Origin of the sequence: Catellatospora paridis (assembly GCF_009720365.1) — a bacterium.
Classification (GTDB): domain Bacteria; phylum Actinomycetota; class Actinomycetes; order Mycobacteriales; family Micromonosporaceae; genus Catellatospora; species Catellatospora paridis.
The window spans coordinates 56,898-284,346 of the sequence record NZ_WBZD01000017.1 but is presented as its reverse complement, the minus strand read 5'-3'; the positions used below and the strand labels follow the sequence as shown (position 1 = coordinate 284,346).

General features: G+C 72.6%; 215 protein-coding genes and 1 pseudogene (2 of these 216 only partly in view). 119 read left to right on the top strand and 97 right to left on the bottom strand.

Annotated elements, in window-relative coordinates:
- Together F9C41_RS32280 and F9C41_RS32275 are read left to right on the top strand one after the other, a co-directional pair.
- On the top strand, positions 1–700 hold the 3' portion of the coding sequence (locus tag F9C41_RS32280; protein WP_230690179.1) for an MFS transporter. Its footprint begins 593 nt before the window's first position; the window shows 700 of its 1,293 coding nt (coding positions 594–1,293); its start codon lies beyond the left edge, outside the window; it ends in the stop codon at positions 698–700.
- Between the two features lie 264 nt (positions 701–964).
- Positions 965–1,993, top strand: coding sequence for a DNA polymerase IV (locus F9C41_RS32275; RefSeq protein WP_155390586.1), 1,029 nt, complete (start codon positions 965–967; stop codon positions 1,991–1,993).
- Positions 1,994–2,011: 18 nt separating this feature from the next.
- Here the strand turns inward: F9C41_RS32275 and F9C41_RS32270 are convergent, their stop codons facing one another.
- Complete coding sequence (locus F9C41_RS32270) at positions 2,012–2,197, bottom strand: hypothetical protein (protein ID WP_155390585.1); 186 nt, start codon at positions 2,195–2,197, stop codon at positions 2,012–2,014.
- A 29-nt stretch (positions 2,198–2,226) separates the two neighbouring features.
- The gene (locus F9C41_RS32265) at positions 2,227–3,156 is read right to left on the bottom strand and encodes a nucleoside hydrolase (protein WP_155390584.1); all 930 of its coding nucleotides are present in this window, start codon (positions 3,154–3,156) and stop codon (positions 2,227–2,229) included.
- A gap of 111 nt (positions 3,157–3,267) precedes the next feature.
- Here F9C41_RS32265 and F9C41_RS32260 point away from each other — a divergent pair, with 111 nt between their 5' ends.
- Entirely contained in the window at positions 3,268–5,613 is a 2,346-nt protein-coding gene (locus F9C41_RS32260; RefSeq protein ID WP_155390583.1) for a hypothetical protein, read from the top strand.
- Here F9C41_RS32260 and F9C41_RS32255 read toward each other — a convergent pair.
- Both F9C41_RS32255 and F9C41_RS32250 read right to left on the bottom strand, forming a co-directional pair.
- The gene (locus tag F9C41_RS32255; protein ID WP_155390582.1) at positions 5,610–6,260 is read right to left on the bottom strand and encodes a hypothetical protein; all 651 of its coding nucleotides are present in this window, start codon (positions 6,258–6,260) and stop codon (positions 5,610–5,612) included. The two genes, F9C41_RS32260 and F9C41_RS32255, sit on opposite strands and share 4 nt — an antisense overlap.
- A gap of 55 nt (positions 6,261–6,315) precedes the next feature.
- The gene (locus tag F9C41_RS32250) at positions 6,316–6,660 is read right to left on the bottom strand and encodes a cupin domain-containing protein (protein WP_155390581.1); all 345 of its coding nucleotides are present in this window, start codon (positions 6,658–6,660) and stop codon (positions 6,316–6,318) included.
- Positions 6,661–6,988: 328 nt separating this feature from the next.
- Between F9C41_RS32250 and F9C41_RS32245 the strand changes: the two genes are divergently transcribed.
- Positions 6,989–7,792 (top strand): SGNH/GDSL hydrolase family protein, encoded by an 804-nt coding sequence (locus F9C41_RS32245; protein ID WP_155390580.1) that lies wholly within the window; start codon positions 6,989–6,991, stop codon positions 7,790–7,792.
- 82 nt (positions 7,793–7,874) lie between these two features.
- Here the strand turns inward: F9C41_RS32245 and F9C41_RS32240 are convergent, their stop codons facing one another.
- Both F9C41_RS32240 and F9C41_RS32235 read right to left on the bottom strand, forming a co-directional pair.
- On the bottom strand, positions 7,875–8,765 hold the full coding sequence (locus tag F9C41_RS32240; protein ID WP_407924758.1) for a ParA family protein: 891 nt from the start codon (positions 8,763–8,765) through the stop codon (positions 7,875–7,877).
- Between the two features lie 59 nt (positions 8,766–8,824).
- Positions 8,825–9,730 (bottom strand): alpha/beta fold hydrolase, encoded by a 906-nt coding sequence (locus F9C41_RS32235; RefSeq protein WP_155390578.1) that lies wholly within the window; start codon positions 9,728–9,730, stop codon positions 8,825–8,827.
- A gap of 331 nt (positions 9,731–10,061) precedes the next feature.
- Between F9C41_RS32235 and F9C41_RS32230 the strand changes: the two genes are divergently transcribed.
- Positions 10,062–10,964 (top strand): alpha/beta fold hydrolase, encoded by a 903-nt coding sequence (locus F9C41_RS32230; RefSeq protein WP_407924757.1) that lies wholly within the window; start codon positions 10,062–10,064, stop codon positions 10,962–10,964.
- 19 nt (positions 10,965–10,983) lie between these two features.
- On the opposite strand, the gene fxsT is transcribed toward F9C41_RS32230, so the two are convergent.
- The 5 genes from fxsT to F9C41_RS32205 form a co-directional block, all read right to left on the bottom strand.
- Positions 10,984–14,928, bottom strand: coding sequence for an FxSxx-COOH system tetratricopeptide repeat protein (fxsT, locus tag F9C41_RS32225; RefSeq protein ID WP_155390576.1), 3,945 nt, complete (start codon positions 14,926–14,928; stop codon positions 10,984–10,986).
- A complete protein-coding gene (fsxC, locus tag F9C41_RS32220; RefSeq protein WP_155390575.1) occupies positions 14,925–16,160 on the bottom strand; it encodes an FxsC protein in 1,236 nt (411 codons plus the stop codon). Before fsxC ends, fxsT begins: the two co-directional genes overlap by 4 nt.
- 194 nt (positions 16,161–16,354) lie before the next feature.
- Positions 16,355–17,164 (bottom strand): AAC(3) family N-acetyltransferase, encoded by an 810-nt coding sequence (locus tag F9C41_RS32215; protein ID WP_155390574.1) that lies wholly within the window; start codon positions 17,162–17,164, stop codon positions 16,355–16,357.
- Entirely contained in the window at positions 17,152–19,515 is a 2,364-nt protein-coding gene (locus F9C41_RS32210) for an FxsB family cyclophane-forming radical SAM/SPASM peptide maturase (protein WP_155390573.1), read from the bottom strand. Before F9C41_RS32210 ends, F9C41_RS32215 begins: the two co-directional genes overlap by 13 nt.
- A 5-nt stretch (positions 19,516–19,520) precedes the next feature.
- Positions 19,521–19,694: a hypothetical protein gene (locus F9C41_RS32205; RefSeq protein ID WP_155390572.1), complete on the bottom strand. Its 174-nt coding sequence runs from the start codon at positions 19,692–19,694 to the stop codon at positions 19,521–19,523.
- A 436-nt stretch (positions 19,695–20,130) separates the two neighbouring features.
- On the opposite strand from F9C41_RS32205, the gene F9C41_RS32200 reads away from it, so the two are divergent.
- Positions 20,131–24,078 (top strand): HEAT repeat domain-containing protein, encoded by a 3,948-nt coding sequence (locus F9C41_RS32200; protein ID WP_196280050.1) that lies wholly within the window; start codon positions 20,131–20,133, stop codon positions 24,076–24,078.
- Positions 24,079–24,119: 41 nt separating this feature from the next.
- On the opposite strand, the gene F9C41_RS32195 is transcribed toward F9C41_RS32200, so the two are convergent.
- Positions 24,120–25,160, bottom strand: a complete 1,041-nt coding sequence (locus F9C41_RS32195) for a LacI family DNA-binding transcriptional regulator (RefSeq protein ID WP_407924756.1) — start codon at positions 25,158–25,160, stop codon at positions 24,120–24,122.
- Positions 25,161–25,253: 93 nt separating this feature from the next.
- On the opposite strand from F9C41_RS32195, the gene F9C41_RS32190 reads away from it, so the two are divergent.
- Positions 25,254–26,222 carry an ROK family protein gene (locus F9C41_RS32190; RefSeq protein ID WP_155390570.1) on the top strand — a complete coding sequence of 323 codons (969 nt, stop codon included), beginning with the start codon at positions 25,254–25,256 and terminating at the stop codon, positions 26,220–26,222.
- A gap of 61 nt (positions 26,223–26,283) precedes the next feature.
- Here the strand turns inward: F9C41_RS32190 and F9C41_RS32185 are convergent, their stop codons facing one another.
- The gene (locus tag F9C41_RS32185; protein WP_155390569.1) at positions 26,284–27,402 is read right to left on the bottom strand and encodes a sigma factor; all 1,119 of its coding nucleotides are present in this window, start codon (positions 27,400–27,402) and stop codon (positions 26,284–26,286) included.
- Between the two features lie 92 nt (positions 27,403–27,494).
- On the opposite strand from F9C41_RS32185, the gene F9C41_RS32180 reads away from it, so the two are divergent.
- Positions 27,495–28,304: an SHOCT domain-containing protein gene (locus F9C41_RS32180; protein WP_155390568.1), complete on the top strand. Its 810-nt coding sequence runs from the start codon at positions 27,495–27,497 to the stop codon at positions 28,302–28,304.
- Here the strand turns inward: F9C41_RS32180 and lexA are convergent, their stop codons facing one another.
- From lexA to F9C41_RS32155, 5 genes are read right to left on the bottom strand one after another with little or no spacing between them, the layout of a single operon-like run.
- Positions 28,305–28,934, bottom strand: a complete 630-nt coding sequence (gene lexA, locus F9C41_RS32175) for a transcriptional repressor LexA (RefSeq protein WP_155390567.1) — start codon at positions 28,932–28,934, stop codon at positions 28,305–28,307.
- A gap of 53 nt (positions 28,935–28,987) precedes the next feature.
- On the bottom strand, positions 28,988–29,599 hold the full coding sequence (locus F9C41_RS32170; protein ID WP_155390566.1) for a nucleoside/nucleotide kinase family protein: 612 nt from the start codon (positions 29,597–29,599) through the stop codon (positions 28,988–28,990).
- Between the two features lie 13 nt (positions 29,600–29,612).
- Positions 29,613–30,725, bottom strand: a complete 1,113-nt coding sequence (locus tag F9C41_RS32165) for a threonine aldolase family protein (RefSeq protein ID WP_155390565.1) — start codon at positions 30,723–30,725, stop codon at positions 29,613–29,615.
- A gap of 59 nt (positions 30,726–30,784) precedes the next feature.
- Positions 30,785–31,009 carry a helix-turn-helix transcriptional regulator gene (locus F9C41_RS32160; protein WP_155390564.1) on the bottom strand — a complete coding sequence of 75 codons (225 nt, stop codon included), beginning with the start codon at positions 31,007–31,009 and terminating at the stop codon, positions 30,785–30,787.
- Entirely contained in the window at positions 31,002–31,475 is a 474-nt protein-coding gene (locus F9C41_RS32155) for a hypothetical protein (RefSeq protein ID WP_155390563.1), read from the bottom strand. The genes F9C41_RS32160 and F9C41_RS32155 overlap by 8 nt, the downstream gene beginning before the upstream one ends.
- A 379-nt stretch (positions 31,476–31,854) precedes the next feature.
- On the opposite strand from F9C41_RS32155, the gene F9C41_RS32150 reads away from it, so the two are divergent.
- The 3 genes from F9C41_RS32150 to F9C41_RS32140 all read left to right on the top strand — a co-directional run bounded on the left by F9C41_RS32150 (position 31,855) and on the right by F9C41_RS32140 (position 33,806).
- Positions 31,855–32,106, top strand: coding sequence for a dsRBD fold-containing protein (locus tag F9C41_RS32150; RefSeq protein ID WP_120315710.1), 252 nt, complete (start codon positions 31,855–31,857; stop codon positions 32,104–32,106).
- A complete protein-coding gene (locus tag F9C41_RS32145; protein ID WP_203736334.1) occupies positions 32,103–32,762 on the top strand; it encodes a flavodoxin domain-containing protein in 660 nt (219 codons plus the stop codon). The genes F9C41_RS32150 and F9C41_RS32145 overlap by 4 nt, the downstream gene beginning before the upstream one ends.
- Positions 32,763–32,891: 129 nt before the next feature.
- A complete protein-coding gene (locus F9C41_RS32140) occupies positions 32,892–33,806 on the top strand; it encodes a serine hydrolase (protein WP_155390562.1) in 915 nt (304 codons plus the stop codon).
- Positions 33,807–33,810: 4 nt separating this feature from the next.
- Here F9C41_RS32140 and F9C41_RS32135 read toward each other — a convergent pair whose 3' ends face one another.
- Positions 33,811–34,830: a HEAT repeat domain-containing protein gene (locus tag F9C41_RS32135; RefSeq protein ID WP_155390561.1), complete on the bottom strand. Its 1,020-nt coding sequence runs from the start codon at positions 34,828–34,830 to the stop codon at positions 33,811–33,813.
- Between the two features lie 186 nt (positions 34,831–35,016).
- Between F9C41_RS32135 and F9C41_RS32130 the strand changes: the two genes are divergently transcribed.
- The gene (locus F9C41_RS32130) at positions 35,017–36,258 is read left to right on the top strand and encodes a protein kinase family protein (RefSeq protein ID WP_155390560.1); all 1,242 of its coding nucleotides are present in this window, start codon (positions 35,017–35,019) and stop codon (positions 36,256–36,258) included.
- A 203-nt stretch (positions 36,259–36,461) separates the two neighbouring features.
- The gene (locus F9C41_RS32125) at positions 36,462–36,914 is read left to right on the top strand and encodes a hypothetical protein (RefSeq protein WP_155390559.1); all 453 of its coding nucleotides are present in this window, start codon (positions 36,462–36,464) and stop codon (positions 36,912–36,914) included.
- A gap of 112 nt (positions 36,915–37,026) precedes the next feature.
- On the opposite strand, the gene F9C41_RS32120 is transcribed toward F9C41_RS32125, so the two are convergent.
- Positions 37,027–38,256 (bottom strand): aminotransferase class V-fold PLP-dependent enzyme, encoded by a 1,230-nt coding sequence (locus F9C41_RS32120; RefSeq protein WP_155390558.1) that lies wholly within the window; start codon positions 38,254–38,256, stop codon positions 37,027–37,029.
- Here F9C41_RS32120 and F9C41_RS32115 point away from each other — a divergent pair.
- The 3 genes from F9C41_RS32115 to F9C41_RS32105 all read left to right on the top strand — a co-directional run bounded on the left by F9C41_RS32115 (position 38,255) and on the right by F9C41_RS32105 (position 43,573).
- On the top strand, positions 38,255–39,646 hold the full coding sequence (locus tag F9C41_RS32115; protein ID WP_155390557.1) for an aminotransferase-like domain-containing protein: 1,392 nt from the start codon (positions 38,255–38,257) through the stop codon (positions 39,644–39,646). The two genes, F9C41_RS32120 and F9C41_RS32115, sit on opposite strands and share 2 nt — an antisense overlap.
- A gap of 100 nt (positions 39,647–39,746) precedes the next feature.
- A complete protein-coding gene (locus F9C41_RS32110; protein WP_155390556.1) occupies positions 39,747–41,537 on the top strand; it encodes an HSP90 family protein in 1,791 nt (596 codons plus the stop codon).
- Entirely contained in the window at positions 41,534–43,573 is a 2,040-nt protein-coding gene (locus F9C41_RS32105) for a hypothetical protein (protein ID WP_155390555.1), read from the top strand. Before F9C41_RS32110 ends, F9C41_RS32105 begins: the two co-directional genes overlap by 4 nt.
- A 38-nt stretch (positions 43,574–43,611) precedes the next feature.
- On the opposite strand, the gene F9C41_RS32100 is transcribed toward F9C41_RS32105, so the two are convergent.
- The 5 genes from F9C41_RS32100 to F9C41_RS32080 all read right to left on the bottom strand — a co-directional run bounded on the left by F9C41_RS32100 (position 43,612) and on the right by F9C41_RS32080 (position 49,445).
- Positions 43,612–44,631, bottom strand: coding sequence for a LacI family DNA-binding transcriptional regulator (locus F9C41_RS32100; RefSeq protein WP_155390554.1), 1,020 nt, complete (start codon positions 44,629–44,631; stop codon positions 43,612–43,614).
- 53 nt (positions 44,632–44,684) lie between these two features.
- Positions 44,685–45,695, bottom strand: a complete 1,011-nt coding sequence (locus tag F9C41_RS32095) for an ABC transporter permease (protein WP_155390553.1) — start codon at positions 45,693–45,695, stop codon at positions 44,685–44,687.
- On the bottom strand, positions 45,692–46,660 hold the full coding sequence (locus F9C41_RS32090) for an ABC transporter permease (RefSeq protein WP_155390552.1): 969 nt from the start codon (positions 46,658–46,660) through the stop codon (positions 45,692–45,694). Before F9C41_RS32090 ends, F9C41_RS32095 begins: the two co-directional genes overlap by 4 nt.
- Positions 46,653–48,170: a sugar ABC transporter ATP-binding protein gene (locus F9C41_RS32085; protein ID WP_155390551.1), complete on the bottom strand. Its 1,518-nt coding sequence runs from the start codon at positions 48,168–48,170 to the stop codon at positions 46,653–46,655. The genes F9C41_RS32090 and F9C41_RS32085 overlap by 8 nt, the downstream gene beginning before the upstream one ends.
- Before the next feature lie 201 nt (positions 48,171–48,371).
- Positions 48,372–49,445, bottom strand: a complete 1,074-nt coding sequence (locus F9C41_RS32080; RefSeq protein WP_155390550.1) for an ABC transporter substrate-binding protein — start codon at positions 49,443–49,445, stop codon at positions 48,372–48,374.
- 243 nt (positions 49,446–49,688) lie between these two features.
- Here F9C41_RS32080 and F9C41_RS32075 point away from each other — a divergent pair, with 243 nt between their 5' ends.
- Complete coding sequence (locus F9C41_RS32075; RefSeq protein WP_155390549.1) at positions 49,689–52,454, top strand: AbfB domain-containing protein; 2,766 nt, start codon at positions 49,689–49,691, stop codon at positions 52,452–52,454.
- Positions 52,455–52,568: 114 nt separating this feature from the next.
- Here F9C41_RS32075 and F9C41_RS32070 read toward each other — a convergent pair whose 3' ends face one another.
- The gene (locus F9C41_RS32070) at positions 52,569–53,162 is read right to left on the bottom strand and encodes a GNAT family N-acetyltransferase (RefSeq protein ID WP_230690176.1); all 594 of its coding nucleotides are present in this window, start codon (positions 53,160–53,162) and stop codon (positions 52,569–52,571) included.
- Positions 53,163–53,367: 205 nt separating this feature from the next.
- Here F9C41_RS32070 and F9C41_RS32065 point away from each other — a divergent pair, with 205 nt between their 5' ends.
- Positions 53,368–53,886 (top strand): DUF4142 domain-containing protein, encoded by a 519-nt coding sequence (locus tag F9C41_RS32065; RefSeq protein WP_196280049.1) that lies wholly within the window; start codon positions 53,368–53,370, stop codon positions 53,884–53,886.
- 109 nt (positions 53,887–53,995) lie between these two features.
- Entirely contained in the window at positions 53,996–54,136 is a 141-nt protein-coding gene (locus F9C41_RS32060) for a hypothetical protein (protein WP_155390547.1), read from the top strand.
- A gap of 71 nt (positions 54,137–54,207) precedes the next feature.
- On the opposite strand, the gene F9C41_RS32055 is transcribed toward F9C41_RS32060, so the two are convergent.
- A complete protein-coding gene (locus F9C41_RS32055; RefSeq protein WP_155390546.1) occupies positions 54,208–54,684 on the bottom strand; it encodes a cupin domain-containing protein in 477 nt (158 codons plus the stop codon).
- Between the two features lie 76 nt (positions 54,685–54,760).
- On the opposite strand from F9C41_RS32055, the gene F9C41_RS32050 reads away from it, so the two are divergent.
- Positions 54,761–55,255 (top strand): MarR family winged helix-turn-helix transcriptional regulator, encoded by a 495-nt coding sequence (locus tag F9C41_RS32050; RefSeq protein ID WP_230690175.1) that lies wholly within the window; start codon positions 54,761–54,763, stop codon positions 55,253–55,255.
- Positions 55,256–55,261: 6 nt separating this feature from the next.
- Here F9C41_RS32050 and F9C41_RS32045 read toward each other — a convergent pair whose 3' ends face one another.
- Complete coding sequence (locus F9C41_RS32045; RefSeq protein WP_155390544.1) at positions 55,262–55,639, bottom strand: VOC family protein; 378 nt, start codon at positions 55,637–55,639, stop codon at positions 55,262–55,264.
- A 56-nt stretch (positions 55,640–55,695) separates the two neighbouring features.
- Positions 55,696–56,382, bottom strand: a complete 687-nt coding sequence (locus F9C41_RS32040; RefSeq protein ID WP_155390543.1) for a hypothetical protein — start codon at positions 56,380–56,382, stop codon at positions 55,696–55,698.
- A 193-nt stretch (positions 56,383–56,575) separates the two neighbouring features.
- Here F9C41_RS32040 and F9C41_RS41595 point away from each other — a divergent pair, with 193 nt between their 5' ends.
- The 4 genes from F9C41_RS41595 (at position 56,576) to F9C41_RS32020 (ending at position 61,619) form a co-directional block, all read left to right on the top strand.
- Positions 56,576–57,682 (top strand): hypothetical protein, encoded by a 1,107-nt coding sequence (locus F9C41_RS41595; RefSeq protein WP_230690174.1) that lies wholly within the window; start codon positions 56,576–56,578, stop codon positions 57,680–57,682.
- Positions 57,682–59,211, top strand: coding sequence for an alkaline phosphatase D family protein (locus tag F9C41_RS32030; protein WP_155390542.1), 1,530 nt, complete (start codon positions 57,682–57,684; stop codon positions 59,209–59,211). The genes F9C41_RS41595 and F9C41_RS32030 overlap by 1 nt, the downstream gene beginning before the upstream one ends.
- A 108-nt stretch (positions 59,212–59,319) precedes the next feature.
- On the top strand, positions 59,320–60,483 hold the full coding sequence (locus F9C41_RS32025; protein ID WP_155390541.1) for a glycosyltransferase family 4 protein: 1,164 nt from the start codon (positions 59,320–59,322) through the stop codon (positions 60,481–60,483).
- A gap of 5 nt (positions 60,484–60,488) precedes the next feature.
- Complete coding sequence (locus F9C41_RS32020) at positions 60,489–61,619, top strand: glycosyltransferase (RefSeq protein WP_230690189.1); 1,131 nt, start codon at positions 60,489–60,491, stop codon at positions 61,617–61,619.
- A gap of 15 nt (positions 61,620–61,634) precedes the next feature.
- Here the strand turns inward: F9C41_RS32020 and F9C41_RS32015 are convergent, their stop codons facing one another.
- Positions 61,635–62,510: a LysR family transcriptional regulator gene (locus F9C41_RS32015; protein WP_155390539.1), complete on the bottom strand. Its 876-nt coding sequence runs from the start codon at positions 62,508–62,510 to the stop codon at positions 61,635–61,637.
- A gap of 215 nt (positions 62,511–62,725) precedes the next feature.
- On the opposite strand from F9C41_RS32015, the gene F9C41_RS32010 reads away from it, so the two are divergent.
- A complete protein-coding gene (locus F9C41_RS32010) occupies positions 62,726–63,559 on the top strand; it encodes a GNAT family N-acetyltransferase (RefSeq protein ID WP_196280048.1) in 834 nt (277 codons plus the stop codon).
- A gap of 181 nt (positions 63,560–63,740) precedes the next feature.
- Positions 63,741–65,903, top strand: a pseudogene (locus F9C41_RS32005) (BTAD domain-containing putative transcriptional regulator); the annotation flags it as partial.
- A 54-nt stretch (positions 65,904–65,957) separates the two neighbouring features.
- Here the strand turns inward: F9C41_RS32005 and F9C41_RS32000 are convergent.
- Positions 65,958–66,155 carry a hypothetical protein gene (locus F9C41_RS32000; RefSeq protein WP_155390537.1) on the bottom strand — a complete coding sequence of 66 codons (198 nt, stop codon included), beginning with the start codon at positions 66,153–66,155 and terminating at the stop codon, positions 65,958–65,960.
- A gap of 181 nt (positions 66,156–66,336) precedes the next feature.
- Between F9C41_RS32000 and F9C41_RS31995 the strand changes: the two genes are divergently transcribed.
- On the top strand, positions 66,337–66,552 hold the full coding sequence (locus F9C41_RS31995) for a winged helix-turn-helix domain-containing protein (RefSeq protein WP_155390536.1): 216 nt from the start codon (positions 66,337–66,339) through the stop codon (positions 66,550–66,552).
- Between the two features lie 43 nt (positions 66,553–66,595).
- Complete coding sequence (locus tag F9C41_RS31990) at positions 66,596–67,276, top strand: nucleotidyltransferase domain-containing protein (RefSeq protein WP_230690173.1); 681 nt, start codon at positions 66,596–66,598, stop codon at positions 67,274–67,276.
- Between the two features lie 12 nt (positions 67,277–67,288).
- Here F9C41_RS31990 and F9C41_RS31985 read toward each other — a convergent pair whose 3' ends face one another.
- Positions 67,289–67,768 (bottom strand): allene oxide cyclase barrel-like domain-containing protein, encoded by a 480-nt coding sequence (locus F9C41_RS31985; protein ID WP_155390535.1) that lies wholly within the window; start codon positions 67,766–67,768, stop codon positions 67,289–67,291.
- A 181-nt stretch (positions 67,769–67,949) separates the two neighbouring features.
- On the opposite strand from F9C41_RS31985, the gene F9C41_RS31980 reads away from it, so the two are divergent.
- The 9 genes from F9C41_RS31980 to F9C41_RS31940 all read left to right on the top strand — a co-directional run bounded on the left by F9C41_RS31980 (position 67,950) and on the right by F9C41_RS31940 (position 78,774).
- Entirely contained in the window at positions 67,950–68,564 is a 615-nt protein-coding gene (locus tag F9C41_RS31980) for a pentapeptide repeat-containing protein (RefSeq protein WP_155390534.1), read from the top strand.
- A 91-nt stretch (positions 68,565–68,655) separates the two neighbouring features.
- On the top strand, positions 68,656–70,221 hold the full coding sequence (gene mptB, locus F9C41_RS31975; protein WP_230690172.1) for a polyprenol phosphomannose-dependent alpha 1,6 mannosyltransferase MptB: 1,566 nt from the start codon (positions 68,656–68,658) through the stop codon (positions 70,219–70,221).
- Positions 70,215–71,426: a glycosyltransferase 87 family protein gene (locus F9C41_RS31970; protein WP_155390533.1), complete on the top strand. Its 1,212-nt coding sequence runs from the start codon at positions 70,215–70,217 to the stop codon at positions 71,424–71,426. Before mptB ends, F9C41_RS31970 begins: the two co-directional genes overlap by 7 nt.
- Positions 71,427–71,478: 52 nt before the next feature.
- Positions 71,479–72,402, top strand: coding sequence for a DMT family transporter (locus F9C41_RS31965; RefSeq protein ID WP_155390532.1), 924 nt, complete (start codon positions 71,479–71,481; stop codon positions 72,400–72,402).
- A gap of 136 nt (positions 72,403–72,538) precedes the next feature.
- Positions 72,539–73,822 (top strand): ATP-grasp domain-containing protein, encoded by a 1,284-nt coding sequence (locus tag F9C41_RS31960; RefSeq protein WP_155390531.1) that lies wholly within the window; start codon positions 72,539–72,541, stop codon positions 73,820–73,822.
- Positions 73,823–73,974: 152 nt separating this feature from the next.
- A complete protein-coding gene (locus tag F9C41_RS31955) occupies positions 73,975–75,612 on the top strand; it encodes a vWA domain-containing protein (protein ID WP_230690171.1) in 1,638 nt (545 codons plus the stop codon).
- Positions 75,613–75,619: 7 nt separating this feature from the next.
- Positions 75,620–76,216 (top strand): ATP synthase subunit B family protein, encoded by a 597-nt coding sequence (locus F9C41_RS31950; protein ID WP_155390529.1) that lies wholly within the window; start codon positions 75,620–75,622, stop codon positions 76,214–76,216.
- A 10-nt stretch (positions 76,217–76,226) separates the two neighbouring features.
- Entirely contained in the window at positions 76,227–77,378 is a 1,152-nt protein-coding gene (locus F9C41_RS31945) for a hypothetical protein (protein WP_230690170.1), read from the top strand.
- 100 nt (positions 77,379–77,478) lie between these two features.
- Positions 77,479–78,774 (top strand): toxic anion resistance protein, encoded by a 1,296-nt coding sequence (locus F9C41_RS31940; RefSeq protein ID WP_155390528.1) that lies wholly within the window; start codon positions 77,479–77,481, stop codon positions 78,772–78,774.
- A gap of 97 nt (positions 78,775–78,871) precedes the next feature.
- Here the strand turns inward: F9C41_RS31940 and F9C41_RS31935 are convergent, their stop codons facing one another.
- Positions 78,872–79,441 (bottom strand): HD domain-containing protein, encoded by a 570-nt coding sequence (locus F9C41_RS31935; protein ID WP_230690169.1) that lies wholly within the window; start codon positions 79,439–79,441, stop codon positions 78,872–78,874.
- 326 nt (positions 79,442–79,767) lie between these two features.
- On the opposite strand from F9C41_RS31935, the gene F9C41_RS31930 reads away from it, so the two are divergent.
- Positions 79,768–80,169, top strand: a complete 402-nt coding sequence (locus tag F9C41_RS31930; RefSeq protein ID WP_155390527.1) for a hypothetical protein — start codon at positions 79,768–79,770, stop codon at positions 80,167–80,169.
- A gap of 226 nt (positions 80,170–80,395) precedes the next feature.
- A complete protein-coding gene (locus F9C41_RS31925; protein WP_155390679.1) occupies positions 80,396–81,373 on the top strand; it encodes an NAD(P)H-dependent glycerol-3-phosphate dehydrogenase in 978 nt (325 codons plus the stop codon).
- 3 nt (positions 81,374–81,376) lie between these two features.
- Here the strand turns inward: F9C41_RS31925 and F9C41_RS31920 are convergent, their stop codons facing one another.
- Positions 81,377–82,132, bottom strand: a complete 756-nt coding sequence (locus F9C41_RS31920; protein ID WP_155390526.1) for a GntR family transcriptional regulator — start codon at positions 82,130–82,132, stop codon at positions 81,377–81,379.
- Positions 82,133–82,299: 167 nt separating this feature from the next.
- On the opposite strand from F9C41_RS31920, the gene F9C41_RS31915 reads away from it, so the two are divergent.
- The 3 genes from F9C41_RS31915 (at position 82,300) to F9C41_RS31905 (ending at position 85,558) form a co-directional block, all read left to right on the top strand.
- Complete coding sequence (locus F9C41_RS31915) at positions 82,300–83,430, top strand: M20 family metallopeptidase (protein WP_155390525.1); 1,131 nt, start codon at positions 82,300–82,302, stop codon at positions 83,428–83,430.
- Between the two features lie 117 nt (positions 83,431–83,547).
- On the top strand, positions 83,548–85,122 hold the full coding sequence (locus tag F9C41_RS31910; protein ID WP_155390524.1) for a hypothetical protein: 1,575 nt from the start codon (positions 83,548–83,550) through the stop codon (positions 85,120–85,122).
- Positions 85,123–85,183: 61 nt separating this feature from the next.
- A complete protein-coding gene (locus tag F9C41_RS31905) occupies positions 85,184–85,558 on the top strand; it encodes a VOC family protein (RefSeq protein ID WP_155390523.1) in 375 nt (124 codons plus the stop codon).
- Between the two features lie 46 nt (positions 85,559–85,604).
- Here F9C41_RS31905 and F9C41_RS31900 read toward each other — a convergent pair whose 3' ends face one another.
- The 5 genes from F9C41_RS31900 to F9C41_RS31880 form a co-directional block, all read right to left on the bottom strand.
- Positions 85,605–87,692 (bottom strand): peptidoglycan DD-metalloendopeptidase family protein, encoded by a 2,088-nt coding sequence (locus F9C41_RS31900; RefSeq protein ID WP_196280047.1) that lies wholly within the window; start codon positions 87,690–87,692, stop codon positions 85,605–85,607.
- Positions 87,693–87,833: 141 nt separating this feature from the next.
- The gene (locus tag F9C41_RS31895; protein ID WP_230690168.1) at positions 87,834–88,247 is read right to left on the bottom strand and encodes a YkvA family protein; all 414 of its coding nucleotides are present in this window, start codon (positions 88,245–88,247) and stop codon (positions 87,834–87,836) included.
- Positions 88,248–88,255: 8 nt separating this feature from the next.
- Entirely contained in the window at positions 88,256–89,086 is an 831-nt protein-coding gene (locus F9C41_RS31890) for an aldo/keto reductase (protein WP_155390521.1), read from the bottom strand.
- A 60-nt stretch (positions 89,087–89,146) separates the two neighbouring features.
- Entirely contained in the window at positions 89,147–89,896 is a 750-nt protein-coding gene (locus F9C41_RS31885) for an SDR family NAD(P)-dependent oxidoreductase (RefSeq protein ID WP_155390520.1), read from the bottom strand.
- 125 nt (positions 89,897–90,021) lie between these two features.
- Positions 90,022–90,567, bottom strand: coding sequence for a nuclear transport factor 2 family protein (locus tag F9C41_RS31880; RefSeq protein ID WP_155390519.1), 546 nt, complete (start codon positions 90,565–90,567; stop codon positions 90,022–90,024).
- 245 nt (positions 90,568–90,812) lie between these two features.
- Here F9C41_RS31880 and F9C41_RS31875 point away from each other — a divergent pair, with 245 nt between their 5' ends.
- The 3 genes from F9C41_RS31875 to F9C41_RS31865 are packed head-to-tail and all read left to right on the top strand — an operon-like array spanning position 90,813 to position 92,996.
- Positions 90,813–91,499, top strand: coding sequence for a GNAT family N-acetyltransferase (locus F9C41_RS31875; RefSeq protein WP_155390518.1), 687 nt, complete (start codon positions 90,813–90,815; stop codon positions 91,497–91,499).
- 46 nt (positions 91,500–91,545) lie between these two features.
- On the top strand, positions 91,546–91,893 hold the full coding sequence (locus tag F9C41_RS31870; RefSeq protein WP_155390517.1) for a PadR family transcriptional regulator: 348 nt from the start codon (positions 91,546–91,548) through the stop codon (positions 91,891–91,893).
- Positions 91,890–92,996: a hypothetical protein gene (locus F9C41_RS31865; protein ID WP_155390516.1), complete on the top strand. Its 1,107-nt coding sequence runs from the start codon at positions 91,890–91,892 to the stop codon at positions 92,994–92,996. Before F9C41_RS31870 ends, F9C41_RS31865 begins: the two co-directional genes overlap by 4 nt.
- Before the next feature lie 161 nt (positions 92,997–93,157).
- On the opposite strand, the gene F9C41_RS31860 is transcribed toward F9C41_RS31865, so the two are convergent.
- On the bottom strand, positions 93,158–94,294 hold the full coding sequence (locus F9C41_RS31860) for a lytic polysaccharide monooxygenase auxiliary activity family 9 protein (RefSeq protein WP_155390515.1): 1,137 nt from the start codon (positions 94,292–94,294) through the stop codon (positions 93,158–93,160).
- A gap of 327 nt (positions 94,295–94,621) precedes the next feature.
- On the opposite strand from F9C41_RS31860, the gene F9C41_RS31855 reads away from it, so the two are divergent.
- A complete protein-coding gene (locus F9C41_RS31855) occupies positions 94,622–96,295 on the top strand; it encodes a DHA2 family efflux MFS transporter permease subunit (protein WP_196280046.1) in 1,674 nt (557 codons plus the stop codon).
- An 83-nt stretch (positions 96,296–96,378) separates the two neighbouring features.
- On the opposite strand, the gene F9C41_RS31850 is transcribed toward F9C41_RS31855, so the two are convergent.
- Positions 96,379–96,603: a hypothetical protein gene (locus tag F9C41_RS31850; RefSeq protein ID WP_144120668.1), complete on the bottom strand. Its 225-nt coding sequence runs from the start codon at positions 96,601–96,603 to the stop codon at positions 96,379–96,381.
- A 123-nt stretch (positions 96,604–96,726) separates the two neighbouring features.
- Positions 96,727–97,392 carry an NADPH-dependent F420 reductase gene (locus tag F9C41_RS31845; RefSeq protein ID WP_155390513.1) on the bottom strand — a complete coding sequence of 222 codons (666 nt, stop codon included), beginning with the start codon at positions 97,390–97,392 and terminating at the stop codon, positions 96,727–96,729.
- Between the two features lie 148 nt (positions 97,393–97,540).
- Between F9C41_RS31845 and F9C41_RS31840 the strand changes: the two genes are divergently transcribed.
- Both F9C41_RS31840 and F9C41_RS31835 read left to right on the top strand, forming a co-directional pair.
- Positions 97,541–98,464, top strand: coding sequence for a GNAT family N-acetyltransferase (locus tag F9C41_RS31840; RefSeq protein WP_155390512.1), 924 nt, complete (start codon positions 97,541–97,543; stop codon positions 98,462–98,464).
- 121 nt (positions 98,465–98,585) lie between these two features.
- Complete coding sequence (locus F9C41_RS31835) at positions 98,586–99,638, top strand: hypothetical protein (protein WP_155390511.1); 1,053 nt, start codon at positions 98,586–98,588, stop codon at positions 99,636–99,638.
- Between the two features lie 71 nt (positions 99,639–99,709).
- On the opposite strand, the gene F9C41_RS31830 is transcribed toward F9C41_RS31835, so the two are convergent.
- The 4 genes from F9C41_RS31830 to F9C41_RS31815 form a co-directional block, all read right to left on the bottom strand.
- Positions 99,710–100,210 carry a DUF1990 family protein gene (locus tag F9C41_RS31830; protein ID WP_155390510.1) on the bottom strand — a complete coding sequence of 167 codons (501 nt, stop codon included), beginning with the start codon at positions 100,208–100,210 and terminating at the stop codon, positions 99,710–99,712.
- 80 nt (positions 100,211–100,290) lie between these two features.
- Positions 100,291–100,875, bottom strand: a complete 585-nt coding sequence (locus F9C41_RS31825; protein WP_230690167.1) for a Rieske (2Fe-2S) protein — start codon at positions 100,873–100,875, stop codon at positions 100,291–100,293.
- Positions 100,875–101,429 carry a DUF6529 family protein gene (locus tag F9C41_RS31820; RefSeq protein ID WP_155390509.1) on the bottom strand — a complete coding sequence of 185 codons (555 nt, stop codon included), beginning with the start codon at positions 101,427–101,429 and terminating at the stop codon, positions 100,875–100,877. The genes F9C41_RS31825 and F9C41_RS31820 overlap by 1 nt, the downstream gene beginning before the upstream one ends.
- 95 nt (positions 101,430–101,524) lie before the next feature.
- Positions 101,525–102,211 carry a hypothetical protein gene (locus F9C41_RS31815; protein WP_155390508.1) on the bottom strand — a complete coding sequence of 229 codons (687 nt, stop codon included), beginning with the start codon at positions 102,209–102,211 and terminating at the stop codon, positions 101,525–101,527.
- A gap of 214 nt (positions 102,212–102,425) precedes the next feature.
- On the opposite strand from F9C41_RS31815, the gene F9C41_RS31810 reads away from it, so the two are divergent.
- The 5 genes from F9C41_RS31810 (at position 102,426) to F9C41_RS31790 (ending at position 107,702) form a co-directional block, all read left to right on the top strand.
- Positions 102,426–104,075 carry an adenylate/guanylate cyclase domain-containing protein gene (locus tag F9C41_RS31810; protein ID WP_155390675.1) on the top strand — a complete coding sequence of 550 codons (1,650 nt, stop codon included), beginning with the start codon at positions 102,426–102,428 and terminating at the stop codon, positions 104,073–104,075.
- Between the two features lie 67 nt (positions 104,076–104,142).
- Positions 104,143–104,811, top strand: coding sequence for a Crp/Fnr family transcriptional regulator (locus tag F9C41_RS31805; RefSeq protein ID WP_230690166.1), 669 nt, complete (start codon positions 104,143–104,145; stop codon positions 104,809–104,811).
- Positions 104,812–104,962: 151 nt separating this feature from the next.
- A complete protein-coding gene (locus F9C41_RS31800) occupies positions 104,963–105,445 on the top strand; it encodes a hypothetical protein (RefSeq protein WP_230690165.1) in 483 nt (160 codons plus the stop codon).
- 10 nt (positions 105,446–105,455) lie between these two features.
- Positions 105,456–105,992 carry a protealysin inhibitor emfourin gene (locus tag F9C41_RS31795; protein WP_155390505.1) on the top strand — a complete coding sequence of 179 codons (537 nt, stop codon included), beginning with the start codon at positions 105,456–105,458 and terminating at the stop codon, positions 105,990–105,992.
- Positions 105,993–106,067: 75 nt separating this feature from the next.
- Positions 106,068–107,702 (top strand): RecQ family ATP-dependent DNA helicase, encoded by a 1,635-nt coding sequence (locus F9C41_RS31790; protein WP_155390504.1) that lies wholly within the window; start codon positions 106,068–106,070, stop codon positions 107,700–107,702.
- Between the two features lie 13 nt (positions 107,703–107,715).
- Here the strand turns inward: F9C41_RS31790 and F9C41_RS31785 are convergent, their stop codons facing one another.
- A complete protein-coding gene (locus F9C41_RS31785) occupies positions 107,716–109,182 on the bottom strand; it encodes an MFS transporter (RefSeq protein WP_155390503.1) in 1,467 nt (488 codons plus the stop codon).
- A gap of 154 nt (positions 109,183–109,336) precedes the next feature.
- On the opposite strand from F9C41_RS31785, the gene F9C41_RS31780 reads away from it, so the two are divergent.
- Positions 109,337–110,593: an NAD(P)/FAD-dependent oxidoreductase gene (locus F9C41_RS31780; RefSeq protein ID WP_155390502.1), complete on the top strand. Its 1,257-nt coding sequence runs from the start codon at positions 109,337–109,339 to the stop codon at positions 110,591–110,593.
- A gap of 117 nt (positions 110,594–110,710) precedes the next feature.
- On the opposite strand, the gene F9C41_RS31775 is transcribed toward F9C41_RS31780, so the two are convergent.
- Both F9C41_RS31775 and F9C41_RS31770 read right to left on the bottom strand, forming a co-directional pair.
- Positions 110,711–111,607: an alpha/beta hydrolase family protein gene (locus F9C41_RS31775; RefSeq protein WP_155390501.1), complete on the bottom strand. Its 897-nt coding sequence runs from the start codon at positions 111,605–111,607 to the stop codon at positions 110,711–110,713.
- Between the two features lie 98 nt (positions 111,608–111,705).
- Positions 111,706–112,461: an enoyl-CoA hydratase family protein gene (locus F9C41_RS31770; protein ID WP_230690164.1), complete on the bottom strand. Its 756-nt coding sequence runs from the start codon at positions 112,459–112,461 to the stop codon at positions 111,706–111,708.
- 117 nt (positions 112,462–112,578) lie between these two features.
- Here F9C41_RS31770 and F9C41_RS31765 point away from each other — a divergent pair, with 117 nt between their 5' ends.
- The 3 genes from F9C41_RS31765 to F9C41_RS31755 all read left to right on the top strand — a co-directional run bounded on the left by F9C41_RS31765 (position 112,579) and on the right by F9C41_RS31755 (position 116,608).
- Positions 112,579–114,081 (top strand): succinic semialdehyde dehydrogenase, encoded by a 1,503-nt coding sequence (locus F9C41_RS31765; protein ID WP_155390500.1) that lies wholly within the window; start codon positions 112,579–112,581, stop codon positions 114,079–114,081.
- Positions 114,082–114,101: 20 nt separating this feature from the next.
- Positions 114,102–115,919: an AMP-binding protein gene (locus tag F9C41_RS31760; RefSeq protein ID WP_155390499.1), complete on the top strand. Its 1,818-nt coding sequence runs from the start codon at positions 114,102–114,104 to the stop codon at positions 115,917–115,919.
- Positions 115,920–115,999: 80 nt separating this feature from the next.
- A complete protein-coding gene (locus tag F9C41_RS31755; RefSeq protein WP_155390498.1) occupies positions 116,000–116,608 on the top strand; it encodes a fasciclin domain-containing protein in 609 nt (202 codons plus the stop codon).
- Positions 116,609–116,659: 51 nt separating this feature from the next.
- On the opposite strand, the gene F9C41_RS31750 is transcribed toward F9C41_RS31755, so the two are convergent.
- Positions 116,660–117,280 carry an isochorismatase family protein gene (locus F9C41_RS31750; protein WP_155390497.1) on the bottom strand — a complete coding sequence of 207 codons (621 nt, stop codon included), beginning with the start codon at positions 117,278–117,280 and terminating at the stop codon, positions 116,660–116,662.
- Positions 117,280–118,473: a CaiB/BaiF CoA transferase family protein gene (locus F9C41_RS31745; RefSeq protein WP_155390496.1), complete on the bottom strand. Its 1,194-nt coding sequence runs from the start codon at positions 118,471–118,473 to the stop codon at positions 117,280–117,282. The genes F9C41_RS31750 and F9C41_RS31745 overlap by 1 nt, the downstream gene beginning before the upstream one ends.
- 53 nt (positions 118,474–118,526) lie before the next feature.
- On the opposite strand from F9C41_RS31745, the gene F9C41_RS31740 reads away from it, so the two are divergent.
- From F9C41_RS31740 to F9C41_RS31730, 3 genes are all read left to right on the top strand, one after another.
- Positions 118,527–119,411 (top strand): hydroxymethylglutaryl-CoA lyase, encoded by an 885-nt coding sequence (locus F9C41_RS31740; protein WP_230690163.1) that lies wholly within the window; start codon positions 118,527–118,529, stop codon positions 119,409–119,411.
- A 75-nt stretch (positions 119,412–119,486) separates the two neighbouring features.
- On the top strand, positions 119,487–120,977 hold the full coding sequence (locus tag F9C41_RS31735) for a class I adenylate-forming enzyme family protein (RefSeq protein ID WP_155390494.1): 1,491 nt from the start codon (positions 119,487–119,489) through the stop codon (positions 120,975–120,977).
- Complete coding sequence (locus tag F9C41_RS31730) at positions 120,974–121,825, top strand: DUF4437 domain-containing protein (RefSeq protein ID WP_196280045.1); 852 nt, start codon at positions 120,974–120,976, stop codon at positions 121,823–121,825. The genes F9C41_RS31735 and F9C41_RS31730 overlap by 4 nt, the downstream gene beginning before the upstream one ends.
- Before the next feature lie 1,807 nt (positions 121,826–123,632).
- On the opposite strand, the gene F9C41_RS31725 is transcribed toward F9C41_RS31730, so the two are convergent.
- Positions 123,633–125,060 (bottom strand): dihydroorotase, encoded by a 1,428-nt coding sequence (locus tag F9C41_RS31725; protein WP_155390492.1) that lies wholly within the window; start codon positions 125,058–125,060, stop codon positions 123,633–123,635.
- Positions 125,061–125,137: 77 nt separating this feature from the next.
- Between F9C41_RS31725 and F9C41_RS31720 the strand changes: the two genes are divergently transcribed.
- From F9C41_RS31720 to F9C41_RS31710, 3 genes are read left to right on the top strand one after another with little or no spacing between them, the layout of a single operon-like run.
- Entirely contained in the window at positions 125,138–126,334 is a 1,197-nt protein-coding gene (locus F9C41_RS31720) for a CaiB/BaiF CoA transferase family protein (protein ID WP_155390491.1), read from the top strand.
- Entirely contained in the window at positions 126,334–127,251 is a 918-nt protein-coding gene (locus tag F9C41_RS31715) for a cyclase family protein (protein WP_155390490.1), read from the top strand. Before F9C41_RS31720 ends, F9C41_RS31715 begins: the two co-directional genes overlap by 1 nt.
- Positions 127,248–128,624 (top strand): MmgE/PrpD family protein, encoded by a 1,377-nt coding sequence (locus F9C41_RS31710; RefSeq protein ID WP_155390489.1) that lies wholly within the window; start codon positions 127,248–127,250, stop codon positions 128,622–128,624. The genes F9C41_RS31715 and F9C41_RS31710 overlap by 4 nt, the downstream gene beginning before the upstream one ends.
- Before the next feature lie 125 nt (positions 128,625–128,749).
- Here F9C41_RS31710 and F9C41_RS31705 read toward each other — a convergent pair whose 3' ends face one another.
- The gene (locus tag F9C41_RS31705; protein WP_155390488.1) at positions 128,750–130,180 is read right to left on the bottom strand and encodes an alanine/glycine:cation symporter family protein; all 1,431 of its coding nucleotides are present in this window, start codon (positions 130,178–130,180) and stop codon (positions 128,750–128,752) included.
- Positions 130,181–130,353: 173 nt separating this feature from the next.
- Here F9C41_RS31705 and F9C41_RS31700 point away from each other — a divergent pair, with 173 nt between their 5' ends.
- The 3 genes from F9C41_RS31700 (at position 130,354) to F9C41_RS31690 (ending at position 132,092) form a co-directional block, all read left to right on the top strand.
- Positions 130,354–130,908 (top strand): PadR family transcriptional regulator, encoded by a 555-nt coding sequence (locus tag F9C41_RS31700; RefSeq protein ID WP_155390487.1) that lies wholly within the window; start codon positions 130,354–130,356, stop codon positions 130,906–130,908.
- Positions 130,905–131,327: a hypothetical protein gene (locus F9C41_RS31695; RefSeq protein WP_155390486.1), complete on the top strand. Its 423-nt coding sequence runs from the start codon at positions 130,905–130,907 to the stop codon at positions 131,325–131,327. The genes F9C41_RS31700 and F9C41_RS31695 overlap by 4 nt, the downstream gene beginning before the upstream one ends.
- Before the next feature lie 84 nt (positions 131,328–131,411).
- Positions 131,412–132,092: an FAD-dependent oxidoreductase gene (locus F9C41_RS31690; protein WP_196280044.1), complete on the top strand. Its 681-nt coding sequence runs from the start codon at positions 131,412–131,414 to the stop codon at positions 132,090–132,092.
- An 18-nt stretch (positions 132,093–132,110) separates the two neighbouring features.
- Here the strand turns inward: F9C41_RS31690 and F9C41_RS31685 are convergent, their stop codons facing one another.
- The 11 genes from F9C41_RS31685 to F9C41_RS31635 all read right to left on the bottom strand — a co-directional run bounded on the left by F9C41_RS31685 (position 132,111) and on the right by F9C41_RS31635 (position 141,745).
- A complete protein-coding gene (locus F9C41_RS31685; protein ID WP_155390484.1) occupies positions 132,111–132,995 on the bottom strand; it encodes an HpcH/HpaI aldolase/citrate lyase family protein in 885 nt (294 codons plus the stop codon).
- Positions 132,992–134,155: an acyl-CoA dehydrogenase family protein gene (locus F9C41_RS31680; protein WP_155390483.1), complete on the bottom strand. Its 1,164-nt coding sequence runs from the start codon at positions 134,153–134,155 to the stop codon at positions 132,992–132,994. The genes F9C41_RS31685 and F9C41_RS31680 overlap by 4 nt, the downstream gene beginning before the upstream one ends.
- Before the next feature lie 4 nt (positions 134,156–134,159).
- Positions 134,160–134,543 (bottom strand): Zn-ribbon domain-containing OB-fold protein, encoded by a 384-nt coding sequence (locus tag F9C41_RS31675; RefSeq protein WP_230690162.1) that lies wholly within the window; start codon positions 134,541–134,543, stop codon positions 134,160–134,162.
- A complete protein-coding gene (locus tag F9C41_RS31670; RefSeq protein ID WP_155390482.1) occupies positions 134,540–135,652 on the bottom strand; it encodes a thiolase C-terminal domain-containing protein in 1,113 nt (370 codons plus the stop codon). Before F9C41_RS31670 ends, F9C41_RS31675 begins: the two co-directional genes overlap by 4 nt.
- Positions 135,649–136,047, bottom strand: coding sequence for a MaoC/PaaZ C-terminal domain-containing protein (locus tag F9C41_RS31665; protein WP_155390481.1), 399 nt, complete (start codon positions 136,045–136,047; stop codon positions 135,649–135,651). Before F9C41_RS31665 ends, F9C41_RS31670 begins: the two co-directional genes overlap by 4 nt.
- A gap of 191 nt (positions 136,048–136,238) precedes the next feature.
- Positions 136,239–136,703 (bottom strand): FAS1-like dehydratase domain-containing protein, encoded by a 465-nt coding sequence (locus F9C41_RS31660; RefSeq protein ID WP_230690188.1) that lies wholly within the window; start codon positions 136,701–136,703, stop codon positions 136,239–136,241.
- 37 nt (positions 136,704–136,740) lie between these two features.
- On the bottom strand, positions 136,741–137,742 hold the full coding sequence (locus tag F9C41_RS31655; protein WP_230690161.1) for a RidA family protein: 1,002 nt from the start codon (positions 137,740–137,742) through the stop codon (positions 136,741–136,743).
- A complete protein-coding gene (locus tag F9C41_RS31650) occupies positions 137,730–139,067 on the bottom strand; it encodes an MmgE/PrpD family protein (protein ID WP_155390479.1) in 1,338 nt (445 codons plus the stop codon). Before F9C41_RS31650 ends, F9C41_RS31655 begins: the two co-directional genes overlap by 13 nt.
- Entirely contained in the window at positions 139,060–140,247 is a 1,188-nt protein-coding gene (locus F9C41_RS31645; RefSeq protein ID WP_155390478.1) for a CaiB/BaiF CoA transferase family protein, read from the bottom strand. Before F9C41_RS31645 ends, F9C41_RS31650 begins: the two co-directional genes overlap by 8 nt.
- Entirely contained in the window at positions 140,244–141,248 is a 1,005-nt protein-coding gene (locus F9C41_RS31640; protein WP_155390477.1) for an LLM class flavin-dependent oxidoreductase, read from the bottom strand. The genes F9C41_RS31645 and F9C41_RS31640 overlap by 4 nt, the downstream gene beginning before the upstream one ends.
- Positions 141,245–141,745: a MaoC family dehydratase gene (locus tag F9C41_RS31635; RefSeq protein WP_230690160.1), complete on the bottom strand. Its 501-nt coding sequence runs from the start codon at positions 141,743–141,745 to the stop codon at positions 141,245–141,247. The genes F9C41_RS31640 and F9C41_RS31635 overlap by 4 nt, the downstream gene beginning before the upstream one ends.
- Before the next feature lie 77 nt (positions 141,746–141,822).
- Between F9C41_RS31635 and F9C41_RS31630 the strand changes: the two genes are divergently transcribed.
- Entirely contained in the window at positions 141,823–142,530 is a 708-nt protein-coding gene (locus tag F9C41_RS31630) for a hypothetical protein (protein WP_155390475.1), read from the top strand.
- A 155-nt stretch (positions 142,531–142,685) separates the two neighbouring features.
- Entirely contained in the window at positions 142,686–143,441 is a 756-nt protein-coding gene (locus F9C41_RS31625) for a hypothetical protein (RefSeq protein WP_155390474.1), read from the top strand.
- A gap of 3 nt (positions 143,442–143,444) precedes the next feature.
- On the opposite strand, the gene F9C41_RS31620 is transcribed toward F9C41_RS31625, so the two are convergent.
- Complete coding sequence (locus F9C41_RS31620) at positions 143,445–144,257, bottom strand: IclR family transcriptional regulator (RefSeq protein ID WP_230690159.1); 813 nt, start codon at positions 144,255–144,257, stop codon at positions 143,445–143,447.
- Positions 144,258–144,397: 140 nt separating this feature from the next.
- Here F9C41_RS31620 and F9C41_RS31615 point away from each other — a divergent pair, with 140 nt between their 5' ends.
- From F9C41_RS31615 to F9C41_RS31585, 7 genes are all read left to right on the top strand, one after another.
- Entirely contained in the window at positions 144,398–145,384 is a 987-nt protein-coding gene (locus F9C41_RS31615) for a flavin reductase (RefSeq protein ID WP_155390473.1), read from the top strand.
- 36 nt (positions 145,385–145,420) lie between these two features.
- Complete coding sequence (locus F9C41_RS31610) at positions 145,421–146,707, top strand: acyl-CoA dehydrogenase family protein (RefSeq protein WP_155390472.1); 1,287 nt, start codon at positions 145,421–145,423, stop codon at positions 146,705–146,707.
- Positions 146,704–148,179, top strand: a complete 1,476-nt coding sequence (locus tag F9C41_RS31605; protein ID WP_155390471.1) for an aldehyde dehydrogenase family protein — start codon at positions 146,704–146,706, stop codon at positions 148,177–148,179. The genes F9C41_RS31610 and F9C41_RS31605 overlap by 4 nt, the downstream gene beginning before the upstream one ends.
- Positions 148,176–149,030 carry an isocitrate lyase/PEP mutase family protein gene (locus F9C41_RS31600; protein WP_155390470.1) on the top strand — a complete coding sequence of 285 codons (855 nt, stop codon included), beginning with the start codon at positions 148,176–148,178 and terminating at the stop codon, positions 149,028–149,030. The genes F9C41_RS31605 and F9C41_RS31600 overlap by 4 nt, the downstream gene beginning before the upstream one ends.
- A gap of 159 nt (positions 149,031–149,189) precedes the next feature.
- Positions 149,190–150,335 (top strand): FAD-dependent oxidoreductase, encoded by a 1,146-nt coding sequence (locus tag F9C41_RS31595; protein ID WP_155390469.1) that lies wholly within the window; start codon positions 149,190–149,192, stop codon positions 150,333–150,335.
- Between the two features lie 82 nt (positions 150,336–150,417).
- Entirely contained in the window at positions 150,418–151,866 is a 1,449-nt protein-coding gene (locus F9C41_RS31590; protein WP_155390468.1) for an aldehyde dehydrogenase family protein, read from the top strand.
- A 31-nt stretch (positions 151,867–151,897) separates the two neighbouring features.
- Entirely contained in the window at positions 151,898–152,422 is a 525-nt protein-coding gene (locus F9C41_RS31585) for an RBBP9/YdeN family alpha/beta hydrolase (RefSeq protein WP_155390467.1), read from the top strand.
- 8 nt (positions 152,423–152,430) lie between these two features.
- Here the strand turns inward: F9C41_RS31585 and F9C41_RS31580 are convergent, their stop codons facing one another.
- Positions 152,431–153,072 carry a TetR/AcrR family transcriptional regulator gene (locus F9C41_RS31580; protein ID WP_230690158.1) on the bottom strand — a complete coding sequence of 214 codons (642 nt, stop codon included), beginning with the start codon at positions 153,070–153,072 and terminating at the stop codon, positions 152,431–152,433.
- A gap of 97 nt (positions 153,073–153,169) precedes the next feature.
- Between F9C41_RS31580 and F9C41_RS31575 the strand changes: the two genes are divergently transcribed.
- Positions 153,170–153,775 carry a TIGR03086 family metal-binding protein gene (locus F9C41_RS31575; RefSeq protein WP_155390466.1) on the top strand — a complete coding sequence of 202 codons (606 nt, stop codon included), beginning with the start codon at positions 153,170–153,172 and terminating at the stop codon, positions 153,773–153,775.
- A gap of 61 nt (positions 153,776–153,836) precedes the next feature.
- Here the strand turns inward: F9C41_RS31575 and F9C41_RS31570 are convergent, their stop codons facing one another.
- Positions 153,837–154,313 carry a TspO/MBR family protein gene (locus tag F9C41_RS31570; RefSeq protein WP_155390465.1) on the bottom strand — a complete coding sequence of 159 codons (477 nt, stop codon included), beginning with the start codon at positions 154,311–154,313 and terminating at the stop codon, positions 153,837–153,839.
- 110 nt (positions 154,314–154,423) lie between these two features.
- Between F9C41_RS31570 and F9C41_RS31565 the strand changes: the two genes are divergently transcribed.
- Positions 154,424–154,990, top strand: a complete 567-nt coding sequence (locus F9C41_RS31565) for a dienelactone hydrolase family protein (RefSeq protein ID WP_155390464.1) — start codon at positions 154,424–154,426, stop codon at positions 154,988–154,990.
- Between the two features lie 2 nt (positions 154,991–154,992).
- Here the strand turns inward: F9C41_RS31565 and F9C41_RS31560 are convergent, their stop codons facing one another.
- On the bottom strand, positions 154,993–155,274 hold the full coding sequence (locus F9C41_RS31560; RefSeq protein WP_155390463.1) for a Dabb family protein: 282 nt from the start codon (positions 155,272–155,274) through the stop codon (positions 154,993–154,995).
- An 88-nt stretch (positions 155,275–155,362) separates the two neighbouring features.
- Here F9C41_RS31560 and F9C41_RS31555 point away from each other — a divergent pair, with 88 nt between their 5' ends.
- From F9C41_RS31555 to F9C41_RS31515, 9 genes are read left to right on the top strand one after another with little or no spacing between them, the layout of a single operon-like run.
- Positions 155,363–157,060, top strand: coding sequence for a carbon-nitrogen hydrolase family protein (locus F9C41_RS31555; protein ID WP_155390462.1), 1,698 nt, complete (start codon positions 155,363–155,365; stop codon positions 157,058–157,060).
- A gap of 7 nt (positions 157,061–157,067) precedes the next feature.
- Complete coding sequence (locus tag F9C41_RS31550) at positions 157,068–157,868, top strand: oxidoreductase (RefSeq protein ID WP_155390461.1); 801 nt, start codon at positions 157,068–157,070, stop codon at positions 157,866–157,868.
- The gene (locus tag F9C41_RS31545) at positions 157,865–158,833 is read left to right on the top strand and encodes an alpha/beta hydrolase family protein (RefSeq protein WP_196280043.1); all 969 of its coding nucleotides are present in this window, start codon (positions 157,865–157,867) and stop codon (positions 158,831–158,833) included. The genes F9C41_RS31550 and F9C41_RS31545 overlap by 4 nt, the downstream gene beginning before the upstream one ends.
- A gap of 3 nt (positions 158,834–158,836) precedes the next feature.
- Positions 158,837–160,039, top strand: coding sequence for an aromatic ring-hydroxylating dioxygenase subunit alpha (locus F9C41_RS31540; RefSeq protein ID WP_155390460.1), 1,203 nt, complete (start codon positions 158,837–158,839; stop codon positions 160,037–160,039).
- A gap of 2 nt (positions 160,040–160,041) precedes the next feature.
- The gene (locus F9C41_RS31535) at positions 160,042–160,749 is read left to right on the top strand and encodes a hypothetical protein (protein WP_155390459.1); all 708 of its coding nucleotides are present in this window, start codon (positions 160,042–160,044) and stop codon (positions 160,747–160,749) included.
- A complete protein-coding gene (locus tag F9C41_RS31530; RefSeq protein WP_155390458.1) occupies positions 160,742–161,692 on the top strand; it encodes a hypothetical protein in 951 nt (316 codons plus the stop codon). Before F9C41_RS31535 ends, F9C41_RS31530 begins: the two co-directional genes overlap by 8 nt.
- Positions 161,693–161,744: 52 nt before the next feature.
- On the top strand, positions 161,745–162,518 hold the full coding sequence (locus F9C41_RS31525; protein WP_155390457.1) for an SDR family oxidoreductase: 774 nt from the start codon (positions 161,745–161,747) through the stop codon (positions 162,516–162,518).
- Complete coding sequence (locus F9C41_RS31520) at positions 162,515–163,174, top strand: hypothetical protein (RefSeq protein ID WP_155390456.1); 660 nt, start codon at positions 162,515–162,517, stop codon at positions 163,172–163,174. Before F9C41_RS31525 ends, F9C41_RS31520 begins: the two co-directional genes overlap by 4 nt.
- A 58-nt stretch (positions 163,175–163,232) precedes the next feature.
- Entirely contained in the window at positions 163,233–163,976 is a 744-nt protein-coding gene (locus tag F9C41_RS31515) for a maleate cis-trans isomerase family protein (protein ID WP_155390455.1), read from the top strand.
- A 112-nt stretch (positions 163,977–164,088) separates the two neighbouring features.
- Here the strand turns inward: F9C41_RS31515 and F9C41_RS31510 are convergent, their stop codons facing one another.
- From F9C41_RS31510 to F9C41_RS31500, 3 genes are all read right to left on the bottom strand, one after another.
- The gene (locus tag F9C41_RS31510) at positions 164,089–164,961 is read right to left on the bottom strand and encodes a MerR family transcriptional regulator (RefSeq protein ID WP_155390454.1); all 873 of its coding nucleotides are present in this window, start codon (positions 164,959–164,961) and stop codon (positions 164,089–164,091) included.
- A gap of 94 nt (positions 164,962–165,055) precedes the next feature.
- The gene (gene crtI / locus F9C41_RS31505) at positions 165,056–166,528 is read right to left on the bottom strand and encodes a phytoene desaturase family protein (RefSeq protein ID WP_155390453.1); all 1,473 of its coding nucleotides are present in this window, start codon (positions 166,526–166,528) and stop codon (positions 165,056–165,058) included.
- Positions 166,529–166,545: 17 nt separating this feature from the next.
- Entirely contained in the window at positions 166,546–167,676 is a 1,131-nt protein-coding gene (locus F9C41_RS31500) for a polyprenyl synthetase family protein (RefSeq protein WP_155390452.1), read from the bottom strand.
- Positions 167,677–167,744: 68 nt separating this feature from the next.
- Between F9C41_RS31500 and F9C41_RS31495 the strand changes: the two genes are divergently transcribed.
- Genes F9C41_RS31495 through F9C41_RS31470 form a run of 6 tightly spaced genes read left to right on the top strand, consistent with a single transcriptional unit; the run spans position 167,745 to position 172,255 of the window.
- A complete protein-coding gene (locus tag F9C41_RS31495) occupies positions 167,745–168,662 on the top strand; it encodes a phytoene/squalene synthase family protein (protein WP_155390451.1) in 918 nt (305 codons plus the stop codon).
- A complete protein-coding gene (locus F9C41_RS31490; protein WP_155390450.1) occupies positions 168,662–169,105 on the top strand; it encodes a lycopene cyclase domain-containing protein in 444 nt (147 codons plus the stop codon). The genes F9C41_RS31495 and F9C41_RS31490 overlap by 1 nt, the downstream gene beginning before the upstream one ends.
- Positions 169,095–169,424, top strand: a complete 330-nt coding sequence (locus F9C41_RS31485; RefSeq protein WP_155390449.1) for a lycopene cyclase domain-containing protein — start codon at positions 169,095–169,097, stop codon at positions 169,422–169,424. Before F9C41_RS31490 ends, F9C41_RS31485 begins: the two co-directional genes overlap by 11 nt.
- Positions 169,417–170,082 carry a lysophospholipid acyltransferase family protein gene (locus F9C41_RS31480; protein ID WP_155390448.1) on the top strand — a complete coding sequence of 222 codons (666 nt, stop codon included), beginning with the start codon at positions 169,417–169,419 and terminating at the stop codon, positions 170,080–170,082. The genes F9C41_RS31485 and F9C41_RS31480 overlap by 8 nt, the downstream gene beginning before the upstream one ends.
- Positions 170,070–171,140 (top strand): glycosyltransferase family 2 protein, encoded by a 1,071-nt coding sequence (locus F9C41_RS31475; protein WP_155390447.1) that lies wholly within the window; start codon positions 170,070–170,072, stop codon positions 171,138–171,140. Before F9C41_RS31480 ends, F9C41_RS31475 begins: the two co-directional genes overlap by 13 nt.
- Positions 171,137–172,255, top strand: a complete 1,119-nt coding sequence (locus F9C41_RS31470; RefSeq protein ID WP_155390446.1) for a cytochrome P450 — start codon at positions 171,137–171,139, stop codon at positions 172,253–172,255. Before F9C41_RS31475 ends, F9C41_RS31470 begins: the two co-directional genes overlap by 4 nt.
- Before the next feature lie 16 nt (positions 172,256–172,271).
- On the opposite strand, the gene F9C41_RS31465 is transcribed toward F9C41_RS31470, so the two are convergent.
- Positions 172,272–172,472, bottom strand: a complete 201-nt coding sequence (locus F9C41_RS31465) for a hypothetical protein (RefSeq protein WP_155390445.1) — start codon at positions 172,470–172,472, stop codon at positions 172,272–172,274.
- Positions 172,473–173,050: 578 nt separating this feature from the next.
- Between F9C41_RS31465 and F9C41_RS31460 the strand changes: the two genes are divergently transcribed.
- From F9C41_RS31460 to F9C41_RS31450, 3 genes are all read left to right on the top strand, one after another.
- Positions 173,051–174,646 (top strand): pectate lyase family protein, encoded by a 1,596-nt coding sequence (locus F9C41_RS31460; RefSeq protein WP_155390444.1) that lies wholly within the window; start codon positions 173,051–173,053, stop codon positions 174,644–174,646.
- A gap of 272 nt (positions 174,647–174,918) precedes the next feature.
- Entirely contained in the window at positions 174,919–175,608 is a 690-nt protein-coding gene (locus F9C41_RS31455; RefSeq protein ID WP_155390443.1) for a hypothetical protein, read from the top strand.
- Between the two features lie 132 nt (positions 175,609–175,740).
- Positions 175,741–177,327 carry an SDR family oxidoreductase gene (locus F9C41_RS31450; protein WP_155390442.1) on the top strand — a complete coding sequence of 529 codons (1,587 nt, stop codon included), beginning with the start codon at positions 175,741–175,743 and terminating at the stop codon, positions 177,325–177,327.
- A gap of 78 nt (positions 177,328–177,405) precedes the next feature.
- Here F9C41_RS31450 and F9C41_RS31445 read toward each other — a convergent pair whose 3' ends face one another.
- From F9C41_RS31445 to F9C41_RS41910, 4 genes are all read right to left on the bottom strand, one after another.
- Complete coding sequence (locus tag F9C41_RS31445; protein ID WP_155390441.1) at positions 177,406–179,637, bottom strand: M4 family metallopeptidase; 2,232 nt, start codon at positions 179,635–179,637, stop codon at positions 177,406–177,408.
- Positions 179,638–179,831: 194 nt separating this feature from the next.
- Positions 179,832–180,869, bottom strand: a complete 1,038-nt coding sequence (gene cydB, locus F9C41_RS31440; RefSeq protein WP_155390440.1) for a cytochrome d ubiquinol oxidase subunit II — start codon at positions 180,867–180,869, stop codon at positions 179,832–179,834.
- A gap of 12 nt (positions 180,870–180,881) precedes the next feature.
- A complete protein-coding gene (locus F9C41_RS31435; RefSeq protein ID WP_155390439.1) occupies positions 180,882–182,285 on the bottom strand; it encodes a cytochrome ubiquinol oxidase subunit I in 1,404 nt (467 codons plus the stop codon).
- 267 nt (positions 182,286–182,552) lie between these two features.
- Positions 182,553–182,687, bottom strand: a complete 135-nt coding sequence (locus F9C41_RS41910) for a hypothetical protein (RefSeq protein ID WP_269058998.1) — start codon at positions 182,685–182,687, stop codon at positions 182,553–182,555.
- Positions 182,688–182,737: 50 nt separating this feature from the next.
- Between F9C41_RS41910 and F9C41_RS42075 the strand changes: the two genes are divergently transcribed.
- The 3 genes from F9C41_RS42075 to F9C41_RS31420 all read left to right on the top strand — a co-directional run bounded on the left by F9C41_RS42075 (position 182,738) and on the right by F9C41_RS31420 (position 185,330).
- On the top strand, positions 182,738–184,201 hold the full coding sequence (locus F9C41_RS42075) for a helix-turn-helix transcriptional regulator (RefSeq protein WP_155390438.1): 1,464 nt from the start codon (positions 182,738–182,740) through the stop codon (positions 184,199–184,201).
- Positions 184,202–184,272: 71 nt separating this feature from the next.
- Positions 184,273–184,554, top strand: coding sequence for a DUF4190 domain-containing protein (locus F9C41_RS31425; RefSeq protein ID WP_196280042.1), 282 nt, complete (start codon positions 184,273–184,275; stop codon positions 184,552–184,554).
- Positions 184,555–184,592: 38 nt separating this feature from the next.
- The gene (locus F9C41_RS31420; RefSeq protein ID WP_155390436.1) at positions 184,593–185,330 is read left to right on the top strand and encodes a carbon-nitrogen hydrolase family protein; all 738 of its coding nucleotides are present in this window, start codon (positions 184,593–184,595) and stop codon (positions 185,328–185,330) included.
- Between the two features lie 4 nt (positions 185,331–185,334).
- On the opposite strand, the gene F9C41_RS31415 is transcribed toward F9C41_RS31420, so the two are convergent.
- Entirely contained in the window at positions 185,335–185,949 is a 615-nt protein-coding gene (locus tag F9C41_RS31415) for a Pr6Pr family membrane protein (protein ID WP_155390435.1), read from the bottom strand.
- Positions 185,950–186,075: 126 nt separating this feature from the next.
- Between F9C41_RS31415 and F9C41_RS31410 the strand changes: the two genes are divergently transcribed.
- The 6 genes from F9C41_RS31410 (at position 186,076) to F9C41_RS31390 (ending at position 194,492) form a co-directional block, all read left to right on the top strand.
- Positions 186,076–188,271: an MMPL family transporter gene (locus F9C41_RS31410; RefSeq protein WP_155390434.1), complete on the top strand. Its 2,196-nt coding sequence runs from the start codon at positions 186,076–186,078 to the stop codon at positions 188,269–188,271.
- Positions 188,272–188,316: 45 nt separating this feature from the next.
- Positions 188,317–189,069 carry an adenosylcobinamide amidohydrolase gene (locus tag F9C41_RS31405; protein ID WP_155390433.1) on the top strand — a complete coding sequence of 251 codons (753 nt, stop codon included), beginning with the start codon at positions 188,317–188,319 and terminating at the stop codon, positions 189,067–189,069.
- Positions 189,070–189,225: 156 nt separating this feature from the next.
- The gene (locus F9C41_RS31400) at positions 189,226–192,600 is read left to right on the top strand and encodes a 3-keto-alpha-glucoside-1,2-lyase-like domain-containing protein (protein ID WP_155390432.1); all 3,375 of its coding nucleotides are present in this window, start codon (positions 189,226–189,228) and stop codon (positions 192,598–192,600) included.
- A gap of 155 nt (positions 192,601–192,755) precedes the next feature.
- Entirely contained in the window at positions 192,756–192,905 is a 150-nt protein-coding gene (locus tag F9C41_RS40895) for a hypothetical protein (RefSeq protein WP_196280041.1), read from the top strand.
- The gene (locus F9C41_RS31395; RefSeq protein ID WP_155390431.1) at positions 192,905–194,029 is read left to right on the top strand and encodes a YeiH family protein; all 1,125 of its coding nucleotides are present in this window, start codon (positions 192,905–192,907) and stop codon (positions 194,027–194,029) included. Before F9C41_RS40895 ends, F9C41_RS31395 begins: the two co-directional genes overlap by 1 nt.
- Positions 194,030–194,153: 124 nt before the next feature.
- Positions 194,154–194,492, top strand: a complete 339-nt coding sequence (locus F9C41_RS31390) for a nuclear transport factor 2 family protein (protein ID WP_155390430.1) — start codon at positions 194,154–194,156, stop codon at positions 194,490–194,492.
- Between the two features lie 59 nt (positions 194,493–194,551).
- Here the strand turns inward: F9C41_RS31390 and F9C41_RS40890 are convergent, their stop codons facing one another.
- From F9C41_RS40890 to F9C41_RS31375, 3 genes are all read right to left on the bottom strand, one after another.
- Positions 194,552–195,544, bottom strand: coding sequence for a hypothetical protein (locus F9C41_RS40890; RefSeq protein ID WP_196280040.1), 993 nt, complete (start codon positions 195,542–195,544; stop codon positions 194,552–194,554).
- 153 nt (positions 195,545–195,697) lie between these two features.
- Entirely contained in the window at positions 195,698–196,591 is an 894-nt protein-coding gene (locus F9C41_RS31380) for an HIT family protein (RefSeq protein ID WP_155390429.1), read from the bottom strand.
- A 52-nt stretch (positions 196,592–196,643) separates the two neighbouring features.
- On the bottom strand, positions 196,644–197,798 hold the full coding sequence (locus tag F9C41_RS31375; RefSeq protein ID WP_155390428.1) for an ABC transporter substrate-binding protein: 1,155 nt from the start codon (positions 197,796–197,798) through the stop codon (positions 196,644–196,646).
- Positions 197,799–197,936: 138 nt separating this feature from the next.
- Between F9C41_RS31375 and F9C41_RS31370 the strand changes: the two genes are divergently transcribed.
- Complete coding sequence (locus F9C41_RS31370; protein WP_230690157.1) at positions 197,937–198,587, top strand: HAD family hydrolase; 651 nt, start codon at positions 197,937–197,939, stop codon at positions 198,585–198,587.
- 3 nt (positions 198,588–198,590) lie between these two features.
- On the opposite strand, the gene F9C41_RS31365 is transcribed toward F9C41_RS31370, so the two are convergent.
- On the bottom strand, positions 198,591–199,484 hold the full coding sequence (locus F9C41_RS31365) for an LLM class F420-dependent oxidoreductase (protein ID WP_155390426.1): 894 nt from the start codon (positions 199,482–199,484) through the stop codon (positions 198,591–198,593).
- A gap of 156 nt (positions 199,485–199,640) precedes the next feature.
- Here F9C41_RS31365 and F9C41_RS31360 point away from each other — a divergent pair, with 156 nt between their 5' ends.
- The 3 genes from F9C41_RS31360 to F9C41_RS31350 all read left to right on the top strand — a co-directional run bounded on the left by F9C41_RS31360 (position 199,641) and on the right by F9C41_RS31350 (position 202,069).
- Entirely contained in the window at positions 199,641–200,378 is a 738-nt protein-coding gene (locus tag F9C41_RS31360) for an ATP-binding cassette domain-containing protein (protein WP_155390425.1), read from the top strand.
- Positions 200,375–201,055: a hypothetical protein gene (locus F9C41_RS31355; protein WP_230690156.1), complete on the top strand. Its 681-nt coding sequence runs from the start codon at positions 200,375–200,377 to the stop codon at positions 201,053–201,055. Before F9C41_RS31360 ends, F9C41_RS31355 begins: the two co-directional genes overlap by 4 nt.
- A gap of 258 nt (positions 201,056–201,313) precedes the next feature.
- Positions 201,314–202,069, top strand: coding sequence for an alpha/beta fold hydrolase (locus F9C41_RS31350; RefSeq protein WP_330164799.1), 756 nt, complete (start codon positions 201,314–201,316; stop codon positions 202,067–202,069).
- On the opposite strand, the gene F9C41_RS31345 is transcribed toward F9C41_RS31350, so the two are convergent.
- Positions 201,951–203,216, bottom strand: coding sequence for a benzoate/H(+) symporter BenE family transporter (locus F9C41_RS31345; protein WP_407924755.1), 1,266 nt, complete (start codon positions 203,214–203,216; stop codon positions 201,951–201,953). The genes F9C41_RS31350 and F9C41_RS31345 overlap by 119 nt on opposite strands.
- 43 nt (positions 203,217–203,259) lie before the next feature.
- Here F9C41_RS31345 and F9C41_RS31340 point away from each other — a divergent pair, with 43 nt between their 5' ends.
- A complete protein-coding gene (locus tag F9C41_RS31340) occupies positions 203,260–203,841 on the top strand; it encodes a helix-turn-helix domain-containing protein (protein ID WP_155390422.1) in 582 nt (193 codons plus the stop codon).
- Between the two features lie 27 nt (positions 203,842–203,868).
- Here the strand turns inward: F9C41_RS31340 and F9C41_RS31335 are convergent, their stop codons facing one another.
- Positions 203,869–204,630: a class I SAM-dependent methyltransferase gene (locus F9C41_RS31335; RefSeq protein ID WP_155390421.1), complete on the bottom strand. Its 762-nt coding sequence runs from the start codon at positions 204,628–204,630 to the stop codon at positions 203,869–203,871.
- Between the two features lie 105 nt (positions 204,631–204,735).
- On the opposite strand from F9C41_RS31335, the gene F9C41_RS31330 reads away from it, so the two are divergent.
- The 6 genes from F9C41_RS31330 (at position 204,736) to F9C41_RS31305 (ending at position 210,162) form a co-directional block, all read left to right on the top strand.
- Positions 204,736–205,014, top strand: a complete 279-nt coding sequence (locus tag F9C41_RS31330; RefSeq protein WP_155390420.1) for a hypothetical protein — start codon at positions 204,736–204,738, stop codon at positions 205,012–205,014.
- Positions 205,015–205,062: 48 nt separating this feature from the next.
- The gene (locus tag F9C41_RS31325) at positions 205,063–205,674 is read left to right on the top strand and encodes a TetR-like C-terminal domain-containing protein (RefSeq protein WP_155390419.1); all 612 of its coding nucleotides are present in this window, start codon (positions 205,063–205,065) and stop codon (positions 205,672–205,674) included.
- Complete coding sequence (locus F9C41_RS31320; RefSeq protein WP_155390418.1) at positions 205,671–206,768, top strand: serine hydrolase domain-containing protein; 1,098 nt, start codon at positions 205,671–205,673, stop codon at positions 206,766–206,768. Before F9C41_RS31325 ends, F9C41_RS31320 begins: the two co-directional genes overlap by 4 nt.
- A gap of 289 nt (positions 206,769–207,057) precedes the next feature.
- A complete protein-coding gene (locus F9C41_RS31315; RefSeq protein ID WP_155390417.1) occupies positions 207,058–208,263 on the top strand; it encodes a cytochrome P450 in 1,206 nt (401 codons plus the stop codon).
- Entirely contained in the window at positions 208,260–208,484 is a 225-nt protein-coding gene (locus F9C41_RS31310; protein ID WP_155390416.1) for a ferredoxin, read from the top strand. The genes F9C41_RS31315 and F9C41_RS31310 overlap by 4 nt, the downstream gene beginning before the upstream one ends.
- A gap of 226 nt (positions 208,485–208,710) precedes the next feature.
- Positions 208,711–210,162, top strand: a complete 1,452-nt coding sequence (locus F9C41_RS31305; RefSeq protein ID WP_155390415.1) for an SDR family oxidoreductase — start codon at positions 208,711–208,713, stop codon at positions 210,160–210,162.
- Here F9C41_RS31305 and F9C41_RS31300 read toward each other — a convergent pair.
- The gene (locus tag F9C41_RS31300) at positions 210,141–210,857 is read right to left on the bottom strand and encodes a 4'-phosphopantetheinyl transferase family protein (protein ID WP_155390414.1); all 717 of its coding nucleotides are present in this window, start codon (positions 210,855–210,857) and stop codon (positions 210,141–210,143) included. The genes F9C41_RS31305 and F9C41_RS31300 overlap by 22 nt on opposite strands.
- A gap of 70 nt (positions 210,858–210,927) precedes the next feature.
- Entirely contained in the window at positions 210,928–211,938 is a 1,011-nt protein-coding gene (locus F9C41_RS31295; protein WP_196280039.1) for an alpha/beta hydrolase family protein, read from the bottom strand.
- Between the two features lie 93 nt (positions 211,939–212,031).
- Here F9C41_RS31295 and F9C41_RS31290 point away from each other — a divergent pair, with 93 nt between their 5' ends.
- Entirely contained in the window at positions 212,032–212,433 is a 402-nt protein-coding gene (locus F9C41_RS31290) for an ATP-binding protein (RefSeq protein ID WP_155390412.1), read from the top strand.
- A gap of 46 nt (positions 212,434–212,479) precedes the next feature.
- Here the strand turns inward: F9C41_RS31290 and F9C41_RS31285 are convergent, their stop codons facing one another.
- The 5 genes from F9C41_RS31285 to F9C41_RS31260 all read right to left on the bottom strand — a co-directional run bounded on the left by F9C41_RS31285 (position 212,480) and on the right by F9C41_RS31260 (position 216,160).
- A complete protein-coding gene (locus F9C41_RS31285) occupies positions 212,480–212,881 on the bottom strand; it encodes a TIGR03618 family F420-dependent PPOX class oxidoreductase (protein ID WP_155390411.1) in 402 nt (133 codons plus the stop codon).
- Between the two features lie 66 nt (positions 212,882–212,947).
- Entirely contained in the window at positions 212,948–214,009 is a 1,062-nt protein-coding gene (locus tag F9C41_RS41585) for an N-acetylmuramoyl-L-alanine amidase (protein WP_230690154.1), read from the bottom strand.
- 263 nt (positions 214,010–214,272) lie between these two features.
- Positions 214,273–214,455 carry a hypothetical protein gene (locus F9C41_RS31270; RefSeq protein ID WP_155390410.1) on the bottom strand — a complete coding sequence of 61 codons (183 nt, stop codon included), beginning with the start codon at positions 214,453–214,455 and terminating at the stop codon, positions 214,273–214,275.
- A 50-nt stretch (positions 214,456–214,505) separates the two neighbouring features.
- Entirely contained in the window at positions 214,506–214,823 is a 318-nt protein-coding gene (locus tag F9C41_RS31265; protein WP_155390409.1) for an ArsR/SmtB family transcription factor, read from the bottom strand.
- Positions 214,824–214,873: 50 nt separating this feature from the next.
- Positions 214,874–216,160, bottom strand: a complete 1,287-nt coding sequence (locus tag F9C41_RS31260; protein WP_155390408.1) for an amidohydrolase — start codon at positions 216,158–216,160, stop codon at positions 214,874–214,876.
- A gap of 149 nt (positions 216,161–216,309) precedes the next feature.
- Here F9C41_RS31260 and F9C41_RS31255 point away from each other — a divergent pair, with 149 nt between their 5' ends.
- The 3 genes from F9C41_RS31255 (at position 216,310) to F9C41_RS31245 (ending at position 217,443) form a co-directional block, all read left to right on the top strand.
- Positions 216,310–216,486, top strand: coding sequence for a thiazolylpeptide-type bacteriocin (locus F9C41_RS31255; protein WP_120315856.1), 177 nt, complete (start codon positions 216,310–216,312; stop codon positions 216,484–216,486).
- 294 nt (positions 216,487–216,780) lie between these two features.
- Entirely contained in the window at positions 216,781–216,957 is a 177-nt protein-coding gene (locus tag F9C41_RS31250; RefSeq protein WP_120315857.1) for a thiazolylpeptide-type bacteriocin, read from the top strand.
- A 309-nt stretch (positions 216,958–217,266) separates the two neighbouring features.
- Positions 217,267–217,443 carry a thiazolylpeptide-type bacteriocin gene (locus F9C41_RS31245; RefSeq protein ID WP_155390407.1) on the top strand — a complete coding sequence of 59 codons (177 nt, stop codon included), beginning with the start codon at positions 217,267–217,269 and terminating at the stop codon, positions 217,441–217,443.
- Positions 217,444–217,612: 169 nt separating this feature from the next.
- Here the strand turns inward: F9C41_RS31245 and F9C41_RS31240 are convergent, their stop codons facing one another.
- The 7 genes in view from F9C41_RS31240 to F9C41_RS31210 are tightly spaced (at most 23 nt apart) and all read right to left on the bottom strand, a layout consistent with a single transcriptional unit that may run on beyond the window.
- Positions 217,613–219,610 carry a TOMM precursor leader peptide-binding protein gene (locus F9C41_RS31240; RefSeq protein ID WP_155390406.1) on the bottom strand — a complete coding sequence of 666 codons (1,998 nt, stop codon included), beginning with the start codon at positions 219,608–219,610 and terminating at the stop codon, positions 217,613–217,615.
- Positions 219,607–220,362, bottom strand: coding sequence for an ABC transporter permease (locus tag F9C41_RS31235; RefSeq protein ID WP_155390405.1), 756 nt, complete (start codon positions 220,360–220,362; stop codon positions 219,607–219,609). The genes F9C41_RS31240 and F9C41_RS31235 overlap by 4 nt, the downstream gene beginning before the upstream one ends.
- A complete protein-coding gene (locus F9C41_RS31230) occupies positions 220,359–221,288 on the bottom strand; it encodes an ABC transporter ATP-binding protein (RefSeq protein WP_230690153.1) in 930 nt (309 codons plus the stop codon). Before F9C41_RS31230 ends, F9C41_RS31235 begins: the two co-directional genes overlap by 4 nt.
- Before the next feature lie 14 nt (positions 221,289–221,302).
- Complete coding sequence (locus F9C41_RS31225; protein ID WP_155390403.1) at positions 221,303–222,514, bottom strand: metalloprotease; 1,212 nt, start codon at positions 222,512–222,514, stop codon at positions 221,303–221,305.
- On the bottom strand, positions 222,511–223,569 hold the full coding sequence (locus F9C41_RS31220; RefSeq protein ID WP_155390402.1) for a lantibiotic dehydratase C-terminal domain-containing protein: 1,059 nt from the start codon (positions 223,567–223,569) through the stop codon (positions 222,511–222,513). Before F9C41_RS31220 ends, F9C41_RS31225 begins: the two co-directional genes overlap by 4 nt.
- Entirely contained in the window at positions 223,566–226,379 is a 2,814-nt protein-coding gene (locus F9C41_RS31215) for a lantibiotic dehydratase (protein WP_230690152.1), read from the bottom strand. The genes F9C41_RS31220 and F9C41_RS31215 overlap by 4 nt, the downstream gene beginning before the upstream one ends.
- 23 nt (positions 226,380–226,402) lie before the next feature.
- Positions 226,403–227,449: the 3' portion of a nitroreductase family protein gene (locus tag F9C41_RS31210; protein ID WP_230690187.1), read on the bottom strand. The gene runs 525 nt beyond the window's last position; 1,047 of the gene's 1,572 nt are visible here — the last part of the coding sequence; the start codon falls outside the window, past its right edge; the stop codon is at positions 226,403–226,405.

The following is a 227,449-nucleotide window of genomic DNA, read 5'->3' as shown; positions in this document are numbered from 1 at the left end:
CGGCACGGGCTCGCTGCTGCGGCACACCCGCGAGGGCATGGGCTTCCTGTGGCGGCACCCGACGCTGCGCGCGCTCGTGGCGACCGGTTCGGCGGCGGTGGCGATGTCGGGGCTGTCCAACGCGGCGGCATACCTGGTCATCGTCGAGGATCTGGGGCGGGCGCCCGAGTTCGCCGGCGTGCTGGCCGCGGCGCAGGGCGCCGGGTCGGTCGCGGGCGGGCTGCTGTGCGGGCGGCTGCTGGACCGCCGCGGCGAGCCCGCCGTGGCGTGGTGGGGCGCCGCGCTGTCCGCGCTCGGCCTGGCGCTGCAGTGCGTACCGTCGACGCCGGCCGTCGCCCTGGGCCGGGTGCTGCTCGGCGTGGGTCTGCCGTGGACGGTCGTCGCCGCGATGACGGCCGTGCAGCGGTATACGCCCGCGGAGCTGATCGGCCGGGTCGCCGCGACGGCCGGCACCGCCCTGTTCGCCCCGACGGCGCTGACCATCGCCGTCGGCGCGGGCGCGGTCGAACTGCTCGACCACCGCGTCGTGCTCGGCGTCGCCGCGGCTCTCACCTTCCTGGCCGCAACGCGCATCGGCCGCCGACCCGAGACCGATGCGCCCTCCCCGCGTCCTGCCGACCGCGACGGCTACACGCCGGGCGCGGCCGGCTGGGGCGGCGGCCACGGACGCGCGTGCGACGGGCCGGACTGCGCATCGTGAACGTCGGGCCGTGGTGGCGGCCAGGGTCGCGCCAGGGGTTCGGCCTGCACGGTGTCGGAGACCGAGGGGCCGGGCAGCGCCCGCGAACCGGCCGGGTCAGCGGTGGCCGCGAACGCCGCCGCCAGCAGCGCCACGACGCCCAGTGCCAGTGCCGGTCGGGGCCGGCGATTCGAGGACACCGACCACCCCCCATTGATCATGTTCCTCAGCCCATTATCCGCCGGTTCGCCGCGCTCGGCAGCCTGACCGGGCGACGATGGGTCGGTGACCGGCTGGGTGCTGCACGTGGACCTGGACCAGTTCGTGGCCGCGGTCGAGGTGCTGCGCCGTCCGGAGCTGCGCGGGCGGCCGGTGGTGGTGGGTGGGGACGGCGACCCGAGCAAACGCGGCGTGGTCAGCACCGCCTCGTACGAGGCGCGGGAGTACGGCGTGCACTCGGGGCAGCCGTTGCGCGTCGCCGCCCGCAGGTGCCCGGACGCGGTGTTCCTGCCCGTCGACTCCGCCGCGTACGAGCAGGCGTCGGCGCTGGTCATGGCGGCGCTGCGGGACACCGGCGCGGTGGTGGAGGTGCTCGGCTGGGACGAGGCGTTCCTCGCCCTGGACACCGGCGACCCGGAGGCCGCCGCCCGCGACGTCCAGCGGCGGGTGCGGGACGCGACCGGCCTCGACTGCACCGTCGGCATCGGCGACAACCGCCTGCGCGCCAAGCTCGCCACCGGGTTCGGCAAGCCCGCCGGCGTGTTCCGGCTGACGCGGTCGAACTGGGGCGAGGTGATGGACGCCCGGCCCACCGACGCGCTGTGGGGCATCGGTGCGAAGACCGCGAAACGGCTCGCCTCGCGGGGCCTGCACACCGTCGCCGAGCTGGCCGCCGCCGACCCGCAGGAACTGGCCGCCGCACTGGGGCCGGCCACCGGGCCCTGGCTGGTGCGGCTCGCGCACGGCGAGGACGACACCCCGGTGACAGGAGCGCCCTACGTCGCGCGGTCGCTGAGCAAGGAGACGACGTTCCAGGCCGACCTCGAAGACTGGGCCGAGGTGCGCCGGGAGGTGCTGGTGCTGGCCGTGCGGGTCGCCGACGCGGTGGCGGCGCAGGAGCGCGCGGTGGGGCGGGTGGTGGTGAAGGTGCGCTACGCCCCGTTCACCACCCGCACCCACGGCCACACCCTCGACGCGCCCACCACCGACCCGGCGGCCGTCGAACGGGCCGCCCTGGCAGCTCTGGCCGCCTTCCCCGCCGACCGCCCGGTCCGCCTGCTCGGCGTCCGCGCCGAGTTCACCCCGCCCGGCTGACAAGCCCTCGCGGGGCGGTTACTCGGCGGCCTGCTCCGAGGTGCGGCGCTCGGTGTAGAGGTCGGGGCCGCGCTCGGCACGCAGGGTGCGGATGTCCGACTCGGCCAGGATCGCCTCCGCCTGGGCCTGGGGATCGTCGCTGCCGACGGCCAGTTCCTCGGGCAGCAGCTTCTCGGCGCGTGAGGTGGTGCGGTCCTCGTCCATGACTGACGGCTACCTCGCCGAAGCCGTCCCTAAACCCGCCGGTCGAGGCGGGTCACCCGGTCGAGCAGCGCGTCGACCACCGCGCGGTGGTCGGCGTCGACGACCACGTCGACGGTCGGGCCGGTGCCGGGGTGCAGGTCGACCACGGTGTTGCCGCGGCTGGGGCCGTCGCCCGCGTCGACGTGGATCCGGGCGGGCCGCGTCGTCATCAGCTCCGGGTGCAGCAGGGCCAGCACCGCGACCGCGTCGTGCACGGGGGTGACCGCGCCGAGGCCGTGCCGGTAGCCGCCCAGCGCCCGCGCGGTCAGCCCGCCGATCCGGCCGGACCCGGCGAGCGCGGCGAGGTCGGCGTCGCCGAGGCCGGTGCGGCGGGTGACGTCCAGCGGCACCAGGGTGGTCGGCACGGGCACGCCGGGGTCGGTCAGCACTCGGTGCGCGGCCTCCGGGTCGAACCACACGTTGAACTCCGCCGCCGGGGTCATGTTGCCCTCGCCGATCGACCCGCCCATCACCACGAGCCGTTCGAGCCGCGCGGCGACCTGGGGAAACATCGCGTAGAACAGGGCCACGTTGGTGAGCGGCCCGACCGCGAACAGGGTGACCGGCTCCGCGGCGGCGGCCACCGTCGCGGCCAGGAACTCGGCCGCCGGCCGGGCGTCGGCCGAGCCGGGCGGCTCCGGCAGCGTGATGCCGCCGAGCCCGTCGTCGCCGTGGGCGCCCTTCTTCTCGCTGACGGGTACGCGTACCAGCGAGCGGGCCGCGCCCGCGGCGACCGCGACGTCGCCCCGGCCGGCCAGGGCGAGCACGGATCTGGCGTTGCGGGTGGTCAGCTCGATGCCGACGTTGCCGCCGACGGTGGTGACGCCGCGCAGGTCGAGTTCGGGGCTGGCGCAGATGGTGAGCAGCGCCATCATGTCGTCGATACCCGGATCGCAGTCGATCATCACAGCGCGCGCCATGCCGCCATCCTCCCCCATCGGGTGATCGGCCGCCGCCCTGTCGCGCTCGCGACCCGCGGTATGCCGATTCGGACGGTTGCCAGACCCGTTGCCCGGCAACAGGGTGTCCCCATGCCCGTGCCCCGCTACGACTCCGCGCCGGTGGACCGCCCGTCCGGCCTGATCCCTCCTCCCGTCGACCTGTCCGGGGTGACCGAGCTGCGCCTGCACGGCGTCGGCGGCACCACCGCGGAGGACCTGCTCGGCGACCTCGCCCCGCAGCAGGTCTCCGGCGATCGCATCGCCGGCTTCTACCGCACCGCCGACCTGCCCACCCGCCACGTCGAGGCCTACTCGTGGGGCGGCCTCACCTCCCGCAGCGGTTCGCGCGTGCTGTGGCTGCTGCTGCTGCCGTTCGCGATGGCCAACCTGGCCGGGTGGATGTGCACGCCGAAGACCCACGGCTCCGGCTGGCGGTTCCGGCTGCACCGCACCTTCGTACGCTGGACCGCGCTGGGCATCACCGTGAACGTGGTGCTGGTCATGGCGATGGGCACCATGGAGCTGCTGGCCTACCAGTGCGGCGGGCGCGACGACTGCGCCGGTGACAACTGGCTGCTGAGCTGGCTGCGCGGCCCGCTGCTGGCCGAGCACGCCGGGCGGCGGGTGCTGATCGGCGCGCTGGTGCCGGTGCTGTTCGTGGCCTTCCTGGCGGTGCTGACCCTGCGCAGCATCAACCGGTACGAGGAGGTCGACCCGCCGTACCAGGTGGGCGACAAGCCGCCGCGGGCCGCGACCAGCGCCGCCCAGCCCAAGCTGACGCTGGCCGACCGCGCCTTCTGGGACGGCCGCCGCAGCGCCTTCGACCTGGGCTGCGCGCACGTCGCCGCGGCGCTGGCCTTCATCGCGCTGGCCCTGGCCTACACGGGCCACGGCATGGTGTCCGGCAGCGACCTGCCCGGACCGGCCGCCCGATGGGCGCTGCTCGCCGCGCTCGGCCTCGGCGGCGCCGCGGTGCTCGGCGCGCTGATCGTGACCGCGCTGGACGCCTGCCGCCGGTGGGCGGCCGGGCTGCTGATCGCCCTGGCCGTCGCCGCGCTGGCCGCCGCGGCCGTGTTCCTGCTGGCCCAGCCCGAGCTGGGGCACCCCTGGGGCTACCTGCCGAACATGCGGTACACCATCAACTTCGCCTTCGGCGGCATCTTCGGCGCGCTCGGGCTGACCCTGGTGTCCACGCTGCTGGGCGGCTGGAAGCGGGGCGTGTTCTTCATCTTCGGCCCGTTCGTGGTGCTCGCGGTCAGCATCGCGCTGCTCAACGCGGTGATGCTGGGCGCGATGCTGCGCATCACCGACCTGTTCGGCGAGGTGAACTCGCTGTCGCTGGTGCCGGTCGTGCCGGCCGCACCCGGCGAGCTGTACGTGTACCCGATCATCACCACGCTGCACCAGTACCTGACCCTGGTTCCGCTGGCCCTGATCCTGCTGTTCGGCGTCTTCGAGCTGATCGCGTACTGGCGGGCCGGCGCGAGCCGCAAGGCCCGCGCGCAGGCCGAGAAGTTCTACGCCGTCGACCGCTACCCCCAGCCCGACGGCGAGCCGCACTGGTACGACAACGCGGCCGCGCAGCGGCGCTGGATCGCGAGCGTGGTGCGGGCCCGGGTGGTCGCGCAGATGCCGCGCCACATCGACCGGCTGCTCACCGCGATGGCGGCCGTCGGCGTGCTCCTGCTGATCGCGATCCAGATCCGCTACTGGGTGTTCCACCAGCTCCCCTGGGGTACGCAGTGGACGGTCACCGCGGGCAGCTACCTCACCGCGGCGCTGCCGATCCTGGTCGTGCTGCTGCTGCGGCGCGGCTGGACCAACCTGGCCAGCCGCCGACGCATCGGCGTGATCTGGGACGTGTGCACGTTCTGGCCGCGCGCGTTCCACCCGCTCGCGCCGCCGTCGTACGCCGAGCGGGCCGTGCCCGAGGTGCAGCGGCGGCTGTGGCGGCTGCACAGCAACGGCGGCAAGGTCGTCGTGGCGGCGCACAGCCAGGGCAGCGTCATCGCCGCGGCCGCGCTGCTGCAGCGGGACAACCTGCCCGCCGACGGCCGGTACGCGCTGGTCACCTTCGGCTCACCGCTGCGCACGCTGTACGGGTGGGCGTTCCCGGCGTACTTCACCGACACCGTGCTGCGCTCGCTGGAGCCGCGGCTGCACGCGTGGCGCAACTTCCACTACGACACCGACTACATCGGCGGGGCGGCGCTGGCCGCCGAGCCGAAGCAGGCCGTGGACGTGCTGCTGCCGGACCCGGAGACCTGCTGGTACATCTACGGCCAGCCGCTGCCGCTGGCCCGGCGGCACACCGGCTACTGGGACGACCCGGCGGTGTGGCGGCAGGTCGACGAGCTGGCCGCGGCACTCGCCGCCGGACCCCAGGTGCCGGTGCAGCCCGGCCCGCCGATGACCGAGAGCGAGGTCGGCCTCTAGCCGTACACCCGCTCGGCCCAGTAGACCTGCCGGTCAGGGCCGACGAACGCGACGGCGATCATGATGTCGGACAGGGCGATCGGGGCGGCGGCCAGGAACCGCCGCTCCGGGTCGCCGTCCGGGATCGGCGAGAACATGGCGACGAAGTCGAACCCGCCGGCAGCGGGCGTCGTCGCCAGGGCCATGCCGCCGTCGCGCCAGGTGTCGTCGTCGATTTGGATGTCGCCCGCGCCCCGCAGCCACGGATACTTCTTCGCGATCCGGTTCTGCACGCCGTCGCCGCCGGACACCACTTCGTGTCCGCTCGTGGAGACACCCCACACCCACGACGGCATGAGGTCGACGCGCCTGTCCACCACGAAGATCATGAACCAGCCGTCTTCACTCCAGTCGGCGCCGCGCCCGGTCGGCGGCCGCCAGGTGATCCGCCCGCCGACTGCCGCCGAGCCCTCGCCGGAGTGGTACTTCACGCCGTGGTACTCACTCCCGGGACGTCCACCGGACGGCAGCTGCTCCGCCGTGGCGGCGAACTCCAGCGCCTCCGGCCCGTACGGCGGCCGTTCATGCCACCAGCGGTAGCCGCCGAACCCGGTGGCCACGAGGACCGCCGCAAGCACCACCGCGAAGATCTTCCGCCCCCGAGACATGCTCGCAGTACACCAGAACGGCGCACGCGGCGCTGTCCCCGTCAGGCCCGGGCCGTCACGCGGCCGCGCTCCGGCCGCGCGAGCCGTAGGCCGGGCCGAAGAACACCAGCAGTGCCAGGTCCTCGGTGACGTCGACGAACCGGTGCTCCTCCCCGGCCGGTACGAAGATGACCGCACCGGGGCCCACTGCGGCCTCGCCGCCCGGTGTCACGATCCGGGCCCGGCCTGCGGTGACCACGTAGACCTCGTCCTCGGTGTGCGGGCTCTGGTCGTCGAGCCCGCCCGCCGGGATGCAGTACGTGCCCACGGACAGGTCGGGTGTCTTCAGATGCTCCACCCAGTCGTTGGCCGTGCCCGCCGGCGGCGGCGTCCACCGCCCGGCCCCCTCGATGATCTGCATGGCGGTCAGCCTAACCAGCAGTCGGGCTCGGACCATGAACACGGCGTCGAGGTCGTCGCTCGCTGCTTCTTGCAAGAAGTTGACCGGCAGCGGCCGCTCCACGGCGCTGCCAGGTCATGAGTCGATCGATGCCCGGTCCCGTGGCACGCCGGTGGCAAGGCCCCTGAACACGCTCACTGGCTGGGCAAACGGATCCAATGTAGCCATCCTGACGCGGCCGCACCAGACCCCCGAAACATCTTGCAACACTTGCGAATTGGGATCTTCACAATCGGCGATTCAGCTGATATCTATATGCGATCGATCGACCCCTGACCCGGAGGACGACTTGACCCGATCGCGCCTGCTGACCCTCACGGCGAGCCTCACCACCGCCTTCACCGTGCTGGTCGCCCTGGCAGCCACCCCCGCCCAGGCTGCTTCCACCGTCCGCTACGTCGCCCTCGGCGACTCCTACTCCTCCGGCGTCGGCGCCGGCAGCTACACCTCCGAGAGCGGCGCGTGCCAGCGCAGCACCAAGGCCTACCCCGCCCTGTGGGCCGCCGCCAACGCCCCCGCCGCGTACGCCTTCGTCGCCTGCTCCGGCGCGACCACCACCAGCGTCACCAGCTCGCAGCTGTCCGCCCTCAGCAGCTCCACCACGCTGGTCAGCATCACCGTCGGCGGCAACGACGTCGGCTTCGCCGACATCATGTCGACCTGCGCCCTCAAGGGCACCACGCAGTGCGTCGCCGCCGTGCAGACCGCCGAGGACAAGGCCCGCGCCAGCCTGCCCGGGCTGCTCGACAACGTCTACAACGCGATCCGCTCCCGCGCCCCCAACGCCCGCGTCGTGGTCCTGGGCTACCCGGTCTTCTACCAGCTCGGCACCGTGTGCGTCGGGCTCAGCGCCACGTCCCACGCGAAGATCAACGAAGGCATCAACCTGGTCGACGACCTCACCCGCACCGCCGCCGGCCGCCACGGGTTCACCTTCGCCGACGTGCGCTCCATCTTCGTCGGCCACCAGCTCTGCAGCGGCGACAAGTGGCTGCACGCCCTCAACTTCGCCAGCCTCGGCATCTCCTACCACCCCATGGCCACCGGCCACTCCGGCGGCTACTACCCCGTCTTCCGCACCGCCGCCGCCTGACGCGCGAAGGGCGCCTTCACCCGCCATGTCGAGTCGAAGGCGCCCTTCGTTCGGCCGTAGACGACGCACCAACCGTCCGCAGTCACCTGGTGAGGTGGGCGGCCAGATTCTCGAACGCCTCGCGCAACCGGTTCTTCTCGTCCGGCGCCTCGCCGAACACGGCAAGCCTGTCCTCGTACGCGTAAACAGGCTGGTACGGAACCTCCACCGCGTGCCAGTACGCCGCCCGCTCCTGTTCGGTCATGCCGGTCGGCAGGCCCGCGAACAGCCGCCGCGCCACCGCGCGGCCGGCATCGGCCTTCTGCCGCTCGGCGAGATCGACCCGCATCGGCACCGGCAGGACGCGGATCCGCGGATACCGTTCCTGGACCTTCGCGGCGGCGGTGGCAGCGCTCTCCATGCCCTGGCGACTGAGGGTGAAGCAGGCCACGAGGGTGTCCGGAAGGTGAGCGGTGCAGATGTCGGCAAGGTCGCCCTGGCCGCTGCAGCCGTCGATCAGGGCGACGTCGTAGTCGCGTCGCAGCTGTGTCCGCACGGCATCGAAGAACCTCGCGCCGTCACCCGCGTGGTAGAACCGGTCCCAGTTCATCGCGCTCAGCGGGGCGGCGTAGTCGGTGTTCTCCCGGCCTGCCGGGAGGAGGTCGATACCGCCGCCGCCGGGAAATCCGCCGTCGACGGCCATGACGTGGCGCGCGACCTGTACCTGATCGCTCAGGGCCGTCGACCGGCGGCTGCCCGTTGCCTGATCCTCGAAACCCCGCACCATGTTGATCACGCCGATCTGCTGCTCGGCAGCCTCCGCCCTCAGGAACGGCCGGAACAGCCGGTGCAGGCCGGGCGACACGAGATTCCAGTCGGCGGCCAGCACTCGCTTGCCGCTGGTGGCGAGAATCCAGGCGACGTTGGCCAGCGCCATGGTGCGCCCGGTTCCACCCTTGACCGAGTGGAACGTGACCACCTGGCCGGTCGACATCCGGTCCATCGATCCTGACTCCGTTCTGGCGAGAGGTCTGCTGGTAGGCGGCACGGCGCTTAGGCCGCGCCGGTAGACGGCTCGAGCGTGGATTCGGGTTGTTGAGCCTGGCCCACGCACCACTGCAGCATGCGTGGCAGCGTCTCCATGGCCGCGAAGTGTCCTTTGCCCACCTGGATCTCGAGTTCCGCGGTCGGCATCTGATCCTTCAGCCAGCGGCTGTGGCTCACGGGCGAGAACGTGTCGCCATCCCCGTGCCACAGCCGCACCGGGGTCTTGATACTGGTCAGCGCGAATCCCCAGGGCTTGCGGAAGGCGAGGACGTCATCGATCCACCCCCACGGCCCTCCTTGCACGGCCTCGCGGTAGGCCTCGTGCAACGGTCGCCTCATGTCCTCGACGATCGCCCAGTCCTGCTCCCCCATCTGCGGTTTCAGGAAGTCCAGCATGGTCTCCGGATCGTCGCGCATTGCCGCCGCCCGATCGGTCAGCGTGTGGATCAGGGCCTCCTCCGTCTGCGTCTCCTCGTACGCTTCGACATTCGAAGGCGCCATTCCGTCAGACCAGTTCAGGCCATCCGCAGTGGCGGGCGCGAGGCTGACCAGCACGGCAGTCCGGGTTACCCGATCGCCGAGCAGCTCCGCGCACGCCAGCGCGTGCGGGCCACCACCCGAGCGGCCCACCACCGCGAACTTCGCCAGCCCCAGCTGATCGGCGATCGCCGCGACGTCGGCGGCGGCGTCGGCCACACTGCGCCCCTGTTTTCGCGTCGAGCTGCCGTATCCCGGCCGGTCGTAACTGATGAGCCAGATCCCCAGACTGTTCAGCAGCATCGAGCGCAGTCGGGGACCAGCCTTGCTGCCCGGTGTGCCGTGCATCAGAACAACCGGACGTCCGTCGCGGGCTCCGGTGGACTCGACCGCCAGCCAACGGCCGTCGGGCGTCTCCACGTACAGCGAGTCCATCACACATCCTCGGTTCGTGATGTCGCGCGGGGATGGCGCGCACAGCGGAACCAGCCGGCGGAGTCGCGGGCGGCGGCTCGGCAGGCCGCCGGCGAGACGACAACCAGCGGTGGCGGTCTGGGGTTCGCTGAACCTACACCGTCGGCAATGGAAAGAACATGACGCCGCCGATGGGCGCGCCGAGGTGCGAGAACCCCTGGCAACTCGACAAATGAACGCGGAGAGTGAACATCGCGTAGCTCAACATTACTTTGACCTCCATGCATCGGATAGCATGAGAGACCCTCACTTCGTCACTGTCGTCGAGGAAGACAAACGGAGGACTCCAGGTTTGCACCACCAACGACTGACCGAGCATGAAGTTGTCCTTCCAGACGGCAGATTGTTGCAGGTGAGCGTCTCGGGCGCCCCGAACGGATCACCGGTCTTCCTGCTGCACGGCACACCCGGCTCCCGGCAGGGGCCCAAACCGCGCAGCAGCGTGCTGTACCGGCTCGGCATCAAGCTGATCTGCTATGACCGGCCGGGATACGGCGGTTCGAACCGGCACCCCGGCCGGCGCGTCGCCGACGCCGCGGCCGACGTCGCCGCGATCGCCGACGACCTCCGCCTGGACCGGTTCTCCGTGGTCGGCCGCTCCGGCGGTGGGCCGCACGCGCTGGCCTGCTCGGCGCTACTGCCCGAGCGGGTGCACCGGACCGCCGTGCTCGTCGGCATCGCGCCGTCCAACGCCGAGGGCCTGGACTGGTTCGACGGCATGGCCCAGGACAACGTGCACGAGTACGAGACCGCCGACAACGACCTGGCCGTCCTCGCCGAGCGGCTGCGGCTGCGCGCGGAACGGGTGCTGCACGACCCGGAGAGCCTGCTGGAGATGCTGCGCAGCCAGATGGCCGAGGCAGACCGGCGCTTCGTCGACCGGATCGCCATCCGGCGCCTGCTCGCCGCCACCTACACCGAAGCGTTGCGCGGCGGTCCGTACGGGTGGTTCGACGATGTGCTGGCCTTTCGTGAGGACTGGGGCTTCAACCTCGACACCATCGGCGGACCGGTGAAACTGTGGCACGGCGAGGACGACACCTTCTCCCCCGCCGGGCACACCCGCTGGCTGGCACGGCAGATCCCGCACGCCGAGGTCCAGGTGCGCACCGACACCGCGCATTTCGGCGCGGTCGAGGTGCTGCCGGAGATTCTCGCCTGGCTGACCGCGCAGCCCGACTACCTGCACCGATAGTCCCGACCCGACCGCCGCCTCACAGCGGGTGCGGATCGATGATGCGGTTGAGGTAGCGCCGTTGGCGCAGTGCCTCGATGATCGGGTGCGTCGGGCCCACCCGCTTCACCAGGCGCTCCAGGACCCGCGCGAGTTGCGCCTCGGCGTCGGCCTCGCCGCGGTCGGCGGCCACCAGCGCGCGGTTGCCCACGCACCGAAGCGTGTTCGGGTGCTCGGGGCCGAGCACCTCCGCCATCCTCGCGGAGACCTCGTCGAGCAGCACCGCGGCCGGTTCGACCGCGCCGGTGGCAGCCAGGCAGATGGCCAGGTTCATCTGCGCCGACAGCGCATACGGATGCATCCGGCCCAGCACCTCGTCGAGGCCGTCGGCCGCGGTCCGGGCCAGTTCCACCGCCCGCTCCGGCTTGCCGGACACCCGGTAGGCGATGGCCAGGTTGTACTGGCACACCAGCACGTGCGGGTGGCGGGGACCCAGGTTCTCCCGGTTCTTCTCGGTGAGCGCCTCCAGTTCCCGCTCGGCGCGGGCGTTCTCCTCCTGCACCAGCAGGCTCAGCGCGAGGCTGAGCCGGCAGGTGAGCGTGTCCGGGTTCTCCGGGCCGACCCGCTCGTTGAGCCGTTCGTACGCCCTCTCGTGCAGGTCCAGCGCCTCCTCGATGTGGCCGGCGCTGCGCAGCGAGATCGCCAGGTTCGACAGCGCGATCAGGACGCCCTTGGCCTCCTCGCCGTGCACGGCCACGTACGACTCGTGCACCGTGCGCAGCATCGCCACCGACCGCTCGTAGTCGCCCCCGTCCCGCACGTCGCGGGCGATGTTGCCGAGCGAGTTGAGGGTGTTGAAGTGGCTCTCCCCGCGCACGATCCGGCTACGCCGGTACACCTGCTCGTCACGGTCGCGGGCGGCGCGGAAGTCGCCCATGAGCCGGTAGGTGGTGGCGAGGTTGTTGAGCGCGGCGAGAGTGCGCGGGTAGTCGTCGCCGAATCTCTCCAGCCAGGACCCGTAGGTGACCGTGTCCCGCTCCAGCGCCTCCTGGTAGCGGCCGAGGCCGCGCAGGTCCGCGGCCAGACCGCCCGCGGTCATCAGCGTGTGCGGGTGCTCGGGACCGAGCAGGCGCTCCTGCTCGGCCAGCACCGCCTCGTTCATGGCCTTCGCCTCCTCCAACAGGCCCTGCTCGCGGAGGATGTTGGCCAGGTTGAAGCGCAGGTGGAGCAGCTGTCGCAGCAGTCGGGTGCGCTCGGCCTCGTCGGTGAGCGTGTCCAGGCGCGCCGCCCAGTTCTGGCTGATCTGCTCGCCGCGGACCCGGCCGGAGGCCAGGTCGCCCAGCAGCCACTGGTAGCGCAGGCGGTCGATGAGCAGCCGTCGCACGCCCTCGTCCGAGCTGTTGATCGCATCGGACACGTCGAGATGCGGCCACAGCAGGCGGAACCGGTGCCACGTCTTCGGGTCGTCGACCTCGCCGTCGGGACGGGCCGCCGCGAGGACCTGCTGCACCTGCCGGCGCGCCTCGACGACCTCCTGCTCGGTCATCCGGGAGCGGACCACGTGCTGCACGACCCGGTGCACCAGGATGTGACCGCCGCGGTCGCGACCCTGGCCGCTCTCGCCGCGCTGGTCGACCCGCAGCAGCGCCAGTCGGTTGATCTGCTGCACCAGGGACTGCCGGACCATGGGCTCGGTGACGCTGGGGTCGAACGGCTCCAGCGCGGCGGCGAGCCGGTCGCTGTAGATGAGTTCCAGCGAGATCTCCGGTGCCAGCACCGAGCACAGCTGGAACAGCCGGTACGCCGCCTGCGAACGCTCGCGAAGCCGGCTCAGCGACAGGTCCCAGGTGCGTTCGACCTCCTCGGACGCGGCCTCCAGCACGGCGCTGGCGCCACGGCTCTGGATCAGCCGCAGATACTCCTCCGGACGGGTGCCGGTGTCGGCGAGCCAGGCGCCCGCGGCCGCGATCGCGATCGGCAGGTCGCCGAGCAGCTCCGCGATCTGGTACGCCTCGTCGGGCACGATCGACGGCACACGCTGGCTGAGGTGGTTGACGCTCTCCCGCCGCTGGAACACGTCGACCTGCATGGGCGTCGCCCACTCGCCCCAGGACGGATTCCGCGACGTGATCAGCACCCGGCCCTGGGTGTACTTGAGCAGCCGCTCCATCGCATCCGGATCCTCGGCGTTGTCGAGGATCAGCAGCCAGCGCAGCTTGCCGCGGCTCAGCGCCTGCAGTACGGCGCGGGCGTTCTCCGGCGTCGAGGACTCCATCGGGATGCTCAGCTGCCCGCCGAGGTCCACCAGCGAGCTCTCGATGTCACCGACCTGATCGGCGTTGATCCACCAGACGACGTCGTAGGACGAACGGAACCGGTGGGCGTACTCGATGGCCAGCTGGGTCTTGCCGATGCCGCCCATGCCCTGCAACGCGATCGGCTGCGCGCCGGACAGCACCACGGTGGCCCGGGCCCGCGCCCGCAGCTGGGCACGCAGCCTGCGCAGGTCGCCCTCGCGGCCGGTGAAACGGGTGTTTCGCGCCGGCACGTTGAACACCCGGCTGTCCTCGCCCGGATAGCGCGGGCTGCCCGCCAGCAGTTCCTCGGCCTCGGTGACGGTCCGGCCGACCAGCGCCATGACCCGCTCGGCGGCGGTGGTGGCGGTGACTCCGGCCAGGAACGCCGAGTGCGAGATCGGGACATTGAGCAGCGGCGGGATGTCGGCGACGTACACCGCCAGGGGCGCCCGGGAGGTGTGGTGGTCCGGGGACACCACGGCAGCCTCGTCGTCCGCGTTGGCCTGCGAGATGATGGTCATGGTACGGGCCGAGCCGGCCGGCGCGTCCTCACCGTCCTCGGTGCCCGACGCCCACGGGTTGTTCACCCGCATGCCGGAGGCGACCAGCATGTTCTCGATCCACTCCGCCCAGACCTGGTCCTCGGGCGCGTAACGCAGGCTCACCTCGTCCTCGATGGCGGTGGGACGGCGCTCGAAGCGGGCGGCGACGCGGCTGCGTACCGCGTCCTCCAGCGGCGGCAGCTCGGCGACCTCGCCCAGGGTGATGTGCGACGTCAGCAGCTCGTACGAATGCAGCAGCGTGCCCAGCGCGCCCGGGTCGTCGCCGAACGTGGCCAGCGACTCCTCGTACGCGTAGTAGGCCTGGTACGGCACCTGCATGGCGCTCCAGTACGCGTGCCGCTCCGCATCGGACATGTCCGCGGGCAGGCCGGTGAACCGCTGCCGGGCGACGGTGCGCCCGGCGTCCGCCTTGCCCTTCTCCGCCGGGTCGACCCGCATCGGCACCGGCAGGATCCGGATGTTGCGCTCGCCGTACTTGCCCTGGATGGTCCGGGCCACCTGCGCCGAGCCGTCGATGCCCTGGTCGCTGAGGGTGAAGCAGTCGACCAGCACATCCGGAAGGTGGATGGTGCAGATGTCGGCGACGTCGCTCAGGCCGGTGCGGCTGTCGATCAGCGTGTAGTCGTAGTGCCGCTTCATGTCCGCGCGCAGCGCGTCGAAGAACTGGCCGCCGTCCTGGTTCTCGTAGAAGTCGTCCCAGTTCATCCCGGCCAGGGTCGAGGCGTACTCGTGGTTCTGCAGGCCCGCGGAGAGGAAGTCCAGCGTCCCGCCGGGCGGGAAGCGGCGCCAGTCCAGCGAGAACGAGTACTTCTGCACGCTGGCATAGGACCCGTAGCGCTCGTGCCAGGTGCCGCTCTCGCCCTGGCGGCGCCCTTCCCGGGTGGTCGCCCACTCGTAGTCGCGGATCAAGTCGATCACCCCGCCGGTGCTGGACAGCACCGTGGCGCCGATGAACGGGGTGAAGAACCGGTGCAGCCCGGGCGACTCGAGGTCCCAATCCACCACCAGGACCCGCTTGCCGTTCGCGGCCAGGATCCAGGCGACGTTGGCCAGCGCCATGGTGCGGCCGGTGCCGCCCTTGTAGGAGTAGAAGGTGACAACCTGACCGTCGCGATTGTCTGTCATCGGTCCTCTCCCACAGTGGGGTCCGGCCCGGGGTCGGCCGGGTCGCCGGTGTCGTCCGGGTCGCGCAGCCGCGGTCGCGGCGTCGGTGGCGGCCCGTCGGGCGGGGGGCGCTCGCTCAGGTAACGCCGCCGGTTGCGGGCCACCACCTTGCTGATGTTCTGCTCGAACTCGAGTGCCTCACGCGTCAGCTTGCTGCCCTGTGCCGCACTCGCCATGCTCATCGCCTCCCGCGCCAGATCCGAGCCACGTCCGGCGTACTGCGGGTCGTTGCGGTCGACGACGACCATCAGGGTCACCCACTGCCGCGACACCGCGATCTCGACGGCGGCCTGCAACCGCCTGCGGCCGTCCTCGCGGGCGAGGATCCACGGGTCGATCAGGATCACGCCCGGATACATCACGAGCAGGTGATCCCGGTCGGCGAAGTCGACGATCCGGTCCGGCATCCGGAACTGCCGGGCGACCTGTGCCGTCCGGTCGGCGATGCCGAGCAGCTGGCTGGTGCGGTACGGCCGCCAGAGCACGCTGTGCAACCCGTAGCAGGCGGGCAGCCGCTGCGCCGGGAGCTCCCCCTCCGAGGGTGCCACCACGGCGATCACGAACGGCGTGGTGGCGTCCGCGGGCGCCTCGCCCGGCAGCTCGGCCTCGGCGACCGGCTCGGCGGCGACCGGCAGTGGCTGGTGCGCCGCGGCGACGATCCGTCCGGCGAGCCGCCGCACCACCGCGTCGTAGTGTTCCCGGTGCTCGCTGAGCCGGCGCATCGCCTCCAGCCCGTGCCGGGCGTACTCCGGGAAGTCCTCGCCCAGTTCCAGCGACCGGGACAGGTCGGAGACGTGCCCGGTGGCGCTCACCGGCGTCCAGAGCACCGCCTGGATGCGCCACCAGGGCGGGCTGTCCGACCCGTTCATCACCCGTTGCAGGAAGGTGGCCCTCTCCCGGCGGGTCGTCGAACGTTCGAGATATTCCGGCGAGTACAGCGGGACCAGGACCCGGGCGGAGCCGAGGGCCCGTGCCACGGCGGTGTCGCGCTCGGGTCCGCGCGGCAGGAAGTCCGCGAACCCCTGCCCGAGCTCCCCGCCCGGCTGCAGCCGGCCCGCCCGGCGCGCCTCGTGGGCGACCTGCGCCTGCAGCTCCTTGAAGAACATGCGCACCCAGTGCTCGCCCGCCGCCGACGGCGGGCGGGCGTAGCTGAGGAAGAAACATATCTCCGGCGCGGATTCGGCGGCCGTCACGAGCCCGCCCACTCGCGCGGGCGGTCGGCCTGCGCGGCCCGTGGTGCCTCACCGCCGGCGCTGTGGCACGACGATCGGGACACCTGGGCAGCCGTGGACGTCCCGCCGCGCATTCGGCACTCCCGTCATCCGGCTACGCGCCAGCATAGAGGGAATAGTCTAGTGCCGATATCTACGTCTGTACATGAATGAACTTAACGATCACTCAACCAGTCGGCGGCGAAATCCACTGCGGCACGGATGTCGATGAGCCTGGCCTCGGCGTCGCCGAACGCCCTACGGCGCACGAATGGTCTGCCGTCCATTGCCGCGCCCAGCTCCGGGAATGAGCTGTCGTCCAGATCGGCCCCGAGGAAGTCGTGTCCCACGCGCCGGCCCCCGACGTTGACATAACACCGGTACCACCGGGTCGGCCGGGGGGTGCGCAGGCGGTATTCGGCCAGGTGAAGGGCGGTGCAGGCCTCGTAGCCGACGCCGAGCAGCAGGGTCACCGCACCGGCCGCATACAGACCCGCCAGCGGGGACTGCTCGCCCAGATGGCTCTCCATGAGGTGCCCCGCCGTCAGCGACTCCGCACGGGGACCGAGTGCGGCGAAAGAGGTCTGCGGGTGGGCACTGCGCATCGCGCCGGGATGACGCCGCACGTGTTCGGCGAACGCGCCCATCCCATACGATGGAGTCGCATCGCGGTCGAAGCCTTTCAACGCCGATTCATATGCGGCCCGACCGGCGGCGTCCATGCCTTCGGTGGCCACGCGGAATGCGCGACTCGTCGTTGAATTGTCCGCCGTCTGCGTCGGCACGACGACCGTCGCCCGCGGACCGATGACCTCGCGTACCGCGTCCAGCAGCGCAGCCGGCCCGCCGTCGACCCGGCCGAGCCGCCGCAGGGAGCAGTGGATCAACACGTCCCGCCCCGCGGGCAGGCCCAGCGCGGCCAGATCCCGCACCAGACTCGCCTGATCGTGGGCCGTGCGCAGCCGCGTCGCGGTCAGACCGCCCATCCGGCCACCGCCCGGGCCATCGCCTCCACCAGCCGCGCGCCGGGCGCGGTGAGCGCACCGCTGCGCAGCAGCACGTCCAGCCCCGCCTCGCTCCAGGCACGATAGTCCAGGTAGTGCTCGCGCGCCTTGGCGGACTGATCCGCGCGGCGCCGCCACATGTCCGCCACCGCGATGTGCGCGTAGGTACCCTGCAGCACGCCCTCCAGCGGGCGCGGATCCGCCCGCCACGGAATGACGAACCGCTCGGTGCGACGCGGATCGAGCAGTTCGCACATGTCCAGCAGCGCGCCCAGCTTCCCGTGCTGGAACTCGTGCACCAGGATCACCGCGAGCTCGGCGGGCTCGGCCAGCACCGAGGCCACCGAGCCGAAGGCGTCCCGGGACGTGGAGGCCCGCATCAGTCCGCCCGGTTCGGCCACCAGCGGCGCCACCGTACGCAGCCCGAGCTGCAGACCCGGCACGTACTCCGCGGCGTCGTCGCGGATGAGCCGCCAGGCCTGCGTGAGGTGCTCGCGCCAGCACAGGTCCTCCGCCGCGGAGATCCGCTCAGCGGGCGTCCACTGGTGGCAGTCCCGGTAGGGATCGCCGTCCTCGATGAGCACGGCCAGTCCGGCGGTCTCCAGCAACCGCGCGGGCTGCCACGCCAGACCGGCCGTGGCGATGTCGTCGATGTCCACTTCGACGGTCCCCGCGCGCAGGATGAATCCCCGCCCGGTCGACGAGAGCCGCGCAACGTCGCCCGCCGGCGAAGGCAGATACCCGGTGCCCACCGTCGGCAGGTGCACTCGGCCTGCGAAGACCGGCACCTGCAGCTCCGTCTCCAGCCCAGCGCGCAACGCGGCAGCAGCGGCCAGGGAGTTCAGATAGCCGGCGTCGTCGCGCCCGGTTCCGCCGCGCGGAGCGAGCGCCATGGCCGCGGGAGCCGTTTCCTCACGGGCCGTCAGGCAGCGCACCGCCCATGCCCGCACGTAGGGGTGGGCCAGCACCGCGCCGACCGCCTCCGGGTGCTCACCGTCCAGCCACTGCAGCACCTTCCAGCCCTCACCGGCGTACGGGTGTGGACCAGCGTCCGCCACCCGCTTCAACAGCTTGAGTGTCATCAGCAGCTGGGTGTCGGCGAGTTCCAGCATGGTTGCCTCGTCACCGAACCCGGATCCGATCTGGTCGATCAGCTCGGACAGCGGATCTGCGCCGGACAGCGCGGCGGCAGACCCGGCCGCTGGTGCGACGGAGGTATTCATGATCTGGATGAACTCCTTCAGATCCGCACAGAACACGGACGGGTTATCGAAACCGCTGCCGGTGCGGTATCGGTGAGCGAACAGCCCGCCACCGCATTGGCGCACCACCGGGCACGCCTGGCACTCGGCGCTGAGCTGCTCGACACCGCCCTGCCGCCGGACTATCTCGGGTAGGACCGCGACCTCGTCCACGCTGTGCGTGAACACGGTGAGCCCGGTGGCGGGACCGCCCTCGAAAGCGATCTTGAGTGAGTCGCCCTGCTCCCACTCGCCGTCGGTCTCCACGACCGCAAGGTCCACCGGGTCCAGGCCCAGCTGCTCGCCGCCGCTGGGACCGCCTACGGCGGTGGACAGGACGGAGTCGAACATCCGGATCGGGACCGGGCGGCCGTCCGCGGTCCACCGGTCGTAGATCCGGCGCAGCCAGGTGGCGTACGGCGTGCGGTCGCCGTCGGGCCGCAGTGGCGGCGCGTCCCAGGTCGCATGCGGCAGCAGCAGGTCGAGGCGCGGCGGCTCCTCGGCGAGCAGGGCCTCGTACACAGCGATCGGGTCCGCGCGAACATCGATCGTGCAGAGAATGCCCGCGTAGAGCCGCCGGTACTCCGGACGACGCAGCAGCGCCAGGGCATTGCGGACCTTGTCGTAGCTGCTGGCGCCGTTGGCGTAGCGGCGATGCAGGTCGTTGGCGGCGCGGTCGCCGTCGAGCGAGACGCCGACCATGACATCGTGCTCGGCGAGCACCTCGCAGAAGGCCTCGGACAACAGCACGCCGTTGGTCTGCATACGAAGGTCGAGCTTGGTCACCGGATCGATCGCGGCACGCAGACCGGCCAGTCGCTCACCCAGCGTGGCGGGTCCGAGCAGGAGCGGCTCGCCACCGTGGATCACCACCCGGACGCTGTGGAGCCGGTGCGCGGCCGCGTGTTCGGCGATTCGCTCAGCGGTGACCCGCAAAGTCTCCGGGGACATCGCTCTGGGCCGCCGCTGCCAGCTCTGGTCGGCGTGCTCGTACATGTAGCAGTGATCACACGCCAGGTCACAACGGCTATGGACCTTGAGCACGAACTGGCTCAAGGTCCATAGCCGCGATGTCGCCGATGCGGCCGGCATGAAGTTCAGATCGACGACTGGAAGGCGGCCACCACCAGGGTCTGCGCACGTGGCTGAGGATCGGCGACGCGACGTGCGGCGTCCTCGGCGATCCGGTCGGACTGGGCGGTGCGGGTATGCAACCGCCTGAGATTTTCGAACGAGCCCGCCTTGCTCTCAGCCCGCACGGTTGTCTTCACTGGTTCTCCCAACGATGGTCACAGAGATCGACCAAGCGCATCACGTCTGCATTGCGATACACATAGATGTCAGATCACGGTTAGGTCACATCCGCGACCTCACGGCCAGTATGGGGTCTACACACCACCGTCCGCGCTAGAATCGCCGAGCTCAGCACTCACACGAGGCGTCCGGCGCGAGAATGCACCCCCGAGTGTGACGCAGGGTGACCGAACGGGTTAGCCCGACATCGCCCAAGATCTCTTTCCGGGCCGATCATGCTATCGACTTTCGTTGATTGCATGTGTTGCCATGGAGGACGTCCGGACTCGGTGCGACCGGTGGGTGAAGGTGATCTCAACTAGACGTCGGTGGGCCGTCGTATCCATGGTCGGCCCGGTGACATTCTCCGGGGCGTGGGCGCTGTGCCAGGGCGTTTTCGGCCTCACTTCCGACATGGGATCCGCCATCGCGGGTGCCGTCATGGCCGTGATCACGCTGCCGCTCGCGGCCTGGGCGGCGGAGACCGCCGATCCCGCCGACGGCCGGCCGGGCGAGGACCAGCCGTCATCCGCGGACGGCGGTCAGCCCGAACCACTGGCGACCGTGCGATCGGGCTATCTGGACCGGATGCGGCAGCGCTATCGGGAGCTGGACATCGGTGTGCTGACGCCCCGACCCGAGCGGGACGAGAATCCGCCCGTCTCGCTGGCCGAGATCTTCGTCGGGCCGTCCGCACAGGCCGACCCGCCGCTGCTGGAACTGCCCCGCGAACTGGTGCTCCAGCTCGCGGCGGACGAGACGGCGCCCGTCCGCCACCTGCCGGAGGGCATCGACCACGCCGACCTGGAACGCGCCCGGCAGGCGTTCCAGCAGCGGCAGGCCGCCCCGGTGCTGGACCTGCTGGCCGGCGACGGCCACCGGCTCATGGTGTTGGGTGACGCCGGGGCGGGCAAGTCCACCCTGGCGAGATACGTCGCGCTCACCCTGGCCGACGACGACCCGGACGGCTCGCTGCGGGCCCTGTCGGGGTGGCTGCCGGTGCTGGTCGAGCTGCGCAAATTCACCCAGCGCGGCGGTGGGACCTTTCTCGACTTCCTGGACCACCTGCATCACAAGGAGGGCGCCGGACTGCCCAAGCAGCAGCTGGAGCAGTATCTCGCCGAGGACGGCCGAGCGCTCGTCATCTTCGACGGTCTGGACGAGGTGTTCGACCCCGACACCCGGGAGCAGACCGCGCAGGAGATCGCGTGGTTCGCCGAGCGCTTCCCCCGCACCCGCGTCGTCGTCACGTCCCGGCCGCTGGACGACCAGAGCACGGTGCTGCCGGGGTTCACCCGGCACAAGCTGGCCGACCTCGACCGCGACCAGATCGGGGCGTTCGTCACCCGGTGGTACCGCGCGACCTTTCCCCAGGACCCGGCGAAGGCCGCCCGGCTGACCGGCAGTCTGCTGACGGCCATCGACGGCTCCGCGGCGGTGCGGGAGCTGGCGGGCAATCCCCTGCTGCTCACCATTCTCGCCATCATGGGCAGGCGCCGGAAGTTGCCTCGCGACCGCGTCTCCGTCTACCGCCACGCGGTGGGCGTGCTGGTGGAGCAGTGGGATCGGGGCAAGCAGCTGCGTCCACCGCAGGCAGACCGGGCGCTGCCCTTCCTCAACGCGCGAGACCGCTTGCAGCTGCTGCGGCTGGTCGCGCGGCGGATGCAGCACGCGCCGGGGGGCCTGGCCGGCAATTTCATCTCCGAACCGGAGCTGATCGACGAGATAACCGGCTACCTGCGCAGCCGCGACAGCGGCCTCACCGTCGACCGTGCCAAGTATGCCGCCAACGCGATGCTGCGGCAGTTCCACGAACGCAACTTCATCCTCAGCCAGTTCGGCGACGACGTGTACGGCTTCGTGCACCGCTCGTTCCTCGAGTACCTCGTCGCCGACGACATCTGCCAGCGGTTCAACGACGAACACAGCATCACCGAGACCGAACTCGTCGAGGACCTCTTCGGCACCCGCTGGCGCGACCCGGCCTGGCACGAGGTGCTCGTGCTGACCGCCGGCCTGCTCCACGAGCGGATGGCGGCGCGGGCGGTGGCGCGCATGCTGGCCGCCGACCCGCACTGGGCCGCCGATGACCATGCCGAACCGCAGCACGTGCTGCTGGCCATCCGGTGCCTCGGCGAGCTGGGCCGCACCGGCGTGGCCGCGGCCGACGCCTGCCGGGCCGCGGTCGACCAGGTCATCAGGGTGCTCACGGTGGCGCACCGGCGGGTGGCTCATGACTTCGACGACGCGCTGAACCGCGCGGTCGAACGGAGTGCGCTGCCGGTCCTCGCGGCGTCCGCTGGGCACTGGCCGGGGCGGGAACGCTACCTGGCCTGGTACACCCGCAGCGGGCTCGTCGACACCGACGATCCGACCACCAGCGCGCTGGCCACCCGGCTGGCCTTGGCGCTGCTCGGCGACGACCCGGCGCTGTACCAGTTCCTGCGCACCAAGGCCTACCACGGCTGGAGCGTCCATCACCGGCAGGCGGCGGTATGGGCCGTCGCGACGGCCTGGTCGGACGACGCCGACGGGGTGGCCCTGGTCCGGGACCGGGCCGGCACCGATCCGGACCCGGCGGTGCGGCTCACCGCCGTGCAGGCCATCGCCGCCGCGCGGCCCGACGACCCGCAGACCGCGGCCCTGCTGCGCCGGACCGCCGTCGCCGACCGCCACGAGGAGGTCCGCCGATCCGCCCTGCACGCGATCGCCCACGGCCGCCGCGAGGATCCCGGCACCCTGCGCCTGCTGCGTGAACTGGCCGAGGAGTCCGCGTCCGGCCACGTACGGCATGCCGCCGTGCAGGCGGTGGCCGACTACACGTCCGGTGACCCGTCGACGGTCGAACGGCTGCGCCGGTGGGCCGTCGAGGACGAGTCGGAGGACGTGCGCGCGACCGCGCTGCGGGCGGTCGCCGCGATCCGTCCGCGTGACATCGCGACGCTGCGGCTGCTGCGCACCCGCGCGGAGATCGACGGCAGCATCGACGTCCGCCGCGCCGCGACGAAGCTCGTCGCCGAAGGCTGGCGCACCGACCTGGTGACGCTGCCCTGGCTGCGTGCCCAGGTCGACGACCGGAACCCTGGCATCCGGCAGACCGCGCTGCAGGCGATCGCCGCCGGTTGGCCCGAGCGGGCCGACACGTCGGCGCTGCTGGCCGACCGCGCCGCCGACGACCCCAGCGCCGACGTGCGGGAGGCCGCGATCGACGCGCTGCACACGGTCGGGGTCGGCGACGTCGAGCTGCCCGAGCGGCTGCGCGCCATCGCCGCCTACGACCCGAGCCCGGAGGTTCGTCAGGCGGCGGTCCGGGCCGTCGCCGACCCGCGCCGCGAGGATCCGCGTACGCTGCCCTGGCTGCGCCAGGTCGCGGACACCGCCGCCGACGAGCAGGTCCGCCGGACCGCGGTGCGGATGATCGCCGATGCCCGGACGCCCTCGCCCGACACGTCGGCCTGGCTGCGGGAGAAGGCGTCCGGTGACGACTCCCTCGGGGTACGCCGGGCCGCACTGCAGACCGTCGCTGCGGGCCGGCGCGACAACGCGACCCGGCTGTGGCTGCACGACCGCACCGTGGAGGACCCCGACGCCGACGTGCGGCACGCCGCCGTGCAGGCGATCGTCGCCGGGTGGCCGGGTGACCTCCGTACCCTGGCCTGGCTGCGCGAGTTGGCCCTGGCCGACCGGAGCGCGCACGTGCGCCGGGCCGCCCTGCGCGCGATCGCCGCGCACTGGCGCGACGACCCGGACACGCCGGTGTTCCTGCGTGAGCGGATGAGCGGCGACCCGCGGGAGAACGTGCGCCGGGCCGCGGTCTGGAGCCTCGCCAACGGCTGGCCCGACGACGACGCGACCCTGCCCGCGCTGCGTGACAGCACCGCCGACCGGCACCACCACGTCCGCACGGCCGCGGTGCAGGCGCTGGCCGCGGACTGGCACGACCACCCCGGCACCCTGCCGCTGCTGCGCGAACGCGCCGTCGCCGACCCGGACGGCTACGTCCGGCACACCGCGCTGCAGGCCATCGCCGCGCACCGGCACGACGACCCCGCCACGCTGACCCTCCTGGTCGAGCGGGCCGCAGCCGACGAACGCCCGCCCGTGCGGCTGGAGTTGCTGCGCACCGTCGTGCTCGGCTGGACGTACGACGACCGGAGCCTGTCGCTGACCATCGACCGCGCGACCCGTGACACTCATCCCGCGGTCCGGCAGGCCGCCACACAGGCGCTCGCCGACCGCTGGCCCGACCAGCCGAGTGCGCTGACCGCGCTGCGCGAACGCGCCGACACCGACTCCGACGAGGAGGTGCGCCACACTGCGGCGCTCGCGCTGGCCGCCCGCCCGACCGACCCCGCGGCCTGAGCCCGGACCGGCATCACGCCGCGCGCGGCCGGCGCGATCGGTCAGGCCGTCGCGCCGGCCGCGGTCAGGCCGCGCTCGATCAGCTCCGTGGGCAGCACGACGGTACGCGGCCGCGACCGGTCCCCGTCGATCCGGGCGAACAGCAGCTGGGCGGCCCGGCGAGCCAGTTCACGGGTGTCGTATCCGATCACCGTCAGCGGCCGCGGCATGAGGTGCGACAGCTCGAAGTCGTCGAAGCCGACCAGGGCGGCGTCGCTGCCCCTGCGCCACAGTTCCTGGACCGCGCCGACGGTGATGCGGTTGTTCAGGGCGAGGAACGCGGTCGGCGGGTTCGGCTGGGTGAGCATGTCGGCGACGGCGGCCGCGGCGGTGGCCGGGTCGCGTACGCCGCCGCGCACCAGCGCTCCGTCGTAGCCGATGCCGGCGTCGGCGAGGGCGTCCTGCGCACCGGCGAGACGTTCGCGCATGGTGTGCACGTCGACGGAGTCGAGCAGCACGCCGATGCGGCGGTGGCCGTCGGCGACGAGCCTGCGCACCCCGCTGCGCGCGCCGCCGCGGTTGTCGAGCAGCACCGCGTCGGCCTCGATGTTGGTGCCCGGACGGTCCAGGAACACCACCGGGATGCCCATCTCGACCTGCGAGTTCAGGAACGAGTGGTCGCAGCCGGCGGGCACGACCAGCAGCCCGTCGACGCGGCGGGAGCACAGGTCGCGCAACAGCTGCTCCTCGCGGACCGGGTCCTCCTCGGAGGAGGCCGACAGCAGCAGGGTGTCGCGGTCGCGGGCCATCTCGGCGGTGACGTGGGCGATGGTGGAGTAGAACGGGTTGGCCAGCTCTTCGATGATCAGGCCGATGGTGGCGCTGGCCCGGCCCGCGCGCAGCGCGCTGGCCATGTGGTTGCGCTGGAAGCCGAGTTCGGCGACGGCGGCCAGCACCCGGTCGGCCATGGCGCGCTGCACGTGCGGCTCGCCGTTGACGACCCGCGACACGGTCTTCAGGCTGACCCCGGCGAGCCGGGCGACGTCGACCATGGTGGGGCGGCGGCCGGCCCGGTTCGGGGGTTCGCTGTGCTCGCTCGTCACGGCACGAACGGTACCCGGTTGCCGAGGCCGGGGCGGCGGCGGTCGGACAACGTTGTCATACTCTTTCCAACACCCGCCTCCACAGGAGCCCTCATGCCGCACCGCGCTGCCGGACCGCTCGCTCTCGCCGTCGACATCGGCGGCACCAAGATGGCCGCCGGGCTCGTCGACGCCGACGGAACCGTGCTGGCCGCCGACCGCATCCCGACGCCGCGGCCGCTGCCGGGCCCGGACGCGGGCGAGCAGGTGTGGGCGGGCCTGTCGGCGATGCTCGACGGCCTGCTCGACCGCACCGCCGGGCGGCCGATCATCGGGGTCGGCACCAGCACCGCCGGCCCGTTCGACCTGGCCGGCGCGACGGTCAGCCCGGTCAACATCACCGCCTGGCGCGGCTTCCCGCTGGTGGACCGGATCGCCGCACAGGTGCCCGGCGTGCCGGTGCGGCTGGCCGGAGACGGGGTGTGCGCGGCGATCGGCGAGCACTGGCGCGGCGCCGGGCGGGGGCACGACGACCTGCTGGTGCTCGTGGTGTCGACCGGGGTCGGCGGCGGACTCGTACACGGCGGGCGGCCCTTCACCGGGGCGTCCGGCAATGCCGGGCACGTCGGCCACATGGTCGTCGACCTCGACGGCGACGACTGCCCGTGCGGGGGGCGCGGCTGCGTGGAGGCGATCGCGAGCGGTCCGAGCATGGTCCGGTACGCCCTGCGCGAGGGCTGGCGACCGACCGGCGACGGCACCGCCCGTGACCTGGCCGACGCGGCGCGCGTCGGCGACCCGGTGGCCCTGCGCGCGTTCAGCCGCGCGGCGGACGCCCTGGCCGCGGGCATCGTCTCGGCCGCCGCGATGTGCGACCTGAACCAGGTGGTGATCGGCGGCGGCGTCGCCAACGCCGCCGACCTGCTCTTCCCACCCCTGAAGGAGGGCCTGGCCCGCTTCGGCCGCCTCGGCTTCCTCTCCGACATCGGCGTACGCGCCGCCCACCTCGGCGGCGACGCCGGCCTCATCGGCGCGGCCGCCCTCATCCACTCCCCCGACCCGTACTGGGCGCGCCGCACCTAGTCGATCATGAGGTTGTGGCAGTGACACGCCGACGAGCCGTGCCATAAGTTCATGATCAACTCTAGGCTGGGGGGTCGAAGAGGGCTAGGCGGGGGTCGGCGGTGAATTGGGTCACGGACATGCCCAGGGCGGGGTTGCGCTGGCTGGCGGGTTGGGCGGCGAGGGGGTCGGGGGTGTTGGTGATGGTGACCATGACCAGGGAGTGCCCGGTGAAGACGGCCACCGTCCACAGTTGGGCGTCGGGGCCGAGGGCGAAGCCGGCGCGGCGGTCCTCGGGCTGCTCGCGCACGCCGTACTGCTCCAGCACCGCGCCGCTGTCCAGCTCGGTGCTGAACCCGCACCAGGTCAGGCGCTCGCAGTGGCTCAGGTCGGGCACGTACGTCGTCGGCGCGACCGAGATGGTCAGGGTGCCGTAGCCGTTGCCGTTGACCAGTTGCAGGCTCACCGTCAGCGCGCCGGGGGCCAGCGCGGGGTCGGGCAGCGGGGCGAGTTCGCGGGTGTCCCCGCCGTCGGCCAGCCCCAGGTCGTTGCGGCGCAGGCCGAGAGGGTTGACCCGGGTGAGGACCAGTTCGGCCATCAGGCAGGTGTAGCGCTCGGTCAGCGCCTTGTCCGCGGTGACCGGCCCGGCCTGGGGCAGCGGCAGGGCGCCGGACAGCACCGCGAACCGGTCGACGCCGGTCCGGCCCCCGGCCTGCGGGGGCGCGGGCGGGACCGGCGAGCGGGTCAGCGACGGCAGCGGGGTCGGCCCGGGGACCCCGGCCATGCAGTCGACCTCCTCGGGCGGCGGCGTGCCGCCGGGATCGGGCCGCAGCATGATCACCGCGAATCCGACGCCGGCCGCGAGCGCGACCGTGAGCAGGGTGCTCACCGCGAGGTCGCGGCGGCGCAGCCGCCGTCCGGCGGTGACCAGCTCCGCCGTGGCCAGGCCCAGCGGCGGCTCGGGCCCCTCGGGCGGCTCGCCGGGACGGTGGCGGCGCAGCGCCCGCAGCAGGAACCGCTGGGCGTACGCCTCGGGCGGCTCGAAGCCCAGCGCCGGCCAGCGCCGGTACAGCCGCAGCAGGGTGCGCCGGACGAGGTCCTCGGCCACCGCCCAGTCGCCGCACCGCTCCCGTGCCTGCCGCCGCAGCGCCGGGGCCAGCGCGGTGGCGAACTCGGCGTACTCGTCCTCCCAGGCCCGCATCCCGACAGTTAACACAATGGATGCGTCCGACCGCAGGTCATCCCGGCTGGTGGGTGGCTGTTACCCTCGCAGCCCTGTCCACGGGAGGATCCATGACCGACATCGCCGCGCCCCACCCTGCGCCGCCCACACCCAAGCTGCGCCCGACGGTGGTGACCGCGGCGACCTGGCTGCTGGTCTCCGTGGCCGCCGCCTACCTGATCGACGCGATCATGCTCATCGCGGGGGCCGGGGGTTACCCGGACCGCGTGCGCGAGGCGCTGGAAGCCTCCGACGTCGACGCCCGGGCCTGGCAGATCATCGGCGGGTTCACCGGCGCACTGCCGGTCGTCGTCGCCGGGTTCGGTGTCGTCTCGGCCGTCGTGGTGCTGATCATGGCGGCGCTCGTCCGCCGCGGCAGTGCCGTCGGCCGAATCCTGACCTGGATCGCCGTCGGCTTCGCGCTGCTGTGCAACGTGTGCGGGCTCGGCTCGGCGGGCACGCCCGCGTTCAGCAGCATCGCGTACGTCAACGCGTCCAGCCGCGACCGGTCCGGCGTGCACATGTTCGCCCAGCGCCTGCCCGACGGATACCCGGACTGGTACCGGTACGGCAGCCTGGCGCTGTTCGCCCTCGGCGCGCTGGCCCTGATCGCCGCCGCCGTGCTGCTGGCCATGCCCGCCGCGAACGCCTACTTCCGCCGCACGCCCCGCTTCGTGACCGGCCCGTACGGCACGCCGCCCGGCTACCCCGCACCCGGCCCGTACCCGGCCGCGCAGTACCCGGTCGCACCGTCGCCGGCTGCCGCGCCGCTCACCCCCGAGCAGCTCGCGGAGGCACTGGCCACCCTGGAGCGCCGCCGCGAGCGGGGCGAGCTGACCGACGAGCAGTACGCCGCCGAGCGCGCCCGCCTGGGCGGATAGCTAGCGCACCCGGCGTACGACCGCCACCACCTTGCCCAGCACGACGGCGTCGTCGCCGGGGATGGGGTCGTACGCCGGGTTGCACGGCACCAGCTCCACATGCCCGCGGCTGACCCGGTACACCTTCACCGTCGCCTCGCCGTCGATCATCGCCGCGACGATCTCCCCGCTGCACGCGGTCGGCTGCTGGCGGATCACCACCACGTCGCCGTCGCAGATCGCCGCGTCGACCATCGAGTCACCGCGCACCCGCAGGGAGAACAGCGTGCCGTGGCCGACCAGGTCCCGCGACAGCGTCAGCGTCTCCTCCAGGGACTCCTCGGCCAGGACCGGCCCGCCCGCGGCGATCGTGCCGAGCAGCGGCACCTGCACCGTCGCCGCGGTGCGCTGCTGCGGGATGCCGTCGTCGTCCAGCGGCAGCCGCACGCTCAGCGCCCGCGGCCGGCCCCGGTCGCGCTGCAGCAGGCCCTTCTCCTCCAGCTCGCGCAGGTGGTACGCGACCGATGAGGACGCGGCCAGGCCGACCGCCCGGCCGATCTCCCGCAGCGTGGGCGGGTAACCGCGGCTGGTCACGCCGTCCTGGATCACTTCGAGGATGCGCCGCTGCCGCTCGCTGAGCTTCGAATGCACCCTGGCAGGCTAGCGGAACATCTCCACATAAGCCGCAAATCGTGCCGGGGTGGTCAGGCGCGGTGCAGGCGCAGATCCGCGCGGGTGGCGGTGGCTTCGACGACGCGGGCGTTGGCCTCGTCGCTGCGGTGCACCCAGTCGCGGGCGGCGTCGGGGTCCAGGCCCTTGGCGTGCTGGCGGGCGAGCAGCCCGTCGACCCGGGGGCCGTCGTCGGCCGACAGGTAGACCGCGAGGTCGAGCAGCTGCCGGACGCGGTCCCACGGCGGGGTGTCCAGCAGCAGGTAGTTGCCCTCGGTGACGATCACCTCGGTGTCCGGCGGGACGGGGATCGACCCGGCGACGGGCTCGTTGAGGACGTGGTCGAACGTCGGGGCGTACACCGTCTCGCCGGTCGCCTCGCGCAGCCGGCGCAGCAGTGCGGCGTAGCCGGCGGCGTCGAAGGTGTCGGGGGCGCCCTTGCGGTCGGCCCGGCCCAGCCGCCGCAGCTCCGCGTTGGCCAGGTGGAACCCGTCCATCGGCACCATCACGGCGTGGCCGAGCTTCGCGGCCAAGGCCAGGGCCAGCGTCGACTTGCCCGCGCCGGGTGCGCCGGCGATGCCGATCAGCAGCCGGCCCGGCCGGGCCGCGCGCAGCCGGTCCACCTCGTCGAGCAGCGTCGTCAGCATCACGGCCAGTCTCTCAGCCCGCTACCGCGGCGACCAGTTCCAGCAGGCCTAGACCGGCCGCGGTGACGTCGGCGGCGGTCCACTCCAGCGCCGGGGCGGCCACCGTGATCTCGGTCATCGCCATCCCCGGGGACCGGTCGGTGAACGAGTTGGCGAACCACGTCTTCTGCTGCTCGGCCAGGGCCAGCACCGCCTGGTTGAGCGCCGTCGCCGGGCCGGGCAGCCACAGCTGGAACTGGTGGGTGTGCGGCTCGTGCGGGAACACCCGCGCGCCGGGCAGTGCGCCCAGCGCCGCGGCCACGGTCTTCGCGTGGGCGACGTATTCGGGCAGGCGGGGCAGCTCGCGGTCGAGGCCGCCCAGCGCGGCCAGCACTGCCGGCCACTGCTGGAACAGCTGCCCGCCGTAGCGGTGCCGCCAGGCGCGCGCCTGCGCGGTGAAGTCCTCGGCCCCGGCCAGCAGCGCACCGGACAGCCCGCCGAGGGTCTTGTACAGCGAGACGTAGACGCTGTCGGCCAGCCCGGCCACCGTCGGCAGGTCCCGGCCCAGGTGGAACACCGACTCCCACAGCCGGGCCCCGTCGAAGTGCACCTTCGCGCCGCGCGACCGGGCCGCCGCCACCAGGGCGTTCAGCTCGTCCCAGGTGGGCAGCAGGAAGCCCGCGTCGCGCAGCGGCAGCTCGACCAGCAGCGTGCCGAACGGCTCGTCGAGGTCGCGTACCTCCTGCGCGGTCGGCTGGCGCGGGTCCGTCGTCGGCCACACCCCGCGCAACCCGGTCAGCGTCTGATAGGCCTTGCGCTCGTGCACCTCCAGGTGCCCGAGCGGGTGCAGGGCCACGGCGCGGTTCCCGGTGCGCTCGGCCCAGCAGCGCAGCGCCACCTGCTGGGCCATGGTGCCGGTCGGGAAGAACACCGCGTCCGGTTTGCCGAGCAGCCCGGCGACGCGCCGCTCCAGCGCCGCGACCGGTCCGCCGCCGTAGAAGTCGGGCCGGTCGTCGAGACCGTCGTAGTCGACGGCGGCGAGGTCCTCGAGCCGTTCGCGCAGGGACGGCGTGCGGTGCCCGGACAGGATCCGGTCGCAGCCGCGCATCGTCCGCCAGCGGCGCTCCGCCGGATCCTCAGCAGCCATCGGGCCATGATGCCATCACCCGGCCCGGGCCGGGGCGGGGGCCGTCGGCCCAGGAGCAGCTACGCGGCGTCGCCGGGGTACTGGAACACGTCGTCGAGGGGCACCTTGAAGACGTGGGCGAGCTGGAACGCCATCTCCAGCGACGGCGAGTAGCGGCCCTGCTCGATGGCGATGACGGTCTGGCGGGTGACGCCCACCCGCTCCGCCAGCTCGGCCTGCGTCATCTCGCCGTGCTCGGCGCGCAGCAGCCGGATGCGATTGGTGACGCGGGTGGGCTTAACCATGGAACGCGCCGCGGTACGCCCGGATCTTGGCGATCGCGCCCCAGGTGGTGCCGACGGCGCCGATCAGGAACAGGACGTTGCCGATCCAGAACTGGTCGGCCCGCACCATCGCCAGCACCAGCACCGCGGCGGCGCCGAAGGCCATGACGCCCTGGGCGATCCGGTCGCCGTGCCGCACGATCTGCTTGTCCCGCACGTCGGATTCGGTGTGGCCGTCCCGGGCGACCATCGCCGACACGATCGAGCCGAGGATCGTGCCGACGAACGTGACGCCGATCGCCCACAGCATCGGCGTCACCCAGGCGACCTCGGCGGCGGGCCGGCTCAACAGCCGCGGGAGCACCACGGCGAAGTACACCAGCGTCGTTGCGGGCACCAGGATGGCCACCCACCAGGTGTTGCGTTCCTCGAAGGTGGTCGGGACGCGGTCGGTGTCGGCGGCGGGCGCGGGCTTGCACGAGGTCATGGCAGATCCTCTCGGTCGGCCGACGATGTAAAGAATCCTTGACATCGCCGGTACGACCGAGCGTACACGATGTCAGCTATTCTTTACATCCCGCTTCACCGCTTGCCGAACATCCAGCGGATGGCGGCCACGAGCAGCGCGATTCCGAGGATGGTGCCGAAGACACCCGCGTACACCTGTTCGCTGGACACACGCACACCATAGTGAGCACGGGCCCGTTCCGCCGCCATCACGGTGCCGGGCGCGGCGGGCGCTCGTTGGGACAAAACGCCTTTGTGCAGGCCAACCGGCCCAACCCGAGCGCCGCGGGCGCGACAATGGCAGGGGCGGCACGCGACCTGACGGCGTGTCGGCGCGTGACTGCCGGGAGGCCGGGCCGATGAGCACGAAGCACTGGACCGTCGACATCACCATCGACGACGACGGCTCCGGCCGTACGCAGGCGCACGCCCGCCTCGACACCGGCGCCACCACGCCCGCGATGCGCGGCGACGGCCGCGCGGCGCGCAGCCGGTTCGACGAGGACGTGCCGGCGATCGGCGACGAGCTGGCCGCCGGCCGTGCGCTGGTCGAGCTCGGACAGCGGCTGCTCGCGCAGGCCGACGCCGACCTCGAGCGGACCCCCGCATGACCACGGCTCCCGCTCCCGCCGCCGCCCCGACCACCGCGCCCCCGCTGCTGGAACCGCCGCTGCAGCGCCTGGTCATGGCGCAGCTGGAGGAGCTACCCGAAGCGCTCACCGGCCAGACCGGACCGCCGCGCCGCGTGCTGGTGGCGGCGGCGTCGAAGTACGAGGCGACCGCGGAGATCGCCAACGCCATCGCGAAGGTCCTCACCGAACGCGGCTTCGACGCCGAAGCCCACGAGATCGACCCGTCCGTGCAGGCCGACGGCTTCGACGCGTTCGTCATCGGCAGCGCCGTGTACTCCGGGCACTGGCTGCAACCGGCCCGCTGGTTCGTGCAGAGCCACGCCGCGGTGCTGTCCTCGCATCCGGTGTGGCTGTTCTCCAGCGGCCCGGTCGGCGACCCGCCGATGCCCGACGAGGACCCGGTCGACGTCACCGCCATCGCCGAGGCCACCGGAGCCCGCGAGCACCGGGTGTTCGCCGGGCGGCTGGAGCACAGCCGGCTGAGCATCGCCGAGCAGGCCCTTGTCGTGGCGCTGCGCGCGCCCGAGGGCGACTTCCGGGACTGGGACGCGATCCGCGGCTGGGCCGGCGGCATCGCCGACGCGCTCGCCGCGCCCGGCCCGACCACCATCACCGGAACGATCAGCCTGGACTGACCCGGACCGAGGATCACACGAAGGCTCCGCGTCGGGCATCATCGACGGCATAAGCACACCCACGCGCTGAACCGCCGGACGCGCACCCCCGCCGCCGGCCACCACTCCGCACCCCCCGGAGACCCCGTCATGACCGAGCACACCCGTCGACGTGCCCTGCTGGCCGGCGGCGTGGGCGTGACCGCGCTGGCCACCGGCGGCCTCTGGCTGGCCGGCCGCGGCGGCGCGGACCCCGGCGCGGCGCCGGTCTGGCACGACCCGCCCGCGCCGGGCGACACCGCGCCGGGCACCGTGCCCGCCCAGCCCGGCCCGCCGGGGGTGGAGCGTGCCGGCGCGCTGACCGCGGCCAACGCGGGCGACCTGGTCAAGGTGACCACCAGCGGCTGGTACAACTGGGCGCTGCTGGACCGCACCACGGGCGAGATCGTCGGCTCGAAGAACATGCACGAGACGAACATGACCGCCTCGATGATCAAGGCTTGGCTGGCCGCCGACTACCTGCGCCGCGCCACCGAGGTCGGCCGGACCCCGAGCTCGGCGCAGCTGGCCGACGTCCGCAAGATGATCCGCGACAGCGACAACGCGGTGGCCTCGGCGCTCTGGAACGAGCTCGGCGGGCGCAACACGATCACCCGCCTGATCTCCGTCTGCAAGCTGACCGACTCCCAGGCCGGCCCGGACTGGAGCAAGACCCTGCTGTCCGCCCGCGACACCTGCCGCATCGCCCACGCCATCGGCACGGGCACCGCGGCCGGCCCGAAGTGGACCGGCTACCTCGTCGACGAGATGCGCGCGGTGCGCGGCGACGGCAACTTCGGCATCCGCCGCGTCTTCCCCGCCGCGGAACAGCCTGCCATCGCCATCAAGAACGGGTGGGTGCAGCGCGGCGACCTGGGCGTATGGAACGTCAACTGCTTGGCGCTCGGCGACGACTGGACCATGGCCGTGCTGACCCGATACCCCATCAGTCTGGGGATGTCGCACGGGGTGAACATCGCCAAGTCGGTCACGACCCAGGTGCGCGCCGCGTCCAGCCTGATCTGACCGGTCAGGCCGAGCCGAGGTCCGCGCGCACGAGTCGCGCCGCGTGCTGCGGGTCGCCAGAGGCCCGCCGCAGCAGGCTGTCGGCGTCGTACCACGACTCGTGGCCGCCGACCGTCACGCGCAGCTCCCGCTCCGTGCTCCCCCACATGGGTCGCAGCGCCACCTCCGCCGCCGACAGGCGGACGGCGACGGCCTCGCGCAGTTCGGCGTCGAGCCGATCCCGCCGGGCCCGCTCCTGCGGGTCACAGGCTGCGACGGCCGCGCGCACCTGGTCGTCGGTGACGTCGAACTCGCGCAGCACGGCGAGCAGGGACGGGTCGCCGAGCAGCGCCGCCGCCTCGAACAGCACGTCGCCCGCGATCGGCCGGGCCAGCAGCCCCGCCAGGACGGGCAGCACTGCGCGCTCGCCGCGGTACGCGAGCCCCACCACGGCCTCGTCGCGCGCCTCGCCGTACGGGTCGTCGATCCGCGCCCACAGCGCGGCGCGCACGGCGGCGGAGTCGGCGGCGGTCTGCCTGCCGAGCGCGAATGTCGCCCAGTTCCGGACCTCCTGGTCGGGATCGGTGGTGAGCCGGATCAGCGCGGCGACCCCGGCCTCCTCGGGCGGGTCGCTCATCGCCGACGGCAGCGCTGCGGCCACCTTGATCCTGAGTGAGGCGTCGGCGCACCCGGACAGCGCGATCAGCGCGGGCACCCCACGGGCCTCCCCCGCGCCGCCGAGCGCCCAGGCGATGCCCTCCAGCACGTCGGCACACTCCTCCCCGGCGTACGCCGCGATCGCCAGACCGGCGACGTCATGATGGACGTGCTCGTCGCCCAGCTGCGCCGCGATCCCGAGCAACTGCCAGGCGACGCCGCGCACGGCATCGTCCGCCGCGGCAAGGTGCGCCCGCGCCTGGTCCACTGCCACCGCCGGATCCGGCCTGACGATCGTCTCGAGCAGCGCGTCGACGGCCTCGCCGTCGCGGGGCTCCGCCTGCCAGGCAGACACGGCCTGGTCGAACATCTGCTCTCGGGAGTTCACCGGGACATACTGTCACCGCGTCCCAGGCCACGGCAGACCTGTTTCGCGGCACCCGACCGCAGCGGGCATCGGAGGCCTCCGCCTGAGGCCCGAGTGCGCCGCCCGCCCCCGGGGCGCGGGCGGCGCGCTCGCGGTGACACGGCCGTCTATATTGTCGACGGGCTCGCGCCGCGACAGGGGGATGCCGTGTACGACAACCGGTTCGGCGATCAGTCCTATCTCGACTGGCTGGCGCTCAACCCGTACGAAGGGCTGTCGCACCGGCTGCGGGTGCTCGCCGGCACCGCCGTGATCCTGGACGAGATGCACTCCGGCCGCCGCACCGGCGTGCCGGTGGCCCACGGGGACGTCAAACCGGCCACGGTCGTGGTGCGCCCCGACGGCTCGTCCAGCCCCGCCGACCTGGGCCAGCTGTGGACCGTCGACGGCTCCCTGGTAGCCGCCCGCAGCACCCCGTACGCCGCTCCGGAGCTGTTCCTGCCCGGCGCGGTGACCAGCCCCGCCGCGGACCGCTTCGCCTTCGCCGCCGCCGTCGCGCATGCCGCGCTGGGCGGGCCACCCCCGGTCCGCCTCGCCCACCAGGGTCCCGATCTCCAGCAGCTCGCCGAGCAGCTGCGCACCCACCCGCTGTGCGCCGCCTTCCCCGCGTTCCAGCACCGGATCCTCAATGCGCTGGTCGCCCCGCCCGCGGACCGGCCGAACAGCCTCGCGACATGGCTCGAGGCGCTGCTCAACGACCTCGCCCCGCCCACCCTCGCGATGACCGGCGGGCTGCCGCTGGCCCCCGGCCCGTATCCGCCGCCGGGCGAGCCCCTGCCGCCGTGGTCGCCGCCCCCGGCGAAGGCCGCCGCCGGCTCGTCGTCGCAGTCGCTCACCTGGGTGCTCGCCGGGGTGGCGGCCCTGGTCGCCATCGCCCTGCTCGCCGGCGGCGCGTGGTTTCTGATCCAGCAGATCGACGAACCGTCCGACGGGGACCTCGTGGTCGCGCCCTCGCGATCGGCATACGCCTCGGCCGCGGCCTCCCCCAGCCCGTCCGCCGCCTCGGACGACCTCACGGCGGCGCGGGCCTTCCTGTCCGGGACCTGGGAGGGCACCTACCGCTGCCGGCAGGGCCTGACCGGGGTCAAGCTCACCGTCTTCGTGGTCGACGACCACGAGGTGGAGGCCCTGTTCGAGTTCTATCCGGTGAGCAGCAACCCGGACGTGCCGCGCGGATCGTTCGTGCTGGAGGGGACCTACACGGCGAGCGGCTTCACGCTGCGGCCGGGCCACTGGGTGAAGCGGCCGGGCGACTACGTCATGGTCGGGCTGGAAGCCTCGTTCTCGCCCCGGGCCGGGCAGAGCATCCGCGGCGAGGTCGCCGACTCGGCCTGCGACGACTTCCAGCTGAAGAAGTCCTCCACCGTCACCCGGCGGCCCCCGGTCTGATCCGCACCGGAGGTTGTGCCGCCATCAGCATAAGGCGGTTCCGCGCGATCTTCACTCGGCCGTTCGACCGTCGCGACCCCCGGACTGAGCTGCCTAAGCTTCCCGCTCGTGCCCGTTCTCGAGGTGGCGCCCCTCGGGATCGGACACGCGACGCCCGCCGCCCCGCGGTGGGGGTCGCGTTCTGTCCACAGAGCCACGGAGGCATGTTGATCGAGCTTGAGCTCATCGCGCGGAACGTTCTCCTCTCGTCCGCCGGACCGGACCTGGTGACCGAGGTATGGGCCTGCCGCACGCTGGCGGCCCGCACTCCCGGCCACCGCAGCCGGCTGGTAGGCGCGCTGCTGCGCCTGGAGCGCGTCACGGACTCACCGGCGGCCGCACTCCGGCTGGCCGAGGAGGCGGTCGCGAATGCTCGACAGATCGATCCCGTCCACGACCATCACGCCACCGACCTGCTGATCTGGGCGCTGCACGCCCTGCAGCGCCAGCTCTTCGCCGCCGACCGCCCGGCCGAAGGACTGGCCGCGCGCCAGGAGATCATCGCCCGCTACCACCCCGGCCTGCACACCACACTCGGTTGCCGAGTCACCGCCTGCTACGCCGACCGGGAGCAGCCGCCGATCGCCGACTGGGCGGCAGCCACCACCCTCTCGTAGCCCTCCTCGCCGCCACATTCTGGAAGAGTTGTGGTCGCTCCGACGACCACAACTCTTCCAGGTCCATGCGGTCTGGTGTGGACGGTGTGCCGGGGAGGGCGGCCGACCCGGTTCATCCGGCCAGGATCTCGGCGACCGCGGCGGCGGCGAGGTCCACCTCGTCCTCGGTGTTGTAGTAGTGCGGGGACAGCCGCAGGCACCAGTCGACGCCCTTGTCCCCGAAGTCGAGCTGCGCGAACTCGCGGAAGCTGAGCGCCGAGTTGATCCGGCGGGCGTCGAGGGCGGCCTTGAACTCCTGCGGCTGCCACCCCTGCACGGCGAACGTGACCAGCGCGCCGAGCTGCGGGCCGCGGTCGAGCACGCGTACGCCGGGCTGGTCCTGGAGCTTCTCCCGCAGGCGGGCGGCCAGGGCCGGGGTGCGCGAGGCGACCTCGTCGACACCCACCGCCAGCGCGTAGCGAGCGGCTTCGGCGCAGCCCAGCACGGTGGCGTAGGGGAACTCCCAGTCCTCGAACCGGGCCGCGGTGTCGACCGGGCGGTAGCTGTCCGGGCCGGTCCAGCGCGCACCGCGCATGTCGATGAACAGCGGCTCGTATCCGGCGCGCAGCACCCGGTCGGCGACGTAGAGGAAACCGGAGCCACGCGGCCCGCGCAGGAACTTGCGGCAGGTTGCGGTGAGCAGGTCACAGCCGATCTCGGCGACGTCGACGGGCAGCTGGCCCACCGACTGGCAGGCGTCGACGAGATACAGCAGGTCCAGCTCGCGACAGTGCCGGCCGACCTCGGCGACGGGCTGCACCAGGCCGGAGTTGGTCGGGATGTGGGTGACCGCGACCAGGCGCGGGCGGTGCGCGCGCATCAGCGCGGCCATCGCCGCCACGTCGACTCCCCCGCCGGGCAGGTCCGGCGCGTGCACCAGGCGCACCCCGAACCGCTTGCCCAGCGACAGGAACGCGAGCTGGTTGGACACGAAGTCGTCGCGGGTGGTGAGGATGACGTCGCCGGCCTGGAACGGGATCGCCGACAGCGCGGTGGAGTACGCGTGGGTCGCGCTGCCCGCGAACGCGATCTCGCCCGGCCTGGCGTTGATCAGCGCCGCGGTCTGCGTGTAGAAGTCGGCGACCGCGTCGGCACGGGCCGCCGCGGCCTCGTAGCCGCCGATCCGCCCCTCCAGCTCCAGGTGCTCCACGACGGTGGACAGCACGGACCGGGGCGTCAGCCCGCAACCGGCGTTGTTGAGGTGGACCACGTGCTCGCAGCCGGGGGTGTCGGCTCGCAGCGCGGCGACGTCGAGCGGTAGCGGTTCCCGGGTCGGCGCAGTAGCGCTATCATGCTGATTCATGTCGGAGAGTAGCACTTACGACGGTCTGATCGCGACACTGCGCGCGCTGCTGTCCACCATGGCCCCCGGCGAACGGTTGCCGAGCAGCCGGGATCTCGTGGAACAGCACCGGATCAGCCCGGCGACCGTCACCCGCGCGATAGCGCTTCTCGCCGCCGAGGGCGTCGTGGTGACCCGGCCCGGCAGTGGCACCTACGTCGCGCCCCGGCCACGGCAGCCCGCCGCTCGCGCCGACACCGGCTGGCAGACGGTCGCGCTCACCGACCGGACCGTGGACACCCGATCCGTCATCGACGACCTCGGCCCGCCGACCGAGGGCACGATCCGCTTCGACGGCGGTTACCCGCACGACTCGCTGCGGCCGACCGCGGCGCTGAGCGCGGCGCTCGGCCGGGCCGGCCGCCGCCCCGGCGCGTGGGACCGCGCCCCGGCCGCCGGGCTCGCCACGCTGCGCAGCCTGTTCGCGACCAGCGCGGGCGGCACCGTCACCGCGGACGACGTCCTGGTCACCGCGGGTGGGCAGAGCGCGCTGTCGATGGCGCTGCGGGCGGTCGCCGCACCCGGCAGCCCCATCCTGGTCGAGTCGCCGACCTATCCCGGTGTCGTCGCCGCGGCCCGCGCGGCCGGACTGCGGCCCGTCCCCGTGCCCGTGGACGGCGACGGGCTGCGGCCCGGCCTACTGTCCGAAGCGTTCGCGATGACCGGCGCGCGGGTGCTCTACTGCCAGCCGAACTTCCACAACCCGACCGGTGCGGTGCTGCCACCGCAGCGCCGCCGCGAGATCGTCGACATCGCCCGCGCCGCCGGGGCGTTCGTGATCGAGGACGACTTCAGCCGGTTCCTCACGCACGGCCGTACCGTGCCTGCGCCGCTGGCCGCCGACGACCGCGACGGCACCGTGGTGCAGGTGACCTCGTTGACCAAACCCGCCGCGCCCAGCCTGCGGATCGGGGCGATCGTCGCGCGCGGCCCGGTGATGGCCCGCATCCGCGCGGTACGCCTGGTCGACGACGCGTTCATCGCCCGGCCCCTGCAGGAGGCCGCGGTCGAACTGCTCACCTCTCCGGCCTGGGAGCGCCACCTGCGCGCCCTCGCCGCCGCGCTGCGGGACCGCTGCCGGGTGCTGGCCGACGCCCTCGGCCGCGAGTGCCCGGAATGGACCGTGACGCTCCCGGAGGGCGGGCTGCACCTGTGGGCCGCGCTCCCGCCCGGGAGCAGCGAGCAGCGGCTCGCGCTGGCCGCGCGGGAGCTCGGTGTCGCCGTCAACCCCGGCCGCAAGTTCTTCGCCGCCGAGCCGCCGGGCGCGTTCGTTCGGCTGTCCTTCGCCGCGGCCGCCGACACCGCCGAGCTGGTCACCGGGGCACGCCTGCTGGCGCAGGCCGGTGCCTGAGGACCCGCCCGGCGAGGTGCTCCGGGGGCGAAAACCGTTCCGCGAACGTCGGTCACGGACGGTAGGGTCGGCGACCGCACACCCCACCACGGAGGACCACGTGTCGTACACCTTCCACGTCGACCTGCGCGGCATCGTCGACCTGCTGAGCCACCACCTCTACGCCAGCCCGCGGGTCTACGTACGGGAGCTGATGCAGAACGCCGTCGACGCGATCACCGCGGTGCGGGTGACCCGGCCCGAGCACGCCGGCTCGATCGAGATCAGCACGCCGCGGGAGCCGGGGCAGCCGCTGACCATCACCGACAACGGCATCGGGCTGACCGAGCCGCAGGTGCACGAGCTGCTGGCCACGATCGGCCGCAGCTCCAAACGCGACGATCTGGGCTTCGCCCGGCACGAGTTCCTGGGCCAGTTCGGCATCGGCCTGCTGTCGTGCTTCCTGGTCGCCGACACGATCCAGGTCCGCACCCGGTGCGGCGACCAGCCCACGGTCGAATGGCTGGGCTCATCCGACGGCAGCTACCAGGTGCGGGTGCTCGACGGCGCGGACGCGCTGGCCGAGCCGGGCACCGTGGTGACGCTGCAGCCGCGCCACGGCGCGCAGGAGTGGCTGCTGCCGCAGACCGTACGCGAGCTGGCCGGGCTGTACGGCTCGATGCTGCCGATCGCGGTGCGCGTGGACGGAGAGCCGGTCACCACCGGGCTCGCCCCGTGGGAGATCGACGAGGGCGAAGCGCGGGTGGCACGGCGGGCCCGGCTGCTGTCGTACGCCGAGGACAACTTCGGGTTCACCCCGTTCGACGTGATCGACCTGACCGTGGCCGAGGCGGGACTGCGCGGGGTGGCGTTCGTGCTGCCGATGCCGTCGAACCCGGCCGCCCGGGTCGCGCACCGGGTCTACCTCAAGCAGATGCTGCTCAGCGAGGGCGTGGAGGGTCTGCTGCCGGAGTGGGCGTTCTTCGTGCGCTGCGTCATCGACACCACCGAGCTGCGCCCGACCGCCAGCCGCGAGGCGCTGTACGACGACGCGCTGCTGGCCGAGGTGCGCGAGTCGCTGGGCGACCAGCTGCGCGGCTGGATGACCCGGCTCGGCACGATCGACGAGGCGAAGCTGCAGCACTTCCTGCGCATCCACCACCTCGGGGTGAAGGCCCTCGCGGTGCACGACGACGACATGCTGCGCCTGGTCGAGCAGTGGTGGCCCTTCGAGACCACGGTCGGCCCGATGACGCTGGCCCAGTTCCGCGACACGTACGGCGTGGTGCGTTTCGTGCCGTCGCTGGACGAGTTCCGGCAGATCGCCGCGGTCGCCTCGGCGCAGGGCCTGGCCGTCGTCAACGCGGGCTACGTGTACGACGCCGAGCTGTTGTCGCGCCTGCCCTCGCTCGACGACAAGGTCACCACGGAGGCGCTGTCGGCCAGCGACCTGTCGACCCGGTTGGAGGAGCTGGCCCCGGACGAGGAGCTGCGGCTGCGCTCGTTCGTGGTCGGCGCGCAGCGGGCACTGGACCGGTTCGGCGTGGAGGTGCTGATCCGCGCCTTCGACCCGGCCGGCCTGCCCGCGCTGTACCTGCTCGACGGCGACACCGCGCTGCACCTGGACATGCAGCGCGGCCAGGAGGACGTCGACGACGTGTGGGCCTCGATCCTGGGCTCGTTCACCGCCGGGCGCACCGACCGGCCGCAGCTGGTGCTCAACCACCGCAACCCGCTGATCCGCCAGGCCTGCACGGTCACCGACCCGGACCTGACGGTGCTGGTCATGGAGGGCCTCTACGTGCAGGCGCTGCTGCTGGGCCGCCAGCCGCTGCGCCCGGTCGACACCGCCGCGCTCAACCAGTCGTTCCTCGGCCTGCTGGGCCACGCCATGCACGGCGGCGTGGCATGACGATGAGCGAACAGCAGTTGCGCGAGGCGTTCGGGGCCGCGATGGCGATGCCCGACGGCCCGGCCCAGCACGCCGCGCTCGACGGCGCGATCCGGCACGCCGACGCGGCCGGGGAGGCGAAGATCGCGTTCGAGTTCCGCATCCAGGCCATCCAGAACTTCCGGTTCGGCGGCGACGACCGGCGCGCGTTCCTGGCGTTCTCGCTGGCGCTGGCCGCCTTCGACCGGGATCCGGAGATCGGCGGTCCGGGCGCGGAGCACTCGATCCTCTGGCGGTTCAAGTGGATCGTCAACGCGCTGCCGGAGTTCCCCGACGTGCCGCTGGACCGGACGTACGCGGTGCTGGACGACATGCGGGCCCGGTACCTGCGCGGCGGGCACAGCCTGCACGCCGTGCACCAGGCCCGCTGGCAGATCGCCCTGCACGTGGGCGACCTGGACACGGCGGCGGCGTCCTACCACGACATGATCACCGCCGAGCGGGACGGCCTGGCCAACTGCTCGGTGTGCGTGCCGTCGGCGCAGGCCTGGTACTGGCTGACGCTGGGCCGGCCCAAGGAGGCCATCGCGATCGCGTCGCCGTTCGCCGACAGCTGGTGCCGGACCCAGCCCGAGCGCATCCGCACCAACCTGATGCTCGCCCACCTGCACACCGGCGACCTGCGCAAGGCGGCCGAGCTGCACCGGGCGGCCTACCGGGTGATGCGCACCGACCGGCTGCACCTGAGCGCGCTGGGCACCCACCTGACCTTCCTGGGCCGCAGCGGCAACGAGCTGCGCGGCCTGGACCTGCTGGAGCGGCACCTGCCCTGGCTGGACGGCACGGCCAACCCGTACGACGTGCTGGTCTTCGTGTCCTGCGCGGTGCTGGTGCTGAACCGGCTGGCCGAGGGCGGCCACGGGGACGTGACCGTGCAGGGCCGCCCGGGTCCGGACGGCCGCCGCCCGCCGACCACCGTGGCCGCGCTGCGCGCGGAGCTGCTGCCGCTGGTGGAGCAGCTGGCGGCGCGCTTCGACGCCCGCAACGGCACCACCTACCAGAGCGAGCTGGCGCGGCAGCGGATGACCGCGCCGCCGCTGGCGGACAGCTTGCCACTGAGCGTGCTGGAGAGCGCGGGCAAACGTACCCGCAAGCGGATCGCCGGGGTGAACGAGCAGATCGCGGCGCACACGCTGGCGGGCGACGCCGCGGCCGCGGCCCTGGCTCGGCTCGACGCGGCACTACTGTTGCGCGACCACAGCGACCCCGAGACCCGGTATGCCGCCGCGGAGGAGGCGGCGCTGGCGCTGGACCGGGCCGGCCTGGCCGAGCCCTTGCTACGGGCCCGGGAGCTGCTCTGGCAGCTCTACCTCGACGGCGGGCAGCGTGACTCGTCGGAGGCGGTGCTGGAGCTGCTGCTCGCCGAGCCGTCGCTGGGCGCCGCCCGCCGCGCGGCGCTGCTGGACTCGTCGGCGCAGTTGTGCTGGGGCGAGGAGCGTGCCGCACGCCGGCTGCGCGCCGCCGACGAACACCGCACGGCCGGCGACCCGCTGGCCGAGCTGCGTTCCCTGCGCCAGGCCATCGTCGGCGCCCGCGGCGCCCGGTGGGCGTCCGCGGAGCAGGTGCTGGCACGGGCCGATGCGGTCGCCGCGGCACCGCCCGCAGAAGCCGACCCTGCGGTCTGGCATGTCGAGCACCATCGGCTGCACCTGGCCGCGGCGTGGCTGCACGACGCCGAGGACCGCGACGACGCGGCGCTCGCGCGAGCCGAGCTGGCAGAACATTGCCAGGACGGTGTCGTACGGGGCGAGGCGGCGGTGTTCGTGGCCTGGCGACTGCTGCGCCGGGACCGGCCCGCCGAGGCCGAGCAGCATGCCCGCCGCGCGCTCGACGGCGCGGACGAGCAGGACACGCTCTGGCTGCACGTCGCCATCGCCCGCGCGCTCCGGGCGCAGGGCCGTGACGCCGAGGCCGATGCGGTGATCGCCGAACACGACCTGCAGCAGTGGCAGCTGGAGTACGACGACGACCATGACGAGGAAGACGACGAGGACTGAACGGCGCACCGACCGTGCCCGGCCGCCGACGCCGCCGTTCAGGCTTGCGCGGCGGCGGGCGCGGACTCGCGGACGACCAGCCGGAACGGGGGCTGGAACTCGACGGGCGGACCGGCCGGGCGGCCCTCGATGCGGTCGAGGAGCTTCTCCACCGCGAGTCGGCCGATCATCTCCTTGTCCGGCGAGATCGTGGTGAGGGTCGGGATGCTGAACCGGCCCTCCTCCACGTCGTCGATGCCGATCACGGAGACGTCGTCGGGCACCCGCAGCCCGTGGTCGTGCAGTGCCCGGATCGCGCCGAGCGCGATCAGGTCGTTGAACGCGAACACCGCGTCCGGCGGCTGCGCCAGTGCCAGCAGCGCCCGCATGCCCGCGGCGCCGTCGCCGCGGCCGAAGCCGCTGGTGGTGACGGTCAGGTCCGGGTCGAACGGCAGCCCGGCCGCCTCCAGCGCCTCGGTGTAGCCGCGCAGGCGCAGCAGCGACGGGGCCCGGTTGGCCTCGATGTGCGCGCCGATGAACGCGATCCGCCGCCGCCCCAGCGCGATGAGGTGCCGCATCGCCTCGCGGCTGGCGGCGAGGTTGTCGATGACGACATGGTCGTACGGGGCGTGGTAGATCGCCTCGCCGACCAGCACCATCGGGGTCTCGCTGGTGCGGCTGGCGATGTCGTCGCGGTTGAGGTGCACCGCCGACAGAATCAGCCCGTCGATGATCTGGGCCCGGAACCCGTCGGCGACCAGCAGTTCCTTGTCCCGGTCACCGTCGGTGTAGTCGAGCAGCAGGGTGTACCCGCGCTTGGTCGCCGCCCGGATCGCCGCGTCGGCCAGCTCCGCGAAGTAGGGGTTGTTCAGCTCGGGGATGGCCAGCGCGATGATGCCGGTGCGGCCCCGCCGCAGGTGCCGGGCGCTTAGGTTGGGCGTGTAGCCCAGCTCGTCGATCGCCTGCTGCACCCGCGCGCGGGTGGCCTCGCCGACGGGCCGGTAGCCGTTGACGACGTTGGACACCGTCGCCTGCGACACGCCGGCCCGCCTGGCGATGTCCTTGAGACTGACCGCCATCGGCGGGTTTCCTCCACTCACTGCTCATTGTCATCACTGCCGGGGCCGTCACGTCAACGCAGGTGCCGTCGCCTGCTCAGACAGGTCTGCACCACCACCACGACGATCAGGAAGCCGCCGCTGACCACCGACTGGTACGACGAGTTCAGCGACCCTATCTGGTTGATCACGTTCTGGATGACCCCGAGCAGCAGCACCCCGCACAGGGTGCCGCTGACCGTGCCCGCGCCGCCGATGAGCAGGGTGCCGCCGATGACGACGGCGGCGATGGCGTCGAGTTCCAGGCCGACGCCGAGAATGGTGACACCCGAGGACAGCCGCGACGCGTTGAGCACCCCCGCGAACCCGGCCAGCAGTCCACTGAGCAGGTACGTCAGCACCCTGATCCGGGCCACCGGCAGTCCCATCAGCGCGGCCGCGTCAGAGCTGCCCCCGACCGCGAACACGGCCTGCCCGTAGCGGGTGCGCTGCAGCAGCACCCCACCGAGCCCGAACAGCAGCACGGCGAGGTAGACCGGATAGCCGACGCCGAACAGGGTGCCCTGGCCGAGTTCCAGGAACGCCGAGTCCTTGGGCACCAGGTAGGTGTTCGCGCCCTCCTCGGTGATGGCCAGCAGCAGCCCGCGCGCGCCGAGCAGCCCGGCCAGCGTCACGATGAACGGCGCCATCCCGGTGTACGCGATCAGCACCCCTTGCAGCAGCCCGATCGCACCGCACACGGCCAGCGGCACCAGCAGCGCGGGCAGTGCGCCCCACTGCGAGGCGTACGCGGCCAGCACGCCCCCGAGCGCGAACACCGACCCGACCGACAGGTCGATGCCGCCCGTGATGATCACGAAGGTCATGCCGAGGGCCACGACGGCCAGGAACGACGACTGGATCGCGACCCCGTTGGCGTTCTCCGCCGTCGGGAACGACGGGAACACCGCCGACGAGATGATCACGACCAGCGCGAGGACGGCGAGGGCGCCGTGTCGCTGGGCCAGCGCCGCCAGCCGTTCGCGACGCTGCTCACGCTCGACGGGCACCGGCTGCGGCGTCTTGTGGACGATGGTCTGGGTCATCGGGTCCGCCGTTCCCGGGCGATGTAGACGGCTACCAGGATGATCGCGGCCTGGATCATCTGCGCCGCCGAGTCGGGCAGGTCGTGGTTGATGAGCGTGGCCCGGACCAGCTGCATCAGCAGCGCGCCCGCCACGGTGCCGAGCACCCGGATGCTGCCGCCGGTCAGCGGCGTGCCGCCGACCACGACCGCGGTGATCGCGGACAGCTCCATCAGGTTGCCGATCGCGGACGGGTCGCTGGCCCCGAGCCGGGCCGTGGCCAGCACCCCGGCCAGCGCGGCGAGCACCCCGCACAGCACGTAGGTGCCGATCAGCACCCGCTTGACGGGTAGCCCGGCGAGGTGACTCGCGGCCCGGTTGCCGCCCACGGCCACCAGCTGCCGGCCGTACGTGGTCCGCTGGACCACGAATCCGATCACGACGGCCAGGCACCCGGCGATCAGCACCGTGTACGGCACCCCGAGCAGCTCGCCCGTGCCCAACTCCAGCAGCGTGGTGTCCTTGATGCCTTTGAGCTGCCCGTCGGCGAACACCAGGGCCAGTCCCCGGCCGCCGACCAGCAGCGCCAGGGTGGCCACGATCGGCTGCAACCCGACCACGGAGACCAGGGTGCCGTTGACGACGCCGACCAGCCCGCCGACCACCAGGGCGAGCACCGCCGCGGGCCAGAAGCCGTAGCCGATGTACAGCGGCAGCACCGCCGCGGACAGGGCCATCACCGAGCCGACGGACAGGTCGACGCCCTCGCTGCCGATGACCATGGCCATACCCAGCGCCGCGATCACCACCGGCGCGACCTGCACCAGCTGCGTGCGCAGCGTCGCGGCCTGCAGGAAGTTGTCGGTGAAGGCGACGTTGAACAGCACCAGCAGGGCCACGGCGGCGTACACCCCGTAGTCCTGCAGCAGGCACGCGAGCCGGACGCGGTCCGGCGGCGCGTACGTCTTGACGGTCGCCTCAGTCATGGGCGGGCTCCTGGGCCAGGGCGGTCATGATGTTGTCCTCGGTGACGTCGTCGCCGGCCAGCTCGCCGACGACGGCTCCGGCGCGCAGCACGACGATGCGGTCCGCGCCCTCGACCAGCTCCTCCAGGTCGGAGGAGATGAGCACGACGGCCAGGCCGTCGGCGGCCAGCTCGTCGATGAGCGCCTGCACCTCGGCCTTCGCGCCGACGTCGATGCCGCGGGTGGGCTCGTCGAGCAGCAGCAGTCGCGGGTGCAGGCAAAGCCAGCGGGCGAGCAGCACCTTCTGTTGGTTGCCGCCGGACAGCTCGGACACCTTCTGCTCCGGGCTGGCCGCCTTGATGCGCAGCCGCTTCATGAACGTGTCGACGATGCGGTCCTGCCTGGCCCGCGAGACCACGCCGAACCGGGACAGCGTCGGCATCGCGGCGAGCACGATGTTCTCCCGCACGCTCAGCCCGGGAACGATGCCCTCGGCCTTGCGGTCCTCGGGCAGCATCGCCATGCCCGCCCGGATCGCCGCGGCGGGCGAGCGGCGGGTCAGCCGCCGCCCGGCCATGGTGACCTCGCCGTCCGCGCCGAGCGCGCCGACCACGGCCTTGGCGGTCTCGGAGCGCCCGGAGCCGAGCAGGCCGCCGAGCCCGGTCACCTCGCCGGGGCGCACGTCGAAGGAGATGCCGTGCAGCTGGTGCGCCCGGCTCAGGTCGCGGACCCGCAGGATCGGCTCGACGTCGCCCGCGTCGTGGGCGGAGAAGCCGGTCAGTCCGTCGCGGCGCACCTCGGCGGCGTCGCGGCCGAGCATGAGTGAGATCAGGCTCAGCCGGTCGAGCTGGGCCAGCTCGCCGGTGTGCACCCGGCGGCCGTCGCGCAGCACGGTGACCCGGTCGCAGAGCTGGTAGAGCTCGTCGAGGCGGTGGCTGACGTAGACGATGGCGATGCCGCGCCCGCTCAGCTCACGGACCACCCGGAACAGGGTGTCGACCTCGCGCGGTTCGAGCGAGGAGGTCGGCTCGTCCATGATGACGACGCGGGCGTCGACCGCGACGGCGCGGGCCAGTGCGACCATCTGCTGCGCGCCGAGCCCGAGCGAGCGCAGCGGCAGCCGCACATCGACCTCGATGCCGTAGCGGGCCAGCTGCTCGGCGGCCTCGCGGTTCATCCGGGCCACGTCGATCAGCCCGAGGCGGGTGCGCGGCTCGCGGCCCAGGAACAGGTTGCGCGCCACGCTCATCAGCGGGACGAGGTTGACCTCCTGGTAGATGGTGGAGATCCCGGCGGCCTGCGCGTCCAGCGGACGGCCGAAGGCCACGGGCTCGCCGCGGTAGTGCACCTCACCGGCGTCGGGCCGGTACACCCCGGTCAGGATCTTGATCAGGGTGGACTTGCCGGCGCCGTTCTCGCCGACCAGGGCGTGCACCTCGCCGGGGGCGACGGTCAGCGACACGTCGTCGAGGGCCAGCACGCCGGGGAATCGCCTGCTGACCCCGCGTACGTCCAGCACGGGTTGGTTCATCTGGGGTTTCGTCCTCCTCGCCGTCGTGTCTCCGGGTGAGGAAGTGGGGGCGCCGCCGGGGGGGGGGGGGGGGCGGCAGGCGCCGCGCCGCCCGGCCGGGGGGCGGGGCAGGGCGGCCCCCCCCCCGCCCCCCGGCCCCCCGCGCCCGCCCCCCCCCCCCCCCCCCCGCCCCCCCCCCCCACTTCCGGCACTGCGGCAGCCTCAGTAGGCGCTGCTCAGCGACGCGGCGGCATTCGCCGAGTCGTATTCGCGGTCGGAGATGATGACGTTGGCGGGGATGGCCTCGCCGGCCAGGAACTTCTGCGCGGTGGCGAAGGCCAGCGGGCCGAAGCGGGGGTTGGACTCGATCACGGCGTTGATCTCGCCCTTCGTGATCGCCTCCACGGCGTTGCGGGTGCCGTCGATCGACACGATCTTGATGTCGGCGCCGGGCTTCTTGCCGGCGCCCTTGATCGCGGTGACCGCGCCCAGCGCCATCTCGTCGTTCTCGGCGTAGATCGCGGTGATGCCCGGGTTGCTCAGCAGCAGCTGCTCGGTGACCTGCTGACCCTTGTCGCGGGCGAACTCGCCGGTCTGCTGCGCCACGATCTCGATGCCGGGCGCGGTGGCCTTGATCTGGTCGACGAAACCGCTGGTGCGGTCGGTGGTCACGTTGTTGCCCGAGGAGCCGAGCAGGATCGCGACCTTGCCCTTGCCGCCGGTGGCCTTGACCATCGCGTCGGCCGCGCGCTTGCCCTGCTCGACGAAGTTCGAGCCGAGGAACGCGAGGTAGTCCTTGCAGGCGGTGGCGTTGACCTTGCGGTCGATGGTGAGCACCGGGACCTTCTTGTCGGCCGCGGCCTTGAGCGCGGGCTCCAGGCCGTCGGAGTTCAGCGGCGCGACGATGAGGAACTGCGCGCCCTGGGCGAGCATGTCCTGGATGTCACTGACCTGCTTGGACAGCTGCGACTGCGCGTTGGTCACGAGCAGCTTCTTCACCCCGACCTTGGCCGCCTCGTCCTTGATGGACTGGGTCTCGGCGATGCGGAACGGGTTGGCCTCCTTCTCCGACTGGGAGAAGCCGACGATCGCGTCCTTGAGCTCGATCTTGGTGGCGCCGTACGCCTGCAGCGTGCAGCCCTGGCCGCCGGCGCTGGCCGAGGCCACGACCTGCGCGCCGGCGCTGCCGCCGTCGGTGGGGGTGCCGGTGTCCTCGCCCTTGGTGCAGGCGCTGAGCAGCGCACCGCCCAGGGCCAGGGTAGCTGTGATGATCATTGCCTTGTTGCGCTGGAACATGGGACTCTCCCTGCGGTGGGATTGACCTACGTCAATAAAGGAGGGCATTCTTACAGCGCGAATAGGCCGCCGAAAATGTTGACCCGCAATCGTTTCGGTCCGATTGCGATCAACCGCCTTCGCTCTATAACGTTATACAGACCGAGTCCGATGACGACAAGATGTCGTGTCTGCACCGTTATGAAACATCGGTGACATCGGATCTCTCCGCCCCCGGTCCGCCCACCCGTAGGAGCGCGACGCATGCGACAGCCCGCCCGGCCCCTGGCCCTGCTGATCTCGGCGTTACTCGCCGTCGCCGCGACCCTGGTCGCCGCGCAGCCCGCCTGGAGCGCCCCGTACCTCCCGAAGACGCCCCCGCTGTCCACCCCGTGGACCAGCCAGGTCTCGCTGACCAACCCGCTGCCGGAGTATCCGCGCCCGCAGCTGACCCGCCCCGACTGGCAGAACCTCAACGGCCAGTGGCAGTTCGCCGGCGCGTCCTCGCTGGCCAGCCCGCCGTTCGGGCAGACGCTCGCGGAGACCGTGCTGGTGCCGTACCCGATCGAATCGGCCCTGTCCGGGATCATGCGCCACCAGAACTACATGTGGTACAGACGCTCCTTCACCGTGCCCGCGGGCTGGAGCGGCCGCCGCATCCTGCTCAACTTCGGCGCGGTCACCCACACCGCCCAGGTCTGGGTCAACGGCGTGTCCGTCGGCAGCCACAGCGGCGGCTACGACGCCTTCACGTTCGACATCACCGGCGCGCTCAACGGCGGCACCAACGAGATCATCGTCGGCGTGCACTCGCCGGTCGACGCGGCCGGGATTCCGCTGGGCAAGCAGCGGCTCAGCCCGAGCGGCATCTTCTACACCGCGGCCAGCGGCATCTGGCAGACGGTCTGGCTGGAGCCCGCCAACGCGGCCCGGATCACCCGCCTGGACACCACGCCCGACCTGCCCGCGGGGGTGCTCGACCTGGTCGTGCAGACCACCGGCGGCGCGAGCGCCGTGCAGGCCCAGGTGCTCTCGGGCGGCACGGTGATCAGCACCGTCACCGGCGCGCCCGGCGCGCACCTGCGGATCCCGATCCCCAACGCGCACCTGTGGACCCCCGACGACCCGTTCCTGTACGACCTGCGCGTCACCCTGACCGGCACGAACGGCGGCGACACGGTCGGCGGCTACGTCGGCATGCGGTCGATCGGCAAAGCCCTGGTCGACGGCGTTCTGCGGCCGGTGCTCAACGGCAAGTTCGTGTTCCAGATCGGCACCCTCGACCAGGGGTACTGGCCCGACGGCATCTACACCGCGCCCACCGACGCGGCGCTGCGCTTCGACCTGGAGCAGCAGAAGGCGCTCGGCTTCAACATGGTGCGCAAGCACATCAAGGTCGAACCGGCCCGCTGGTTCTACCACGCCGACCGCCTCGGGCTGATGGTCTGGCAGGACATGCCCGCCATGAAGACCGGCTTCACCCCGTCGGCCGGCGATCGCACCGTGTTCGAGGCCGAGCTGCGCCGCATCGTCGACCAGCTCAAGGGCATCACCTCGATCGTGCTGTGGGTGCCGTTCAACGAGGGCTGGGGCGAGTACGACCCCGCGCGCATCGCCGACCTGGTCAAGAGCTGGGACCCGTCCCGGCTGGTCACCAACAACTCCGGCTCCAACTGCTGCGGCTTCGACGGCGGCAACGGCGACGTGATCGACGACCACATCTACGTCGGGCCGGGCTCGCCCGCCCTGCCGACCGCCTCCCGCATCGCCGTGCTCGGCGAGTACGGCGGCATCGGCCTGCGGGTGGCCGGACACGAGTGGTCGCCCGGCAACGGCTTCGCCTACGAGATGACGGCCGACTCGGCTGCCCTGACCCGGCGCTACGTCGAGGCCACCGGGCAGCTGCGCGATCTCGTCGACGGCCGTGGCCTGTCCGCCAGCGTCTACACCGAGCCCACCGACGTCGAGAACGAGGTCAACGGGTTCTTCACGTACGACCGGCAGGTCCAGAAGATGGACTTCGCCCAGGTCCGTGCCGTCAACCTGTCGGTGCTGGCCGCCGCGCAGGGCACCTACCTGCCCACCGGGCAGCTCGCCTCGCTGCGAGTCACCACCTCGGGGCACACCACGAAGTACCTCAGCCACAGCGGCTCCCCGAGCGTCACCCAGGTCGTCTCCGGCACCAGCTCCGACGCGGTGAAGAAGGCGTCCACGTTCTGGGTGCGCCCCGGCCTGGCGTCGTCGTCGTGCCTGTCGTTCGAGTCCCGCGACATGCCCGGCCAGTTCCTGCGCCACTCCGGCTACCGGGTGCAGCTCGCCGCCAACGACGGCTCGCCGGTGTACGCCGCCGACGCCACGTTCTGCCAGCGGGCCGGGCTCGCGGCGGGCGGGGTGTCGCTGGAGTCGTACAACTTCCCGGGCCGCTACCTGCGGCACATCAACTCCGAAGTGTGGATCGCCAACAGCAGCGGCACGAACGCCTGGGACAACCCGACGTCGTTCGCGGCCGACGCGACCTGGCGCGGCACCTCAGCATGGTGGCGCAGCGGCGCGGACCTGCCGCTGGACCAGTCACGCTCGCTCCAGGTGGTGACGCCCGGCTTCACCGACCGGTTCCTCGCGCACAACGCCAGCCTCGGCGTGACGTCGGTGGTCAACGCGGCCAGCCCGGCGGCCCTGAAAGCGGACGCGACGTTCGTCGTGCGGCGCGGCCTGGCCGACCCGACCTGCTACTCGTTCGAGTCGAAGAACTTCGCCGGGCACTACCTGCGGCACGCCAACTTCCGGGTACGCAAGGACGCCCGCGACGGCACCGCGCTGTTCGACGCCGACGCGACGTTCTGCGCCCAGCCGGGACGCTCCGGCACCGGCAACGTCAGCCTGGTCAGCTCGAACCTGCCCAGCCTGAGCGTGCGGCACTACGCGGCGGAGGTGTGGGTGGCCGGCAACGGCGGCCCGCATCCGTACGACAGCCCCGGCAACTACGCCCCGGACACCACCTGGGCGGTGGTCAGCCCGTGGACGCCCTAGCGGTCTCCTCGCCGCTCGCGGGGCCGTCCACCTGAGTCGCGCCGGCGTCGGTCCTCCCAGCAGCCGTGCCTGGAGGACCGGCGCCGGCGTGTGCCGCCCGTCCCGCCACGGCTGTCAGGAGCGTGCTGGGCCGTCCTCGCTGAGGGTGGCGCCGACCTGTGGCCATACGGTCGCGAAAGGACGGATCTCGCCGGGCGGGGCATCCGTCGCGACCGAGGTGCGCTGCCAGAATCCGATGTCGCACCAGCGGCCCTGCTTGTAGCCGACGCCCTGCAGGGTGCCGGTGTGGCGGAAACCGAACGCTTCATGGAAGCGGGCGCTGGGCTCGTTGGGCAGGCCGATCACGCCGATCATGGTGCGGTAGCCCTGGGCGTCCAGGGTCGCCAGCAGCGCCCGGTAGAGCGCGTGCCCGACCCGCTGCCCACGCCTGCCGTCGGCGACGTATCCGGTGACCTCGGCGCACCAGTCGTACGCGGCGCGGGCCTTCCACTGGCCCGCATAGGCGAGCCCGGCCACCTCACCGTCGACGACCGCCACGAGCCACGGATACCGGTCGCGGCTGCGGGACCAGTCGTCGGCCCACTCCTGTGCCGTCTGCCGCTCGGTGCGGAAGTTCACCGTCGTGGTGTCGATGTAGAAATTGACGATGTCGGCCACGGCCGCCCAGTCGCCCGCCTCCGCGGGCCGCACCTCGATGCCGCTGTTCACGTTCGCTCCCCGTCGTCGGTCGGCCGCGGCGCGCTACGGCCCCGCCCGCGGGCATTTTAATGCCGGAAGATCACCCCGCGGTCGCCCGAATCGGCCGGGCAGGTGTCGGCAACGGCGTTCGTGGGTACTGACCTGGGCGCAGGCGGCCGTGCGCCACCCGCGGCAACAGGCTGCGCCGCGCGGTCCGGGGGATGGAGGCTTCGTCATGAACCGGAGCAGAGGGCTGTTCGTCGTGCTCGCCGCGGTGGTGATCACCATCGGCGCGGCCGCTCCGGCCGCGGCGGTGCCGTCACCGCAGGACGCCTCCTTCCTGATCGGCATCCACCAGGCCAACCTCTATGAGATCGCGGCCGGCAACCTGGCCGCGCAGAAGGGCACCTCCGACGAGGTGCGGCGGCTCGGCCAGCTGATCGCCGCCGACCACACGCAGTTCGACGCCGCGGTGGTGGCGGTAGCCGACCAGGTCAAGGTGACCCTGCCGGACAAGGCCGCCCAGGAGCAGCAGGACGTGCTGAAGGAGCTGGCCGCGATGCCGTCCGGGGCCTCCTTCGACCAGATGTGGATCACGCGGGAGATCGAGACGCAGGGCGAGAGCCTGCAGGCTGCCCGCACCGAGCTGAACTTCGGCTTCGACCCGCGCGTGAAGGAGCTGGCCCGCCAAGCCGACGACATGCTGATCACGCACATCACCGAGCTCAACCACGCCGACGTGAACGCGGGCTGAGCCGCGGACACGCGTCCACGCACGGAGTGTCAGCTCGCGCGGGCATGACCGCGGCGCTCTAATCGAACTGTCACCACTGTTCACTGACCGTGAAAGTGCAGGCCGCATCGTGAGCGAACCACAGCAGGCGGACAACCCGTCCCTGATCGACGACGACGACCTCGAAGAGTTCGTCGCCTCGCCCGACGACACCATCGAGTTGAGCGCGACCGAGGACTTCGCGCCGTACGACGACGACGAGGACTACTGACCCGTCGGCGCTCTCACCAGACGCGCGGACGCGGGCGGTTGCCGCGTTTGAGCTCGTAGAAGCCGGCCTCCTCAGGCACGGTACTGGTCGTGGCGGGCGAACAGGTCGGTCCACTCCTCCTCCGACAGCTGCCGGCCGGTGGCGGCGATGTCGGCGAGCTCGCGGAAGTAGGTCTCCCGGGTGATGCCGGGCGCGAACAGGATGAGCATCGAGGCGGCCGCGCCGCTGTCGTTGCGGAAGCCGTGCACGCCGCCCTCGGGCACGCGCAGGAAGTCGCCGGCGCTCGCGTTCACCCAGCGCGCGCCGTCGAACAGGCTGACCGTGCCGGTCATGACGTAGAAGGACTCCGAGAAGGTGCGGTGGAAGTGCGCGTCCGCCCCGCCCGCCCCGGCCGGCATGTGCCACTCGTAGAGGCCGAACCGGCCCTGGGTCACGCTGCCCGGCGCGACGAACCGGGCGGTCGAGCCGGAGCCCATGACCGCCTGCTCCGCGGCGGCGGACGGGTGGTACTCGGCGCTGATCGCGCCCGAGTCGGCGATGTAGGTCATGGCTGCCTCACTCTCGACAACTAGCTTACAAGTAACTTATCACTAAGCTAGTTTCCGTCAAGCTACCATGTGCGGCATGACCAAGGACGCCGTCGACGCGATCATCGACCAGTGGCGTGACGAGCGCCCTGACCTCGACGATTTGCTGCCCATGGAGGTCTTCGGGCGCGTGTACCGCGTCGCCGCGGCGATCGGCGACCGGATGGAGCGCGCCTACCAGCGCCTCGGCATCGGCCGCGGCGAGTTCGACGTGCTGGCCACGCTGCGCCGCGCCGGGGAGCCGTTCAACCTCTCCCCCAAGCAGCTGTCGGACACCCTGATGCTCACCACCGGCGGCATGACCGGGCGGCTGGACAAGCTGGAGAAGGCCGGGCTCATCACCCGTACGCCCGATCCGGGCGACCGGCGCTCACTGCGCGCACAGCTCACCCCGACCGGCCGCGAGCTGATCGACGAGGCCGTCGCGGCCGGGCTGGCGGTGCAGCGCGAGGCGCTGAGCCGGCTGGACCCCGCCGACGCCCGCCGCTTGGGCGACCTGCTGCGCGAGCTGGCCGCCGCGGTCAGCCGCTGACGCGGCTCAGTGCCGGACGAGGCAGAACGGGTGGCCGGCCGGGTCGGCGTACACCCGCCAGCTCTGGCCCGGCGAGCCCGCGTCGAGCACGGTCGCGCCGCAGGCCAGCACCTCCTCCTCGGCGGTGTCCAGATCCGGCACGCCGAAGTCCAGGTGGAACTGCTGCGGCTTGCTGGGATCCGGCCACTGCGGCGCCTGGTATTCGGCGACTCGCTGGAACGCGAGCACCAGTCCGTTGGGGGCGTGCAGCGTCGACCAGTCGCCGCCGAGCGACCAGCGCCGGTCCGGCTGGTTGACGACCCCGCCGAGCAGCGACCGGTAGAACTCGGCGAGCCGTTTCGGGTCACGACAGTCCAGTACCACGCACTGCAGTTCAGCCAGCATGGCCCGATCCTAGGCGGTCGCGCCCACGCGGGCTCCGCTCAGCGCGGCGGGGCATGTCACCGGCGGCTCAGCGCCGCGGGCGTGCGCTGCCAGCGGCGCAGGACCGCGTAGCCGACCAGGAACAGCACCACCGCGTTGAGCACGTGCCAGACGAAGTGCGTGCCGACCGGCGCGGTCGCGCACAGCGGCAGGTCGGCGGTGCGCAGTGCCAGCGACGCCGCGAACACACCCGTGGCCGCCAGCAGCAGGTTGCCGAACCCGGCCACGTTGGGCGACGTGGTCAGCCGCACCGCCAGACCGAACAGCGCCAGCCCCACCAGCGCGGGCAGGTAGCCGCCCAGGGTGGCTCGCTCCCCGCCGAGCCACTGCGCCAGCGCGCCGATCCCGACGGACAGCACCAGGTACGCGGGGGCGGCCAGCCAGGCCCACCGCCAGCGCACGCCCCACATCCAGTGCACCAGGTTCACCACCGCGACCAGGATGAAGACGGCGATCGCGGTGGAGTCGGCGGCGCTCGTGGCGCGCGTGGCGAAGGCATGGAACGCCGCGCTGGCCAGGCCGACCACGCCGAGCAGCACCGGCAGCAGCCAGACGCTGAACGGCACGGGACGGACCTGTCCCGCCAGCAGCCACAGCAGCAGCCCCGACGCGACGAGGAAGGCCAGGTTGCTGAGCAGATTCAGCGGCTCGCCGAACAGGCCGGGCGCGAGCCGCTCGCAGTAGAGGTCGACATACTCGGACATCGCCGTCATGGTGCCGGGTCCGGGCGGGCGCTCGGGTGTGGACGCGGTGAACGGTCGCCGTACATCGGGCGTCCGTTGATCTCGGCCCAGGACTCCCCCGGTGGTCGTCCGCGCTTCACGCGCGCGCCACGTCTGCGTCGTCGGCGCGACAGGCAGCGCCCTCACGCTGCTGGCGATCCTGCCAGGAGGCGTGATGCAGACAGCGAACCTGATCGTCAACCCGGGCGGCGACGTCGCCGGCGGCGGCACCGGCCAGCCCACCCCGGTCATCCCCGGATGGACCACCATCGAGGGCACGGCTGCCGTCATCGCGTACGGGAGCAGCGGTTATCCGACCGCGTCCAGCCCCGGACCAGGCGACCGCGGCGCGAACTTCCTCGGCGGCGGCGACTCGCCCCGCACCCGGCTGACGCAGCAGATCACGCTGCCGCTGACGGCGCAGATCGACGCGGGCACCGCGCTGTTCGACGCGGGCGGCTGGCTGGGCGGGTATGCGGGCCAGGACGACGGCGTACGCCTGTCGGTGGAGTTCCTCGACGCCGCGGCCCGCCCGCTCGGCGTGGTCGTGCTCGGCCCGGTCACCGCCGCCGAGCGCGGCAGCACCACCAGCCTGCTGCGGCGCGCGCAGACCGGCACCGTGCCGCCGGGCAGCCGCACCGCGCGGGTGCTGCTGCTGTTCACCCGCGACGGCGGCACGTCCAACGACGGCTACGCCGACAGCCTCTGGCTGACCCTGTCCACCCCGGCGACGAACCTGCTGGCCAACCCCGGTGGCGACGCCGGCCCCGGCGGCACCGGCGGCGCGACGGCGTCGATCCCCGGCTGGACCCACCTGGAAGGCGGCACGGCCGTCATCGCGTACGGCACCAGTGGTTATCCCACCGCGTCCAGCCCCGGACCGGCGAACCGCGGGGCGAACTTCTTCGGCGGCGGCACCTCCGCCCGCAGCCGGGTCGGGCAGAGCGTGACGCTGCCCGGCACCGCCGCGATCGACGCGGGCACGGCCCGTTACGACGTGGCCGCCTGGCTCGGCGGGTACGCCGACCAGAACGACACCGCGCAGCTGTCCGTCGCGTTCCGCAACGCCGCCGGGCAGACCCTGTCCACCGTGGTGCTCGGCCCGGTCACCGCCGCGCAGCGGTCGAACACCACCGGGCTGCTGTCGCGCACCGCGACCGGCACGGTGCCCGCGGGCAGCCGCACCGCGCAGGTCGAGCTGCTGTTCGTGCGCTCCGGCGGCACCTCCAACGACGGCTACGCCGACGCCCTGTCCCTGAGCCTCACGACCGGAGGAGCCTGATGGCCCTGCACCGCCGCCAACTCCTGCAGGCCGCCGTCGGCGCGGGCGCGCTCGGCGCGGCCTGGCCGCTCGCCCGGGACCTCGGGCCGCAGGCCGCCTACGCCGCCGCGGCGGCGCTCGGCGCGAGCTGGGACCCGGCCCCGTTCACCCTCGGCGTCGGCTCCGGCGACCCGCTGCCCACCAGTGTCGTGCTGTGGACCCGGCTGGCCCCGGACCCGCTCGCCGACGTGCAGCCGCTGCCCGACATCGTGCAGGTCGACTGGAGCGTCGCCACCGACGCGGCCATGAGCGACGTGGTCGCCTCCGGGTCGGTCGCCGCGTCGGTGCTGCTCGGGTACAGCCTCCACGTCGTGGTGGACGGGCTGACCCCCGGGCGGCGCTACCACTACCGGTTCCGGGCGCTGGGGCAGTACAGCCGGATCGGGCGCACCAAGACCGCGCCCGTGGGCGCGGTGAACCTGGTCCGGTTCGCGTCGCTGAACTGCCAGAACTACCAGTCCGGCGAGTACCCGGGCATGCGCGACATCGCCGCCGACGCCAACCTCGACTTCGTCGTGCACCTCGGCGACTACGTGTACGAGGGCTCGGAGCTGGGCACCGCGTACACCCTGGCGGACTACCGCAAGCTGCACGCGCTGTACAAGGGCGACCCGCTGCTGCGCGACGTGCACGCCGCGCACCCGTTCTACCTGACCTGGGACGACCACGAGGTCGTCAACGACTACTCCGGCTCCCGCGGCGCGGCGAGCTTCGTGGCCCGCCGCTCGGCCGCCTACCAGGGCTGGTACGAGCACCTGCCGCTGCGGTTGGAGGGCTCCGACACGGCGCTGCCCGACCCGCGCATCTACCGCCACCGGCAGTGGGGCGACCTGCTGGAGCTGGTCATCCTCGACCTGCGGCAGTACCGCACCGAGCAGAATCTGACCGGCGGCTCGATCCTCGGGGCGACGCAGAAGCAGTGGGTCAAGGACCGGGTATCCCAGCGCAGCGGCGGCTGGCACTGCTGGGTCAACTCGATCTTCCTGAGCCAGCAGCGCAACCCCGACGGCGGGTACATGTTCACCGACCAGTGGGACGGCTTCCGCGCCGAGCGCAACGAGCTGCTGACCTACGCGCAGCAGCAGAGCATCGCCGACTTCGTGACCATCACCGGCGACTGGCACAGCGCCTTCGTCCAGGACGTGCGGCCCGACTTCGACAACCTGTCCGCCCCGGTCATCGGCACCGAGTTCGTGGCCCACTCGACCACCTCGGGGGCGTACTCGGCGAGCTGGAACGCCACCAACGGACCGCGGCTCGGCCAGGTCAACCCGCACCTGCAGTACTTCGAGGGCAACCGCTACGGCTACGACCTGTACGAGGTCACCCCGCAGCGGTGGACGACCCGGCTGCGCGTGGTCAGCGACCGCGCCAACCCGAACGCCACGGTCAGCACCCTGACCAGCTGGCACGTCGACCGCGGCCGGGCCGGGGCATACGAGGACCCGGCGACGAAGGGCTCGGCGGCCCAGTATCGGCGCAACCCGTGACGGGCCGGCCGGGCACCGGCGCGGAGCAGGCAACAGTTCCCCTGCGCTTCGCCGTGGCGACGCCCGCTCTTCGTCTCGGCTCCCGGCGGCGAACCTAGCGTGGCGGCCATGCGCGTGGCGATCATCACCGAGTCGTTCTCCCCGGACGTCAACGGCGTCGCGAACTCCGTGGCGCGCGTCGCAGACCATCTGCTGGCGCGCGGTCACCAGCCATTGGTCATCTCGCCGAAGCCGTCGCCGCGGGCGAGCCGCGCCATCACGGACAAGCCCTACCCCGTGGTCCGGCTGGGTTCGCTGCCGATGCCCGGCTACGGCAACGTACGGCTGGCCTGGCCGACCCGCCGCATCCGGGAGGCGCTCGCGGAGCACCGGGCGGACGTGGTGCACCTGGCCAGCCCGTTCGTGCTCGGTGCGTGGGGCGCGAAGGCCGCCGCCGAGCTCGGCATCCCCGTCGTCGCGATCTACCAGACCGATGTGCCCGGCTACGCCCGCGCCTACCGGGTGGCCACCGGCGAGGCGCTGGCCTGGCGCTGGATCCGCCACGTGCACGGCCGCGCCGCGGCGACCCTGGCTCCGTCGTCGACGACCGCCGCGGAACTCGTCGCGCACGGCGTGCCCAACGTCGGCCGGTGGGGCCGCGGCGTCGACACCGAACTGTTCCACCCCTCGCGCCGCGACGAGGCGCTGCGCGCCGAACTCGCGCCCGGCGGCGAGCTGATCGTCGGCTACGTCGGCCGGCTGGCCCGGGAGAAGCGGGTGGACCTGCTCGCGCAGACCGCCGCCCGGCCCGGCGTGCGGGTGGTCGTGGTCGGCGACGGGCCGACCAGGGAAGCGGTGCGCCGAGCCGTGCCGCAGGCGAACTTCCTGGGCACCCGGCGCGGCACCGACCTGGCCCGGCTGTATGCCAGCCTCGACGTGTTCGTCCACACCGGACCGCACGAGACGTTCTGCCAGACCGTGCAGGAGGCCCAGGCCAGCGGCGTGCCGGTGGTCGCGCCGGCGATCGGCGGTCCGCTCGACCTGGTCCACCACGGCGTAGACGGCCTGCTGGTGACCCCGGACGACGGCGACGCTTTCGCGGCCGCGGTCGACGCGCTCACCGACCCCGCGGTGCGCCGCGCCTACGGGCAGGCGGCCCGCGCGGCCGTGTCCACCCGGACCTGGTCGGCCCTGGGCGACGAGCTGATCGGCCACTACGCCGCCGCGGCCGCCGCGGTGCGCCACCCCGGCCGCCTGCCCGCACCCGTCGCCGTGCCGGTGCGCGTCCCGTGACCGGGCTGCGCATCGTCCGGCTGGCCAACTTCGTCACGCCCAGCTCCGGCGGCCTGCGCACCGCGCTGCGCGAGCTGGGCCGAGGGTACGCCGCGGCCGGGCACGAGCCGGTGCTGGTCGTCCCCGGCCCCGGGCACACCGACGAGCAGACGGAGCAGGGCCGCGTGATCACGCTGCCCGGCCCGGTCGCGCCGGGGCTGGGCGGCGGTTACCGGCTGCTGGTGCGCCGCAGGCCGCTGGCAGACCTGCTGGCGGAACTGGCTCCGGACCGGATCGAGGTGTCCGACCGCACCACGCTGCGCTGGACCGGTGCCTGGGCCCGCCGCCACGGCGTGCCGTCGGTGATGGTGTCGCACGAGAGCGTCGACGGCCTGCTCGGTGTCGTGAAGCTGCCCGCCGGGGTGCGCGCCCGCATCGCCGCCGGGCTCAACCGCGCCAGCGCCGCCGCGTACGACCGGATCGTCTGCACGACCGCCTGGGCCGCCGGGGAGTTCACCGGCGTCGGGGCGCACAACGTCACGCAGGTGCCGCTCGGCGTCGACCTCGACCTGTTCCACCCCGACCGCCGCGACCCGCTCGTGCGCGGCGAGCATGTGCCCGGCGGTGAGCTGCTGCTCGTCTGCTGTGTACGGCTGTCCCCGGAGAAGCGGCCCGAACGTGCCCTGACCACGCTGCGCACGCTGCTCGACCGCGGGGTTCGGGCCCGGCTCGTGATCGCGGGCGACGGGCCGCTGCGGGCCCGGTTGCAGGCCGCGGCCGCGGGGCTGCCCGTGACGTTCACCGGCTGGATCAGTGATCGGCAGCAACTGGCGGCGCTACTGGCCAGCGCGGATATGGTGCTGGCACCCGGTCCGATGGAGACGTTCGGGCTGGCCGCACTGGAGGCCCTGGCCTGCGGCACCCCGGCCGTGGTGAGCGCGTCCAGTGCCCTGCCCGCCGTGGTCGGCGACGCGGGCGTCGCGGTCGCGGGCGAGGACTTCACCGACGGGGTGCTGCGACTGCTCGACCGCGACGAACGCCACCGCCGCGATGCGGCCCGCGCCCGTGCCGAACACTTCGGCTGGGACGCCGCCGTACGCGGTTTCCTCGACGTGCACACCGCCCTCGACCCGAGCGCCGTCACCCGCACCCGCTGACCGGCCCCGGACCGGCTACGCGTCCGCGGCGGCTTGGACGAAGGCGCGGACCAGCGTCGTTTCAGCGGCGATGCGCCATACCGGTGCGTACTGCAGGATCGGTCCGTCGGTGATGGGCAGGAAGGTGATGTCGCGGCGCAGTCGGGTGGCGGCCGCGTGCGACCCGACGGGGGAAACGACGCTGCCGGCGCTGATCGCGGTGAGGGCCTCCTCGAGGGTGGCCACGGCGACGCCGCGCCGGATGGGCCGCCCGGCCGGTGTCACGGACGGGGTGTGCGCCTCCCACATGTAGTCGGGAATGGGCCCGTCCGGCCCCACCACCAGGTAATCACCGAGGTCCTCCATCTCGACCTCGTCCCGGCCGGCGAGTGGATGGTCGGGGGCGACGGCCAGCACCAGCGACTCGGTGTGCAGGTTCGGCCCGACGGTAAGGTCGGGCTCGGCGACGGGCAGCCACATCAGCCCGACGTCGATCCGGCCCGCGCGCAGCGGGCCGAAAGGGTCACTGGGCAGGATCTCGCGTATGCGCAGCTCGCATTGCGGATGCCGCTGCCGGAACAGGTGGAGGACCGCCTCGACCTGCTGATGGTCGGTGGCCATGGTGCCGAGGGTCAGGGTGCCGACCTGCCCGCGCGTGGTGGCGGTGGCCTCGTCGACGCCCGCCATGATCTCGCGGTAGCCCGCGTCGAGCCGGTCGCGCAGCCGCGCGCCGAGCGGGGTGAGCTGCACGCTGCGGCTGGTCCGCTCGAACAGGGCGCCGCCGATCCGGCGCTCCTGCTGTTTGATCGACTGGCTGACGCGCGCCTGGGACACGTGGAGGCGCTCGGCCGTACGCCCGAAGTGGAGCTCCTCGGCCAGCGTCAGGAAGATCTCGATGTCGCGCAGGTCCACCTGGCCGTCCCCCTCCGGTCACCGCGCGTCCTGATCTCGTCCTGAACCGCGCGATTCGGCAGTCTACGGCGGTGGCGACGCCCCCTCCCCGTGATGGTGACCCGGGCCACGTCGACCGTCGGCGACGCGTTCGGCCTCGAACGATAACCGGTGCTTATGCAGCGATGCGATCTTGGTCGTTGTTCCGCCCCGGCGGCCGGGCGATCGTGGGTGCCATGAACCAGCGCTCGATCGACATCGTGGCGGTGTCGGACCATCCCGGGGTGCGGTGGTGGCAGGCCGTGGCGTCCTATGGCTTCGTGGCGGGGGTGGCCGGCCTGCGTCCGAGCAGATCGCTCGGGCACGACCTGCTGCTGCCTGCGGCCCTGGCCGCGACGCCGGGCGCGGCCGAGTTGACCCTGTACGTGGAGCCGCAGTGGCGCCGTCGCGGGATCGGCTCCCGGCTGCTGGCCGCGGTCCTGGCCCAGACCTCCGAGCCACGCCTGGTCGCGGAGGTGGCCGCGGACTCGCCGGGAGAGGCGTTCTGCCTGCGGCACCACTTCCGGCACACCCTAGCCGTGCGCCATGACCTGCTCACCTACTGCGACGTGCACCGGGCGTGGCTGGGTGAGCTGGTCGACGCCGAGCACCCCGGCTACCGCCTGACCCACTGGACCGGCGACCTACCCGCCGAACTCCGGGTCGAAGAGCTGCTCCGAAGCCCGAGCCGGCCCGGTGACGCCGTGCTGACCGCCGCCGACACCGACGGCGACCTCGCGGCGTACGCCGTGGCGGTCGTCGGCGCGCCCGCCCAGCCCCGCGCCCGCCAGTACGGACCGGCCGTGCTGCCCGGCCATCGCGGGCGGTGGCTGGAGCGCTGGGTCAACGCCGCGCTGATCCAGCGGCTGCAAGAGGTCCACCCGCACCTCGAGGAGATCGAGACCGTCACCGCCGAGGACGACTCCCGCCTGCTCGCTTTGCGCGAGGACCTCGGCTTCGGCCTCCTTCGGCGGACTCGCCGCTACGAGCTCGTCTGCGACAACCGCACCGGACCAGACGACGCGCGCTGATCAGGCGAGCTCTGCCGTCAACAGCCCAAGGATCCGGCATCCATCCCGTCGGTCCGATTTCGTCACTGCATCAAAGGATCACACCACCATGTCCGTCGCGTTCACCGACCAGGCCGAGGTCACCGTACGAACCGTCGCGCACGGAGCCGTCACGCCACCGGCCCGGACGGCAGTCATGAGCATGCTCGACAAGCACACACCGGTCGAGGATGTCCGCAGCACCGTCGGCGTCGTCATCAGGATGCTCGGACCGTTCGAGGTCCGCACGGACGGCAGGGTCGCCGATGTGCCGGGCGCGCGGCTGCGCGGGTTGCTGGTCGCCCTCGCGCTCGCACCCGGTCGCGTGGTCCACAAGGCGACGCTCCTCGACTGGATCTGGGGCGGACACCCGCCCGCCGACGCGACCAACGCCCTGCACCGCCTGGTCTCCCGGTTGCGAAGGGCACTGCCGGAAGGCCTGATCGAGGGGCATACCGACGGCTACCGGCTGCGGCTGGAACCCGACGCCGTCGACGCGGTGCGCTTCGAACGCCTTATGGGCCGGGCTCGCGACGACGAGGGCCCGCAGCGCGTACGGCGGTTGCGTGCGGCCCTCTCGCTGTGGCGCGGCACCGCCATGCAGGACATCGGCCTGCCCGACAGCACGGCGTGCGACGCGGCGGTCACCCGGCTGGAGAGGCTGCACCTGACCGCCGTGGAGGACCGGTGCGACGCGGAGATCGGCCTCGGCCACGGCGCGGAGCTGGTCACCGAACTGACCGACCTGGCGACCGCGCATCCCCTGCGCGAACGGCTCGTCGCCGCACTCATGCGATCCCTGGTGGCCGCCGGACGCGACACCGAGGCGCTGCTGGTGTACCAGCGCACGCGCGATGCCCTCGCCGACGCGCTGGGCGTCGACCCGTCACCGGAACTGTCCGCACTGCACGTCGCACTGCTGCGGGGTGAACTCGGACGCCGGGAACAGACCCGGAGGACGAATCTGCGGGCCGAACTGACCAGCTTCGTCGGCAGGGACGCCGATGTCGCCGCGGTCCGCGCACTCGTCGCCGGCCATCGGCTCACCACCCTGATCGGGCCCGGCGGATCCGGCAAGACGAGGCTGGCCACGGAGACCGCGCACACGCTGCTCGGCGACCTGCCCGACGGGATCTGGCTGGTGGAGCTCGCTGCCGTCGGCACGGACGGCGACGTGGCACAGGCGACGCTCGCCGGGCTGGGCCTGCGGGACGCACCGCTCGGCGAGTCATCCGGCGCGGACCCGGCGGACCGCGTCATCGCCGCGGTCCGCGAACAGGCCATGCTGATGATCCTGGACAACTGCGAGCACGTCATCGAGTCGGCGGCGGCCTTCGCCCATCGCGTGCTCGGTGAATGCCGGCGGCTGCGGATCCTGGCGACCAGCCGGGAACCGCTCGGCATCACCGGCGAGTCACTGTGGGCGGTCGCGCCGTCGGCCCTGCCCGCCCACGACGCCACCCCCGGCGAGATCGAGTCCGCGCCGGCCGTCCGGCTGCTGCGGGACCGGGCCGGCGCGGTGTGCAAGGACCTCGCGACCGACGCCGCCACGTCGGCGACCATGGCCCGCGTCTGCCGGGCCCTGGACGGGATACCGCTGGCGATCGAACTCGCCGCGGCCCGGTTGCGCACCATGTCCCTCGACCAGCTCGCCAACCGCCTCGACGATCGGTTCCGCCTGCTGACCGGCGGCAGCCGCACCGCGCTGCCCCGGCACCGGACCCTGCGGGCGGTGATGGACTGGAGCTGGGAGCTACTCACCGAAGCCGAACGGGCGGTCCTGCGCAGGCTCTCGGTGTTCTCCGGCGGGGCGAGCCTGGAGGCGGCCGAGCGGGTCTGCGCCGGCGGCGCCATCACGACGGTCCAGGTGTTCGAGCTGCTCACCGCGCTGACCGGGAAATCGCTCGTGCTCACCGAGGGCGGCTGCGCACCGCGCTACCGGATGCTCGGCACGATCAAGGAGTACGCCCGGCAGCGGCTGGCCGAGGCAGGGGAAGCCGACCTGGCGCGCCACGCGCACCTGGCCTACTTCACCGAACTCGCCGAGACCGCGGACCAGCACCTTCGCCGCACCGAGCAGGTGACCTGGCTCGCCGCCCTCGACACCGAACACGACAACATCCATACGGCGATGCGGGGTGCGCTCGCGGCCGGCGAGGCACCTGCGGCGATGCGCCTCGCGGCGGGCGCCGGCCGGTACTGGTGGCTCGGCGGGCACCGGGCCGAGGGCCTGGAACTGATCACCGCGGCCGCTGACATGCCGGGCGAGGTGGGCGACGAGACCCGCGGCGCCGTCCACGGACTCGCCATCACCTTCGCCACCGCCGAGCGGGACGCGCACTGACGAACGGCTGGACACCGCCGCGTCACCGATCCGCATTCAGGGCCGGGTGCCGGGCTCCCGCGCGAGCGTTCGGGCGATGCGTCCGGCCCAGTCCACCACCTTGGCGTCACAGTGCGGGCAGGCGTCCACCAATACGCCGTTGCACCGGGCGCATCGCGAGCGAACCCAACGGATGCCGGCACCGGCCAGCAGGCCGACGAGGGCTGCGAGCCCGGCGGTGAGAAGGATGTCCACGAAGGCCTCCACATGGGTGTGCGAGGCCCCCGGCCGGGGTGCGAGCCGGCCGGGGGTGGTACCCCCAAGTGCCAACCTGGGCGCGCATCAGCCTATTGCGATAGGTGCGACAGGCGCAAGGTTATGTAGCGGTGAACCTGGTTCGCGTGATCAAATCGGGTTGCCAACCTGAGGAAGTCACATGCCCGTCCCCATGAGCTATACGGAGATCGCGGCGGATCTGACCGCGCGCATCCAGGCCGGCGAGTACCCGGCGGGTTCCAAGCTGCCCAGCTATAACGAGCTGGCCACGCTCTACTCCGTCCACTTCGCCACTATCGCCCGCGTGATGGCGCTGCTCCGGGACCGGGGTGTCGTGCTGGGCTCCCCTGGCCGTGGGACCTTCGTCCCCGACTGATTCCGAGCCGAAATCCGGTTGTCCGCACTGCGATGCTGATCGCGTGGGAGCCTACGAAGATCTTCTCGCTCGGGCCGAGGCCGATCCCGCCGTCCGTGGCGTGATCCTGACCGGGTCGATGGCACGCGGCATGGCCACGGTCCACTCCGATCACGATGTGATCGTGGTGGTGGACGAGCGGGCCGGACAGTGGATCCGCACCCGCAAGCAGCCCGCGCTCGACGAGATCGTGTGCACCGTCGACGAGCTGGCCGACACGTCGAACGTCTGGGAACGCTACGTCTACCGGGGCGCGCAGGTGCTGCTCGACCGGCTCGACGGGCGGATCACGGCACTCGCGCACGCGCAGGCGACGCTGACCCCGACGGAGACGACCGAATGGTCGCGGGAGTATCTCGACGGGTACGTCAACTTCATCTACCGCGCGGCGAAGAACCACCGCGACGGCCGCGTCGACCTGGCCCGCCTGGAGGAGATGGAGAGCGTCTCCTGGTGCCTGTTCACCCTGTTCGCGCTGCACGGGCGCGTGCGGCCGTACAACAAGTACCTGCGCTGGGAACTGGAGACCTACCCGCTCGGCGAGCCGTGGGACGCGGCCACGCTGCCGCTGCGCGTGGCCGACGACCCTGCCGGGCTGTTCCCCGACCTGGAGAAGCTGGCCCGCGATCGCGGCCACGGCGATGTCCTCGACGCCTGGGGCGGCGAGCTCGAGTTGCTGCGGTAATCGCCCGGGCGGTCAGCGGCTGATGTGGAAGGTCAGGTGCCTTTCGGTCTCTCCGGCGGGAACCGTGTGCACGTAGCCCTGCGCGGTGCTGTAGGCGCCGCTGCCGCCGGTGATCGGGATGTCGATCGAGGCGGCGGCCGGCAGGTGCAGCAGCGCCTGGGCGGTGATCTGCCCGTCGGGCAGGGAGAAGGTGCCCACGCACTGGAGCGCGTCCGGGCCGAGGCTGACATAGGTGCAGACGACGCTGTGGTCACCGATCTTCTTGCCGTCGCGATACACGTCTTCGAACACGGTGCGTTCGTCGCCGAGACTGGGCCCCTTCTTGCCGTGGTCGAGGGCTTCGGCTTGGGTCTGCTGGGCGACCAGCTGGATGACCTCGGTGTCGCCTGCTCCGGTCCAGGCCGAGGCGGCGACCGAAGCCAGCGGACCGGCGAACAGGGCGATGGCCAGCGCGGCGGCGGCGGCCAGCCGGCGGATATGGATCTTGGTCATGGTGGGCCTTCCTCGTTCCCCGTCTCGTACGAATACGAGCATATCCTCGTATTCGAGCGCATCCCAACATGCGTGATCAGCGCGACTCGCTAGGGTCGTAGCCGTGCCATCTCGGTCAGCCACCAGCAGAGACGCCAGTCGCGCACCTCGGACGCCCGCCAGGCCGAAGCCGCCGCCGGCCATGGACACCGCAGTGTCGCCGGACCACGATCTGGAGGACGAGGCCACCTTCCGGAGGCTCGCCTTCCTCGACTTCGACGTTAGCGGGCAGGCCGCCGACTCGGCCGAGTTCGAGCAGTGCCGGTTCACCCGCACCGGCCTGGCCCGCACCGTGCTGGACCGGGCCAACTTCACCGACTGCCTGGTGGAGAACTCGGACTGGGCGAACCTCAAGGCGACCAAGTCGGGGCTGCTGCGGGTCGAGGTGTCGCTGGCCCGGCTGACCGGCCTGCAGTGGATCGACGGCTCGCTGCGCGACGTGGCGTTCCGGGAGTGCCGGATGGACCTGGCGACGTTCCGGTTCAGCTCGTTCAAGGACGTGGCCTTCACCGACTGCAACCTGACCCGGGCCGACTTCACCAATGCCGACCTGCGCGGGGCGTCGTTCACCGGCTGCGACCTGTCCGGGGCGCAGTTCGCGCAGGCCGACTGCGCCGGAGCCCGGTTCACGCGGTGCGAGCTGGGCGGCATCGGCAGCGTGACGAGCCTCAAGGGGGCCGTGGTGAGCGCGCACGACCTCGCCGGGCTGGCGCACACCCTGGCCTCGGCGCTGGACATCACGATCGACGGGGGCTGACCGGGCGTCGCGAGCGAGCGGCAACCCGGCGGCCACGGGCGGTTGGGGGAGCCGTCGTCTGCCGTACACCGCCTGCTGGCACCCTGCCTGGGTGTTCTCCGCCATCCGGTTGCCCGACGAGACACGGCGCTGCCTCGTGCTGGGCCTCGCCGGCTCCACCGCGCTGGCGGGGGGCGGTCTCGCGGCGGGCGCGCTGCCGGTGCGCGACACGCTCGCGCCCGCGCTCGGGCTGAGCGACCTCCGGCAGCATCAGAGCGGCGGGCTGGTCTGCGCCTACTTCGGCCTGGCGCTGCTGGTCGCCGCCTGGTGGCGGCTGGGCCGGGCGGTGCGCGGCGGCGACCCGCCCTCGCCCGGCGGCCTGCTGCTCGTGCTCGCTACCTGGGCGCTGCCGCTGGTGGCGATGCCGCCGCTGTTCAGCCGCGACGTGTACAGCTACCTGGCGCAGGGCGCCATGGTCACGGCGGGGCTCGACGTGTACACGGCGGGACCGTCGGCGATGGGCGGGCCGCTGCTGGCCGAGGTGCCCGCGATCTGGCAGCACACGCCGACGCCGTACGGTCCGGCGTTCCTGTCCCTGGCCGCCGGGGTCTCCGGGTTCGCCTCGACCGATGTGCCGCTGGGCGTGTTCGGCATGCGGGCCGTGGCGCTGGCCGGGGTCGTGCTGCTCATCGTCTGCCTGCCCCGGCTGGCGCGGGCCTGCGGGGTGGACCCGGCCGCGGCGCTGTGGCTGGGCGCGCTGAACCCGCTGGTGCTGCTGCACCTGGTCAGCGGCGCGCACAACGACGCCGTCATGCTGGGCCTGCTCATCGCCGGGCTGACGGCCGCCGCGGCGCGCCGGTTCGCCCTGGCCACCATCGCGATCACCCTGGCCTGCCTGGTGAAGGCCCCGGCCGCACTCGGCCTGGTGGTCGTGGTCTGGCTCTGGCAACGCGCACTGCGGCAACCGGCAGGCCTGCCGCCGTCCCCGACGGAGCCCTCCCGTCCGCCGAACCTGGCGTCGCCCCCAAGCTCACCGGCGGAGCCGCCAGGCCGACCGGCTTTCGGCCGACGGGAGGCCACGCTGCGGGCGCTCGCGCTGACCGCCGGGCTTGCTGCGGCGACGACCGCGCTGGTGACCGCAGTGACGGGCACGGGCTACGGGTGGGTGCGTTCGCTGACGACGCCGATCTCGACGCACAACTGGTCGCTGAGCAGCACCGTCGGCCGGATCACCCGGAACCTGCTGGAGGCGGCGGGCAGCGACCTGGCCGCGTCGGCGATCCCGGCGTGGCGCTGGCTCGGGCTAGTCGCCGCGGCCGCGGCGACGCTGCTGGCGTGGCATCACCGTCGACGGCTCGGGCTGGTGTACGCCCTCGGGTTGAGCCTGACCGCGCTCGCCCTGCTCGGCCCGGCCCTGCGCCCCTGGTATCTGCTGTGGGGCCTGGTGCCGATCGCCGCGGCCGCGCCGCCGAACGGGCGGGTGCGCCGCTGGACCGCGCTCGCCTGCCTGGCGCTGACCGTGACCGTGTTCCCGAGCGGTTTCACCCCGTCCGCGGACGAGCTGGCCGCGGCGGTGGCCGGGGCGCTGCTGGCCGTGCCGGTGGTCTTCCTGTTCACGAGTGACATCGTCCCCGCACCGGTGCACCCCTACCGAGGAACGGAACCCGCCGCATGGTGAAGACCCCCCGCGCCCGCCTGCTCTGCGTGCTCGCCCTGGCCACCGCGGTCGGCCTGTTCATCGCGCTGATCCCGGGGCACCGCGGCTGGTTCGACGTGCTGGTCTACTACGGCACCGTCAACGACTGGGTGCACGAGGGCGGCGTCATCTACGACTACCTGGTGCCGGGCACCCACTACGGCTTCACGTACCCGCCGTTCGCGGCCGTGGCGATGGTCCCGATGACCCTGCTCGGCTGGCACACCGTGATCGCGGTCAACGTGGCGCTGACCGCGGTGGCCTGCGCGCTGCTGCTGTACTGGCTGGTCGACCCGATCGCCCGGGAGCAGCGGTGGCCGCGGCTGTTCACCTTCGGGATCGCCGCATGCCTGCTGGCGGCGCTGCAACCGGCCCGCGACACGGTCAGCTTCGGCCAGGTCAACCTGCTGCTCGTCGCACTGGTGCTCGCCGACGCCTGGCTGCTGACGAGCGGTCGGGGCCGCTGGGCGGGCATCGGGATCGGGCTCGCCGCCGCGATCAAGCTCACCCCCGCGATCTTCATCGTGTATCTGGTGCTGTCCGGGCGGCGGCGCGCCGCGGTGGTCGCGACCGCCACCGCCGGGGCCGCGACGCTGCTGGCCGCGCTGATCGCGCCGGGTCCGTCGTGGCGGTTCTGGACCGAGACGCTCGGCGACACCGGCCGGGTCGGCGACCTGTTCTACATCTCGAACCAGTCGCTGCGCGGGGTGATCGCACGGCTCGACCCGGACAACCCGCACCCGGTGCTCTGGCTGCTCACAGTGGCGGCGGTGCTGGCGGTATGGGCGTGGCGGGTGCGCCGGGCCGCCCGCGCCGGCGACGTCTGGGGCGGGTTCGCCCTCACCGGCCTCGCCGCCTGCCTGGTCAGCCCGGTCACCTGGGTGCACCACCTGGTCTGGGTCGTGCCCGCGCTGGTGCTGGTGATCGGCGCGGGGCTGCGCGAGCCGGACCCGTCGCGCCGCCGGCGGCTGCTGTGGTCGGCCGGGGCCGCCTACGTGATCCTGTGCAGCAGCGTGGTGTGGCTGTGGTGGTACGACTTCTCCGGTCCCGGGGGCCTGCTGGGCGGCAGCGCGTACGTCTGGATCACGCTCGGCCTGCTCGTCTTCCTGCCGCTGCGCGCGCCGACGCCCACCGTTCACCGAGCGGCGGCACCAGAGTCGATCACCGTACTCGCCGCCCGGTCATGATGCCCGCACGCCGTCCGGTCGCGGCGGCGGGCGGACGGGGCGGAGCTGATCCATGACCATCACCAGCACGATCCTGGGTCTGCTGGCGGCCGCGCTGTTCGCGGCGGCGGCGGCCCTGCAGCACCGGGTCACCCGGGCGGTCGCGCAGGCGCGCGGTGACACCGCCGGGCACTGGCTGCCGGTGCTGGGCACCGTCGCCCGCCTGCTGAGCAGCCCGGTGTGGCTGGCCGGGCTCGGCTGCAACGTGCTGGGTTTCGTGGCGCACGCCTCGGCGCTGCACACCGGCTCCATCGCCATCGTGCAGGCGCTGCTGGCGGTGCAGCTGATGTTCGCGCTGCCGATGGCGTACACCCGCACCGGCCGCCCGCCCGCGGCCCGGGACTGGCTGGGCACGGCCGCGGTCTGCGCGGGCCTGGTGGTGCTGGTGCTCGCCCGGGGCGGGGTCGAACAGACGGTACGCCGCGAGCCGCTGCCCGCCGTGCTGCTCGCCGCGATCGTCCTGGTCGCCGTGCTGCTGACGGTCGCCCGCAGCCGCGTCGGCTTCCCCGCCCGCACCCCGCTGACCGGCGTCGCCGCGGGCACCGGGTTCAGCACGACCGCCGTGCTCACCGTCGTCGTCGCCGACCAGCTCGCGACGCGCGGCCCGCTGACCGCCGCCCTGGACTGGCCGGTGTACGCGCTGGGCCTGTCCGGCCTGGTCGCGGCGGTGCTGGCGCAGGAGGCGTTCGGCAGCGGCTCGCTGCCCGCGGCGCTGACCGCGATGACCGTCGCCGACCCGGTGCTGAGCTGGCTGTGGGGCGCGCTGCTGTTCGACGAGGCCCCACCGGCGGGACTGGCGGCGCTGTGGACGCTGACCCTGGCCGGCGCCGCGATCGCGGCCGGGGTGGCGCTGCTGGCGTACTCCCCCACCCTGCGCGTCGGCGCCGCGGCCCGGCCGGGCGCCGCCGATCACGCGCCGTCGCCCGTCGAGGGCTGACGGGGCCTGGACCAGCGCACCGGACCGAGCCGGCGGGTCCACGCACCGGGCCGTGCCGAAGAGTTCCCGTGCCGTTCGCCGGAAGTACGCCCGTTGCGCGCCGCGCCGCCGCCCGCGATCGGCCACAGTTGCCGCCATGGCATGGGACCTGCACGACTACCGGCTGGTGACCGCCAGCGCGTACCCCGGCATGATGGCACCGCTGACCGAGCACCCCTCGTGTGTCTGCGTGCTGTCCGGCGACACCGACGCCGACCTGCCCGGCACCCGGGCACTGTCGCTGGAGAACCTCGACGGCGTACGCCGCCGCTGGCGCTTCGGCGACGTGGCACGGCTGGCCGACTTCGTCCCCAAGGTGCTGGCCGAGGCCCCGGCCGACGACCGGCCGATCCTGCTGGTGCCGCCGCGCGCCAGCACCGCCTGGGAGGCCGCGGCGGCGGCCTGGCCGGGCCGGGTGCGGCTGGCCGCCGGGCCGCTCGACGTGGTGGAGCGGCTCGCCGAGGACAAGGTCTACATCCGCCAGGCCCTGCAGGGCCTCGGCGTGCCGGTGCCCGAGGCGCTGACGCTCGACCCGGACGAGCTCGACTTCGCCGCCGTGGCCCGGCGGCTGGACGCGCCGTTCATCGCGCAGACCCCCAACGGCGCGGGCGGCCAGGGCACCTACCTGGTACGCGACGCGGCCGAGCTGGCCGCGGCCCGCAACGCGCACCCGCACGTCACCCGCTGGCTGCTGTCGCGCTACGCCGGGGACGTGACGATCAACGTGGCCGGGGTGGTGCATGCCGACGGCGTCCGCCTGCTGCCCGCGTCGTTGCAGATCAGCGGCATCACGCAACTCGGCTACGCGTTCGGCGGCTACTGCGGCAGCGACTTCGCCGTGCCCCGCGTCGATCCCGGCGCGCTGGCACAGGCCTACCTGCACACCGAGCGCATCGGAGGGTGGCTGGCCACGCAGGGACACCGCGGCCTGTTCGGGGCCGACATCGCGGTGTGCGGCGGCGACGTGGCGTTCCTGGAGGTCAATCCGCGTATCCAGGGCTCGTCCTGGCTGCTGAGCCGGCTGCAGGAGCGGCACGGCCTCAACCCCTGCCTGCACCAGCACCTGCAGGCGCTGCTCGGCGAACCGCTCGACCCGGCCGACGCGGCACGCCCCGTGCTGCCCACCGCGGGCAGCCACCTGCTGGTGCGCTGGACCGGGCAGGCCGGTGTGGTGCGGTCGGTGCCGCGACCCGACTCGTACGCCGGAGTCCAGGTCACCGGCCTGCCGGCGCGCGGCGTGACGCTGCTGCCGGGCGCGATCATGGCCCGCCTGGAGTCCACCGCGAGCCTGTCCGAGCCGGACGGACGCGGCCTGCTGCCCGCCACCGCGGCGCTGGTCGGCGCGCTCACCGGCGCCGTGGCCGTCGAGCCGCTGCGCTGACGGCGAAACCGTTGCGGCGCACCGCGAGCCGGTGCGCTGCCCCTGGCACTGCCTTCACTTCCCGTTAACCCGTTGTTGGCCTGTTTGCCCTGGTAGCGGCTTGCTACCAAGGAATGGTCTTGGCAGAAGACCAACCGTGGCAAGGAGTCCGTGTGCGAACCAGGGTGCTCTCCGTGATGCTGGCGGCAGTCGTGCTGCTGTCCGCCGGCTGCGACGACACGTCGGACCCGCCCGGCGGCGGGGCGCCGTACAGCAGCGATCCGAAGGTGCTGCAGCTCGTCGCCGGGTCCGAGCAGCAGTCGGTGCTGGACACGGTCGTCAAGCCGTGGTGTCGGGAGAAGGGCTACGACTGCCGGTTCACCCTCAAGGGCTCGGTGGACCAGGCGCGGCTGCTGGCCTCGGGCAACGCCGACTACGACGCGTACTGGTTCGCCAGCTCCGTCTTCTCGCAGATCGGCGACCAGGCCGGCAAGCTGTCCGACGTCAAGCCGATGTTCCTCACCCCCGTGGTGTACGCCGGATGGCGCAGCGAGATGCAGCGGCTCGGCTTCACCGGCCGCACGGACGTGGCCGTCAAGGACGTGCTCGACGCGGTCGAGTCCGGCAAGACGACGGTGTGGGTCACCAACCCGACCCAGTCCAATTCGGGCGCGACGGTGCTGTTCGGGTTCCTGAACCACTTCGCGGGCAACGGCCCCGGCCAGGCGCTCACCCAGGCCCAGCTGGACTCCCCCGCCGTCGACGCCGGCATCAGCCGGTTCATCCAGGCCATGGACGCCACGCCGCCGTCCACCGGCACGCTGATGAACGACTGTCTGGCCCGGCCCGACGCATGCCGCACCGTGTTCACCTACGAGGACCTGGTCATCGAGAAGAACCAGGAGCTGGTCAAGGCGGGCAAGGAGCCGCTGTACGCGGTGTATCCCAAGGGCGCGCTCGCGATCAGCGACGCACCGCTGGGCTTCCTGCCGCACGGCACCGACGCCGACCCGGCCAAGCGGGCACTGGTCACCGAGCTGCAGAACTACCTGCTGACCGACGCGGCGGCGAAGGCGAAACTGCTGGCGCTCGGCCGCCGCCCGGCCACCGGCATCGGCCTGACCCTGGACAACCCCGACCTGAAGGTCTTCAACCCCGACTGGGGCATCCAGGCCAACCTGCGCGAGCAGGGCATCACCTACCCGTCCGTGGCCGTGATCAAGGCGGCGCTGGACCGCTACCAGACGCACTACCGCAAGCCGGTGGACGCCTACTACTGCCTCGACGGCAGCGGCTCGATGAACGACAACAAGGGCTGGGACGGCGTACGCGACGCGGCGCACCAGATCTTCGACGCCGACCAGGCAGCGCTGAACCTGCTGCAGACCCACCCCGAGGACATCACCACGGTGACCGTCTTCAACAGCGGCATCGCCGCCGGTCCGTGGCGGGTGACCGGTAACGACGCCGGGCAGCTGCACGGGCTAACCGAGAAGATCGTCGCCCACGCACCCGGCAGCGGCACCAACATGTACGCCTGCCTCAAGCAGGCCGTGAGCGCGCTGACCGCCTCGAAGTCGGCTGCCCGCAAGAGCCTGGTCATCGTGATGTCGGACGGCATGTCGGAGGACGCCGAGCAGGCCGAGGCCGTCGCCGCGCTCAAGGCGGCCGGGGTGCCCGTGGTGGCCATCGCGTTCGGCGACGACGCCGACCCGGGTCAGCTCAAGCAGGTCGCCGAGGCCACCGGTGGCGCGTTCGTGCAGCAGAACGACCTGGTCGCGGCGCTGCGCACCGCCGCGGGTTACAAGTGAGGCGGCCATGATGCGCAAGGTCGCCACACCCCTGGCGCTGCTGGTCGCGGTCGGCGTGTTCGGCGGGCTGTTCTCGGTCACCGGCAGCCTGCTGTGGTCGCCGCTGCTGGCGGCGCTGTGCGCGCTCGGCGTCTACCTGATGCTCGACTCGCGCACCACGTCCCAGGTCCGCGACGACGAGTACGGCGCCGACGCCGACCGCAAGGCCGACGAGGTGGTACGGGCGGCGAAGGAGGTCCGCAAGCTCAGCCGCGACGTCGCCTCGCCGTCGGTGAAACACCTGCTGCAGCAGGCCGCCGAGTTCGTGCCCGAGCTGCTCGAACGGGTCCGGGCCACCTCGCCGAACAGCCTCTACTCCAGTGCCAGCCAGCTCGGCGCGCACCTGCAGAGCCTGCAGGGGGTGGTCCGGCAGTACCTCGACATCCAGCGCAACCCGACGTTCTACCACGACCCGGCGGCGCTGCTGGCCGGCGGAGAGCAGGCCGTGCAGCGCTTCACCGAGTTCACCATCGACAGCCTGCGCCTGGTCAACCAGGGCGACCTCGCCCAGTACCAGGCCAACCTGCAGACCGTCGCCCCGCCGAAACTCCCGCAGCTGGGATAAGGAGCATCACGTGAGATTGCCGAGCGGCCGATTCCTGATCGGGCTCGTCCTGGTCCTGGTGGTCTGCGTGGCCACCGCGTACGTGCTGACCAGCGGGAAGGACGACCCGCCCGGCGGGGGTGGCACGGCGCAGGCCGTCACCGTCACCTGCCTGGGCGGCTCGGAGAAGACCGAGCTGATGGCCGACGAGCAGGTGAAGAAGATCCTGCGCGAGCAGTACGGCCTGACCGTGGTGTTCGCGCCGCTGGGCTCGTACGACCTGGTGCAGCTGTCCAAGGACGACCTGGCCGCGCGCAAGGCGGGCTGCCTGTGGCCGTCCAGTGCCAGTGCGCAGAAGGTGTTCGAGAGCCTGCACTCCGGCGCGTTCCCCGAGTACCGCGCCGAGACCGTGCTCCAGTCCCCGGAGGTGATCTACGCCGGGCCGCAGGGCACCGACGCGCTGGTCAAGGCCGGGATCGTGCAGAAGCGCGCGGAGCGCTACTTCATCGTCGACATGAAGAAGCTGCTGCTGGAGCATGTGCTCAAGCGCACCACCTGGCAGTCGCTGGGCACCGCCGACCTGCGCGGCCCGATCGCGGTGTCGAGCACCGACGCGGCGAAGTCCAACAGCGGCTTCACCCTGGCCCAGCTCCAGCTGAACATCATCGCCACCGACGACGTGTTCTCCGCGCCGAGCCTGGCCCAGGCCCGCAAGGTGCTGCCGACGGTGCGCGCCGTGTACGACGCGCAGGGCCTGCAGGCGGCGGGCTCGGAGGCGGGTTTCCGGCAGTGGCTGACCCAGGGCGCGGAGTTCCACGCGCCGCTCTACGCCGGCTACGAGAACCAGCTCATCCAGCAGGTGGTGCAGCTCGGTGCGGACGCCGACAAGCTGCTCAAGGACGTGCGGGTGCTCTACCCCGACCCGACGATCTACAGCGACCACCCGATCCTGGCGCTGGACGCCGACGCGGCCCGCTTCCTGGAGGCCATGAAGGACGCCGGCATCCAGCAGCTCGCCTGGCAGAAGTACGGCCTGCGCTCGGGCCTGCACGTCGGCCTGAGCAAGGTCACCGACTTCCCGAACCTCCCGCTGGCCGACCAGTTCCGCACCACCGCCCCACCCGGCGCCGAGGTCACCCTGGCCCTGCTCGCCTGCGTCAAGGAAGTCGCCAAGTGCTCCTGACGCCCCGCACCCCGCCCGGCATCCGCAGTTTCCGGGAAACTGCACGATCCGGGCCGATCGACAGCGCAGTTTCCCTGAAACAGCAGGAGGAGAACCCGTCATGAGCGAGCTCGCGATCGACTTCGGCAGCATCACGGGCGCGCCGGCGCAGCCCGCGGGCAGCGCGGACAGCGCGCTGGCCGCGGTCGCCCGCACCGGTGAGCCGGGCCGGCTGGTCTGCGCCGACCTGCTCAGCCCGGCGCAGCGCGAGCAGGCCCTCGCCCTGGCCAAGCAGACCTACCCGCGGATGCTGGCCGACACCGACCAGCTGGCGGGCTTCGGCAACGGCGCGATCGACCAGGTCAACACCCAGGTGCAGCGGATCTTCCGGGAGGTCGGGCCGGTGAAGATCCCGGAGCTGACCCAGATCATGCACGAGATCAACGACCGGATGCGCGACTTCCGGCGCAGGTACGACCCGGCCGACCCGCGGGTACGCGAGGTGTTCGACAAGTTCATGGACGCGGTCCGGGGCGTCTTCCGCAAGGGCCGCGACCTGGTGGAGATGCTGTTCGAGGAGGCCCGGTCGGTGGAGCAGCAACTCGACCGCATCGCCGGCACCCTGGTCGAGAAGCAGCAGCAGCTCAAGCGCAACGTGGTGCTCTGCGACGAGCTGTACAAGGCCAACGAGGCCGCGATCAGCCAGCTCGTCGGCGTCATCGCGGTGATGGAGCAGGTCCGCGACCTGGCCGTGGCCGAGGCGGCGTCGATCCGCATCGACCCGGCCGACGTCGACCGCCGCGACAAGGAGGAGCGCCTCGCCCGGATCACCGAGTTCATCCAGGCGATCGAGGTGCGCATCAACGAGTTCCAGCAGCGGCTGTTCGTCGCCTGGTCGACCTCGCCCCAGGTGCGCAACATCCGCTCGCTGCACTACGGGCTCGGACAGCGGCTGGCGCTGCTGGTCAACCTGACCATCCCGACCATGAAGCTGACCATCGCCCAGTGGGGTCTGCTGCTGCAGGCCAACCAGGCCGCCCAGATGCAGCAGGCGGTCGCCGACGGCGCCAACGAGGTGCTCTCCGCCTACGCCCACGCCGCAGGCACCGGCGTCCCGCAGATCGCCCGCCTGATCCAGACCCCCACGATCCGCCCGGAGACCATCCTGGAGGTCGCCGCTTCGATCGATGCCCAGGCCAAGGGCATCGAAGACGCGGTCCGCTTCGGCCAGCAGGCCCGCGCCGAGGTCGTCTCCGCCATCGTCTCCGCCCAGGAGTCCATGTCCGCCAGCTCCCAACACCTCAGCCGCGCCGTAGTGGACCTAGTCACCAAAGCCGCCAAACCCCTCGAACTCCCCGCCGCCCCCCAGTTGCCTCCCTCGCTCCTCACCCAAGCCCAAACCCACCACCTCGCCTGAAGGAAGGACACCTTCCTATCGGTATACGTAGAGGAAGGGCACCTTCTTAACGCGTCACGCGTGGGAGGTGCCCCTCTGCCGAAGCGCAGCCGGCGATTCAGGCTGCGGCCACGGCCAGCAGGCGTTCCTGCACGCGGGCCGCGGCCGCCCGCAGGTACGGTGCGCGCCGCAGGTGCGCCCTGGCGTACACCGAGGAGGCGCCGTGCCGGTGCAGGGCCTCCGCCAGCCGCTCCTCGAGGAACGCCGGCTCACCGCGTACCCCGGTGGTCTGATCGGCGCAGGCCAGCGCGTCGGTGACCGCCGACTCCTCGTCGGGGAACTCGGCCATGCCCACCACGCCCTGTTCAGCGGCGAGAAACCCGGCGCCCGAGTGGTGGGCGACCAGCGCGCACAGCCGTCGCGGCCAGCCCTGCCGCCGCAGCAGGCGGGCTCCGTCCAGGGGGTGGAAGCCGGTGTCGAGGGCCGCGGCGGAGTAGCCGATGTCGTGCAGCCAGGCCACGCACAGCAGCAGGTCCCGCTCGCCGGGGTCGACGGCGGCGGCGAGTTCGGCAGCCCGCCCGGCCACCCCGGCGGTGTGCGCCCACCGCTGCGGCAGATCTGCCAGCAGCTCGTCGGCCAGGCACATCGCCCGGGCCGGCACGAGTTGATCAATCGTGGTCAGCCGCACGTCGGTGACGCTAGGCCGATCAGCCCTTCGGATCAACGGATGTGGTTCTTTGGCCGTCTGCTGTTCGCCTCTTGTTCATGTTCCAGCAGGCAATCTGCGCTGATCACCGGCCCTGCGCGGCCTCGCTCCGGCACCGGGCCCGACGTCGTGGTGACCTGGCAGGTGGCCGCCGACGCCCGGTCCGCCACGCCGTGACGGGCGGCGGCCACCGCGGGTCGACCCCTCGTTTGTTCGCACCGCAACGATGGCCGATCGGCTGGCCCGCCCGACAGCTGAACCGTTTTATGGTCCACATCGAACTGTCGTGCGATCACGGGGAGCCGATCATGAGACCACGGCCTTATGTGCGCTGCCCGGGATGCGAACTCGTGGGCCCCGCCGAAGACCTCGGATACGAGCTCAGCGACCAGGGCACCGTCGACTGGGGCAGCCCGGTGCGCTGGCAGTGCGCCGAGTGCGGCTACCTCGACACCATCTCCGCCGACCAGGTGCTCGCCGACGACGCCGAGCACACCTGCGTCGACTGCGGCGCGGTGACCCCGTGCCCCGACACCGCGGCGCGGGTCGAGTGCGTCCGGTGCGGGCTGATCGGCCTCGGCCCCGCGACCGCCGACCCCGAGATCGCCGGGCAGTTGCGGGCCATCGAAGCCCTGCACGCCATGGAACTGCGGGTGCAGCAGGCGCTGCGGGAGCGGCGCGGCCCGGCAGGCGAGTCGCACCCGGCCTGACCCGGAGCCCGAGCGGACCGAAGCGGTTCAGCGGGGCGACCGCGCCGAGTTCGCGAGCAGCGGCCCCGGTCAACCGCCTGGCGTTCCCCGCCGCCGCAGGCCGCCGCCGCCTCGGACACGGCATGGCATGATTCCGAGCGACGACGGGCGGGATCCGCCCGCCGCGAGGAACGGGCCCGGCGGCTGCCGCGGCGGGAGAGGGTGGCGACGGGTGCGGACCGCGGTGATGGGAGCCGGCTCCTGGGGAAGCGTCTTCGCGAAGATCCTGGCGGAGGCCGGCGGCGAGGTGACCATGTGGGCCCGCCGGGAGGCCATCGCGGAGGCGATCCGCACCACCGGACGCAACCCCGACTACTTCCCCGAGGCCGCGCTGCCGCGCAACGTCACCGCGACGTCCGACCCCGCCTCGGCCCTGGCCGGAGCCGACCTGGTCGTGCTCGCGGTGACCTCGCAGACGCTGCGCGCCAACCTCGCCGCCTGGGCCGGGCTGATCCCCGCCGACGCGACGCTGGTCTCCCTGATGAAGGGGATCGAGCTGGGCACGACCAAGCGGATGAGCGAGGTCATCGTGGAGACCGCCGGGGTCGACCCGAGCCGGGTCGCCGTGGTCACCGGCCCCAACATCGCTCCCGAGCTCGTCGTCCGCCAGCCCGCCGCGGCCGTGGTCGCCTGCACCGACCTGGGCCGGGCGACGGCGGTGCAGGAGGCGATCACCACGCCCTACTTCCGGCCGTACACCAATGACGACGTCATCGGGTGCGAGCTGGGCGGGGCGGTCAAGAACGTGATCGCGCTGGCGTACGGCATCGCCACGTCGATGGAGCTCGGCGAGAACATCAAGGCCACCCTGATCACGCGTGGCCTGGCCGAGACCACCCGGCTCGGGGTGGCGCTGGGCGCGGACCCGCTCACCTTCGCGGGCCTGTCCGGGCTGGGCGACCTGGTGGCCACCTGCTGCTCGCCGCTGACCCGCAACCGCACCTTCGGCGAGCACCTGGGCCGCGGCCTGAGCCTTGAGCAGGCCCAGTCGGCCACCCGGTACACCGCCGAGGGTGTGAAGAGCTGCCTGGCCATCCGGGACCTGGCGCACGCGCACGGGGTGGAGATGCCGATCACCGAGCAGGTCGAGCGCATCTGCCACGAGGGTGTCGACCCGAAGGTCGCGCTGGCCACCCTGATGAGCCGCCAGACCAAGCCGGAGTGACGGTCAGCCGGCGGGTTCCTCCTGCCAGTGCCGCTCAAAGACGATCTTGTGGCGGTCGCCGGGCAGCACGTTGACCGTGCACTGCACCGGCTTGCCGGCCGCGGTGTAGCCGGTGTCGTAGTGGGCCGCGACCGGGGTGCCCGGGCCCAGGCTGAGCCGGTGGATCTCCTCGGGCGTCGGCATCCGGATGAAGATCTCGTCGATCGCCCGGTCCTGCCGGTAACCGAGGTCGGCCAGCACCTGGTCGGTGCCGCGGGGCAGGTAGGCCGGGGACATGATCTCCGAGTCCTTGACCAGGTCGATCGGGAAGTGCGAGTCGTTGATGTTGGTCGGCTCGCCGTTGATGAACCGGACCCGGCGGCGCGCCACGACGGTCTCCCCGGCCGCGATGCCCAGCCGCTGGGCGAGATCGGGCGCGGCCTGCACCAGTGACACCTCGATCGCCTGGTGCGGGGTGCGCCCCTCGGCGACGATCTGCTGCGAGAACCGGTCCATCTCGGGCGAGGCCGGGCGGGGGCGGGACTTCTCCTGCGGGCGGTAGACCATGTGCTCGCGGCGGCGTACGAAGTAGCCGTGCGGCCGCCGGGCGACGATCAGCCCCTCGGTCACCAGGATGCCGAGCCCGGTGCGCACGGTCTGGCGCACCACGCCGAACCGGTCGGCGATCTCGTGCTCGGTCGGCAGCCGGTCCTCGGGCCGCAGCTCCCCGGACATGATCAGGCTGCGATATGCGGCCGCGATGCGCTGGTACGCAGGCATCCCCGAACTCCGGACCGTTTCCACGTGCTCCGCCTCCCTGACGCTGCGACGCGTCCGCGATCGATGTCTTGACAACCGATCCAAGTCCACTGCACCATCATACGCAACATCTATATTGTCTAGTCAATGTAGATCACACGCGTCGAGCTGCCGCCGGAGGGATCGCCATGCCAGACCTCGCCACCACCCCGCCCACCGAGAACCCCACCCTGAGCAGCCTGCGGGCACGCCTCCCCCGGCTGATCGCGGACCTCGCCGAGCTGGTCGCCGTCGAGTCGCCGTCGGAAGACCCGAACGCCACGGCCCGCAGCGCCGACGCGGTGACCGCCCTCGGCAGCCGCCTGCTCGGCAGCGCCCCCGAGCGCCACGGCTCCCACCTCGTCTGGAGCCACGGCGAGACCCACGTGCTGCTGGTCGGCCACCACGACACGGTCTGGCCGGTGGGCACCCTGGCCCGCTGGCCGTTCCGGGTCGACGGCGACCGGGCCACCGGGCCCGGCTGCTTCGACATGAAGGCGGGCCTGGTCCAGCTGTTCCACGCGCTGTCCGAGCTGCCCTCGCTCGACGGGGTCACCGTCGTCGTCAACGGCGACGAGGAGATCGGCTCGCCCGACTCCCGGGTGCTGATCGAGCGGGCGGCCCGCGGCGCGCGGGCGGCGCTGATCTGCGAACCCAGCGCCGACGGCGCCCTCAAGACCGCTCGCAAGGGCATCGCCCGCTACCGCCTGGAGATCGCCGGCCGGGCCGCCCACGCGGGTCTGGACCCGGGCCGCGGGGTCAACGCCGGAGTGGAGCTGGCCCACCAGATCCTGGCGATGACCGGGCTCGGCGACGGCGAGACCACCGTGACGCCGACCGTGCTGGCGGCCGGCACGACCGAGAACACCGTGCCCGCCGCCGCGGGCGTCGCGGTCGACGTGCGCGCCTTCCACGCCGGCGAGTTCGAGCGGGTGGACCGGGCGATGCACGGGCTGCGCCCCGTGCTGGCGGGCAGCCGCCTGACCGTGCACGGCGGTGTGCACCGGCCCGCGCTGCCGCCGACCGCGTCGGCGCGGCTCTACGAACTCGCCCGCAGCGTGGCGGCGGAGCTGGGGCTGGCCGCGCCCGCGGGCGTCGCGGTCGGCGGGGCCTCCGACGGCAACCTGACCGCCGGATACGGCATCCCCACCCTCGACGGGCTCGGCCCGGTCGGCGGCAACGCCCACGCCGAGGGGGAATGGGTCGACCTGCCCGCGATGGCCGAGCGGGCCGCACTGCTCGCCGCACTCGTCGATCGGGTGCTGCGTCCCCGGGCCTAGGCGTGCGCCACAGCGCCCGGTCGCGGGCGGGCCGGAACCGGCCCGCCCGCGCTCAACCAACCCCTTTCACGATCATGAGGCGGTCGTCCGCCTCCCGGACCGGACCGGAGCCGACCCATGTGGACTCCCACCGTGGGCAACCAGCCCTCGCAGTACCTCAAGATGCCCCCGGCGCAGCGGCTGTTCCTGCAGCGGTGGATCGAGATGACCTCGCCGGAGGTCGACTTCCGCTGGCGGCTGCGGCCGGTCTCGGACGGCCTGCTGCGCAAGGAACTCGCCGCCGTCGAGACCACGGGTACGGACAAACGGCGGCTGAACGGCAGCACCCTGTACGCGGCGCTGCTCGACGACGAGTGGCAGCAGACGCCGAAGGTCATGTTCGGGCAGCTGACCGCCGAGCAGGTGCAGGCCGACCCGGTGGGCTGCGCGGAACGGATGGCGCACGGCCTGATCCTGGCCGGGTACAGCCCGCAGACCCTGCTCGGCGCGCAGCGGATCCTGCTCAACGGGCAGCGGCTGCAGGACCAGCTCGACGAGATGCAGCGCTGGCACGCCAAGCGGACCACCGCCCGCACCTTCCGGCTGGCGGTCCCGGTGACCCGCGGGGGCACGATGATCAAGAGTTATGGCTGGTCTCAGCTGTACTTCGACACGCTGGAGCCGGTCTTCCAACAGCTCGTCACCGCCGCCGAGACTGCCGGGCACGCCGCGCGCACCCCGCGTTACCTGGTCGCGGAGGTGACCGCGAACGACCCGACAGCAGCCGCGATGACCTTCCTGGAGCACTACGACCGCTACCAGCTCCAGCTCCGGCCGCCGAACCGGCCGGTGAACATCGGGCGCGACATCGTCGTCGTGCACGACGAGTACCCGGCGCCCAAGGGGCGCACGGTGCGCTTCCCGATGCCACCGCGGTTCGCGTACGAGCAGCCCGAGGCCGTCGACGGCAGGATGACCCAGCGCGTCATGATGGCCGCCGAGACCGACCCGAGGATCCACACGCTGCTGCTGCAGTACCTGATGGCGCTGCGCGAGCTGGAGCGCGGCTCGGTCCGCGACGCCTTCCAGGCGCTGCTGCCGCTGCTCGACGTCGGCTTCGAGTGCGACGAGGGCCCGTGGGCGCAGCGCACGGCGTTCGCGCGCACGATCGAGATCGCCGCCATCCTGCTCGCGGCGCAGACTCCCCGCGCCCTGTTCCGCCACCTTCAGCAGTACCTGCGCCGGCCCTGCCCGATCAACGCCAAGAGCGCCCGCGGGCCGTGGGCCACCGGCGACGACGCCGCGGACCTCGCGCTGCTCACCGGGCCCCGGTGGCACGAGCCGGCGGCGGCGTACGAGTGGAACGGTCTGCTCGCGCAGCGCCGCGCGGAGCTGTTGTCCCTGGTCACCGACCCGCGCTCCGCGGTGCCCCGGACCCGCCGCACGGCCCGCTGGGACATGGCCCGCGCGGTGCGGGCCCGGCACGCCTTCGCGCACCGCGGCGAGCCGATGACCGACGCGTACGGGCTGTCCGTGGCCCTGGAGGCGGCCTACCTGTGCCTGGTCGCGCGCTGCGCGGCGGTGGAACGCGGCATCAGCTTCGCCGAGCTGGTGACCCGGCTGGACGCGGCCACCGGCGCCGACCCCGCCCCGCTGAACTGGCCGCTGCTGGTCGCCGAAGGCGAGTGGGCACTGGCCCGGTGCGTCAGCTGACGCCGCGGGCAGCGCTGGATCATCGGAAGCGGCCACGAGCCGATATGTGACCATGGCCGCCATGACCATGGCTCTGCACAGCATCACCGTCGACTGCCACGACTGCTACGCCCAGTCCCTGTTCTGGACGAAGGTCACCGGCTGGCAGGAGGACCCCGACGACCCGAACGGCCCCGGCGACCCCAACGGCCGCCTGGTCGGCCCGCACGGCGTCAACCTGCTGTTCATCCCGGTGCCGGAGGGCAAGACCGTGAAGAACAGGATGCACCTCGACCTGCAGCCGCAGGAGCGCAGCCGCGACGAGGAGGTCGAGCGCCTGGTCGGCATCGGCGCGACGATCGTGTCCGACCAGCGCCGCCCCGACGGGCGCGGCTGGGTCGTGCTGGCCGACCCGGAGGGCAACGAGTTCTGCGTCGAGCGCGGCCCGCTGGGCTGACCTCACGGGGGCCGGCGCCTCGCCGGCCCCCGTCGTCACGCCTGCGTCAGCAGGGCGCCGCGGTGTACGTCTGCCCCTGTAGGAAGACATTGCCGGGCACGCCGCAGATCTGCGGGATGCGGTCCAGGCCCCTGATGAAGCCGCCGCTGTTGATCGGGTTGGCGGTGCTGTCCGGCACGGCGACCTCGAAGTGCAGGTGCTCGCCGCTGGCCTGGCCGATGTCGCCCTCCAGGCCCAGCACCGTGCCCGCGGTGACCACGTCGCCGACCTGGTGGCCGCGGCTGGTCACGCTGTTGGTCTGGAAGTGGGTGTACTTGCTCCACTCACCGTCGGCGTGCTCGATCCAGACGTAGTTGTTGTTGTCGGTCGGTTCCACGTTGCCGTCCACGATGTACCGGATGGTGCCGGTGCGGGCTGCCACGATCTGGTAGTCCGGCCCGGCGTTCACGCCGACCATGTCGATGCGGAACCGGCTCGGCGAGTGCGACTGGTGGTCCCGGGTGACCGTGACCCGGGTGCCGGTGGTGTACCCGACGCGGTACTGCCCGGTGGAGACCCCGGGACCGCCGCCGAAGCGGTCGTACGCCGAGGCCACGCCCTCGATCCCGGCCGTGTTCTGGGAGAAGATCTGGTCGTTGGCGGTCAGCAGCCGCAGCACCGAGCCGTAGAGCACGTTCACCGCGCCCGCGCCCGGCTGCGTGCCGTCGGCCTCGCCCGGCGCGGCGGCGGCCAGGTCGCCCCGTCCGTTGCCGTCGAAGTCGCCCGTGCCCAGCGCGTACCCCAGGCTGTCGCCGGCCTCCAGCAGGCCCTCGACGCCGAGCGTGCCCTGGCTGACGGCCTGGCTGGTGAGCAGGGACAGCCCGGCCGGGCTGCCGAACGCGACCGCCACCGCGCCCGCGGCGACGTTGCCCGCGACGGTAGCCCGGGGGATGCCGATCGCCAGCTCGTCGTGGCCGGAGCCGTTGAAGTCCCCGGCCGCCAGCGCCGACCCGAACGAGTCGCCCGCCTGCGCCAGGCCCGACAGCAGCAGCGTGTTGCGGGTGACGATCTGGCTGCCGGAGGCCGTCAGACCCGACGCCGCACCGTAGATCACGTTGACCGCGCCCGCGTCGCGGATCGCGCCGTCGTCCTCGCCCGGCGAGCCGATCGCCAGGTCGTCGCGGCCGTCGCCGTCGAAGTCGCCCGCGGTGACCGCCGTGCCGGTCAGGTCGCCCGCCTCCCAGTTGCCCGGGACGCCGGTGGTCGACTGGTTCCACACCTGGTCACCGACGGCGCTCAGGCCGGCCGCGCTGCCGTAGAGGACGTTCACCGAGCCGACCCAGGCCTCGCCGCCGATGGACTCGCCGGGCGTGCCCATGGCCAGGTCGGCCTCGCCGTCGCCGTTGAAGTCGCCCGCGGCCAGCGCCGCGCCGAGCTGCTCGCCGCCCTCGGGGTCGCCCTCCACACCGGACGTCGCCTGGTTCCAGTCCTGGCTGCCGGTGCCGGACAGGCCGGTGCGGGTGCCGTGGAAGACGGTCACCGTGCCGGTCTGGTTGGCCCCGTCGACGTTCTCCCCGGGTGCGCCCACGGCCAGGTCGTCGCGGCCGTCGCCGTTGAAGTCACCGGCGGCCAGCGCGGTGCCGAACTCGTCGGCGCGCTCCGGCGTCTCCGGCACGCCCGGCGTCGCCTGATGCAGCACCTGGTTGCCGGTGGTGGTCAGGCCGCTCGCCGAGCCGTACAGGATGTTGACCGCACCGGCGTCGTACACGGAGTTCGCCGAGACGTCGACGCTCTCGTGCGAGACGCCGACCGCCAGGTCGTCGCGGCCGTCGCCGTTGAAGTCACCGCAGGCCGTGTCGGAGCCGAAGGCGTCGCCCGCCTCGGCGACCCCGTCCACGCCCGCGCTGTCCTGGTGGAACAGCTGGTTGCCGGTCGCGGTCACGCCCGCGGCGGAACCGTAGAGGACGTTCACCGCACCGGCGCTGTCCAGGGTGCCGACGCTCTCGCCGGGCACGCCCAAGGCCAGGTCGGACCGGCCGTCGCCGTTGAAGTCGCAGGCGGGGCCCGCGATGCCGGTGGCCGTCGCGGCCCCGGGTGCGCCGAGCACCGCCTCGGCCAGGACCAGGGCGACGGCGGCTGCGCGCAGCGCTCTCATCGTCGTACGTTGCATGCGGATCTCGGAACCCCATCTCGTCGTCGGGGGTGGCGCACGTACGGTAGCCAGCGCCGACGGACGGCTCCGACATCCATCGCGTGTCCCCGATGTCGGAAATGGGACGAGATTAATGGCGGCGGATCAGCCTGGTTCACGCCCGCGCAGCCCGGTCAGCCGGGTGAGCGCCGCGAAGCCGTCCTCGGTGCCCGGCCAGTGCCGGCGGACCGCATCCAGCCCCGCGCGGCGCACCACCGAGCGCAGCACCAGCGCCACGATGATCGCGTCGTCGGCGTACCCGATGACCGGCAGGAAGTCGGGGATCAGGTCGAACGGGATGGCCAGGTACACCATGAGCAGCGCCAGCCGGACCCGCACGCCCCGGGGCAGCGTGCGGTCAGCGGCCAGGCGGCGCAGCAACCGGAGCAGGTCGGGCAGCAGCCGCACCGCCTCGGCCAGTAACGGACCCCTCGGCCGCACCAGCAGCAGGCCGACGACCAGCGCGAGCCACGACGCCAGCAGCGCCACCCCGAGGCCGATCAGCAGGTCCCGCCCCACGCCGGCACTCAGTGGCCGACCAGGTCGGAGTCCACCGCCGCTCGCTCCCCCTGGTCGAGACCCGAGATCCGGTTCAGCTCCGCCTCGCTCAGCGTGAAGTCGAAGACCGCCAGGTTGTCGCGCATCCGCTGCGGATCGGCCGACTTCGGCACCGCGGTCAGCCCGAGCTGAAGGTGCCAGCGCAGCACGACCTGCGCCGGGCTGCGCCCGTGCCCGGCCGCGATCTCGCCGATCACCGGGTCGGCCAGCAGCTCCCGCCCCTGGCCGAGCGGGCTCCACGACTGCGTGACGATGCCGTGCTCGGCGTGGTAGGCGCGCGGCAGTTTGCGGGCGATACGCGGGCTGAGCTGCACCTGGTTGACGTCGGGCAGCACCCCGGTCTCGGCACGCAACCGCTCCAGGTGGGCCGGTTTGAAGTTCGACACGCCCACGGCACGCAGGCGGCCCTCCTCCAGCAGCGTGATCATGCCCTTCCAGGCGTCGACGTACCGGTCCTGCTCGGGGTTGGGCCAGTGGATCAGCAGTAGATCGACGTAGTCGACGCCGAGCCGGTCGGCGGACGCGTCGAACGCCCGCCGCACCAGGTCACGGCCATGCCAGCGGGCGTTGAACTTGGTCGTGACGAACAGCTCCTCGCGGGGCAGTCCGGCGTCGCGCATACCCTGCCCGACACCGCGCTCGTTGCCGTAGTTCTCCGCCGTGTCGAAGAGCCGGTAACCTGCCTCGACGGCCTGCACCACGCAGCTCGCGGCCTGGGCGTCGTCCATCGGCCAGGTGCCCAGCCCGACGCGCGGCATCACCGCGCCGTGCGTGAGCTTCACCGTCGTCTCGTTGGTCATACCGCCATCCTCGCCCGCGCGCGTCCGGCCGTCACACGGGGTCCCCCTCCGCCCGCCGCGTCAGACCTGGTTCATCCCGCCGTCGACGAAGAGCTCGATGCCGGTGATGAAGGTGCTCTGGTCGGAGGCGAGGAAGAGGACCGCGTCGGCGACCTCCTCGGGGCGGCCCATCCGGCCCATCGGCACGCGGTCGATCAGCGACTGCTTGAACTGCCGCGCCTGCCGCTCGTCGGTCACGAGGCCGGAGATGCCGGGCGTCTCCACGGGGCCGGGGCTCAGCGCGTTGACGCGGATGCCGCGGTCCTTCAGCTCCATCGCCCAGGACCGGGCGAACGAGCGGACCGCCGCCTTCGACGCCCCGTACACGCTGAACGACGCGTCGCCGCTCGTCCCGGCGGTGGAGGAGGTCAGGATGACCGACGAGCCGTCGTGCAGCAGTGGCAGCGCCTTCTGCACGGTGAACAGCAGCGCCTTGACGTTGAGGTCGAAGGTCTCGTCGAAATGCTCCGGGGTGACCTGGTCCAGCGGCATGAACTCGCCGCCGCCCGCGTTGGCCAGCACCACGTCCAGGCCTTGCCCGCGCTGCCGGACCGCGGCATAGAGCCGGTCCAGGTCGGCGGCGGAGGTGACGTCTCCGGTGATGCCGGTGGCGTTCGCGCCGATCGCGGCCACCGCGTCGACGACCTGCTGCTCGCGGCGGCCGATGAGGAACACGTGCGCGCCCTCGGCGGCCAGCCGCTGGGCGGCCGCCAGCCCGATGCCCGTGGTCCCGCCTGTCACCACCGCCGTCTTGCCGTCGAGCCGACCCACGGCGTCCCCCCTCGCACTGACCGACGCCGGCCGAAGTCCCGACCGGCTCCCCCCATTGGTCCACACAAGGAACCGGCCCGTCCGCGGAATCGCGGATCGGGCCGGGTCGGGCGGGTGCGAAGGGCTCAGCCCAGGGCGTTCTTGGCGGCGGCGCAGGCGGAGGACGTGATCGGGCGCTTGCCGCGGATACGCGAGACGAGCGCGACGTTGTCCTCGTACATGTGCATCGAGGTGATGCGACCCGCCGTCACGCTCAGGTGGATGGCGACCGGCGAGGACAGCCGGCGGCCGGTCGGCTTGATCACGTGGATGAAGTGGCCGAGCACCACCGCGTCGGTGCCCTCGACCAGCACCTTGTCCGCTTCGACCGTGCTGCGCCCGAGTTCGAAGCGCGGCATCGTCAGCCGAAGGAAGTCGGCGGCCAGCCCTCGGCTGGCCATCCACGGGGCCGCCTCGGACGCTGCCACGTAGCACTCCACCTCGTCGGCGAACAGCTCCGCGATGCGCTCCGCGTCGCCCTCGGCCAGCCGGGCCAGGTACTCCTCGACGATCACGCGGGTGCCGGGCACCGCCGGAGCCATCGGACGGCGCAGTGGGGCGATCCCCACCTGGTGTCCGGCGTTGAGGCCGGTCCAGGGCGCGGACGCCACAGCCTGATCCTGGATCAACATGGGCGGAACGTTACCTTCGGGTCGACCCGGATTCCCAGCGTCCGGGTTATCGGTTAAATCACCTGGTCAACCGGAATGCGGGCGGCCGTCGGCGCGGTTGATCGGCCGCACTCGACCGGCTGAGCTGCCCGCCATTGAACGTTTTGTACCGTTCGGGGCAAGTATTCGGGATCGGTCCATCACATGTGACGACCCCTCCCGAAATCGCGTTGACCCGGCCGCCGATCCGCGCCGACCATCGGTTCATGCTCATCGATCACTTCCCGCTGATCGGACTGCGGATCACCACGCCCCGGCTGCAACTGCGCCTGCCGGACGCGGAGGAGTTGGCCGCGCTGGCCGACGTCGCCGCCGACGGTGTGCACGACCCGGCGTACATGCCGTTCCGCATCCGCTGGACCGAGCTGCCGCCGGCCGAGCGGGCCCGGTCCGTCGTGCTGCACCACTGGAGCCTGCTCGGCCAGTGGACGCCGCGGTCCTGGAAGCTCCCGCTCACGGTGTTCCACGAGAGTGGGCCGGTGGGCATGCAGATGCTCAAGGCGACCGACCTCGCGGTGACCGCCGAGTGCGCGACCGCGAGCTGGCTGGGCCGTCGGCACCAGCGGCAGGGCATCGGCGCCGAGATGCGCGGGGCGGTCGCGCACCTGGCCTTCACGCACCTCGGCGCGACGGACCTGGTCTCGGGGGCGTTCACGGACAACGCCCCGTCGCTCGGGGTGTCGGCCAAGCTCGGCTACGCCCACGACGGCATCGAGCGGCACGACGACCAGGGCCGCCTGCGGGTGATCCGCCGGCTGCGGCTGACCAGGCAGGCCTGGCTGGAGCGCGACCGTCCGCCGGTGACCGTCGAAGGGCTGGCACGGTGCCTGCCGCTGCTCGGCCTGACCGAAATGCAGGCCTCCGATCAGGACCATCCGGACACGACCGGGTGACAGCTTCGCGGATTGCATATGTTTGTTGGACGTATATGCTCCCGGCATGGCTGAGATATCCATGGGGGAACCCGCCTTCCTGATCCTCACGGCGCTGGCCGGCGAGCCCAAACACGGCTATGCCGTGATCGAGGACGTGCTCGACATCTCCGGCGGGCAGGTCCGTCTGCACACCGGCACCCTCTACTCCGTACTGGACCGGCTGCGCGAGGGCGGTCTGATCGAAGTGGACCGCGAGGAGATCGTCGCGTCCCGGCTGCGCCGCTACTACCGGCTCACCGGGGTCGGGCAGGAACGCCTGGCCGCCGAGACGGTGCGCCTGCGCCGCAACGCCGACGCGGCCGCCGCCCGGTTGTCCGGCTTCGCACTGCGCCCCGGGACGGGTGCGGCGTGAGCGAGCATCACGAGCAGCTGGAACGACGCTACGAGCGCCTGCTCGCCCTGTTTCCGGCCGCGCACCGGCGGGAGTACGAGGACGAGATGATGGGTGTGCTCTTGGCCGGGGCAGCACCGCAGCAGCGCTACCCCGGGCTGGGCGAGACGGCGAACCTGATCCGCTGCGCGGTCTGGCTGCGGGTGGGCGGGCGCGGCGCAGGCTCCGCGGACCGGTACTGGGCCTCGGCCGCCGCGGTGTTCGGGCTGGTCGTGTGCCTCATGATGCTCACCTACCGGCTGGGCATCATGGGCGCGGAGGTGCTCGGCGGCTGGCGCATCGACGGACGCCTGCTCATCGTGCCCGGGCAGTGGTGGTTGGCCATGGCCGGCTGGACGGTGGCCGTCGCTTTCGCGTTCACCAGGTTCCGTCTCGTCGCGGCTGCGGGCGCCTGGGTCGCGGCGCTCAGCGAGGTGGCGGTGGAGATCATCGGCTACCCGAGCTGGCCCAGCCACCTCGTGGAGGTCTGGTGGATGCTGGTGCTGAGCGTCGGCGCCGCGTTTGCGCTGACCGTGCGGGGGCGCACGCGCCCACAGGGGGCGCTGGGCGTTCGCCGTACCGTCGTCATGTCGTCGGCCTTCGCTGTGCTGGCGGTCCTGCCCGCGGTCGACGCGTCGCTCGCGGTGGTGACACGCTATGGCGACGGCGGCTTCTCGATCGGCGCGCTGGGCGGCTACAACGCGCCCGGCTGGCTCGGCGGCCACCACGTCAGCGGCGTCATCACGCTCGTGCCGGGCCTGATCTGCGCGCTGGTGATCCTGTACTGCCTGCTGCGGGCCGAAGCGCCGGTGCGGCGGCGGCTGGTGGCGATGTTCGCACCCGCACTCGCACTGAACCTCGTCGTGCCGCCCGTGTTCAACGGGTTCCTCGTGTCGACGCAGCGGTTCAACCCACCCGTGCTGCTCGTACCCGGGCAGTGGGTGTTCCTGATCGTGTTCCCGCTGGTCCTCTTCGCCGTCGGGGCGCTGCTGGTGGTGCGCGGCGAGCGGCACGCACACCTGATCGAGCTGGGCCGGGCCGCCGAGCGCGAGGCACGGCTCAAGCAGGCGGCCACGCCGTCCTGACGGTGCGGAAGGGGGGGGGGGGCCCCCCCCGGGGGGGGGGGGGGGGGCCGCGGGGGGGGGGGGGGGGGGGGGGGGGGGGGGGGCAGGCGGCCCCGCCGTCCTGACGGTGCGGACGGGCGCCTTCCACAACGCATGCGTTGTGGAAGGCGCCCTTCCTTCTGTCAGGTGGGTGAGCAGGTGAGGGTGGGAGCGCCGTTGGCGCTGCCGGTATAGCTGCCGAGGAAGCCGAAGGTGGTGCTGGCTCCCGCGCCGAGGGCGCTGTTGTGGGCGACGCTCTTGGCTGTGGCCGTGGAACCGCTGGTGGTGACTGTCGCGTTCCAGGAGTTGGTGATCTGCTGGCCGTTGGTCCAGGTGACCGTCACCGTCCACTTGGTGATCGCGGAGGAGCCCGCGGTCACCTTCACCTCACCCTGGAAGCCGCCGGGCCACTGGCCGAGCAGCGAGTACGACGCTGAGCAGCCGCCGGGCGGCGGCGGGGACGACGGCGCACTGGGCGAGGCCGAGACCGACGGGCTCGGCGACGGCGGGCGGCTGGGCGACGGAGACGCCGACGGCGGACGGCTAGGCGACGGGGACGCCGACGGCGACTGGCTCGGCGTGACGCCGCCGAAGGTCACGTCGCTGCAGAAGTAGTACGACTGGTCCAGGTGGCTGGCCTGCCAGACGGTGTACACGATGTGCCGGCCGGTCCGCCCGCTGGCGGTGCCGCCGACCTGGATGGACACGCCGCCCGCGCTCTCCGGGGTCCACTGCGCGGCGGGGGTGTTGCCGATCTGGCCGACCAGTTCCAGGTTGCCCCAGCCCAGCGGTTGTGTGATCGGGTTGAACCCCTGCTTGGTGACGTACACCCGGATGTAGTCCGCGCCGTGGCTGGCCTGGTCGTAGAGCTTGACGCTGAAGTTGGTGCCGATCGACTGGGCCTTCCAGTCGCCGACCGTGTCCATCGCGTTGTAGCGACCGCTCTCGGTGTGGCCGGCGCTGCACAGCTGGCCGTCCGGGATGGCGCCCTGGTGGTTGCCGGCCACGCCCTCACGGAACAGGCCGTTCCAGTTCCACATGGCGTTCGGGTTGGCCTGCCAGGCCTGCCAGCACATGGGGTCCTGGGTGGCCATCGCCGGGTTCTGGAAGTCGCTGCCCCAGCGCTGCCAGCACCCGTAGTTGCGCGAGGCCGGGCTGACGATGTTGCCGTGCGCGTCGGCGATCTTCGCCAGCGCCGTGGTGAGCAGCAGGACCGAGGCGACGGCCACGATCAGCGCGTAGAGTGCGGCCCGCCGCCGAGCGGCGAGTGTGGTGGACATGGGAACTCCTTCGTACGGAGTGCCATGCACGCGTGGGCGGATGCCGAGGGAGCCCGGGGCCGTCGCACCGCACGCGAACGCACGCATGGTCGGATTCGACTTCAGCCGCGGAAGGCTGCCCCACTCCCGCGCTGCTACGTGGCTCCCGTAGCGGTCGAATCAGACCTTACGCATTACCTTGAATATGTCAATTTATCACTCTGCGTGCACCCTGTCGTGCTGCGCGGTGACCGACCGCAGCGCCACCCCGACAGGCGGACGGTACGGCGGAAGTCATCGTTCGAGGACTATGCTCCACCCGCTCGGACGCCAGACAGGAGACGCGCCATGATCACTCAGCGTACGCCCGAGGCCGCGCCCGCGGCCGACGCCCCGCAACGCAGCCCGTGGCTCATCCTGTCGGTGCTGTGCCTGGGCTTTTTTATGATCCTTCTTGATACGACCATCGTGAACATCGCGATCCCGGACCTCATCGACGATCTCGGCGCGACACTGAACCAGATCCTGTGGATCCTCAACGCCTACATCCTGGTGTACGCCGTCCTGCTGATCACCGCGGGCCGGCTCGGCGACATCCACGGCCCCAAGCGGCTGTTCATGATCGGCCTCGCGCTGTTCACCGTGGCCTCGATCGCCTGCGGGCTGGCCCAGGACCCGGCCCAGCTCGTTATGTTCCGCATCGCGCAGGGCCTCGGCGGGGCGCTGCTGACCCCGCAGACGTTGGCCGTCATCACCACCATCTTCCCCGCCGAGCGGCGCGGCGCCGCGTTCGGCGTCTGGGGCGGCGTGGCGGGCCTGGCCACGGTCGCCGGGCCGACCCTGGGCGGCTGGCTCGTCTCCGAGTGGGGCTGGCGCTGGATCTTCTTCGTCAACGTGCCGGTCGGTGTGATCGCGCTCGTGATGGCCGCGGTCATCATGCCCGACCTGCGCTTCAACCGCCGCCACCGGCTCGACCTGCCCGGCACCGCGCTGGTCACCGCAGGGCTGTTCGGAATCTGCTACGGCCTCATCGAGGGCGAGTCGCACGGCTGGGGACTGGTCTGGGGCCCGGTCTCCATTCCGATGGTCATCGCGGCCGGGGTCCTGATCCTCGCCCTGTTCGTCTGGCTGTCGCACGTGCGCAGCGACGCCGAGCCGCTGATCCCGCTGCGGCTGTTCGCCGACCGCAACTTCTCCGTGATGAACGGCGTGGTCGCCGCGGTCTCGTTCGGCATGCTCGGGCTGTTCCTGCCACTCACCATCTACCTGCAGTCGGTACTCAACCTGACCGCGCTGCAGGCCGGGCTCACCACCGCGCCGATGTCGCTGATCTCCATGTTCGTGGCGCCCGTCGCGGGACGCGCCGCCGACCGCCACGGCAAGTACGTCCTGCTAGCCGGCATGACCCTGTGGACTGCCGGCCTCACCTGGGTCGTGCTGGCCGCGCAGGCCGGCTCGGACCGCGGCGACCTGCTGCCCGGCCTGCTCGTCGCGGGGCTCGGCCTCGGCGGCGTCTTCGCACCACTGCAGACCATCGCCATGCGCGACATCGAGCCGCGCTTCGCCGGCGCCGCCTCGGGCGTCTTCAACACCACCCGGCAGCTCGGCGCGGTCGTCGGCGCGGCCGCGGTGGGCGCGCTGCTACAGGCCCGGCTCGCCGTCGACCTGGCCGCGCAGGCCCGGACCAACGCCACCGCCCTGCCCGAGCCGTTCCGCGACCGGTTCGTCGCCGCGTTCGACGAGGCCGGATCACGCGGGATGGAGGTCGGCGCGGGTCAGAGCGGAGCGCACCTGCCCGCGGGCGCCCCGCCGGAGATCGCGCAGCTCGCGTTGCGCACGTTCCACGAGGGCTTCACCGCGGCGATGAAGTCGACCATGGTCCTGCCCCTGATCGTGCTGGGTGTCGCGACCGTGTCCGTGCTGCTGGTCAGGCGGCGCAGGTCGTCGGCCGCCGTGCCGCGACCGGCCGACGCGCACGCCGCCGCGGTCGGCGACGAGCAGAACGTGACCGTGCAAGGCTGAGCCGTCCGGACCGGGCGACGCGGGGGTCGGCCGCTGCGGCGTGCTCAGGACGCCTGACGCGCCGAGCGTCCGGTTAGACCGGCTCAGCGTCCCGCGTTGCGCGGGTGGTTGCGCGCGGTGCGCTCGTTGCCGTGCCGGTAGTTGCCGGTCCAGCGGGCCATGACCTCCTGCGGGTCACCGGCCCGCACCTCGTCCAGGAAGCGCTTGGCACGCTCCCCGCGCAGCAGCGTCACGACGGCACGGTGGTGCGACACGGCGACGGTTCCGTCGGCGCGTACGGCGAAGTCGAATCCGTGGGGGGCGGGCACGCGGTCGATCCTGCCACGGGCACCTCGCCACCGCACCGAGGTTTCCGCAGGCGGCGCCCACCAGCACGTTGGGAAGGGCACCTTCTACCAACACATGGCGATGTGCAGGTGCCCTTCCTTTCCTCAGGCGGCTTCGACGGCGGCGCGGACGGCGGCGGCGGGGGCGGGGGTGCCCAGCTCGTTGCTGAACGGGCCGTAGGGGGTTCCGTAGGCGGGGGTGTCCGGCTGGTATTTGCGGCCGCCCGCGCCCAGGGGGCCGGCGTCGACCGCGTCGTAGCCGATCGCGTCCAGGAACGCCGTCACGGCCGCCTTGGCCGCGGGGTCGTCGGAGGCGACGGGCAGTGCGGTGCGGTCAGCCGCGCCGGCCGGGCGTGCCAGCGAACCCAGGTGCATGAAGTAGATGTTGTTGAACACCTTCACCACCTGCGCGCCGGCCAGGTGGCGCTGCAGCAGCTCGCTGCTGGTGGAACTGCCGTCGTCGAGCACCTCGATCTGCCCGTCGCGCTCGGGGTAGTAGTTGTTGGTGTCCATCACGACCTTGCCGGACAGCGGCTCCGGCGGGACGCTGTCGTAGGCGTGCAGCGGCACGCTGACCAGCACCAGATCACCCGCCGCGGCGGCCTCGGCGACGGTGCCCGCGCGGGCCCGCGGGCCCAGTTCCGCGGCCAGGTCGGCCAGTGTCTGCGGGCCGCGTGAGTTGCTCAGCACCACGTCGTACCCGGCGGCCACGGCCAGCCTGGCCACGGTGCCGCCGATGTGCCCACTGCCGATCATCCCGATGGTCGTCATCGCCCACTGCCTTCCGCCGTCGCCCGGCATGATCGCCGGCACCACGGTGGTCAACGGTCGACCCGCGCCGACGGTTCCGGGCCCCGCCGGCGCCGCGTCCCGGCGTGACGAATGGACCGGGCGGGGACCGGCCTCGTAGGGTCGCGGCATGATCAGCGTGCGCGAGGCGACGGGGCCGGAGATCGAGCAGTGGCGGGCGGAGTGGGCGCGGCGGCTGCGGGAGCGGTACGTCCGGTGCTACACCGACCCGGCGACGATCACCAGGGAGGTCGAGCGCAGCCTCGGCAACCAGCGCGACGACGCGGGCGGTCGGGTGTACGCGATCGAGGTCGGCGGCGCGGCGGCGGGTTTCCTGGCCCTCGGCGGGTCACGGCCGCGCCGGCCCGAGCAGCGCAGCCTGCACGACCTGTGGCTGGCACCCGAGCACCGCAGCCGGGGTCTGGGCCGCGCGGCGGTAGCGTGGGCCCGCGAACGCGCCGCCGCGGACGGCGGCAGCCGGTTGGCCGTGGTGCTGGCACCCGGCAACCCCGCCGCCGACGCGCTCTTCGGCGCGTACCCCCTGCGGGCGCAGCAGATGGTCAAGACGGTGCCCACCGGGGTGTCCCTGCCCGCCGGGGTCACCGGCCGGCCGATGACCCCGGTCGATTTCGGGCTGTGGCGGGACCAGGCGATCCGGATGTACGCAGAGGAGATGGCCGCCTCCGGCAGCCGCTCCCCCGCCGACGCGCTGGCCGCGTCCGTCGCCGAGCACGACGAACTGCTCCCGGAGGGTCTGCGCACCGCCGGCCACGCCCTCTGGTGCGTGACCGCCGGAGACGAGGTCGTCGGCACGGTGTGGCTGCGGCACGGCTTCCTGCCCGGGATGAGCTTCGTGTTCGGCGTGGACGTGGAACCGGAGCACCGGGGCCGCGGCTACGGGCGCGCGGCGATGCTCGTCGGCGAGCAGGCGACCGCGGCGGCCGGCGACGCCCAGCTCGGGCTGAACGTCTTCGGCCACAACACGATCGCCATGCGCCTCTACGACTCGATGGGCTACCAGGTCGTCGAGCAGTACCGCGCCGACGACCTGTAGCCGCGGCGGTTGCGCCCGGCGGATTCACTCTCCAGCCAGGTTCCGACAGATTCATTGAGATCGTTAGATCCACATGTTTGCATGTATCGAGTTACCGTCCCGTCACGGAAAGGTATCGGACATGCTAAGACCGACTCGCGTGCTCTCCACCCTGGTGGGGATCGCCGCCATGCTCGGCACGCTGCTGGTCGCCGGCACGCCCTCGCAGGCTGCCGTGCCGAACCGGTTCGGGTTCGTCCTGTGGAACGGCGCGGCGGTGGTGGCCGGGGGCACCACCCCGGCGGCCACCACGGTCGTGCCGCTGGCCGTCGGCCGCTACCAGGTCACGTTCCCCGGCCAGGGATTCAGCGGCGGCGTCGTGCACGTCACCGCGATCACCACCGGGCCACGCTGGTGCCAGGCCGAGACCTGGTTCCCCTCCGGCGTCAACGAGATCGCGATCATTCGCTGCTACCGGGTGGGCGGGGTGCCCGACAACAGCGGCTTCAGCGCCATCTTCACCAGCAGCTCGGGTGCCGGCGCGTCCGGGCCCTACGGTTACGTGGACACCCAGCCGACCGGCGTGATCATCAGCCAGTACAACGCGGCGGGCGCGGGCAACCTGGTCACGCCGTTGGGCGTGGGCCAGTGGAGCGTGAAGTTCCCGAGCATCGGCTCCGGCGGCCCGATCGACGGCAGCGCGCAGGTGACCGCCGTCGGCACCGTGGGCACCCGTTGCAAGATCCGCAACTGGACCTCGATCCCGGCGCAGCAGGAGGTCACGGTGCTCTGCTTCAACTCGGCGGGCGCCCTGGTCAACAGCCGCTTCACGGTGTCGTACCAGCAGAAGGCGTCGCTCTACGGCGCCGGATTCCCGCCGCAGTACTTCGGCTACCTCTGGAACGCGCCGCCGGTGGGCCCCGCGCTCACCAACTTCAACTCGGTGCTCGGCTACGGCGCGAACACCCTCATCTCGGCAGGTCCCGGCCTGTCCCTGGTCACCTTCCGGCAGATCGGCTTCGCGCCGCTGACCGTGCAGGTCACCGCGGCCGGCTCGAACTCGAACTTCTGCGGCCTGAACTTCCCGTGGACGATCTCGGGCGTCGACCTGTACGTGCGTGACGTCAGCTGCTACACCAACGCGGGCGCGGCCGTGAACACCGGCTTCACCGTCAGCGCCAGTTCGCGCATCTAACGGCCCGCGGCCACGCCCGGCTCCCTACCGGGCGTGGCCGTCACCGTTGCCCGACCACCGCGGGCGGGATGTCACGCCCGGGCGGCGAGGCGGCGCAGGGCGCGACCGAGCAGGCGGGCGTACGTGTGCTGGAAGCCGACCACGATCGGTCCGGCCGCTCTGGTGTACCAGCGGGCGGGGCGGCTGAACGCGATCACCGAGTACCACACCGCCCCGTCGACCAGCTCGACGAGGAACGCCTCCTCGCCGCTCTCGGGGTGGCCGGCCAGCGTGCCGTAGCCGAACCCGGCCCGCTGGGGCCCGTCCTCGACCCATACCACCAGGCAGGGGGCGGCGATGCGCAGCGAGCCGACGCCGAGCCCCGAGGTCACCGCGAGCCCTTCGACCGCGCGCGGCCCGGCCGCGGTGATACGCACCCCGACCGCGCGCTGCGGCGCGAAGGTCAGCACCGCGTCCGCGGCGGCCGCCATCACCGAGGCGTCGCCGATGCGGGTCCGGTAGCGCAGGTGGTGGTAGCCGCGCGGAAGCTCGCCGGCCCGGGTGGCGCCGACTTCGGCATAGCTGAAGCTCATCGCGTCCCCCGCACGGCCGCCGGTTGGAAGGCACCTTCCACTACCGATAACGATAAGAAGGTGCCCTTCCTTCGTGGCGGTCAGGCGCGGAAGATGCCGGTGGCGTCGGATCTGACGCGGATTTCGCGGAGGGGGCGGTTGGCGGGGCCGCCGGCCACGGTGCCGTCGGCGGCGCGGAAGCGGCTGCCGTGGCAGCCGCACTCGATGACGCCGTCGGCGACGCTGGTGACGATGCAGCCCTGGTGGGTGCACACGGCGGAGAACGCCTTGAACACGCCCGCCTGCGGCTGGGTGACGACCAGGCGCTCGGCCTCGAGCACCACGCCGCCGCCCACCGGCACCTTGCCCGCCTCGACCAGCGGCTTGGCCGCCGGCGGGGCCGCGGCGGTGGCGCCCGGACCCGTGGTGCCCGGTGCGGGACCGGGACCGGTGGTGCCTGGTGCGGGACCGGGACCCGTCGTGCGCGGCGCGGGGTTGCCGGGGCCGGTCGTGGCCGGGGCCGGCTCGGGCAGCGGCTCCGCGGCGGTGTTCTCCCCGTACGTCTGGCAGCCTGCCAGCAGGGCGGCCGCCCCGGCCACGCCGGCCAGCACGGCCCGCCGGGACGCGCAGCCGGCCGCGCAGCCGCCCGTGGTCGTGTCGTCGTGCATCGCGGTCTCCCGGCTCATCAGAAACGCACCCCGATCGTGGTGAAGTACCAGAACGACGAGGTCAGCCACAGTCCGATCAGGGCGGTGAACACGGCGCCGCCCAGCAGCGGCAGGGTCCAGCCGGGCAGCCCGCGTTTGGGCAGGCTCAGCATCTTCACCGTGAACGCGCCGAAGAAGAAGCAGCCCAGCAGGGAGTGGGCCAGGGTGCGGGTGTCGTAGGTGGCGAAACCCAGCGCGTACAGGCAGTGCACGGCCACCGGCACGGTCAGCAGGAAGGCGAACCGGCCCGACCAGCGGTGCAGGGGCCCGATCCAGGACGGCACCCGCGATCCGAACTTGCCCCACATCGCGAACGCGCTGACCAGCTGCACCAGTGCGAGCAGCGCCGCGCCGGTGGCCAGCCAGACCTTCACCGTCTGCGGGCCGGAGAAGCCGGCCACGTTCACCGCGATCCCGGTCGGCGTGTGCACGCTGCCGTACACACCCAGGGTCACCGTCACCACCGCGCCGAGCAGCAGCGGCACGTACAGCCCTGCCGCCGAGACCCTGGTGCGCCTGGTCTGCTCGCTCATGCCTTCTCCTCGCTGCGCTCGTCGGCGGCATCACCGAGCCTGCCGATTCGCTCGCACTGCTCGCTCATGCCTTCTCCTCGCTGCGCTCGTCCATGTCAGTTCGCGGTCAGGGCGCCGGTGACGGGCTCGGCGGTCAGCGCCGCACCGTCGACGGTGACCGCGCCGGTGGCCGGGTCGATCGCGGGTGCGGGCCGCGGCACGTCGTCGACGGTGACGACACCGACCTGGCTGCCGTCGGGCAGCACGATCCAGCCGCCGACGACCTTGGCGTTGCGTACGGTCGCGGTGGCGCGGTAGAGGCCGGACGGCTTGGCGACGGCCTTGACGGTGAAGGTCCACTTGCGGCCGCTCGCGGTGACCGTGCCGGTGGCCTTGCCGCCGCCGAAGGTGCCGACGAGGGTGGCGCCGTTCTTGCCGGTCAGCGACAGCTTGCCGTCCGCCGCGGTGCCCTGCAGCCACACCTCGGCCTTCTTGCCGTCACACAGGTACGCCACCGCGACGCCGTCGGTGACCGAGATCGCGATGGTCGCGCCGCCGCCGTTCACGGTGCCCGCCCAGATGGCGTTCACCTTGGCCGCGGGCGCGGCGGTGGGGGACGCCTCCGCCGAAGGTGAGGCCGAGGGCGCGGCCGCGGCGGGCGCGCTCGTGGCCGGCGCGGCGCCGAACCCGACCGGGTCCGGGTCGTCGCCGCCGCGTGCGGTGACCGTCAGGTTCACGGTGATCAGCACGGCCGCGAGGGCCAGGCCGGCCAGCAGCGTGAGCAGAGGTCCGTTGCGCTTCATGGTCAGCTCCTAACGCCGCCGGACACAGCACCGGCGACGGGTCCAGCCAACCGCGTGAGCGGGCGGGAGTCTGCGTACTAGTCCACACAGCGCATTCGCGACAGTTCTGCGGCGGTGTCGCGGGGCGTAGGGTGTCGGCGTGTCGCGGCCCTTCCTCCCTCCCGCCGTCCAGCCGGTGCGCGCCCTGGTCTGGCTGCTGCACCTCGCGCTGCCGATGGCGGGGCTGTGGCTGCTGCTGGCCGTGCCGGGCGCGGACATCTCCTGGCACGACTCGCACAGCCACTTCTGGCTGGTGCTGGTCGTCGCCGCGGTGAACGTGGTGCTGGGCATCCGGATCTCCGCCGTGGCGCGCAAGCGGGCCGACGCGCGACTGCTGCTGGTGTCGCTGGCGTTCCTGGCCAGCGCCGGTTTCCTGCTGCTGCACGCGCTGGCCACGCCGGGCGTGCTGGTGCACCACGCCTCCGTCGGCTTTGACCTGTCGCAGCCGGTGGGCCTGGCCGTGGCGTCGGTGTTCGCGCTGGTCTCGTCGCTGCCCTTGGAGGGGGCGCGGGGCGCGGCGGTACTGCGGGCGCGGCCATACCTGCAAGGCGGGCTGTGGTTGCTGATCCTGGGCTGGGGCGTCGTCGAGCTGCTGGACCTGCCGCCGCTCAGTGCCCGGCCCGGCCCGCGCGACGTGCAGGGCGCGATGGCCTGGGTCACCGCGGCCACCGTCGTGCTCTACCTGGTCGCCGCGCTGCGCTACTTCGCCATGCACCGGCGCAAGCCCGCCGCCATGCTGATCAGCATCGTCACCGCGTTCACGCTGCTGGCCGAGTCGAGCGTGGCGGTGCTGCTGGCGTACAAGTGGCAGCTGTCCTGGTGGGAGTGGCACCTGCTGCTGGCGTTCGCGTTCGGCTTCGTCGCCTACAGCGCGTACGTGCAGTACGGCCGCGAGGGCGGCAGCGCCGGCCTGTTCGACGCGATCACCCTGGACCAGACGGCCCGCGCGATCCGCGCCGAATACGGTGCGGCGCTGGAGGAGCTGGTCACCGCGCTGCAGGAGCGCGAGCGCACCGGGGCGGCCACCCGGCCGGTCGCCGCCCGCCTGGCCGAACGCTTCGGGCTCACCGAAGGCCAGACCGCGGTGCTGGACCGGGCCGCGGCGGCACTGTCGGCCGAGCGGGAGGTGTCGCGCACGCTGGGCACCCTGTTCCGGCACTACCTGTCACCGGACGTGGCCGCCGCACTGCTGGCCGACCCCGACCAGGCCGCGCTCGGCGGCGAGGTGGTCGAGGTGACCGCGCTCTTCGCCGACCTGCGCGGCTTCACCACGTTCTCCGAGGGCGTCGAACCGGCCGAGATCGTGCGGATGCTCAACCGCTACCACGGCGTGGCGGTGCCGGCGATCCTCGACAACGGCGGCACCGTGGTGCAGTTCGTCGGCGACGCCCTGCTGGCGCTGTTCAACGCCCCGGCCCGGCAGCCCGACCACGCGCTGCGGGCGGTGCGCGCGGCACTGGCCATGCAGCGCGGGGTCGACGCGATCGCCGCCGGGCACCCCGACTGGCCGCGCTTCCGGGTCGGCGCGAACACCGGCCCGGCGCTGGTCGGCAACATCGGCAGCGAGCAGCTGCGCGGCTTCAACGCGATGGGCGACGCCGTCAACGTCGCAGCCCGCCTGCAGACCCTCGCCGAGCCCGGCCAGGTCGTCATCGGCGAGGCGACCCGCCTGGCCGCCGGGCGCGCGATCATCGCCCAGCCGCTGGGCGACCTGCCCGTCAAGGGCCGGATCGCCACGGTACGCGCGTACGCCGTCACGGGGATGCACACCGTGGCGCGGGCCCCTGCCCATGCCGCCGACGCGCGCAGCGAGGAGAAGGCGTGAGCGAGCGCAGCGAGCGAACCATGACGGCCTGCACTCATGCCGCCGACGAGCGCAGCGAGGAGAAGGCGTGAGTGGGGATTTCTGGAGCCTGCTCACTCCCGCTGAGCAGGAGCAGTTCACCCGGCGCAGCGCGCTGCGGCGGTGGAGCCGCGGCGAGGTGCTGTGCCGGGAGGCCGACCGCTCGGACTGGGTCGCCATGCTACGCGCCGGGCGGGTCAAGGCGTCCTCGCACACCGCCGCGGGCGGCGAGGTCGTGCTCGCCGTACGCGGACCCGGCGCGCTGCTCGGCGAGCTGTCGGCGGTGGACCGGGCGCCGCGGTCGGCCACGCTGACCGCGTTGGAGCCGGTGACGGCGCTGGTCATGGCGCTGCCGGAGTTCGAGGCCTACCTGCAGGCCCACGGCCGGGTGGCGTTCCTGCTGATGCGGCTGCTCACCGAGCGGCTGCGCGACGCCGACCGCAAACGCGTCGAGTTCGGCGCGCAGGACAGCACCGGCCGGGTCGCCGCGCGGCTGGTCGAGCTGGCCGAGCGGTTCGGCCGGCCCGACGGCGACGTGATCGCCATCGCGCTGCCGCTGTCGCAGGACGAGCTGGCGGGCTGGGTGGGCGCGTCCCGCGAGGCGGTCAGCAAGGCGCTGGGCGTGCTGCGCAGCGCCGGCTGGATCCGCACCAGCCGGATGTCGGTGGCCGTGCTGGATCTTGCCGCGCTGCGGGCACGTGCCGGAATCTCCGACTGATCGGCCCGGTGTCACCGGCCCGGCGGGACTCGGCCGCGTTGCGAGCGCGCGCCGGGTTGCCCGGTTGAGTAGATTGCCCTGTGTGCACCGTTCACCGACATCCCACCGGGCACGCCGCACAGGTCCCGGCCGAAGGCTGCGGGCGGCGGCCGTGGTCGCCGCGATGCTGCCGGTGTTCGCCGCGTGCACCGGCGGCGAGCAGGCCGTGCGCGACCCCGACCCGGTCGAGCACGGCGCCCTCATCAACGTGGTCCGCAACGGCGGGCGGCCGTTTCGCGACGAGAGCGCCATGGTGCTGCCGGACGGCTCCTGGCGCACCTACCGGGGCGGCCGGGACAAGGCGTCCGGCACGCTGACCTGGGAGCAGCAGGCGCAGTTGACCGCGCTGCTGGCCGATCCGCGCCTGCGCGACGAGGGTCGCCAGAGCCACCCGCCGACCTCGTGCCCGGACGCCTTCCGCGTCTGGCTGTATGTCGTGCACCCGGACCGCAACGTCACGATCGGCTACGCCGAGTGCCCGGACGCCGCGGCGCCACCGGTCGCCGCGGGCATCGCCAACCTGCTGATGGACGCGACGGACTGGGTCGGAGCCCGGGCCATGGCCGCCGGCCCGCCGGCCCACCAGGGCGCATAGACTGATGGTCATGAATGAAGCACCGCCGGCGGGCAACCGGCCCGCGATCCGGGCCGTCCAACGGCACATGACCGCACTGCGTATCGCCGCCCTCGCGGCACTGCTGTCGCTCACCACCGCCTGCGCGTCCGGCCCCGCGGATCCCGGCGCCTCGCCTGGCCCCGGCGGATGGGTCTCGCCCAGCCCGGCCTCGGTCGTCGTGCACCGCACCGGCGGCTTTGCCGGGGTCGACGACCAGATCACGGTCGACCCGGCGGGCGCGTGGACCGCGACGGACCGCGCCAGAACCAGCAAATCGGGCAAGCTGACCACATCGGAGCGCGAGCAGTTGCAGACTCTCGCCGCCGATCCGCGCCTGGACACCGAGGCCGCGCGTCCCACCACGCCGACCAACTGCGCCGACGCCTTCCAGTACACGGTGACCGTGGACCGGACAGGAGACCCCGGAACGGTCACCGTCACGTTCACCGACTGCCCCGGTGACGAAAATCTGCCAGAGGCCGCCGCCGCGATAGCGAACCTGGTCACGGGCGCTGTCGACAGCTGATCTTCATCCATACGCGTCTACGGATGGCATGGCGGTGACGTTTGCGTGTCGGCGGAACTGGTTAGAGTCGCGGCGATGATGTTCTTATTCCGCTCCCTGCGCCTGCGTCGCGCCGCCCGTGACCACTTCGGCTGGAACCGGTTGCGGCCCGCGCAGCTGGACGCCATGCGCGCCCTGCTGCGCGGCCGCGACGCGGTGGTGGTGCTGCCCACCGGTGGCGGAAAGTCGGCCGTCTACCAGGTCACCGCGTCCCTCCTGAAGGGACCCACCGTGGTGATCTCCCCGCTGCTGGCACTGCAGCAGGACCAGATCGCCAACCTCAACGACCGCGGCAACCCGGCCCTGCGGGCGGTGCGGATCAGCTCCGCGGAGACCCCCGCGAAGCAGGCCGCAGCCCTGCAGGAGCTGCGGGCGGGCACCGCCCGGTTCCTGTTCATCACCCCGGAGCAGCTCAGCTCGCCGGAGCGGATGGCCGAGGTCAAGGCGCTGCGCCCGAAGCTGGTCGCGGTGGACGAGGCGCACTGCATCTCGTCCTGGGGCCACGACTTCCGGCCCGACTACCTCACCATCGGGCATCTGATCCGGGCCCTGGGCCGCCCGCCGGTGGTGGCGCTGACGGCCACCGCATCGCCGCCGATGCGCGAGGACATCATCGCCCGCCTCGGGCTGCGCAAGCCCAAGGTGGTGCTGACCGGGCTGGACCGGCCCAACCTGTTCCTGGAGGCCACCCACTGCCCCAGCGAGGACTACCGCTGGCGGCGGCTGCTCAAGCTGCTGGAGGAGGCCACCCCGCCGGGCATCGTGTACGTGCCGACCCGGCGGGCCGCCGAGGAACTGGCCCAGCGACTCAGCGACGCCGGCCACGAGGCCACGGCGTACCACGGGGGCCTGGCGGCCGGGGTGCGCGCCCGCGCGCACGAGGCGTTCCTCGCCGACCGGGTGCCGATCATGGTCGCCACGTCGGCCTTCGGCATGGGCATCGACAAGCCGAACATCCGCTTCGTGGCGCACATGGCCCTGCCGGACTCCCCCGACAGCTACCTGCAGGAGATCGGCCGGGCCGGCCGCGACGGCGACCCGGCGCACGCGCTGCTGCTGCACCGCGCCGAGGACGTGGCCCTGCAACGCTTCTTCAACGGCGGCGCGCCCGATCTCGCCGAGCTGCGCACCGTGGCCGCGGCCCTGCACAGCGGCCCGGTCACCAAGACTGCGCTGGCCAAGACCACCGGATACAACGCCCGCAAGCTCGCCGCGCACCTGAGCCTGCTGGAGCAGGTGGGCGCGGTGGCGACCGGCAACAAGGGCGAGCTGAGCGTGCCGCGCTTCGCGCCGCTTCCCGACCAGGCCGCCCGGGACGCGATCGCCGAGCACGGGCGATACCAGGCGGGCCAGCGCTCGCGCACCGACATGATGCGCCGGTTCGCCGAGATGCGCGGCTGCCGGGTGCAGGCGCTGCTGGGCTACTTCGGCGAGCAGCTCAACGACACCTGCGGCCACTGCGACAGCTGCCACGAGGGCACCTCGGAGGTGCTGCCCGACGACGTGCCGTACCCGCTGCACTGCACGGTGCGCCACGCCGACTGGGGCACCGGCATGGTGCTCGGCTACGAGAAGGACCGGATGACGGTGCTGTTCGACGAGGTCGGCTACAAGACCCTGGCGGTCGCCGTGGTCACCGCGCAGAAGCTGCTGGTCGTCGAACGCGGCTGACGCCGCCGGACGATCAAGAGGGCGTGTCGCGGGGGGACAGGGCGGCCGCGGCGTCGGCGTCGTAGCCGCGCCAGGCCCGGAGCACGATCAGGCTGCCGATCACCAGCGGCGCGATGACCACGGCGTACGCCAGGCGCAGCGAGCCGGTGGCGTCGGAGGCCTCGCCGATGAGCCAGGGACCGAGCGCGCCGCCCAGGGTGATCACCGATTGGAGCACCGCGAAGCCCAGGCCGCGGCGGGAGGCGGCGACCACGTCGGCGTTGGCCGCGGTCAGGTTCGCGATGGCCCCGGCGAAGCCGACGTTGGCGAGTCCGAAGCAGACCACCTGCGGCACGAACGGACCGACCGCCACGGCCCCGGCCAGCGCAACGGTGCCGAACAGCAGCGACCAGCCTCCGAGCCGCACCCGCCAGCCGGGACGGCGGCCGTGCCCGCGGTCGCCGAGCCAGCTGCCCAGGCCGATGCCCGCGAGGATGCCGACCAGGCCCGCGCCGCCGCCGACCGCGGCCGACGCGGCCTCGTCGAGCCCGAATTCGCGCTGGTAGAACGACGGCATCCAGAAGAACAGCCCGCCCAGCCCGAAGAACAGGATGCTCAGCCCGCTCACCACGGACCGCAGCGTGCGGATGCCCCACAGCTCGCGCACCTGCGCCGCCAGGCCCGCCAGTCCCGCGGCGCCCTTGCCGGGCACGGCCACCTCGGCCGGGATCGCCGGCCCGGTGTCCACTGCGACCGCGGAGCCCGCCACGGGCGGTGCCGCCCCGCCCGCAGGCTGCGACGCGGCGGCCGTCTCCGGGGCGGGGTCGGCGTACCAGGCGCTGAGCCGGTCGCCGACGCCGCGGACCGGCTCGCGCACGGTGAGCATGAGCACCGCGATGACCGCGCCGGGGATCGCGACGAGGAAGAAGCCGGTGCGCCAGTCGTACGCCTTGGCCAGCGCCCCGCCCGCGATGACCCCGATCGGCAGCCCGGCGAAGTACGCGGCGCGTTCGAGCCCGTAGGCGCGGGCCCGGCTGGGGCCCGGGTAGAGGTCGCCGAGCAGGCTGGACGACGGCGGGTTGTAGAGCTGCCCGGCCGCGCCGAGCAGCACCCGCACCCCGAACAGCATCGCGTAGGAGCCGGCCAGGCCGGTGCCGAGGGTGAGCAGCGCCCACACCGCGACCACGGCGGCCACGGTCCAGGTGCGCCGCCCGGTGTCGGCCAGCCGCCCGGCGGGCAGCAGCAGGAGCACCGCCGCGATCGCACCCGCGGTGGCGATGGCCCCGGCCGCGCCGTCGTCGAACCCGAACTCGCGCTGGATCGCGGGCAGCGCCCCGGCGAGCAGGTTGTACTCGATCCGGTCGACCAGCGCGACCAGCGCGATGCAGACCGCGGGCCACCAGCCGAACGGGGCGGCGCGGCCACGCGTCACCCGCACCGGTGGCCGCCCCGGATACGCGGCGATCTCGCGGACCTGCTCGTCGACGGCGGGGACGGCCATGCGCCTACCTCCAGGGCTCGACCGGGCGGTCCGGTCCGGTGCCGAGCATCCTATGTACGGGAAACGGCGTTTCGCTAGAGGAACCAGGAGCGGCCGATCGACGCACTCCGGCGAAACCTGCTGCGCCGCAGGTGCGGCGGCCTAGCCTGAGGGCATGGCGGAACACTGCGACGTCGCCGTCGTCGGCGCCGGCCTGGCCGGCCTGGTCGCCGCCCGGCGGATCACCGAGGCGGGGCTGCGAGTGACCGTGCTGGAGGCGGCCGACGACATCGGCGGGCGGGTGCGCACCGACCACGTCGACGGCTTCCTGCTCGACCGCGGCTTCCAGACACTGTGCCCGTCGTACCCGGCACTGCAGGACGAGTGCGACCTGACCGACCTGCACCTGCGGCCGTTCACCCGCGGGGTGGCGGTGCGCTGGGGCGGGCGCACCCACCAGCTGCGCCCCGGCCCGACCGCGTTCCTGGCGCTGGCCGCCGGGCTGGTGCCGCCCGCGGACGCGCTGACGCTGGTCGAGCTGGCAGCCCGGGACACGCTCGGCTCCACCGCCGCGGTGCTGCGCCAGCCCGACCTGTCCACCCTCGACGAACTGAAGGCGGCCGACCTGGCCCCGGCGACGGTGGACCGGGTGCTGCGCCCGTTCCTGGCCGGAGTGTTCCTGGAGGACCGGCTCGACACCTCGGGCCGATTCTTCCATCTCATGTGGCGCATGTTCCTGCGTGGCGGGGCGGCCGTGCCCGCCCAGGGCATGCGGGCCCTGCCCCGGCTGCTGGCGTCCCGGCTGCCCGCGGGCACGATCCGCACCGGTGCGCGGGTGGACGGGCTGACCCCGCACGGCGTGGCGGTGCACGGCGGCGAGGAGGTCACCGCGCGGGCCGTCGTGGTGGCCACGGACGGGACCTCGGCCGCGGCGCTGCTGCCCGGCCTGCGTGCGCCCGCCTGGCACGGCGTGACCACGTTCTACCACGCCTGCTTCGGCCCCCCGTCCGTCCAACCGATGCTGACCCTGGACCCCGAGGGCGGCCGGCTGGTGGCCAACACCGTGGTGCTCACCGCGGCCGCGGCCGGGTACGCCACCGACGGCCGGGCGCTGATCGCGACGTCCACCCTGGACACGACGACGCCGATCGACGAGCTGGAACGGGCGGTCCGGTCCCGGTTGTCCGTGCTGTACGAGGTGCCGACCGCGGGCTGGGAGTTCCTCGACGCGTACCGCATCCCGCACGCGCTGCCCGCAATGCCCGCCCCGCACCGGATGCGCCGTCCGGTGCGCCACGGCTACGGCCGCTACGTCTGCGGCGACCACCGCGACACCAGCTCGATCCAGGGCGCCCTGGTCTCCGGCCGACGTGCGGCGAACGCGGTCCTGGCCGACCTCGGAGCACGGGTCTACGCGGCAGGCCGGGTCTGACTCCCGGCTGTTGCGGACGGCGGGGCCGTCGGGCCTTGCGCAGACCGGGGCCGGTCGGAGACGGCGGTGCCGGGTGCGTGCCGCGATCGGCGGACGCGCCCGGCACCCCGTGCCCACCTAGGCGACGCCCTCGAACACGACCTGTGGGTCGCCCGTCGCGCCGGGGCCCCACACGGCGCTGTAGGCCGTGGTGTCCCCTGCCAGGTAGTAACGGAACCAGTCGGTCAGCACCCGCCGGGTGATCTGCAGCTGGATCGCGCGGGTGATGGTGCCGCTGTCGCAGAAGACCGACGACGAGTCGATGAAGCCGCAGTGGAAGCCGCCCACGATGGTGCGCAGCTGCTTGGGCGCGGGCTTGGCATTGTAGATCGGGCGCTGGTGGCTCGCGATCGGCGCGGTGCCGTCCTTCTCCCCGGCGACCAGCATCATCGGCACGCGTACCGCGGCCGCCGCCGTGGCCGCCGACGGGTTGGTCTCCGCGGCGGCGAGGTTGGCCACGGTGGTGACCGCCGGGTTGCGGGCCGCGGCCAGCACGCTCGCGCCGGCGCCCATGGAGTGGCCGGACAGTCCCAGCTTCGTGGTGACGATGTGCGCATTGAAGCGCGAACCCGCCGTGCTGTCCTGCGCGACCAGCCAGGTGAGCTGCGCGTTGAGGTCGTCGGCGAAGGCGCTGTGGCTCGGGAACAGGCTGCCCTGCGAGGTCGGCGCGGCCACCACGAAGCCCCACGAGGCCAGGTGCTGCATGGTGCTGTAGTACTTGCTGACGCTCTGCAGGAAGCCGTGCCCGAAGGCGATGGCCGGGAACCGTCCGGCGGCCACGGCTGCGTTCTGCCCCGCGGCCGCCGCCGGGTAGTAGATCCGGGCACTGAAGGAGCGGCCGGAGGCGCTGACCGAGGCGTCGACGTAACCCACGGCGTACGCACCGGGGGTGGAGCTGTCGGCCGCGGCGGGCGAGCCCACGCCCGCCACCGCGGCGGCGATCATTGCCAGCACGAGGATCGCTCGTCTGTACATCGCTGTTCCTCTCGTCGAGGGAATCTGGTTCGCACAGTGGAACACCGTTTCCCGTGACGAGACAAGAAATGACTTATGCCAACATATCGATATGCAGGTCAGGCCGCCCACGACGGCTTGCGCCGTTGCAGGAACGCCGTCATACCCTCGACCGCCTCGTCCGTGGCGAACAGCCGCGCCGACTCCTCGGCCAGCCGCGTCCCGTGTTCGTCCAGCGCGCGCCGCACCGCCGCCGTGGTCAGCAGCTTGGACGCGGCCAGGCCCTGCGGCGAGGCCGCACGCAGCCCGGCCAGCACCTCGGACAGCAGCACGTCGACGTCGTCCCCGGCCTGGGTGACCAGGCCGCAGGCAACGGCGGCCGCGGCGTCGAACACCTCGCCGGTCAGGTAGTAGCGGGCGGCGGCGCGTTCGGGCATCCGGGTGAGCGTGGTCAGCGAGATCACCGCGGGGGCGACGCCCAGCCTGGCCTCGGTGAACGCGAACCCGGACGCGGGCCCGGCCAGCGCGATGTCACACGCCCCGAGCAGGCCCAGCCCGCCCGCGCGCACCTGGCCGTCCACCCGCGCCACCACCGGTTTCGGCAGTTCGACGATGGCTCGCAGCAGCCCCAACAGGCGCGCCGTGCCCTCGGCGAGCCCGCCGCCGGCGGCCTCGGTCAGGTCCGCGCCCGCGCAGAAGACGCGGCCGGTGTGGGTCAGCACCACGGCGCGCACGCCGGGGTCCGCCGCCGCGGCGGCCAGCGCCTCGCCGAGCTGCGCGACGAGCGCCGCGGACAGGGCGTTGCGATTGTGCGGGGAGTCGAGCGTCAGCGTCGCGACGCCGCGCTCCACGGTCGAAGTCACGAGGTTCGGCACGGCGTCCACCCTCATCATCGCGTCCATAAAAGTCAAGCGCGCTTGATTTATCTCGCGTTGACCTGCATTGATTCGGCAACCTCTTGCGTTTGCGGCACGAAGGGCTACCGTGCACGCATGGGCACCCCTGCATGCCGTGGGGCCGACGCCGTGCCACTGGCGCCGCTCACCGGCGAGCCCCTCCCGCCCGTGCGGCAGTCCACTGCCGACGATGTCGCGCTGGCGTACGCCCGAGCCCGCGCGGCCCAGTCGGGCTGGGCGGCGCTGCCGCCGCGCGAGCGCGCCCGGCCGGTGCGCCGCTTCGCGGAGCTGCTGCTGCGCCGCCAGGACGAGATCCTCGACCTGGTGCAGCGCGAGACCGGCAAGGCCCGGCTGCACGCGCACGAGGAGGTGCTGGACGCGGCGCTGGTCAGCACGTACTACGCCCGCCGCGCGCCCCGCCTGCTGCGGCCGCGCCGCCGTGGTGGCGCGCTGCCGCTGCTGACGTACGCGGTCGAGGTGCGCCATCCGCTCGGCGTGGTCGCCGTGATCACGCCGTGGAACTATCCGCTGGCGCTGGCCGTGACCGACATCGTGCCCGCGCTGCTGGCCGGGAACGCGGTGGTGCACAAGCCGGACACCCAGACCGCGCGGACCGCGGCCTGGGCACGGGACCTGATGACCGAGGCCGGGCTGCCGGACGGGGTGTGGCAGCAGGTGACCGGCGAGCCCGCGGACATCGGCGACGCCCTCCTCGACGGCGCGGACCACCTGTGCCTGACCGGTTCCACGGCCGCGGGCCGGGCGGTCGCGACCGGGGCCGGGCGGCGGCTCATCGGCTGCTCGCTGGAGCTCGGCGGCAAGAACTCCCTGCTGGTGCGCGCCGACGCCGACCTCGACCAGGCCGCCCACGCCGCCGTCCGGGCGTGCTTCGCCAGCGCCGGGCAGCTGTGCCTGTCCGCCGAGCGCATCATCGTGCACGAGCGCGTGCACGACGCCTTCCTGGACCGCTTCCTGCCGCTGGTGCGCGGGCTGCGGCTGGCCGCCGACCTGGACTACGGCCCGCAGATGGGCTCGCTGAGCCTGCCGCGCGTGCTGGCCACGGTCCGCCGCCACGTCGAGGACGCGACCGGGCGCGGCGCGGTGGTGCTGGCCGGCGGTGCGGCCCGCCCCGACCTCGGGCCGCTGTTCCACGAACCGACCGTGCTGGCCGGGGTCACCCCGGCCATGGCGGTGTATCGCGAGGAGACGTTCGGGCCGGTGGTGGCCGTGTTCGCGGTGTCCGGCGACGACGCCGCCGTCGAGCTGGCCAACGACACCGAGTACGGCCTCAACGCCGCCGTGTTCAGCCGGGACACCGGCGCGGCACGGGCGCTGGCCCGGCGGCTGCGGGCCGGGACCGTGAACATCAACGAGGGCTACGCCGCCGCGTACGCCTCGCACGACGCACCCATGGGCGGCATGAAGTCGTCGGGGCTGGGCCGCCGCCATGGCACGGCCGGACTGCTCGCCTACACCGCCCCGCAGACCATCGCCCACCAGCGCCTGAACCTCGCCCCGCCGACCGGCCCCGGACAGGCCCGCTACGCCCGCGCGCTGACCGTCGCCGTGCGCGCCGTGCAACTGCTGCACCTGCGCTGACCCGTTCCGGAAAGGACCCGATGCACCCCGCCAGCCCGACCGACGGAGACAGCCCCGCTCCGGCACTGTCGCCCGGGGCGGTCCTGCCCGGCCCGGCACCGCGTGCCGCGACCCTGTGCGCGGCCTTCCAGGCCACCGCAGCGGTGCAGCCGGACACCGTCGCGCTCGGCGCATACGGCTCCGACACCGAGCTGACCTGGCGCGAGTACGCCGCGCGGGTGCGCGCCATCGCGGCGGGCCTGGCGGGTGCGGGCGTGCGCCGGGGGCAGACCGTGGCGCTGATGCTGGCCAACCGGCCTGAGTTCCACCTCGCCGACACCGCCGCGATCCACCTGGGCGCGGTGCCGTTCTCCGTCTACAACACCTCGTCGCCGGCGCAGATCGCGTACGTGCTCGACAACGCGCAGGCCCGGATCGTCGTCTGCGAGCAGCAGTACGCGGCGCGCATCGTGGCCAGCGGGGCCGACTATGACCACCTGGTCTGCGTGGACGGCCGGCCCGCGGGCACGATCACGCTGGACGAGCTGTGCGCGCTGGCCGAGCCTGGCTTCGACTTCGACGCCGCGTGGCGTGCCGTGCAGCCCGACGACCTGCTCACCCTCATCTACACCTCGGGCACCACCGGCCCGCCCAAGGGCGTCGAGCTGACCCACGCCAACCTGCTGGCCGAGGCCGACGCGGTGACCGCGCTGTTCCCGCTGCACCGGACCGACCACGGGCTGTCCTACCTGCCCGCCGCGCACGTCGCCGATCGCCTGGCCAGCCATTACCTGCAGCTGCTCTACGGCGCGCGGATCACCTGCCTGGCCGACCTGACCCAGCTCGGTGCGGCCCTGGCCCAGGTGCGCCCGACGTACTGGGCGGCGGTGCCGCGGGTGTTCGAGAAGATGCGCGCCCGGATCTCCGACGCCCTGCTCGACGCGCCCGCGCCGCGGCGGTGGGCGTTCCGGCTCGCGCTGCGGTGGGGCCGAGGCAGGCGAGGCGGGCCGGGATCGCGGGCGCTGGCGCGCCTGGCGGACCGGCTGGTGCTCGGTCAGGTGCTGGCCCGGCTGGGCATGGACCGCATGCGCTGGGCGATGTGCGGGGCGGCCGCGCTGCCCGTGCCGGTGCTGGAGTTCTTCCTCGACCTCGGGTTGCCCGTCTGCGAGATCTGGGGCATGTCGGAGACCTGCGGCGCGAGCACGCTCAACCCGCCCGAGGCGATCCGCCCCGGCACCGTCGGCATCCCCGCGCCCGGGGTGCAGGTGCGCCTGGCCGACGACGGCGAGCTGCTGATCCGCGGGCCGCTGGTGACCCGCGGCTACCATCGCGACCCGGCCCGCACCGCCGAGGCGTTCGACGCCGACGGCTGGCTGCGCACCGGGGACGTGGCCACGATCGACGCCGAGGGCTACGTGTCCATCGTGGACCGCAAGAAGGAACTGATCATCAACGCGGCGGGCAAGAACATGTCCCCGGCCAACATCGAGGGCGTGGTCAAGTCGGCGTGCCCGCTGATCGGCGCGCTGGTCGTGGTGGGTGACGGGCGACCGTACAACGTGGCTCTGATCGTGGTCGACCCGGAGACGGTGGCGTCGCACACCGCGCGGCACGGCGCGGAGACGGTCGCCGACGCGATCGCGGCCGGGGTCGCCGCCGGCAACGCCGAGCTGTCCCGGGTCGAACAGATCAAGCGGTACGAGGTGCTGGACGCGGTGTGGGCGCCGGGCGGGGACGAGCTGACGCCGACGCTGAAGCTGCGCCGAGCGGCGATCGTCCGCAAGTACGCCTCCGAGATCGACGCGCTCTACGCATCACCCGAAAGATATTCCCAAAGCACTCAGAAAGCAGAAAACTAAAAAATCCGGCTATCTGACCAAACCGTGCCAGGCCCGGTGCCGAATCCCTCCTGAAGTCTCACCGGAGGAAGGACACCGACATGCTCGGCAAGAGGAGGCTGACCGCGCTCGCGGCAGCCGGCGCCTTTGCGTTCCCGCTGGCCCTGACGGCCTGTGGCGCCGACACCATGGCCACCCAGACCACGGGCGGCACCGTATCCGCGATGGCCGCGGAGGAGTTCGGGCCCGGCTGCGCGGCCGTACCGCAGGACTCGAGCAACCCGGGCAGCTTCGAGGCGATGGCCCAGCAACCGGTGGCGACCGCCGCCTCGGGCAACCCGCTGCTGTCCACGCTGGTCACCGCGGTAAAGCAGGCCGGCCTGGTCGACACGCTCAACAACGCCGAGGCGGTCACCGTCTTCGCGCCGACCAACGACGCCTTCGCGAAGATCCCGAAGGCCGACCTGGACAAGGTGCTGGCCGACAAGGAACTGCTCACGAAGATCCTGACCTACCACGTGGTGGCCGGGAAGACCGCACCCGAGCAGCTCGCGGGCACCCACAAGACCCTGGAGGGCCAGGACCTGACCGTGTCCGGCAGCGGCGCCGACTTCAAGGTCAACGACAGCGCGAAGGTGGTCTGCGGCAACGTGCAGACCCGCAACGGCACCGTGTACATCGTCGACACCGTGCTGATGCCGCAGTCCTGACCTGACCGAACCGCTCCCCGGCCCGCGCACCGGGCCGGGGAGTACCCGCGCTCACCCGAGCCGGGTCAGTGCCTCGGCCAGGCTCACCACGTCGGCGTACTTGGCGTCGAGGTCGAACAGGTTGGCCTCGTGCGGGCCGGGGTCGCGGTCGGCGCAGGCCTCGCGCACCACCATGGGCCGGAAGCCGTGCTGCAGCGCGTCCACGGCGGAGGCCCGCACGCAGCCGCTGGTCGAGAAGCCGCCGATGACGAGGGTGTCCACGCGGTGGGCGGTCAACCAGGCCGGCAGCGAGGTGCCGGCGAACGCGCTCGCGTAGTGCTTGAGCACGACGTGCTCCCCCCGCGCGGGGGCGACCTCCGCCGGGAACTCCCCCAGCGGGCTGCCCGCGGCGAACGCCGCCAGCGCGGGCACCTTCGCGGCGAACAGCGGGGCCTCGGCGCAACTGGCGTCGGCGTACCGCACGCCGGTCAGCACCACCGGCAGCCCGGCCGCGCGCGCGGCCGCCAGCAGCGCGGCCATCGCGTCCAGCGCGGCCTGCCCGGTGTCGAGCCGCAGCGGCGAACCGTCCACCGTGTACGCGGCCACCGGGTCGACCAGCAGCACCGCGGGCCGCTCGCCCCAGCCGAGCCGCCGGGCGAACCCGGCCCGCGCGTAGTCGGCGTCCAGCGCCATCAGATGACGCCCCGCTCGCGCAGCTGCGCCCGCTCGGTCTCGGACAGTCCCAGCAGGCTGCCGTACACCTCGTCGTTGTGCTGGCCCAGCGCAGGTCCGGCCCAGCGCACCGAGCCGGGGTCGGCGGACAGGCGCGGGGCGACGTTCTGCATCGGCAGCTCGCCGAAGTCGGGGTGCGGCACGCGCACGATCGCCTCCCGGGCGGCGATGTGCGGGTCGGCCAGCATGTCCTTGGCCGTGTAGACGCCGCCCGCCGGGACCCCCGCCTCGTGCAGCGCGGCCAGCAGCCTGTCCGCGGGCTGGGTGCGGGTCCACGCGGCGATCAGGTCGTCCAGCTCGGTCTGGTGCGCGCCGCGGGCGCCGTGGGTAGCGTATCGCGGGTCGGCGGCCAGCTCCGGCGTCCCCATGACCTCGCACAGCCGCCCGAACACGGTGTCCTGGTTGGCGGCGACCAGCACCTCGGTGCCGTCGGCGGTCGGGTAGGCGTTGCTCGGGGCGACGTTGGGCAGCACCGCGCCGGTGCGCTCGCGCTGGTAGCCGGCCACCGCCCACTCGGGCAGCAGCGACTCCATCATGGCCAGCACCGCCTCGTAGATCGCCGAGTCGACGACCTGCCCGCGCCCGGTCCGCTCGCGGGCGTGCAGGGCCGCCAGGGCGCCGTTCGCGGCGTACGTCGCCGCCAGGGAGTCGCCCAGCGAGATGCCGGAGCGCGACGGCGGCCGGTCGGGTTCGCCGGTGACGTAGCGGATGCCACCCATCGCCTCGCCGATCGAGCCGAACCCGGCGCGCGGCGCGTACGGCCCGGTCTGGCCGTAGCCGGTGACCCGGACCAGGATCAGCCGCGGGTTGATCGCGGACAGCTCGGCCCAGCCCAGCCCCCAGCGCTCCAGGGTGCCGGGACGGAAGTTCTCCAGCAGCACGTCCGCGTCGGCGACCAGGCGGCGCACCAGGTCCTGGCCCTCGCGTACGCGCAGGTTGCAGGTGACCGACTTCTTGTTGCGGGCCACCACCGGCCACCACAGCGACTGCCCGTGCGGCTTCTCCCGGCCCCACTGGCGCATCGGGTCGCCCTTGCCCGGGTCCTCGAGCTTGATGACCTCGGCGCCGAAGTCGCCGAGCAGCTGGCCGCAGAACGGGCCGGCCAGCAGCGTGCCGGTCTCGATCACCCTGACGTCGGATAGTGCGCCTGTCACGGCCGCATCCTATGCTTTGGAAACGCCGTTTCGCTAGAGGAACCGAGGGTGCCGTGGAGATCGTGGAGGTCGGCCCGCGCGACGGGCTGCAGAACGAGAAGACGCTGCTGTCCACCGAGGTGAAGGTCGAGTACATCACGCGCGCGCTCGCCGCGGGAGTGCACCGCGTCGAGGCCGTCGCGTTCGCCCATCCGGCGCGGGTGCCGCAGCTGGCCGACGCCGAGGCGGTGCTCGCGGCGGTCCCCCGGCGCGCGGACGTCTCCTACATCGGCCTGGTGCTCAACCGGCGCGGCCTCGATCGTGCGCTGGCCTCGGCTGGCGTGGACGAGGTCAACTACGTGCTGGTCGCCACCGACGAGTTCTCACAGCGCAACCAGGGCATGACCACCGCCGCGTCCCTCGCCCAGTGGGATGCCGTCGCCGCCGACGCCCGCGCGGCGGGGCTGCGCACCACACTGACCGTCGCCGCCGCGTTCGGCTGCCCGTTCACGGGAGAGGTCGCCGTTGGGCACGTGGCCGGGCTGATCGCCGCCGCGCGGGTCGCGCCGGACGAGATCTGCCTGGCCGACACCATCGGCGTCGGCGTGCCCCGCCAGGTCGCCGCGCTGGTCACCGCCGTACGCGAGGTCGCGCCGGACGTCGCGCTGCGGGCACACTTCCACAACACCCGCAACACGGGATACGCCAACGCGCTGGCCGCGCTGGAGCACGGGGTCCTGGCACTGGACGCCAGCATCGGCGGCATCGGGGGCTGCCCGTTCGCCCCGGCCGCGACCGGCAACATCGCCACCGAGGACCTCGCCTACCTGCTGGACCGCTCGGGGATCGACACCGGCGTGCAGCTCGACGGGCTGGCGGTGACCGGCGCCTGGATCGCCGAACGACTCGGCATCACGGCCCCGGCCATGCTCGGCCGCGCCGGGAGCTTTCCCGCCTAGGCTTCGCCCCTGCCCGCCAGGGCGCAGGCGGGACGGGGGTTGCCACCAGATGGAAACGGTGTTTCCATTCTCGGCATGGTGGATGCTGCCGATCTGAACATCGCCGGAGGTGTGCGGGAGTTCGCCCAGGCGACCCCGGGTGTCACCGCGGTGATCGACGGCGAACGTCGGCTGAACTACGCCCAGCTCGACGAACGCTCGTCCCGGCTCGCGCAGGCGCTGCTGGCCCGCGGGCTGCGCGCCGGGGACCGGGTCGCGGTGCTGCTCGGCAACCGTCTGGAGTATCCCGAGATCGCCGCCGGGCTGGCCAAGGCTGGACTGGTCCTGGTGCCGCTCAACCCCCGGCTGGCCGGACCCGAGATCGCGTTCATCGTCGGACACTCGCGGGCCCGCGCGATCCTCGCCGACGAGGCGCTGGCCCACCTCGCTCCCGTGCTCGACGTGTCCATCGCCGTCGGCGAGCAGTACGAGCAGATCCTGGCCGCCGCCGATGCGCGCGACCCGTGGGCGGCGGTGTCCGAACGCGACCCGTTCTGCGTCGCGTACACCTCGGGGACCACCGGCGACCCCAAGGGCGTGCAGATCTCGCACCGCTCCCGGGTGCTGACCTTCTACGCCGCCGCCCTGGAGTGGGGCCTGGGACCGGGGCGGCGCACCATCGCCGTCGCGCCGATGTACCACGGGGCCGGGTTCGCCTTCGCGTACGCGGCGGTGTTCTGCGGTGGCACGGTGAGCATGCTGCGCAGCTTCGACGCCGGGAACGTGCTGGAGATGATCGCCCGGGACCGGGCCCAGTCGGTATTCCTGGTGCCCACGCACGCGCAGCTGATCCGCTCGCTGACCGCCGAACCGGCGGCGCACGCCGAGCTGTCCAGCCTGGACACCCTCTACTTCAACGCCGCCGCGCTGCCTCGCCCGCTCAAGGAGTGGGTGCTCGACGCGTTCCCCGGCGTCGGCGTGCACGAGCTCTACGGCTCCACCGAAGCCGGCGTGATCACCAACCTGCGCCCGGCCGACGCCCGCCGCAAGGCCGGATCGGTCGGCCACCCGTGGTTCGCCACGCAGGTGCGGGTCGTCGACGACGAGGGGCAACCGGTGCCGCCGGGCACGCCCGGTGAGCTGTTCAGCCGCTCGCCGTACCTGATGAACGGCTACCTGGACAACGACGCCGCCACCGCCGCCTGCACCACCCCGGACGGGTTCATGACCAGCGGCGACGTCGTGGTGGTCGACGACGAGGGGTTCATCTCCATCGTCGACCGCAAGAAGGACGTGATCATCACCGGCGGCGTCAACGTGTACCCGCGTGACGTCGAGGAAGCGCTGGTCACCTATCCCGGCGTGGTCGAGGCCGCCGTCGTCGGGGTGCCCGACGAGCACTGGGGCGAACGGATCGTCGCGCACGTGGTATGCCGCGAGGCCGTCGCGACCGCCGATCTCGACGCGCACCTGCGCACCCGGCTGGCCGGCTACAAGGTGCCCAAGACCTACGAATTCCCCGGCACGCTGCCCCGCAACGCCGCCGGAAAGGTGTTGAAACGACAGTTGAGGAGCGAACCGCAGTGAGAGCGCACGTAGAACTGATCCACGAGGACGACTACATCTGGCACGTCGGCGAGCTGCCGTACGGCGAGGGCAAGGTGCGCGAGCGCCGCCTGTCCGTCGACGAGGAGGACGGCTCGTCCTCGCTGTCGCTCGACTTCCCCGCCGACTGGGGCCGCGGGGGCGGCGTGCCCCACGCGAACACCGAGTTCTACGTGGTCTCGGGCTCGCTCAGCTACGGCGGCACCGAGATCGGGGCGGGCGGCTACGTGCAGGTGCCGCGCGGCGTGCCGATGGACTGGATCAAGGTGCGCGAGGGCAGCCGGGTGCTGCACTGGCGCGAGTACGGCGACTGCGGCTTCGACCCCGAGGCGCGGCGGTGGGCCGACGCGGTGGGCGAGGTGACCGTGGTGGACTCCAACAAGATGGAGTGGACCGAGGCGCCGAGCGTCGGGCCGCTCACGCCGCTGTACATCAAGCTGCTGCACCGCGACCCGAAGACCGGCTTCTACACCCGGCTCATCCGGGCGAAGAAGGGCTGGACCGACCACCGGCTCGCGCACCACCCGTGCTACGAGGAGTTCTACACCCTCGGCGGCAAGATGGCGTACAACTTCGGCGACATCGACGACGGCACGTACTGCTTCCGCCCGGCCGGGGTGAAGCACGGCCACTTCATCGCCGAGACCGACATCGACTGGATCATCCGCTCGGACGGCGAGCTGATCAACTGGTACACCACCGAAGAGTGGGTCAAGTGGGGCGGCCACGCCGAGAACTACGACGACCACAACCACGACCACCTGCCGGTAATCTCCACCCTCCCCGTCCGCTCCCGCTCGCGCGGGCAGTGGAGCGGCGACGGCATGTGACCGTAATGTGCCCGGTCTACGCCGACCGCGCGACGGCCCGGGTGCGCCCGGCGTTCGCTTCCATCTAATCCGAACCGCCGACGGCCGGATCAACCTCGGCCCTGGCCCGCGGATCATGAATGTCGGTCGTTAGACGGGTTATAACCCACCAAGACCCGAGCGATCACGAGTGGGCTGCGCTGGAGCCGCTGCTTCCGGCACTGCCCACTCGTGGTGGTCAGTGCCTCGCGACCGTCGGCAGGTGGTTAACGCGATCTAGTGCATGAAGCACACCGGTTGGTCGCTGCGTGACCTGCCTGAACAGTACGGGCCGCGGCCGTGATGTCGGGCGAGTGCTCACGTCGATGTGCCGCTGCCGAGTACATTCGGGATTGCCGGAGCCGCTCGGCCACTCGTCAGCAGGGCCGTCGCCGACGTTGATGATCGGGTCGGATAGACCGATCGCAGAGGTCAGCATCCGAGCAAGTACGACCAGATCGGCTACTGTCGATTAGGCGCGTCTCATGACGCGTCTACATCGTGGGATCTCGCGGATGTGTCACAGTGATGACAGGCTTGCGATTGCAGCGCTGAGCAGGGAAGGCGATCACAAGCAGCTGTGTGATTGCGCCCCGAAATGGCACCCCGAAGACATCGACGTTAGTGAACATGTTTAGACTTCGGCCGTTCAACAAAACGAAAGCGCCCCCGCGTCGATCTTGCCGGACGTAGCGGGAGCGCCTTCGCCTGAAGTGCTGAGGCCCTGCGTAAGCGATGCGCTTACGTGGGGCCTTAGCCGTCAGCCCTGAACCATGCCCGCACGAACTCAGCCGTGAAAGTCGCGACCAGCCGGATCATCGGCTTGGCCCAGCGCCGCCAGGCCCGGTTGGGTCTGCGGCGCCGTTGACCTTCCGAGTCTGGCTCGGGGTCGGTTCCGGGGGTCGGCTCGGCCATTAGTGCTCCTTGATCGTGAAGCGACGGGGGACGTTCCCCCCGGGGAGGAACGGCTTCCGGCTTCACGAGAAGTTCTGCAGGCGTTGCGACCGACCACCAAACTACCGTTCGCCTCCGGCAGCCCCCGCAACAGGGGGCTAGGTAAAGTTCTTACATCGCACTACCTGCGGGAACGACTCCAAACTCGATCATGTCGCATCGGTGTCCCTTACCGGAACTCGCCCAATGAACCGCTTGGGAGCGACTCGAACCGCTATGCCTACCGCGTCCAGCGCTGACGTTCTACCAGCAGAAACATCACCGCAGGCGGATCCATCTACGGCTGGCAGGAGCGCCTTGCCTGCAAGCAGGAATCCATTACAGCAGCCCCATGATCAGGTAGTGGCCCGCGCGAAGTGGCGCGCATGGTGCTGCTGTGACAACGACGCCTGTGTCGAGGTCGACCTTCGCTGGCACGCTGACCATGGAACAGACTCCCTCCTAAGGTCGGGGTGATCGTGGAGACCCCGACCCTTCCGGGCACCGCGGCCGCCGGCACGGTCGGCACGAGGGCGGCGACCACGGCAAGCGTGGCCAGTGCGGCGTGGCGACTGCCGATGACGATCCTTACTGAACAGTGGATGGATGCCCACGATCGTGACGACGCACACGGCCGGGGCGATCGGTCGCCGCCAATCCGACAACACGGTTCGGTGCCGCCCCATACCGGAATGTCACGCAGTACGCGGTGAGGTGTTGTGCTGGAGGCTTATGCATTTCGGGGATATACGTGTATTCCGAAACGCATAAGCCTCCAGGCGAACTGCCGCCGCCGCACGGCCCGGCATCGCCGCGCAAGCCCGGATCGCCACGCGGTTCAGCGTCGCCGTATGGCTCAGCGGGCGACGAAGCGGCCCGAGGGCGCGCCGAGGACCGAGCCGTCGCGGTAGGCGAGGCGGCCGCCGACGACGGTGGCGACCGGCCAGCCCTTGACCTTGTGGCCCTCGAAGGGGCAGTGGTCCTGGCCCGAGAGCAGCAGGTCGGTGGTGACCTCCTGCTCCAGCTGCGGGTCCACGATGGTCAGGTCGGCGTCCATGCCGACCATCAGGTTGCCCTTGCGGCCGGCCAGGCCGTAGGCGTGGGCCGGGTTGCCCGCGGCCAGCTCGGCGACGCGCTGCGGGGACAGGCCGCGCTTGTGCATGCCCTCGCTGAGCAGGATCGGGTACAGCAGGGCGGTGCCGCCGAAGCCGGGCAGCGCGGGCCACAGCGCGTCGCCCTTGTTCTCCTCCAGGCAGCAGGCGTGGTCGGAGGCGACCCAGTCCACGGTGCCGTCGAGCACCGCGGCCCACAGCGCCTCGGTGTCCGACACGGACCGGATCGGCGGGTTGACCTTCGCGCCCAGGCCGCCGCGGCGGTCCAGGCTCTCGTGGTCCAGGCACAGGTGGTGCAGGGTGACCTCGCAGCGCAGGTCCAGGCGTCCGGTGGCCTTGGCGGCGGCCGCCGCGGCGATGGCTTCGGCCGACGACAGGTGCAGCAGGTTGACCGGGCAGCCGGTCGCGCCGGCCAGCGTCGTCGCCTCGCCGATGGCCACCTGCTCGGTCAGCGGCGGGCGGGCGTCGGAGTACGCCTTCAGCGTCTGCGGGTCGCCCGCGGCCCGGACCCGGTCGATGAACAGCCGCATCAGCTCGGCCTGCTCGCAGTGCAGCGACAGCGAGACCCGGCGGCCCGCGCGCTGGTTGGCCGCGACCGCCTCCATGATCTGGTACAGGTGGCCGAGGTCGTACTCGTCGCTCATGGTGAACGACTTGGCGTCGCGGGAGTCGGCGGACAGGTTGAATCCCTTGTAGAACATGTAGTACTTGAACGAGCTGACGCCGTGCTCGTCGATCAGCGCGGGCACCTCGCCGACCTGCGCGGTGTCCATCGGCGCGAGGTGGAAGCCGTAGTCGGTCCAGGCGTGCCCGGCGACGGCGGCCAGCACCTGCGGGAAGATCTCGCCGTACGGACCGGTGCGGTTGAGGTAGTGCTGGCCGGTGCGGAAGTAGGACAGCACCGTGGTCACGCCGCCGACCATCGAGGACCGGGTCTCCTCGGCCGCGTCGAGCGCCAGGTCCCGGTAGATGCCCAGGTGGTAGTGGGCGTCGACGGCGCCGGGGAAGACCAGCCGGTCCTTTGCCGAGAGCACCTCGTCGGCCGAGGCCGGGTCGAGGTCGTCGCCGATCGCCGCGATCTTCCCGTCGCGTACGGCGAGATCGGCGCGTACCGTGCCGACATACGGCAGCACCAGTGTTCCGTCCTTGACCAGCAGATCGTATCGTGCCACAGCGGTCCTCCCAGAAGTGCGTTTCGCACACTGTAACGAGGTTTCCTTTTTGAGGGTAGGGCGTGTACGGTGCCCCCATGCCGCCCGCCGCCCTGTCCGGCGTCACCGTCGTCGACGCCGCGACGCTCTTCGCCGGACCCCTCGCCGCGACGATCCTCGGCGACTACGGCGCGGACGTGATCAAGATCGAGCATCCGGCCAAGGGCGACCCGTCCCGGGGACACGGCCCGGCCCGCGACGGCGTGCCGCTGTGGTGGACCATGCTGGGCCGCAACAAGCAGACGGTCACCCTCGACCTCGGCCGCGCCGAGGGGGCGGCGCTGGCCAAGCGCCTGCTGTCCGAAGCCGACGTGCTCATCGAGAACTTCCGGCCCGGCACCCTGGAGCGCTGGGGCCTGTCCCCCGATGTGCTGCACGAGCTCAATCCCCGCCTGGTCGTCGCCCGGATCACCGCGTTCGGCCAGCACGGCCCGTACGCCCACCGGCCCGGGTTCGGCACGCTCGCCGAGGCGATGAGCGGGTTCGCCGCGATCACCGGCGCGCCCGACGGACCGCCCACTCTGCCACCGTTCGGGCTGGCTGACGGCATCTCCGCGCTGACCTGCGCGCAGGCGGTGCTGACCGCGCTCTACCACCGCGACGCGCGAGGGGGCACCGGGCAGGTCATCGACCTGGCCATCGTCGAGCCGATGCTCACCGTGCTGGGCATGCAGGCCATGGCGTACGACCAGCTCGGGCTCGTGCAGCAGCGCACCGGCAACCGCTCGGTCAACAACGCGCCGCGCAACACGTACCGCACCCGCGACGGCCGCTGGGTCGCCGTGTCGACCAGCGCCCAGGCCATCGCCGAACGCGTCATGCACCTGGTCGGGCACCCCGAGGTGATCGGCGAACCCTGGTTCGCCACCGGCGCGGGCCGCGCCGCGCACGCCGACGAGCTGGACGCCCACGTCGGCGGCTGGATCGCGCAGCGCGACCTGGACGAGGTGGCCAAGGCGTTCGACGGGGCCCAGGCCGCGGTCGCGCCGATCTACGACATCGCCGACATCTTCGCCGACCCGCAATACACCGCCCTGAACTCGATCACCACCGTCGAGGACCCCGCGCTCGGGCCGCTGCGCATGCCCAACGTGCTCTACCGGATGTCGCAGACGCCCGGCCGGATCGGCTGGACCGGGCGGCCCCGCGGAGCCGACAACGACACCGTCTACCGCGACCGGCTCGGCCTCACCGACGACGAGCTGACCGCACTGCGCGACACCGGAGTGATCTGATGCAGGGCCTCGACCAGGACCGGCACGCACTGCTGCCCGCCCCGAGCGGCCGTCCGACGCCGCCCGCCACCACCGCGACCGGCCCCGCCGCGCAGCACCGCACCCCGGCGGCAAGCCCCGACCCAGCGCCGTGGCAGGCGCTGCGGGGTCGACAGGTGATCGACCTGGCGCAGCCGATGCGCCGGGGCATGCCGCAGTCGCCCAACCATCCGCCGTTCCGGATGGCGCTGGAGCGCCGGCACGGCGACATGACCCGGCCCGACGGCGGCTCGGCGGCCAACGAGCTGATCGTCACCGGGGGCCACGTCGGCACGCACGTCGACGCGCTGTCGCACGTGTCGCAGGACGGCCTGCTGCACGGCGGCCGACCCACCGGCCCGCTGCAGTCCCATCTGGGCTTCAGCGACCTCGGCATCGACACGTTCCCGCCCTACCTGGGCCGCGCCGTGATCCTCGACGTGGCCCGGGTGCACGGCGTGGACGTGCTGCCCGCCGGGTACGCGATAACACCCGAGGACCTCGACCGGGCCGCGGCGGGCCTGACGCTCGCCCCCGGCGAGGTGATCCTCATCGGCACCGGCTGGTCCCGTCGCTGGTCCGAACACGACGCCTTCATCGGCCTCCGCGACGGCACCCCGGGGCCGGACGAGGCCGCCGCGCACTGGCTCGCCGCGCACTCCCCGGCCGCCGTCGGCGCGGAGACCATCGCCTTCGAGCACATCCCCGCCGGGCGCGGCCACGCCGTGCTGCCCGCACACCGGGTGCTGCTGGTCGAGCACGGCGTGCACATCGTCGAGACGATGAACCTGGACCCGCTGCTGACCACCGGCGCCCGCGAGATCCTGCTCGTGCTCAACCCGCTGCCCCTGGTCGGCGCCACGGGCGCGCCGGTCCGACCGCTGGCGGTGCTCGCATGACGGCGGAGACGGCGGTCGGCAGGCTCGCCGAGTTCGCCGTGGGCTGCCGTGACGGCGGGATCCCGGACGGGGTGCCGGGGCGCATCCTCGACATCCTCGGGCTGGCGCTGGCCGCGCAGGACGATCCCGCGGTGCGGGCCGTGCTCGCGTCGGTGCGCCGCTGGGGCGGCACGCCCGAGGCGTCCGTGATCGGTGCCGGCGACCGGCTGCCCGCGCCCGCCGCGGCGCTGGTCAACGGGGTCATGGCGCACGCGCTCGACTTCGACGACACGCACCTGCCCTCGGTGCTGCACCCGAGCGCGAGCATCGTGCCCGCCGCGCTGGCCGCCGCCGAGGCCACCGGCGCGGACGGGCCCGCGCTGGTCCGCGCCGTCGCCGCCGGGATCGAGATCTGCAACCGGCTCGGCATGGCCGCCTACGATCGGGAGCTGCGCAACTCCGTCTTCTTCGAACGCGGCCTGCACGCCACCTCTATCTGCGGCACGATCGGCGGGGCCGCCGCCGCGGGACTGTTGTACGGGCTGGACGCGGCCGGGATCGGGCACGCCATGGGCATCGCGGCGTCCATGGGCGCGGGGCTGCTGGAGGCCAACCGGACCGGTGGCACGGTCAAGAAGACGCACTGCGGTTGGGCCGCGCACGCCGGGGTCAGCGCCGCCGTGTTCGCCGCCGACGGGCTCACCGGACCACCGACGGTGCTGGAGGGGCGCTTCGGCTTCTTCGCCGCGTACACCTCGGGGGTCTTCGACGCCGACGCCCTGCTCGGTGGCCTGGGCGAGCGATGGGAGCTGTCCCGGACCGTCTACAAGCCCTACCCGACCAACCATTTCACGCATCCGGGCATCGACTGCGCGCTCGCGCTGCGGGCGGCCGGGCTGCGCGCCGCGGACGTGGCGTCGGTGGAGCTGGGGGTGGCCGCGCCGGTGCTGCGCACGATCGCCGAGCCGGCGGCGGAGAAGGCACGGCCGCGGACGGCCTACCACGGGAAGTTCTCCGGGCCGTATACGGTCGCGGCGGCGCTGCTCGGCGGCAGCGGGCTGGGCGTGGGCACGGCCGACTTCCGCGACCTCGACGCGGCGGTGCTGGCACTGGCGGCGCGGGTGACCTGCGTGGCCGACCAACGCGCCACCGAGATCTTCCCGAACGCGTTCGCGGCCGTGCTGCGGGTGCGCACCTTCGGCGGTGAGCTGCTGGAGCACCGGGTCGACGCGTCGCGCGGCAGCGCGGCCCACCCGCTGCGCCCCGGCGACCTCGACCTCAAGTTCCGGCTGAACGCCGCCGCCCTGTCCGCCGAGCAGGCTGCCGCGGTGTCGGCGGCCGCGCGCGCTCTTCGCCCTGCCGCCGAACTGCTGGCACTGACCCACCCCCGCTGACCCACCCCCGACCGGCCCGCATGATCGTCGAACTTGCCTGGCACATGGGCGAATCCGCGTTCAAGATACGCACAGGTGCCAGGCAAGTCGGGCGATCTTTGGGGCCGCGATCCACGTTCGGGCGGTCAGGGCCAGACGTCGCCGACGAGCGGCCGGGGCAGGTGCGGGTTGCCGGTCGCGGTGAAGACGGGTTCGCGGCCGCCGCGGGCGGCCGCCTCGAAGTCGTCGAGCATCCCGAACGCCCATTTGCCGAGCAGCAGGATCGCGGTCAGGTTCACGAGCGCCATCAGTGCCATCGCGACGTCGGCGAGCGCCCATACCGGCTCCAGCGCCACCGCCGAGCCGATCGCGACCGCCACCAGCACCACGATCCGGAACGCCGTCTCGACGGCCGGGCTGGCCCGCAGGAAGTCCAGGTTGACGAGGGCGTATGACGAGTTGCCGAGGATCGACGAGAACGCGAACACGGTGACCAGCACGGCCATCAGCCAGTTGCTCCAGCCGCCGAGCTGGGCCGCGACGGCCGCCTGGGTCAGTGACGCGCCGGTGTCCGCGGTCGCCTGGCCCGGCCGGTACACGTCGTCCCCGCCGAGCATGACGATGAAGGCCGTGGCGGTGCAGATCAGGATGGTGTCGACGAAGACGCCCAGCGACTGGATCAGGCCCTGCCGCGCGGGATGGCTCGTGGTCGCGGTGGCCGCCGCGTTGGGGGCGCTGCCCATGCCTGCCTCGTTGGAGAACAGGCCGCGCTTGGCGCCGTTGAGCAGCGCGGCACTGATCCCGCCCGCGACGCCGGCCAGCGCCGGGTCCAGGCCGAACGCCGACTTCACGATCGTGGCGAGCATGCCCGGCACCTCGCCGAGGTTGAGCACCACGATCAGCGCGGCCAGCAGCAGGTAGACCGCCGCCATGACCGGCACCACGTATTCGGCGACCCGCGCGATGCGCCGGATGCCGCCGAACAGCACGGGCGCGGTCGCCAGCACCAGCACCAGCGCCACCCCGAGCTGGCGGTCGCTGGAGCGCAGGGTGCTGACCACGTCGGCGATCGTGTTGGCCTGCACCATGTTGAACGCGATGCCGAAGGTGAGGATCAGCAGCACCGCGAAGACCTTGCCCCAGGTCCGCGAGCCCAGCCCGCGCTGGATGTAGGTGGCGGGACCACCGCGGAACGCGCCGTCGGGGCCGCGCACCTTGAACACCTGCGCGAGGGTCGCCTCCACGAACGCGGTCGCCATGCCGACCAGGCCGACGATCCACATCCAGAAGATCGCGCCGGGCCCGCCGAGGGTCAGCGCGATGGCCACCCCGGCGATGTTGCCGGTGCCCACCCGGGACGCCAGTCCCACGCAGAACGCCTGGAACGACGAGACGCCGGTGTCCTCGCCGGAGCGCGACCCCCGCATCTCGGAGATCATCTTGGGGAACAGCCGGAACTGCACGGCCCTGGTCCGCAGGGTGAAGTAGAGGCCCGCGCCGATGAGCAGGTAGACCAGCACGTAGTTCCAGAGGAACGCGCTGATCGGGTCGATCAGCGACTGCTGGATGAAGTCCACCGTGCACCCTCCGCCGACGCCATGGTCCCGCTCGATTGTCAGCCCGTGCGGTCGCCCAATACCCCCAAACGGTTGCATTCACCACGAACAGTAGGTCGGCCACATCGGACCCGGCTCTGGCCGCGCCGACATATATCTGGTAGATATATCTGGCAGATAGAAGGGAGGTCGTGATGGCACGGTCGAGCCAGACCGAGGTCGCGGTGCTGGGCGCGCTGGCCACTGAGCCGATGACCGGATACGCGCTGCGTGAGGCGATCCGCGACGTGCTCGGACACTTCTGGAGCGAGAGCTTCGGGCAGATCTACCCCGCACTGGCGGGGCTGGAGCAGCAGGGCTTGGTCGAACGCCAGGGCGGGGACGGCCGGGGCGCGGTCTACGCCGTCACCGAGACCGGCCATGCACGTCTGCGGGAGCTGCTGATGCAGCCGATCCAGACCGGGCCGCCACGCAACGGGCTGCTGCTGCGGTTGTTCTTCGGGCGCACGCTCGGCGTCGCGGCCTGCCGCGACCTGGTCACCCAGGCCAAGACCGAGGCGCAGCAGCGCCTGCGGGAGTACGAGGCGCTGGCGGCGCAGGTCGCGGGCGAGGAGCGGCATGCCACGGACGCGCCGTTCTGGCAGCTGACCATCTCCGCCGGACGACACAGCGCCCAAGCCGCGATCGCGTGGGCCGACGAGTGCCTGTCCGCGCTCGACACCATCGACACCCAGGAGCACACCGCATGAACATCGACTGGTCGCCGGTACGCGTCACGGCGGTCGCCGCCGCCACCGGCATGATCGTGCTGGCCCTGTTCCAACTGGCCCTCGCCGCCGGCGCGCCCTGGGGTCGGGCCGCCTACGGCGGATTCCACACCGGCACGCTGCCCGCCGGATTGCGGGTCGCGAGCGCCGTGGCCTGCGCGGTGTGGACGTTCGGCGCGCTGCTCGCGCTGCGACAGACCGGGCTGGGCGTGACCGCGCTGCCCGGCGGCCTGGCCCACTGGGGCGTATGGGTACTGGCCGGTCTGCTGGCCCTGGGCACCCTGATGAACCTGGCCTCGAGCAGCCCATGGGAACGCTGGTTCTGGGGACCGTACGCGTTCACCCTCGCCGCACTGTGTTTCGCGCTCGCCCGTGCGGGGACCGCGCCGACCCCGGTCTGATCCGCCGCCCGCCCGGGGATGCTGGACCGGACCGGCCGGGACGGGCGAGGATGTGCGGCAGCGCCCCACGAGGAGGACCACCTGATGGCACGACTGCACCTGGCCGGCAGCACCCGCGAGTACGGCGACGTGTTCACGTACCGCTTCCGTCCACAGGGCACGCTGTCCTTCCGGCCCGGCGAGTACGGGCACCTGTTCTTCCCGCAGCTGCTGCGCCGGTTCACCAAGCCGGTGCGGGAGATCTCGTTCGCCTCCGCGCCCGGCGACGACGAGGTGTGGTTCACCCTCGACCACAGCTCGGGCTCGCCTTTCCAGGAGCATTTCCGGTCGCTGGCCCCCGGTGCTGCGATGCAGGTGTTCGGCATCGGTGGCCACTTGACGCTGCCCGACGACCCGGCCCGGCCCCTGGTGCTGGTCGGCGGCGGGATCGGCGTGACGCCGTTCCGCTCGATCCTGCGCCACCTGCGGGTGCACCAGCCGCAGACACCGGTCGCGCTGGTACACGCGGCGCGCGGGGACTACCTGTTCGGCGAGGAGTTCGCGGCCATGCCGATCGCGTACCACCAGGTCGGCCGGGCCGAGCTGGCCGACACCCTCGCGGCCGTGGCCGACGTCGAGCCGCCCGCGGAATACCTGGTGGCGGGTTCGGAGGCGTTCATCTCCAGCTCGGTCGAGCACCTGCGCAACGCCGGCGTCCCGGACGGCTCGGTCCAGACCGACACCTTCAAGGGCTTACCCGACGACGCCATCGCCGTCACCCCGTGACCACCCGCGATCCGGGAGTCAGTCCAGGGTGAGGAGGCGGCGGGCGGAGCGGACCACGGCCTCGTCGACCAGGCGGCCTTGGGCGTCCAGGCAGACGCCGGAACCGTCGCGCATGGCCTGCTCGTGCCGGGCCACCAGGTCACGGGCCACGGCCAGCTCCGGCTCCGTCGGGGTGAAGACGTCGTGCACCACCGGGAGCTGCGCGGGGTGGATGCAGGCCCGACCGCGGAAGCCCAGCCGCTTGAGGGCGACCGTCGAAGCGCGCAGGGCGTCGAGGTCCCGGAAGTTCACCGAGACCGGCGCGACCGGCGGGGCGATGCCCGCCGCGGCACTGGCCAGCACGGCCTGCGAGCGGGCCCAGAGCAGCTCGCGCTCGTCCGGCCCGAGAGTGACGCCCAGGTCGGCGGCCAGATCCGCCTCACCGAGCTGTAATCGCGCAACCCGAGGCCCGCGCGCGATGGCCGGGGCGGCCAGCACCGCCGCCGCCGACTCCAGCAGCGGCACGACCTTCGTCGAGCCGACCACCAGCCCCGCCGCCTCCTCCAGCCCGGCCAGCACACCGTCCAGCGCGGACAACTGCGCCACCGACTCCGTCTTGGCCACACACAACCCGGCCAGCCCCGGCCCGACCACCGCCGCCGCGTCGACGTGCCCCCACTCCCCCGGATTCACCCGCACCCACACCCGCGGCCACACCGACCCCTCCCCCGAGCCGCCTGCCGCCCCGTCCACGACGGCGGCGGCTGTGTCGGCCAGGAAGGCCGCCACCGCGGTTCGGGCGGCGTCCTTGCCGGACGGGGGTACGGCGTCCTCGAGGTCGACGATGAGGGCGTCCGCGCCGACGGTCAGCGCCTTGGCCAGCTTCGCCGGGTTGTCGCCGGGCACGTACAGGTAGGACCTCATCCGATCGCGCCCTTGCCGGCCAGCAGCGCGCGGGCGATGACGATGCGCTGGATGTCGTTCGTCCCCTCGCCGATCATCATCAGCGGCGCGTCGCGGTAGAGGCGCTCGACGCCGAACTCGGGTGAGTACCCGTACCCGCCGTGGACCTGCATGGACAGCAGGGCGCAGTCGACGGCCGCTTCCGACGCGTGCGCCTTGGCCATGCCCGCCTCCAGGTCGACGCGGTGTCCGGCGTCGGCGCGCGAGGCGGCCCAGTGCACCAGCAGCCGCGACGACTGCACCTTCATCGCCATGTCGGCCAGTTTGAGCTGGATCGCCTGGAACTCGCCGATCTTCTGCCCGAACGCCTCCCGCTGGTTCGCGTACGCCAGTGCGGTGTCGTAGGCCTCCTGCGCGATGCCGAGCGCCCGCGCGGCGACGTTGATCCGCCCGATCTCCAACCCGGACAGCACCTGCTGCATGCCGCGCCCCTCGACCCCGCCGAGCAGGTGCGTCGCGGGCACCCGCACCTCGTCGAACACGATCTCGCACGACTCGGGCCCCTTGTAGCCGAGTTTCGGCAGGTCGCGTAGCACCTCGAAGCCGGGTGTGCCGGCCTCGACGAGCAGCACCGACATGCCCCGGTGCGCAGGCTCGGCGGACGGGTCGGTCTTGCACAGCACCGGCAGCGGGTCGGCGTGCCGGGCGTTGGTGATCCAGGTCTTGCGTCCGTTCAGCACGTAGTGGTCGCCGTCGCGGCGGGCCGTGGTGCGGATGCCCTGCAGGTCGGTGCCCGCGTCGGGTTCGGTCAGCGCGATGCCGGTGCGGCGCGCCCCAGAGGCGAGTTCGGGCAGGTAGCGGTCCTTCTGCTCGTCGGTGCCGTGCCGGGCGATGAGCCAGCAGGACAGCGAGTGGCTGCCCAGGATCCCGGCGATGCCCATCCACGCCCTGGCGATCTCCTCGAAGACGATCGAGAAGGAGACTAGGTCGGCGCCGAGGCCGCCGTACTGCTCCGGCACGGTCAGGCCGAACAGGCCCAGCTCGCGCATGGTCGCGACGATCTCCGTCGGGTACCGGCCGGACGCCTCCCATTCCCGGGCCACCGGACGGATCTCGCGGTCGGCGAAGGCGCGGATGGTCTCGCGCAGCAGCCGCTGCTCGTCGTTGAGCTCGAAGTCCACGGGTTCACTCCTCGGTGGTGAAGACAGGCAGCGCCCGCCCGTCGGGCAGCACCCGCCAGGCCAGGGTCACGGGCAGGTCGCACCGCGGCTCGGGTATGCCCACCAGCGCGGTGAGCAGGATCGGCCCTTCGATCAGGCGCACCCGGGCCACGGTGTAGGGCACTTCGGTCGCCGGGTCGGGGGCGCGGTGGATCACGGTGTACGAGTCCACGACGCCCCGCCCGTCCACGGTCTCCAGCCGGGATGCCGTGCTGCCGCACCCGGTGCACAGCACACGCGGCGGCAGTTGGGCCAGCTCGCACCGGGCGCACCGCTGCACGGTCAACCGCCGCTGCCGCGTGGCGTCCCACCAGGGCGCGGTGACCTCGTCCTCGGGGATGTCGATCACCGGACCCCCAGGATGACGGTGGCATGGCTGGAGGCGATGCCGCCGGTGCCGTGAACCAGGGCGGTGGCCGCGCCGGGGACCTGGCGTGCGCCGCACTCGCCGCGCAGCTGGCGCACCGCCTCGACCAGCAGCAGCACGCCGAGCTGGCCGGGGTGGCAGTAGGACAGGCCGCCGCCGGTGGTGTTCACGGGCACGCCCGCCCAGTGCACACCCGTGCCGGGCGGGCAGAAGCCGAGCTGCTCCAGGCCCAGCGGCACGCTGACGGTGAACGAGTCGTAGAGCTGGATGACGTCGATCTCCTCCGGTCGCACCGCCGCGCGGGCGAACGCGCGCGCCCCGGACGCGGCCGCGCCCGTGCTGAGCAGATCGTCCGGCGTGGCCATCGCCGCGTGGGTGACCGACTCGCCGTAGCCGAGCACACGCACCGGGGTCTTCGCCAGGTGCCGGGCGCGGTCCAGGGAGGTCAGCACGATCGCGCCGCCGCCGTCGGTGACCAGGCAGCAGTCCAGCGCGCCGAGCGGGCTGGAGATCATCGGCGCGGCAAGCACGTCGTCGACGGTCAGCGGCCCGGCGGCGTGCCGGAACGCGGCAGGATTGCGCAGCGCGTGCTCGCGCGCGGCGACGGCGACGCGGGCCAGGTCGGCCCGGTCCAGCCGGTAGGTGTGCAGGTAGCGCTGGGCGGTCATGGCGTAGTACGACAGCGGCCACAGCGGCTGGTACGGCTGCTCGAACTGAGCTTCCGGGGTGGCCGCGTCGTAGACGCCGCCGATGCTGCGGGAGCGAGCCGAGCGCTGGTTGGACGCGAACGCGATCACCGCGACGCTGCACTGCCCGGCCTCGATGGCCTGCGCGGCGCGGGCGACGTACATCTCGAAGACGGCTCCCCCGGCGGCGGTCGAGTCCGTCCACGACGGGCACAGGCCCAGCTGGTCGGCCAGCTGCGTCGCGGGGAAGCGGCCGTGCCCGGTGGTGGCGATGCCGTCCACGTCGCACACCCGCAGCCCCGCGTCGTCCAGTGCCCGTTTCACCGCCTGCGCCAACAGTTGCTGAGTGGACAGGCCGGTATGCCCGAGATCGCACTCGGCCGCCCCGACGATCGCGACGCTCACGGTGCCACCAGCACCACGGTCGCGCCGGCCGGGTGCACGGCGACCCGGCCGTCGTCGGCCACGGTGACCTTCAGGGTGAGGACCACCGTGTCGCCGTCGACCTCGACGACCTCGCCGGTGGCGGCGATCGTCTCCCCGGCGAAGACCAGGGCGGCGAAGCGCAGATGCAGCCGGGTCAGCACGGCACCCGGTCCGGCCCAGCCGCGCACCAGTTCGGCCAGCAGTGCGCCGAACAGCTGCCCGTCGACGACGGGCCGGGTCAGGCCGCGCCCGGCGAGGTAGTCAGGGTCGTAGTGCAGGCGGTGCCAGTCCCAGGTCGCGCCCGCGTACGCAATCATGTCGGGCAGTGTGATCGTGCGCCGCAGCTCCGGCAGCCGCTCGCCCACCGCGGTCATGCCTTCTCCTCGCTGCGCTCGTCGGCGGCATCACCGGGCCTGCTGACTCGCTCGCGATGCTCGCTCATGCCTTCTCCTCGCCACGCTCGTCAGCGGCATCACCGGGCCTGCTGACTCGCTCGCGATGCTCGCTCATGCCTTCTCCTCGCCACGCTCGTCAGCGGCATCACCGGGCCCGCTGACTCGCTCGCTCATGCGCCACCACCCAGGTAGATCAGCGTCTCGGTGTTCACGGCCAGCAGCTCGGCGCGCTGGTTGCGGTAGGTCGCGGTGGACAGCACCACCAGCATCGGCGTGCCGCCGCCGGTGACGCGCTCGGTCACCGACTCCAGCCGCCAGGTCACGGTGAGCACGTCGGACGCGCGGGCGGGCTGGTGGAACTCGTAGGCGTTGCCGCCGCGCACCAGCCGCGCGCCGGGCACGTCCAGATGCCAGCCGTGGCCCGGGTAGCCGTCGGCGTCGGCGGGCAGGTTCGCGTACTGGTTCGTCTCGCAGATCATCGTCGGCGGCGCGATCGGATCGTCGCCGCTGGTGTACGCCGGGTCGACGGCTCCGATCGCCTGGGCGAAGTACCGGATCGCGGCCCGCCCGATCTCCTCGGGCGCGGTGTAGACCACCTCGCGCCCGAGCTGCGCCCGCAACTGCTCGGTCAGCATGGTCACGACCTCACCTCGCGGCTCGTGGCACGCGCGCTCACGCCGCCTCCACCCGCTCCGGCAGCAGTCCTCGCGGCACGACCTCGATGAGGAACTCCGGGCGCAGCAGCGCGTCGCAGACCACCGAGGTCACCACCGCGCCGGGGAAGTACTCGGCGCGCAGTTCGGCCAGTCGCGGGTAGTCCGCCACCGCGTCCGGGGTGACGTACTCCAGCAGCGACACCGTCTGCGCGCCACCGGCCGCGCCGAACACCGCGGCGATGTTGCCGTACACGAACGCGGCCTGGGCGAGCAGGTCGTGCTCGTGCACCGCGGCCTGGGTGACCGGGTCGAGCGCGCCGAAGCCGGCGCCGAACACGTGCCGCCCGGCGACCACCGCAGGCTTGTAGGTGAGCGTGTCGTACCTGGCCCAGCCGGGGTTGACCGCGTGCAGCGGGCCGGTGGCGGCGACCGCGTCGAGCGCCACCATCGCACCGGGCGCGAGCGGCACGTCCACCAGGATGCCGGCCGCGCCCGGGTGCACGGGACCGTCGCCGAGCAGCTCGCGGCGCGGCCGCCCGCAGCGCGGGTACGAGGCGCGGGTGGCGGTGGCGGTGTAGTCGGTGGTGAGCACCAGCGCGTCCAGGCCGAGCCGCAGCGGGGACAGCAGCTCCCGCACCCGCAGCAGGCAGGCCCGGTACTGCTCGGCGAACTCGCCCTCGGTGGTGAACACGCTGGGCAGGTAGACCACGCCGTCGGCGACGCGCAGCACGTCGCGGTCCGTGCCGCGCAGCATGCCGCCGCCGGGGTACGCCGTGACGGCGACGCGGTACTGGTCGGCGCTGCCGGGGAAACCGCGCACCGGGATCGTCGACACCGGCACCACCGTGCCGTCCAGCAGCACGTCCCGCCCCGCGGCGACGCTGGCGGGATCGACCGCCGGGGTGACGTACTCGACGACGTGCACGATGTCGGAGGGCTCCAGCTCGTGCGCCGCCAGAGCGGCCGCCGCGTGGGCGTGTCCGCCGACCGCGGGCAGGTGGATCGTCAGGCCAGGCACGTCACCAGCTCCTTCACGTCGGGTGCGGTGGGTAGCGCGGCCAGCGCCGCGAGCACCGCGTCGGCCCGCTCGCCCAGGTTGGCGCGGGCCTTGGCCACCAGCAGCTCGTCCAGGCCGGGGTCGTCGGCCCCGCCGCCGCACCGGGGCACGCCGACCTCGCGTACGCCACCGTGCGCCAGCTGCGCGCGGAGGTGACCCGGCGCGTCCGCGGCGGCGGTCGGCACGTCCTGGCGCAGCGGCTCGATCGCCACCCGCCGGGCCAGCGCGACGATGTCGGGGCGGAACGGGTCGTCGAACACCTCGACAGGCAGCGCGCCGTCGCGCAGCATCGCCGCCACACACCAGGCCGCGGAGAACTTCGCCGCGTACGGCGTGGACGGCAGCCCGGCCCCGCCGACGATCGGCAGCGCGTCGGGGTGCAGCCGCACGACGACGGCGGTGATCCGCGAGACGTCCACGTCGCGGCGCAGCAGCGCGGCCGCGTCGATCACGGCGTGGCTGAGCCGGCAGGCCGGATACGGCTTCACGGTGATCCGCGCAGCCTCCCAGCGCTCGCCCAGCCCGCCGTGCAGCATCCCGGCGTCCGGGGCGCGTCCGGCCAGTGCCGCGAACAGCCCGTTCGTGCCGTCGAGGAAACCCGCCGGACCGGTCGCACCCGCTGCCGCCAGCCGGGCGGCGACGATCGCCGCGTGGGCCGCGAAGCCGGGGTGCAGCTGCTTGGTCGAGCCGCCGGTGTGCAGGAACTCCAGCAGCCCGGACGAGCCGCTCGCGGCGATGCCCGCGGCGTGTGCGGCGGTCGCGGCGGGCAGGCCCAGCAGCCGCGCCGCGACCACGGCCCCGGCGACCGTGCCGCAGGCCGAGGTGGCGTGCACACCCCTGGCGTGGAAGGCATGCGGAGCCGCCGCGCCGAGGCGGCACACGACCTCCAAGCCTGCCGTGTACGCGGCCAGCAGTTGCTCGCCGCTCGCACCCGTCTGCTCGGCCAGCGCCAGCGCGACCGGCGCGGTGACCGTCGTCGCGTGCACCAGGCCGGTGGCATGGGTGTCGTCGAAGTCCAGCGCGTGCATCGCGACCGCGTTGCCGAACGCGGCAGCGGCCGCGCCGACCCTGATCGGAGCATGCGGCGCAGCGTGGCCGAACAGAGTTGCCTCGGGTGGGCCGCCGAGGCTGCGGGCGACCTGCGTCGCGGCGGGGGCTTCGGCTCGGCGTACCCCCGCGATCAGGCAGCCCAGCCCGTCGAGGAGCCGCAAGCGCGCGGCGGCGCGCACCGGCTCGGGGATCTCCGCCCAGGTCAGGCCCGCCGCCCAGGTGATCAGGTCAGGCACCGAAGGCCCCTGCCGCGCGCAGCCGCGCGACCTGCTCCGGGCTGTAGCCGAGCAGGCCGTCGGTGACGTAGCCGAAGTCCTCGTTGCGGCGCGGGGCACGGCGGTAGGCGGGCGGCTCGTCGCCGACCCGCACCGGCGAGGCGACCTGGGTGACCGTGCCGAAGGCCGGGTGCTCGGTCTGCACGATCATGTTGCGGGCCCGTGTGTGCGGCTCGGCCAGCGCGGCGGCGACGTCGTTGACCGGCCCGCAGGGCACTCCGGCGGGCTCCAGCACGGCGAGCCAGTCGGCCACGGTCCGGGTCGCGAACGCCCGCTCCAGGATCTCCAGCAGCTCGTCGCGGTGCTGCTGCCGCAGCGCGAACGTGGCGAAGCGCGGGTCGTCCGGCAGCTCCAGCACCTCGGCCAGCCGCCGCCAGAACTTCTCCTTGGCGCAGCCCACCACCAGCCACCCGTCGGCGGCCGCGAACACCTGGAAGGGCACCAGCGACGGGTGTGCCGAGTGGCGGGTGCGCGCGGGGGCGAACCCGGCGCTGAGGTGCCAGGTCGCCGGGTAGGTGAGCAGGCCGATGGCGGTGTCGAACAGGCTCAGGTCGCAGTCCATGCCCTGGTCGTCGCGCCGGGCCGCGTGCACGCCCGCGAGCAGCGCCATCGCCGCGACGAAGCCGCCGGAGTAGTCCACCATGGACAGGCCGGACTTCGCGGGCGGCCCGTCGGGTTCGCCCGTCAGCGACATCCAGCCGGCCAGGCCCTGCAGGATGTAGTCGTAGCCGGGCTGCTTGGCACGTGGGCCGGTCATCCCGAAGCCGGTCAGCGAGCAGCACACGATGCGCGGGTTGACGTGCTTGAGGTCGGCGTAGGTCAGGCCCATCCGTGCGGGCACGTCGCCGCGCAGGTTGGAGTAGACGGCGTCGGACTCGGCGACCAGGTCCTCGAACACCTCGCGCCCCGCGGTCGTGGACAGGTCGAGCGACAGCGAGCGCTTGCCCCGGTTGAAGGACTCGAAGAACAGCGAGTCCTCGCCGTCGGTGTACGGCGGCACGTAGCGGCCGACGTCGCCGCCCGACGACGGGTCCTCGATCTTGATGATCTCCGCGCCGAGGTCGGCCAGGTGCAGGCTGCCGAACGGGCCCGCACCGTACTGCTCGACGGCGATCACGCGAAGGTCGGCCAGTGGTCTCACACCAGCTCCCGGATGAGGTCGATGATCGCGTTCTGGGCAGCCCGGATCTGCGCCGGGGCGAGCCCGTGCGTGGGCGGCGACAGCTTCACCGCGTCGGCGAGCCCGTCGTAGCGGGCGATCCCTGCGGCGACGTCGTCGCGGGTGCCGCTGAGGGTGTACGCGGCCGCCATCGGCGCGGGCACGAACTCCGCGAGTGCCTCGGCGGCCCGACCCTCGCGGCGCGCGGCGACGATGGCCGTGTGCTCGTCGGCGTACTCGGCGAACAGGTCGACGTAGGTCTGCACGCTGGCGTAGAAGCCGACGACACCGCGTGCCCGGTCCCGGGCCACGGCCGCGTCGGCGTCGACGGAGCAGCAGGCCGACACCACGACCTCCGGGGTCCTGCCGGTGCGGGCGGAGCCCTTGCGCAGCATGGGCAGGATCGTGTCGGCCAGGTGCGCGGGCGGGCACAGCTCGTGCGACAGCCAGCCGTCGCCGATCTCCCCGGCCAGCGCCGTCATCGCCGGGCCCATCGCGGCCAGGTACACCGGGATGCGCTCGCGGACCGGCGGGTAGGGCCGACGCCAGCCGCGCACCGCGATCGAGGCCTCGCCCGTGTGCTCGATCGGCTCACCGGCGTACGCGCCCGCGACCACGGCCCGGACGATCGCGACGGTGTCGCGCAGCCGGGCCACGGGCGGGTCGAACGGCATGCCGTGCCAGTCGCCGATCAGGCGGCGCACCCCCGTGCCCAGGCCGAGCCGGAACCGCCCGCCGGACAGCTCGTCCAGGTCGAGCGCGGACAGTGCGGTCAGCATGGGGCTGCGGGCGAACGCCAGCGCGATGCCGGTGCCCACGCCTGCCCGGGTGGTCGTGGCGGCTAGCGCGGCGGCGGTCACCGGGGCGCTGCGGTGCAGCTCCGCGGCCCACAGCACGCCCGCACCGGCGTCCTCGGCGCGGCGGGCCGCGTCGGTCAGCTCGGTCAGGCTCTCGCCCCAGGGCTGGAAGTCCAGGCGGATCATGCGGTCATCGGGCCGGTCTTGGCGACCGGGAAGAGGTCCTTGTCGTGCGGGGCGTCGCGCTTGTAGACCATGACGGTGCGGGTCCACGACATGACCTCGTCGCCGTCGGAGTTGAGACCCCGGGTGCGGCAGGTGACGATTCCGGCGTACGGGCGGCTGCCCGACTCGCGCAGCGCGGTGACCAGGGACTCGGCGTAGAGAGTGTCGCCGACGAACACCGGATGGGTGAGCCGGATGCCGTGCCAGCCGAGGTTCATCAGGGCGTTCTGGCTCATGTCCGAGACGGACAGGCCCAGGACGATCGCCACGGACAGCCCGGAGTTGACGATGAGCCGGCCGTACGGGGCGCGGCTGGCGAAGTGCTCGTTGAAGTGGTTCTGGTTGGTGTTCATCGTGAGCAGGGTGAACCAGGTGTTGTCGGCCTCGCTGATCGTGCGGCCGAGCGGGTGCTGGTAGACGTCACCCACGGTGAAGTCCTCGAAATAACGGCCGACCATGGCGCCGACGCTAGCCATGCGTTGAGCAGCCCGTCAAGGGCTTGTTTCTCACAGCGAATCAGTGTTTCCATTACGCGGTGGGATCGCATACGCACGGCTGGTGGATTCTGCTCCACATCATCCTCTTCGTCTTCTGGCTCGGCGGTGACCTGGGCGTGTTCTGGTCGAGCCGGTTCGTCCTCCGGCCCGACCTCACTCCCGCCGCCCGCGCCACCGCCCTGAAGATCATGGGCGGGCTCGACCTCGGCCCGAAGATCTGCCTGGTGCTGTTCCTGCCCAGCGGTGTCACGCTGATGGCCCTGGAACCGCACGGCGCGACGGTGTTCGGGGTCAACCCGTTCGGCTGGCCGGTCGTCGTGGCGGTGTGGCTGTTCGCCGCCGCGTGGCTGGCCGCGACGATCACCGACCACCACCACCCGGGCCGCCGGCCGTGGGTGCGCCGCGCCGACTGGACGATCCGGCTCACCCTGATCGCGGCGCTGGGCGCCACGGCCGCCTACACGCTGGTCGCGGACCGGCCGTTCGGGGTGGACACGAACCCGCGCTGGCTGGGCGCGAAGCTGCTGCTCTACACCGTGGCCATCGGCTGCGGCCTGGGCATCCGGCTGACCCTGCGCCCGTTCGGCCCGGCCTTCGGCGCACTGATGACCACGGGCTCCACGCCCGAGGTGGAGAGCGCGCTGAAGCGGTCCATCGACGGGTGCCTGCCGTACGTGTGGGGCATCTGGGGCAGCGTGCTGGCCGCCGCCGCCCTCGGCGTCCTGAAGCCGTTCGCGGAGTTGTGACCGCCGGCGACTCGGGGCGGCCAGGGAGGACCACCCTTAAGTAACTGCGCAGGGAAGTCGTCCGCGCAAGGTCGGAACATCCAAAGTAGACCGTCGGATTCTTGTCTGTTTCGCAGGCTGGAACGATGTCCCTGAATGCGCATAGGCTCGCGCGCATGTTCATGGATGTGTTGCCGATCCTGGCGTCGGCGGCGGAGGAGCAGCCCCCCGCGCTCAGCGTGGCGCTGGCGGTGGAGGACTTCGCCCCCACGCTGCTGGCGTTCGCCGGGTTCCTGCTGCTGGCCCCGTCCGCGCTGGGCCGGGTCGGCGCCGTCCTGATGGGCGCGGGCGGTGCGTCGAAGTCCACCTGGAAGCTGCTGCACGCCGCCTGGTCGATCGACGTCGACTGGCTCGACGACCTGCTCTTCCCGCTGCTGGCCGCGGGCGGCCTGCTGCTGGCGCTGTCGCTGCACCGGTCGCTGCGGTGGTGGCGCTGGCCGCTGCTGCTGATCGGCACGGGCGTCGCGACCCTCGCCGTGCAGGCCCGATCGGTGCAGCCCGCGTTCGTCTTCGCCACCGCGATCGTGATCTGGATCAGCGTGCTCGGCACGGTGCGCGCCTGGAAGCACGGCAACGCGCTCGCGGCCGGGCTCTTCCCGGTCAGCGTGCTGGCCGTGATCGTGCTGGTCCCGTTGCGCGGCCACGCGGCCAGCGACGCCCTGGCCTTCCAGTGGGTGCAGCAGGGCATGAACACCATGGCCCAGGGCATCTTCTTCGTCGCGGCGCTGCTCACCTACCGCGCAGTGAAGGGCAAGGGCAAGGACTTCACCGACGCCGACACCGTCGACCGGCAGTGGCCCGAAGCCGAGCACGCCGGATACGACGGCACCCGCCGCTACGAACCGCAGGGCGGCCGCCGCCGACGGCTCTGACCGTCAGGCCGCCACGTAGCCGAGCTGCTCCGAGATCCGGGCGGCCGCGGCCGTCAACTCCTGGGCGTTGCCGGATTGCTCGGGCTTGAAGCGCGCGGCCGGGCCGGCGACGCTGAGCACGGCGACCACGTGACCGTCGTGGTCGAACACCGGCGCGGCGATCGACGCGGCCCCGGCCTGCCGCTCGCCGAGCGACGTCGCGTAGCCGCGCTTGCGGATCGCGGCCAGCTCCTTGCGCAGCTTCGCCGGGTCGGTGACGGTCTTGTCGGTCAGCGGCTGCAGCGGGTGGCGCTCCAGATAGGCGTCGACGTCGCTGTCGGGCAGGAAGGCCAGGAACGCCTTCGACGACCCGCCCGCGTGCAGCGGGTACGGGATGCCGAGCGTCACCTCCATACGCAGCTCCTGGTCGGGCACGACCTGGTCGACGTAGAGGCGGGTGTCGCCGCGGCGCAGCGACAGGGTCGCCGTCTCGCCGGTCGCCTCGGCGAGCCGGCGCAGCTCGGGCGCGGCCATCGCGCGCAGGTCGGTGCGGGCCAGGTAGGCCCGGCCCAGCGAGACCGCGGCGTGACCGAGGGCGTATCGCCGCGTCACCGGGTCGACCGTGATCAGGTCGCGGCTGCGCAGCGCGGTGAGGATGCGGTGCACCGCGGCCTTGGTCAGCCCCAGCGCGGTCGCGATCTCGGTGACGCCCAGGTCGGGGTGACCGCTGCGGCCGAAGTAGAGCAGCACGTCCATGGCGCGCTCGACGGCGGCGATGGAGCGGGACTGGCTGTCGTCGTCAGCGGTGACGGTCGACTTCGCAGCGGCAGTGGGCACGGGTCCTCCTGAGAGCGCGGACGGTCGCCAGTGTAGATCCAGCCGCGTTCCGCGCGCAGAGGCCGCACGGGCGTTGACAGGTGCGCGACCGAGTCGTTACCTTCACGGCAACAGCGTTTCCTAATGCGAAACGGAGGGCGATGGCGGTGGACGGCGCACACCTGCGTTCGGTGCTGAGCCAGTGGCCCAGCGGCGTCGCCGTGGTCACCACCATGGTGACCGAGCCGGACGGCGCCCGCCGCCCCCACGGCATGACCGCCAGCTCATTCTCCTCGGTCAGCCTCGATCCGCCACTGGTCTCGGTCTGCCTGGGCAATCATCTGCCCACCCGGCTGATGATCGAGCAGGCAGGAGTGTTCGCGCTGAGCTTCCTCGGCAAGGACCAGGCCGAGATCGGCCGCCGCTTCGCGGGCGCGCGACCGGGCGAGGACCGCTTCGCCGGACTCGACTGGCTGACCGGGCCGACCGGCTGCCCCATGCTCGCCGACGCGACCGGCCGCCTGGACTGCACCGTCGAGCACGCGTACCCCGGCGGCGACCACACCATCTTCGTCGGCCGGGTCGTCGACGCGGCGGTGCCGCGGATCACCGCGCCGCTGCTGTTCCACTCGCGCGCGTGGGGCCAGCTGGCCGACCCGCTGCCCGAGGAGATCACCATGACGGTGCTCGACGATCCCGCCGCCGAACAGGCGCACACGCTGCTCGTCCGCGACCACGGCGACGTCGCGCAGGTGGCGGCCGCGGCGGCGCACGCGCCCGTGCTGGCGTACGTCGCCGATGCCTTCTCCCCCGCGCGCGAGGCCGACGTGCTCGCCGCGATCGACGCGCTGGCCGGGCTGCCGGGTGTGACGCTGGGCTGCGCCGAGACCAGCCCGGCGTCCCCGCTGCAGGTGCGCCGGGTGCTACAGGACGCGGTGGTGCGCACCCGACCCGCGCCGGTGCGGGTGCGGCTGCTCGCGCACCACGGCCTCGGTCTGGTCAACGCGCTGGTGGCGATGAAGAGCGGGGTCCACCGCTTCGACACCGTGCTCGACCCCGGTTCCGGCGGCCTGCCCGCGCAGGACCTGCTGCTGCTGGCCCGGCAACTCGGTGTGGCATGCGCGCCGCTGCCCGGCCTCAGCCCCTGAAGAACTCGCCTGACCATCCACAAGGGAGTGCAAGAAATGGCAGACCGGCTCATCGGCCAGCGCCTCGTCGACGACATGACCGACGCCGAACTCGACCGCGCGGCCCGCGTGGAAGCGGTGCTGCCCGCGCTGCGCGCCGCGGCCGAGCAGGCCGACGCGTCCGGGCAGTTCCCGGTCGGCCACGTCGCGCTGCTGCGCGAGGCGGGGCTGCTCGGCCTGGTCGTGCCGCAGGAGTACGGCGGTCTCGGCGGGGGACTGCGCGACCTGGCCGCGGCGACGTTCGCCATGGGCAGCGCCTGCCCGTCGACCGCGCTGGCCTTCTTCTTCCACAACACCAGCGCGTCGCGCGGGCTGCTGCCGCTGGAGGCGATCGACGCCGGGCTGTTCGACGACGGCGACGGGCCGGTGGTGCGGGCCTTCGCCGAGCAGGTGCTGCGCCGCATGGCGGGCGGCATGTGGCTGGCCAACTTCGCCAGCGAGTCGGTCAAGAGCGCGAGCGCCAACATCGCCATCTCCACCACGGCCCGCCCGGCGACCCGCGACGGCGTCGAGGGCTGGCTGATCACCGGCGAGAAGTCGTTCGGCTGCGCCACCGGCGTCGCCGACACCTACCTGGTCACCGCCCGGCTCGACGGCACCGACACGGCCGCCGGGCTGGCCCTGTTCCTGGTGCCGCGCGAGGCCGAGGGCGTCGCCTCTCGTCCGGCCTGGGACGGCCTGGGCATGCGCGGCTCGGCCAACCACGGCATCACCCTGCGCGACGTGTGGGTGCCCGCGACCGAGGCGCTGACCGTGCCCGGCGCGTTCGTGAAGATGCTGCAGTGCAGCCGGGGCAGCTTCGTCGGCAACCAGCTCGCCATCACCGCCGTGTACGTCGGCTGCGCCCAGGGCGTCTATGACGAGACGCTGCAGCGGCTGACCAGCAAGACGTTCGCCGACACCGGACGGCCCATTGCCGAGTCCCCCATGCACCAGGTGATCATCGGGGACATGACCGAGAACCTGGAGACGGCGTACCTGTGGCTGCGCCGCCAGCTGCTGCTGGAGACGTCCGAGCCGCCCATCGCGCCCAAGGCCGAGGTCTACCGGCAGTGGCGGCTGGCCAAGGGCTCCATCTGCGAGAACGCGTTCGCGGTCGCGGTCGGCGCGGTCAAGGCGTGCGGCACGTCCGGCGCGACCCTGCACGGGACCATGGGCCGCGCCCTGCGTGACCTGTCGATGGGCCTGGTCATGACCTTCCCGCCGGAGCGCGGCCGGCTGGAGGCGGCCGGCATGATCACCGCCGACCGCTCCAACGACCTGTTCGCGAGCGTGCCCAAGTGAGCGCCCGGCCCGAGGCCGTCGCCGACCTGGTCGACGGGCAATGGCAGGCCTGTGCCGCCCCGCTCGGCTTCACGCTGCAGGATCCGGCCACCGGCGAGCCCGTCGGCGCGGCCGTGGGCAGCAACCCCGCCCGGGTCGACGCGGCCGTCGCCGCGGCGACTGCGGTGCACGACTCCGGCGTCTGGTCCGGCCTGCCCGCGACCGAGCGCGCCGACGTGCTCGACGCGGTCGCGACCCGGGTCGAGGCGGCCGGAGCCGACATCGCCGCGATCGAGTCGTTCGCCACCGGCGTGCCGATCTCGCAGACCATGCCGCTGTCGGTCATCCTCGGCGGCGCGTTCCGCCTGGCCGCGATGCAGCTGCGCGACGGCTGGCTGAGCAGCGCGATGCCGCGCGAGGACGGCCGCCTCGCCCACGTCGACCGGCTGCCCTGGGGACCGGCGGCCTGCCTGGTGCCGTGGAACGCACCCGCGCCGATGGCCGCGCACAAGGCCGCCAACGCGCTCGCGGCAGGCTGCCCCACGATCGTCAAACCCAGCGAGTACGCCCCGTACGGCACGCAACTGCTGGCGCGGGCCGTGCACGCGGCGCTGGCCGAGGCGGGGCTGCCCGGCGGGCTGTTCCAGCTCGTGCACGGCGACGCGGACACCGGCACGCGGCTGGTAAGCGACCCGCGGGTGCGGGCCGTGTCGTTCACCGGCGGGCTGGCCGGCGGTCGGGCCGTCGCGGCGGCCTGCGCGTACGACATCAAGCCGGTGCAGCTGGAACTCGGCGGCAACAACCCGCTGCTGGTGCTGCCCGACGCGGACACCGCGGATGCCGCCCGTGCCGCCGCCGACCTGCTCACCACACTCAACGGGCAGTGGTGCCGGGCGCTGGGCCGCCTGATCGTGCCCGCCGACCGGGCCGCCGAGATCCTCGACGCGACCCTGTCCCGGCTGGCCGCACTCCGGGTCGGCGCACCGCTCGACCCGGACACCGACTTCGGCCCGCTGGTCCACTCCGGACACCGCGATCGGGTCGCCGCGGCCCGCGACGCGCTCGTCGGCCACGGCGGCACCGCGCACGCGCCGATGACCGTGCCCGATCGGGGCAACTACCTCAGCCCGACCTTGGTCACCGGCGTCGAACCGGCGCACACCACGCACGAGATCTTCGGCCCGGTCGCCGCCGTACACACCTACACGACCGTCGACGAGGCCGTGGCGCTGGCCAACGGCACGCCGTACGGGCTGGAGGCGTACGTGTCCGGCGCCGACGAGCAGGCCGCGCTCGCGGTCGCGCGGCGGCTGCGCGCGGGCGAGGTGAAGGTCAACGGGTCCAGCGTGATGAGCCTGCACCTGTTGACGCCGCGCCCGGCGTGGGGGCTGTCCGGATACTCGGAGGAGGGCACGGCCGAGACGCTGCGCTTCTTCACCAACCCGCGGGTCGTCGGCGTCGAGGGCGGCTTCGCGCTGCACGGCCGCCCGTGACCGCCGCGGCGCTGCGGGCCCTGCTCGCCTCCGGCGGCGTCACCCACCTGCCCGGTGTGTACGACCCGCCCACCGCGGCCCTGGCCGTACGCGCCGGGCACCGGGCCGCGCACCTGTCCGGGGCCGCCTGCGCCGCCCTCGACCTGGGGCTGCCCGACCTGGGCTACGTGCACGGCACGCACATCGCCGAACGCGCCGCCCGGATCACGCCCGCGCTGAGCGGCGTGCCGCTGCTGGCCGACGCCGACACCGGCTACGGCGACGCGCTGCAGGCGGTGTGGACGGCCAGGCGCTACGCGGCGGCGGGCGTGTCCGGCCTGCACCTGGAGGACCAGGTGATGCCGAAGCGCTGCGGCCACCTCGCGGGCAAGGAACTGGTCGACGCAGACACAGCCGCCCGCAAGATCCGGGCAGTGGTGTCCGACGGCACCGGCATCGTGGTGGTGGCGCGCACCGACGCGTACACGGTGACCGGGTTGGACGACGCGATCGCCCGTGGTCGGAGCTACGCCGAGGCCGGCGCGGACGCGGTGTTCCTGGAGGGTGTGTCCGGGCTCGACGAGCTGGCCCGCGCCCAGGCGGCGCTGCCCGGCGTGCCACTGGTGCTGAACCGGTCCGAGGCAGCGGGGCACACCGTCGCCGCGAGCGATGCCGCGCTGGCCGCGGTGGGAGTGCGCCTCGTGCTGCACCCGGTCGCCCCGTTGCTGGCCGCCCTGCACGCCGCCGCCCGCGCCTACCGGGAGATCGCCACGGCGGGCAGGGCGAGCACGGACCGGCTGCCCTGGGCCGAGTTCACCGGGCTCGTCGGCCAAGACGAAGCCCTGGCCCTGGACGCCAAGAACAGCCGATGACCAACCCCCCTTTCATAGACGTTGGCTTATCAGATCGAGTTCGATCTACGGACACTCGATCAGATAGGCCAACGTCTATCGCATGGCGGAGCGGGCGCGACCCCGCTCCCTCATCGAAAGCGAGCGACGCAGCATGACCGGAAGCCGGGAGGAGAGGGCATGAGCAGGATCATCGTGGCCGGGGCGGGGCCGGTCGGGTTGACCGCCGCGCTGGCGCTGGCGCGGCAGGGTGTCGCGGTGACCGTGCTGGAGGCGGGTGACGGCCTGGCGGCCGAGTCGCGGGCGTCGACGTTCCACCCGCCGACCCTGGAGATGCTCGCCGAGCTGGGCGTCGTCGACGCGCTGCTGGCCCGGGGCCTGATCGCGCCGACGTTCGCCCACCGCGACCGGGCAGGCCACGTCGCCACGCTCGACCTGGGCGTGCTCGCCCGGGACACGCCGTACCCGTACCGGGTGCAGTGCGAGCAGTCCAAACTCACCCCGATCCTGCTGGCCGAGGTCGAAGCCGCCGGGGGTGTCGTCCGCTTCGGCTGGCCGGTGGCCGGTGTCGACCAGGTCGCCGACGGCGTGGTGGTCCGGGCCGCCGACGGCCGGACCGAGCGCGGCGGCTGGCTGATCGCCGCCGACGGGGCGCATTCGGCGGTGCGCCGCTCGCTCGGCGTGGAGTTCGCGGGCATCACCTACCCGGAGCGTTTCCTGGTCGCGTCCACCGACGAGGACCTGCCGAGCCTGCTCGACGACCTCGCCGAGGTCAACTACGTGTTCGACCCGGTGGACTGGTCGGTGCTGCTGCGTACGCCGGATCACTGGCGGGTGCTGCTGCCGACGCCCGACGGCACGCCCGACCGCGACGAGCTGGACCGGCTCGACGGGCGGCTGCGGCAGGTCGCCGATCCGGGGCGGCCGTGGCAGGTCGCGCACGCCAGCATCTACCGCGTACACCAGCGCGTCGCCGAGTCGTTCCAGGTCGGACGGGTGCTGCTGGCGGGGGACGCCGCGCACGTCAACAACCCGCTGGGCGGGCTGGGCATGAACTCGGGCATCCACGACGCGGTGGCGTACGCCCGCGCGCTGGTCACCGGCGACGGCGCGGTCCGGCCGGCCACGACGCAGCGGCGCCGCATCGCGCTGGAGTACGTGCAGACCGTCTCGCACCAGAACTACCAGCGCCTCACCGCCACCGAGCCCGCGGCGCGCGCGGCGTACCTGGACGAGATCCGCGCCATCGCGGCCGACCCGGCCCGCGCCCGCGCCCACCTGCTGCGCGCCTGCATGATCTCCTCCCTGCGCCCGGTGCCCGCGTGAGCGCCCGCGGTAAACGACCGGCCCCGCAGGCCGTGCGCGGCGGGCGGCCGGGCTCGCGGGCCGTGCGCGGCGGGGAGGCGGCATGAGCGAGCGGATCGCGCGCTACAACCCGGCGCGGGTGTACGAGCTGGTCGGCACCGTGCCGTCGGCGAACCCGGCACGGGTCGACGCCGTGGTGCGGGCCGCCGACGCGGCGCAGCGGGGCTGGGCGTGCGTGGAGACCGCGGAGCGGGTGGCCGCGCTGCGGGCCGCCGCCGACGCGGTCGAGCCGGACCTGGCGGTGCTCGCCGAGCTGCTGGCCCGCGAGTCGGGCAAGGTGCTGGCCGACTGCCGCGGTGAGCTCGGTTTCGCGCTGACGTTCCTGCGCTGGGTGGCCGACCAGGCCCCGCGGGTGCTCGCCGACACGGCGCTCGACGACGCGGCGGGACGGCTGCTGCTGCGCCGCCGGCCGTACGGCGTGGTCGCGGCGATCACCCCGTGGAACGCCCCGATCATCCTGTCCTTCCTGAAGATCGCCCCGGCGCTGGCGGCGGGCAACGCGGTCGTGGTGAAGCCGTCGCCGCTCGCCCCGCTGGCCGTCGACCGAACGGTGCGACTGATGTCGTCGGCGCTGCCGGCCGCGGTGCTGCAGGTGCTGCACGGCGACGCCGAGGCGGGTGCCGCGCTGGTCGGGCACCCGCTGGTCGGCAAGGTCGCGTTCACCGGCGGGGCCGCGACGGCACGGGTCGTCGCGGCGGCGGCCGCGACCCACACCACGCCGACCGTGCTGGAGCTGGGCGGCAACGATCCGGTGCTGCTGCTCGACGACGCCGACCTGTCCCCGGAACCGATGCGGCGGCTGGTCATGGCCTCGTTCGCGACCAGCGGGCAGGTGTGCATGGCGGCCAAACGGCTGTACGTGCCCGCGGCCCGCCACGACGAGTTCGTCGCCGCGTACCGCCAGGCCGCCGACGAGGTGCTGTGCCTGGGCGATCCGCTCGCCGCCGGGGTGAGCATGGGCCCGGTGGTGACCGCCGAGGCGGCGGCCCGGATCACCGGCCTGGTCGAGGACGCGGTCGCGCGCGGCGGGCGGGCGCTGCCGGTGGGCCGGGCCGATCCGGGCACCGACCTGCGGGCCGGGCACTTCGTCGCGCCGGCGCTGGTCACCGGCGTGCCCGAGGACGCCCCGGTGGTCGCCGAGGAGCAGTTCGGGCCGACCGTGCCGCTGCTGTCCTACCGCGACGAGGACGACCTCGTGGCCCGCGCGAACGCGGGTGAGCTGGGGCTCGGCGCGTCGGTGTGGTCGGCCGACGAGGAGCGGGCGTTCGCCGTGGCACGGCGGCTGGACGCCGGGTTCGTGTTCGTCAACACGCACAACCGCACCGGCATGTCGCTGCGCGCGCCGTTCGGCGGGGTGAAACGGTCCGGCTACGGCCGCGAGTACGGCGACGAGGGCATCGCCGAGTACGCGCAGACCTGCGTCGTACACGCACCGGCCGCGTTCCGGGCGGGCGGGGCGGGCGCGGCGGCGAACGCGTACCCGGCGTCATGATCCGGGGTGGGGTTCCGTCTACCCTGCTGACGTGACGAGCGTGCTGATCCTGCCCGGCTTCGAGGACTCCGGTCCGGCGCACTGGCAGACCCGGTGGGAGCAGGAGCTGGGGTTCTCGCGCGTGGAGCAGGCCGACTGGTTCCACCCCCTGGTCGGCGACTGGGTCGACACGCTGGCCGCCGCCGTGGCGGCCGCGCCCGAGCCGGTGGTCCTGGTGGCGCACAGCCTCGGCTGCGTGACCGTGGCGCACTGGGTCGCCCGTGGCGGCGACACCGCCCGGGTACGCGGCGCGCTGCTGGTGGCGCCCGCCGATGTGGACACCGCGGACGTGCCCGAGCTGGTGAACTTCCGCCCGGTGCCGCTCGTGCCGCTGCCCTTCCCGAGCATCCTCGTCGCCGGCGACGACGACCCGTGGGCGGCCCTGCCGCGCAGCGAGGCCTTCGCCCGGGCCTGGGGCTCCCGCCTGGTCGTGGTCCCCCGCGGCGGCCACCTCAACGCCGGCTCAGGCCTCGGCTCCTGGCCGGAGGGCCAATCCCTGCTCACCGAACTCCACTGACTCCCCGGTCAGGGGGTGCGCCAGCGCCAGTTGAGTTCGGGGGCGGTCGGGGCGGGGCCGGGCAGCGCGGTGCGGTCGGGTTCGGCGGCGAGGCCGTCGAGCAGCAGCGCGAGGTGGCGGGCGCGCAGTTCGCGGGTGCGTGCGGGGTCGGGCACCCGCACCGCGGCGCAGCTCTCCAGCAGCAGGGTGATGTCGCCGAGCACGGCGTCGGGCCGCAGGCTGCCGCCGGCGAGGGCGCGCTGCACGAGTCGCGCCACCAGCTCGCCGGCCTGCCGCGCGGTCGCGCCCATCTCGGGGGTGGGCGTGAAGGTCCCGGCCAGGTGCACGGTGAGCGAGTGCACGTCGGCATCGACGATCTCCTGCAGGAAGCCGGTCAGGCCTTGCCACGGGTCCGCTTCGGCGAGCGCCGTCTGCGCCCGGGCGGTGAACAGCAGCAGCCCGTCGTGGCACAGCCGGCGCAGCAGTTCCTCCTTGCCGCTGTAGCGGCGGTAGAGCGCGCTGATGCCGACGCCCGCCCGCGCGGCGACGGCGGCTATGGGCGCCTTCGGGTCGGCGAGGAACACCTCCCGGGCCGCGTCGAGGATGACCGTGTCATTGCGCGCCGCCTGCTGTTTGCGTCCCGACAGCGGGGCCGCGTCCGTCTCCGTCACCGGCCCAGGATAACAGTGGAACGGATCGTTCCGCTCTGCTAAGCTGAAACGGAACGAGGCATTCCGTTCCGGAATTGCCGAGACGAAGGGCGGAGCCATGACCACCATCACCGGCACGAACGCGATCACCCTGCTCGGCGCGGCGCACACCGCGTTGCGGACGGCCGTGGCGGGGATTCCGGCCGACGGCTGGGACCTGCCGACGCCCTGCGAGCACTGGAACGTCACCCAGGTGCTGCAGCACGCGACCGGCGACCAGATCGGCTACGCCGCGGCCATCACCGGCGGCCCGTGGCCGAGCGAGGACCCGTTCCAGCCGTCGGGCAACATCGACGGAGACGCCACCGCACTGCTGGAGCAGGCGCTCGCCGCGTCGGCGGCAGCCTTCGCGACCGTGGACGCCGACGCCGAGCAGGTGCCCGTGCCGCTGCCGCAGGGCCCGCTGCCACTGTGGGTCGCCGCCGGTGCCTGCGCGCTCGACGCCGCGGTGCACGCCTGGGACATCGCCGTCGCCACCGGCCGACCCTCGCCGCTCACCGCACAGGACGCCGAGCAGCTGCTCGCCGTGGCGAAGCAGATCGTCGAGCCGCTGCGCGCCTACGGGGCGTACGCCGCCGAGCTGCCCGTGGCCGCCGACACCGACGCGACCGCGGTGCTGCTCGCCTACCTGGGCCGCCGCCCCGAGTGGACGCCGCAGTCCTGACCCGAACCCTCCCTTGGGCCCCGCCAGGGGTCCCGGGGGTGGTTCCGGGTGGCGTCGTCGTTTAGTTGAGCCGCCAGATGCTGAAGTTGAGCGCGGCCGCGAAGGTGACCCAGAGCCAGTAGGGCACGAGCAGCCAGGCCGCGACGTTCGAGATCCGGCGGAACAGCAGCACGGTGATGCCGACGGCCAGCCACAGCGCCACGATGTCGGCGAACGCCAGGCCGCGTTGACCCGCGCCGAAGAACAGCGGCGTCCAGATCGCGTTGAGGACCAGTTGCACGGCGTACGCCCCCATGGCCGGTCCCCAGCCGGCCCGCCGCCAGACCAGCCAGCCCGCCACCGCGATCATCGCGTAGAGCACCGTCCAGACCGGCCCGAACAGCCAGGACGGCGGCGCCCAGCCGGGGCGGGCCAGGGTCGCGTAGTCGTCGGCGGGTTGCGCCACCGCCAGCCCGCCGACCAGCGCCACCACGAGCACCGCCGCGAAGAAGCCCGCCAGTGCCCACCACTGTGCCGCCGGACGTCGTGCCACAGTCATGACTCCGCTATAGCCGAACCGGCCGGCAGGGAAACGGCGTTCCGCGATGTTGCGTCGATTCGCGGATCGGTGCCGCGCGGGGCGTCGGGGCGGCCTGTCAGGATGGGCGGATGGCCCACGTCCTGCTGTTCCACTCCGTCATCGGGCTGCGCCCGGCCGTGCTGACCGCCGCCGAGCGACTGCGGGCCGCGGGGCACACCGTGCTGACGCCCGACCTGTTCGACGGCGTCGTGGTGGACACCGCCGACGAGGGCTTCGAGCTGCTCCGCGAGATCGGCCCGGAGGTGGTGCAGCAGCGCGCCCGGCAGGCGGCGGCGCACCTGCCGGGGGGCGGCGTGCTGGCCGGGCTGTCCATGGGCGCGAGCTTCGCGCAGGCCATCGCCGAGCGCGAGCCGAGGGTGGGCGGCCTGCTCCTGCTGCACGGCACCGCGGGCACGCCCCGCCGGATGCCGTCCGGCCTGGACGCCCAACTGCACGTCGCCGAGCGCGACGAGTACGAGTCGGCCGACGCGATCATGGCCTGGGAGATGGCCATGGCCCGGCTGGGCACGCACCCGGAGGTGTTCACCTACGCGGGCGGGCACCTGTTCACCGATGACGCCTCACCCGACTACGACGCCGCGTCCAGCGAGCTGACCTGGGAGCGCTGCCTGCGTTTCCTGGCCGCGCTGAGCTGAGGTCACTGGCTGAAGTCGACGACCGTCCGGGCGGCCAGGCGCGGGCGCAGCCACTGCGCCAGCTCCAGATGCGCCGGGTGCTCCTGGTATCCGCGCAGGTCGGCCTCGTCCTCATGGGTCGTGATCAGGCACAGGTGCGCCGAGACCGGGGTGTGCAGCTCGTCCAGGTGCGCCTGGAGCGTTCGGACCTGCGGAACGACGCCGACCAGCCCTTCCAAAAGATCCTTCGCCTTGGCAGCATCGTCTGCGTCGGTGAACGTCATCAGCACCACGTGAGAAAGCATCACGACCTCCGGTCGACCCCTGTTGTAAACGCCCCAGCGAGTGTAGTTTCGGGAAACAGCGTTTCGCTAGGGGAACCGGAGACTCCACATGGCTCCAGTACGGGTTGCCGCGGTGCAGCTCGCGGCGTCGCAGGACGTCGACGCCAATCTCGCCGCCTGCCTGCGCCTGATCGACGAGGCCGCGACCCGGGGTGCGCAGCTGATCGTCCTGCCCGAGTTCTGCAACCACCTGTCCTACTACGCCGATCGCGCGCAGGCGCACCGCATCGCGACCCGGCCCGGTGACCCGTTCCTGACCGCGGTCGCCGAGCGCGCCCGCAAGCACAAGGCGTACGTGAAGATCAACGTCACGCACGCGCACCCGGACGGGCGCACCGGCGGCACGAACTTCATGTTCGGACCGGACGGCACGGTGCTCGGCCAGTGCGACAAGCAGACGCTGATGGGCGCGGAGAACGACCACCTCGACCCGGCCGGCGAGGTCGGGCCGGTGCTGGACACCCCGCTCGGCCGCCTCGGCATGTACGCCTGCATGGAGGGCGTCATCAACGAGGTGGCCCGCGGGCTCGCCCTGCGCGGTGCGCAGGTGCTGCTCAACAGCCTCAACTCGTTCGCCACCGACGAGGCGAGCCTGCACATCCCGGTCCGCGCGGCCGAGAACAAGGTCTGGGTCGTCGCCGCCAACAAGGTCGGCCCGCTGCTGCCCGAGGAGCACCTGCCCCGGCTCAGCGCCGCACTGGGCGTGCCCGCGGAGTGGCTGCACGGGGCCGGGGAGAGTCAGATCGTCGCCCCCGACGGCACGGTGGTCGCGAAGGGACCGCGCACCGGCGAGGCCGTCGTGATCGCCGACATCGACCCGTCGCTGGCCGACGACAAGCGCCGCCCCGACGGCACCGACATCTTCGCCGCCCGCCGCCCGGAGCTCTACGCCCCCATCGCCGCCCCGCCGACCGGCCGCCGCCACGGATCCGGTGCGGAAACGCTGTCCGTCGCGGTCGTCCGCGGGGACACCGCGACCGTGGTCCGCGAGACCGCCCGCGCCGCCGCCGCAGGTGCCCGCCTCATCGTCACCACCGAGACCGACCCGACGCTGCTCGCCGCCGCCCTCGACGGCACCAGCGCCCACGCGGTCACCGCGACGACGAACGGCCCGGTCCTCGTCGACGCCAACGGCGAGGTCGCCCACCAGCCTGTGCTGCACCCTGCCGCAACTGCCGGACAGCTCGCCGGCAGTCGAACCGACGGCGCAGCCGCAGCGGCTTCCCCCGCGATGGCCGGGTCTGCCACGACGGCAGCCACCCGAGCGACGGCGGCATCCGCGCACGACTTCGGAGAAGCCGACGCGGTGCGTGTGGTGCAGCTGGCGTGGGGACGGCTGGCCCTGGTGTCCGGGGCTGACTCGATCTTTCCCGAGGTGTTCCGGCTGGCCGCGCTCGCCGACGCCGATGTGGTGGCGGTGCCGTTCTCGGCCGCGGAGCAGTGGGAGTTGAGCCTCGGGCTGCCGGAGCGGGCCGCGGAGAACCGGCTCAACGTGGTCGCCGTCGCGCCGCTCGATCAGGACAGCGCGGTGTTCGCGTTGTCGCCCGACTTCACGTTGTGGACCGCTTGGCAGGGCCCGTTCACGGGGCGGATCAGCCACCCGGTCGTCACCACCGTGCCCGCCGGTCAGGTGTCCGGGCGGGCCGATGTCGCACCGGCACAGGCTGCCAACCGGCAGGTGTCGCGGCAGACGGACCTCGTCGACGGCCGCCCCTGGCGGCTCGTGCAAGCCCTCACAGAAAGGTAGACCGGCAGTGGCCGAGACCCTGCGGCACGTCGAGGACATGGTGGACAACTCCCCCGCCGTCGACGTGCACGAGACGTTCCACCTGTACCAGGAGCTGCTGGCCGAGCTGAAGGCGAAGATCGACGCCCGGTTCGAGTTACGGCGTGATCCGTCGACTCTGGAGCTGGAGTCGTACGGGCAGTACCCGGACGGGCCCGGCGGCTCGCTGGCCGCGTACAGCGGACCCGAGGTCGACTGGATGGTGCACTCCTGGCTGGGCAACCCGTCGGCGAGCTTCGCCAATCTGCACCTGACCGTCTGGCTGGGTCCACAGGTCAAGGTGCCGCACCTGGGCCTGGCCCTGCTGGTGTGGCCGGAGGGCTGGTTCTACCTCGACTCCGTGCCCCGGGTGAACCTCATGGCGGACGGCGAGTACTACGACAGCTACTACGCCCCACTCGACGCCGACTGGCTGGCCCACCGCGCCGACCCCGAGTTCGAGTACTTCGTCAGCCGGGCCGGCTTCATCCGCGCCAGCCTGAGCCCGACGGCGTACTGCTACTCGTTCGGTCGCAGCGCGCGCAACCTCGACATCGTCCGCAAGCTCACCCACGAGCACGTGGACCGGTGGCTGCGCTGGGTCGACGAGGCCCCGCCGGTGCCGCAGGACGAGCGCGCCGCGCTGGCCGAGACCGACCTGCGCATCCGGCGCAACATCGCCGAACGCGACCCGGCCAACGTGATGGGTGTGCGCTTCTTCGGCCAGGAGACCACGGACAAGCTGGTCCGCGGCCTGTGGGGCGGCGACCGGAAGCTGGCCCGGCCGTGAAGGTGATCCGCTCGGTCTGGTGGGCCACGACGATCCCGGGCCACGAGGCCCCGTTCGACACCGCGCACCTGCGCGTCTACTACCCGGCGCGGCCCGACGGCTCGGACCGCGAGCGCCTGTCCGGCGTGATGGCCGCCGACCCGGCCGGTGCGCCGTACCCGGTGGCGGTGATCGTGTCCGGGGTGAACGTGGGCCAGGAGGCGTACCGCTGGCTCGCGGTGCGGCTGGCCGAGCAGGGCATCGTCGCGGTGACCTACGACTGGGTGGGCACGCTGTTCGGCGGCCTGCACGGCATCACGCCGGGCGTGGACCTCGACGCGGCCCGCCCCGACGGCTATGGCAAGCGGCCCACCACGCCGTCGCTGCGGCCGGTGCTCGACGCGCTGGCCGCGATGACCGGGCCGGTCGCCGGGCTGCTCGACCTGCAACGGGTCGCACTGATCGGACACTCGGCGGGCGGCACGGTCGCACTCCAGTCCGCGCGGTTCGTGACCGAGGTCAAGGCCGTGGCGACCTACGGCGCGCACACCATGGTCGCCACCATGCTGGGCTGGCCCGCGGGCACCGTGCTGCCGGCCCAGGCCGACTGCCCGGTGCTGCTGGTCGCGGGCACCAACGACGGCGTCATCAACGGCTCGGCGGACCGCTACGGCGAGGACGCGGCCACCCGCCGCGACCCGATCACGCGGACCTTCGACGAGGCCCTGCCCGACCGGGGAGGCGACAACGCGCTGGTACGTCTGGCCGGGGCGAACCACTTCGCGATCGTGCACCCGGTCGACCACACCGCCGCGCGCGCCTTCCTCGATCAGCCCGCCGACGGCGACCCGGCGGCCCACCGCGAACTGCTGGCCGACCTGCTCGGCACGTTCTGCCGGATGCACCTCACCGGCGATCAGGCGTCGTATACCGAATGGGACAAACTCGCCGACCACGGCGGCGTCGCGTCGATCCAGCGGAGGTAACCGATGTTGAAGAACTTCTGGTACGCGGTCGAGTTCGCCGACCGGGTCACCGTCAAGCCGGCCCGCGTCACCGTGCTCGGCCAGCACCTGGCCCTCTACCGCACCCCGAAGGGCCGCCCGGTCGCGCTGAGCGACCTGTGCGTGCACCGCGGCGCGGCGCTGTCCGGCGGCTGGACCAAGGACGGCTGCCTCGTCTGTCCGTACCACGGCTGGGAGTACGACGCCGACGGCCAGGTCACGAAGATCCCGGCCAACCTGCCCGGCCGCGGCATCCCGAAGAAGGCCCGCGTCGACTCGTACCCGGTGCAGGAGAAGTACGGCTTCGTCTGGGTGTTCATGGGCGACCTGCCCGAGTCCGAGCGCCCGCCGATCCCGGTGTGGCCGGAGTTCGACGACCTGAAGGAGAACGGCGGCCGCTTCCGGGCGGTGACCGGCGAGTTCCTGTGGCAGGCCAACTACGAGCGCATCCTGGAGAACGGCTGCGACATCGCGCACGCGCCGTTCGTGCACGCGGGCGCGTTCGGCAACCCGGAGCGCCCCGAGGTCGCCGAGTACGAGCTGGAGACCCCCGACGAGTGGTCGGCGTTCGCCACGGTGGACCTGTACCCGCCGCGGCCGAAGGGCATCTGGGCGGCGCTGAACCGCAACAAGGGCGATCTGAACAACCGGCCACCGGTGCGCACGTCGGCGGGCTGGATGCTGCCCAACATGATCAAGCTGCACGTTCGGCTGCCGATCGGCGAGCTGATCATCTACGACACGAACATCCCGATCGACGAGACGACCACGCTGGTCAAGTGGGTCGCACTGCGCACCTTCTTCACCGGCAGGTGGGCCGACAAGAACGCGATCAGCCGCACCCTGAAGATCTTCTACGAGGACGCGGAGGTCGTGAACAAGGTGCGGCCCGAGCTGCTGCCCTTCGACCTGGGCGCGGAGCTGCACATCAAGAGCGACCTGATCGCGGTGCACTACCGCCGCCGCCGCCAGGAGCTGGCCGAGAAGGGCTGGCTGCTGTCCGAGGAGGACAGCATCACCGGCGACGTGCCGCGCCGCACCGCGACCGTGATCGCGTCCCCGGCCCGCCGGGAGAACCCCGAGCTGGCCCGCGCCTGGGTGCACAAGGCCCGGGGCGAGCACCCGACCGTCCAGGCCGCCTGGGACGCGGCCGCGGCGGCCGAGTCCGATTCCACCCCTGAGGAGTGACCGTGAGCCTGCCCGCCGACCTGTGCGAGCGCACCCTGCAACGTTTACTCGCCCGCCACCCCGACCTGGTCGCGCAGGAGACGCCGCTGGCCGAGCTGACCAGCCCGATGTCGCCCGCCCCGGTCGGCTCGGTGCGGATCTTCCGCGGCGAGGCCGTCGCCAAGGTCGTGTACGTGGGCCTGGTGGTCCCGATGATCCACCTGGACAGCCACATGATCTTCGCGTTCACGCCCGAGGACTCGGCCGTCCCGCACTTCACCCTCGACTCGGTGTACGGCGGCTCGTACCACGCCTTCCACCTCGACCTGATCCCGCGCGCCGACCTGGCCGTCAACCTGCCCTACCTGGACGCGGCGTTCCACCCGCTGACCCCGGTGTTCGAGGCCGCCTCGGCGACCGAGGGCTTGTCCCCCGCCGCGATCGGCCCGCGCCAGCGCGCCATCATGTCGCCGTGGATGCTGGTCAACCGGGCCACCGAGGAGGCGTTCGCGGGCATCGACGCGCACGTGAACGCGTACGCCGACCACTGGTCGACGCTGGTCGAGAAGGGGCTGCCCGCCCCGGACGGGGTCGACCTGGCCGCCAGGGACGCGGCGGTGCGCGCCAACATCTTCAGCCGCGACGTCGACCCGGTCTGGGCGCAGGTGTCCCGGCTGCTCGGCGACGAGACCACCGACGCGATCCGGGCCGAGCTGGTGGCCAATGGCTGAGCCCAGCGAGTGGCAGCAGCGCATCACCGGCGAGTGGCACGGGCGGCCGTCGCTGTTCGACGCCACCGGCACCTGGTGCGGCTACGAGGACATCCGGCGCTCGTCGGTGTTCGACAACGGCGTGACCACGTATTACATGGACGGCGGGCTGACCGGGGGCGGGCCGCTGGCGGGGCAGTTCCGGCTGGGCGCGCCGTTCGCGTTCGGGGTGAAGGACGCCGACGACGACCGGGTGTACACCGGGCCGGACTTCTACGGCACCGGGCAGCCCTACGGCTCGTTCGTGGACTCGCACTACTACGGCCCCGGCTGGCAGGTCGACCTCAACACCTGGAACCAGATCCTGCCCGACGGCCAGACCCAGGTGTACTCCTCCGTGCTCTACCAGGGCTGGGCGGTCGTCGGCTGCTTCAACGGCGTCTACACCCGCAGCACCGACCACGACGACAACCCCGCCACCCAGGCCCGGGTCGCCGACTTCCTGGCGGCCGAGGCGCGCCGCGGCCCGGTCCCGCACATCATGCCCACCAAGCAGTCCGGGGCGTACGCGGGCAACTGCGAGCTCTGGGGCGCCGACCAGAAACCGCGCGGCACGGTCGACGTGCGCATCACCCTCGAACCGCTCGACCTGCTGCACACCCGCCGCACTCTCACCTGGTCCGGGGCACTGGACCGGACCGCCACGGCGTCGGCCCGGCGCGACGGCAACCGGCTGTTCCACGAGGGCCCGGACGCCTGGGGCAACGGGGTGGCCTTCGGCCGCGCCGCGTTCGGCTCGCTGCACTTCACCGACGTGACCAAACTGAAGTACCGCGAGTTCATGATCGACGCCGAACCTGGCATGTCAGCCGGCAAGCGGCTCGCCGTCGTCTATGAGATCTTCGACGGCAACGTGCTCGACGGCGTCCTGCACGGCCTGCTGGAATGGGAGGACGCCGCGTGAGCGCACGGCACTTCGACCCCGCGTCGGTCGGGGCGACCCGGAGGGCGACGGCATGACCAAGGTAGTGGTCGTCACCGGCGGGACCAGGGGCATCGGGCTCGGGCTGGTGCGGGAACTCGCGGCACGGGGAGCCCAGGTCGTCTACTGCGGACGGTCCGTCGACTCGGTGAAGCGGGCCGAGGAGCAGGTGCCACAGGCCTTCGGCGTGGTCGCCGACGTCACCGACCGGGAGGCCGTGCAGCGGCTCTGGGACGCGGCCGTCGAACGGCACGGTCGGGTCGACATCTGGATCAACAACGCGGGCATGTCCCCGACCCGCCGCAAGCTGTGGGAACTCGCCCCCGGGGAGCTGGACGCGACCGTGGACCTGAATCTGCGCGGCCTGCTGCACGCCAGCGCCGTCGTGCTGGCCGGAATGCAGGCCCAGGGCTCGGGCGCGCTGTGGAACATGGAGGGCTTCGGCTCCAACGGGATGCTCCGCCCAGGTCTGACCGTGTATGGCGCGACCAAGCGGGCCGTCACATACACCACGGACAGCCTCGCCAAGGAGGTCGCCGGCACCGGGGTCACCGTGCACCACCTGTCTCCCGGCATGGTCGTCACCGACCTGCTCACGCACGACTACACGCCTGAGGAACTGGCGCAGGCCAAGAAGATCTTCAACATCCTCGCGGACCGGGTGGAGACCGTCACCCCGTGGCTCGCCGAGAAAGTGCTGGCCGGTGCCCCGAACGGGGGCCGGGTGGCGTGGCTGACCCGGGGCAAGGCGTTCTGGCGTTTCCTGACCGCGTTCCGCAAGCGCGACGTGTTCGGGGAGGACGCGTGAACACCAACGACTACCCGGTGATCATGGCACTGGAGGACTACGTCCCCACGCTGCTGGCACTGGCCGGGTTCTGGCTGCTCGGCGGGGCCTCCGCCGCGATCGACCGGCGGGTCGCCGCGATCGGCCGGTTCGGGGCCGTGCTGATCGGCCTCGGCGGGGTGGCCAAGTCCACCTGGAAGCTGATCCTGTCCGCGTTCGGCAGCGACGTGCGCTGGCTGGAGCAGTCGCTGTTCCCGCTGATGGCGACCGGTGCGCTGCTGGTGCTGTGGTCGCTGCACACGACACTGCGGGGGCGGCGCGCGCCGTGGTGGCCGTACGCCCTGGTGGGTGTGGGTGTCGCGGGGTCCGCGGTCGCGCTGGGGAGCGTGCAGCCGGCGTTCATCGCGGCGACCACTGGGGTCACCGCGATCAGCGTGCTCGGCGCGGTGCTGGCCGGCCGCCGCCGGGCCTGGGGCGCGGTCGCGCTGTACGTGCTCGGCATCATCGCGGTCACCTCACTGGTGCCGCTGCGCAACCACCCGCAGCACGAGACGCTCGGCTTCCAGTGGCTGGAGCAGGGCACCAACACCCTCGCCCAGGCCGTCTTCCTGACCGCCGCCCTGCTCACCGTCCGCGCGGCCACCGCCGCGACTCGTCCCGTGGAGGTGACCGCATGAGCGAGCGAATCATGGCAACCGGCGTCCATGCCGGCGGCGAGCGAAGCGAGGAGCGGGCATGACCGACGCACTCGGCTGGCGACGCAAGTTCGGCGTCATCGCCCCGTCCACCAACACCATCGTCGAGCCGGACTTCTACTCGATGACGGTGCCGGGCGTGACCGCGCACTTCTCCCGCATCCACATCCGCAACCAGGACCTGTCCGACGACGCGAACTTCGAGCACCTGCTGGTGCAGATCCGCGACGAGATCGGCGCGGCCTGCGAACGGGTGCTGACCTGCGAGCCCGACTACATGGTCATGGGCATGTCGGCGGAGACGTTCTGGGGCGGGGTCGAGGGCAACCGCGAGTTCGTCCGCCAGATCAAGGCCATCACCGGCCTGGAGGTCGCCACCGGCGCCGAGGCCTGCGAGCGTGCCCTCAAGATCTACGGCGCCCGCCGCATCGGCGTGGTCACCCCCTACCAGCCCGTCGGCGACCAGAACGTGGTCAAGTTCTTCAGTGAGATCGGCTTCGAGGTGACCGCGATCGAGGGCCTCAAGTGCCCCACCGCCGTCGCCATCGCCCACGTCACCGAGGACGAGCTGCGCGACGCGATCCGCAAGGTCGACGGCCCCGACGTCGACGCCATCGTCCAGTGCGGCACGAACCTGTCGATGGTCCGCCTGGCCGACGAAGCCGAGCGCTGGCTCGGCAAACCCGTCCTCGCCATCAACGCCGCCACCTGGTGGATGGCACTACGCGACAACGGCATCACCGACAAGATCCACGGCGCCGGCTCCCTCCTCCGCGACCACTGACCAAGATCGCGACGATCTTGCGTGGACTGGGGGTATGACACACCCTTTCCGGGCATATCCCAACAGTTCGCGCAAGATCGTCGCGATCTTGCGGGTGGGCGGGGCGGGGCGGTCAGTGGCGGGTTGTCAGGGGTAGGGCTAGGCGTAGGGCGTCGGAGAGGTCGACAGGGCGGGTCACTCCGGCGGGGAGTGGGGCGGTCCAGCCGGGGCCGGCGGCGGCGATCAGGGCCGGGCGGGGGCGGGCGGCGAGGACGGGCGTGAGCTGGGCCGGGTCGCCGGTGGGGGCGAACTGGGACCAGATGAAGACGGCGGCGGGGCCGGTGCGGCGGATGGCGTCGGCCAGGGCCGGGGGTGGCACGCGGGCACCCAGCATGCGGCTGCCGCAGCCCTGCTCGGCCAGCGCGGCGGCCAGCGCCTCCAGGGGCAGGGTGTGCTGCTCCTCGGCGGCGCAGGCCAGCAGGGTGCGGGCGGCGGCCGCACCGAACGGGCGGGGGACCGTCCACAGCACCTCCAGGATGCAGCGCGACAGCAGGTGCTCGGCTTCGATCAGGTGGCCGTCCGGCTCCTGCCTCCGGGCGACCTCCACCAGCACCGGGCACAGCAGGTGGTCCCAGGCGTGGACGACGCCGCGGCCGCGTACCGCCGAGGCGATGGTCGCCAGCATGGCCGGCATGTCCAGGCGCACCGCGGCGACGGTGAGCCCGCGCGCCGATGGGTCGGCGACCGGGGCGAGGCGGGCGGCGGCGGGTTCGCCGGGCAGCCCGGCCAGCGCGATCCGGGCCGCCTCGTGGGCGGGCACGCCCTCGGTGGTCAGCCGGCACATCACTTCGAGGCGGGCCACGTCGTCGGGCGTGTAGCGGCGGTGCCGGTGCGCGACATGTTCGCTCGGCCCGAGTCCGTACCGCTGGTGCCAGGTGCGCAGCGTGGTCACCGCGACGCCGAGCCGCCGCGCGACGTCCCCGGCGCTGCGGCCCTGTTCGCTCATGCCTTCACCTCGCGTCGCTCGGCTGCGGCATGAGTCACGGTCGTCCCGGTTCGCCCGCTCATGCCCGGCGCACCCGGCGTGGCGTGGGACATGCTCAGCCGCCGACGATGCGTTGTGCGGCGAGTTTGCCCGAGATCAGCACCATCGGCACGCCGACGCCGGGGGTGGTGCCGGAGCCGGTGAAGACCACATTGGACAGGGCCGGGTGCAGGTTGCGCGGCCGGAACGGGCCCGACTGGGTCAGCGTGTGCGCGGCCGCGAACGGGGTGCCCGCGTCCATGCCCAGGTCGGCCCAGTCGGCCGGGGTGATCACGGTCCGGGTCTGCACGCCCGCCTTGAAGCCGGGGTAGCCCCGCGCTTCGAGAACGTCGACCAGCTCGTCGGCGTACCGGTCGGCCAGCGCCCCGCGCCAGTCCTGGTCCCCGGTGACCAGGTTGGGCACGGGCGCGAGCACGTAGTAGGTGTGCCGTCCGGCCGGGGCGACCGACGGGTCGGTGCGGCTCGGGTTGGTGACCAGCAGCGACGGGTCGCTCATCAGCTCCCCCTTCGTGATCACCTCGTCGAAGGTGCGCCGCCACTCATGACCGAAGTGGATGTTGTGGTGTCCGGCTTCGGGGTAAGCCGCGCCGGAGCCGATGTGCATCACCACGCACGACGGCGAGTAGCGCAGCTTGCGGGGGTGCGAGCCGGGCAGCAGCGCGTGCGCGGCGGCGGTGTCCGGGTTGAGCACGACGGCGTCGGCGGGAATGCGCTCGCCCTCCGTGGTGACCACCGCGGTCGCCCGGCCGCCGCTCGTCTCCACGCGCAGTGCCTCGGTGCCGTAGCGCAGGCGCACACCGTGCTTCTCCGCGGCCGCGGCCATGGCCTTGGGCACCGCGTGCATGCCGCCGTGCGGGAAGTACACCCCGGCGACGGAGTCGAGGTACGCGATGACGGTGTACACGGCCAGCGCCTTGTGCGGGGACAGGCCCGCGTACATCGCCTGGAACGAGAAGATCCGCCGGGTGCGCTCGTCGGAGAGGAACGAGTCGACGCGGTTCTGCAGCCGCCCGAACGCCCCTGCCGCGACCAGCCGCAGCAGGTTGGCGGTGAGCAGGTCGCGAGGGCTGTCGAAGTTGCGCTCGATGAAGTCGTGGCGTTCCAGCTCCCAGAGCCTGCGGGCGTACGCGACGAAGCGCCGGTAGCCGTCGGCCTCCCGAGGCCCGCAGACCTGGGCGATCTCCTCGGCCATCCGGTCCGGGTCGGCGATGACGTCGAGCTTCGAGCCGTCCGGGAACCAGGCCCGGTATGCCGGGTCCAGCGGGGTGAGGGTGAGCCAGTCGGCCATGTCCTCACCCACCGCGGCGAAGCCCTCGGCGATCAGGTCCGGCATGGTCAGCACGGTCGGGCCGGTGTCGAACGTGTACCCGTCGCGGTCCAGCCGCCCGGCCCGGCCGCCCGGGACGTCCTCGCGCTCCAGCACGGTCACCTGCCGCCCGGCGCCGGCCAGGTGCAGCGCGCACGCCAGCCCGCCCAGCCCCGCCCCCACCACGACCACGTGATCGGTTCTTCCGGGCACCGTCCGCATGCGTGCGCTCCTTCCGGTCATGCCGCGCGCCAGGCCACCGCGGCGGCGAGCTCGCCGAGCGCCGCACGGACGGGCTGGTCGACGGGCGCGTCGGCGAGCACGCCCCGCGCCTCGGCCACCCGCTCGGTGATCATGTCGCCGAGCCGCTGCGCGGCCCCGGTCGCGCGGATCACCTCGCCCAGCCGGGTGATGTCGGGATGCGCGGCGGCCAGCAGTTTATCCAGCTCGGCGTGCTGAGCCGCGGTGGCCCGGGCGCGAGCCAGCAGCAGGAGCACGGTCGGCTTGCCGAGGTCGTCGCCCACCGGCTTGCCGGTGACGGCGGGTTCGCCGTACAGGCCGAGCAGGTCGTCGCGCAGCTGGAAGGCCTCGCCGACGGCCAGCCCGTAGCGGGTGTAGGCGCGCCCGAGCGGCCCGCGGGCGAACGTCGCCGCCGGGGCTCCGGCCAGCGCCGCTCCGTAGTGCAGGGGCCAGGTGGCGGTGTAACCGGCCGTCTTGAGCCGGGCGGTGCGCAGCGCCTGCTCCGGGGACCAGGTCGGCGCGTGGTCGCCGAGCACGTCCAGGAACTGCCCGGCGATGGCCTCGATCCGCATCCGGTCGTACGCCGCCCGCGCGCCGGCCAGCGCCGCCGAGTGCACCCTGGCCCGGCTCATCAGCCGGTCGGCCCAGACCAGGCACAAGTCACCGACGAGGATCGCGCCGGCGTCGCCGAAGCGGTCGGCGTCGCCACGCAGCCGCTGCCCGGCGTGCGCGGCGGCGAGCGCCCGGTGCGCGGTGGGGCGGCCCCGGCGGGTGGCGGAGCGGTCCATCACATCGTCGTGGACCAGCGCGAACGCGTGCAGCAGCTCCAGCGCGGCGAGCGCGGGCAGCACCGGCTGCACGGGCGCATCCGGGCCGGCCACGCTGCGCCAGCCCCAGTAGGCGAACAGCGGGCGGATGCGCTTGCCCCCGCCGAGCACGGCGTCGCGGGCCGCGGCCAGCAGCGGTTCGAGCGCGTGGTCGACGTCCAGCAGCGCGGCCGTCTCGGCGAGCACGAAGTCGCTGAGCGCTTGTTCGACACGTTGGTGCAGGTCAGCGGCGTGGTCTACCGGCCCGGCACCCGCAGCCGGGGTATGGAAGGGGGCGGTCGCGGAGTAGGTGTCGTTTGCCACGGGCCCAGATTAACGTAGACTCGAAGTTGCGTCGATTGTTGAGTCGATATTCCCGACAGGAGAGCCCCGTGGAGCCTGAACTCGCCGCGGCGTACGAGCGCTGCCGGCAGCTGCACCGCCGCCACGGCCGCACGTACTACCTGGCCACCCGCCTGCTCCCGGCCTGGAAGCGCCCGCACGTGCACGCGCTCTACGGCTTCACCCGCTACGCCGACGAGATCGTCGACAGCACCGACGACCTGCCGCCCGCCGTGCGCGCCGCCCGGCTGCGCGAGTGGTCCGACCGCTTCGTGGCGGGCCTGCACGGCGCCCGGGTCGACGATCCGCTGCTGCCCGCCGTGCTGCACACCATCGAGCGCTTCGCCATGGACCGCGCCGACTTCGCGTCGTTCCTGCGCAGCATGGCCATGGACCTCGAGGTCACCGAGTACGCCGACTACGGCGACCTGCTCGGCTACATGGAGGGCAGCGCAGCGGTCATCGGCACGATGATGCTGCCGATCCTGGAACCGGCCGACGCCGACGTGGCCCGTGAACCCGCCCGCCAGCTCGGGCTGGCCTTCCAGCTGACCAACTTCCTGCGCGACGTCGGCGAGGACCTGCAGCGGGGACGGATCTACCTTCCCCAGTGCGACCTGCGCACGTTCGGCGTGAGCCCGGCGGAGCTGTACCAGGCCGCGGCGTGCGGCACCGCCACCACGGCCATCCGGGAGCTGGTCCGCTACGAGATCACCCGGGCCCGCGAGCACTACGCCGCGGCGGCTCCGGGCGTGACCATGCTCGCGCCGACCTCGCAGGCCTGCATCCGCACCGCGTTCCACCTCTACGGCGGCATCCTCGACGAGATCGAACGCGCCGACCTCGACGTCTTCGCCCGCCGCGCGACCGTGCCCACCCGCCGCCGGTTGCAGGTAGCCGCCCGCTGCCTGCTCACCCCCGCCGGCACCCCGATCGCGACATCCCGCGCGCCGGAGCGGGCGAGCTGATGGACGCCCTGCGCTACCTGCTGATCCTGGCTGCCTGCGTCGCCGTGACGCTGCCGCTGGAGCCGGTGCTCGGCGCGCGCGTCTACCGGCAGCCGCGGCGGCTGTTGGCCACGCTCGTCCCGGTGGTGGCCGTGTTCGTGCTCTGGGACCTGATCGCCGTCGCGCGCGGCCACTGGTGGTTCTCGCCGCGGTACACCACCGGCGTCACCGTCGCGGGCCTACCGTGGGAGGAGTGGCTGTTCTTCGTGGTCGTGCCGCTGTGCGCGCTGCTCACCTTCGAGGTGCTGGGCGGCGGCCCGCGACTGCTGCGCCGCGCTGAGCGCGCCGGGATGCTGCGCCGAGCCCGCGGCGTCCCCGCCGAAGAGCCCGCACGGCGTGATCCGGCCACCGGACCCGACGCCCCGCGCGCCAGGGCCTCCGCCGGGGGCCGACGTGGCCGCTGAGTACACGGTCGCCGCCGTCGCCGCCCCGGTCGCGGTGGTGGCCTTGGAGTTCGTCGTGCTGCGCACCGGGCTGCTGCGGACGGCCCGGTACTGGATCACCGTGGCGATCTCGCTGGCGTTCATGGTGCCCGTCGACGGCTGGCTCACCCGGCCCGACGCCACCGTGGTGCACTACGCCGAGGACCAGATCAGCGGGATTCGCGTGCCGTGGCACATCCCCGTCGAGGACTACGGGTTCGGCCTCGCCCTGATCACGCTGACCCTGCTGCTGTGGCAGCGGCTGCGCCCGGCCGACGGCGGCGAGGGCCGCGATGGGTGACCCGGTGGCGGCGTTCCTGCGACACGGCTTCACCTACCTGGTCCGACGCGACCTGCGCGGGGTGTGGCTGCGCGGCGGGCTGCCCCGCGGCCCGTTCGTCTGGGCCGCCAACCATCACAGCTGGTGGGACCCGTTCGTGGCGTCCGTCGTGCTGGATCGCTCGCGGCACCCCGCGTGCCTGATCATGGCGCAGGACAACCTGGCCCGGTACCGGTTCGTGCGCCGAGTGGGCGTGTTCGGCACCGCCGAGCCTCGCACCGGGCTGCGGCACCTGGCCGAGGGGCGCACCCTGGTCATCTACCCCGAGGGCGAGCTGCGCCCCGCCGGCCCGCCCGCCCCGCTGTCCCCCGGCGCGGCCTGGTTTGCCCGCCAGGCGCGGGTGCCGCTGTACGCGGTCGCGGTCCGGGTGGCCATGCGCGGCCAGACCAAGCCCGAGGCGTACGTCTCCTGCACCGAGGTGACCCGCCGCGGCCGCGACGACCAGGTCACCGAGCGGCTGGCCGAAACCCTCGCCGCCGATCTGTCCGCGCTGGACAGCCAGCTCGCCGTCGCGGATCCGCGCCGCCCGTTGGCGAGCTTCCGCCGGGTGCTCGCCGGGCGGCGCAGCGTGGACGAGCGCATCGACGCCATGCAGGGAGCGGCGCCGTGGGCGTCCTGAGCGCCGCCGTGCTGGGCTTCCACCTGGTCAAGACCGCCGGGCTGGTGAGCAACACCCGTTCCTTCCCGGTGCTGGCCCGCGGGCGCTCGGCGCCGGGCCGTCCGCGCACCTCGCTGCTGGTGCCCGCGCGCGACGAGGCCGCCCGGCTCCCGTACACCCTGCCCGGCCTGCTCGCCCAGCCCGCCGAGGAGATCCTGGTCCTCGACGACGGCTCGACCGACGGCACCGCCGACGTCGTGGCGGGCTTCGCCGACCCGCGCCTGAAGCTGATCACCGGCGCGCCCCGCCCCGACGGCTGGATCGGCAAGAACTGGGCCTGCCACCAGCTCGCCCTGGCCGCCACCGGCGACCTGCTGGTCTTCCTGGACGCGGACGTGACCCTGCGACCCGGTGCGCTGGACGCGGTGTGGGCGCAGCTGCGCCGCCAGCGCGCCGACGTGTTCTCGGTGTTCCCGCGCCAGCAGACGGGCACCCTCGGCGAGCGCTTCCTGGTGCCGCTGATCGACGAGAACCTGCTCGGCTTCCTGCCGCACCAGCTGCTCGACCTGCCGATCCCGGCCGCCGCGGTCGCCAACGGGCAGCTGCTGGCCTTCCGCCGCGCCGCCTACGCGCACGTGGGCGGGCACGCGGCGGTGGCCGGCGAGATCGTCGAAGACCTGGCACTGGCCCGGCTCAGCCGCCGCAAGGGCCTCAAGCTGGGGCTCGCGCTCGGCGGCGACCTGGTGAGCACCCGCATGTACGACGACTACCACAGCGCCGTACGCGGCGTCGGCAAGAGCATGCGGGCCGCGCACGGCGGCAGTGACGTGCTGCTGGCGGCGAGCTTCGCCTGGAACCTGACCGCGTACACGGTGCCGTGGCTGCTGTGGCGGCGCGGCGGGGGGTGGCGGGCCGCGGCGGTGCTCGGGCTCGCCGAGCGGGTGCTGTCCAACGCCAAGACCGGGCGCGGGGCGTACGCCGAAGCCGCGCTGGTGCCGTTCACCGCGCCCGCCGCCCTGCCCGTCTACCTGACCGCGCTGCGCCGCACGGCGGTCTGGAAGGGACGGGAATACCGGTGAACCTCCCCGCGCCCGCGGGCACGCCGCTGCTGGGCCACCTGTGGCGGTGGACCACCGACCCGGTGCGGCTGCTGCAGGACGGGGCCCGCACCGGCGACGTGTTCCGGCTGCGGCTGTGGCGCACCGCCGTGGTCGGCTACACCCCGGACTGGAATCGCGCCGTGCTCGGCGACCTGGACACGTTCCGCAGCGTCGGCAGCCTCAGCGGGCTCACGCCGTACCTGTCCGCCGGGGTGGTCTACCAGGACAATCCCGCCCACGACCCGCGCCGCCGGGAACTCAACCCGCACTTCCACGCCCGCGCCCTGGACCACCTGCCCGAACGCCTCGACCTGGTGGCGCGCGCGGATCTGCCCACCGGCCGGTTCGAGGCGCTGGGCTGGGCGAGCGACGTGGTGCGCCGGATGCTCAACGCCGCCTTCTTCGCCGGCGCCATGCCCGACCGGCTGCTGGCCGACTTCCTGCACCCGCTGCAGCGGCCCGCGCCCGGCCCGATGATCCCGCGGCCGCTGCTGTTCCGCCGCCTCGACGCGGCCATCGCCGCGATCCTCGCCGACCCGCGGCCGGGCAGCCTCGCCGAGGCGCTGTCCGGGATGGACGACGCGGTCGCGGAGCTCCGGGTCGGGCTCGCCGCCGGCTACGACACCACCGCGCACACCCTGGCCTGGGCCCTGTGGCACCTGGCCGGCGCGCCCGAGTGGCGGCAGGCCGACACGCTCGGGCAGGTGCTCGACGAAATCCTGCGCCTTTACCCGGCCGGGTGGCTGGGCAGCCGCATCACCGCCCACGACGCCACGATCAACGGCGTCCACCTGCCCGCGGGCACGCTGGTGCTGTACTCCCCGCTGCTCACCCATCGCGACGAGCGGCTGTGGCCCGAACCGGACACATTCCGGCCCGAGCGCTTCGAGGACGGGCGGCCCGCCTGGGGCTTCCTGCCGTTCAGCGGCGGGCGGCGCACCTGCCTCGGCGCGCACCTGGCCCGGGCCATGCTGCGCGCCGCCCTGACGCCGTGGTGCGAGGCGAAACTCGCCCAGGTGGAGGGCGACCCGACCCCGAGCGCCGCGATCGCGCTGCGACCCCGGGGGCCGCTCTGGCTCGACCGGCGCTGGTAGACCCGCTGCCACATCCTCACTGTCCGAAGTGCTTGAAGTCCTCGAACGGCGGCTCGAACACGCAGTCAGGCAGGCGGAAGGCGTTGCACCTGGTCACCGGCTCGGCCGCGGCGTCGCCGCCGACGGCCACCAGGGTGCCGCCCGCGAACGCCCCGGCAAGCGGCGTCCAGCCGAGGTTCTGCTCGTAGTAGCGCACCGCCGCCCGCACCGAAGGCACCCGGTCGTCGTCGATCAGCGTTCGCGGCTGCCGGACCCGGCAACCCGCGCCAGCGACTCCCTCCGATGACGGGCAGCCTCGCGGCCGCACCTGGAAAGCGCATTCCAGGTAGGACAACATATGGCGGCCCGCCGACGCCTGTCAATGGCTCAAGAGCGGTCCGAAGGGCTCCGCGCTGCAACAATCCTGCACACGGTGATCCATTGACTTCGTCTCGTTCGGACTGCACCTTGTTAAGGAATGCGCTTTCCCGAAACGCCGACGGAACGGGCCTCCCGCCGGACGTGACCGGGGCGCGTGGGTACTGACGCCCGAACGTTCCCTATCGGGCGGCTCCGACCTCGAGACGGAACCCACGGCCCCGACGATTCGGCGCGAGCGCAGCCGCTGACGGCCTCGACGGCCCGATCCAGGCTTCGGCGGCATCGCAGACCAGGCCATATCGAGAAGAGCACCGCTCAGGGTCGATCCGCGACCTGCCCGGCACCAGGCGACAGGCCCACAGCCTCGCCGGACCGCCGCGCCGACCCATCACCTCCGCGGCGCAACCCGCGAACGAAGACGAAAGCGAGACGAAGATGAAACGACCAGTCACACGGCGACTTCTGGCGGCGGCGGCCACCACGGCCGCGGTGGCCGCGATCGGCGTGGCGCTGCAGGCGCCCCAGGCGTCCGCGGCAACCGGCGGCGTCACCGGCTTCGCCACCCAGAACGGCGGGACCACCGGCGGCGCGGGCGGTGCGACGGTGCAGGCCTCCACGGGAACCGCGATCCACGCGGCTCTGTGCAGCCGGGCCAGCAGCAGCACCCCGATCATCATCCAGGTCTCCGGGACCATCAACCACGGCAACACCACCAAGGTGTCGGGCTCGAGCTGCAACACCGCCGCTGATGTGATCGAGCTCAAGGAGATCAGCAACGTCACGATCATCGGGGTCGGCGGCGGCGCGATCTTCGACCAGCTGGGCATCCACATCCGGGACTCCAGCAACATCATCATCCAGAACGTGACCGTGCGGAACGTCAAGAAGTCTGGCTCGCCCCTGTCCAACGGCGGCGACGCCATCGGCATGGAGAGCACCGTCCGCAACATCTGGGTCGACCACGTCAACCTTGAGGCCTCGGGCGGCGAGGCGGAGGGCTTCGACGGCCTCTTCGACATGAAGAACGACGTCGAGTACGTGACGCTGTCCTACAGCACCCTGCGCAACTCGGGCCGCGGCGGTCTCATCGGGTCCAGCGAGAGCGACACCGGCAACAGCTTCATCACGTTCCACCACAACCTGTACGAGAACATCGACTCACGTACGCCCCTGCTGCGCGGCGGCATCGCGCACATCTACAACAACAGCTACGTGAGCCTCCACGAGTCCGGCATCAACTCCCGGGCCGGGGCGCGCGCCAAGGTCGACAACAACTACTTCAAGAACTCCAAGGACGTGCTCGGCACGTTCTACACCAGCGAGGCCGGCTACTGGCAGGTCAGCGGCAACATCTTCGACAACGTGACCTGGTCGAGCCCCGGCACCGACACGAACCCCGCCGGCCCGAACGTGCAGTCCAACACCACGGTCAGCATCCCGTACTCCTACACGCTGGACGCGGCGAGCTGCGTGCCGAGCGTCGTCGCCGCGACGGCGGGCGCGAACAAGGGCCTGCAGGTGTCGAACGGCAGCTGCACGCCGGTGTCGCCGTCCGCGGGCCCGAGCAGCAGCCCCTCGCCGCGCCCGTCCGCGTCGGCGAGCACCGGCCCGTCGCCGCAGCCGTCGACCTCGCCGAGCAGCAGCCCGCCGCCGCCCAGCGGCACCAACCTCAGCCTCGCCTCCGACGCCGGTGCCGACGGCACCAGCAAGGCCAGCGGCACGAGCTACGGCAACGTGAAGGACGGCAACCTGAGCACCTTCTGGTCGCCTTCCGGCGCGACCGGTGACATCTCGGTCAAGTGGAGTGCCGCCAAGTCGGTGTCCCGGATCATCATCCGCGAGGCGTCCGGCTCCACCGGGGCCATCGGGTCCTGGCAGGTCCTCAACGGTGCCACCGGCGCCGTGCTGAAGTCGGGCAGCGGCGCGGGCACCATCACCTTCACCGCCACCTCGACCACCAAGGTCACCTTCCGGATCACCAGCTCCACCGCCGCGCCGAAGGTCGCCGAGTTCGAGACCTACGCCAGCTGACAGCTGTCGCAACGGCACGAAGAGGGGCGGGAGCCGACGGCTCCCGCCCCTTCGCTGTCCGACCGGCAGGTCCCGCTGTCCTCGGCGGCGCACCTGCGCGCCAGGCTGCGGGCCTCTACGTCAATGAAGTCGGCGGTGACCCGGCTTGTCGACCGTCCGACCGGAGATGTTTGCGCGCACCGCGGGAAACCCTTGCGCCATCAGGGACGCGAGGAATAACTTTCCCTCTGACGAAACGGTGTTCCCACCTACGAAACACCAGGGCGGCTCGGATGATCTCAGTGCTGTTGTCGGCGATCGCGGTATGCCTGCTGGTCCTGGCCGTCGTCGCGGCCCGCCTACGCGGCGCGGCCGGGCCCGCCGCCATGCTGATCGCGGTGATCTGCGTGGGCCTCGCCTACGACAACGCGGCCGTCGCGATCGGACGGCCGCTCGGCTTCGGCCCCTCGTTGGAGGCCGTGAACGCGCCGCGCTACTGGATCCATGCGGTGCTCACCCCGCTGCTCGTCGTCGCCGGTGCGGCGCTCGCGGCCCGGCTCGGCGTCACCCTGCTGACCAGGCGCTCGGTGCGGTTCGCCGGGGCGGTGCTGGTCGCGGCGCTGATCGGGCTGGGCGTCGCGGGCGACATCGTCGCGCTGCGCCTGGAGCCACGCGAGTACGCCGACACGCTGCGCTACGTCAACGCGGCCGCCGCCGGCCCGCCGATCCCGGCGATCATCACGATGCTCCTGCTCGTCGCCATCGGCATCCTGACCTGGCGCACCGCTCGCCGGCCCTGGCTATGCCTGGGCGCGATCGCCATGTTCGCCGCCGCGGCCGCCGGCGCCGCCCACTTCTGGCTGGGCAACGTCGGCGAGCTCGGGCTGCAGTCCGCCGTGGTCGCGACCCTGATCCACGCGGCCCGCCAACCCGCACTCGCAACGCCCCACCCGGCACCCCAACCCCTCCTCCCCCACGCCTGACCCCGCCTCGATCAACCGCGCCGCCACCCGCAAGCCGCATGAAGCACAGAAATCGCCCTTGCCCGCGCGGTGAATCGACGCAGCATCCGCCGCAAAGGCCCGGGAACCCACCCGGGTTCGTAGAATTCAGGCATGGCACGGCCATCCACAGGTCGGCGAGCCCGAGTGCTGGTGACCGGGGCGACCGGCTACATCGGCGGGCGGCTCGCACCGCGCCTGATCGAGGCCGGGCACCACGTGCGCTGCCTGACCAGGTCGGCGGGGCGGCTGCGGGACGTGCCGTGGGCCCGCGGGGCGGAGATCGCCGAAGCGGACGTGCTCGACCTCGACGCCACTCGCGACGCGCTGCGCGACATCGACGTGGCCTACTACCTGGTCCACTCACTGGGCTCGCCGGGATTCGAGGACGTCGACCGGCGAGCCGCGCACACGTTCGCCGAGGCCGCACGAGAGGCCGGGGTCAAACGCATCGTCTACCTCGGCGGCCCGGAACCGCATTCCACCCCCGGCGGTGAGCCGGCATCGGCCCACCTGCGCTCCCGCGACGAGGTGGCGACCCTGCTGGCCGCCTCCGGGGTGCCCACGGTGACGCTGCGGGCGGCGGTCATCATCGGTTCCGGCTCGGCCTCGTTCGAGATGCTGCGCTACCTCACCGAGCGGCTGCCGGTCATGGTCACCCCGCGCTGGGTCGGCACCCGCATCCAGCCGATCGCCGTCCGCGACGTGCTGCACTACCTGGTCGCCTGGGCGAGCGTGCCGGAGCAGGTGAGCCGTTCCTTCGACATCGGCGGCCCCGAAGTGCTCACGTACCGCCAGATGATGGACCGCTACGCCCGTATCGCCGGGCTGCGCCCGCGCGTCATCGTGCCGGTCGGGGTGCTCACGCCGTGGCTCAGTTCGCAGTGGGTCAACCTGGTCACGCCGGTGCCCGGTGCGATCGCCAAACCGCTGGTCGCCAGCCTGATCCACGAGGCGGTGTGCCGCGAGCACGACATCGCGCGCTACGTGCCCGACCCGCCGGAGGGGCTCAAGGGCTTCGACGAGGCGGTGGAGCTGGCGCTGGCGAAGATCCGCGACGCCGAGGTGGAGACCCGCTGGTCGACCGCCACCTGGACGGGCGCGCCGGCCGAGCCGCTGCCCACCGACCCGGACTGGTCGGGCGGCAGCGTGTACATCGACCACAAGACGCGCCGGGTGCACGCGCCGCCGGACGCGCTGTGGAACGTCATCATCCGCATCGGCGGCGAGACGGGCTGGTACTCCTCACCCCTGGCCTGGGTGCTGCGCGGCTGGCTGGACCGGGTGATCGGCGGCGTGGGGCTGCGCCGGGGCCGCCGGGACCCGGTGGAGATCTACGTCGGGGAGGCGCTGGACTTCTGGCGGGTCGAGGAGATCGAGCACGGCAGGCTGCTGCGGCTGCGGGCCGAGATGCTGCTGCCCGGCCGGGCCTGGCTGGAGCTGCGGGTGGACCACGACCTGCTGAGCCCGGAGCACGTGTGCCGCTACGACCAGCGGGCCGTGTTCATCCCGCGTGGGCTGCCCGGACACCTGTACTGGCAGTGCATCTCGCCGTTCCACCACTTCATCTTCGGCGGCATGGCCCGCAACATCGCCCGCGCCGCCGAGCGGGCCGCCTCGCCCGCCGAGCCGACGCCGCCGTCGGTCCGGGCACTGTCGCCGACGCGGGTCCGCGCCGACGCCGCCCCGTCCGGCCCGTAGACGCCGGCAGGACATGGCGGAGGCGCCACCCAGGGGTGCGGGTGACGCCTCCGCCATTTCCTTCTGGGGAGGATCAGGTCAGAGGGTCAGCGACCATGTGTCGATACGCCCGGTGTCCGCCGACGCGGCGTCGCGGACCCGCAGGGTCCAGGTGCCGTTGGCGGCCTCAGTCGAGAGGTTCCGGCTGAAGGTCTGGATGATGTTGTCGGCGCTGCCGCCGGCCCGGTTGGACAGGTTGTAGACGCTGCCGTCCGGCGCGACCAGGTCGACGACCAGGTCACCCTTGTAGGTGTGGTAGATCGTCACCGCGACCGAGCTGGTCGCCGACGCGTTGCGGGCACACCCGGAGATGGTGATGGTGCTGCTCACCGTGGTGTTGTCCGGGATGGCCACGTCGGTCGGGTTGGTCCCGGTGCAGCCCGGCGCGCCGTTCACGGTCAGGCTGTAGGTGGTGGTCCGGGTCGAGCTGGCGCCCGTGCCCGTGACGACCACCGCGTACGTGCCCGCCGGGGTCGACGCGCTGGTGGCGATGGTCAGAAGCGAGCTGCCACCGCCCGAGGAGATCGAGGCCGGGTTGAACGACGCGGTCGCGCCGCTCGGCAGGCCGCTGGCCGACAGGCTGACGGTCTGCGCACTGCCGTTGGTCAGCGTCGCACCGATGGTGGTGGTGACGGAACTGCCCGGGTTGACCGCACCCGACGCCGGCGCGGCGGCGAGGGAGAAGTCGTTGCCGGTCGGGCAGGCGGCGTCGTTGCCCGCCACGTTGACCGCGGTCCAGGCGGCCTGGACGGTCTTGTACTCGACCGAGCAGGTGCCGTAGAGGTCCGTGGCAGCCCGCAGGGTGTAGGCGCGGGCGGTGTTGGCCGGGTTGCTGGTCAGCACGTAGCGGGTGCTGGAGGTGAAGTACACGTCCAGCGCGCGGTACCAGATCTTCTCGGCCTTGGTGCGGCCGATGCCGGTCACGGCCGGAGCCGAACCGCAGACCGGGCTGGTGCCGAACGACGTGGCGCCGGTGCCCTCGGCCAGGTTGAAGAAGAAGTGGTTGCCCGGGCCCGAACTGTAGTGCACGTCGACGCTGTTGGTGCTGGTCGACCAGCAGCCGTGCGACGCGCCGTCCAGGGTCGGGTTGTACATGTAGCGCAGCGGGGTCCCGTTGCCGTTGATGTTGATCTTCTCGCCGACCTGGTAGTCACCCGGGTCCGACGGCGCGGCCGCGTAGAACTCGACCATGTTGCCGAAGATGTCCGAGGTGGCCTCGTTCAGGCCGCCGGACTCACCCGAGTAGACCAGGCCCGCCAGGGCCTCGGTGACGCCGTGGCTCATCTCGTGGCCGGCGACGTCGATGGAGACGAGCGGGCGGCTGTTGCCCGAGCCGTCGCCGTAGGTCATCTGCGCGCCGTCCCAGAACGCGTTGACGTACGCGTTGCCGTAGTGGACCCGGCTGGGCACGCCCGAGCCGTTGCCGAAGATGCCGTTGCGGCCGTGGATGTTCTTGAAGTAGTCGAACGTCTTGGCCGCGCCGAAGTGGGCGTCCACGCCGGCGGACTGCCGGTTGGAGTTGGCCCCGGTGCCCCACGCGTTGTCCGCGTCGGTGAACGTCGTACAGGTCGACGTGCCGTTGTTCATGTCACAGGTGCGGCCGTTGCCGCGGACCGGGTCGATCATCTGGTACGTCGAGCCCGACAGCGTCGTGTCGATGCTGACGTTGCCCGTGTAGATGCCGTTGCCGGTGCCGGTGACCGTCTCGATCTCGTCGAACGAGCCGATGAGCGCGCCGGTCTGCGCGTCGGTGACGACGTGCAGCTTGGACGGGGTCTGGCCGTCGGCCAGCCAGCCGTGCAGCGTGGTCTCCCAGGCCAGTCGGCCCTGACCGGTGCTGGCGTCGACGAACAGCTCCGAACCCACCGCCTGGGTGATCGTGCCGGAGAAGTTGGCCTTGGCCGTCTCCAGCGCCTTCGCCGCGGTGACCTTCGGGGTGGTCGCCACGGTGATGGGCGCGATCAGGCCGTTGGACACGCCGGCGTAGGCGCCGCCGGCCTTGGTGTGCACCACGAAGTCACCGCCGTACACCCGCAGACCCTGGTAGGTGCGGGTGTACTTGGTGTGGGTGGCGCCGTTGGCGTCCTGGCGGACGCGGTCGACGGCGTAACCGTCCGAGGCCGACGAACGGATGTCCGCGGCATTGGCGCCGACGGACGCGGCACGCGTCGCCGCGGCCGTGTCAGGCGCTGCCGCGCCCGAGGTTGCTGACACTGCCACGAACGCGACCGCGGTGACGGCCACGCCGGCAGTGGCGAGGATCTTCCTCACGAGTCCTCCCCGACTCTCCACAAAGTTCTCGTGGCGGTAGCCACGAGTTCCCTATGGATACCCTGTTCCCCCCTTACATAGAAAGACTTGAGTATGCAGATTCATGTGTGACATACTCGCGCGCGATCCATCCATGGCCGTCACATATTCGACCCGTCCGGTCACTCCGGCGGAGCCGATCGCATCCCTCCGTTTCACTCCGGGATGTGCTGTATGCCGATGCGCTTGCGGAACACCCAGTAGGTCCAGCCCTGGTAGAGCAGCACGATCGGTGCGAACACCACGGCCACCCAAGACATGATCTTCAGGGTGTACGCCGACGAGGCCGCGTTGAGCACGGTCAGACTGTTGACAGCGGGCTCGACGGTCGACGGCAACACGAACGGGTGCAGCCCCGCGAACAGCGATGCCACGGCCAGCGCGATCGCCGCCGCGGTGCCGGTGAACGCCCAGCCCTCGCGGCGGCCGCCAGGATCCGTGCGCGCCGGGTCCGTGCGCGCGGGCACCCGGTTCGCGACCAGCCCGCCGATCAGGCACAGCGCCGCCAGCACGGAGAGCACCACCGCCGCCGTGCCGCCCCGGTGGGCCAGCGTCAGTCCGAGGAACAGCACCGCCAGCGCGGCCGCGCCCAGACCGGCCCGCCCAGCGAGCCGGTTCGCCCGCCGCCGGATGTCACCGCTGGTCTTCAGCGCGATGAAGATCGCGCCGTGGGTGAGGAACAGGGCCACCATGGTCGCCCCGCCCAGCAGCGCGTACGGATTCAGCAGGTCGAGCACGCTTCCGACGTGGTTGTGCCCGGCGTCCAGCGGCACTCCGCGCACCACGTTGGCGAACACGAGACCCCACACGAACGCGGGCACCGCCGAGCCGAACACGATGCACCGGTCCCAGCGCCGCCGCCAGGCCGCCTCCGGGCGCTTGCCGCGGAAGTCGAAGGCCACCCCGCGCAGGATCAGCGCCAGCAGGATCAGCAGCAGGGGCAGGTAGAACCCGGAGAACAGGGTGGCATACCACTCGGGGAACGCGGCGAACATCGCCCCGCCCGCGGTGATCAGCCACACCTCGTTGCCGTCCCACAGCGGGCCGATCGTGTTGATCACCACGCGGCGCTCGCGGTCGTCGCGGCCGAGCACGGGCACCAGCATGCCGACGCCGAAGTCGAAGCCCTCCAGCACGAAGTAGCCGACGAACAGTCCCGCGATCAGCAGGAACCACAGGGTGGACAGTTCCATGGCGCACCTCTCCTAGTACGCGAAGGCCAGCGGGCGGTCCTCTTCGGACTCGCTCACGGGTGGCGGGGTCACGTCGGGCAGCCCGGCGCGGGCGTACTTCAGCAGCAGCCGCACCTCGATGACGGCCAGCGCCCCGTAGAGCAGGGTGAAGACCGCCAGCGAGGTGATCAGCTCGGCCGCGCCGACGTTGGGCGAGTTGGCGGCGGCCGTCTTCATCTCGCCGAACACCACCCACGGCTGGCGGCCCATCTCCGTGAAGATCCAGCCCGTCGAGTTCGCCACCAGCGGCAGCAGGGGCAGCAGGGGCAGCGCTCGCACCAGCCACCGGGAGCTGGGCGTACGCCCGCGCCGGATGGCCCACAGCGCCCACAGCGCCAGCAGCGCGGCCGCGGCGCCCAGGCCGATCATGAGGCGGAACGTCCAGTAGGTGAGCGGGATGTTCGGCTTGTAGCTGCCGGGGCCGTACTTCTGCTCGTACTCGGCCTGCAGGTCGTTGATGCCCTCGACCTTGCCGTCGAAGCTGCCGGTGCCGAGGAACGACAGCAGGCCGGGGATCTCCACCGACCAGACCGGCCGGCTGCCGTCGAGCGTGCCGATGGTGAACGCGGAGAACGGCGCGGGCTGCTCGGATTCGTAGAGCGCCTCGGCGGCGGCCATCTTCATCGGCTGCACCTCGGTCATGATCTTGCCCTGGATGTCGCCGGTGAGCAGCATCGCGCCCATCGCGACCAGGGTGGTCCACGCGCCGATCTTCACGGCGCTGCGGTACGCGCCGGTGTCCTGCCCGGGGCGGCGCACCAGGTGCCACACCGCTACCGCGGTGACCAGGCCGCCGGCGACCAGGAAGCACCCGGCGACGGTGTGCGGCACGGTGATCAGCGCGACCTTGTTGGTCAGCACGGCCACGATGTCGGTCAGCTCGGCGCGCCCGGTGTCCGGGTTGATGCGGTAGCCGACGGGGTTCTGCATCCAGGAGTTCGCGGCCAGGATGAAGTACGCGCTGAGCACCGTGCCGACCGCGACGACCCAGATGCAGGCCGCATGGATCTTCCTCGGCAGCTTGTCCCAGCCGAAAATCCACAGGCCGAGGAAGGTGGACTCCAGGAAGAAGGCGACCAGCGCCTCCATGGCCAGCGGCGCGCCGAACACGTCGCCGACGAAGCGCGAGTACTCGCTCCAGTTCATGCCGAACTGGAACTCCTGCACGATGCCCGTCACCAGGCCCATCGCGAAGTTGATGAGGAAGAGCTTGCCGTAGAACTTGGTGAGCTTGAGCCACTTCTCGTTGCCGGTGCGCACCCAGGCCGTCTCGAAGGCGGCCACCATGAACACCAAGCCGATGGTGAGCGGCACGAATAGGAAGTGATACACGGTGGTGATGCCGAACTGCCAGCGGGCCAGCTCCGTCACGTCCATGCCGGGGACTCCTGCCTGTGCGAGGCTACTGGCAGCAGCGTCCTCCCTGAATATGAGCTGAATGACGGGGTCTCCCCCGAATGGGAGCTGTGTCACGCTCGTAGGTCACTGTCCGCCTCGTCCCCGGACCGCCGGCCATTTCGAAACGTCTATGCGATCGCTCGTCCCACCTGAATCCTGAGGCTCTGGAAGCGCTCCGACTTCCGTCCCGGAAAGGATTCCCGTGCACACGTGTCAAAGGCCGGGACCCGGCCGGGTGGCGGCCGATCACCGCCACCCGGCCGCCGGCTCGTCGTACGCCCGCCAGGCCACGTAACACGCGGTGGCGTCGCACAGGCGCAGCACCCGGTGCTCACGGCGCGGCTGCTCGGCCGCCGGCTGTCGCCATTCCGCCAGTCGCACCCTGGCGCGACCTGGGGATATCCCTGGTGCGGCCCCACTACTCTGTGCGCGTGTTCCCCGATGTCGAGTCCGATCGGCTGCTGGCCGCCGCGCGGCGCACCACCGAGCCGGTGGCCGCCGCCCGGCTGGTCACCGAAGCGTTCTTCCAGGTGTCCCGCACCGCCGACCCGGCCGCCATGAGCCCGCTGGCCGACCGGCTGTCAGCGCTGCGCTCCGACCCGGCCCGCCCGCATACCGAGGTGCTGTTCCACACGGTGGCCGGAGCCGTCGGCGTACGCACCAGGAAACCCCACGCCACCAGGCATCTGGAGATCGCCCTGCGGCTCATCGAGACGCACCGGCTGCACGCCGACCCGCTCTACCTGGAGTGCGCCATGTTCTGCACGCTGACCCTGATGCGTCCACAGGAGATCCGGCCGCGCTTCGCCCACCTCGTCGCAGCGGCCGACACCGAACCCGCGCGCCGCGCCCGGCTGGTCTCCATGCTCGGCCTCGGCGACGCCTGGAGCGGCGACCTGCTGCGCGGTCGGGTCGGACTGCACGAGGCGCAGCGGCTGGCCCGCGCGGCGCAGCGGCTCGACATCGAGGCCGAAGTCACCTCGTGGCTGATCAAGATCGAGGCCATGTGCGGCGACCTGGCCGCCGCGGCGGCCTGCCTGCCCCAGGCCCGCGACCTGGCGGCACGGTCGGGGTCGCACTGGGTCGCGGCGCACATCGCCGAATGCGCGGCCACGCTGCACCTGGCCTCCGGCGACACCGAAGCCTGGCTCGGCATGCTCGAATTCCTCGTCGACACCGTGGTCGGGGTCAACTCCGGCCTCATCTTCGAACACCGCTGGGAGCTGGCCACCCACTACGCCCTGCACGGCCGCCCGGACGCCGCCGCCGCGCTGCTGTCGGGCATGCCCGACCCGCCGCTGGGCTGGCCCGGCGCACCGGCGCTGCCCGCCTGGCGCGGCTGGATCGCGCAGCCCACCGACTTCGCGGCGATGGCCCGGTTCGAGGCGTCGCTGGCCGGGCTCAACCGGCCCGTGGAGCGGCTCTCCCGCCCCCGGATGGCCTGGCTGCTGGGCGCGCAGCACGCCCGGCTGGGCCGCCGGGCGGACGCGACCCGGCTGCTGGAGGCCGCCTGCACCGGCTACGCCGCGATCGGCGCGGCCGGGCTGCTCGCCCAGGTCATGGCCGACCTGCAGCGCGTCGGCGGGCCCGGCGGCCCGGCGGGCGCGGGCCCTTCCGGCGCCGTGCCCGCGCCCCGGCCCCACGGGTCGCAGCCCACCGAAGCCGGCGGCGTGCACACGCCTGCGCCCGACGGGCCGCAGCTGACGGAGGCCGAGGCCAGGGTCGCCCGGGCCGTCGCGGGCGGGCTCAGCAACCGGGAGGTCGCGGCGCTGCTGGGGGTGTCCGCCAAGACCGTCGAGTTCCACCTCGGCAACATCTTCCGCAAACTGGGCGTACGCAACCGCACCGAACTGGCCTCCGCAACCCGGACCCCGGCCGTCCACAATGGCGCATGAACGGGTGACACGTCCGCTGATGCTTCGGTAACATCCCGTTCGACCGGACAGCCAGGGCGACGGCAGCGGCCGTGGGTCATGCCAAGCAGTTCGTCAGCCGCAACAACGTGCTGGCCGTGCCTGCCCAACTGCTGGCCTGCCTCGGCGTGGTCACCTACGTGTGCGCGCCCGTCGGTGCGATCCTCGACCACGTCACTCGCCGGCAGATCCGCGAGCGGGGTCAGACCGGCAACGGGTTCGCCCTGGCCGCGGTCGTCATCGGCTGGTCGGTGACCGGCCTCTACACCTGCCTGGTACTGCCCCTGGCGATCATCATCATCGAGGCCGGCGCGCTCGCCGCCGCCTTCTCCTAGGCGCACCGGCCCGCATCGACGCCACTACGCTCCTGGAGATGCGCGCAGTGTTGCGGGTCGGCGCCTGCCAGACGCCGGAGCTGTTGGGAGACGTCGATGCGGCGATCGCCTGCATGGCAGGCTTCGCCGAACGGGACGAGGCCCACGACCTCGACCTGCTCCTGTTCCCCGAAGGTTTCCTGCAGGGCTACCTGGTGGAGCCCGCGCACCTGAACAGGCACGCGCTGAGCCTCGACTCGGCCGGGTTCGCCGCGGTGCTGCGCCGGCTGCGCCCGATCCGGCAGACGCTGGTCTTCGGCATGATCGAGGCCGACGGGGACGACCTGTACAACTCCGCGGCGGTGGTCACCGGCGGCGAGTTGGCCGGGGTCTACCGCAAGACGCACCTCACCGACGGCGAGCAGTACTTCGCACCTGGCGGCTCGTATCCGACGTTCGTCTGCAACGGCGTCCGGTTCGGCATCAACATCTGCTACGACACGCAGTTCCCCGAGGCCGCCGCGGCGGTCGCCGGGCAGGGCGCGCGGGTGCTGCTGGTGCCCGCGCAGAACATGATGCGACGCCCCGCCGCCGACGAGTGGCGCGACCGCCATCACCGGATCAGGGCCGAGCGGGCGCGGGAGACGAGGATGTGGCTGGTCTCCGCCGACGTCACCGGCGAGCGCGACGAGCTGCGGGTCGGCTACGGCCCGACGAGTGTGCTGAGCCCGGCCGGCGAGGTGCTCGCGCAGGTCCCGCTCGGCACGACGGGCATGGTGACGGCCGCCATCCGATGATCGGTCAGCCGGCGTCGGGCGCGGTGGCCGGCGCGCGCCGGACCCGCCGGGCCAGCTCGCCCAGCCCGATGAGCAGCAGTCCCAGCAGGAAGAACAACACCGAGAAAATGGCGGCGTTCACCGCGACCGCGCCGTAGCCGAGCGCGCCCGCGTCGATGAAGGGGTACGGGTACCGGCCCGTGAGCGGCCCGCGTACCAGCGCGAACGCCAGGTAGGCCAGCGGGTAGGCCAGCCACGCGCCGGCGTGCCACCAGCGCACCCGCTCCCGGTTGACCAGCAGCCAGTCGATCGCCGCCAGCAGCGGGGTCACCGTGTGCAGGAGCAGGTTGTGCATCGTGTCCGCACCCGGGTCGGCCGTGAAGAACGGGCTCACCGGATTGGTCAGCACCAGGTGGTACACGGTGCCGGTGATGGCGATGTAGAGGGTCGCGGCCCCGCGCAGCCGCACGCCGCCCCTCCCGAGCGCGGCGCACCCGAACACGGCCGCGACGATCAGGTTGCTCTGCACCGTGAAGTAGACGGCCACGCCCGGGTCGCCTCCGGTGTCCACCAGCAGCAGCACCACGCCCGCGAGGGCGCAGCCCGCGGTGAGGGCGCGCAGCGCACGGGCGATCGACATGCGCGAGAACGTACCAACGGGCGGCCGCGGTGAACAGGGGCGCGCGACGGCTGTTGCGTTCGGACGGTCGGCGGTATTTCATGGCGTCGGCGATCACCGGATCGGCCCGGTCACCAGGAGGACGCGATGCTCGCACGGCTCGGTCGGATCGCCGCCCGGGGGCGGTACGCCGTCATCGCCGGCTGGGCCGGGATCGCCCTGTGCGGGGCGGTCTTCGGCGGCACGGTCTACGACCGGACCCAGCCCCTGGACGACCTGCGCCCGGACGCGCCCTCGACCGCCGCGCAGGCCCGCCTCGACGAGTTGACGCCGACCGGCGAGCAGCTGGTCGCGGTGCTGTCCGGGCGGAACTTCTTCGCCACCGACCTCGTCGACCAGGCCAGCCGGATCATGTTCGAGATCCGGGCCATCCCGGGCGTCGTCAAGGTCACCGACCCGTACACGGCGGGGACGGTGCAGATCACGGCCGACAATCAGCACTCGCTGGTCGTCGTCGAGCTGTCGCCGCAGCTGAGCGACGACGACGCCCTCGCCGTCGCCGACCAGGTGCGGGCCGCACTGCACCGGGTGTCCGTGCCGCAGGTGCTGGTCGGCGGGAAACTGCTGGCCGAGCGCGACTTCGGCGACCAGGCGATCGCGGACGCCGCGCTCGGGGAGTCGGTGGCGCTGATCGTGCTGTGCGGTGCGCTGGTGGTGATGCTGGGCGGGCTGGCCGCGGGCAGCCTGCCGATCGGCGCGGCGCTGGCCACGGTCGCCGGCACCCTGCTGGCGCTGACCGGACTGGCCGGCACGATCGGCGTCAGCGACTACACCGTCAACGTGGTCACCCTGCTCGGCCTGGGCCTGGCCGTCGACTACAGCCTGCTGATCCTGGCCCGCTTCCGCGAGGAACGCGCCGCCGACCCCCGCGCGCCGATACCGGACCTGCTGGCCCGGACGGTGGCCACCGCCGGGCGGGCGGTGCTGGTGTCCGGGCTGGCCGTGGGCGCCGCGCTGTCCGGCCTGTTCGTCTTCGCCGACCCGCTGCTGGCCGCGATGGCGCTGGGCGGCGCGCTGGTGGTCCTGCTGGCCACGGCGACCGGCCTGACACTGGTGCCCGCGCTGATCGCGATCGCGCACCGGCGCATCCCCGCGCCCGGGACCCGGACCTGGGTCTGGCGGCGTCCCATGCGGCGCGGCCCGGGAATGCTGGCCCGGTCGGCGGCGTTCGCGCAGCGCCGGCCCGCCGCGGTGGCGCTCGCGGTGACCGCGGCCCTGCTCACCCTGAGCGTGCCCCTGCTGCACGTCAACCTCGCCGACTCCGACGCCCGCTCGCTGCCGGCGAGCAGCGAGGCCCGGCAGGCGTACGAGGCGTACGAGCACCACTTCGCCGCGAAGTACCCGCAGCCGGTCCCCGTGGTCATCGAGGCCGCCGCCGCCGATCCTGCCGTGCAGGTGCTGCTCGCGCGGATGCGCGCCCTGCCCGGCGTGACCGATGTGGATCTGCGCGAGAACGTGCCGCCACAGGTCGTCATCGCCGAGGTGGAGCGACCGGGCCCGGCCACGGACGAGCAGGCCCAGCAGTTCGTGCACGATCTGCGCGCGCTGGAGACCTCGGTGCCGATGCTGGTGGCAGGACCCGCCGCGCAGCTCGTCGACGCTAAGGACGCCACCGCCGACCGGCTGCCGATCGCGCTCGCCGTCGTCGTGGTCGCGACGGCGCTGCTGCTGTTCCTGCTCACCGGCTCGCTGGTGGTGCCGGTGAAGGCGCTGCTGATGAATCTGCTGACCATGCTGGCCACGCTCGGCGTGCTGGTCGCGGTGTTCCAGTGGGGCTGGGGTTCGGGTCTGCTCGGCTTCACGCCCTGGGGCGCGCTGGACCTGACCACGCCGCTGCTGCTGTTCGTGTTCGTCTTCGGCCTGTCCATGGACTACGAGGTGTTCCTGCTGGCCCGGATCCGGGAGGAGTGGGCCCGCCGCACCGGCGACGACCGCGCCGCCAACGACCGCGCCGTGCTGGCCGGGATCACCGCCACCGGTCCGGTGGTGACCGCCGCAGCGGTGTCGATCGGCATCGTCTTCCTCGGCTTCGCGCTGGGCGAGCTGGTCGCCGTCAAGGAGATCGGCGTCGGCATGGCCGTCGCGGTCCTGCTCGACGTCACCGTGGTGCGCGGCCTGCTCCTGCCCGCCATGATGTCGCTGCTCGGCCGCGCCAACTGGTGGCCCGCCCGAGGCGCCGCGCTGCCGCCCACCCCTGGGACCGCCTCGCCGAACCTACCCCGCCCACGCCGCGACCCCGCGAAGGCGTCCTCCGCCGCTGCCCACACACCCCGCTCCTCATAGACACTGCGAGGGGCGCGGGCAGGCGCGTTAGGGTGCCGTGTGCCGATGCCCCATCCCGATGCCGTGCTGTTGCGTGCCCTGCTGGTCCACCACGGGGACACCTCGGGCAGCATGCCTGCGCTGCTGTGGCGGGCCGGTGACGGCTGGCAGATGATCTCCAGCGCGGTGCTCGGCGGCGGCCTGGGACCGCGGGCGTGGGTGCTCAACGCCCAGGTCGGACACGGGTACACCCGGCTGGACCCGGACCGGCACCTGGCCGAGATCGCTCAGCGGCACGGCATGACCGGGCGCGGCGTCGGCCTGATGACGGCCGCCCGCGTGTCAGAGGGGGCCTTCGCCGTCGACGGCGGCGTCGAGGCACTGGTCACGGCGGGAATCGGCGTGTGCGGCTGGGCCGCGGAGCCCGCCGCGAACGCGCGAGACGTGGCCCCGACCCCGGCGGCGGTTCCGACGGGGACCGCACCGGTGACGGCCGCCTCCGTGACGGCCGCACCGGGAAGGGCCGCCCCGGTTCCGGGCACGATCAACATGATCGTCGCGCTGCCGGTGGCGCTGTCGCCCGGCGCGATGGTCAACGCGGTGGCCACCGCCACCGAGGCGAAGGTGCAGTCGCTGCTGGACGCCGGCTTCGACGCCTCGGGCACCCCCACCGACGCGGTGTGCGTCGCCGCCCGGGAGGCGGGCGAGGAGGTCCTGTTCGCCGGGCCGCGTTCGGAATGGGGATCTCGCCTGGCCCGAGCAGTGCATGCGGCCACATTGGAGGCGTCGCTGCGCTACCGCGCCCGCCGACTTCTGTAGAGACAGCAAGAACTTTTGCAGCATTGATCGAAAGATATGGACAGCGCGATCGAAAGCGTCTAATGTCTCGATCCACCCTCCGATGTAACGGGCGTGTTAATCGTCGGCGTCGATGACCACCCGTGCACGGCCACCTCCCCTCTCCCAGGAGCAACGATGGGCAGACGACTGCTACGCCGAATTCGCGGTCCCGTGCTGGTCTCACTGGCGCTCGCCCTCGCGGGCGGGGTGTGGGCCGCGCCCGCCGCCGCGATCCCCACCCAGGAACCCGGCGTCACCCTGCGCGTGTTCGACCTCCAGGTGCCGCTCAACGAGATCTGCGTCCTCAAGCCGGGCCAGACGCCCAACGTCGACAAGCTGATGCCGACGGTCAACTGGACCACCGCCGCCGACTTCGGGTTCGAGGACCTGTTCCTCGCCCAGGTGCTCGGCAACGTCAACATCACCACCGCCGGTTCGTACACCTTCCGGCTCACCAGCGACGACGGCTCCGAGCTGATGATCGACGGCGCGATGGTGGTCAACCACGACGGCCTGCACGGCGCGACCGCCATGGAGGGCACGGTCAGCCTCACCGCGGGCTACCACGCGCTGCGCCTCGACTACTTCGAGCGCACCGGCGGCCAGCAGCTCACCCTGGAGTGGCGCACCCCCGGCTCGTCGACGTTCACGCTGGTGCCGAACTCGGCACTGAGCACCGACGCGGGGGTGGTGCGGGTGACCGCGCCGGGCCGCAAGGAGTGCGAGGGCGTGGCCGACTCCCCGGGCGACGGCCTGCCGCTGACCGGCGTGCACCCCGGCTACTCGCTGACCAACCTGCGGCCGGGCACGTTCCAGCCGAAGGTCACCGGCATGGACTGGCTGCCCGACGGCCGCCTGGTGATCTGCACCTGGGGCGGCACCGACCAGTCCGGCACGTCGCAGGCCGGCGAGGTCTACGTGCTCGGCAACACGGGCGGGGCGACCAGCCCCGGCAACGTGACCACGAAGAAGATCGCCGGCAACCTCAAGGAGCCGATGGGTCTCAAGGTGGTCGACGGGGTCGTCTACGTCACCGAGAAGCAGCGGCTGACGCAGCTGCTCGACACCAACGGCGACGACGTCGCCGACCAGTACAACACCATCGCGACCTGGCCCTGGGGCGGCAACTTCCACGAGTTCGCGTTCGGCCTGCTGTACCAGGACGGGTTCTTCTACCTGAACCTGTCGGTGTCCATCAACTACGGCGGCGCGACCACGGTCCCGCAGCCCGCGAGCAACCGGGGCACCGCGATCAAGGTGAACCGGGCCACGGGCGCGGTGTCCTACATCGCCGGTGGCCTGCGCACCCCGCACGGCATCGGCTGGGGCCCGGAGAACGGCATCTTCGTCACCGACAACCAGGGCGGCTGGCTGCCCTCGTCGAAGCTGCTGCACATCAAGCAGGGCCGGTTCTTCAACCACTACACGACCCCGGCGGGCCCGTTCGACACCGCGCCGGTGACCCCGCCGGTGCTGTGGATGCCGCAGAACGAGATCGCCAACTCGCCGAGCACCCCGATCCTGCTGCCCAGCGGCACGTACGCCGGGCAGTTCGTGATCGGCGACGTGACCTACGGCGGCCTGCAGCGCGCGTTCGTGGAGAAGGTCAACGGGGAGTACCAGGGCGCGCTGTTCCGGATGACGCAGGGCCTGGAAGCAGGCGTCTCGGAGGTCAACATCGGGCCGGACGGGGCGATCTACCTCGGCGGGCTCGGCGCGGGCGGCAACTGGGGCCAGTCCGGCAAGCTGACCTACGGCCTGCAGAAGCTGACCCCGAACGGCACGTCCGTGTTCGACATCCTGGCCGTGCGGGCCACCGGGGCCGGGTTCGAGATCGAGTACACCCAGCCCCTGTCGGCGGCGACCGCGGCGAGCCTGGCCTCGGCGTACAAGCTCAAGCAGTGGCGCTACCAGGCCACGGCCGACTACGGCGGCCCGAAGCTCGACGAGCAGAACCTGACCGTCACCTCGGCCACGCTGTCCGCCGACGGCAGGAAGGTCACCCTGGCGGTGGACGGCCGGCTGGCCGGGCGGGTCGTGCACATCCGCTCGCCGCGCCCGTTCACCTCCAGCACCGGCGCCTCGCTGTGGAGCACCGAGGCCTGGTACACCCTCAACGCCATCCCCGGCCAGACCCCGCCCCCGGCGGACGGGATCTACCAGGCCGAGTCGGCGGCCCGCAGCGGCGGCGCGACGGTCGCCACCGACCACACCGGCTACACCGGCACCGGCTTCGTCGCCGGGTACGGCACGCTGGGCGCGGCCACCACGTTCACCGTCACCGCGGGCACGGCCGGGACCTACCAGGCGGCGCTGCGCTACAGCAACGGCCCGAACCCGTTCGCCGGGCCGAAGACCGTCAGCCTGTACGTCAACGGCGTCAAGCAGCGGCAGGTCACCCTCGGCAACACCGGCAACTGGGACACCTGGTCGACGATCACCGAGAGCGTCGCGCTGAACGCGGGGGCGAACACCGTCGCGTTCAAGTACGACAGCGGCGACACCGGCCACGTCAACCTGGACGCGCTGACGGTGTCCGGCGGAGCCGGGGCGATCGTCGGCATCGGCGGCAAGTGCGTCGACGTCGACAACGCGGGCACCGCCAACGGCACGAAGATCCAGCTGTACACCTGCAACGGCTCGGCCGCGCAGCGCTGGAGCCGGGTCGGCAGCACCCTGCAGGCGCTGGGCAAGTGCCTGGACGTCGACAACGCGGGCACCGCCAACGGCACCAAGGTGCAGCTGTGGACCTGCAACGGCACCGGCTCGCAGGTCTGGCAGCCGCAGCCGGACGGCACGATCCTCAACCCGCAGTCGGGCAAGGTGCTCGACGCGCTCAGCGGCAGCTCCGCCGACGGCACCCAGCTGCACATCTGGCAGGCGGCCGGGGTGCTCAGCCAGCGCTGGGCGGTGTCCGGCAGCGGGCAGCGCATCCAGCTGTTCGACGGCGACGACGTGGCCTCGTGGCAGAACTCCAGCGGCGGCGCGGCGACGTGGCCGTTCGCCGGCGGCTCGCTGGAGTCGCTGGGCGGCGACATCCGCAGCAGGCAGGCATTCGGTGACTTCAAGCTGCACGTGGAGTGGTACGAGCCGCTCTACCCGGCCAACGTCACCGGCCAGCAGCGCGGCAACAGCGGCATCTACCTGCAGGACCGGTACGAGCTCCAGGTGCTGGACTCCTACGGCGACACGGCGCTGGACAACACCGAGGCGGGCTCGATCTACACCAAGGCGGCCGCCAGTGTGAACGCGGCGGGCGCACCGGAGACCTGGCAGTCCTACGACGTCGTGTTCAAGGCGGCCCGCTTCGACGGCTCGGGCAACAAGACGGCCGACGCCCGGGTCACCATCGTGTGGAACGGATTCGTGGTGCACAACGACATCACGATCAACGGGCCGACCGGGGCCGGGGCACCGGAAGGCGCGGCGGGCGGACCGATCCGGCTGCAGGACCACGGGGACGCGGGCGCGAACCCGCGGTTCCGCAACATCTGGCTCGAACCGCTGTAGCCACCACCCGCAAATCGCATGAAAGCTGCGCCCCTGCTGCTACAACAGCAGGGGCGCAGCCCTGTGACCAGGGAGGAAATCTAATCTCGACTACTCCTACCGGTCTTGTATAGAATCGACGGCGTCGCCACCTCCCGCCCCGAAAGGCGTACGCCATGAGTGACCCGACCCCACCCGCCGAATCCCCTACCGTCGCCCGCGCGCAGCGCGCCGCCCTGAACGAGGACTGGCTGGCCACCGCCGTCGGCCTGCTCCTGGTCGCCCTCGTGCTGGTCGGCGTCATCCCGACGGGTCTGGTGCCCTGATGGTCGCCACTGAAGAAGAACTCGTCGCGCCGCCTGCCGAGCGCCCCGCCCGCACCTGGCCGTGGCTCGTCCTCGGCCTGCTCATCGTGCTCGTCCTCGGTTCCGTGGCCCGGTATCTCGAGGACACCATCCCCGCCGCGGCCAAGGGCACCAGCCTGGAGAAGTTCGCCGCCGCCGTCGAATATCCGATCTACGCGATCGCGCTCGGCCTCATCGGCAACGTCATCGTCTACTTCACGGGCCTGCGCGAGCGCATCGCCGACGCGGTGCGCACCGAGTTCTTCATCAAGACCGGCCTGGTGCTGCTCGGCGCGTCGATCAACCTCAGCCTGATCGTCAAGGCCGCCGGACCCGCCATCCTGCAGGCCGTGCTGCTGATCAGCAGCGTCTTCCTGATCACGTGGTATCTCGGCGGCCTGCTCGGCCTCGACGAGAAGCTGCGCGCCCTGCTGTCGGCCGCGGTCTCGATCTGCGGCGTCAGCGCCGCCATCGCCGCCGCCGGAGCCGTGCGGGCCAAACGCGAGCAGCTCGCGTACGCGGCCAGCCTGGTCATCATCTTCGCGCTGCCGTCGATCTTCATCCTGCCGTGGCTGGCCGACCTGCTCGGGCTGAGCCCCGCCGTGGCCGGCGCGTGGATCGGCGGCAACATCGACACCACCGCCGCGGTCACCGCCGCCGGCGCGATCGCGGGCGAGCAGACCCTGCAGATCGCCACCATCGTCAAGGCCACCCAGAACGCGCTGATCGGCATCGTCGCGGTCGCGCTGACCGCGTACTTCGCGTTCAAGGTGGAGAAGGACGCCGACGCGCAGCGCCCCGGCCTGCGCCAGCTGTGGGACCGCTTCCCCAAGTTCGTGCTCGGCTTCATCGCCGCCTCCGCCATCGGCACCTGGTATGCCGGGACGGTCAGCGCCGCCGAGGCCAAGGCCCACATCGGCGTCATCAACGACCTGCGCACCTGGTTCCTGATCCTCGCCTTCGTCAGCATCGGCCTGCAGTTGCGCGTCGGCGCCCTGCGCGAGGCGGGCTGGCGGCCGGTCGTCGTGTTCGGCGGCGCGACCCTGGCCAACCTCGCCATCGGCCTCGGGCTGGCCTCGATCCTGTTCGCGGGCTTCACCGTCTGACCGCACCGACTCCGCGCGCCGGTTCCGGGCCAACGGACCGGCGCGCGGACCATGTCCGGAACCCGGCACCGGCGCGCGGCTCGCCCTTGCGCCCCTGAGCCGCACCCAGCCCTATCGTCGAGGCATGGACACGCCCGCGCTGGTCGACGCCTTCAACGGTGCCTGGAACGACCACGACCTCGAAGCCGCGCTCGACCTGTGCACGGCCGACGTGGTGTTCGAGAGCACGAACCCGGCCCCGGACGGCCGGCGGCACGACGGACGCGACGAGGTCCGCGAGGCCTGGCGGCCGGTGTTCGAGCAGCTCTCGGGCCGGTTCGACATCGAGGAGCTGACCATCGCCGGTGACCTGGTGGTGCAGCGCTGGCGCTACGACTGGGGCACCGGCCACGTCCGCGGCGTCGACGTCATCCGGGTCCGCGCCGGCCGGATCGCCGAGAAGCTGTCCTACGTCAAGGGCTGACGGGCATTGATGGAAGGCGGTCCCGCCGCGGGCGTCGACCCGCGGCGGGACCGGCCCGCTCAGCCCAGCGGCGCGTCCACCTGGGCGGGATCCATCGTCGCGGGCGGCGTACGCGGCTCCGGGTCCACGGCCCGCAGCAGCTTCGTCGGCTGCGGCACCGGCTCACCAACCGGTGGCGGCGGCAGCGCCACCGGCGGCTCGACCTGGGCCTGGCTCCCCGGCGCGGCGTCCGGCACGGTTGCCGCGCCGAACGGCTGGGTCGTCGTGGACGGCGACGGACTGACCGACGGCGACGGCGTTCCTGACGGCCACGGCGTGCCCGACGGCGACGTCAGCGGCATGGCCGACGGCGACACGCTCGCGGATGCCGACGGGCTCGCGGACGAGCCGGTGGACGGCGTCGTGGACACCGGCGGGCGGGCCGCCGACGGACTGGCCGAAGGCGTGGCCGACGGGGAAGCGCTCACGGAAGGCTTGGCCGACGACACACTCGGCGACGGTTTCGCGCTCGGCGACGGGGACGGGGACGGGGACGGGGACGGGGACGGGGACGGCGTGAACGACGGTTCGTCGTCGTCGCCGGAGCAGCCGCCGCAGCTGTAGTACAGGATGTCCCAGTGGTTGCCCTCGTCGGTGTAGATGTTCCCGGACGGGGCCTTGTACTGGTATCCCCAGCCCTTGATGTAGCCGACGTAGCGGAAGTACCGCTTGATGTAGCGGCCGATGCAGTCGTACTTGCTGATGTCGATCTTCCAGCCGTTCCAGTGGGTGTACGTGCCGGAGCCGTGGCCGGTCTCGGTGCCGCCGGTGACGCGCAGGTCGCACTTGCTGGCCTTGCGCAGCGTGAGCAGGCCGTCGACGGTGGACCGCCGGATGCGCTCGAACGACGTGCAGCTGGCGTTGTTGCGGTTGGAGCAGTTGCCACTGGACCAGATCGAGATCCCGGCGTCGCGGAAGATGTCGACGGTGGTGCGGTGGCTCAGGTAGGCGGCGGCCTGCGCGCTGGCGCCGGGCCAGCCGAGGACGAGGACGGTAGCCGTGGTCAGCAACAAGAGACCACGTCGCACAGGGCGGCGCATGGCTTCTCTCCACTGCTCGGGGATGATCGGGTTGCCCTGACGCTACCGATAATCCGGGTAAACCGGACAAGAACTCGCAAAATTACCGAAATGCCCCATTGATTGACAGCCGAACGGTTCCCCCGCTCAAGCCAGGCCGGTGAGGAGGCGGCGCACCGCCTTCGCGGCGGCGTCGTGTGCTGCCGGACTGGCCGCGGGCGCGTCCGGCCGGACCTGACCGGCTCCGCCGACGAGCGGCCCGCCCGGATGGCAGGGGGCCAGGTTGAAGTGCAGGTGGGGGACGCGGTCGCCGAAGACGTTCACGTAGACCTTGTCCGCCCCGGTCGCCTCGCGCACCGCCGCTGTGGCCCTGGCCAGCACGGGTCCGAGGGTCGCTGCCTCCGGCGCGGCGAGATCGGTGATGTACGGAATGTGCCTGCGTGTTTCCAGATGCGCGAACCCCGCCACCGCGCCGCGCAGCACCACCGACAGCCGCCAGTGCTCGTCCTCCCATACCCGGCGGCGGTTGAAGAACTTGTCCGCGTCAGCGGGTCGGCACAGTAGACAGTCGCCGTCGGGCAGCATGGTCGGGTCGGGCCGGGAGGACGGCAGCAACGACGGTGTCGCCTGAGCGGCGTCGCGCTGCCGGCGGCGACTGACGAGCGGGGCGAGCGGGGCGAGGATCGCGCTCGCCACGAGGGCGATCACCGCGATCTGCCACAGCGGTATCGCCGGGAACAGGATCGCCAGCACGAAGAACACCATCGGGGCGGCGACGACCGCGGCCCAGGCGATCATCTGCTCACGCCAGGCCACGAGCCGCGGGGTCGAGACCATGCCGATCACGGTCACCGCACCGTAGTACAACGCCGCGGCAAGGCCGAGCGCCCAGCCGTGGCGGCGGTACACCGCACCGGTGGCCGCGCTGGCCAGCAACAGCGCCCAGGTCACCTGCCAGCCGATCGGCGGACTGTCGTTCCAGGCCGCGAACCGCCGCATGAGCCTGGCCGTCAAGGTCGGGGAGGAATCGTCGCGAGCCACGCGACCCAGTATGTGATGACACCGGAATTCGATCACCCCGTCGACGGCGGGCTCATGGTGCGAGCGGCAGGGTCGTCCAGGTGCCGGCACGGGAGGTGAGCACGGTAAGGGCGTCGGCGGCGAGGCCCGCGTGGTTGTCGGCGGTCATGTTGAACACGCCCGTGACGCCGACGCAGCAGGCGCGTTCGAGCTGGTCGCGGGCGGCCATCTTGTCGCGGTGGCCGAGGAATGCCTGGTGCAGCAGCGTTATCGCGTCGGCGGCATACCCGGCGGACGGGGCGGGGGCAGCGCCCAGCTCGGCGGCGAACCGGCGCACACTCGACCAGTTCGGCAGCGCCTCCGGGGCCTCGGCGGCCACGGGCAGCCACGGGCTCACGGCCCGTACGCCCGCCGCGGCCTCGCCCGCGAGCTGATGGAACGCGGCCTGCGCGGCGTCCGGTGTGGACAGCACGGGGCCGGTCCAGCCGGCGGTCTTCGCGGCGGCGGCCGCCGCGGCGGCCAGTGGTGTCGGCAGGTCCAGCAGCAGCGCCTCGGGAGCAGCGGCGACCAGGGCCTTCACCTTGTCCGCCAAACCCGTGCCGTCGAGCGGCACCGTCTCGGTGGACACGATGCGCGCGCCCTGCCCGGCCGCCTCGGCGGCGAGCGCCTCGCGCAGGGCCGGGTTGTCGCGCGCGTCGAGGCGCAGCACCCCGGCGGCGCGCTGACCGCCGGCCGTCATCGCGGCCAGCAGCGCCCGGTGCACCTGCGCGTCGGTCGGCGCGCTGCGGAACGCGTACGGCGAGGTCGGCGTCGGGCCGTGGGACGGGAGCACGAGCGGGGTGCAGGCGGCCTGCGCGGTGCCGGTGACCGCGTCGTCGAGCCAGCCGGCGGGTGACCCGACCAGCGCGTGTACGCCCCGGTCGAGCAGCCGGGAGACGGCTTCACGGGCGGTCGCGGCGGTGTCACCGACGTCCTGGAGCAGCAGGTCCAGCTGCGGGGCAGGGTGTGCGCCGCCGTGCCCGGCCGCGCCGTTGAGCGCGTCGGCCCGTCGCTGCACGCCCAGCAGCTGCTGGCGGCCGTAGTCGACGAGGCCGCCGGTGCGCGCGACGAGCACGCCCACGCGCAGCGGCGGATCGGCGGCGGCGGACCGCCCTGCGGGCAGCAGCGGCGCCGCGGCGAGTCCCATCCCGGCGGCCATCACGGATCTGCGGGTCAGCTGACGGGACATGGTCTACCTCCGCGTGCTCGATCGTTGCCGCGAATGATCCGCCCGGCATGTGATGCACTACATCCGATTTGTCCATTTAGCGACACCACGGTCACACCCAGGAAGCAGCGGCGCACCCGGACGTGGCAGCCTGTACGGGTGATCAAAGCGGTGGTGTTCGACTGCGACGGCGTGCTGGTGGACTCGGAGATCATCAACAACGCGGTCTTCGCGGAGCTGGTCACCCGCGCCGGCCTGCCCACGACCCTGGCGCAGAGCATCGAGCGCTACATGGGCCGCGCCACGGTCGAGTGCGTCGCCGACGTCGAGCGCGAGCTGGGCCGCCCCGTCGGCTTCGACCTGCCCGCGGAGTATGAGCGCGAGGTGCTGGCCCGCCAGCGCGACGAGTTGGTGGCCGTCGACGGCGTACGCGAGCTGCTCGAACTGCTGCGCGATGCGGCGGTGCCGGTGTGCGTGGCGTCCAGCGGGACCCCGCAGGAGATCGCGTTCCGGCTTCGGGTGACCGGGCTGGCCGGATACTTCGGCGACCATTGCTACAGCGCGTCGATGGTGGCCCGGGGCAAGCCCGAACCCGACCTGTTCCTGCTGGCCGCCGACCGCATCGGGGTGGACCCGGCGGACTGCGCGCTGATCGAGGACAGCCCGTTCGGGGTGCGCGGCGGCCGGGCCGCGGGCATGACCGTGCTCGGCTACGCCGCGCTGGCCTCGGCGGACACGCTGCGCGCCGCCGGGGCCGAGCACGTGGTCACCGCGATGGCGCAGGTCCCGCCGCTGCTCGGGCTCGGCTGACGCTCACAGCTGCTTGAGGCGGCCCACCACGTGCTCGCCGAGGCCGCTCAGGAAGGCCACCGGCTCGGCCGTGTACGGCATCAGGTGCACCTGGGTGACGCCCAGCTTCGCGTACGGCTCCAGTGACGCGGCGAAGTCCGCCCCACCGGCCGCGTCCGGGGTCACCGGCGCCGACCAGGCGATGGTCTTGCGGATGCGGTCGTAGTCGGTGCCCTCGCGCTCGCAGTGCCGCTTGAGCACGTCGAGTTTCGCCGCGATCTGCTCCGGGGCGCTGTCCGGCCCGGCGAACAGATTGCAGGCGTCGGCGTACTTGGCGACCAGGCGCAGCGTCTTCTTCTCGCCCCCACCGCCGATCATGATGGGCGGGTGCGGGGCGGACAGCGCCTGCGGCGAGTTGACCGTCTCCGCCAGCTGATAGTGCCTGCCCTCGAAAGGACCGTCGTCGTCGCTCCACATCTGGCGCACGATGCGCAGCGTCTCCTCCAGCCGCTCGAACCGCTCGGCGACCGGCGGGAACGGCACCCCGTAGGCGGCGTGCTCGCGGTCGTACCAGGCCGCGCCGATGCCGAGCACGGCCCGGCCGCCGGACAGCACGTCGAGCGTGGTCACGATCTTCGCGAGCAGGCCCGGGTGCCGGTAGGTCACGCCGGTGACCAGCAGCTGAAGCGTGACGGTGCTGGTGTTCGCGGCCAGGAAGCCCAGCGTGGTGTAGCCCTCCAGCATGGGCATGAGCGGGCCGCCCAGGTCCATGCCGTCCATCTGCAGGTAGTGGTCCATCACCGACAGGTTGGCCACCCCGGCGTCCTCGGCCGTCCGCCCGGCCGCCGCCAGGGTCGGGCCGATCGCCGCCGTCCCGCCGGGGAACGTGAAGCTGATGAGGTGCACCCCGAGATCCATGGAAAGCTCCCTGCCGTCGGCCGTCCGGCCCGCCACACCGCGGAACCCGACGATCATGCACGAAAGCACCATCCTATGTCGCCGCCCGCCACCCGCCCGGACCACTTCCAAGATCGTCCATAGCCGGTACGGCACAGCCGGTGACACAATCGCCCGGTGCATCTCGACGACGTGTGGCTGCGCTACCACCGCGGCGCCCCGTGGGTCCTGCAAGCCGTCACGGCCCGGGTGGAACCCGGCGGCATCGTGGTGGTGCTGGGCCGCAACGGCGCCGGCAAGTCCACCTTGCTCCAGCTGATCGCAGGGGTGCTGCGCCCGACCCGGGGCCGGGTCACCGACCGCCCCGCCGTCGTGGGCTGGGTCCCGGAACGCTCTCCCGCCGACCAGACCGGCACCGTCACCGGCTACCTGAGCGCCATGGCCGCGGTCCGCGGGCTCCGCCCCGCCGCCGCCACCCGGGCCGTCGACGAGTGGGTGCAGCGGCTCGGCCTCGGCGGCTTCCGTGACGTCAAACTGCCCGAACTGTCCAAGGGCACCGCCCAGAAGGTCGGCCTGGCCCAGGCTCTGCTCGCCCCGCCGGACCTGCTGATCCTCGACGAGCCGTGGGAGGGCCTGGACGCCGCGACCCGCGACCTCGTCCCCGGGATCGTCCTGGAGGTCGTCGCGCGCGGCGGCTCGGTGCTGGTCAGCGACCACCGCGGAGAGACCGTACGGCTGCCCGGCGCGGCGACGTGGACCGTCGCCGACGGCACGCTGGCCACGGCCGCACCCGACACCGGGCAGCGCTGCGTCGTCGAGGTGGCGGTCGAGGCCGCCGACCTCGCCGACGCCGTCGCGCGCCTGCGTGAGCAGGGGCATCAGGTGCTGCGGGTACGCGAAGAGGTGGGCTCGTGATCGCGCTGGCCAGGATGCGGCTGCACGGCTTCGTCCGCACCGGCCGGGCCGTCGCGCCCCTGATCGCCGCGCTCGCGGTGCTGTCGATCCTCTACGGCGGCGGGCAGGCCGAGGCCCGTGAGGCATACGGCGTCTCCGCCCTGGTCGTGTTCCCTCTACTGGCCTGGCAGACGAAGATCCTGCTGGACGTCGAGCCGGACGTGCAGCGCCGACTGGCCCGCGTGGCGCTCGGCTCGGCCCGGCACGAGATCGTCGCCGGACTGCTGGCCGCCGCCGCTGCCGGGCTCGGCACCATCGCCGTCGCGCTGGCCGTGCCGTGGATCTCCGGCGGCGTCAAGACCGGACCGGACAGCCTCCCGCGCATCCTCCTGATCGGACTGGGCGTGCACCTGCTGGCGCTGGGACCGGCCGTCGCCCTGGGCGCGCTGTCCAGCCGCGCGGTCACCCGCACGGCAGGCACGGGCGCGGCCGTCCTGGTCACCGGATCCGTGCTGGCGATCGTGCTGGGCCTGCAGGGCTCCCCCGCCCCGTGGCTGGTGCCGCCACTGATGGCCGCCACCCGCTTCACCACCTCCGGCGGCTCCACCCTCACCGCCCTCACCCTGACCGCGCACGCGGCCCTGTGGACCGCCGCCACAGCCTGGGCCTACGCCCACCTCCGCCGCACCCGCACCTGACCCGCCCCACCACCCCACGGTGCCCGCCCCGAGGCGCAACTCTTAAAGAGTTGCGTCCTCTGTGCGCCTCGAAGGGCGCGACTCTTTAAGAGTTGCGGCAGGAGGGGTGGGCGCAACTCCTTAGGAGTTGCGGTGGGAGGGGCTGGCAGAATGGGGTGGGTGCCTAGCTTTCGATCATGGGATGGGACCGAACTCGTCTACCGGGTCGTCGGGGACGGGCCGCCGCTCGTGTGCGTGCCGGGCGGGCCGGGGCAGGCGGTGCGATACCTCGGCGAGCTGGGCGGGCTGTCGGCGACCCGGACGCTGATCCTGCTCGACAACCGCGGCACGGGCGACTCCGCCGAGCCCGCCGACCCGGCCACCTACCGGGTGGACCGCATCGCCGACGACGTCGAGGCGCTGCGCGCCCACCTCGGCTTGCCCACCATGGACCTGTTCGGCCACTCCGCCAGCGGCGGCGTGTGCTTCCTGTATGCCGACGCGCACCCGCACCGGCTGCGCCGCCTGGTCATCGTCGACCCGTCGCTGCGCGTGCTCGGCCTGCCGTCCGATCTGGACGTGACGCACGTGCTGGCAGAGCGCTCGCACGAGCCGTGGATCGACGAGGCGGCCGCCGCCCTCACCGACGAGGCCGCCGACGACGAGGAACTGGAGCGCCTGCGCTGGCTGTCCGCCCCGCTGCTCTACGGGCAGTGGAACGACGCCGCGAAGGCGCAGGCCGCCGCCGAGCCGGCCGAGTTCGCCAAGCCCGCCACGGACGGCTTCTACGCCGGCTACGAGCCCGATCCGGCGCTGCCCGACCGGCTCGCCGCGCTCGCCGTGCCGACGTTGCTCGTGGTCGGCGAGCACGACATCTGGCCCACCCGCCACGCCGTACGCGCGCTGGCCGAGCGGCTCAGCTCGGCACGGCTGACGGTGCAGCCGGCGTCGGGTCACTTTCCGTGGGTGGACGATCCGCGGACGTTCGCGGCGACGGTGGAGTCGTTCCTGAGCGAGGCCGCAGCAGCAGCATGAGGCCGCCGGCCAGCAGGCCCCAGAAGGCCGCGCCGACCCCGAGCAGCGCCACGCCCGACGCGGTCACCACGAAGGTGACCACCGCCGCCTCCCGGCCCTCGGCCTCGGCGGTCGCCGACGCGATCGCCGCGCCGAGCGCGCCGAGCAGGGCCAGGCCCGCCACCGCCTCGATCAGCAGCGGCGGCGAGCTGAGCACGAACGCCGTCGCCGCGCTCGCGCCCAGCCCGAGCGTGATCATGCCGATGCCCGCGGTCACGGAGGCGATCCAGCGCCGCCGCGGGTCGGGGTGCGCGTCGGGACCGGCGGCCAGCGCGGCGGTGATGGCGGCCAGGTTCACCGCGTGCGAACCGAACGGCGCGGCGACCGCCGTGGCCGCGCCGGTGCCCAGCAGCACGCCGCGCAGCGGCGGGGTGTAGCCGTACCCCTGCAGCACCGCCATGCCCGGCACGTTCTGCGAGGCCATGGTGACCAGGAACAATGGCACCGCCAGACTGACCAGCGCCTGCCAGGTGAACACCGGCGCGGTGAGCACGACCTCGGGTGCGGCGGCGGCCCCGCGCAGCGCGCCCGGGGAGTCCAGCGCGATCACGAGCACGGCCGCGGCCAGCGCGGCGGGCACCGCCCAGGCCCGCGCGAAGCGGTTCAGCACCAGCCACACTCCCACGATCGGCGCGGCGAGCAGCGGCACGTCGACCAGCGCGCGCACCGGGGCGATGCACAGGTCCAGCAGCACGCCCGCGAGCATCGCCGCCGCGATCGGCCGCGGGATCGCCGCGATCGCCCGGCCCAGCGCCGGGAACAGCCCTGCCGCGACGATCAGCGCGCCGGTGACCAGGAACGCGCCCACGGCCGCGGCGAACCCGCCGTCGACCGCGCCGGTGGCGGCCAGCAGCGCCGCGCCCGGCGTCGACCAGGCGATGCTGATCGGGATGCGGTGCCGCAGGCCCAGCACGATCGCCGTCGCGCCGGCGGCCACGCATACCGCCAGCAGCCCCGAAGCGGCCTGCCGCGAGTCGGCCCCCACCGCTCGCAACCCCGCCAGCACCACGGCGAACGTGCTCGCGAACCCCACCACGGCCGTGACCACCCCGGCCAGCACCGGCTGCAAGACTCCCCTGCCCACGCCCGCTCCTCGCTGCTCCACCATCGTTCCGCAAACGGAACGGTGGCTCGTGGTGCACGATAGCCCCATGAGCGCGCGTCCGGCAACCGCCCGCAGCAGCCCGCCCCCGGCCCTGGAGCCCGGGGCCGAGGGCGTCGGCCCACGGCTGCGCCACCTGCGGGAACAGGCCGGGATCTCGCTGTCGGAGCTGGCCCGCCGGGCGAACGTGGGCAAGGCGACGCTGTCCGGGCTGGAGAACGGCACCCGCAACCCGACCCTGGACACACTGTGGTCGGTGACCGCCGCGCTGGGCGTGCCGATCACCGCGCTGCTGGCCGGGCGGCCGGCCGGCGTGATGCGGGGCACCGCCGTCGAGGCCACGCTGCTGCAGGTCTTCGACGACGACACGGTCACCTACGAGCTGTACCGGATGGTCGTCCCGCCCGGCGCCGCACAACACTCACCAGCGCACCACGCCGGGGTGACCGAGCACATCACCGTCTTCGACGGCGTCCTGCGCGCCGGCCCCGCCGGCGCCCCGCTCACCGCCCACCCCGGCGAGCACATCTCCTGGCGTTCCGACGTCCCCCACCTCTACGAAGCCGTCGGCGACCACCCCGTCCACGCCAGCCTCCTCATCCGCTACCCGCGCCCCGGCGGCGCGGCGTAATGAAGAAGCGGCGTCACGGGGCGGCGGTCAGGGCTTGCGGGCGGTGAGCAGGAAGCGCTGGGAGTGGGCCACGAAGGGACCGTCGCTGCGGATGCGCTCGTCCATCGCGACCAGGCGGTCGTGGTACTTCTCCACGTCGAAGCCCGGCACCGTCCAGATCACCTTGCGCAGGAACACGATCACTGCGGCGACGTCGTAGAACTCGGTACGCAGCGCCTGCGGCCGCAGGTCGGTGACGGTGAGCCCGGCGGCCCGCGCCGCGGCGGCCACGGTCTGCGGCAGGCGGCCCGTGCCCGGGTCGACGGGGCCGAGGAAGAACTCGCTCAGCTCCCGCATCGACCCGGCGCCGATTTGCTGCGACAGGTAGGCGCCGCCGGAGGCGAGCACCCGCGCCGTCTCGGCCCAGTCGGTGACCGTCGGATGCCGGCTGGCCACCAGGTCGAACGACGCGTCCGGGAACGGCAGCTCCGCCCCGTCGGCGGCTTCGGCGACGGCGACGCCCAGCGGGGCCAGGTTCCGGCGGGCCAGCGCCAGGTTCGGGGCCCAGGACTCCGTGGCGGCGGCGGTCGCCGGGTGGCGCGGCGCGCGGTGCAGGACCTCGGCGTACACCTCGCCGCCACCGGTCTGCACGTCGAGCACGGCGGTCGCGGTCCCGACGCGCTCGGCCAGCATCCGCGCGTAGCCCCAGGCTGGGCGCTGCTCGGTGGCCCGCCCGGCGAACCAGCCGAAATCCCAGCCGTCCACGGGCGCGCTCGCGCCCTCTGCGAGCAATTCCTCAAACGATCTCATCCGGCCAGTCCATCGCAGGGCGTATGCCCGGGCAACGGGTTTACGACAGCTCGGCACCTTTGCGTCCCGTGCCGCGTTATGCCGAATGACGGCAGGAGAAGGCGTATGTCAAGGCCGCAGCCACGACCCAGATCCTCGAACGACGTCCGGCGCAACGCACACGGCACGACCTACGTCGGCCGCACGGCGATCCAGAGCCGCGCCCTGACCATGGTCAGCGAGGGCCGCCAGCGCTGGAGCGAGCACCACATGCAGGTGCAGGGCATCTGCGACCGGTGCGGGCACACCTATCCGTGCGAGGACGCGCTCCAGGCGGCCTGGCAGATCGTCTACTGGGAGCCGTACCTGCCGGCCCCCGGCCTGGTCCGGCCGTACGTGGACTGAGCCTTATTCCCTAGCCGTCCTAGGCTGTTACCTAGTACCATTAGGTTCATGGCACGGGCAGGGCTCACGGCGCAGCGGGTGACGCTGGCAGCGGCCGACCTGGCGGACACCGCCGGGCTCGACCACGTCACGATCACCGCGGTGGCGCGCGGATTCGGCGTGAAGGACGCGAGCCTCTACTCCCACGTCCGCAGCCTGCAGGACCTGCGGCACCGCATCGCCCTGCTCGCGGCCGGCGAGCTGGTCGACGAGATCGGCGCGGCAGTGGCGGGCCGATCCGGCCGCGACGCGCTGATCGCGTTCGCGGACGCCTACCGGGCCTACGCCCTGGCCCACCCCGGCCGGTACGCGGCCACCCAGCTTCAGCTGCCACCCGAACTCCTCACCGCCGACCCGGTCGCGTTCCGGCGCACCTACGAGCTGACCTACGGCATGCTGCGCGGCTACGGACTGTCCGAACCCGACCTCACCGACGCGGTGCGCGTGCTGCGCAGCACGTTCCACGGGTTCGTGAGCCTGGAGGCCACCGGCGGCTTCGGCCACCCGCGCGACGTCGCGCAGTCGTGGCGGCGGGCCGTCGAGGCGCTGCACGTGCTGCTCGAACACTGGCCCGCCATGCCCCCGGCGGGACCCGCCCGAGAGGACACCCCCGCACCATGACCTGGCACCACCTTCAGCAGCGCGTCCAGCAGCACGTCGACGACCTCGTCGACTCCGGGCAGGAGACCGGCGTGCAGGTCGCCGCGTACCTGCACGGCGAGCCGATCGTCGACGTCGCCGCCGGGCTGGCCGACCCCGCGACGGGGCGACCGGTCACGCCGGGCACCCCGTTCTTCAGCTACTCCACCGGCAAGGCGCTCACCTCGACCGTGGTGCACGTGCTGGCCGAGCAGGGCCGGCTCGACTACGACCTGCGCATCGCCGAGGTCTGGCCGGAGTTCGCCCGGCACGGCAAGTCCGGCGTGACGCTGCGCCACGCGCTCACCCACACCGCGGGCCTGCCCGCGCTGCCGCCCGACGTGACCGCCGTGGACCTCGCCGACTGGGACCGCATGTGCGCGATCATGGCCGACGCGACGCCGCTCTGGGAGCCGGGCACGGCGCACGGCTACCACGTGTGGACGTACGGCTGGCTGGTCGGCGAGACGGTCCGCCGGGCCACCGGCCGCACGGTGTCGCAGGTGCTGGCCACTGAGGTCGCCGCGCCGCTGGGCGTGCCCGGTGAGCTGCTGCTCGGCGTACCCGATTCCGATCTTGACCAGCTCGCGGTGCTGTCCGACCGGAGCTGGTCGGACGCGCTCAAGCAGCTGAGCGCGCAGCTGCCGAACTTCGACCGGGCGGTGCCGCACGGCACGCGACCCGACGCCGACCTGGGCAACGACCGCGCCTTCCTGCGCGCGGACGTCCCCGCGGTGGGCACGATGAGCGCCCGCGCGGCGGCCCGGATGTACGCGGCGCTGCTCGGCGAGGTGGACGGGGTCCGCTTGATCTCCCCGGAGCGGCTGCGTGCGGTGAGCACGCCGCTGACCCGCGGTCCGGAGTGGACGTTCGGCATGCCGGTGGCCTGGACGCTCGGCTACGCGGTCGACGGACCGATCATCGGAGTGGGCGGGCTCGGCGGCAGCCTGGCCGGGGCGCTGCCCGAACTCGGGCTGGCCGTGGCGGCGACGAAGAACGCGCTGGCCGTCGGCGACGGCGACCCGATGGAGCGGCTACGCGAGATGATCGTCGAAGCGGTCCGCCGCGCCGCCTGAGCCGGCGGCGGCGCGCTGCCGCAGACCGCGGCGGCCCGGGCGGCTGTCAGCTGCGGGCGCCTAGGACCGGACCGCGTCGGGCCGAGGACGCGGCGAGGGCCAGCAGCGCCGCGAGCACGGCCACCGCCGAGGTCCGGCGGCGGCGGATGGTGGTCACGTTCCCAGTCAAGCCAACTGCTGCCGGAACTGTCTTGAATATCCGGCTTTTTCATAGAATGGGCATCGACTTCGGGACTGACCCACACTACCATCCATAGAGTTGAATTCGTACGCACACGAGGGAGCGACGATGTCGACCAGCGAACTCATGGCGGCCCGCACTTACCCGTTCGGCGACCCCGACCGGCTCAACCTGAACCCGCTCTACGAGCAGCTACGCCGCAACGAGCCACTGGCCAGGGTGCGCCTGCCGTACGGCGAGGAGGCCTGGCTCGCCACCCGCTACGACGACGTGCGCCTGGTCCTCGGCGACGCCCGGTTCAGCCGCGCCGCCAGCGTCGGGCGCGACGAGCCGCGCACCCACCCGCACCAGGGCGAGTCCGGCATGCTCGCGATGGACCCGCCCGAGCACACCCGGCTGCGCAAGCTCATCGCCAAGGCGTTCACCGCCCGCCGCGTCGAGACGCTGCGCCCGCGCACCCAGGAGATCGCGAACCAGCTGCTCGACGACATGGAGCGACACGGCTCCCCCGCCGACCTGGTCGAGCACTTCGCCACCCCGCTGCCCGTCACCGTCATCTGCGAGCTGCTCGGCGTGCCCTTCGCCGACCACGACCGGTTCCAGCTGTGGTCCGAGGCGATCATCTCGACCACCTCGCTCACCCCGCAGCAGATCATGGAGTACCTCGGCAACCTGCACGCCTACATCGCCGGCCTGATCGCCCAGCGCCGCGTCCAGGAGACCGACGACCTGCTCGGCGCCATGGTCAAGGCCCGCGACGAGGACGAGGACCGGCTCACCGAGGCCGAGCTGGTGCAGCTGTCGGCCGGCCTGCTCGCCGCCGGGCACGAGACCACGGTCACCCAGCTGCCCAACTTCGTGTACGTGCTGCTCACCAACCCCGACCGGCTCGCCGAGCTGCGGGCGGACCCGTCGCTGGTCCCCGCCGCCGTCGACGAGCTGATGCGATACGTGCCGCTGGGCACGGCCGCCGCCTTCGCCCGCTACGCCACCGAGGACATCATGGTCGGCGACGTGCTGGTCCGCGCCGGTGAGCCGGTGCTCGGCGCGCTGGCCTCCGCCAACCGCGACGAGAAGGTCTTCGACCACCCCGACGAGCTGGACTTCCACCGCGAGAGCAACCCGCACCTCGGCTTCGGGCACGGCCCGCACCACTGCGTCGGCGCCCAGCTGGCCCGGATGGAGCTGCAGGTCGCGCTGCAGACCCTGATCACCCGTTTCCCGAACCTCGCACTGGCCGTTGCCGAAGAGGAACTTCCCTGGAAGAAGGGCATGCTGGTGCGGGGGCTCAAGGAACTGCCGGTGCGCTGGTGAGCGGCCAATGGAAGGTCGCGGTCGACCGCGACCGCTGCATCGGGTCCGGCCTGTGCGCGGGCACCGCACCCGACTACTTCGCCCTCGTCGACAAGAAGTCCACACCACTACGTGACCTGGTCGACCCCGACGAAACGGTCAGCGACGCCGCCGACTGCTGCCCCGTCGAAGCCATCCTCGTCACCGACCCCGCCACAGGCGACACCATCGCCCCCATCTGACCTCACCCCGCCCCGTCCCGCCGCGCTTTTAATAGACGTTGGCCTATCCAGATGACTTTTTCGCGATCAACTTCATCTGGATAGGCCAACGTCTATGACGGGCGGGGTGTGGGTGAGATGGCCGACAGTTCGGGGGTGGGTTTGGGCGGCGGTTCGGCCGTTTCCCGTGTGCTTGCGTACAGTTTCCGGGCGAGGTAGCAGGCGAGCACGGGAACGGGCGACTGGGATGACGATCAGCGAGCAGGAGCGCACCGGGATCGACGCTGCGCACCTTGAGGTGTGCCTGAGCGTGCTGGCCCAGGTCGAGAACCTGCCGACCGAGCACCCCGACGCCGTCGCGGTGCGCCGGGCCGTCGGGCGGCTGTTCAAGAGCGTCAAGCTGCAGCGCCGCCGGGACAAGCGCGAGGAGATCCTCGCCGCGGACGAGGCGGTGACCGCGGCGACCGCCACGGGCGCGCCGGGCCGCATCGACGACGAGACCGCGGGCGTGTTCGGCCTGACCTCGCCCACCAAGGGCGACATCGCCGGGCACCTGCGCCAGGCGCGTGCCTGCTACACCTGCAAGGACCGGTACACGCAGGTCGACGCGTTCTACCACCAGCTGTGCCCGCCGTGCGCGGAGCTGAACCACGCCCGCCGCGACGCCCGCACCGACCTGACCGGCCGCCGGGCGCTGCTCACCGGCGGCCGCGCCAAGATCGGGATGTACATCGCGCTGCGGCTGCTGCGCGACGGCGCGCACACCACGATCACCACCCGGTTCCCGGCCGACGCGGTGCGCCGCTTCCAGGCGATGCCGGACAGCGCCGAGTGGCTGCACCGGCTGCGTGTCGTCGGCATCGACCTGCGCGACCCGGCCCAGGTCGTCGCGCTGGCCGACTCCGTCGCGGCGCAGGGCCCGCTGGACATCCTGATCAACAACGCGGCGCAGACGGTACGCCGGTCGCCGCAGGCGTACGCGCAGCTGCTGGCCGCCGAGTCGGCCCCGCTGCCGGACGGGCCGCTGCCCGAGCTGATCAGCTTCGGCCACTACACCGGGTCGAGCCCGGCCGCCGCGGCCATCCAGGCCATGCCGCACCAGCAGCTGAGCCCGGAGCTGGTCACCTCGCTGGCGCTGACCACGGGCGGGGCGAGCCTGGCCCGCATCGCCGACGGCTCCGCGATCGACGCCGGCGGCCTGGTGCCCGACCTCGACCCCAGCAACAGCTGGGTGCAGGTGGTGCAGGAGGTCGACCCGATCGAGCTGCTCGAAGTGCAGCTGTGCAACGTCACCGCCCCGTTCGTGCTGGTCGCCCGGCTGCGCGCGGCGATGGCCGCGTCGACCGCCCGCCGCAAGTACGTGGTGAACGTGTCGGCGATGGAGGGGCAGTTCAGCCGCAAGTACAAGGGGCCGGGCCACCCGCACACCAACATGGCCAAGGCCGCCCTGAACATGCTGACCCGCACCAGCGCCGGGGAGATGCTCGACGACGGCATCCTGATGACCGCGGTGGACACCGGCTGGATCACCGACGAGCGCCCGCACCCGACCAAGATCCGCCTCGCGGACGCGGGTTTCCACGCCCCGCTGGACCTGGTCGACGGCGCGGCCCGGGTGTACGACCCCATCGTGCGCGGCGAACTCGGCGAGGACCTCTACGGCTGCTTCCTGAAGGACTACAAGCCCTCGGCCTGGTGACGCAGCAGCTCTGACGCGTCGTGCTCGGTGACCGCCGACGGCGTGCCGAGCACGGTCAGCGCCGCCTGGTAGCCCGCGCCCGCCGCGAGGGTGAACATACGGGCCGCCTCGACCACGTCGGGCCGCCCGTCGAAGCGGTGCAGGCGTGGGGCCTGCACCGGGGCCGAAACCTCGATTTTGGTCATGGCCACCCGCAGGCCGTCGCCGGTGGCCTTGAGCACCGACTCCTTGCGCGTCCAGTACGTGTAGAAGCCGTCCCGGTCCAGCGGCGCGGAGGCGGCCAGCTCGGCCTCGCACAGCGCCAGCCGGGCCACGCCGAGGATGTCGCGCTGCGGCTGGGCCTGCTCGACGTCGACGCCGACCGGTCCGGCCAGGCTCAACACGACCGCGATCCGGTCACCCGAGTGCGACACCGAGACGTCCGGCCCGCCGAGCACGGTCGGGCGGCCGTGCGGGATCGCGCAGTCGGTGCAGGCGCGCTCCACACGTACGTCCGCGGGTTTCTCGCCCAGGTGCCGCCCGGCCAGCAGGCGCAGCAGCGCCGCGGCCACGGTCTGCCGGGCGCGGTCCTCCGGCCTGCGCAGCGACTCGCGCCGCGCCCGCTCGCCCTCGCTCAGCAGCCGCTGGTGCCAGGGCTGCTCGTCGGCCGGATCGGCCCAGTACACCTGGCATTGTCCGGGGCGCAGGATGGTCATGCCCGCTCCTCGCTGCGCTCGTCGCCGGCACGAGCCTTCCCGAACCCGCCGGTTCGCTCGCTGCGCTCGCTCACAGCTTCGCCTCGAACTTCGCCACACCCGCGCGGGTGCCGTCGGCCGACAGCCGCGCCTTGGCCGCGGCGTCGCCCCAGAGCGTCCAGCGCAGGAAGTCGGTCATGGTCTTGATGGTCTGGTCGAAACCCTTCGCGCCGGGCCCGAGGAACGCGCCGTGGTCGCCGCCCAGCAGCGTCAGGAAGGCCCGCGGCCAGGACGTCGCGCTGTACGCGTTCCGCCCGGTCTGGTAGCTCACCACGGCGTCGGCGTCACCGTGCACGAACAGCACGGGGGTACGGGTGCCGCGGAACGTCCCCATCGAGCCGCCCGAGATCACGATCGCCGCGTCGACGCGGGTGTCGCGAGTGTTGGCCAGCATGCCCGCCGAGGTGAACCCGCCGGCGGAGTGACCCGCCACGCCGAGGTGCCCCCCGTCTAGGTGCCCGGCGAGCAGGTCGCCGGACTTGCCGTCCAGCTTCAGCAGCGCTGTCAGCACCGCGGACCCGTCGGCGGGCTGGTTCTCCATGTCGGCGGGCTTGAACGGGTTGGCGTCGCGGTTGGTGAACGGGTAGGCCGGGGCGGCCACGACGAAGCCCGCGGCGGCCAGCCGGGTGGTGAGCTGCTGGTAGTTCGTGGGCAGCCCGTGCAGGCCGTGGCTGAACAGCACCACCGGGAACCGGCCGGCGGCGGCAGCGGCGTCCTTGCGCGGCGATCCACCCGCCTTGCCGGTGGCCGGATACCAGACGGTGGTCGGCAGGGCGCGGTCGCCGCGGGTGAACTTCAGCGTGCGCACCCCCACCGCCAGCGCGCTCTTCGGCGCGGCGCGCACCACCGGCGACGCGGACGGGCGCCCGCTCGCGCTCGCCGACGGCGCGGCAGACGGCGCGGCAGAGGCTGCGCCCAAGGCCGCGGCGGAGCCGCTCGGCTGGGCGAACACGGGTGATTCGGGGGCCGGCGAGGAGCACGCGGCGACGCTCAGCACCAGGCAGAGGGCGAGCAGGCGGAGGGGGGCGCGACGGTCCAGCACGCCGCCGACTCTACCGGCGTGAGCCTCCCGTCGATGGCCGCCCATCCGGATGCCGTCCGGCCCCGAATCCCTGCCGAGACCAGGAGGTGGATCATGAACGCAGGCAGGCGCGGCGAAGGCGGGATGCCCGTGACGGCCGCATCGATCCGGCTGCCGGGCGGTCGGGCCAGCAACGTCCTCGCCCGGCAGTTCGTCAGCACGCAGCTCGGCGCGTGGAACCTGCGCGACCCGGCGGGGGACGCGCTCATCCTCGCCTGCGAGCTGGTGAGCAACGCCGTACTGCACGGCGGCGGGGCGGTCGCGATCCGGCTGGCCCGCACCGGTGACGGGCTGCGCATCGAGGTGACCGACCGCAGCCCGCGGCCGCCGTCGCCGCGTCCGGCGGATGTCGACGGCGGACTCGGCCTGGGCCTCGTCGACGGCCTGTCGGCCCGGTGGGGCGTGGTGCCCGGACGCACCGGGAAGGTCGTCTGGCTGGAGTGCCGCCTGAGCTGACCGGGGCGCGCGACGGCCGCTTGCGCGCCAGGCGGCCGGAGCACGCTCAGGCCAGCAGCGCGGAGTCCCCCAGCAGGCGGGTCACCGTGATCACGAGCGCGACCCGGTTCGGGTTGACCCGGGGCTCGCGGTAGCGGGTGGCGTACCGGGCGACCGCGTCGGCGACGGCGGCCGGGTCGTCGGTGACGGTCGCCTCGCCCTGCAGGGTCAGCCAGAAGCGGCCTTCGAACTGGCACAGCGCCACGGCCGGGTTGCGGCGCGCGTGGGCGGCCTTGCGGCTGGCCCCGTCGCAGATGACCCGGGCCAGGCCGGTCACCGGGTCGTAGGTGAAGCCGACCGGGGTGACGTGCGGGCTGCCGTCGGGCCGCAGGGTGGTCAGCGTCGCCAGCCGCCGCTCCGCGAGGAACAGCAGGCCCGCGCTGGAGAGGTCCCGCCTGCCGCCGGCCATGCGCACTCCCCCTGCCGAAGCTCCGTCCACACCGATCCAACAGCATGGACGGAGCTTCGGGCACGCCTACACGCGGGTGACCCGCACCGCGTCGGCGATGACGTAGCCGGCCGCGCTGGTCCAGCGGCTGATGCCGACGGCGTTGTAGTCGCCCGCGGCGAGGTTGAAGGTGCCCAGCGAGCGCCACGCGCCGCCGCCGGTGCGCTGGTCGAGGTTGACGGTCTGATTGCCGCCCGAGGTCACCACGACGTGGGGCGCGGAGGCGCTGTAGCCGGGGTCTGCGGCGTGCCAGACGTCGACCCGGTAGTTGGCGGTGGCCGGGATGTTCACCTTGAACCAGGCCGCGTCGCTGGCCAGCACCGGGTTGGCGAAGCGGTAGTCGGCACCGTACCGCTGGCCGGAGAACGTCGAGGTGCCCCAGTTGGCGCTGGCCGTGAACCGGCCCGCGGTGGTGTTGTCCACGATGGTGCTGAACGTGGGCGGCGGCGCGGTCAGGCCCAGGTGGGCCGCGATGCCGTTGGCGTGTCCCACCGCGTCGGCGGTGAGGAAGTCGGCCCGCTTGAGCAGGTTCGCGTCGGCGAGGGTGTCGATGAACAGGTTCTCGGTGAGCACCGCGGGCATGTTCGACTCGCGCAGCACGTGGAAGTTCGCCGTCTTCAGGCCGCGGTCGGTGACCGAGCCGACGGTGCGCATGCTCGACAGCGCCCGGGAATGCAGGGCGTTGTGCAGGTTGACGGTGGCCGCGTCGGAGGTCAGGTAGCGGTAGCTCTCGAAACCGGTGCCGCCGCCGGAGTTGATGTGGACGCTGACGAAGATCGTGGCGCCCCACGCGTTGGCGTCGTTGGTGCGCTGGGCGAGGCTGACCGTCGCGTCGGTGGTGCGCGACATCCGCACGTCCACAGCGTAGTTGGCCTGCAGGATGTTGCGGATCTGCAGGGCGATGTCCAGGGTGAGCGCCTTCTCCTGCAGCCCGTTGGCGACCGCGCCGGGGTCGGTGCCGCCGTGTCCGGGATCGAGGTAGACCTTCGGGTTGGCGGCGAAGGCGGGGCGCGCCGCGAACGGGGCTGCCGCGATGCCGGCCGCGGCGGCCAGCAGGGTGCGGCGGCGCACGGAGGGGTTACCGAGCATGAGCACCTCTCAGGGTGGTGGGGGTCGGCTCGGCGCGACTATAACGACGTTCGATAGATCAAAGAAAGATGTCTACGGAACTCGTTGAGTCTCTGTAGTTTTCTTACCTACGTCACTGCCGGTGACGACACCGCTGGGGAGCAGCGCAACGTGTCGTCACCGGCAGCGGGTCAGCGAGCCCGGCACCCCCGGTGACGACACCGCTGGGGAGCAGCGCAACGTGTCGTCACCGGCGGCGGGTCTGCGGGCCGGACGCGGGAGGGTCAGTCGACGGTCTTGAGCACCCGCTCGATCGAGTCCATCCGGTTCTTGATCTCGGCGAGCTGCGTGCCGAGCTGGTCCTGCTGCTGCTTGGCGATCACGTTGCGCCGGTTCATGGTGATGTAGACGATCGCCACGACGGCCTGGCTGACCACGAAGACGAGGCCGATGATCATGTAGTTCACGGGAGACTCCTTGGGTGTTCCGGCCGCCTGCGGGCCGGAGGGCGGGTGGGTCAGTCGGTCGGGCTGAGGGTGCGGACGGCGCCGGCGATCGTTTCGGGGGACAGCAACACGCTGAAGTCCTCAAGTTCGTAGAACTTCATCGCCTTGCCGTCCTCCGACACCTCGATCGCCGAGCGGACGAGCCTGGCTGCCTCCAGCTTCTGCAGGTGGACCTGCAGCAGCGGGCGGCTGATCTCCAGTTGCCGGGCCAGCCGGCTCACGTAGTCGCGACCGCCGGCCAGCGCGGCCACCACTCGCAACCGGTGCGGACTCGCCAGGGTGGCGAGCAGCCTGGCGAGCTCGTCACCCGTCAGTTCCGCGGATCTCACGTTTGCCCCTTGCACATGCCAATAGATGTTGGCAGGTGCAAGTCGTCGTGTCAAGCATCCACGGAAGAAGATCTCTCACCATCGGGTGAGGCACCGTCCAGATGCGCCAGCGCCGCGCTGACCAGGGCTCGGATCCCGGTCGGCAGGGCCAGGTCCACATCGGGGGCGTACAGCGGCGAGTGGTTGGCGGGCAGCGACTGCAGCTTCTCCGCCGCCGTGGCGCCCGGGGCAGCCGCCCACTGCCGGGGTCCGACCGTGCCGAGCATCCAGTAGACGCCCGCCGCGCCGGACTCGGTGAAGTGCGGGAAGTCCTCGGTCGCCAGCGACGGCGGGAACCACGCCACCCGCTGCCCGCCCAGGCACTGCTCGTGCGCGGCCCGGGTGCGGGCCATCGCCGCCGGATCGTTGAGGTTCACCGGCGAGCTCGACACCAGCGTGATCTCCGGATCGGACGGGCAGGCCGACGCCGCGCACTCGGCCGTCACCACCCGGCGCACCGCCTCGCTCACCCGGGCCAGCGCGTCGGGCGACACCGAGCGCACGGTCAGGCCCAGCGTCGCCCGGTCCGGCACCACGTTGGCCTGGGTGCCCGCGTGCAGCGTGCCCACCGTCAGCACGACCTGCTCGGCCGGGCCGACCTCCCGCGACACGACCGTCTGCAGCCGCAGCACGATCGCCGCGGCGGTCACCACCGGGTCGACGGCCCGGTGCGGACTGCCCGCATGGCCGCCGCGCCCGTGCACCACCACCTCGAAGGTGGCGCTGCCGGCGGTCATCGGGCCGCCGCCGTGCGCCACCATGCCCGCCGGCAGCGGCGCCGCGTGCTGCGCCAGCACGACGTCCGGCCGCCCGAAACGCTCGTAGAGCCCGTCGTCGAGCATGGCCCGGGCCCCGGTGAGGGTCTCCTCGGCGGGCTGCCCCACGGCCAGCACGGTGCCCGTCCAGTGGGCCCGGCCTGACCCGAGCAGCGCGGCCGCCCCGGCCACCGCCGCCACGTGCAGGTCGTGCCCGCAGGCGTGCATCACGGGCGTGCCGTCGCCGGCAGCCGCCCGGCTCGCGTACGGCAGGCCGGTCTGCTCGGCCACCGGCAGCGCGTCCAATTCGGCCCGCAGCAGCACGGTCGGCCCGGGTCCGTTGCACAGCACGCCGACCACCCCGGTGCCGCCCACCCCCTCGGTCACCGCGAACCCGGCGTCGCGCAGCCGCTCGGCCAGCACGGCGGCGGTGCGGTGCTCGGCCCCCGACAGCTCGGGATGGGCGTGCAGGTCCCGGTAGAGCTCACCGGCGGCCGCGGCCGCCTGCTCCACTCCGGACAGGACCGTTTCCTCAGCGGACATCGTTCATCGCTCCTTTCGCTTTGCTGTCACCACTCGAAAGCGACGTGACAGCGGGACACCGGCCGATCGGTGAGTGCGGCCGGGTGAAATAGAGAAGCAAGAGAAAAGCGGGCCGGAACGGCCGGCCAGCACAACAAAGGGAGCAGATCATGCAGCACAAGAACGAGCTCGCGAACCTCGCCAACGAGATCCTCGCGCTCGAGTCGGAGACCTTCGCGATCTCCGACTACGCCGACGCCGCCGAGGCCATCCTGGCTTCCTGCTCGTCGTCCGCGACCACGTCGACCACCTCCAGCACCACCTCCACCACGAGCTGCAGCGCCTGACGAACCCGGCTTCGGCCGGCACGGCGACCCCATGAGGCGGTCGCCCCCCACCCGGGGGGCGACCGCCTCAAACCGTTTCCGGGGCCTGTCATTCGAAGCCGCATTCGTCGGCGCGCCGGCCACTATCGGATCGTCCTGTCCAATGGATGTCCGATCGCTATCGGAGCGCTGTCGCGAACGGTTAGCGCAGTGACAGCGAAAGGCCTGTCGATCGGTGAGAGAGGGCTTGTTGAATAGATCTGTAAGCGCGACCGGCCGGAAAAGCCGGCCGGTGCGGACACCAGGGAGCAGATCATGCAGAACAAGAACGAGCTCGCGAACCTCGCCAACGAGATCCTCGCGCTCGAGTCGGAGACCTTCGCGATCTCGGACTACGCCGACGCCGCCGAGGCCATCCTCGCGTCGTGCTCGTCGTCCGCGACCACGTCGACCACCTCCAGCACCACCTCCACCACGAGCTGCAGCGCCTGATCCCCGCGGCCCGCACGGGCCCTGCACCACCTGTGCGGCGGTCGCCCCGCTCCCCCGGGGCGACCGCCGCAGGTCCGACTCCCGCCAGGCCGGCACGACAGCCGGCGCGGCGGTCTGCGGCGCCGTCGTCGCTCGTCCCCGTCGAGCGAGCACGGTGCCCCTTCGTGCTGTCAAAACGCTGTCACCCGCGGACAGTGCCCTGACAGGGTCAGACATGTCGATCGGTGAGCGGCCTCCGATGGAATGAAGAGGCAACAGAGACCGGGGCCGGACAGGCCGGCCGGGGTCACCGAGACAAGGGGAGTTGTCATGCAGGAGACCACCACGATGGTGAAGCTGACCGACGAGATCCTGGCGCTGGAGACCGAGACGTTCGCGATCTCGGACTACGCCGACGCCGCCGAGTCGATCCTCGCCTCGTGCTCGTGCTCGTCCACCACGTCGACCACGAGTGCCACCACCTCCACCACGAGCTGCAGCGCCTGAGCCAACCCGCAAGGCCCATTGAGGCAGTCCGCCCCCACCGGGAGCGGCTGCCTCAAAAGCGTTTCCGGGCAAGGTCACCGGTGGACATGCCGGCGGCCCCGGGGTGGGCCGGGGCCGGGAATGGCAGAGGCCCCGCCCGGCGGAGCGCCGGACGGGGCCGTGGACAGGGTCAGGGGAACGGATGCGGCACCACCCGAAGCTCCCCGTCGGTGAGGTCGGTGTCGCGCAGGCCGGCCCGGCGGAACGCGGTGCGCAGCCGAGGCATCCGCAGGGCCCGCTGGCGGGCCCAGCCGAAGTCGATCGGCAGCAGCTCCGGCACGATGGTGCACACCGAACGCAGCCCCATCCGGGACTGCTCCGGCGTGGTCTGGTCGACCACGATCACGTCCGAGCCCGCCTCGACCAGCTCCTGCTGGCACAGCCGCAGGTCGTCGAGCAGGTGCCGGGACGCGCCGCGCCGGGCGTTCCAGGCCGCGTACAGGTCGGACATGGGGCGCTGCTCGGTGACCCGCAGGTAGGAGTCCGCGTGGTGGCGCATCTCCGGCAGGCCGAACAGCCCGGCATGGTCGGTGAGCTGGCGGACGAGCCGGAAGTCCTGCATCATCGCCCGCAGCTCGGGCTCGCGTCGGCGCACCGAGCGCGGCTGTTGCGGGATGTAGGTCAGCGCCTCCGACAGCGCGCCCTCCAGCGCCGCCTGCGGGTCGAAGCCCGCCGCGGCGGCGAAGGACAGCGTGCCCGGACCACCGTCGCGGCGCACCGCGAGGCTGGTGACCACGGGAACCGCGAGGTCGATGCGGTTGTCGAAGGCGAGGATGTCGTATCCCTGCAGCGCCGCCCGGTCCACCATGGCCCGGACCACCTCGTTGTCGCACGAGTCCAGGTCGATGCGGGGCAGGTCGGCGTTGCCGTACCAGCCGAGCAGGAACGAGTCGCGCTCGATGAGTTCCAGCAGGCCGAACAGCACGGCCTCTTCCAGGCAGCTGCCGGTCGCGGAGCCGTTGGAGGAGGAGAAGACGAAGTTGTCGCCGGGCGCCCCGGAGCTGAAGTGGCAGAACCGGCGCGGCACCAGGATCGGCCGCTCGTCGCGCAGCGAGTAGCCCCAGATCCAGGGGATAGCCGCGTCGGGTGAGTACGGCGCGGCCAGCGGGTCGGTCCGGTAGACGTCCGGGTCGTAGAGCCCGCAGTCCTCCGGGTTCAGCGCATGGTCGGCGACGTTGGCGTAGGAGTCGACGATGAGCCGCTCCGCCCGGCGGCGGTGCGAGCCGGCGTACCGTTCCAGCCCTTCCAGGAAGGCCAGGCTGCGGCTGGTGGCGAACGAGTTGGCCTGCCCGCTCCAGCTCACGTCGAGCAGCCCGGCGTACCCGCGGATGAACACGCTGCCGGTCACCGGGGCGGTGGTCGGCGACGTGACGTTGATGAAGGTGCCCGCCCCCAGCGCCCCGCACACGGGGTTGGCCAGTGCCTGCACCGGCAACGGGTAGCTGTCGGCCGAGCGCAGCCGGTAGCTGTCGGGGGTGCGCTTGCCGTGCGGGGTCAGCGCCAGCGGGCCGTCGACCGGGCTGTCGGCCCCGGACACCGCGCAGCTGGGGCAGAGCGGGTCGGCCAGGATCGGCACCGTGCGCACCTGCAGCGTGCGCAGGTCGAGCGCGCACACCCGGGGCAGCGCCGCGTCGGCGTCGCCGTCCCCGGTGGTGTGCGCCAGGGTCAGCGGCGTCTCCGCCCGGCCGAGCACGGTGGCCTCGTAGAGGCTCCAGGTCGCGTCGACCACGTACGCCGACAGCAGCGGCCAGCTGCCGGCGGGGGTCATCTCGGTGCCGATCTCGAGCGCGTCGCGCTCGGTGCGAAACCGCAGCCGCTGCCAGCGCACGCCGAGGCAGTGCCCGCAGGCGGGGACCGCGGGCGCGGCGCCCGGGCCGGACCAGGGTCCGACGAGCACCGCGCCCGAGGTCAGCGTGACGTTCGCGGCGGCCCGCCGCGGGTCGGGCGCGCCGAGCACGTCGGCGTCGCCCAGTGCCACCACACGCGGGGGCACGGCGCCGGGCACCCACGGGTAACCGGCGCGGTCATGGCGTTCGGTCAGCGCCGCCTGGAGGGCGAGCGCCGCCGGGGCGAGCGGCGCGCTGACGCGCGCCGCCGCTCCGGCTCCCGTGGGGGCCACGGGGGTCATGACTTGTTGCTCCAGCGGAACGTCCGGAGCGCGATGGCACCGAAGACCAGCGTGTACACACCGAGCGCGCCGAGCGCGACCAGGTAGTCGGTCAGGTCGCCGCGCCCGTTGAGGGCGAAGGACATGCCGTCGTTGACGTAGCGCAGCGGCAGCGCCCGCGACACCGCCTCGATCCAGCCCGGCATCATGTCGAGCGGGAAGAACGAGCCGGAGATGAAGGCCATCGGCACGATGATGCAGTTGGCGATGGCGGCGACCGCCTCGGGCGTGTTGGAGAAGTTGCCGACGATGACGCCGAGGGCGAGGAACGCCGACACCGCCATCACCAGCACCGGCAGCGACAGCAGCCAGTTGGCGTGCAGCTTCAGCCCGAAGAACGGCAGCAGCGCGACGCCGATGAACAGCACCGACTGCACCACGGACACCAGCAGTGAGACGACGGCGCGCGAGTTGAGCACCGACCAGATGCTGGCCGGGGTGAGCCGGATCAGCCGCAGCAGGTCGTCGTTGCGCCAGCTCATCAGGCTGAACGCGACGCCGAACAGCGCGGCGTTGGCCACGCCCCAGGACAGCACGCCGGGGGCGATGTAGTCGATGTACTGGTAGCCGGTGTCGTCCACCTCGCGGCCCTGGAAGATCAGGCCGAAGGTGATCAGGAACAGCAGCGGGAAGGCGAAGGTGAAGAAGACGGTGGCGGTGTCTCGGACCGAGGCCTTGAAGCTCGCCCTGGTCAGTGCTGCGTAGGCGCTCACTGCTGCTCCGTTCCGGTCAGTTCGAGGTAGACGTCTTCCAGGGTCGCGGTGCGGGTCTGCACGCCGTCGAGGCCGGCGACCTCGGCGACGGCCGCCAGCACCTTGGCGGCGTTGCGGCTGGAGATGACGACGGAGCCGCCCTCCACGGTGACCGAGTCCACGCCGTGGATGGCGCGGGCCTGCTCGACGGTGATCCGGTCGACCGCCACCAGCAGGCGGGTCGGCAGGCCGGCGGCGTTCACCAGCTGGTGCGGGCTGCCCAGCGAGACGACCTTGCCGGCGACCACGATCGCGACGCGGTCGCAGAGGGCTTCGGCCTCGTCCAGGTGGTGCGTGGTGTAGACGATGGTCTTGCCGGCCGCCTTGAGCTCACGCAGCAGCTTCCACAGGTCGCGACGGGCCTGCGGGTCGAGCGCCGCGGTGGGCTCGTCCAGGAAGATGACCTCCGGGTCGTGCACCAGCGCGGAGGCGATCGCCAGCCGCTGCCGCTGCCCGCCGGACACGTCGGTGACGCGTACGTTCGCCGAGCCGTCCAGGCCGACCACGGTCAGCGCGCGCTGCGCCGCCGCGGCGTCCTTGCCGTACAGCGCGGCCACCGTCTCCAGGTGCTCGCGCGCGGTGAGCCGGGTGAAGAACGCCGACTTCTGCGTCTGCACCCCCATCCGGGGCAGCAGTGCCGGGTTGCGCGGATGCGGCGACAACCCAAAGATCGACACACGGCCGGCGTCCGGATCGCGCAGACCCTCCACGATCTCGATCAGGGTGGTCTTGCCCGCGCCGTTGGGGCCGAGGATGCCGAAGAACTCGCCCTGCCCGATGGACAGGGACACGCCCTGCACCGCGTGCACGTCGCCGTAGCTCTTGGACACCCCGTCAATCACGATCGCGGGTGTGCTGCCCGCGTCGACCGCGTCTACGACGCTCAATTCCTCAACCTCACTCATCGGTCCTTTGCCTCTCCTCTGACACTTGCGGTCGCTTGTGGAGCCTGGATGCGTGATGGACGCGCCAACCAGCCGGCGAGCGTCAGTACGACGATCAGTCCGGGGATGACGGCGGCCGATGTACCGAAATGATCTGCCAACGGGGAGTAGCAGATCAACGTCAATCCCGTACCGACCAGTAGGATGACGGCGGCGGACCACAGCCCGTACGAGACATAGGTGACCTTCGCACGATACGGGTAGCCTGCGACACCCGGTCCGCGCCCGAACAGCCGCCACAGCGACAGCTGCAGGAAGCGGCGGCTCTCCCCGGACAGGTTCGTCACCCGCAGCGCGTAGCTGAGCATGCGGTAGCCGTCCAGCGGCGCGAGCGGGATCAGGTTCACCAGCGACTGCACCGCGCCGACGAGCAGGAAGCCCGCCAACGGCGCCCGCACCGCGGACTGCTCCGGCAGCAGCAGCCAGGCCGCCGCGAACGGCAGCAGGTAGGCCGCGTTGACCAGGGCTCCCGACGCCGCGATAGCGGCCTGCCTCCGTCGTGATTGGAGGTACAGGAGGTTGTCCACAGTGCACGATAGCGTCAGCATGCTGATACCGCTGACCGTGCAGCCGAAGTGTCGCGCCGACACGCCGTGCGCCAGTTCGTGCAGCGCAGCGCTCACCCAGACCAGCGCGAACACCGCGACGATCGCCCCCGGCTGCCCGCCGAGGCCGAGGAACCCGTCGACCAGCTCGCCCACGTGCAGGCCGAGCACGGCCAGCATGGCCGCGCAGGCCAGCGCTACGGCCAGCACGACCGGGCCGCGGATGGCGAGGCGCACCCACCCGTGGACCCGGTCCACCACCGCCGCGGCGTCGCGGACCAGGCGGAACCGGTGGATCCGGCCGACCTGCTCCGGGTCCGCCACGGCCACCGGGCCGCCGGCCAGCAGCTGCCGCCCGTGCAGCAGCCACAGCAGCTGCTCCCAGTGGCCGTCGCCCAGCCTGCGGCCGAAGGCCGCCGCGTACTCCGCGCCGATCTGCGCCAGCGAGCGCGCCCCGTCGAGCCTGGTGATCAGGAAATGCTCACGCTGGGCGATCTCGAACGCGCGCCCGCTGCACGGGTCCTTGACCAGGTAGACGGTTCCCGGCCCGCGCTGCAGCGGCGCGCTCAGCAGCAGGTCGCCGCGCAGCCGCGGGCGGGCGTCGGTGAGGGTGCGGGTGCTCACGGCGCCGCCTCCAGCCGTTCCCGCAGCGACCGGCCCAGCAGGTAGGACAGGTACGCCTCGTCGCGGATGGTGACGTGGAAGCGGTTGTTGGTCATGTGCAGGTACGGCGACAGCACCAGCGGCAGCGCCCGCTCCGGGTCGGTGACCGCCCGGTCGCCGGAGCCGTCCCACGAGCGCAGCACCAGTTCGCCGCGCACGGACAGCTCGCGGGCCCGGTCGGCCAGCTCGAAGCAGTGCACCGCCCAGGCGCGCAGGAACTCCGGCAAGCGGTCCAGCTCGCGGCGCTCCAGCACGTCCAGGACTTCCACGAAGCGGGCCGACAGGTCGCCGGCCATGTCGTCGTACATGCGGGCGTACTCGTTGGTGCCGATGAAGTTCGTGCCGGCGAACGCGCTGTGCCAGAACGTGTGGTAGCTGTCCAGGAAGTCGACCAGCTTGCGCCGGTCGGGCAGGAAGCAGGCCGTCATCACCAGCATCAGCTGCGCGGCGACGCCGAACAGCACGGGCCGCAGGTGCAGGTTCATGGTGCGGATCGCGTGCAGCACCGTGTCGCTGGAGTGCTGGAAGTGCCACTCCGCCAGGGCGATGCCGGCCGGGCCGCCGTACTTGCCGTACTCGGGCTCGTAGTCGCGGTAGGCGAAGGAGTTGTTCGGCTGCATGCGCATCTGGCCGTCGTCGCCGATCAGGTGCGCCGGGCGGCCGTCGGGGAACTCCAGCTCGAACAGCTTGTTGTAGAGCTCGCCGAGGAAGCCGGTGCCCATCTCGTACAGCGCGGGCCGCCGCCGCAGGAAGGCGTTGATCTCCGCCTCGGCGCGGGCCTTGACCTCGTCGGTGAGCTCCGGCCGGGCCGGCTTGAGCCGCAGCCGGATGTGCGTGCCCTCCAGCCAGTAGTTGATGAAGAAGTACCCGGCCAGCAGGCCGTCCTCGGTCAGCTCCTTCACCAGCGGGCCCACGCAGTGGGTCAGCAGCGGCTGCGGGTTGGCGGCGTAGAAGACGTGGATGGCGAGCCACTCGCCGGTGTCGACGCCCGAGGGCGCCGGAATGGTCTGGGTCATGACGATGCACCCCTGGGGTCCGTGTGCGCGGCAAGCGGCGCCGGCGACGCCGCGTGGTGCAGGGTCTCGATCGCGAACTCGGCGACGTGGTCGCCGCGCGCCGAGCCGACGTGCAGCTCGTCCTCGGCCGGCAGCATCTCCCGCAGCACGACCCGGGCCTCGGGGCTCTTCACGAGCGCCTCGAACGCGGTCAGCGACAGGAAGCTGTCGAAGTCGAGGTACTGCGGCTTGGCCCCGCCGACGGCGCGGCCGCCGTTGCCGTACAGGGTGGCGAACACCCGGCGCGGCACCCCGTGCTCGGCCCGCCAGCGGTTCCAGTCGAGGAACCAGTCGGCGTCCGTGCCCGCGGGGTTGCGCAGCGGCAGGTCGGCGACCAGCACCGACCAGCTGCGGCGGCTCACCACGAGGCGGCCGTGGCGCACCCGCGGCCGGCGGGACACGCCCCGGTCCGGCACGGCCGGCGCGACGCCGCCCCACACGTCGAGCCGGGCCATCGAGGCCGGCGACAGCAGCAGCAGGGCGCGAGAGATCTCCGGCAGCGCCATCGGCATCAGGTAGCCGAGGTACACCGGGATCACCTCGCGGTCCAGCCGCCGCGAGCGCAGCACCACCCGGTCGGCGTCCGCGTCGTGCTCCAGGTAGAGGTCGTCCAGCGGCAGCTGGTCGGCCTCCGGCACGGTGCTCGACTCACCCGGGCAGACGATCACGTAGTCGGTGAGCTGCCCGTGCAGGTTGAGGTTGGTGGACGCACTGCCACCGGTGACCTCGGCGAACACCGCCCCCGCCGGCTGGATGGCGGCCGCGTGGCGGCGCAGCCCGGCCGACAGCGGACCCGCCGCGCCGTCCTGGGCGGAGCCGTCGAAGCAGTGCGTGAACCGGCTGAACGGGAAAGACAGCCCGCCGAAGGACTGGTTGAGCACCAGCAGCGGGTCATCGGGCCGGTCCACCAGTTGCATGAAGTGGCCCTGCGGCACGAAGCCCCCCGCGACCGGGGCCAGCTCCTCCGCGACGTGGGCGATGAAGTCGTCGTCGATGACGATCTCGTCGCGCCCGGCCGCGTCCTCCCACAGCTTGCGCATCCGGCCGGCGAACTGCCGCCGGGCCGCGTCGAGCGCGGCGATCCCGGGCAGCGCCAGCCAGTTCTCCTCCGGCACGTACTCGTGGTCGTCGCCGAACGGCCGCCGGTCGGCGGTGTAGGACACGTACTGGTCGTACAGGTCCTCGTGGAAGTCCTCGACCAGGCCGAGCATGTCGTCGCAGCGCCCGCCGCGGCCGAAGCGGGCCAGGAAGAAGCCCTTGAAGGTGATCCGGTGCGCCAGCGTCATGTCGAACGCGGGCAGGATGCGCTCGATCCCGGAGATCGCCGGCCCGAACAGCTCCCGCCAGGCCGCGCCGGCGGCACGGACCGGCTGCTCGCCGGCCCGTACGTCCTCGTAGACCAGCGCCTGCGGCAGGGTCGCCGACTCGTCGCCGAGCCGGTGCTGGATCGCCTGCAGGCTCTCCCGCAGCTGCGCCAGCAGCCGCCGCCGCTGCCCGACGTCACCCGCCGGGTACGCGTCGAGGCAGGCAAGCGGCGTGTCCAGCCACCCCGCCACCTCGAACGCCCAGGACGCGCCGACCGCACGCAGCGACGCCTGGAAGGCGCGCACCGGGTCGGCGGTGTGCACATCGGTCTCCAGGCCCTGCACCTGGAGCATGCCCAGGCGCAGCAGTGTGGACAGGTACTGCTCGCACTCGTGCGGCAGGGTGCCCGGCTGGCGGGCCAGCCAGTCCACGATGTCGCGGCAGCGCAGCCGCGCCCCGTCGGCGAACAGCTCGATGATCCGGTCCAGGATCCCGCTGCGGCGCAGGAAGAACAGCCCGTCCTTGACCGAGTCGAAGCTGACCGAGGCGCTGTCGTCGCCGACGGTCACCCAGCGGCGTACGTAGCGGACCCGGTCCTCCTCGCGCCGCCAGCCCGGGCTGAGCGTCACCGGCAGGTCGCCGCGGCGGGCCGGGTCGGCCAGGATCAGCTCGGCGAGCCGGCCCAGCACGACCACGTTCAGCCGGACGTGGCTGGACCAGCGCGGGTCGGCGGTGATGCGGTGCGACCCGTCCCCGCCGGCCGCGTCCGTGTCGGCGAAATCGCCCAGCCCGATACCCGTGAAGGTACTGAAGGGGCTGGTCTTGCAGGCGGTGCGGTACAGGTAGGACAGCACCGAGCGCTCCAGCTTGCGCAGCTTCTTGTCCACCTTGCCGCCGGGGACCTCCCGGTGCAGGGCGTCGAGCTGCCCTTCCAGCACCGGGGAGGCCAGCAGCAGGCCCAGCCGCAGCCGGTCCTCGACGATCAGCTCGCGCAGCGCCGCGCGGTTGCGGTCCAGGTCCGCGGCGAGCAGCGCCGCGCCCTGGGCCCGTTTCGCGTCGACGCGCCGCCGGTCGTCGATCCAGTCCGACAGCTGGGCGGCCGTGAACACGTCCTGCGCCAGCACCAGCCGCACGGCCTCGGCCGGGTCGGCGGGCAGCGCGTTCTTGAAGACCTGCCGGCGCAGCGCCAGCAGCGCGCGGCGCGACTGGTCGTCGGAGTTGGCCCCGATCAGTTCGTGCAGCAGGTCGCTCAGGTGCGCGGCACGGCCGCGCAGCTGCTCCTCCAGCGCGATGACCTCGTCGGCCCACGCGCTCGCGCCGGCGCTGCGCAGCCCGTGCACCGCCTGCACCGGCAGGCCGGCGCTGCGGAGCATGAACTGCGGCCCCAGGCTCCAGGCCGGGGCGGTCGCCCCGGCCGGCCCGATGTCCTCGCCCCGCGGAGCGCGGGTCGGGGGTGATGTGTTCACGGCGGTCCCTCCATTCCCTTCGCTCAGACCAGCTCGTAGCGGAAGTCGGCAGGGTGGCGACGCTCGTGCCCGACCAGCATGATCAGCAGGGGCATCTCGCCCGTCTGCTCGATGCCGAGCTGCTCGATGTACGAGATGTTGTCGAATCCCAGCGCGACGCCGCAGCCCAGATCGAGGGCCGCGGAGGCGGTGTAGAAGATCTGCGCCACGGCGCCGATGGTCGCGTTGACCACGTTGTAGCCGCGGTCGCCGACGGCGTCGAGCACGGCCGCGGTGCGGATGGTGGGCACCACCACCGCGCCCGCCTGCTCCAGGTTGTAGTTGGACAGGAAGTAGTTGCGCTGCAGGAAGTCGCCCGGCGGCACCGGGTCGACCAGCCGCAGCGCGTGCGCCCTCGGGTCGTACTCGTAGCTGCCCGCGGGCACGCCCTGGACGTGGTTGACGAAGGCGTAGAGCTTGGTCAGGTTCACCTCGGCCGGTCCCGCGTCGCCGTTGAGGTTGGCCGTCGCGGTCGCCGCGAGCAGCGTGCCCAGCTCCCCCGCGGTCATCGCCCGCTCGGCCTCGAACCGGCCGAAGCTGCTGCGCCGGCTGCGCAGCGTGGCCCGGATCCCCGCGTCCAGCGGCTGCGGGGCGGGCAGGGTGATCCGCTCGCCGTCCGCAGGGACGGGCACGGCCGCCGCGGCGGCGAGCGCCCCGGGGTCCGGCCGCTCTGCGGCGTGCGCGCTGGTGGCCCGGTGGATCTTCGTCAGGGTCGGGAAGTGCAGCATGGTCCGCGACCGTTCCCGGTCGCGCAGCCGCACCGCGGGGGCCGGGTCGTCGCCCAGCTCGCCGTCGGCGGTCCCGGCCGGCCGGGACGCCGCGGTGCCGGCCCAGGCCAGCGGCACGACCGCGAAGACGCCTTCTGCGTCGCCGCCCGCACCGACCAGGTCGCCCAGCGCGGCCGCGTCGAACCACAGCGCGGGCTCGATGCGCAGGCCCTGTGCCTGCGCCCACATCCGCCAGGTCTGCAGCACCGTGCCGACGTCCATGCTGACGGCGTGGTAGGAGAAGCTGTTGTACTTGAAGGCGTT

Coding starts and splice junctions, on each gene's coding strand:
- F9C41_RS31410 (WP_155390434.1), top strand. CDS start 186,076: ATGCTCGCACGGCTCGGTCGGATCGCCGCCCGGGGGCGGTACGCCGTC.
- F9C41_RS32265 (WP_155390584.1), bottom strand. CDS start 3,156: ATGGCGCGCGCTGTGATGATCGACTGCGATCCGGGTATCGACGACATG.
- F9C41_RS32250 (WP_155390581.1), bottom strand. CDS start 6,660: ATGCAGATCATCGAGGGGGCCGGGCGGTGGACGCCGCCGCCGGCGGGC.
- F9C41_RS31700 (WP_155390487.1), top strand. CDS start 130,354: ATGGCACGGTCGAGCCAGACCGAGGTCGCGGTGCTGGGCGCGCTGGCC.
- F9C41_RS31525 (WP_155390457.1), top strand. CDS start 161,745: ATGACCAAGGTAGTGGTCGTCACCGGCGGGACCAGGGGCATCGGGCTC.
- F9C41_RS31640 (WP_155390477.1), bottom strand. CDS start 141,248: ATGATCCGCCTGGACTTCCAGCCCTGGGGCGAGAGCCTGACCGAGCTG.
- F9C41_RS32105 (WP_155390555.1), top strand. CDS start 41,534: ATGACGATGAGCGAACAGCAGTTGCGCGAGGCGTTCGGGGCCGCGATG.
- F9C41_RS32190 (WP_155390570.1), top strand. CDS start 25,254: ATGCCGCACCGCGCTGCCGGACCGCTCGCTCTCGCCGTCGACATCGGC.
- F9C41_RS31555 (WP_155390462.1), top strand. CDS start 155,363: ATGGCTCCAGTACGGGTTGCCGCGGTGCAGCTCGCGGCGTCGCAGGAC.
- F9C41_RS31755 (WP_155390498.1), top strand. CDS start 116,000: ATGCTCGGCAAGAGGAGGCTGACCGCGCTCGCGGCAGCCGGCGCCTTT.
- F9C41_RS31345 (WP_407924755.1), bottom strand. CDS start 203,216: ATGGTGGAGCAGCGAGGAGCGGGCGTGGGCAGGGGAGTCTTGCAGCCG.
- F9C41_RS31335 (WP_155390421.1), bottom strand. CDS start 204,630: ATGAGATCGTTTGAGGAATTGCTCGCAGAGGGCGCGAGCGCGCCCGTG.
- F9C41_RS31845 (WP_155390513.1), bottom strand. CDS start 97,392: ATGACGACCATCGGGATGATCGGCAGTGGGCACATCGGCGGCACCGTG.
- F9C41_RS31320 (WP_155390418.1), top strand. CDS start 205,671: ATGACCTGGCACCACCTTCAGCAGCGCGTCCAGCAGCACGTCGACGAC.
- F9C41_RS31695 (WP_155390486.1), top strand. CDS start 130,905: ATGAACATCGACTGGTCGCCGGTACGCGTCACGGCGGTCGCCGCCGCC.
- F9C41_RS32160 (WP_155390564.1), bottom strand. CDS start 31,009: ATGGTTAAGCCCACCCGCGTCACCAATCGCATCCGGCTGCTGCGCGCC.
- F9C41_RS31915 (WP_155390525.1), top strand. CDS start 82,300: ATGCCAGACCTCGCCACCACCCCGCCCACCGAGAACCCCACCCTGAGC.
- F9C41_RS31860 (WP_155390515.1), bottom strand. CDS start 94,294: ATGTCCACCACACTCGCCGCTCGGCGGCGGGCCGCACTCTACGCGCTG.
- F9C41_RS31245 (WP_155390407.1), top strand. CDS start 217,267: ATGCAGGAGACCACCACGATGGTGAAGCTGACCGACGAGATCCTGGCG.
- F9C41_RS32025 (WP_155390541.1), top strand. CDS start 59,320: ATGCGCGTGGCGATCATCACCGAGTCGTTCTCCCCGGACGTCAACGGC.
- F9C41_RS31325 (WP_155390419.1), top strand. CDS start 205,063: ATGGCACGGGCAGGGCTCACGGCGCAGCGGGTGACGCTGGCAGCGGCC.
- F9C41_RS31390 (WP_155390430.1), top strand. CDS start 194,154: ATGGACACGCCCGCGCTGGTCGACGCCTTCAACGGTGCCTGGAACGAC.
- F9C41_RS31565 (WP_155390464.1), top strand. CDS start 154,424: ATGGCCCACGTCCTGCTGTTCCACTCCGTCATCGGGCTGCGCCCGGCC.
- F9C41_RS31930 (WP_155390527.1), top strand. CDS start 79,768: ATGAGACCACGGCCTTATGTGCGCTGCCCGGGATGCGAACTCGTGGGC.
- F9C41_RS31315 (WP_155390417.1), top strand. CDS start 207,058: ATGTCGACCAGCGAACTCATGGCGGCCCGCACTTACCCGTTCGGCGAC.
- F9C41_RS32235 (WP_155390578.1), bottom strand. CDS start 9,730: ATGGACTCGCTGTACGTGGAGACGCCCGACGGCCGTTGGCTGGCGGTC.
- F9C41_RS31575 (WP_155390466.1), top strand. CDS start 153,170: ATGACCACCATCACCGGCACGAACGCGATCACCCTGCTCGGCGCGGCG.
- F9C41_RS32115 (WP_155390557.1), top strand. CDS start 38,255: ATGTCGGAGAGTAGCACTTACGACGGTCTGATCGCGACACTGCGCGCG.
- F9C41_RS31795 (WP_155390505.1), top strand. CDS start 105,456: ATGAATGAAGCACCGCCGGCGGGCAACCGGCCCGCGATCCGGGCCGTC.
- F9C41_RS31570 (WP_155390465.1), bottom strand. CDS start 154,313: ATGACTGTGGCACGACGTCCGGCGGCACAGTGGTGGGCACTGGCGGGC.
- F9C41_RS31765 (WP_155390500.1), top strand. CDS start 112,579: ATGGGCACCCCTGCATGCCGTGGGGCCGACGCCGTGCCACTGGCGCCG.
- F9C41_RS31890 (WP_155390521.1), bottom strand. CDS start 89,086: ATGACCAACGAGACGACGGTGAAGCTCACGCACGGCGCGGTGATGCCG.
- F9C41_RS31450 (WP_155390442.1), top strand. CDS start 175,741: ATGGCACGGCCATCCACAGGTCGGCGAGCCCGAGTGCTGGTGACCGGG.
- F9C41_RS31825 (WP_230690167.1), bottom strand. CDS start 100,875: ATGAGCCGGGAGACCGCGATGCACGACGACACGACCACGGGCGGCTGC.
- F9C41_RS31365 (WP_155390426.1), bottom strand. CDS start 199,484: ATGGATCTCGGGGTGCACCTCATCAGCTTCACGTTCCCCGGCGGGACG.
- F9C41_RS31835 (WP_155390511.1), top strand. CDS start 98,586: ATGCTAAGACCGACTCGCGTGCTCTCCACCCTGGTGGGGATCGCCGCC.
- F9C41_RS31420 (WP_155390436.1), top strand. CDS start 184,593: ATGCGCGCAGTGTTGCGGGTCGGCGCCTGCCAGACGCCGGAGCTGTTG.
- F9C41_RS31395 (WP_155390431.1), top strand. CDS start 192,905: ATGGTCGCCACTGAAGAAGAACTCGTCGCGCCGCCTGCCGAGCGCCCC.
- F9C41_RS31375 (WP_155390428.1), bottom strand. CDS start 197,798: ATGTCCCGTCAGCTGACCCGCAGATCCGTGATGGCCGCCGGGATGGGA.
- F9C41_RS31785 (WP_155390503.1), bottom strand. CDS start 109,182: ATGGCCGTCCCCGCCGTCGACGAGCAGGTCCGCGAGATCGCCGCGTAT.
- F9C41_RS31710 (WP_155390489.1), top strand. CDS start 127,248: ATGACGGCGGAGACGGCGGTCGGCAGGCTCGCCGAGTTCGCCGTGGGC.
- F9C41_RS32095 (WP_155390553.1), bottom strand. CDS start 45,695: ATGACCCAGACCATCGTCCACAAGACGCCGCAGCCGGTGCCCGTCGAG.
- F9C41_RS31260 (WP_155390408.1), bottom strand. CDS start 216,160: ATGTCCGCTGAGGAAACGGTCCTGTCCGGAGTGGAGCAGGCGGCCGCG.
- F9C41_RS31330 (WP_155390420.1), top strand. CDS start 204,736: ATGTCAAGGCCGCAGCCACGACCCAGATCCTCGAACGACGTCCGGCGC.
- F9C41_RS31240 (WP_155390406.1), bottom strand. CDS start 219,610: ATGACCCCCGTGGCCCCCACGGGAGCCGGAGCGGCGGCGCGCGTCAGC.
- F9C41_RS32145 (WP_203736334.1), top strand. CDS start 32,103: ATGACCACGGCTCCCGCTCCCGCCGCCGCCCCGACCACCGCGCCCCCG.
- F9C41_RS31875 (WP_155390518.1), top strand. CDS start 90,813: ATGCTCATCGATCACTTCCCGCTGATCGGACTGCGGATCACCACGCCC.
- F9C41_RS32255 (WP_155390582.1), bottom strand. CDS start 6,260: ATGTCTCGGGGGCGGAAGATCTTCGCGGTGGTGCTTGCGGCGGTCCTC.
- F9C41_RS31590 (WP_155390468.1), top strand. CDS start 150,418: ATGAGCGAGCGGATCGCGCGCTACAACCCGGCGCGGGTGTACGAGCTG.
- F9C41_RS31455 (WP_155390443.1), top strand. CDS start 174,919: ATGATCTCAGTGCTGTTGTCGGCGATCGCGGTATGCCTGCTGGTCCTG.
- F9C41_RS31510 (WP_155390454.1), bottom strand. CDS start 164,961: ATGAGCGAACAGGGCCGCAGCGCCGGGGACGTCGCGCGGCGGCTCGGC.
- F9C41_RS31715 (WP_155390490.1), top strand. CDS start 126,334: ATGCAGGGCCTCGACCAGGACCGGCACGCACTGCTGCCCGCCCCGAGC.
- F9C41_RS31560 (WP_155390463.1), bottom strand. CDS start 155,274: ATGCTTTCTCACGTGGTGCTGATGACGTTCACCGACGCAGACGATGCT.
- F9C41_RS32170 (WP_155390566.1), bottom strand. CDS start 29,599: ATGCTGACGACGCTGCTCGACGAGGTGGACCGGCTGCGCGCGGCCCGG.
- F9C41_RS31285 (WP_155390411.1), bottom strand. CDS start 212,881: ATGGCCGGCGGCAGGCGGGACCTCTCCAGCGCGGGCCTGCTGTTCCTC.
- fxsT (WP_155390576.1), bottom strand. CDS start 14,928: ATGACAGACAATCGCGACGGTCAGGTTGTCACCTTCTACTCCTACAAG.
- F9C41_RS31925 (WP_155390679.1), top strand. CDS start 80,396: ATGGGAGCCGGCTCCTGGGGAAGCGTCTTCGCGAAGATCCTGGCGGAG.
- F9C41_RS31635 (WP_230690160.1), bottom strand. CDS start 141,745: ATGGTCGGCCGTTATTTCGAGGACTTCACCGTGGGTGACGTCTACCAG.
- F9C41_RS32240 (WP_407924758.1), bottom strand. CDS start 8,765: ATGTCGACCGGCCAGGTGGTCACGTTCCACTCGGTCAAGGGTGGAACC.
- F9C41_RS32100 (WP_155390554.1), bottom strand. CDS start 44,631: ATGGCGGTCAGTCTCAAGGACATCGCCAGGCGGGCCGGCGTGTCGCAG.
- F9C41_RS31880 (WP_155390519.1), bottom strand. CDS start 90,567: ATGTTGATCCAGGATCAGGCTGTGGCGTCCGCGCCCTGGACCGGCCTC.
- F9C41_RS31830 (WP_155390510.1), bottom strand. CDS start 100,210: ATGAGCTTCAGCTATGCCGAAGTCGGCGCCACCCGGGCCGGCGAGCTT.
- F9C41_RS31985 (WP_155390535.1), bottom strand. CDS start 67,768: ATGACCAAGATCCATATCCGCCGGCTGGCCGCCGCCGCCGCGCTGGCC.
- F9C41_RS31900 (WP_196280047.1), bottom strand. CDS start 87,692: ATGAGAGCGCTGCGCGCAGCCGCCGTCGCCCTGGTCCTGGCCGAGGCG.
- F9C41_RS32180 (WP_155390568.1), top strand. CDS start 27,495: ATGACCGACATCGCCGCGCCCCACCCTGCGCCGCCCACACCCAAGCTG.
- F9C41_RS32125 (WP_155390559.1), top strand. CDS start 36,462: ATGTTGATCGAGCTTGAGCTCATCGCGCGGAACGTTCTCCTCTCGTCC.
- F9C41_RS31415 (WP_155390435.1), bottom strand. CDS start 185,949: ATGTCGATCGCCCGTGCGCTGCGCGCCCTCACCGCGGGCTGCGCCCTC.
- F9C41_RS31970 (WP_155390533.1), top strand. CDS start 70,215: ATGGTGAAGACCCCCCGCGCCCGCCTGCTCTGCGTGCTCGCCCTGGCC.
- F9C41_RS32270 (WP_155390585.1), bottom strand. CDS start 2,197: ATGGACGAGGACCGCACCACCTCACGCGCCGAGAAGCTGCTGCCCGAG.
- F9C41_RS31965 (WP_155390532.1), top strand. CDS start 71,479: ATGACCATCACCAGCACGATCCTGGGTCTGCTGGCGGCCGCGCTGTTC.
- F9C41_RS32155 (WP_155390563.1), bottom strand. CDS start 31,475: ATGACCTCGTGCAAGCCCGCGCCCGCCGCCGACACCGACCGCGTCCCG.
- F9C41_RS31435 (WP_155390439.1), bottom strand. CDS start 182,285: ATGGACGTGACGGAGCTGGCCCGCTGGCAGTTCGGCATCACCACCGTG.
- F9C41_RS32090 (WP_155390552.1), bottom strand. CDS start 46,660: ATGACTGAGGCGACCGTCAAGACGTACGCGCCGCCGGACCGCGTCCGG.
- F9C41_RS41585 (WP_230690154.1), bottom strand. CDS start 214,009: ATGCTCGGTAACCCCTCCGTGCGCCGCCGCACCCTGCTGGCCGCCGCG.
- F9C41_RS32260 (WP_155390583.1), top strand. CDS start 3,268: ATGCCCGTGCCCCGCTACGACTCCGCGCCGGTGGACCGCCCGTCCGGC.
- F9C41_RS32010 (WP_196280048.1), top strand. CDS start 62,726: ATGAACCAGCGCTCGATCGACATCGTGGCGGTGTCGGACCATCCCGGG.
- F9C41_RS31820 (WP_155390509.1), bottom strand. CDS start 101,429: ATGAGCGAGCAGACCAGGCGCACCAGGGTCTCGGCGGCAGGGCTGTAC.
- F9C41_RS32210 (WP_155390573.1), bottom strand. CDS start 19,515: ATGCCGGCCGCATCGGCGACATCGCGGCTATGGACCTTGAGCCAGTTC.
- F9C41_RS32150 (WP_120315710.1), top strand. CDS start 31,855: ATGAGCACGAAGCACTGGACCGTCGACATCACCATCGACGACGACGGC.
- F9C41_RS31690 (WP_196280044.1), top strand. CDS start 131,412: ATGGCACGACTGCACCTGGCCGGCAGCACCCGCGAGTACGGCGACGTG.
- F9C41_RS31940 (WP_155390528.1), top strand. CDS start 77,479: ATGAGCGAGCTCGCGATCGACTTCGGCAGCATCACGGGCGCGCCGGCG.
- crtI (WP_155390453.1), bottom strand. CDS start 166,528: ATGCGGACGGTGCCCGGAAGAACCGATCACGTGGTCGTGGTGGGGGCG.
- F9C41_RS31615 (WP_155390473.1), top strand. CDS start 144,398: ATGGCGGTGGACGGCGCACACCTGCGTTCGGTGCTGAGCCAGTGGCCC.
- F9C41_RS32040 (WP_155390543.1), bottom strand. CDS start 56,382: ATGTCCGAGTATGTCGACCTCTACTGCGAGCGGCTCGCGCCCGGCCTG.
- F9C41_RS31625 (WP_155390474.1), top strand. CDS start 142,686: ATGTTCATGGATGTGTTGCCGATCCTGGCGTCGGCGGCGGAGGAGCAG.
- F9C41_RS31980 (WP_155390534.1), top strand. CDS start 67,950: ATGGACACCGCAGTGTCGCCGGACCACGATCTGGAGGACGAGGCCACC.
- F9C41_RS31855 (WP_196280046.1), top strand. CDS start 94,622: ATGATCACTCAGCGTACGCCCGAGGCCGCGCCCGCGGCCGACGCCCCG.
- F9C41_RS31750 (WP_155390497.1), bottom strand. CDS start 117,280: ATGGCGCTGGACGCCGACTACGCGCGGGCCGGGTTCGCCCGGCGGCTC.
- F9C41_RS32215 (WP_155390574.1), bottom strand. CDS start 17,164: ATGGGCGGTCTGACCGCGACGCGGCTGCGCACGGCCCACGATCAGGCG.
- F9C41_RS31610 (WP_155390472.1), top strand. CDS start 145,421: ATGGCAGACCGGCTCATCGGCCAGCGCCTCGTCGACGACATGACCGAC.
- F9C41_RS31540 (WP_155390460.1), top strand. CDS start 158,837: ATGTTGAAGAACTTCTGGTACGCGGTCGAGTTCGCCGACCGGGTCACC.
- F9C41_RS31660 (WP_230690188.1), bottom strand. CDS start 136,703: ATGCTGACCGAGCAGTTGCGGGCGCAGCTCGGGCGCGAGGTGGTCTAC.
- F9C41_RS31300 (WP_155390414.1), bottom strand. CDS start 210,857: ATGACCATCCTGCGCCCCGGACAATGCCAGGTGTACTGGGCCGATCCG.
- F9C41_RS32050 (WP_230690175.1), top strand. CDS start 54,761: ATGACCAAGGACGCCGTCGACGCGATCATCGACCAGTGGCGTGACGAG.
- F9C41_RS31905 (WP_155390523.1), top strand. CDS start 85,184: ATGACCATGGCTCTGCACAGCATCACCGTCGACTGCCACGACTGCTAC.
- F9C41_RS32120 (WP_155390558.1), bottom strand. CDS start 38,256: ATGAATCAGCATGATAGCGCTACTGCGCCGACCCGGGAACCGCTACCG.
- F9C41_RS31960 (WP_155390531.1), top strand. CDS start 72,539: ATGGCATGGGACCTGCACGACTACCGGCTGGTGACCGCCAGCGCGTAC.
- F9C41_RS31780 (WP_155390502.1), top strand. CDS start 109,337: ATGGCGGAACACTGCGACGTCGCCGTCGTCGGCGCCGGCCTGGCCGGC.
- F9C41_RS31515 (WP_155390455.1), top strand. CDS start 163,233: ATGACCGACGCACTCGGCTGGCGACGCAAGTTCGGCGTCATCGCCCCG.
- F9C41_RS32065 (WP_196280049.1), top strand. CDS start 53,368: ATGAACCGGAGCAGAGGGCTGTTCGTCGTGCTCGCCGCGGTGGTGATC.
- F9C41_RS31775 (WP_155390501.1), bottom strand. CDS start 111,607: ATGTACAGACGAGCGATCCTCGTGCTGGCAATGATCGCCGCCGCGGTG.
- F9C41_RS32055 (WP_155390546.1), bottom strand. CDS start 54,684: ATGACCTACATCGCCGACTCGGGCGCGATCAGCGCCGAGTACCACCCG.
- F9C41_RS31250 (WP_120315857.1), top strand. CDS start 216,781: ATGCAGAACAAGAACGAGCTCGCGAACCTCGCCAACGAGATCCTCGCG.
- F9C41_RS31460 (WP_155390444.1), top strand. CDS start 173,051: ATGAAACGACCAGTCACACGGCGACTTCTGGCGGCGGCGGCCACCACG.
- F9C41_RS31290 (WP_155390412.1), top strand. CDS start 212,032: ATGAACGCAGGCAGGCGCGGCGAAGGCGGGATGCCCGTGACGGCCGCA.
- F9C41_RS31685 (WP_155390484.1), bottom strand. CDS start 132,995: ATGAGGTCCTACCTGTACGTGCCCGGCGACAACCCGGCGAAGCTGGCC.
- F9C41_RS31810 (WP_155390675.1), top strand. CDS start 102,426: ATGGCGGGGCTGTGGCTGCTGCTGGCCGTGCCGGGCGCGGACATCTCC.
- F9C41_RS32165 (WP_155390565.1), bottom strand. CDS start 30,725: ATGGCTGCTGAGGATCCGGCGGAGCGCCGCTGGCGGACGATGCGCGGC.
- F9C41_RS31665 (WP_155390481.1), bottom strand. CDS start 136,047: ATGACCGCGGTGGGCGAGCGGCTGCCGGAGCTGCGGCGCACGATCACA.
- F9C41_RS32030 (WP_155390542.1), top strand. CDS start 57,682: ATGGCCCTGCACCGCCGCCAACTCCTGCAGGCCGCCGTCGGCGCGGGC.
- F9C41_RS31220 (WP_155390402.1), bottom strand. CDS start 223,569: ATGACCCAGACCATTCCGGCGCCCTCGGGCGTCGACACCGGCGAGTGG.
- F9C41_RS31815 (WP_155390508.1), bottom strand. CDS start 102,211: ATGAAGCGCAACGGACCTCTGCTCACGCTGCTGGCCGGCCTGGCCCTC.
- F9C41_RS31530 (WP_155390458.1), top strand. CDS start 160,742: ATGGCTGAGCCCAGCGAGTGGCAGCAGCGCATCACCGGCGAGTGGCAC.
- F9C41_RS32200 (WP_196280050.1), top strand. CDS start 20,131: ATGGGATCCGCCATCGCGGGTGCCGTCATGGCCGTGATCACGCTGCCG.
- F9C41_RS40895 (WP_196280041.1), top strand. CDS start 192,756: ATGAGTGACCCGACCCCACCCGCCGAATCCCCTACCGTCGCCCGCGCG.
- F9C41_RS31595 (WP_155390469.1), top strand. CDS start 149,190: ATGAGCAGGATCATCGTGGCCGGGGCGGGGCCGGTCGGGTTGACCGCC.
- F9C41_RS31760 (WP_155390499.1), top strand. CDS start 114,102: ATGCACCCCGCCAGCCCGACCGACGGAGACAGCCCCGCTCCGGCACTG.
- cydB (WP_155390440.1), bottom strand. CDS start 180,869: ATGGAACTGTCCACCCTGTGGTTCCTGCTGATCGCGGGACTGTTCGTC.
- F9C41_RS31910 (WP_155390524.1), top strand. CDS start 83,548: ATGTGGACTCCCACCGTGGGCAACCAGCCCTCGCAGTACCTCAAGATG.
- F9C41_RS31870 (WP_155390517.1), top strand. CDS start 91,546: ATGGCTGAGATATCCATGGGGGAACCCGCCTTCCTGATCCTCACGGCG.
- F9C41_RS31920 (WP_155390526.1), bottom strand. CDS start 82,132: ATGCCTGCGTACCAGCGCATCGCGGCCGCATATCGCAGCCTGATCATG.
- F9C41_RS32140 (WP_155390562.1), top strand. CDS start 32,892: ATGACCGAGCACACCCGTCGACGTGCCCTGCTGGCCGGCGGCGTGGGC.
- F9C41_RS32045 (WP_155390544.1), bottom strand. CDS start 55,639: ATGCTGGCTGAACTGCAGTGCGTGGTACTGGACTGTCGTGACCCGAAA.
- F9C41_RS31720 (WP_155390491.1), top strand. CDS start 125,138: ATGCCGCCCGCCGCCCTGTCCGGCGTCACCGTCGTCGACGCCGCGACG.
- F9C41_RS31255 (WP_120315856.1), top strand. CDS start 216,310: ATGCAGCACAAGAACGAGCTCGCGAACCTCGCCAACGAGATCCTCGCG.
- F9C41_RS32185 (WP_155390569.1), bottom strand. CDS start 27,402: ATGCGGGCCTGGGAGGACGAGTACGCCGAGTTCGCCACCGCGCTGGCC.
- F9C41_RS31480 (WP_155390448.1), top strand. CDS start 169,417: ATGGGTGACCCGGTGGCGGCGTTCCTGCGACACGGCTTCACCTACCTG.
- F9C41_RS32085 (WP_155390551.1), bottom strand. CDS start 48,170: ATGAACCAACCCGTGCTGGACGTACGCGGGGTCAGCAGGCGATTCCCC.
- F9C41_RS31340 (WP_155390422.1), top strand. CDS start 203,260: ATGAGCGCGCGTCCGGCAACCGCCCGCAGCAGCCCGCCCCCGGCCCTG.
- F9C41_RS31735 (WP_155390494.1), top strand. CDS start 119,487: ATGGTGGATGCTGCCGATCTGAACATCGCCGGAGGTGTGCGGGAGTTC.
- F9C41_RS31305 (WP_155390415.1), top strand. CDS start 208,711: ATGACGATCAGCGAGCAGGAGCGCACCGGGATCGACGCTGCGCACCTT.
- F9C41_RS32075 (WP_155390549.1), top strand. CDS start 49,689: ATGCGACAGCCCGCCCGGCCCCTGGCCCTGCTGATCTCGGCGTTACTC.
- F9C41_RS32080 (WP_155390550.1), bottom strand. CDS start 49,445: ATGTTCCAGCGCAACAAGGCAATGATCATCACAGCTACCCTGGCCCTG.
- F9C41_RS31950 (WP_155390529.1), top strand. CDS start 75,620: ATGATGCGCAAGGTCGCCACACCCCTGGCGCTGCTGGTCGCGGTCGGC.
- F9C41_RS31400 (WP_155390432.1), top strand. CDS start 189,226: ATGGGCAGACGACTGCTACGCCGAATTCGCGGTCCCGTGCTGGTCTCA.
- F9C41_RS31405 (WP_155390433.1), top strand. CDS start 188,317: ATGCCCCATCCCGATGCCGTGCTGTTGCGTGCCCTGCTGGTCCACCAC.
- F9C41_RS31790 (WP_155390504.1), top strand. CDS start 106,068: ATGATGTTCTTATTCCGCTCCCTGCGCCTGCGTCGCGCCGCCCGTGAC.
- F9C41_RS31840 (WP_155390512.1), top strand. CDS start 97,541: ATGATCAGCGTGCGCGAGGCGACGGGGCCGGAGATCGAGCAGTGGCGG.
- F9C41_RS31995 (WP_155390536.1), top strand. CDS start 66,337: ATGCCCGTCCCCATGAGCTATACGGAGATCGCGGCGGATCTGACCGCG.
- F9C41_RS31490 (WP_155390450.1), top strand. CDS start 168,662: ATGGACGCCCTGCGCTACCTGCTGATCCTGGCTGCCTGCGTCGCCGTG.
- F9C41_RS41595 (WP_230690174.1), top strand. CDS start 56,576: ATGCAGACAGCGAACCTGATCGTCAACCCGGGCGGCGACGTCGCCGGC.